The following is a 227,905-nucleotide window of genomic DNA, read 5'->3' as shown; positions in this document are numbered from 1 at the left end:
TTCCACGGAGCGAGCGCTCAGCGCCACGCGATGGCCCATGCTCAGCAGCAATTCGGCGACTTCTGCGCCAATGCCACTGCTGGCGCCGGTAACCCAATAGCGACGTTCGTTCATTGGCCCAACCTGCCTTTCAACCATGAGATGATTGCGCCTAGGATTGGCAGGTGTTCGTAAAGCAAACTGCCTGCGTCAAAGTAGTCGCGATGTTGATAAACCTTGGTGTGCCACAGCAGGTGAGAGCAGCCGTCAACCTGAATCAATTTGCCGCCTGCGAGGCGCGGGTGGCGATAGCTCATGGTCCAGCGCAGATAGCCTTCGCCACTTCCAACCTGGTCATAACCCTTGAACACGAAGCTTAAATCGCTGACGTTTGCGTACAACTCGGCAAAGTAGCTGCGTATGTTTTGCAGGCCGTGGAGCTTGTGCAGTGGATCTTGAAACACCGCATCATCGCTGTACAAATCCCCCAGGCGATCAAGATTGTGCTTGTTAAGCGCTGCGAACTCGCGGGCGAAGTCTTTGAGGAAGTCACTCATGGAAAGCATGCCTCGGTTCGTCGCTCAGGTCCCTGAAGGCGTTGATCGCCCGTTCACGGCTGCTTTTTAAATCAACGATCGGGCTTGGGTAGTCCGCTACGCCAAACAAGCCGCCGAGTGCAGAGGGATCATGGATTTCCTTTTTGCCCAGGCCATCTAGTTCAGGTAGCCATTGGCGAATAAAGCGCCCATCCGGGTCGAAGCGCTGTGACTGGCTGACCGGGTTGAATATGCGGAAATAGGGCGCCGCGTCCGTTCCGGTTGAGGCGCTCCATTGCCAGCCGCCGTTGTTCGCGGCAAGGTCGCCGTCGATCAGATGGCGCATAAAGAAACGCTCGCCTTCGCGCCAGTCAATCAGCAGGTTTTTAGTCAGGAACATGGCCACCACCATGCGCAGGCGGTTGTGCATCCAGCCTGTGCTAAGTAGTTGGCGGATCGCCGCGTCGATGATGGGAATACCTGTGCGACCCTGCTGCCATGCGGCTAATTCTGCGGGGGCGTTGCGCCATTTGAGCGCGTCGGTTTCAACCCGGAATGCACGGTGTTTCGAGACCCGTGGATAACCAACCAGGATGTGTTTGTAGAACTCGCGCCAAAGCAGTTCGTTAATCCAGGTCGTGGCGCCGACATTGCCGCTGTCGAACTCACCGCGATTAAATGCCAGTGCGGCATGCAGGCATTGGCGCGGCGAAATAACGCCAGCGGCCAGGTACGCAGACAACTGGCTAGTGCCGGGACTGGCCGGAATATCACGCGCAGCTTGATAATCCGCGATGGGTTCGTCGACGAACAGGGTCAGGCGGCGCATGGCCTCGTCCTCTCCGGCGGGCCAGAGTTGCTGCAGTTGTTTGCTGGGCGTTGCAAATGGTTCGACTTGCAGCGGGACCGGGTCCGCTTCGATTGCCAATGCCGTTTGCGCCGCAGGTTTGGCTACTAGCTTGGGGATGTTGTCGTGCAGGCGCTGATAGCAGACCTTGCGGAACTGGCTGTAGACCTGGAAGTAGGTCCCAGTCTTGGTCAGCACAGTGCCCGGCTGAAAAAATAACTGGTCAAGGTGGCGCTGCAGTTCAATGTCCAAGGCATCCAGGGCTTGGCTAACTTGGTCGTCGCGCAAGCTTTCGTTAACGCCGTATTCCTGGTTGAGATGCACCTGGTCAATGTCGAGTTGCTGGCACAGCTCGCTAATTACGCCTGCTGCCTGATCCCAATGCTCGGCCGTTCTGATCAGCAAGGGCACATTAAGCTTGCTCAGTTCGTGGCTCAGGTGGCTGAGGTTGCGCAGCCAGAAATCAATCTTGCAGGGAGCATCATCGTGAGCCTGCCATTGTGTGGGGCTCAACAAAAACACGGCGACAGTTGGGCCCTGCGCCATTGCGGCGGCCAACGCGGTATTGTCATGCACCCTAAGGTCGGTGCGGAACCACATCAACTGCTGCATCAGACCTCCTCTAGCAGGCGTCTATCGGCCAGCACTTGCATAGCGCTGATCGGGTCAAGGGCGATGGCCAGGTTGCTGTGCTGAATAAGCAGCGCTGGCAACTCGGCTTGATGGATAGTCACCGTTGGCCCGGTGATAAGTAGGGTGATGTCATACCCTTGGAGCAGTGTCGGCAACTGGCCGAGGTTCAGGGCTTGGGTCGAGTGCAGCAGTACTGCCCGAGGCTGAATTTGTTCGATGGCCATGCTCAACTCAGCCAGGGGCACAGGCCAGTCAAACACTTCAACCTGCGATTCGGCGCTACTTGCCAGCCAGGCGCTAAGCCACAGCCCTGGAGCCATGGGCAAATCAGAACAGTTGACCATCAGCAGCGGCTCGCCTGTGTTCTGACGGTTGTTGTGGTAAAGGCGGGCGCCGAGCTTGCTGCGTAGCCATGAGTAAAAGAACACTTGCTCAAGACGCGCACCAAATTGTCCATGCCAGCGTTGTTCAAGCTCGACAAGCAGCGGTAATAACAGTTGTTTGCACAGCACCTGCGGCGGGTACACAGCGAGCTCGCCGTTGAATATGTCGTCGATGCGCCGCTCAGCCAAGGCACTGATGGCCTCAAGCAGTTGCTGGCACTTTTGTGCCCATTGCGAATCTGCCCATTGCGCGCCAGCCACGGCAAGTGATGGGGATTCGGTGTTTAGCAACCCTTTGACTTGGCTGACTGAAACGCCACGGTTGATCCACATCAGAATCGATTGAATCTGGCTAATGTGTTGTTCGCTGTACAGGCGGTGACCTTTTGCCGTGCGTTGCGGCACTATCAAGCCGTAGCGACGTTCCCAGGCACGCAGCGTCACCGGGTTAACGCCGGTGATGCGGGCAACATCACGTATAGGTCGAAGACCACTCGCGAGTGCGGCTTGGTAATCCCCCTCTATGGGGGCTTGGTCTAGAGGCGTCATAGGGCATTTCGCAAACTGAGGTTTTCCGGGTGAGGCTGCAGGTAAACCTGTTGGTTTATGTAAGGATCGGGGTGCATGCGAAAGTGATGTTTAAGTAGCGTCAGGGGCACCACCAACGGCACCACACCTTGGCGGTACTGGCTGATGAGGTGCTGCATCTCCTGTTTCTCTTGCGCGCTGAGCGATTGCTTGAGATAGCCGCTGATGTGCTGCAAAACGTTGCTGTGGGTGCCACGGGTTGCACAGTTTTTCAGCGCAGCCATTAGCTGGCTGAAATATCTGGGAGCAAAGTCTTGCAGATCATGTATGCGGAGGTTGCCCAGCAGGCGGCCTAGCATTTTGTACTGCAATGGATTGCTTGCCATCAGCAGGTATTTGTAACGCGAGTGGTAGCCAATCAGGCTTTTACGGGTCAGGCCGGCTTGCATTAGCTGCTGCCAGTCGGCATAGGCAAACACGCGGCAGAGGAAGTTTTCGCGTAGCACCGGGTCATTCAGGCGACCCGCTTCTTCCACGGGCAGGTCGGGATGGCGGGCGACAAACTCAGCGGCAAAGATACCCGTGCCTTGAGGCTCGCTTGGGTGGCCGTTGTCTTGGTAAACCTTGACCCGCTGTAAGCCGCAAGATGGCGACTGCTGCATAAAGATGTAGCCGCAAATATCTGTCAGTTCACCGGCAACTTGCTGGCCATAAGCTGCCAGGCGCTCCGTCACATCGAGGTCTTTGCTGACGGTGCCCACAGCCCTCGGTGCATCGGGGTCACCGACCAGGCGTATAGGTTCGCGTGGCGTGCCCAGGCCAATGGCAACTTCAGGACAGATCGAGACAAAGTCGAAATACTCATTCAGGCTGCGGCTGCACAGTCGCGACTCTTTGTGCCCGCCGTTGAAGCGCACTGGCTCGCCCATCAGGCAGGCGCTGATAGCGATTTTCGGTTTGCTGACCTTAGCGTCTGACATAGCCATGATGACCCTTTGATGATTAGTTGTACAAAATAAAAATATGTACAACTTTCTTTCATCATAGGGCTGGTCTTGTACAAGTCAAATTTTTTGTACAAGTTTTTAAGGGGCTAAGCGCCGGGCTGTGCTATTTCCAACCCATCAACCACTGATCCTTGTTCTGCAAGCTTTGCCAGGCCAGCAGTTCGCTGCGTTTAGTCAGTACCGCCTGGAGTTCGATGCACAGCACCAGGCCTTGTTCATCGCGCACCAGGTCGGTGACGATGAAGTGCTTTTCGCGATTGCGTGGGGCCACAGCCGTCCATTTCGACAGCAGCAGTTTTTGCGGGTTGATTCGCCGTGGAACCTGGCAAGCATTCATTGCATGTGTTCGAGCAGCTTGCGTGCGGCTTCCTGGCCGCTCAACCAGGCACCTTCAACCCGGCCTGACAAACACCAGTCGCCACAGGCATACAGGCCCAAGTCCGCATCGGCCAGGGCGCCCAGTTGGTGTGCGGCTGATGGACGCGCGTACAGCCAGCGATGGGCCAGGGTGAAGGTTGGTGCCGGTACGGCGCAGCCGATCAGTTCAGCGAAAGCCCCATGCAAATGCTCGATGACCTGCTCTTTGGGCAGGTCGATGTGGTGGCGACTCCATTGGCTGGTTGCGTGCAGTATCCAGGTGTCGTTGCTGCTTTCACGCCCAGGCTTGCTGGTGCTGCGAGCTAGCCAGTCGAGCGCGCTGTCTTGCACGAAGCAACCTTCTACATGGGTCTCTAGCGGGCTTGTGAATGACAGGGCAACGGCCCAGGTCGGGTCCATGGAAACACTTGCTGCCGCCCCGGCAAGTTTGGGCGCTGCGGCAAGTAGCGTACTGGCTTGTGGCGCGGGCAGGGCGATCACTACATGGCTGAATGGGCCGTGGCTCTGGCCTTCTGCATCTTGCAGGCTCCAGTAGTGCTCGCCGCGATAAACCTCGGTAATCCGGCAACTGAATTGAACCGGTAGGGCACCGAGCATGGCACGGGTTATTGCGCTCATGCGCGGCGAGCCAACCCAGCGCACTTGTTCATCGGGTGAGGCGCTGAGTGCGCCATTTTGATAGTTGTACAGGCTCGGTTGCCACTGACTGGCCCAGCCGCGTGCCTGCCATTGCTGCACAACTTCGACAAAACGCCGGTCGCGAGCAGTGAAATATTGTGCGCCAAGGTCAAGGGCGCCAGCGTCACTGCGCTTGCTGGCCATGCGACCACCGCTGCCACGGCTCTTATCGAAAAGTTGAACGCTGTACCCGGCGCCTTGCAGGGCTTGAGCGGCGGATAATCCGGCAATTCCTGTACCGATGATCGCGATGGGAATGCTTGAATTCATGGTCTGCCTCATGTTCTAGAACCTTAGGCTACGTTCTGGGGTAAAACTATACAATTAGATTTATATGTATAAGATTGTGCGGCCCAAGACAGGTCTCATCTATAGTTAAAGGCTGAACATCAACCTCAATGGCGCAGTTTTCAAGCTACTCGGTAAGCTTAGCCATTGTTAATAAAACGCCGCACTCTATGTCAAAGGTAGACTGTAAAAGCTGCGATAAATTACCTCAGGCTAGAAACATGCGAGGAAGATGCCATGCATATTTTGCTGACTGGCGGCACCGGTCTGATCGGTCAGGGCTTGTGCCATTTCTGGGCCGCGCAGGGGCACCAGTTGAGCGTTTGGAGTCGTCGCCCTGAGCAGGTTAAAGCGCTGTGTGGTGACTCTGTTCGAGGTGTTGCCAACCTTGACGAACTCAAGGATCAAACTATCGATGCTGTGATTAATCTGGCGGGTGCCCCCATTGCTGATAAGCCTTGGAGTGCCGCGCGCAAGGCCTTGCTACGTGAAAGCCGAATCGCCCTGACCGAACAGCTCATCGCCTGGCTGACGCAGCGTGAGCAAAAGCCCGATGTGCTTATATCCGGCTCAGCTGTTGGTTGGTATGGCGACGGTGGTGATCAAGCACTGACCGAGGAATCACCGCAGATGAGCGATGATTTTGCCTCTCGCTTGTGCGCCGATTGGGAGAGTGCAGCGCTGCAAGCTCAGGCGTTAGGCATTCGTGTGGTGCTGGTGCGCACAGGTCTGGTGCTTGCTGCGGACGGCGGCATGTTGAAGCGCCTATTGTTGCCGTTCCGGCTTGGCTTGGGCGGTCGTATCGGCAGCGGCCAACAATGGATGCCGTGGGTGCATTTGAGCGATCAAATCGCCTTGATTGATTTTCTCTTGCAGCATCAACAGGCCAGTGGTCCTTATAATGCCTGCTCGCCGCATCCGGTGCGCAACCGTGAATTTACCAATGAGTTGGGGCATGCGCTTAACCGCTTCACTGTGTTGCCTGTCCCCGGCTTTTTATTGCGCGCAGGCCTTGGTGAAATGTCGATCCTGTTGTTGGGTGGCCAGCGTGCGCAACCCAAGCGTTTGACCGACCTCGGTTTTGAGTTTCGCTTTACTCATTTGGATGTCGCATTAACGGATTTATTGAGTCCGACAGACTGAGCCCGATCGAAGCGGGCCGCACTAGGAATTTGCATGACCGATCACGCGTTACTGCTGGTTAATCTGGGTTCGCCAGCCTCAACAAAAGTTGCCGATGTGCGCAGCTACCTCAACCAGTTTTTGATGGACCCTTATGTGATTGACCTGCCGTGGCCGATTCGGCGGCTGCTGGTCTCGTTGATCCTGATCAAGCGACCAGAGCAGTCCGCGCACGCCTATGCCTCTATCTGGTTGGAAGAGGGGTCGCCCCTGGTTGTGCTCAGCAAGCGCTTGCAGCAGGCAATGCAAGGCAAGTGGACCCATGGGCCGGTCGAGTTGGCGATGCGCTACGGTGAACCCTCAATCGAGTCGCAGCTGCAAAAATTGCTTGTCCAAGGCGTGAAAAAAATCACCTTGGCTCCGCTGTATCCGCAGTTTGCGGATAGCACTACAACCACGGTGATTGAAGAAGCACGTCGGGTTCTGAGCGAGTGTAAGTCCGAGGTGCAACTGTCGATTTTGCAGCCTTTTTACGATCAGCCAGAATATATTTGCGCATTGGCTGACAGTGCCAAGCCGTATCTTGAGAAGGGCTTCGAGCATTTGCTCTTGAGCTTCCACGGTTTGCCAGAGCGTCACTTGCACAAGCGTGATCCAAGCGCTGGTCATTGCTTAAAAGGCGCAGACTGTTGTCAGACCGCATCGCCTGAAGTCCTGGCCACCTGTTATCGCGCGCAATGTATGCGCAGCGCACAGGCGTTTGCCGAAAAAATGGGCTTGCAGCCGGAGCAGTGGTCGGTGTCGTTTCAGTCGCGCCTTGGCCGGGCCAAGTGGATTGAACCCTACACCGAGGTTCAGCTTGATGAGTTAGCGAAGCAGGGGGTTAAAAACCTGCTGGTGATGTGCCCGGCGTTTGTTGCCGACTGTATCGAGACGCTTGAAGAGATTGGTGATCGCGGATTGGAGCAGTTTCAAGAGGCAGGCGGTGAAACCCTGCAACTGGTGCCATGCTTGAATGATCATCCAAGCTGGACCGAGGCCCTTGCTGTTCTATGCGAGCGCGCGCCTATCGACCTTTGAGTTGAACCTCATCTGGATGATGGGCGCAGTTGGGCGCCTGTCACTCCAAAGGATGACATTCATCCTATCAATAACGCCTACGAGCGATACTCACCAGGCGGCATATCCGCCTAAGCTGGCAGTACTTTAAACCGTCGCGCGCCGCGTTTGCGCTGCCGAGGAAACTGCCCATGCCCAATAACAACAATGGCTACCCCTCCAATATTCGCGCCTGGACCACCGTCAGTATTTTGATGGTTGCCTATGTGCTGTCATTTATTGATCGGCAGATTCTCAACTTGCTGGTTGGCCCTATTCGCCGCGACCTGGCGATTTCTGATACCGAAATGAGCCTGTTGATGGGGTTGTCGTTCGCCTTGTTCTACACCGTTTGTGGCATTCCGCTTGGCCGCTTGGCGGACAGCAAAAGTCGTCGCGGGCTGATTGCCTTTGGTGTTCTGTTTTGGAGTGCCGCCACCGCTGCGTGTGGGATGGTGCGCCTTTATTGGCAATTTCTGCTGTGCCGGATTGGCGTGGGCGTCGGTGAGGCGGCGTTGTCGCCGGCCGCGTATTCATTGATTGCCGACAGCTTCCCGCTGGAGCGCCGCGCAACCGCAATCAGCGTTTATTCGATGGGGGTTTACCTGGGGTCGGGCTTGGCATTCTTGCTGGGCGGTTTGGTGATCAAGTTCGCCTCGGCGCAAGGCGATGTGATGTTGCCAGTGCTGGGCGAGGTTCGCCCTTGGCAGCTGATATTCCTCGCCCTTGGCGCTGCCGGAGTTTTTTTTACCTTGTTGATGTTGGCGGTCAAAGAGCCTGCGCGTCGTGGTGCGGGGGCCGGTGTTGTAGTGCCGTTGTCACAAGTGGCCAGCTATATCCGCAAGAATCGGCGCACGGTGCTGTGCCATAACTTCGGTTTCGCAGGCCTGGCCTTTGCCGGTTATGGCAGCGCGGCTTGGGTGCCTACCTTCTACATTCGCACTTACGGCTGGGATGCCAGCCACGTCGGTATTGTCTACGGCAGCATTGTGGCGGTGTTTGGTTGCTTGGGCATCGTCTTTGGTGGGCGCTTGGCCGACTGGATGGCCAAGCGTGGCCGCACAGACGCCAACATGCGTGTGGGCTTGTATGCGGCAATCGGTTCCGTGCCTTTTGTGTTGGGTTTTCCGTTGATGGAAAGTGCTTTTTGGGCTTCGGTCCTGATGGCGCCAACGGTGTTTTGCCTGAGCATGCCATTTGGTGTGGCACCGGCTGCTATTCAGGAAATCATGCCTAACTCGATGCGCGGGCAGGCCTCGGCAATTTACCTGTTTGTCATCACCTTGCTCGGTCTGGGGATAGGCCCGACAGCCGTTGCGTTGGTGACTGACTACGTATTTGCTGACGATAACGCGCTGCGATATTCGCTGCTGATCGTTACCATACTGGCGGTTAGCACTTCGATTATCTTGCTGAGCAAAGGGCTCAAGCCATACCGCGACAGTATCGAGCAACTCGGCGTTTGGTCTGCAGCGGCAGATCAGAAAGCAGCGGATGCCAGTGCTGCGGGGCTTGTGCCCAATCGTTCCCAATAACCTGCTATCCGCGCATGCGTTTGTGGGGCTGAGAACGTGGCCTTTATGGTGCAAAGAGTTGCTGATTGAGAATTGCTTGTGTAAAAAAAACGCCCATCAGGGCGTTTAGGGTGACACCTCGTCCAAAGGAGCTTAAGAGCTACAAGAGGTGGGCACAAGAGGAGCTTTGAATTAGCTGTTTTCAGCTAACTCTTCGGATGAATCGTTTTGCTTGTTCTCATCCGCAGATACGACAACCGTATCGTCTCCATGAACTCGTTCCTGGGTTGCTAGAAAACGCTGGCGGAACTCTTGCGAACGCTCGCTACCGTTTTCTGCCAGTGCAGCGGCAGAGATAAGTAGTAATCCACTAATGAAGGCAACTTTAAAACTGTTCATAAGTATTCACCTATTTACGTAACGCTCAGTGTTAGTTTTTACCCGGTAGGGACCTGGGCGGTTAGTTCAAGTGAAGTATGAAGGGGGCAACCTAACAGGATGCTGAAGTTCAGATTACAAAATTGAAAGTTTCAGAGGGTTCGTTGAAATAATCCGCCCCGTTATTCAATTTACGAGGCGGATTAACTATTAAATGATGTCGAGTGGGTATTCCGTGATGACACGGACCTCATTTAGGTTAGGTGAGAATTCATCTGAGCGAGTGGTGGCTTGGCGAACACGAACAGACAAGTCTTTAAATGCCCCTTCTTGAACGGTGTAACGAGCCTCGAAATCACGCTCCCAGCGGTTTTGATCACGCAATGCATTACCGCTTGAGTCAAGACGTGCGTAATAGCTGTTGGCGTTGGAGTAATCCGCGTCACGCCCCGAGGCATAACGAGCCATAAAAGATAGGCCCGGCACGCCAAAGGTTGCCATGTCGAGGTCGTAGCGGAGCATCATTGAGCGTTCGTTTGGCGAGTTGAAGTCGCTGTACTGGATTGAGTTACTCAGGTAGATAGAGTCGGAGAAACTGAGGTAATCGAAGTCGTCATCACCTTCGTTTTTCTGGTAAGACAAGGTTACCCGGTGCGGGCCAGTGCTAAAGCCAATATGGGTGCTGTAGATGTCATTATCGAACGACCCCAGCAGTTGCTTGCCCTGGTCTGTTGCCTTGTAATAATTGAAGCCGCCGAAGAGAGCCAAGTTATCAGCGACCTCGTAGTTGAGGTTCATCGAGGCATAGTGCTGATTCCAGACATCATTGAGACGGCTTGTGTAAAGGCTGATATCGATGTTCTTATTGACGGTGTAGTCACCACCGAAATAACCCAGCCAGTCGGCGTCGACATCACCGACATAGAAGGTTGAGAAGCCTTTATTGGACGAGCTGTTCTGTGGTTGGCTCATCGCATGCAAGCGCCCACCTTGTAAGGACAAGCCCTCAATACTGGTGTTGCGAATATCCAACCCACGGAAGGTTTCCGGTAGCAGTCGTGAGTCACCATATTGAACAACGGGTGTTGTGGGGAACACATCGCCGTATTTGAATTCGGTGTCCAGCACGTACATTTTGACGGCACCGCCAACCTTGGAATATTCGTCCTCCGCCTGGTTGTTGCTGTCGACTGGAAGCAAGGTTGTGCCTCGTGCACGGCCGCTACCCGTGTCAAGCTTGAGGCCGAGCATGGCATGCGCATCAACGCCGAAGCCTACAGGGCCTTGCGTATAGCCTGAGGCGTATTGTGCGATTATGCCTTGGGCCCAAGCTTCGGAATAACCATTGCCAGTGGGGCTTGAGCCGCCTTTACGTACGTCGCGATTGAAGTAATAGTTGCGGTTTAAAATAGAAAACTCGCTGTCTTCAATAAACCCTTCTGATACATCGCTGGTCGTTGCAGACACCAACGATGGCATTGCCGCAGCAATCATTAAGCTCCATGCACCTGAGACGCTTAGTTGAAAACGCATACTTACCCCTTACCCATCATGTCGTTATTGATTTAAGTGGTTGGCATTTGTTGATCATGGCCAGTCCGCATAATTGCAAGGGGTTAATAACCTTAAAGTGACGCGGAAATTACAATTCTGTCAGGTGTATAAATTTGGCATGTCCGTTTTGTTAGTTTCGTGGCGATCATTATTGGGCGCGCATAAAAAAGGCGCTCACTTGATAAGTGAGCGCCAATTAGTTGTTGGGACAATACCTGTTTAGTTGGGCGTTTACAGATTCTTAACTGGACTTCGTATTGGGGCTTGGCCTGTTGAACTGTACTGACGGTGGAAAGATTAAACTGAAGCGTGTCAGCTCATTGATTTTACTGCTGGCTTCGACGTTGCCTCCGTGTAGCTGCATGATTGAACTGACGATCGCCAAACCCAGCCCGTTGCCGCCCAGCACGCGGGATCGGTCTGGATCGACGCGGTAAAATCGCTTGAACAAGTGAGCCATATGTTGCTCGGGGATACCGGCTCCTGAATTTTGCACCGTCAGTACTGTATTGCCGTTTTCAGCCCTGATTGAAATTTCAACATCGCTGCCGGCAGGGCTATGGCGGATTGCATTGGAGAGCAGGTTGGAAATGGCGCGTTGAATCATCAGATGATCACCGTAAACCTTGCCCTGTCCGCTGATTCGCAAACCAATGTGTTTTTCTTCGGCACTGAAGCTGAAAAGCTCTGTGACTAGGCCCAACTGGTAATCGAGATCCACCGATTCAAAATCCAGTAACGCTGCGGGGTGACTTACGTTGGCCAGGAAAAGCATGTCGGAAACTATTTGTGAGACTCTTTCCAACTCCTCGGTACAGCTTTCAAGGGTCGTTTTGTAGATCTCTGTTGTGCGCGGTTTGGATAAGGTCACCTGTGCCTTGCCCATCAAGTTGGTGATCGGTGTTCGCAGTTCATGGGCGAGGTCGTCGGAGAACTGGGTAAGTTGTTGCACGCCGTTATCCAGGCGGTTGAGCATGACGTTTATGCTATCTGCAAGCTTGCTCAGTTCCATTGGCAGATTGTCGATAGGAATGCGATGGGAGAGATCTTGTGTTGACGTCTGGGCTGCTGTTTGACGAAATTTGCGCAACGGGGAAAGGCCATGACGAACAATCCAGAATGCGCCAACACCGGTAAACACCAGCAGCAGTGGAACAGCAACTAGTGCGCCTTTGAGGTAGGCACTTAACAACGCTTGATCAGCGATACGATTACTGGAAAGCAACACGCGAATGTCGTTGCCATCGGCTAATTGCATGATAATCGAGAGGGTGAGCATTTTGCTGCCGTTGTGGTTGATCCAAGTATGGAAGGTTTTCACGTCCCGGACATTGAGCCTGGAAAGCTGCGGATCAAAGTGCTCCTTGCCGATGCTGAGCAACTGGCGCGTGTTGTCCTTGGCAATGAATATGGTCAGGTTCAGATTGTCATGCCCGGTCACTGAGTCCAGCAGTACGTGGGGGCGGCTTGCGACCTGTTCCAATGACATTCCAACCGAAAGGTCGTGCTGGATTTGCTCGAACTTACTGTCCAGATTTTGTTGTGCGAGCAGTTCCAATTGGTGACTCAGCGCCAGGTAGGCGAGCGAGGCAAGGGTTATGACCAGTGCGGCGCCTGTCAGCATGACCGACAAGCCAAGGCGCATCGACAAACTGACTGGCTTCATTCGCGGGCCTCTAGGACGTACCCGACACCGCGTAATGTGTGGATCAGCTTGTTATCAAAGGGTTCATCAATTTTAGAGCGCAAGCGTCTGATTGCGACTTCTACAACATTGGTATCGCAGTCAAAGTTCATGTCCCAGACCAAGGAGATGATTTGGGTGCGCGTCAGCACTTCACCCGAGCGGCGCATTAACAGGTGCAGCAGGGCAAATTCCTTGCTGGTCAGGTCGATACGTTGGTTGTTGCGGTAGGCCCGGTGGCGAGCAGGGTCGAGTTCCAGTTCGGATACGCGCAATACTTCTGGCACCGCGATTTGCTCGCTGCGCCGGAGCAAGGTCCTGATCCGGGCCAATAATTCAGGAAACTCGAAAGGCTTGACCAGGTAATCGTCCGCGCCAAGATCAAGGCCCTTGATCTTGTCGGCCAAACGCCCTCGTGCAGTCAGCATGATGACCCGCGTGCTTTCATTCTTGCGAATGTGTGCAAGCACTTCGAAGCCGTCCATCTCCGGCAGATTTACATCGAGGATGACCAGGTCATAGCTGTGTTGCTCAACGAAATGAAGGCCATCCATGCCCGTCGCTGCGCGGTCAACAATATAACCACTTTCCGTCAATCCCTGATGTAAGTATTCGGCAGTTTTTTGCTCGTCTTCAATAATAAGTATGCGCATTTTATATCGCTAAGTTGATTACATGATTTGAGTGTTAATAAATGTAAGCGGTACACATGTTGAGTGGATTGAAGAACATCAAACATAAGTGTAGCGCCTGAAAAGTCGTGCAGGTTAAACCCTGTAGTCAGTACAGGGTCAAGCTGCATCGCATGTACTACGTGGTTTCTGGGCTGTTTGTTGCTCGGTTAATTGTTTCTGTTTGTTGCGTTTATGTCGGCGTGAGTTAGGGCTCATGATGCGATGTTAATTCACCAGAAGTTCCCTGTTTGGTTAATTACAGTTTTGTAATGTCCCTGTCACCTTGCCGATAACGTGGCGTCGCTACATTTGCCCGCAACAACGACTGCTGACGTGGATAAAGTTAAAAGTTCAAGTGGCTGTTGAGCGTAAACAGTGAGTAATGACGTCAGCGTTGTATCTGTATTGTCAGGAGGTGCAAGTGCTGGATGTCGGTAATCTGTGCAAGGGGTTCGTCTCAAAGCGAGCCAACCTTAGGTCAGCCATTGCAGTCGCTGCTTTATGTACTGCGAGTTTCGCAACAGGTGCTTACGCACTTGAGCCTACCGAATTGACGGTCGCTCAAGCGCTGGAGCGCGCATTTCAGCAAAACCCGGAGCTCGCGGCTGCCGACTGGAATATTGGTATAGCGGCCGGTGCCCGTGAACAGGCTGGATTGATACCCAATCCAGAGGTGTCATTCGAGGTTGAGGACACGCGCAGTGACCGAAGTACCTCAACTATCCAATTTACCCAGCCGATTGAATTGGGTGGCAAGCGCTCGGCTCGAGTCGATCTGGCTGAGCGTAATCAGGATGCAGCGTCCATTGAGCTGCAAGGCTCACGCAACCAGTTGCGCGCCACTGTAATTCAAGCTTTCTACAGCGTGCTGCGGGCCAAGGAGCAAGTTGCATTGGCCAAGGAGTCGCTGGTCTTAACCCAACGTGCGTTGACGGTTGCCGAAGGGCGAGTCAAGGCAGGCAAGGTCTCCCCGGTAGAGACAACCCGTGCGCAGGTTCAGCTATCCGAAGTCCGTCTGGATGTGCGCCGGGCGGTGATGGAACAAACCAATGCGCTGCAACAATTGGCTGCGACTATGGGCGATGCCAGCATCGGCCTGGATCAGGTAAAGGGCAAAGCTCACGATTTGCCGCGTTTGCCAGCGGCTGAGCCGTTGTTGAGCCGGGTCAACCAGACTGTTGATTTACGCTTGGCGAAAATGGCAATCAACCAGCAAGAAGCCTCTCTGCGTTTGGAGCAGAGTCAGCGTATTCCTGATCTTAGCGTGACCGTGGGTAGCCAGTACGACGCACTCGAAAACGAACGGGTCAATGTGCTGGCATTCTCGATGCCGATTCCGATTTTTAATCGTAACCAAGGCAACATCCTGTCTGCTGCTCGCCGTGCTGATCAAACCCGTGATCAGCGGAACGCCACTGAAATTCGTATCCGCACACAAACCCAACTGGCGCTGGAGCAATGGGCAACGGCCCAAGAGCAACTCAGTTCGCTGCATAAAACCATTTTGCCTGGGGCAAAAAGTGCGGTGGAAAGTGCAACACGCGGTTTTGAAATGGGCAAGTTCGGTTTTATTGATGTGCTTGATGCACAACGCACCTTGATCAGCGCCCGCAGCCAATATATCCGCTCAATTGCCGATGCGACCGACGCCTGGGTACAGATTGAACGTATCTACGGCGACATTTCTGCACTTAGCGCCAGCCGTTAATCCTTTTTTGAATTCATGCCTGACGCCCGCCTTGGCCATTCGAGGCTGCGCGAGGCCAACAGAATACCGATGCGCTGTCGTTCGGTCTGGCACCGGCCAGGGCTCAGCGTTGAACAAGGAGTTGTCATGGACACTAAACAAAGTCTCGCAATCGCGATCACCTTAGTTGTTGGCGTGGCTGGAGGCGGGTGGCTGATGCAAAGCACCTCGTCTACAGCCAGGGCAGAATCGGACGCCCATGCAGAAGTCGAGAGCCATCAAGACAATGAGCATCACAGCGAGGAGGCTAGCGAGGGGGCTGAAGATCCGCATGCTGAAGCTCAAGGCCATGATGATCCTGAGCATCATGAGCAAGCAGGGCTGCTCGGTTCGCGTGGCGGTACCTTGTTTGAACAGGATGGCTTAACGCTTGAGTTGGTTAGTGTGGAGGATGAGTCAGGCCAAGCGCCTATGACAATTTACCTCACAGCCGATGGCCAACCGCTGCAAGGCAACTCCATGGCGAGCGTAAAGATGCTGGTTAAGCGGCCCAATGGAGCAGTTTCGACTCTGGAGTTCAAGCCTGAAAATAACCGCTATGTCAGTTCGACAGGCATTGCCGAACCGCATTATTTCACGGCGCAGATAGAGGTCACGCTGGACGGCATTACGCGTTCATTCGAATTCAATAAGCAAGAAGGCAAGATCGAATTAACCGACGAACAACTCAAGGCCGGAGGCATCGAGTTGGTGACGGCTGCGCCGGGTGAGTTGAGCACCTCGATCTCACTGCCAGGAGAGATACGTTTTGACGAGAACCGCACTGCACACGTTGTCCCGCGTGTTGCTGGCGTGGTTGAGTCGGTTGCCGTAACCCTTGGGCAAAAGGTCAAGAAGGGCGAACTCTTGGCCGTGATCACCAGCCAACAGGTATCTGAGCAACGCAGCGAATTTGCTGCGGCGCAACGCCGGGCAGAACTGGCGCGTACCACCTACAAGCGCGAACGCCAGCTTTGGCAGGACAAGATTTCTGCTGAACAGGATTACCTGCAGGCCAAGCAGGATTTGCAAGAGGCCGAAATTCAGCTCAATAACGCGCGCCAGAAAGTCTCGGCCATTAGTGGTAGCGCCAGCACAAACGGCGGTAGCCGTTATGAGTTGCGTGCGCCGTTCGATGGCAGTGTGGTTGAAAAACACATAGTGCTGGGCGAGGTCGTCAGTGAAACCAGCAACACTTTTACCATTTCTGATCTGTCTGAGGTTTGGGCCACTTTCAATATATCGCCCAAAGACCTCAACCAGGTACAGGTCGGCAAGCGGGTCAAGATCAGTGCCCCGGAGTTGGGTACTCAGCTAAGCGGTGAGGTGTCATACGTGGGCAGCTTGTTGGGTGAGCAAACCCGCACGGCAACCGCGCGCGTCACGGTAAAAAATCCACAAGGCGCCTGGCGGCCGGGCTTGTTCGTCTCGGTCTTGTTGGCCACACAAACCCGCAATGTAGGGATCACTTTACCTGAACAGGCGATTCAAACGGTCGAGGAGCAGCCCGCTGTATTTGTCCGTGTAGATGGTGGCTTTATCGCTCAACCGATTGTGCTGGGCGCTCGCGACAGTGGCTACGTCGAGATAAGCGAAGGGCTGGCTGCAGGCGCCGAAGTCGCCAGTGTTGGCAGCTTCACGCTCAAGTCGGAACTGGGTAAGTCCTCAGCCCAGCACGCCCACTGATCCTTCATCGACGAGAAACCAATTATGTTTGAGCGCATTATTCAATTCGCTATAGAACAGCGCATCATCGTGCTGTTCGCGGTTCTGGCGATGGCCGGTGTGGGCATTGCAAGCTATCAAAAACTGCCGATCGATGCCGTTCCGGATATCACCAATGTGCAGGTGCAAATCAACACGGCGGCGGCGGGGTTCAGTCCGCTGGAAACCGAGCAGCGGATAACCTTTCCAATCGAAACGGCAATGGCTGGGTTGCCTGGACTCCAGCAAACCCGTTCGCTTTCGCGCTCGGGGCTGTCGCAGGTCACCGCTATTTTTGAAGATGGTACCGATTTGTTTTTTGCCCGGCAGTTGGTCAATGAGCGATTGCAGGTGGCTCGGGAACAATTGCCCGAAGGCACTGAAGCGGTATTGGGGCCTATATCCACCGGCCTGGGTGAGATTTTCCTGTGGACGGTCGAGGCCGAACCCGGCGCCTTGAAAGAAGATGGTACGGCGTATACCCCGACGGATCTGCGGGTAATCCAGGACTGGATTATCAAGCCCCAACTACGCAATGTGCCGGGTGTCGCGGAAATCAACACCATTGGTGGCTTTGCCAAGGAGTTTCAGATTGCACCGGACCCCAAGCGTCTGGCTGCCTATAAACTGACACTGACGGACCTGCTCAATGCGCTTGAAAGCAACAATGCTAACGTGGGGGCTGGCTATATCGAACGCAGCGGTGAGCAACTGCTTATTCGCGCACCAGGCCAGGTAGCGAGTACCGAGGATATCGCCAACATAGTCATTGCCAATGTCGATGGCACACCGATTCGCGTGAGTAATGTGGCTGATGTAGCTATCGGCCGTGAGCTGCGCACGGGGGCGGCAACCGAGAATGGTCGCGAAGTCGTGCTTGGCACCGTGTTCATGTTGATTGGCGAAAATAGCCGGAGTGTTTCCCAGGCGGTCGCAGCAAAGCTCAAGGATATCAACCGCTCGCTGCCCGAAGGCGTATCGGCAGTAACGGTCTATGACCGCACCAATCTGGTTGATAAAGCCATTGTCACGGTGAAAACTAACCTTGTCGAAGGCGCGATTCTGGTGATCGTGATCTTGTTCTTGTTCCTTGGCAATATCCGGGCTGCGTTGATTGTTGCTGCGGTTATTCCGCTGTCCATGCTGTTTACTTTTACCGGTATGTTCACCAATAAAGTCAGCGCAAACCTGATGAGTCTGGGGGCGCTCGACTTCGGCATTATCGTAGATGGCGCCGTGGTGATTGTGGAGAACGCCATCCGTCGCCTAGCCCATGCCCAACAGCATCATGGACGTATCTTGACTCGCTCTGAACGGCTGCATGAGGTCTTTGCTGCATCCAAAGAGGCACGTCGAGCACTGATTTTCGGGCAATTGATCATTATGGTCGTGTACTTGCCGATCTTCGCCTTGACCGGGGTCGAAGGGAAAATGTTTCATCCGATGGCCTTCACAGTCGTGATCGCTTTGCTGGGCGCGATGATTCTCTCGGTTACTTTTGTGCCAGCGGCAATCTCGCTGTTTATTACCGGTAAAGTTCAGGAGAAAGAGAATTTCATCATGCGGGGCGCCCGCCAGGCTTATGAGCCGGTTCTGGCTTGGGTCATGCGTCATCGCAATAAAGCATTTACCCTTGCCTTGGCTTCGATAGTGTTATCGGGCTTTGTCGCCAGTCGCATGGGCAGTGAGTTTGTGCCGAGCTTGAGTGAGGGTGACTTTGCGCTGCAAGCACTGCGGGTGCCCGGTACCAGTCTGACCCAATCGGTTGAAATGCAGCAGCGCCTGGAAAAGGTGATTGTCGATCGAGTACCAGAGGTGTTGCGAGTGTTTGGTCGTACCGGGACTGCGGAAATTGCCTCTGACCCCATGCCGCCGAATATCTCTGACAGCTATGTGATGCTCAAGCCCAAGTCCGAATGGCCAGATCCGGATAAGCCCCGTGAGCAGCTAATTGCCGAGTTGCAGCAAGCCAGCGCGATTGTTCCCGGCAGCAACTATGAGCTGTCACAACCGATCCAACTGCGCTTTAACGAGCTTATTTCAGGCGTGCGCAGTGACGTTGCAGTGAAGGTGTTTGGCGATGATATGGATGTACTGAACAAAACCGCGGCAGAAATTGCCGAATCCCTGGACAAGGTAGAGGGCGCTTCAGAGGTAAAGGTCGAACAGACCACTGGCTTACCGGTATTGACCATCAATATCGACCGCGATAAAGCCGCGCGCTACGGGCTGAATGTAGGTGATGTGCAAGAAACCATCGCAGTCGCTGTCGGGGGCCGCAAGGCCGGTACTCTGTTCGAGGGCGACCGTCGTTTCGATATGGTGGTGCGGTTATCCGATACCTTGCGCACTGATATTGAAGGTTTGTCTCGACTGCTGATCCCTGTACCTGCGACGAGCAGCAGTAGCAGTGATGCGATTGCATTTATCTCGCTCTCGGAAGTGGCCTCGCTGGATCTGGTGCTGGGGCCGAACCAGATCAGCCGTGAAAACGGCAAGCGGCTGGTCGTGGTCAGCGCCAACGTTCGTGGCCGTGATATAGGCTCCTTTGTTGAGGACGCCGCCAATCGAATCGACTCCGAAGTCACGATTCCGGCAGGTTATTGGACACTTTGGGGCGGCCAGTTTGAGCAATTGCAATCGGCGGCCAAGCGCTTGCAAATTGTGGTGCCTGTATCGCTGTTCTTGGTGTTGGGGCTGCTCTTTATGATGTTCAACAACCTTAAGGATGGCTTGTTGGTGTTTACCGGTATTCCCTTTGCGCTCACTGGCGGGGTAATGGCTTTGTGGTTGCGCGATATCCCGTTGTCGATTTCAGCCGGGGTGGGATTTATCGCACTTTCAGGGGTTGCGGTATTGAACGGCTTGGTGATGATTTCCTTTATTCGCAACCTGCGTGAAGAGGGCCTGCCGTTAGGGGTTGCAATCAACCAGGGCGCGATTACCCGCTTGCGGCCGGTGTTGATGACGGCACTGGTTGCGTCGCTTGGGTTCATTCCGATGGCCTTGGCAACTGGCACTGGGGCAGAAGTGCAGCGGCCTCTGGCGACTGTGGTTATCGGTGGGATCCTGTCTTCAACAGCACTGACCTTGCTGGTGCTGCCGGCGCTATATCAACTGGCACATAGGCGTGAGGAGGACTTGCCTGAGCTGGAGGATGATGCAACCGCCCCGGCCTAGGTTCCATCTGGCGAGGTTGTCGGTTTCGACAGCCTCACCGTTGCTTCAGCAGGGAAACGATGCCTGTTTCAGCTCCAAGCTGTTCGCCAGGTCGAGCTCTCGATCATCTGCAAGCTCATTGGCTTAGGCCGGTGCGGCAAGCATATGTAAATACTGGTTTTACCCACTTTGGGTTTTCTATATATTCGCCCTTTCCTATAAGAAGAAGGCCGCATTGCTGCACAGGCAACAGCGTTGTTGGAATGGCCAGCGAGGCTTGAACATACGTATTGTTGTCGATGTCTGCAGCAGAGCCCGCTAAATACTTCACGGCACCTGTCGCTGTTGCGAGTAAGTGGACGGCAAATGCGGGCAACAGCCTGTGTTCCGAACTTCAGTTTGGCTTCTCTTCAAACTTGCAACCAGCCAGCAATGCTTTGAGGGCAATACTTGCCGCCTGTGCAATGAAAAAACTTCCCGAAATCAGTCGATATGCGGCTGATCAATCCTTATCTAATCGAGTGCCTGCATGCTGATCGCGTTGTCGATATTCATCATTACCATCACCTTGGTTATCTGGCAGCCGAAGGGGCTTGGTGTCGGCTGGAGTGCGAGTTTTGGCGCCATTTTAGCTCTGCTCTTCGGGGTGATTGGCTTTGGCGATATTCCGACTGTCTGGCAGATTGTATGGAACGCTACCGGGGCGTTCATCGCGATAATCATCATCAGTTTATTGCTCGATGAAGCAGGGCTTTTCGAGTGGGCGGCGCTGCATGTGGCCAAGTGGGGAGGCGGTAGCAGTCGTCGACTCTATGCTTTTATTATTTTGTTGGGTGCTGTGGTTTCTGCGTTATTTGCCAACGATGGCGCGGCGCTGATTCTTACGCCAATCGTTATCGCCATGCTGCTGGCGCTGCGTTTTTCCCCGGCGGCAACCCTGGCGTTTGTCATGGGCGCAGGCTTTATTGCCGACACAGCCAGCCTACCGCTGGTGATATCGAATCTGGTGAACATTGTTACCGCTGACTATTTCGGTATCAGTTTCAGCGAGTATGCCTCGGTGATGGTGCCGGTCAATATGGTCAGTATCGCGGCCACGCTGGGCATGTTGATGTGGTTTTTCCGCAAGGATTTACCGGCGAGCTACAACCTTGCGGATATCAAGCCTCCCGTCGAGGCGATCCGTGATCGGGCGACCTTTATTGCTGGGTGGTGGGTGCTGGCGCTGCTGCTGATTGGCTTGTTTGTACTTGAGCCCTTAGGTGTACCGATCAGTGCGATCGCTGCGGTAGCGGCTTTTGTGCTCTATCTGATTGCGGCTCGCGGGCATGTGATCTCAACGCGTAAAGTGCTCAAGGAGGCACCGTGGCAAATCGTGGTGTTTTCCCTGGGTATGTATCTGGTGGTGTACGGCCTGAAGAACGCCGGGCTGACTGACCATATCGCGCAATTGCTCAATGTGTTTGCTGAATATGGTGTGTGGGGCGCAACTCTGGGGACGGGCGTGCTGACTGCATTGTTGTCGTCGCTGATGAATAACCTGCCGACCGTGCTGGTGGGGGCGTTATCCATCCATGCCGCCGATGTCAGCGGGGTGACTCAAAAGGCAATGATCTATGCCAATATCATTGGCTGTGACCTTGGGCCAAAGATCACGCCAATCGGCAGCCTTGCCACGCTGTTGTGGCTGCACGTCCTGGCGCGCAAGAACATGACGATTGGCTGGGGTTACTACTTTAAGACCGGCATCGTACTGACGGTGCCAATTTTGCTTATCACCCTTAGCGCCCTGGCCATACGCTTGAGTATTTGAGCGTAGGGCGCTGCGTAAAAGCTGCTTATATAACCTTCACCGCACGGCCAATAAATTGTATCGGTCCTGTTGGTTTACCCGTGGCTGAGCCATTGGGGTTTTCCAGGGTCAGCTCAAACAGTTGGTTGGGTGCCAGTGGCGGTAGCTTGTCGAGCGAGATTGACAGCTTTTGCCCAGGCTTGACCAAGCCCAAGGAAACCGGCGCTTGCCAATCCTCGCCTTTGGTCCAGAATTCGAGCGCCTTGTCGCGCGGCACCTCGGCAACACCTAGCGGTATCAACTGGATTTCCTGCCGGTTACTGGTTTGGATAACCCAACCCGGGGCTTTGTCTTGCGGAGCCACTAGCACCACTAGATAAGCTGTTTCGTTGAGGGGTGCACTGCGTAGCAGCAAGACAGCAGCCAGCACCAATGTTGCGGCGATACCGCTGGCGGCAAGGCCGCGCCACAGCGGCAACAGATTCCACCAAGATGTGGCAGCTGTTGATGAACCCTGCTGCTGGCTTGAATTAATGCTGCGCTGCACACGCCGCCACAGAAAAGGCGAGGGCGTTTGCGCATCAGCTTGCTCGGTCAGATCCAGTAAGCGTCTTTCCCAGCCATCGACCGCCGCACGCAGTTCAGGCTCGCTCGCCATGCGCTTGCGTACCTCATTGCGCTGCTGAGCCGACAAGGTGCCGAGCACATATTCGCTAGCCAGTTCGTCGATATTTTCTGGGCTGTTGCTGCCAGTTATCTTGCTCATCCCATGCACTCCCGCAACGCCAGCAGGCTGCGTTTGATCCAGGCTTTGACGGTGCCAAGCGGCGTGCCTAGTTTCTGGGCGATTTGCGCATGTGAGTAGCCGTCAACATAGGCATGCAGGATGCAATTGCGCCGTGCAGGTTCCAGTTGTTCAAGGCAGGTATAAATTCGCCCCGAACGTGCGCGATACTCAAATGTGTCAGCAATGCCAGGCGATGCCTGATCTACCAGTGATTCATCGTTGAGTTCACCGGCGATGGCATGGTTGGCATTGTCGCGGATGAAATTAAGTGCCAGATGGCGCGTCACGCTGAAGATCCAGCCACGGGCGGAACCTCTCGATGAGTCATAACTTTTGGCTCGCGCCCAGATTTTGATAAATGCGTCATGCACGATGTCTTCAGCCAGCGCATTATCGCCGACAATACGCTTGGCCACGCCCAGCAGGCGCGCGCTTTCCTGATCGTACAAAATGCGTAAAGCCTGCTGATCGCCTCGGGCGCAGTTAGCCAAGCAAGCTTCATAATCAAAGGTGGGTTCAGGCAAGGACAATAGCTTCAGACGCCATTAATTAGTAAATACCCCAGTCGCACGGACTGGGGTTTGATCTGATCAGATTAGACGACTTTGCAAAATGCGTAACCTGACCAGATCACTATTAGCGGAGTTCTTAGCTAGCAGACCAGAAAATATAGTCTGCTTGATATTTCACGATCTCCTTGCTGCCTTTGGTCTCGGCTGTGCACGCTTTGGCAGGGGCTACGCCACCTTTGATTGCGACACGCTGGATGTAGCTCACGCCGCTCATCGCCCCTTTGCCTTCAGCCGGATTGGCTTTGACTAACTGGTAAGGAATGTTGCCGTCGCCAGCAGGCGCCACTGCCAACTGGGTGCCGGTGACTTTCGAGCCGTCTTTGGCTTGCCAGGTCGCTGGTGGACCAAAATACTCGCCAACCTGTTTGCCACTGCGATCATTCAGGGCAGCCTTGGGACCGACAAATACCCACTCGGTTTCGCCTGCAGCACTGGCTTTGTCACGGCACTCATAAGTGATTTCGCCTACACCGACAGTTTCCATTGCAACTTTGTTGCCGTCAGGCACCTTGATGCTGTCGGGTAAATCCATCTGCGCATAGGCCGCAGGTACAGTGGCAAAAATACAGGCCGCTGCGAGGGTAGCACTGGCAAGGCTGAAAGTTTTTTTAGCGTTCATGCGAGTCTCTCCATAAGGCAAAAGGAGCAGCATTTAGTGGGCTGCTACTGGTACTACCCGGCAGAAAGACAATTGGATGCAGTGCAGGAAAAATATTTTTTCAAAGGCCAGGCGCTGGCGATAAGTGGAGATGTGTGTGAAGGGTTAAGAGCCATCCAGAAGGTTGCCGATCGCGCCAGGAATGATCAGAAGCAATCAGTCAATTTTGGGTTGGCTGCAGTGGTGGTTGGCATTGCGGTATTGATCGTCTGGATCCTAGTCCGCTAGCTTCTGATGGTTTGGCGAGCGCCTGCAGTCATGACTGCGCATGCGAGTTGAGCCTGTCTAAAATAAAACCTGCCCGCTCACCGACGGTTAGCAACGGGACTTCAATCAGTTCGTAGCCGAACTGCTGATAGACATTGACCATTGCGTTGTAGGTTTGCACCGCCTGGGCAAAGCTTTGTTTACGCTCAGCGTCATTTTCGTAGATACGCTTCCACGGTGGGAAGATAAAAACATGCCGGCTGTAGGTCATCGAGTTGGCCAGGTTTAACAAGGCAGCAGGCAGATCGAGCTGTTCAAGCAGCGAGTAACCGAGGCAATCGATAATGCCTCGGTCGAAAAACACCGGTTCGGCAAGGTTTTGCTGCTGGTTGTAGCTGGCAATTTCAGCGCGGACCATTTCATCCCTGAACGCTGTTTTATTTTTCCACGGCAGAGCATCTCCCCCGTGCGCTTGCTGCTGACGAATCACCATCCGGCCAACTTCGTCCTTGCATCTGTGGCCAAGGGCTTTCATCTGCTCAATAACGGCGGTTTTTCCTGAGCCAGGGCCACCGGTGAAAAGGATAAAATTATTCAACTGTCGAGCTCCGTGAATGAGCCTTGGGTCGGGAAGGAGTTGAGTTCTGCAAAGGGGCTGCTTGTTGTGCGTGGAAAATCCAGGGGGCTAGCCGGTGGCCAAGCCCCCTGGTTTCAACGTGCCTTGTGGCGATAAGCCCTTGTGGTCAGCAGATAAACCGGTAGACCAGACACCAGTACGATCAACGCGGCATAGGGGGCCGCACCGGCGTACTCCAGGTTGCCGGTATGGGACCAGACCTTTGTTGCCAAGGTCTCCAGACCGGTTGGGCCGAGGATCAAGGTGGCAGTCAGTTCCTTCATGCAGTCGAGAAAAACCAGCACGAAGCCAGCGCCGATGGCCGGCGAGATGATCGGCAGGGTCACCCGGAGAAAGGTCGCAATGGGCGTATGCCCCAGCGTGCGTGCAGCTTCTTCCAGTTGTGGCGAGGCTTTTTCCAGGGCCACGCGAATCGGCCCTTGAGCCATCGGCATAAACAACAGCGCATAGGCAATCAGCAGCAGGATACTGGTTTGATACAGCACTGGCATGTAGCCAAGGGCAAAGAACACAAAGGATAAAGCGATCACCAGCCCCGGCAATGCGTGGAGCAAGTAGGGCAAACGATCGGCGAGTGTAGCCATGCGCCCGTAGTAGCGCACCACCACCAGGCACACTGGCAACGCCAGCAGGCAACTTAGCAAGGCACCGCCGAAGGAGTAGGACAGCGACGCCCACAGTGTTTGCATAATCTCGGCGACCGGAAAGCTGGCCGAACTGCCCTCGATTATCCAAAAAGCCAACATGGTCAGCGGTGTACCACAACCGATAATGACCAACACCAGCAGCATCAACTGCGCTGGCACCTGCCAGCGGCCCAGGCGCACCGGCGCCGCGCTGCGGGCGACACCTTGACCGGTGCGTGCATAACCACGACCGCGCAGGCGAAACTCGCCCCACAGAAGTATCATGCACAGCGCTAGCAGTAGTGCAGAAAGCATGGCCGCGTTGTTGCCATTAAATTCCAACTCGAACTGTTGATAGATAGCGGTGGTGAAGGTTTGATAACGCATGATCGACGGTGCGCCGAACTCAACCAGCATGTGTATCGCAACCAGCAAGCTGGTGGCCATCAGCACTGGGCGCAGCAGCGGCAGCGTGACCTGCCAGAACACCTGGCGACGGTTGAGCCCGAGCATGCGTGCCGATTCTTCAAGGGCGGGATCGAGGCTGCGCAATGTCGCCACCACGGGCAGGTAAATCAGCGGGTACTTCGACAGCACCATCACCAATACAGTCCCGCCCAAGCCTTCGAATATTGGGCTCATCGATACCCAGGTAAAGCCACTGACGAACGACGGAATGGCGAACGGCAGGCACAGCAGCACGTTCCAGTGCCGACGCCAGCGCAGGTCGCTGCGTTCGACCAGCCAAGCCAGCCCCAGCCCGATCACCGCGCAGCCAATAGTCACCAAGACCATCAACTTCATGGTATTGGCCAGCAAGCCGAAGACAAACGGCCGCCAGAGCAGCGCAAAGGCTTCAGCAAAGCCGGTTTCTGCGGCGCGGGCGACTACGAAGAACAACGGCAGGGCCGCTACCAGCAGCAAAGCCAGTACCGGGAGCTGCAGCCAGATCGGCGGCGACTTGCGCCGCCGCGTGGTTTGGCCTGCCGTTGGTAACGACAGGTCAGGGGTTACCGCTTGGGGTTGCATGATCAGTTCATTCCGACTTCGCGTTGCAGTTCCAGTGCATCCTCAGCCAGTCCAATTTGCGCTGCGGTGATCGCTGGCGGCTTGAGTTGGTCGTATGGCTTGAGCAGCGGGTCAGCCTGAACGTTGGGGTTAACCGGGTACTCGGCGGATTTGCTCAAAATGGCTTTTTGCCCTTCATCACTGATCATGAACGCCAGGAACGCCTGAGCTTCTTTCGGATGCTTGCTGGCCTTGATTACAGCGGCACCAGAAACACTGGACAGACCACCCGCATCGCCATCGGCGAAGTAGTGCAGCTTGGACTTGAGCTCGCCTTTTTCTTTCTTCAGCGCGGTCCAGTAGTAGCTGTTGACCAAGGCTGCCCCGATTTCTCCATTCTCCACCGCCTTCATGGCGACGACGTTGTTGGTGTAGGTGGAGCCGAACGCCTTGAGGCCGGTCAGCCACTCTTCAGCCGCCTCACGACCATTGATGCTGATGACCGCGGCGGTCTGGCCAAGGAATTCACCGCTGCTGGGGACAAAGGCGATCTTGCCGGCCCACTCCGGATCGGCCACTTCCAGCACACTGCTTGGCAGTTCGGCTTCAGTGATCAGGTCCGGGTTGTAGGCCAGCACGCGTACACGCGAGGTGATGCCAAGCCAGTTGCCGTTGTCGTCGGAGAATTTTGGATCAATCTGCTTCAGCGTACTTGGGTCCACCTTGGCCAGCAGGCCTTGGCTGCCCAGCTTGATTAGCGGCGGTGCTTCTTCGGTGTAAATGATGTCCGCCGGGGAGCGCTCGCCTTCTTCGGCGATCTGGTTCGCCAGCTGGCCGCCACCGCCTTTGCGGATCAGGACCTTAATCCCGGTCTTTTCCTCGAACGCCTTGGCCACGGCTTTGCCAGTGGCTTCATGCTGGCCGTTATAGAGCGTCAGGGTTACCGGATCATCGGCGTACACGGCACTGGCGAACAGCATGCCGCTGGACAGAACCCCGGCGCCGATTACACGCGTCAACCCGGTTACTCGATGTACGGACATAAGCCTCTTTCCTTTGACACAAAAAGTTACCGAAGGATTATACAGGCCAATTGATGATGATTCTCAAAAACTCTCGACGCACGGCTAGAGATAGGCGCAGCCCAGTCCCTTGAATGCAAGGATCGGTTCGATACGTTGAGCGAGTGTGCGGGGAGCGGCAGCTGTTAATCCTGATCGGCAGCACGCGGTGCGCTGAATACCTTGCTGTAGTAGCCCGAAGGATCAAAACAACAAACTCGTTTCTTGCCCGATGACAGCATGTCGCAGGCATCAATGATCCGCTTGCTGCGCGTCTTTGCTTGTTTGGCCGATGTAATCCAATGGATCCAGTCAAGCCGGGCGATTGTAGTGGTGTCTTGCCAAGTGGCCAGCGCCTCGGCTCGTGCTTGCAAGGCCTGATTCAGGTCCGGCGGGATTTGCGGCTCAGGCTCTTGCTCAACAGCAATCAGGGTAAAAGTAACAACGTCGCCAATACTTGCACCCGCCTTCTTTAGCAGTTGCTCATTGATTTTCAGCCAGTGGCTTTTTTGCCCATCGGGTTCAAGTAGCATCTGGAAGTATTGGTCGTTGATCTGGCCCTCTACCGTTACCCGGCCACGTCTCGGCAGTTTTTCGCTTGCTGCTTTGGGCAGAACCACAAATGCCCAGGCATCGCCGTCGCCTGGTTCGGCAGGGCGCAATAACTGTGCGTCGAATTGTGATCTTGAGCTTTTTTGCGTCATTGCTTGAGCGGCTATGCATCACGGATAAAGGGGGGCGACCGAGTGTAACGTCCCCTGTATTTCTAACCCGAACAGTTATAGATCGGAAACTTCAGCTCAGCAAATGACTGCCCCGATCCGGAGCAGGCATCCGCAGATTGCAGGAGATCAGCGGCTAGGCACTTCACCGACCACTGTGGTGCGGAACATTTCGCGGCGCATGCCGTGGTAGTCGGCCACTGGCATATGCCAAGTGCTGCGGTTGTCCCAGATCGCCAATGTGCCCTGGCGCCAGCGCATGCGACAGGTAAAGGCCTCGGTGGTCGCCAGCTTGAACAGATAGTCCAGCAGCGGTCGCGCTTCGTCGGGGCGCAAGCCCTTGATGCCCGAGGTGTAGGCCGGGTTGATAAACAGCACCTTTTGCCCGGTTTCCGGATGCGTGGTCACCAGCGGGTGGCTACGTACCTCGCTTGAGGTGTCGCTGCCGTAGCGGATGGCCATGTTTTCCAGCAAAGCGTTGTGCCGGGCATTGACCCCATAGGCCATTTCCGGGCTGTGCACCGCATCGAGGCTGGCGAGTAGTTTCTTCATGCCCGGCGACAGCCATTCGTAGGCCAGCGCCAGGTTGGCATAGCATGTATCGCCGCCGTAGGGCGGGATGTCATGACCGTAAAGCAAGGTGAATGCGGGCGGACGCTCCTGAAAGGTCCAGTCGGTATGCCAGGCACCGCCGAACACGAAAGGCGTTTTCTCGGTTGCTTCCTTGACCACGTGCACCACATGCGGATGGTCATCCATGCAGGTCACGTAGGGTTCGCGACCGAATTCGCCGAAATGTTGGGTGACGCGCTCCAGGTCACTCACGCTCAGGGACTGGTCGCGGATAAAGACGACCTTATGGGCAAGCAGGGCCTGGCGCAGTTCGGCGAAGCCTTCGTCGCTCAGGCTGGTCAGGTCGAGTTCTTCAATATCTGCGCCTATGGCGCCGGTGCTTGGGGTGGCGCGAAAGTGCTGGTAGCTGGCGGCGCGGTTATGGCTGGGCAGGCTGTAAATAAATTCGCTCATGGCTCGCACTCATTATTATTGGAGTGCTTACAGAATGCAGGGCGAGTGCTAGGCTCAGCCATGATAAAAACTGCCAAAAAATGATAATCACTGCCATGGCGATACAGGCTCTGGGAGCTTGCCCGATGCAAGGATTCTGCTGATGGACTGGCGTCAGACTCGTCCGCTCACCGGCGTACGTTATCTATTGGAAACCGCTCAGGCCGTCGGCATCGACGCTCCTACTTGCCTGATCGGCAGCGCCATTAGCAGCGCCACGCTGCAACAACGTAATGCTCAGATCGAGGCCTGGCAGGAGCTGGCGGTTATCCGCAACCTGATCGAGCATGCCGGTCGGCCGGGGTTGGGTTTTGTCGCAGGGCAGCGCTATCACTTGACCTCCTTGGGCCTGCTGGGCTTCACCATGCTTGCCAGTCGTACACTTGGCGAGGCATTTGCCACCTTCAGCCGTTTCCAGTTGTTGGCATTGACCCTGTGCCCTGCCCACACCGAGCCAGATCGGCGCGGCATGTGGCTGCTGTTTGATGCCAGCGTACTGCCGCAGGATGCCCGCGTCTTTGTTATCGAGCGGGGGCTGTCTGCTTGCCTGGGTGTGGCTGGCGAACTGCTGCAACGGCCGGTTGAACCTCTGGCGGTGGAGATGATGAGCTGCGCGCCGGCAGACCTGAGCGCCCTGCAGCGCGACTTTCCTTATCCGCTGCGTTTTGATGCCAGGCGCAATGGCATTCTGTTTTCCCATGCCGATCTGAAGTTCAAGCTGCCGCAGGCACACATCAGCGCCCACAGCGAGGGCGAGCAACTGTGCGAGCGCCTGTGCTTGGACATTTCCCACCGCCTGGCCAAGGCCATGACCGCGCGGCTGGTGCAGCAGGTGTTGATTGGTGATTCGGCCCGTTTGCTAAGCAGCCGTGCGGTGGCCGAGCGCCTTGGGCTGTCCGAGCGTACCCTGCATCGGCGTTTGGCGAGTGAGGGGCATTCCTTTCAGCAGCTCAACGAGCAGATCAAGCAACGTCTGGCTGAACGCCTGCTCAGCGACTCACGCCTGGATCTCAACAGCATTGCTCAGCGCTTGGGTTACGCCGAGGCGGCTAGTTTCTCCCGCGCCTTCAGCCGCTGGACAGGTTGCCCGCCGGGGCAGTGGAAGCGCCAGGTGTGATCGCAGGGTTCCGGCGCAAGTACGACGCAAACGTCAGTCGCGCTGGCTTTAGAGCGGTTTTTATTTCCGTTGGTCGGTGACTGGCTTTTTATGGTTAGCGTGGTTGTGCTTTACTGTATTTATATACAGTATTTGGGTTTGCAGTATGAGCATTGAATTTCTGGGCCACCTCGCTTTTGACGGTGTTCTTTACCCGTACTTCGCCTTTCGGGTGCCTGCTGGCTTTCCTAGCCCTGCGCAGGATCACCTGGAGCAGGATATCTCACTGGATGAGTTGTTTAACCTGCGGGCGCCTCACACCTACTTGGTAAAGGTAGCGGGTGACAGCATGGTGCTTGCCGGTATTGAAGATGGCGACCTGCTGATTGTTGATCGGTCGCGTGAGGCTAAACATGGGTCAATTGTCGTCGCTGCTTTGAACAATGAGCCTCTGGTGAAGCGCTTCTGCCGTGAGGGCAAATTAGTGGTGCTGCGCTCAGAAAATACGAAGTATTTGCCGCGCTACATCATGGAAAACGACGAGTTGAGCCTGTGGGGCGTGGTGCGTTTCAGTGTGCGCTGCCATGACATCGCCTGAACCGATTTTTGCGCTGATCGACTGCAATAGCTTTTACGCAAGCTGTGAGCGGGTATTCAGGCCTGACTTACAGCGCACTCCGATTGTGGTTCTGTCGAATAACGATGGCTGCGTAATCGCCCGCTCGGCGGATGCAAAACCATTTATCAAGATGGGTGAGCCGTACTTTCAAATCAAAGCCAAGTTGCGGCAACACGGCATCGTCGCATTCAGCAGCAACTATGCGCTGTATGGCGATATGAGCCAGCGAGTGATGACTGTGATCGAATCGCTGGTACCAGCGCTCGAGGTGTATTCGATTGATGAAGCCTTTGCCGATCTGACGGGTATCCCGAATGCTCAGGTCGAAACGCTAGGTCGGGAGCTGCGCGCGCAGGTCTTGCGCAGCACCGGAATACCAACGGGCGTAGGCATCGCCGGGACAAAGACTCTAGCAAAGCTGGCCAATCACGCAGCTAAACGATGGTTGCGTCAATCAGGCGGGGTAATGGACATCCGTGACCCTGACCGGCGCGACAAATTACTCAAGGTTATTGATGTGAGCGAGGTCTGGGGTGTTGGGCGTCGCATGACAGAGCATCTAAACCGTATGAATATCCATACTGCGTGGGACTTGGCGCAGTCTGATGCCTGGGCATTGCGTAAGCAGTTCAGCGTGGTCATCGAGAAGACCGCCCGTGAGCTGCGCGGCTTGCCCTGCCTTGAACTTGAACAAATGGCGCCGCCTAAGCAGGAAATATGCTGTTCGCGGATGTTTGGCAATCGATTACACGACATCGCGCTTATTCGCGAAGCCGTTGCCACATATGCAGCACAGGCGTGCGAGAGGTTGAGGGCTCAGGGTTCTTTGTGCAAAAAAGTGAGGGTGAGTATCCGCACGGGCATGTTCAATCCGGATGAGCCAAAGTTTGCGCGCGGCGTGATTTGTGAACTGCCTTACCCGACTGACGATACCCGACAAATCACCAAGGCCGCAGTAGACGGGCTTGGCGAGGCGTTCAAGGAAGGTTATGCATTCAGCAAGGCAGAGGTGTTGCTTCTGGATCTGCGGCAACGCGGCGAGTTCACGGACGATATGTTTGCAATCACCCAGCCAGCTGCATCAGAGAAGGTGATGCATGTGATGGACTCGATCAACGCCAAGTGGGGGAAGGGCACCATGCGACCCGCTGGTGTGCCAGTAACCCCCGCCTGGGGCATGCGCCGTGAACTGATGAGCCCGGGTTATACGACGCGACTTGATCAGCTGTGGACGGTCTACGCCAAGTAGGCCCTGATTGCCAACAAGCCAAACGGATGACCTATTCGAGCCAGCCATGGCCAGTTTTTAGATCGCGCTGGAGCACTTACAGGAGAGGTGTGTGGTTGTGTTGTTTTCAGGTGTGGCAGGTTTTCGATAATCAGTTGCTTATTCATTAAGCAGGTGCATGCATAGGTTTGACTGATGCATGCTGACTGTAACCGCAGCTTATTGAGTGTCGCTTGGCTAAGCTGGAAGCCTTGTAAAATCTGGAGCGGGCGGCGGGAATCGAACCCGCGTGATCAGCTTGGGAAGCTGGAGTAATACCATTATACGACGCCCGCTTTTGCGGGTGACTTTGTACCAGATGTTCAGGGGAAATTGAAGCGCTAGCGATCGCTATTTCTCTGATTCACCGACAGACAGCCCCTGATAAAGCCAGAACATCACTTTTCAGGGGCTGCCTTGGTACTTGCTTTCATCGGTTAAACCGCGATGGCTTGTGGCTGGACATGGTAGCGAATGTGGCGCTGCGCAGTGTGTTGCAGAAAGTTCAGCAGCAGGGCCTTGCTCTGCTGGCACGCGCTTTTGTGTTCCATGTCGAGGAAGTGCCCGGCATCTTCGATGGTCGCGAACTGGCAGTCTTCGAGGTAGTCAGCGAATACACGCACGTCTTGTCCGGTGGTGTATTCATCTTTCTCACCGTTGACGAACAGCAGCGGGACGTTGATACGCGCCAAGTACTCCATCTGGCAGTGAGCCTCCATACGCACGACTTGGTTGATATGCGCGTGCATTTGCAGGTACTCGTGCTCGTCAAGGCGGCTGATGTGACGGTAGTTGTAGCGCTTGAACAGCGAGGGCAAATGCTTGCCGATGGTGTCATTGACCAAGTGGCCGACACCATCGCGATCAACAGCCTTGAGGTAGATCAGGCCTTTTTCCAGGTAGTCGAGCATTGGCTCGTTGAGCAGCGGCGAGAAGGAGCTGATCACCGCTTTCTCGATACGCTCAGGACGTTTGGCCAGCGCCAGCATTGCGGCGACACCCCCCCAGGAAAACGACATCAGGTAGTTGGCTTCAAAGTGTTCAATCAGCTCAAGCAAGATGTTGGCTTCATCTTCTTTGCTGATCGGCTGAAGGTTGCTGTTATGCGCTTTTGATTGCCCGGCATAGGGCTGATCGTAGAGCACCACGTTGAACTGTGGCTGCAGATACTTGATCGTTTGCGCGAATGAGGAGGTGGTTGCCAGTGAGCCGTTGACCAGAATGATGGTCTTGCGGGCCATTGGGTTGGCATGGAACTCCGTGTGTACCTTGAACGTCCTGTGAATATCGACGACAGCTGTAATTGGCTTCATGTCGTTTCCTCTTGGCGCAATCCAAACCATGGCTTACGCAGCTGCGTAAACCGAACTAGAGCAGGGCAATAGGTAAACGCCTGGACGTGACAAAGCGATGTCAGACGTGGATTTTATTGGATTATTTTTGATCAATCGGTAAGGGCTGAAATAGAGCGACCGCTCCGCAGCCTGGGAGGCTGTGGAGGGTGTCTTGTAACCAGGCAGGAACCCAATTTGCGCAGAGCGCAAGAAACCAAAAGAGCGCTTAGATGGTGTTTGTGACTGTCCAGTCACTTTTCACCTTGTGATTGGATTTAAGCAGCCGCTTGCGGTGCTGACAAGCATTTATTAAGGCGATTGCCTGCCGTTTATCGGTGGTTGATCAATTGTCGCTCGTTGATGTGCCGCAACGTCGGATTAAACGCTGGCGATTTCATCGGGTGTGAGTGCGCGATATTGACCCGGTGCGAGTTGTGGGTCGAGTTCTATTGCTCCAACGCGCTCGCGGTGCAGGCCGATGACTCTGTTCTGAAAGTGGCCGAACATGCGCTTGACCTGATGATAGCGGCCTTCATGCAACCACAGCCGCGCGTTGTAGGTGGCCAGGATTTCAAGCCTGGCGGGCAGGGTGGTGAGGTCTTCGAACTTGAAGTACAGGCCCGCTGCAAAGGTGTCTGCGTAATGCGCCTCGATGGGCTGTTCAGTTGAGACCCAATAAACCTTGGCTTGCTTGCTGGTCGGCTGGGTCACGCGGCGCGACCATTGCCCGTCATTGGTTATTAACAACAGGCCGCTGGTGTTGAGGTCGAGGCGACCTGCCAGGTGCAACTCGTGCTTGTCCGGTTCATTGAGCAAGTCGATGACGGTTTGATGCGCTGGATGTTCAGTCGCGCTGACCACGCCGATCGGTTTGTTAAGCATGAAATAGCGTGCTGGCTTGCCTGCCTGGACGACTTGATTATCCAGTTCGACCCGATTGAAAACCGTGATATCGCAGCGCGACTCCCGGCAGCACAGACCATCAACCTGCACCCGGCCATTGGCGATAAGCTGACGCACGTCCTGCCGGTTCAGGTTCGGCAAGTTGCTGAGTAGCCGGTCGAGACGCATTGGCTTACCGCTCGGGTCTGCTGACTGCGGGCGGCTCACCTTCAGTGGCTGCAAGACCTTTAGCGCAGCGCGGGCAAATGCAACTGCGATCAATACCGGCTGGAATCTTTTCTAATACCTCGGGTGAGATCTTTTCAGCAAAGCACCAGCAGCTTGTAACCGGCGCAGTCACAGTTGCCTGAGCGCATTGGTTGGGCTGGCCACACAGGGGGCAAGTGTTCGCGGAAGTGTGCATGGCTTAATATCAACAGCGAGTGAGTGACCAGAATGGCAGCAGTATAAAGCGCTTCTGCTGCCTGTAGCGCAAAACCATGCTGCGCACAGCGTTTTGCCCATCCGCTGCACGTGATTGTTGTTTGCCAATCACGCACAGCGCCACCGCTTAGGCTTTGGTTTGCATATAGGCGCGCCAGCCGCCGAGTTCGGTAATGTTCTGCGCCCCTTCGATGCCTTGCTGCTCGCAGATGAAGCCCACTTCCCAGCGACCATCCGCCAGCTGTACTTTGCCCAGTCCGAGCGGTGCCGGAATACCGCACAGAAATGAGCCCAGTTCACTGCTTGGCAATTCCCAGACTTCAACTTCGATTGCCGCGCCCCCTTCGGCAACCCGCACCATGCCCGGGCGAAATGGCGGGCCGCCCGCTAGCGCATAGAGTTGATAGTCAGGCGAGCTGTGGGTTGCCTCAAGCAGCCTGGCGCCGCGCTTGAGCAGTTGCCAATTCAGCGGGCAGCCTTGCAAGTGCGCGCCGCACACCACAACGCGGGCCAGGTCATTGCCTGCCGGATTGGCGGGCAGGCTGCAGTCTGCCGGGCGATCGCCGCTCAGCGGCAAGCTGTGCTGGTGCTGCAAGGCATTGGCGATGCTGAGCAGGTATTGATCGGTAAACACGCGGCCGAACAGGGTCACACCCCAAGGCAAGCCATTGTCCATAAAGCCTGCTGGCACGGCGACTGCCGCATAGTCGAGCATGTTCATGAAGTTGGTGTAGTAGCCAAGGTCCGAGTTGCGTGCCACCGGCTCGGCATGCAGTTCAGCCAATGTCACCGGGCGCGGATACGCAGGCGTCAGGACGCAGTCAACGCTGTCCATGATCGGCTGACAGATCGCCTTGAGTGCCTGCAAGCGATACTGCGAGCGAAAGGCATCGACTGCCGTGGTGCCCGGCGCTTTAGCCAGTACGGCATGGATCACCGGCAAGACAGCCTCCGGTTGCGCTTCGATCAGCTCACCGGCGACGCTGTAGCGCTCTGCTACCCAGGGGCCTTCATAGAGCAGGCGTGCGGCTTCCAGAAAGGGCGAGAAGTCGATTTCGACCGCTTCACCACCCAGTGCCTTGAGCTGCTCAACGGTGGCTGAAAATAGGGCTGGGCTTTCGCTACAGCCCAGGAACTCAAGCTGCTTGGGCACGCCAAAACGGAAGGGGCGAGGAGTCCCGAAGGCATTGGCTGCGTTCCACATGGGGTTGGCACGGCTGTATTCGTCGCGAGGGTCCAGCTCAGCGGTCAGGGCCAGTAACTGGCTGGCTTCTGCTGCTGTTGCGGTAAAAAAGGTTACGCAGTCCAGCGTGCGACAGGCGGGCACGACGCCGGCAGTGGAGATCAAACCCTTGCTGGCTTTGAGGCCGACAAGGTTATTCAGTGCTGCCGGGACCCGGCCAGAGCCTGCGGTGTCGGTGCCCAAGGCAAAACTGGCGAGGCCCAGGGCGACAGCCAGTGATGAGCCAGCGCTGGAGCCGCCAGATGGGTAATCCGGGTGCACACTGTTGCGGCATTCGCCATAGGGCGAGCGTGTGCCGTTGAGGCCGGTGGCAAATTGATCGAGGTTGGTTTTGCCCATGGGCACTGCGCCCAGGGCAATTAACTGCTCGACCACAGTGGCGCTTTGGGTTGGGGTGTAGGCAAAGGCCGGGCATGCAGCGGTGGTGGCAATGTCCGCCAGATCGATATTGTCCTTGATCGCAAAGGGCACACCGTACAGCGGTAACTCATCTGGAGAGCGGTCATCCAGCGCGGCAAGATAAGGTTCTTGTTCGGCGTCAGTTAACAAGTGGATAAACAGGTTGAACTCAGGATTGAGTGCTCCAGCCTGCTCGCGCAAGGCAGTGATGACCTGGCGCGGCGTGAGTGCCAGGCTTGCATAAGCATCGCGTAAGGCGCTGAGGCGTAAATCGAATTGATGTTTCATTGTCAGGATTCCCATGCTGAGTGAGCCTGCCGGATACGGCCTTTGGCGGCTCAATGACTACTGTTCGAGCACCGCCACGCGCTGGCCTGCACGAATTGCAGACCCCGGCTGTACGCTGATGCTCTTGATGATGCCGTCGTGCGGGGCGAGCAATGGGATCTCCATCTTCATCGATTCGAGAATCACCAGTACATCGCCAGCGTTGACGCGACTGCCCTCGCTGACCTGAACCTGCCAAAGATTGCCGGCGATATGGCTTTCGATCGCGTGCTGCCCAACGCTTAAAGGCGCGTCTTCGAGCTGTTCTGGCGCTGCTTCTTCGCTGTCAAAATGGGCTTGGCCGCTGTCGATCCAGCGCTGGCGCTCGGCGTCAAAGGCGTTGCGTTGTTGACGGCGAAATGCAGCGATCTCGTCGGCTTCGCTAGCCAGGAATTGCTGATAGTCAGCCAGTGACAATTGGCTGTGTTCGATGCGTAAGTCAAAGCGCCCGAGCGGGAAGTCGCGGCGGATTTTCAGCAGCTCTTCAGGGCTGACCGGGTAGAAGCGAATCTGGTCGAAGAACCTTAGCAACCAGGGCTTACCGGCGAATGCAGCCACTTCGCGATAACGATTCCACATCTGCAGTGTGCGCCCCACAAACTGATAGCCGCCCGGGCCTTCCATGCCGTACACGCACATATAGGCCCCGCCGATGCCCACTGAGTTTTCTGCGGTCCAGGTGCGCGCCGGGTTGTACTTGGTGGTGACCAAACGGTGACGCGGGTCGAGCGGTGTGGCCACCGGTGCGCCGAGATAAACGTCGCCAAGGCCCATGACCAGATAGCTGGCTTCAAATACCGTGCGATATACCTCGTCAAGGTTTTCGAGGTCGTTGATACGACGGATGAATTCCAGGTTGCTTGGGCACCAGGGCGCATCCTTGCGCACCGTGGTCATGTATTTTTCGATTGCCAGTTGGCAGGCCGGGTCATCCCAGGACAGCGGCAAATGGACAATGCGCGAAGGCACCGTCAGGTTTTGGCTGGCGCAAACGGCGTCCCATTCACCTGCAATAATCGCCAGCAAAGCGTCCAGGCTCAGCGTCTCTGGTTGATAGTGAACTTGCAGCGAACGAATGCCAGGCGTCAGGTCGATTACGCCCGCAAGTGCTTTGCTCTCCAGTGCCTGCATCAGGGCGTGGGCGCGAAAGCGCAAGACCAGATCCAGCTCAGGCGCACCGATCTCCAACAGCAAGTGGGTGTCTCCGGAAAGCCGTGCAACCAGCCGGGTATCGTCTTGGCCCAGATCAAGCACAATCGGCGAGGTCAGTGAGACAGGGTTGGCAGGCGTTTCCCAGTTGCTCAAGGATGCGGCGTAGGTTTGCGCGCTCAATGCGTCGAGTTCACTGAGGCGTGACTGTGCCAAGGCTCGGGCGGTATTGATGTCGACGGCGCTGAAACGGACCTTGTCGCCAGCCTTGAGCTGACCGAGTTGCCACAGATCGGCTTCGATAATGGTCACCGGGCAAACAAAGCCACCCAGGCTCGGGCCGTCGGGGCCGAGGATTACCGGCATGTCGCCAGTGAAATCGACCGCGCCTACGGCGTAGGGATTGTCATGAATATTCGACGGATGCAACCCCGCTTCTCCGCCGCTGTCACGGACCCATTGCGGTTTCGGGCCGATCAGGCGCACGCCGGTGCGGCTGGAGTTGAAGTGAACCTCCCAGGCGGTGTTGAAAAAGGTGTTGATGTAGTCTTCGCTGAAATATTCCGGTGCGCCATGGGGGCCATAAATCACCCGGAGTTCGCGCACGGCAGGCAGTTCGCAGCACAGTGCCGCGGGCAGGCTGGCGCCGCTGTCGGGATGAGTCAGTTTGGCGAGGTGCAATACATCGCCTGCACGTAAGGCCCGGCCACCGTGGCCGCCGAACTGGCCGAGGGTGAAGGTGCTTTTGCTGCCCAGGTAGTCGGGTACTTCGATGCCGCCGCGCAGGCACAGGTAACTGCGTGCGCCACTGCCATTGATGCTGCCAATGCTCAAGACGCTGCCAGCATTGATTTTTATGGCCGTGTGCAGTGGCTGCTCAACCCCGTCGAGTTGCAGAGCGATGGCCGCGCCGGTGACGGCAATCACCGCGTCTGTGTTGAAACGCAGGCTTGGCCCGCTCATGGTGATTTCCAGTGCCGCCGCGCCCTGTGGATTGCCCAGCAAACGGTTGCCAAGACGCAGCGCGCGATCATCCATTGGTCCGGATGGTGGGACGCCAACCGCCCAGTAGCCGAGCCGGCCGGGATAATCCTGCACGCTGGTTTGGGTGCCCGCACTGAGCACCTCAATGGTTTCAGCTTGATAGCGCAAGCCTTCGAGGCAGCGCGTCCAGGGTTGGCCCTCGGCAAAGGGGCCGTAGGCCAGGATCTGACGCAGATAATCGCGGTTGTTTTCCACTCCATAGAGTGTTGTATCGCCCAGTGCATTCGCCAGTTGGATGCGTGCGGTTTCTCGCTCGGGCGCCCAGCAAATCAGCTTGGCGATCATCGGATCGAAATAGGCGGGGATTTCACAGCCAGCTTCAACCCAGGTGTCGATGCGTAGCGCCTTGCCATCGGCCTCGGGAAAATTAACCGTCGTCAGTAAACCGGGGCTCGGCTGAAAGTCGCGCCCCGGGTCCTCGGCATAGACACGCGCCTGGATGGCATGGCCGTTTGGCTTGAGTTGCGCTTGCAGTTGCGCCAGCGGCGCCAGTTCACCGGCGGCTAATTCGATCATCCAACTGACCAGATCGACACCCCAGACCTGTTCGGTGACGCCGTGCTCGACTTGTAGCCGGGTGTTGACTTCGAGAAAGTAAAAGCGCTCGGCCTGGCTGTCGTAAACAAACTCCACGGTGCCGGCGCTGCGGTAATTGATTGCCTTGGCCAGCTTGATCGCGGCCGCGCACAGCTCAAGGTCCATGCCGTTCGGCAGGTTGGGCGCTGGGGTTTCTTCGATGACTTTCTGGTTGCGCCGTTGCACCGAGCAATCGCGCACGCCGAGGGCGAGCACTTCACCGAGGCCGTCACCGAAGATTTGCACTTCAAGATGGCGTGCATGCTCGATGTATTTTTCGATAAATACACCGGCATCGCTAAAGTTGTTCTGGCCCAGGCGCTTGACTGTTTCAAAGGCGTCCGCAAGTTCCTCGGCATCACGGCAAACACGCATGCCAATGCCGCCGCCACCGGCCGTACTTTTGAGCATCACCGGGTAGCCGACGCTTGCTCCAGCGCTCAGCGCCGCGTCGAGATTTTCCAGCAAGCCGGTGCCTTCGAGCATTGGTACGCCCTGCGCTTTGGCCAGGGCACGGGCGGTGTGCTTAAGGCCGAAGATGCGCAGCTGTTCGGGCGTTGGTCCGACAAAGGCGATACCAGCGGCTTCGCAAGCCTCAGCAAATGCGGCATTTTCGGAGAGAAAACCATAGCCGGGATGAATCGCCGTGGCCCCCGACTCGCGGGCAATCGCAAGGATTCTCTGCACCTGCAAGTAGGTGTCGGCGGCGGGACCCTCGCCGAGGCTGAATGCTTGATCAGCCTTTTGAATATGCAGGCTGGCGGCGTCGGCTTCGGCATACACCGCAACCCCTTGGACGCCGAGGTCGCGCAGGGTGCGCAGAATGCGGCAGGCAATGGCGCCACGGTTGGCGATTAATAGTTTGTTGAACATCTTGCGTCCCTCGAAAGGGCAGCGGGTCGTCCCGCTGTGAGTGAGCTGCGCCACGGTCGTCCGCGACTGAATGTTGGGTGTGGCTCTATTAGTCGTGCTGTTGCGGCTTTGTCGCCGCAGGCTTTTCAGGCGGCTGCAAGCACTGTCCTGAACGGCTTTGGCAAAGGCTGAACAGCCATTGGCGCAGCCGTGCGTTGATCAGTCCCATATCAATACCTCGGCAGGTGTCGGGTTATAGCCGTTACAGGGGTTGTTGAGCTGCGGGCAGTTGGAGATCAGTACGATGATGTCCATCTCGGCGCGTAACTCGACGTATTTTCCAGCTGCGGAAATGCCGTCTTCGAAGGTCAAGCCACCTTGTGGCGTGACCGGCACGTTCATGAAGAAGTTGATGTTGGCGCTGATGTCGGCTTTATTCAGGCGCCCGTCGTGCAGGCTGGCGCGCAGGAAGTTGTCGCGGCAGCTGTGCATGTAGCGCTTGTCCAGGGCGTAGCGCACGGTGTTGCTTTCTTGTGCGCAAGCGCCACCGAGGGTGTCGTGGCGGCCACAGGTGTCGGCGGTGATGGTCAGCATGGGCTGGCCGAGGTTGGAGTAGAGCACGGTGCCGGTGGTCAGGTAGACGCGGTTCTGTTTGCGCAGTGTGCGTTGCACGTCATAGCGCTCACGCGGATTGCGCGCGCTGTAGAACAAGGTATCGACCGCTTGATTGCCTTCAAGGTCGAGCAAGCGCAGGGTTTGTCCAGCCTTGACTTCGGTCATGAATGGCTCGCCAGCGCCAATCTGCGCACGAAAGACGGCGGCTTCAGGATGATTGTTGCCCTGTATCAGGCTGTTCGGATGTTCAGACATGGGCCGCTCCTCAGATATAAAGGCGTTCGGTGTTGTGGAAGGCGCGTGCGTTTTCTTCGCGCGAGGTGCGGCACAGCACGCTGATACCGTCGCTTTCGACCTTGTGCCAGCTCAGTTGCAGCGGTTTGGGTGCGTAGTTTGGGTTGGGGTCCATGGGGTGTTGCAGCGCGGTGAGCACGACCAAGGTGTCCATCGGTGCATAGAGTTCGATGTAGTCACCGGCTTGCGAGTTATCCGGTTCAAACTTGAAGCAGCCATCGCGGTCAACGCTGACCCGGCTGAACAGGTTGAGGCACATCAACAGGTCTTGCAGGTTGAGATTCCACTTGCCCATCTCAACCAGCAAGTTATCCACACCATTGCGGTAGAAGCCGTTGCGCAAGGCTTGATAGCTGCCTTCGCCGTATTTCTCGGCCACTTCCTGGGCATTGAGCACACCGCCAAAACTGTCGTGCCAGCCGCAGGTGTCAGCGGTGATGGCGGCCAGTACCCGGCCCATGTCCGAGTAAAGGCAATGGCCGCTGGTGAGCTTGGCGGTGTGCTGGCCTTTGAGCGTATCGGGCAGGCTCAAGCGTTCGCTTTTCTCATGGGCATTGAGCAACAACAGGCTGGCATTGGCATTGCCTTCGAGGTCGGTGATACGCAGCAGTTGGCCACGCTTGAGCACAAAGGAGGTGTGGCCACCACCGGGGACAAGCTCTTCGTACAGGGTCGGGCGAAAGGTTAATGAGGCAGTCATCAAAAACTCCTTAGACAGCAGGTTGCAGGCGAGCGGCAACATGCGCAGGTAGCTCATCGAACGTAGCGCGGCTGGCGCGACGTTGGTGGTTGAGGGGGATGTCGTAGGTAATGCGTGCGCCAAAGGCATTGGGTGCATGCGGGTCGATACGAGTCTTGTCGAACACCAGCAGGCGGGTGCCCAGGCTGAACCCTTCCGAGAGGTCGTGGGTGACCATGAATACGGTGAGTTTGATCTCGTTCCACAGCTCCAGCAGCAGGGCATGCATGTCTTTGCGGATGCCTGGGTCCAGCGCACCGAAGGGCTCATCGAGCAGCAAGACGCGGGGCTTCATGATCAAGGCTTGAGCAATGGCCAGGCGCTGTTGCATGCCACCTGAGAGCTGACTTGGGTATTTATCCAGCGCGTGGCCCAAGCCGACCTTGGTCAGCAGCTCGGCAGCCTGTTCGCGTGCTTCGCGCTTGGCATTGCCAAACAGCCGGCCGAGCAGGGGCGATTGCACTAACTCCAGGCCGATCGCCACGTTGTCCAGCACGCTCAGGTGGGCAAACACCGAGTAACGCTGGAAGACCACGCCGCGGCTTGCATCCGGCTCGCCCGCCAAGGGTTTGCCCGCAAGCAGGATTTGCCCTTTGCTTGGCCGCTCCTGGCCGAGCAGCAAGCGCAGGAAAGTTGATTTACCGCAGCCCGAGGCACCGACCAAGGTGCAGAACTCGCCTTCGCTGATCGACAGGTTTAGCCGCTCAAGCACGACTTGGTCGGCGTATTGCTGCCAGACGTTGTTCACTTCAATAAAACTGTTGTGCTGGGCCTGGGTCATGCCTTGGCTCCTTCGTACCACGGGAATGCCAGCCGCGCGACTTGACGCAGCCCAAGGTCCATCAGCCATGCAAGCAAGGTGATCCAGATGACATAGGGCACGATCACATCCATGGCCAGGTAACGGCGTACCAGGAATATTCGATAACCGAGCCCATCGGTGCTGGCGATTGCTTCGGCGGCGATCAGAAACAGCCACGCCGAGCCCAGTACCAAGCGCAACGCAATCAGCAGGCGCGGCAGCAAATGTGGCAAGACCACACGCAGCATCAACGTCCAGGTATTGGCGCCCAGGGTTTGCGCCTTGATCAGCAATTCAGTGGGGATTTCACGGGCACGTTGTTCAAGGTCGCGGGCCAGCACCGGGGTGATGCCAATGACGATCAGCATCACTTTGGATAACTCGCCCAAGCCAAAGACGATGAACAGAATCGGCAGGATCGCCAGCGGTGGCACCATCGACAGCACCGTGAGCAACGGCGACAACGGTGCGCTCAGCAGCGGCAGGGTACCGGCGGCCATGCCCAGGCACAGGCCAACCACTGCGGCGATGCCAAGGCCCATGCCCAAGCGTTTGAGGCTCGATAAAGTATCCTGCCAGAACAGGTAATTGCCGCTGCGTTTGTCTTCGGTAAATGCCAGGCGATCAACCGCGGCCACCATTTGTGTGGCGCTGGGCAGCAGCTTGTCGTTGGCGTTTTCCGCCAGGCGATTGGCCGAGCCGACAAAATAGGCAAACAGCAGCAGTGCGAAAGGCAGCAACACCAGCATCAATCGACCGGCTCTGTCTGGGTGGCGGTTGATTAAGCGCATTAAGTCATCCCGTATCAGGTGACGCTTCTGCGGCTCGGCAGATCAGTGGCCGAACCGCAGTTGCGATGGGTTACAGGCTGTTATCTGCCGCCATTTGCATAAAGCTTGGGTCGAAGCGCATCTTGATATTGTTCTTGTCACCGGTGCTAACGCCCTTGGCGAAGCTCATGCCGACCGCTTCAGCCGATTGCGCACCTTCACCGAGCAAGCCATGGCTGAACGAGAACTCCGCCACTTTGCTCATTGTCGCGGGCAGTTTCGGGCTGTTGGCGAAGGCCACCGCGTCGCTGGCGTTGTAGAACATCTTGGTGGCGGCAAGCTGTGCTTCGTAGCCGGCCAAGTCAGTGCCTGAAGCCTTGGCCATGCTTTCGCGTGCGGCCTTGCCTTCAGCGGTGTCGGCGCTCATGGTGGCCATGACTTCATACCAGGCGCCGGTCAGTGCTTTGCCGAAGTCAGGGTTGTCTTTCAGGGTGTCGCTGTTGACCACCATCAAGTCGATGATCTCGCCAGGGATCTTGCTTGAGTCAAAGACTTTGGTGACGTTGGGCGTGGCTTCAATTTCGGCCAGCAATGGGTTCCAGGTGGTGACAGCCTGCACGTCATCGGTCTGGAAGGCCGCGACCATATCGGCGTCTGAGGTGTTGACTACCTTGAGGTCTTTCTCGCTGAGATCGGCGCGTTCAAGACCGCGTGCCAGCAAGTAGTGCGAAACCGACAATTCAACCAAGTTGACCGGCATGCCTTTGAGGTCCGCCAGGGTTTTGTTGGCTCCCTTGATCACCACGCCATCGTTGCCATTGGAGAAGTCGCCGATGACCAGTGCGGTGGAGTCCACGCCACCGGCGGCAGGAATAGTCAGCGCATCCATGTTGGTCATGGTGCAACCGTCAAACTGGCCTGCGGTGTATTGGTTGATGGATTCGACGTAATCGTTGATCTGCACCACATCAATATTGATGTCGTACTTCTTCGCCCATTTGTCGACGATGCCCTGTGCCTTGGCGTATTCCCAAGGCATCCAGCCGGCGTAGATGGTCCAGCACACACTGAAATTGTCTTTTTGGGCAGCGGGGGCATTGATGCTGATTGCGACCGCTAGACCAGCAACCAATAGGGAGAACAGACGGGGTGTACGCATGGGGAACCTCCAGTTCGAATTTGGGCGGGCAGGAGTTCGCGGCGGATCCTCAAATGAGGCGCGTTCTCCCGGGCTTTTATCCCGCCGTGTAACCTCACTGGAGGTCGCCAACTCTCGGACCAGCCGCTCATCGAACTATCGGTGAGCCGGAACCCTAGTCAGCCATTTGCAAATTGTCAGCCGCGTCCCCGTAGTGCTTGGCACTGGCGGGGTTGTCCTGCTTCAAACTAGTTAAAGCGAACATCGTGCCAGTTGAGACGAGGCTTCTAGAATGGGGGGTTGCGCAATGATGCCTGTGTCTTGAGTGACTTCCTGCATCGCAATGGTGCGTGTTTTGCTGTGGGTGCTGCGATGCAGGGCAACTTAGTCAAGCGGGTCTTTGTCGCTCATCAGTGTCAGGGTGCGAGCCACAGCGACGGCAATAAACATCACGCCTGTTACGGCCTCTGCGCCGGCTAACAAGCGTGCTCCGGGGGCTAATGCATGTATGTCGCCATAGCCCACTGTGGTCAGGGTGACCAGGCTGTAGTAAACGAAATCATGCAGTTCCAAGGGACTGTGCTCGCTCCAGAACGCATCGGGTACAAAGCTGTTGATGACGTGGAATGCAGCGGCAAAGGCCAATGCCAATTGTAGGTACAGGGCGAGCAGGCCGTAGAGCAGTTCTTGGGTGACCGGGCGCTGGTGAATCACCCGGTTGAACAGTGCGTAGACCACCAGTAAGTAGAAGGCGATCAGGCCAACGCCATCACTGAGCGGGCCGGGCATGACGATGTATTTATCCAGAAAGAACAAGCTCAGGTTCACTATGCCCAAGGCCAGCGCAATTCTCAGCAGTATGCCTTTGTGGCGCAGGGTGTTCATGGCGGAGAGTACTAACAGCGAAAAGGCCGTCCACTTCAAGACTAGACTTGGTGCAGGCCAGCCGCTGACGCAGGTGAGCAAGACGCTACTGGCAAACAACAGGCGAAATCGGTAGCGCAGCAAAAAAGCGTTGATCACTGAAAATATCCCTATGAAAGTCTGACTGAGCCAAATAGTCATACAGTATATAAGGATACTTGCAGACGAGCGCTGTTGCTCTGTCACAGCGCTCGTCTGATTGGACTTAATCGATAAACAGCTGCTGGATGACCGAGAAGTCCTGTTTGCCTTTGCCCTGCTTGAGCAGCATGCGGTAGAGCTGCAAGGCCAGAGCGCCCATTGGCGCACTGTTGCCAAAATGTTGCGCCGTTTCCTGGGCAAGGCCCAAGTCTTTGGCCATCAACTCAGCCATAAAGCCTCCACTGTAGCCTTTGCTGGCTGGGGCATTTTCCATGACGCCAGGCCAGGGGTTGTACTTCTCCAGCGTCCAGTTGCCGCCTGAACTCTGGCGCATGATCTCGGCTAGCGTTGCCGGATCCAGACCGTTGGCAACGCCCATGGCCATGGCTTCCGCTGTGGCGATCATCTGCACCGCCAAGACCTGGTTGTTGCACACCTTGGCCACTTGACCGGCTCCGTCGGGGCCTGCATGGAAAATATTCTTACCCATCAATTCGAAGATTGGTCGTGCTTGCTCAACATGCTCGGTTTTACCGCCAATCATGAATGTCAGCGTGCCCGCCGCCGCGCCGGCTGTGCCGCCTGAAACCGGGGCATCAAGCATAGGGATATTCCGTTCAGCGGCGACCTGGTGCACCTTGCGCGCAGACTCCGGGGCAATGGTGGAACATTCCAGTACCAAGGTTCCGGGTTGCAGGCTGTTAAATAGGCCCGACTCGCCCAGGTACAAGCCTTCAACATGACGACTGGCGGGCAGCATGCTGACGACAATTTCTGCGCCCAGCACGGCGTCATGGGCACTTTTGGCAGCCGTTGCCCCCTCACTGGCAAGCTCCGCAACCGAGGCTTCAACCAAGTCGAAGACGCGCAAGGCGTGCCCTGCGTGGAGCAGGTTGCGGGCCATTGGCAGGCCCATATTACCCAGACCGATAAAGGCGATAGTTGTCATTGTTATTTTCCTTATCTGTTAAGTGCGACGTCTAGAGGTCGGCCAATGGGTGCTCGCCTTGCCAGACCGGTTCAAAGTGCGCTGCGATGGTTTCAGTGTTGATGCTGGCGATATCCGGCCAGTGCCACTTCGGTGCTTGATCCTTATCGACCAGGCGAGCGCGCACCCCTTCAGGAAATTCCGGGTGGCGGCAGCAGTTCAAGCTCATGGCGTACTCCATGCGAAACACCTGGGCCAGTGACAGGTGTTTGGCGCGAGCAATTTGCTCCCAGACCAGATATGCCGTCAGTGGGCAGCCGCCCGCCAGGGTTTTGGCTGCGCGGGCAAGCAGCTTGTCGTCATCGTTCTGCAGCGCGGTCAAGGCGTTGTAGGCACTTGGCAAGTCGGCATGGTCGAGCAATTGGTCGATGCGCGAGCGGCGCGGTAGCCACTGCGCTTCAGGCATTTCAGCAATGGCTTGTTGCTCAAGAGCTTTGAGTAGGCTGTGCAATTGCATTTCGGGCTGGGTTTGCCAATTGAGCTGGACCAAGCCGTCGAGCAACGCGTCCTGCTGGCTGTCGAGCAGAAAGCGATCAGCCAGATCAAGGTCTAACGCATCACGTGCATTCATGCCGCTGGCGGTCAGACCAAAGAACAAACCGAGCGCGCCTGGCATTCGCGCAAGAAACCAACTGCCGCCAACATCAGGGTACAAACCAATGTTGATTTCAGGCATGCCCAAGCGACTCGAAGGCGTGACAATGCGCGTGCTGGCGCCTTGCATCAAGCCCATGCCGCCGCCCAGGACATGCCCGTGCGCCCAGCAGATAAAGGGTTTGGGAAAGGTATGAATGCGGTAATCGAGACGGTATTCATCAGCGAAGAAGCGTCGCGCCAAGGGCGGTACTTGGTTGGGATGGGCGCGGCACTCTTCAACCAGTTGCACTACATCACCGCCAGCGCAAAAGGCTTTGGGGCCATTACCGCGCAGCATGACGCAGGCGATTTGCGGGTCATCCGCCCAGGCGGCGAGTTTGCTGTCGAGTGCTTCAATCATCGGCAGCGTCAGCGCATTCAGGCTTTTCTCTGCATCAAGGGTAGCCACACCAATACTGACGCCGTGGAGGCAGGGAAACTCTTCAAAAATTACGTTCATCGGTTATCCATTCTGGTCTTCAGGGCGGGATCAGTTTCCAGTCACGCCTTAACGGTTACGCCACTGCGGCTCGCGTTTTTCGAGAAATGCATTAACCCCTTCGCGGGTGTCGTCAGCATCGAACAGGTCGACAAAGCGCTCGCGCTCCTCAGGCAGCCAGCTATTTGGGTTGCGTTCGCGTGCGCCTTGCAACAAAGGCTTGATGGTGCGCACGGCAACCGGGCTTTGACGGGCAACCTTGGATGCCAGGAGCAGGGCGTGATTACGAGCCTCACCGGCTTCAACCACTTGCTCGACCAAGCCGATACGCAACGCTGTGCTGGCATCAACCCGCTCACCGCAGAGGATCATGCGCTTGGCCCAGCCTTCACCGATCAACCAAGGCAACGCCTGAGTGCCGCCCGCGCAGGGCAGCAGGCCAACGGTTGCTTCTGGCAGCGCCATAAAGGCTTGCTGCTCGGCGATACGAATGTCGCAGGCCAGGGCGCACTCAAGGCCGCCACCCATGGCAAAGCCGTTAATGGCGGCAATCGACACGCCACGAAAATCACGCAAGGTTTCAAATGCTTGGCCAAACAAACGGGCCATTTCTCGGGCGCGGGCTTTGTCGCCATCGGCAAACAGCTTGAGATCGGCGCCTGCCGAGAAGAACTTGCCGCCTTGGCCGGTGATCACCAGTGCGTAGATGTCATCGTCACGGTTAAGGTGTTCAACCAGTTGCTTCAGGCCAATCAGGGATTCACGATCCCAGGTATTGGCGGGCGGATGGTTGATAGTGATCAAGGCGGTGTGAGCGTGCTTTTCGACCGTGAGCTTGTGGGTCAGGTCAAAGGCGCTTGGGTTGTAGGCTTCTATTGCGGTGGTCATAAAAACTCCTGATTAGGAACCTTGTTTGTTTTACAGCAGCCGATCGAGCATACCGTCTTGCTGCAAAAGTCGGCGGGCGATGATGACCCGCATGATTTCGTTAGTACCTTCGAGTATTTGATGCACACGGCTGTCGCGCACCCAGCGCTCCAGCGGATAGTCGTTTAAGTAACCATAGCCGCCATGAATTTGCAGCGCCTCGTTACACAGGGTGAAGCAATGGTCGGTGGCAAAGCGCTTGGCCATTGCACAATAGAGTCCGGCTTCGCTGTGCTGGGTATCCAGTTTGGCTGCGGCCATGCGCACCATTTGCCGGCTGGCGGTAAGGTCGGTGAGCATGTCTGCCAACTTGAACTGCACCGACTGGAAATCGCTAAGTTGCTGGCCAAATTGCTTGCGCTGTTCAACATAGCCGAGTGACTGTTCGAGCGCCGCCTGTGCGGCACCGAGCGAACAACTGGCAATGTTGATGCGCCCGCCATCGAGGCCTTTCATGGCATAGACAAAACCCTGGCCTTCGGGGCCGATGCGATTGCCTGCGGGTATGCGTACATTGGCGAAGGTGATGGTGCGGGTCGGTTGCGCGCACCAGCCCATTTTCAGCTCATTGCGCCCGTAGGTGATGCCGTCGGTATCGGCCGGGACCAAAAAACACGAGATGCCCTTGGCGCCTTCCGCACCCGTGCGCGCCATGACGATGAGCACTTCGGTGGCACCGGCGCCGGAGATAAAGCACTTGCTGCCATCAAGCACATAGGTGTCGCTGTCGAGTCTGGCGCGGGTGCGTAGATTGGCAGCATCAGAGCCTGCATCAGGCTCGGTCAAGCAATATGAAGCCAGTTTTTCACCGCTGATCAGGCCGGGTAGCCAGCGCTTTTTCAATGCCTGATCGGCGAAAGAGGCGAGCATCCAGGCGGCCATGTTATGAATGCTGATAAACGCGGTAGTGGCCACGCATCCCGCTGCCAGCTGTTCAAATATCAACGCCGATGACAGGCGTGAAAGACCAAGCCCGCCGTTGTCTTCATCAATGTACAACCCGAGAAAACCCTGATCCGCCGCGCGACGAATAACATCGACCGGGAAGTGGTGATCACGATCCCAGTCCGCGGCATGCGGGGCCAGTTCCTTGCGCGCGAATGCCTGTGCGCTGGCGACCAGCAAACGCTGTTCGTCACTTAACTCAAAATCCATAGCTCGTCCTTTTCGCAGCGTGAAAACATGCGGTTAAGGCGGGTGAATGTCCTGTTCAGGCTTAATCACCCGCTGCGAGTTATTTCAGTTGGATCGTCATGTTGTGGCTGGCCACTGAGTCTTCATCAAACCAGCGGCTGGTGACCGTCTTGGTTTCGGTGAAAAAACGCACGCCCTGTTTACCATATGCATGCAAGTCACCGTAGAACGAGCCTTTCCAGCCGGTAAAGGAGAAAAACGGCAGCGGCACCGGCACCGGGACATTAATCCCGACCTGGCCCACTTCAACGGCATGTTGGTAACGTCGCGCAGCGCCGCCGGAACGGGTGAAGATCGAAGTGCCATTGCCGTATGGACTGGCGTTGACCAGCTCTATGGCTGCTTCCAGCGTATCGACCTGCATGCACACCAGCACCGGGCCAAAGATTTCTTCGCGGTACAGCGCCATTTTCTGGGTTACGCCGCTGAATAATGTCGGTCCGACCCAGTTGCCGTTGGGGTAGCCTTCAACCTGGCATTGCGAGCCATCCAGCAAGCATTCAGCGCCTTCGGCTTTACCTTCGGCTATCAGCCGCAGGACCCGTTGCTTGGCTTGCTGGTTGATCAGAGGACCGTAAGCGGCAGAAGCATCATTCCAGTAACCGGGCTTGAGTTCGGCCATTTGCGCGCGTAATTCATCAATCCACTGTTTCGACTCGCCGACAAACACCGCCACGCTGATCGCCATGCAGCGCTGACCCGCCGCACCGCAGCTGGCGCCGACCAAATTGCTCAAGACCTGATCCTTGTTGGCGTCAGGCATGATCACCATATGGTTTTTCGCCCCGGCGAAGGCTTGCACACGCTTCAGGTGTGCGGTGCCGGTGCGATACACGTGCTGGCCAACCGGGACAGAGCCGACGAACGAGACGGCGCGAACATCCGGGTGGGTGAGCAGGCTGTCGACCACTTCGCGGGCGCCGTGCAGCACTTGCAGCACACCTTTGGGCGCACCCGCTTCGATAAACAGTTCAGCCAGGCGGTTGGGCGTCAGAGGGTCTTGCTCGGAAGGCTTGAGGATGAAGCTGTTGCCCGCAGCAATAGCCAGCGGGAACATCCACAGCGGAATCATCGCCGGAAAGTTGAATGGAGTAATGCCGACACAGACGCCCAGCGGCTGGATCCAGCTTGAGGTATCGATATCGCGGGCAACGTTCTCAGCGGTTTCGCCCATCATCAGGCTGGATATATTGGCGGCTTGTTCGACCACCTCGATCCCGCGCCAGACGTCACCTTTGGCATCGGCAAAGGTCTTGCCGGTTTCCTGCGCAAGAATTTCGGCAAGCTCATCGTGATGCTCTTTGAGCAGATGCTGATAACGCAGCATGACCCGCGCCCGTTCTGGCACCGGCACTTCACGCCAGGTCAGGAAGGCTGCCTTGGCGCTGGCGATTGCGGTTTCAATTTCTTCAGCGGTGGCTTTGGGCGCAAGCGCCAGCACCTCTTGGGTTGCAGGGTCAGTGACTTCGATAAATTCACTGCTGCGACTTTGCCGCCACTGGCCTTCGATCAACTGGGGAATGGTCTTGGACATTCTTGCCTCCGCTGAAGACCTCAACCTTGTGCGCGACTTTTGCGCCATGCTTGATTGGGTCTGATTGTTATTTTCAGCTTGTTATAGCGCTTGTGGTGACGCTTGTGGATTGACGATCTTGTCAGGTAGATGGACTATCTTGGCCTTACGCATTCGTTAGCAATGGACGATAGCCAATGAACAGCCAAGTCGAAACTTCCAGTTGGCCGCTACCCGCCAATGGCTTGCGCTTTATCACGCCGCCGCGCCTGCGCCGGGTCATGGCTCGAAATACACTGACCCAAGGCTGTTATCCCCTGGCCCTGGGTTTCTATCCCAATGCGCTCAATCACCGCATGCAGCGCTCGGCGCCGGATGACTATTTGTTGATCTACTGTCGCTCTGGCCAGGGTTGGCTTGAGACGGCTGATGGACGATTGGATGTGGCCGGTGGCGACTTGCTGCTTCTGCCCAAAGGCCAGCCCCATGCCTATGGCGCCGACAAATCCAGGCCATGGACCATCTACTGGATTCACTTTGACGGCGAGTTGGTTGGCGACTTTTTACGCCCGCTGGGCAAGGGGCCATTGTGGCGAATCGGTGTTCAACCCCGGGTGTTGGCGGAGCTGGATGCACTGTTCAACTTGCGCAAGCAGGGGTTGGGCCTGCGCCATTTTATCTATGCGGCGCATCAGCTTCAGGCGTTGCTGGCATCGCTTGCAGTGTTGCCGGCGCGAGTCAAGCTGAAGTCTGGCCGGGTGCTGGATGTCGATGCGGTGCAAGCGGTGATGCGCGCGCACCTGCATGGCAGCTTGAGTCTTGACGAGCTGGCCGCGCAGTTCAAGTTGTCCCGTTTTCACTTTGCCAAGACCTATCGGGCGCTGACCGGGCAAGCGCCGATTGAGGACTTCATCCAGCTGAAAATGGCTCACGCCTGTCGCTTGCTTGACGAGGGCGAGCAGGGCATTCGCCAGGTTGCCGAGCAACTGGGCTATGAGGATGTGTATTACTTCTCGCGCCTGTTTCGCAAAGTGGTCGGCATGGCGCCCAGTCATTACCGCGCGCTGCATCAGGGTTGATCTGTCCAGCCTAGACGCGGGCGATGGTGGCGAGGCCGGTGGCGACGATTTTTTGCTGGCCGTCGCGTACTGCAAAAACATCTGCACGCGTCACCACTTGGCGTTTACCGGCCTTGATCACATCGCTGCGGCAAATCAATTTCTCGCCCAGCGCCGGGGCGAGCATGTTGACCTTGTATTCGCTGGTCACTACGTCACCGACCATCGAAGCCGCCGCCCAGGCGCAGGCACTGTCGATCATAAAACCGATTACGGCGCCGTGGACGAAGCCATGGTGCTGACACAGTTCCTTGCGCGGAACTACCTCCATCTCGATCGAGCCCGCGCTGTAATGGGTCAGGCTAAAACCGATGAGCTGGGCAAAAGGCGATTTATCCAGCGCCTGTTCAAGTTGTTCACGGCTGAAATGAGGCTCGGCAGGCGGGGCTGACAGGTCTGATACGGCATCTGTCTCGGTTGAGCTGTTCATGGGCGTATCCTCGGCGATGGAGGTTCAGTCTTGGCAGCTTAGTGGCGGCTTACAAGCTGTATCCAAGGCTGTGATGCAGGCCAATCAATGGGTCTGTTACCATTTCGCTGCTTGGCGCGGCGCAACGACAGCAACTCCGGGCTGGGTCTTATTTTTTATTCTTGTTGGGCATCAAGACACCTATGAGCGCAAGTGATCGCATCAAACTTGAGGCAGGCTGGAAAGCGGCATTGAGTCATGAGTTTGACCAGCCATATATGAAGCAGCTGGGTGAGTTTTTGCGCGCCGAAAAAGCGGCAGGCAAAGAAATTTACCCGCCGGGACCGATGATTTTCAGCGCATTCAATTCGACGCCGCTGGATCAGGTCAAAGTGGTCATCATCGGTCAGGATCCCTACCACGGGCCGGGCCAGGCCCACGGCATGTGCTTCTCGGTGCAACCTGGCGTCGCCACGCCACCTTCCTTGCTCAATATCTATAAAGAGCTAAAACGCGACCTGAATATCGATATTGCCCAGCACGGTTACTTGCAGTCATGGGCCGAGCAGGGCGTGTTGTTGCTCAACACCTCACTCACGGTAGAGCGCGCCAATGCGGGCTCCCACGCCAAGAAAGGCTGGCAGTTCTTTACCGACAAGGTGATTGAAACGGTCAGCCGCCATCAGCAGCATGTGGTGTTTATGCTGTGGGGCGCCCATGCGCAGAGCAAAGAGAAGTTGATCGATAGCACCAAACACCTGATTTTGCGCTCGGTGCATCCTTCGCCTTTATCAGCCTATCGCGGCTTTATTGGCAACGGCCACTTCACCCGCGCCAATAAATTCCTCGAGCAGCACGAGTTGCAAGGGATCAACTGGAAGTTACCTTTAACGGTTGAAGCCTTGAGCTGAAGCGTTGCGGCAGATTACGGCGCCGCCGGAATACAGACTTGCTGTGTCAGTTGCGCTTGCAACGTGTTCAGCCGCTTGCTGATCTGCGCATGCTGTTGGTCAGTGGCCTGACCAACCAGATCGCTCAGCAAGTCGGCCAGTGCTGCCTGGGCTTTGGGATTGGCTTGCTTGTAGTCTTGGGTGTAGAAATCTTCACGGGACTCAATTAATGGTCGCAGGCGCGCCGCAAAGGCTTCTGTGTGACGGATTGCCAAGGCGCTGCGCAGTGCACTCTGCCAGGCTGAGCGGTTCTCCAGCCAGATACGATTTTGCTCGCCGAGGCTGGCTGACCAGCTGTCGATACGCTTTATCTGCGCAGCACTCAACTGACCAAGCCACGGTTCAAGGCGCTCTTGCATACGCGTGCTGCGCTCGCTGATCTGGGTGGCAAGCGGCGGATCGATAAACTCTTCTCGGTCTTCCTGATTTTGCTCCTTCAGGAACGCATACAAATGGGCTACCTGCTGGTCGGACAAGCCGCCAAGCAGTTGCGTGGCCGGAGATGTGATCTGCCGGGCAATGCGCTTGAAGGCAGTGTCGACCTGCTTGATTTGCAAGCTGATGGCTGCACTGCTGGGCGCGGGTTGCTCAAGTAGCAGCTGGCTTTGTTCCAGCCAACTGATGGCATTGGGCAATTCTGCGCTGCAATGCCAGTTCAACAGGGTCTGCAACTGGGGTTCGAGCTGATTTTTTTGCTCGGACGTGAGATTGAGGGCGTCGTCAATCTTCCACATCAACCACCAGTCCATGTGCTTGTACGAAAAGCCGACCATACTGCATGCGCTTAGGGTGATGCAGAGCAACGTTGCGCTGACCAGAGCTTTGAGTCGTATCATTTAACCTGCCTCTGTCTCGTACTGCCTCAGACACTATCTGACATCAAGCTTATGACAGCTTTACGGATCGACTGTGTTCCTGACATCTTCAGTAAAAAAGAACCCGCACATATGGCGGGTTAAACGTGGTCTTTGTTGTGTTTGGTGTTTGATCAAGTCTTTTGCCAAACCTTGAATAAAGGCTCAGCCAAGAACATCACCATAAACAAGCGCAGCACTTGCAGTGCGGTCACCAAGGCCACAGACAGTTGTAAGGCCTCAGCGGTGAGACAGAGTTCAGTAATACCGCCCGGCATCATGCCAAGCATCAACGAGGTTGGGTCTTGTTCGGCAATCAGGCCCAAGCCCTTGGCCAGCAATACTGCGGTGATCATCGCCAGCAAGGTGAACAGCAGGATGCGCAGCAAGAAGCCTGGAGCACTGCGGAAAAAGGCTCGATCAAAGTGACAGCCCAGTGCGCAGCCAATCAGCCATTGGCCTATTTGACCCATGCCCGGCGGGAGGCCGATGTGCAGGTCAAAGGTGCAGGCCGCAATGGCGCAAGCGGTGAGAGGGCCAAGCATCCAGGGGTTGGGTTGCTTGAGCTTGCCCCAGATAATGGCTAGCAGCGCACCGGCAGGCATCAGGATTGCCAGCCACATCCAATCAACAGGAGCTGGAGCAGGGCGCTCCATGGGGGGCAGGCTCCAGGTAAATATCGCAGGAACAATCAATACCACCAGCAATAAACGCATGCTGTGGGCTGCGGCAACGCGGGCGGTTTGGGCATTGTGCCGTTGGGCGAAATTCACCATCTCGCTGGCACCGCCCGGCATGCTGGAAAAAAACGCAGTGGCGCGATCAACCCCTGATCGGCGCAATACTGCAATGCCGATCACGCTCAGGAGCAAGGTGCCGAATGCACCGGCTAGGATGACTCCGAAATGATCATGCAGTTGCCCCATGACTTCACTGGTGAAGTGCAGGCCGATGGCGCTGGAGACTATCCATTGCCCGGCTTTGCGACCCGAAGGCACTTCGGTCACCAGCCAGCCACTGCAACGGGCAATGATGACCGCAAGCAGTGAGCCGATGATCCAAGGCAAAGGCCAGCCTACAAGGCTGGCCAAATAGCCACCGACCGCACCGATCAGTGGCGTCGCCCACCAGCTAGGCAGGCGCGCCAGGAAGGGCAGGTTAGGCATGCGCCATACGCATTTTACGCGCTCGCCACCAACGGAAACCCGGCAGCGAAAGCATCAACACCACCAGCGCCCAAAGGATCAGGGTGATTGGGCTGGACCAGAGGATGCCCAGGTCGCCCGCCGAGATGGACAAGGCGCGACGCAGGTTGTCTTCCATGAGTTCGCCCAGTACGAAGCCGAGAATCACCGCCGAGAGCGGGAAGTCGAGCTTGCGCAAGATGTAGCCGAACACACCGAGCAAAATCATCAGAACCAGGTCGAATGTGGTGCTGTGTACGGCATATACGCCGACCATGCTGATCACGGTGATCGCAGGCACCAGCACCCAGTTAGGTACGCTGAGCATGCGGGAGAACAGGCCAACCAGCGGGATGTTCATCACCAGCAGGATCACGTTGCCGATGAACAGCGAAGCGATCAGGCCCCAAACCACATCGGGTTGCTGTTCAAACAGCAGTGGGCCTGGCGTGATGTTGTACAGAGTCAGCGCGCCGATCATTACGGCAGTGGTGCCAGAGCCTGGAACACCCAGCGTCAGCATCGGGATCAGCGAGCCGCAAGCCGAAGCGTTGTTGGCGGCTTCTGGCGCGGCCAGACCACGCAGGTCACCTTCACCGAACTTACCGCTGTCACCCGCCATGCGCTTTTCAGTCATGTAGGTCATGGCGCTGGCAATGGTTGCACCGGCGCCAGGCAAGGTGCCGATGACAAAACCGGCGACGGCGCTACGCACCATGGTCCAGAAGGTGAAGCAGAACTCTTTGAAGTTGAACAACAGGCGGCCGCTGGCCTTGACCGCTTTTTGACCGTTGTGGGTTTTTTCCAGCATCAACAGCACTTCACTGACACTGAAGAAGCCGATCACCACGATGACGAACTGGATGCCGTCCGAGAGGCTGACGCTGCCGAAGGTAAAGCGGTAGACACCGGTGGTCGAGTCCACCCCAACGGTGGCAAGTGCCAGGCCAATCAGCGCGGCCATCAGGGTTTTTACCGGTTTGTCACCGACCATGCCGCCGAGGCAGGCAATGGCGAAAATCATCAGTACAAAGTATTCGGCAGGGCCAAACGCCACGGCCCATTTCGCCAATAGCGGCGCAAACAACACCACGCCGCAGGTGGCGATAATGCTGCCGATGAACGAACTGACCGCGGATAAAGACAGGGCAATACCAGCTTTACCCTGGCGCGCCAACGGATAGCCATCGAGGGTGGTCATTACCGCTGCAGCATCGCCCGGTACGTTGAGCAGAATGGCCGAAATACGACCGCCGTACTCGCAGCCCAGATACACCGCTGCCAGCAGGATCAGTGCTGTTTCCGGGGGTAAGCCCAGGGCGAATGCCAAGGGCAGCAACAACGCCACGCCGTTGATAGGGCCAAGGCCGGGCAGCAGGCCGACAATGGTGCCGACAAAGGCGCCGAACAGCGCGACCAACAGGTTTGCCGGGCGTGTGGCGACGTCGAAGCCCTGCAACAAATAAGTTAGCGTTTCCATCTCAATCCTCCACGAAGGCTTCTAGCACGCCGAGCGGCAGAGGCACGTCCAGCAAATAATCAAACAGCACGAACAGCAGAATACCCATCAATACGGCGCTGATCAGGCACGGCAGCGGGCGGCCGGTGAACAGCAGGCCAAGCAGGAAAACTGCAACGCTGGTACTTAAAACAAAACCCAGTGGTTCAAACATCAGGGCATAGGCCAGCAGTACGAGCACACACATGGCCGACCGTTTCACGGTTGGGATGTGCAGCTGTTGTTCCATCAGACCCGGCTTGATGACCAGCCACAACGAGCCAGCGCCCATCAGCCCCAGCAGCAGCAGCGGATACGCGCGCGGACCCACTGGGTCGTAGGCGAAGGGTGCCTGGAAACCCCAGGCGACGAAGGCGAGCCAGATGCACAGCAGCAACCAGATCGCAGAGAACAAGCGGACATACATGGCGGAAATCTCGTAAAAAATCGACGCTGACAGGCGTCTAGTGCGTGGGCGCAGTGCGCCCACGTCATTCAGGCTGGGTGAGCCCGGTTTTACTGGTCCTGGCTTTACTGGACCAGGCCGAATTCACCGGCAAGTTTCTTGTAGTCTTCAACTTGCTTGAAGACGAATGTCTTGAGTTCATCACCGGTCAGCGACAGGGGCAGCAGGTCGCGTTGCTCACGCAGCTTGGCGAAGTCTTCGCTGGCGAGCATGGTGTCGAACTGCTGTTTCCACCAGTTGTACTGCTCGTCGCTGACTTCAGGGCCTACGTAGAAGCCGCGAATAACCGGCCAGGTGATGTCGTAGCCTTGTTCTTTAGCCGTTGGGATATCTGCCAGTTTGCCCGGCAGGCGCTCATCGGACAGTACCGCGAGAATACGGATCTTCTTGGCTTCGATCTGCGGGGTGACTTCACCCAGGCCGCTGCTCGTCACCTGAACGTGGCCACCGAGCATGGCGGTAACGGTTTCGCCGCCGCCTTCAAAGGCCACATAGCGCAGGTTTTTCGGGTCGATACCAGCTGCGCGGGCGATCAGCGCGGTTTGCATCCAATCCTGGCCGCCGATGGTTGCACCGGCACCGAAGACTACGCTTGATGGGTCTTTTTTCAGGGCTTTGATCAGGTCGTCAAGGTTCTGGTAAGGCGAGTCTGCACGCACGGTGATCGCGCCGTAGTCAGTACCGACCGCCGCCAGCCAACGCACGGCTGACTCGTCATAACGACCGAACTTGCCTTGCGCCAAGTTCAGCAGCGAACCACTGGAAAAGGCCACGATGGTGCCTGGATCATCAGCACGCTGGGCGACAACGGCGTTGTAGGCAACGGCGCCAACACCGCCAGGCATATAGGTGACGCGCATGGGCTTTTTCAGCAGGCCGCCATCTTTCAGACCACTTTGTGCCAGCTTGCAGGTCAGGTCGAAACCACCGCCGGGCTTGGCCGGGGCGATACATTCAGGGCGCTTGGGGTCTGCGGCGAGCAGTTGACCGGCAAATGCCAGGCAGGCTGTGGCCAGGGCGATTCGGGTAAAGGCAGTTTTCATTGACTGTTCCTCTTGGGTTTTTATTGTGCTTACCAGACGGCTAATGAGTAGCCGATCACGATGCGGTTTTCATCGGCGTTGCGGGCAAAGTCTGAACGGAAAGAAGCGTTACGCAGCCGTACATACAAGTCTTTCATTGGGCCACTCTGGACCACGTACTTGAGCTCAATGTCGCGCTCCCACTCATCGCCCGTTTCGGTGCTGCCAGCGATTTGAGCATCACTACCGCTGATGTAGCGGGTCAGGAAGCTCAGGCCAGGCACGCCTATTGCGCTGAAGTCGAAGTCATAGCGCGCTTGCCACGAGCGTTCATCGGCATTGGCAAAATCGTTAATTTGCACAAAGTTGACCAGGAATGGATCAGTGCCGTCGACGTAGGCAAAGCCAGTGTCGCCACTCATGTCTTGATAGGCCAAGCTTAGCTTATGGCCACTGAGGCCATAGCTGACCATGCCGTTGAGGGCGCGGTTATCAACTTTGCCAGCGTTGGCGGCGCCGTGGTCATCGCTCAGCGAAAGACGCAGGTCTGCCGTAAAGGTGCCCGGTCCAATCGGTTGTGATGCTTTCAGGCCAAGGAAGTGTTGGCGATAGATGTCATCAAGTTCAGCGAAGTGATATCGACCGGTAATGCGGTCGGTAAACTGGTAGTCGGCGCCAGCCAGGGTCAAGTGATCAGCCGTTGCCGAGCTGGCAAAGCGACGGTTCTTGTTATTCAGCGCAAGGTCTTCGTTGTTACTGGAGTCACGATCCTTGACTTCATCGATGCGCCCGCCGGTGAAGGTCAGGTTGCTGATGTCTTTGGAGGTGATCAAGCCGCCTTCGAAGGTTTGCGGCAGGATACGACTGTCGTTGGTTTTAAGCGTAGGCAGTTCAGGCATCAAGGTGCCGACCTTCAATTCGGTCGCCGAAATCTTAACCTTGCCGGTCAGCCCCAGGTGCGAGTAATCATCCGCCGCGCGACCATCGTCATGGGTCGGCAACAGGCCGGTGCCGGTGCGGTCTGGGCTGGAATCAAGTTTCAGGCCGAGCAACCCCAATGCATCAACCCCGAAGCCGACTGTGCCTTCGGTGTAACCTGATTGAATATCGAAGATAAAACCCTGTGCCCATTCTTCGCGTTTGTTCTGGCCGGAGCCTTCACGGAAGTCGCGATTCAGATAAATATTGTTGGCAGTCAAGGTGCCGGAGCTGTCTTTAAAGAACTCGGCATGGGCAGTGGGGGCGAGCAATGCGGTGCTGACAGCTACGCTTAGCAGATTAATAGGCGTAAATGTCTTGCTTGATGCTGATGGCATCCTGTGGTCTCCGATGTTGTTGTTTTTGTAGCAGATGCACGCCACTGTGCTATCCGCTCGGGTAAGTGGATCGAGCCACTTGAGACCGATGCTATTGGGTCAAGCTTTCAGCAACCTTTCATTGCTGAAAGTATTTGCCCTAGCCATTGCTGGCGAATGCGTGCTTCACAGTTGTTTCAGCACGGGTAAACTGCTGCGCTGTTTTTAACCGCGTACATTGATCTTGGAGACGATGGTGCGAATACTGTTGGTTGAAGACCATCCGCAGCTTGCGGCAAGTGTGGCGCAGGCGCTCAAAAGTGCGGGTTGGACTGTCGATGTGCTGCATGACGGCGTGGCGGCTGACCTGGCCCTGAGCAGTGAGCAATATGCCCTGGCGATCCTTGATATCGGCTTGCCGCGCATGGACGGTTTCGAGGTGCTGGCCCGTTTGCGTGATCGTGGCAACACCTTGCCGGTGTTGATGCTCACGGCGCGTGGAGAAGTGAAAGACCGTGTTCACGGCTTGAATCTGGGCGCTGATGACTATCTGGCCAAGCCCTTCGAGCTGAGCGAGCTGGAGGCGAGGGTCAAGGCGTTGCTGCGTCGTAGCATGCTTGGCGGCGAGCAAGTACAGCGCTGTGGTGAGCTGGTTTACGACCTGGCGACGCGACGCTTTCATCTGCATGATGAGTTGCTGACCCTGACCTCGCGTGAGCAAGCAGTGCTTGAGGCAATGATCGCCCGCCCAGGACGGGTCATGAGTAAAGAGCAATTGGCCGCACAAGTGTTTGGCCTGGACGAGGATGCCAGTGCCGATGCGATTGAAATCTATATTCATCGCTTGCGTAAAAAGCTCGAAGGCGACACGGTGAAAATCGTTACTTTCAGGGGCCTTGGCTATCTGCTGGAGGCTGTCAGTGGCTGAAGTGGGTAGCTTGCGCGGGCGCCTGCTTTGGCGATTGGCTATTTTGCTGGCGATCATCTTGCTGGTCAGCAGTGTCAGTGCTTATCTGAGTGCCCGGCGTGCCGCAGACACCGCCTATGACCGTACACTGCTGGCGTCTGCGCGGGCGATTGCCGATGGCTTGTATACAGAAGAGGGCAGGCTCAGAGCCAACGTTCCCTACGTAGCGCTGGACACCTTTGCCTATGACAGCGCCGGACGAATTTATTATCAGGTCATCGGCTTGAACGGTGCCCTGATTTCCGGTTATGACGACCTGCCTGCCGCACCGCCTGGCACCAAGCGAACCGATGATTACCCCGCGCTTGCGCATTTTTATGATGGCCAATATCGGGGCCAGGGCGTGCGTGTCGTCAGCCTTTGGCAGCCGGTCAGCGAACCGCAGTTAAACGGTTTGGCCGAGATTCGAGTGGCTGAAACCCAAGGCGCGCGCGAGCGCCTTGCACGCGAACTGCTATACGGCACTCTGTGGCGCATGGGCTTGCTTTCAGTCAGTGCCCTTGGTTTGGTGTGGTTGGCTGTCAGCGCTACCTTGCGCCCGCTAAACCGTTTGCGTCGCACAGTTGCTGAGCGTGCTCGGGAAGATTTGCGTCCGCTGCCGGATGCTGACATGCCGCGTGAGCTGCGGCCCTTGGTCGGGGCCTTGAATCAGTTCAATGAGCGCTTGCACCAGTTGTTCGAGCGTCAGTCACAGTTTATTGCCGACGCCGCGCATGAATTGCGTACCCCGCTGGCGGCGATCAAGGCACGGGTCGAGTTGGGGCTGCGTTCGGACAAACCTGAGGTGTGGAAAAGCACTTTGCAAGACGCCGCACAAAACACCGATCGCCTGACCCATTTGGCCAACCAGTTGTTATCCATGGCGCGAATAGAAAGCGGTGCGCGAGCAATCGCCGAAGGTGGCGCCGAGCAGCTTGATCTGAGTCAGTTGGCCCGTGAGCTGGGTTTGGCATTGGCGCCGCTGGCGCATGCTCGCGGGGTTTCCTTGGCGTTGGAGGCCGATAAACCGATTTGGCTGAATGGTGAGCCGACGCTGCTCAACGAGCTGCTTTCCAACCTTGTGGATAACGCCATCGTTCATACCCCGGCGGGCGGCAATGTGATTATTCGAGTCGCCGAGCCTTGCATTCTTGAGGTCGAAGATGACGGCCCAGGTATTCCGGAGGCTGAGCGTGAAAAGGTCTTCGAGCGGTTTTACCGGCGCAATGCGCAGGGCGCTGGGGCAGGCTTGGGTTTGGCTATTGTCGGTGAGATCTGTCGAGCGCATCAGGCCCAGATCAGTCTTCATCAGTCCGCCAGTAGCGGCTTGCGCGTGCGGGTGTCGTTTCTCGCAGTTGAAGGCGCCTGAACACTGTGAACCAAGACTTCCTTGAATCCGCCAAGGAAGTCTTGGGCCTGTATCACTGCAGCATTTTCATGGCCGCTTCCATGTCGGCTGCCAGGTCCTGGTCTTCCTGGACGTCAACGTTGGGGTCCAGGCCCAGCTTGGCGAATGCAGGAATCTCGCTCCAGTCAAGCTGGGTGTAAGGGTGGTCGGTGCCCAGGTAGCTTTGCAGTGTGGCTACCTGAACGATATCGACGTAATCGACTTTGGTGCTGTTGCGGCTGAAATCCAGGTGCTGGCTGGGCACCATGCTGATCAGCTCGGGGAAATCCCAGGCGCGTAGAATGCGGTCGCCAATGATGGGGTGAATATTGTCGATCACATGGCTCAGGCTGATTGCGTCTGCCAGTAGCTCACTGTTTTCCTCTGCGTAAGTCAGGATCGGCAGCACGCCGATCTGGTGCACCAATCCTGCAAGAGTTGCCTGGTCGGGCATCAGGCGCGTGTAGTGACGGCAAAGCACATGGCAGATGCCTGCGATTTCGGTGCTCTTGGTCCACACCTCGCGCATTTTTCGATCCACCACGTCCGTGGTTGCCTGGAACATTTGCTCCATGGCCAGGCCGATAGCCAGGTTGCAGGTGTAATTGATGCCCAGGCGGCTGATAGCCATCTGCAAATCGGTGATTTCGCGACTGGAGCGCAAAAGCGGGCTGTTGACCACCTTGATAATGCGAGCAGTGAGCGCTGCGTCGTTGCCAATGACTTTGCTGATTTGTGGCACGCCGATATCCGGGTCTTCAGCAGCATCGCGTACTTTCAGCGCCACTTCAGGCAATGTCGGTAGGACGAGTTGATCGTTATCAATGGCCTCAATCAGTTCCTGTTGGACCTTTTCGGCAAGTTTGCTCATCGTTGTTCTCGTGTAGGTTGGGCAACTTGAAGTTTACGCAGCGGTTCAGTTTTATCGCGTGTGGTATTTCGCTTTTATGAGTTTTGCCGCATACCAGCTTGGCTGGGTTCAGCGCTGGATATCGCGATCCGAGTCCAGGGTATAGGGCAAGTCGAGCAGGCGCAGGGGCAAGCCGTCAGCGTGGCCCAACTTTAAGTCAGCGCTTTGGGCTGCGTCATTTTGCAACACGGCCAGTAGCTCGATGCCGTCGTCGCTATGCGCTGCTGTGACCACTTCACCGACCGAGGAACTGTGTACGCTGGAGAATATCTCTGTTGCCGGTGCGGGCAGTTGCTGGCTGTCGAGGGTCAAGCGATACAGGCGACGCTTGAGCTTGCCGAGATACTGCATGCGCGCGACGATTTCCTGGCCGGTGTAGCAGCCTTTCTTGAAGCTGACCCCGCCTAATGCCTGAAGGTTGAGCATCTGTGGAATAAACAGCTCACGGGTGCTGCCTTGTACATGGCCGACGCCCAGGCGAATTTGTGCCAGTTGCCACTGGTTGAGGTCTGCGGGTGCCGCGTGCTCACTCAAGTGTTGCTCAAGGGCTTGGGCTTGTGCGGCTGGCGCCCAGAGTTCGGCGCAGTTGCTACCCACGCGCACGGCGATCAAATGCTCGTGACGGGCGACGCTGTCATTGCTCGGGGCTAGATCGAGCCCAAGGCTTTGCAAGGCTTTATCGCAATTGTTGAGGCCAAAACGCACCCACTGATTGGTTTCGTCAGTCAGTTTCGACTTGGAAAACACGGCGTATTTCTGCAAATCAGCGAGTTGTGGTTCTACCAGTTCAAGCGCCATTGCTAGTAGGTAGCCATCATCCACGCTGACAACCCGGAAGCTGGAGATCATCCGGCCTTTGGGTGTGCAGCGTGCGCCCAGGCTTGAATGGCTTTCGTTGAGATAGTTGAGGTTGCAGGTCAGTTGGCCCTGCAAGAACTTGTTGGCGTCCGCGCCGCGTACGGTGAGAATGCCTTCGTGACTGAGTGTGCAAAAGAAAGCGGTATCAACCATGGCAATCAAGTATCGCTGGAAAAAGTTAGGGCCTCATCATAGAGCGCCCGTAAGCACTTGTCAGCGCCAGTATGCGATTGCTTTTTGGGCCGTGGCCGACAGTCAGGGTCAACAGCCTGGGCATTCGCCGGTATACTGGCGCGCTATATCAATGCCTGGCTTGCTCAAGGATCTTTCCAATGGTCGACTCGACTGAACTCAATCGTCTTTTCTGGCATAGCCGTCGCGGCATGCTTGAACTGGATGTGTTGCTGGTGCCCTTTGTTAAAGAGGTCTACTCAGACCTCAGCCCTGAAGATCAGGCGCGCTACGTCAAGTTGCTGGAATGTGAGGACCAGGACATGTTCGGCTGGTTTATGCAGCGCGCCGAGCCGGAAGATGAGGATTTGAAGCGTATGGTTCGCATGATCCTGGACCGTGTCCAGCCCAAGTAGTCGCTTCGAGTTTCGCTGGCGACCATCGGTGCGCCTGGGTGTTTTCTACCTGGCTGTCCAATTGCTCGCCCTTACAACCTTGTGGGCAATTGATCTTCCTGACTGGGCAAGTGCTAGCGCGACATTGGTCTGCGGGCTGCATATGGCCTGGGTTTATCCGCGGTATATATCGCTGACCGCCCCGGATGCGCTGACTGCATTGCGCCGGATCGATGATGACTGGCAGCTGTGGAGCGATGCCCAGGGTTGGCGCTCGATCCAGTTGTTGCCAGACAGTCTCGCGCTGCCTTGGTTGATCGTCTTGCGTTATCGCTGGGAAGGTCCAGCGCAAAGCCGCATGGCACATACCCTTTGCATTCCACGCGACGCCATGCTCGAGTCCGAGCACAGGCGTTTGCGCGTTCGGCTTAAGTTCAGCCCGCGTAGATGGGGGGCTGCAGGATAGTATCCTCGGCGTGCGCGAGCATCTCGGGGTAGTCCAAGGTGTAGTGCAGGCCGCGTGACTCCTTGCGCTGCATGGCCGAGCGGATCATCAGTTCGGCAACTTGTGCCAGGTTGCGCAGCTCAATCAAGTCTCTGCTGACTTTATAGTTGCTGTAAAACTCATCGATCTCATCTAGCAGCAGGCGGACACGGTGCTCGGCTCGTTGCAGGCGCTTATTGGTCCGCACAATGCCAACGTAGTCCCACATGAAGCGGCGTAATTCGTCCCAGTTATGCGCAATGATCACATCCTCGTCAGAATCGGTAACCTGGCTTGCATCCCAGTCGGGCACGTTGTGCGGTATGGCGATGTCGTCAAGTTGGCGGGCAATGTCGTCCGCCGCTGCGCGGGCATAGACGAAGCACTCCAGCAATGAGTTGCTCGCCATGCGATTGGCACCATGCAAGCCGGTGAAACTGGTTTCGCCAATTGCATATAGACCGGGTACATCGGTGTGACCCGCTTGATCGACAACCACGCCGCCGCAGGTGTAGTGCGCAGCAGGTACCACGGGGATCGGCTCTTTGGTGATGTCGATACCGAAGTCCAGGCAGCGTTCATAGACGGTCGGGAAGTGTGACTTCACGAAATCGGCAGGTTTGTGGCTGATATCCAGGTAGACGCAGTCGACACCCAGGCGCTTCATTTCATGGTCGATTGCCCGGGCCACGATATCGCGCGGAGCGAGTTCGGCTCGTTCATCGAAGCGCTGCATGAAGCGCGAGCCATTGGGTAGCTTGAGGTGGGCACCTTCGCCGCGCAGGGCCTCGGTGATCAGAAAGCTTTTGGCCTGTGGGTGGTACAGGCAGGTCGGGTGGAACTGGTTGAACTCCAGGTTGCCAACCCGGCAGCCCGCACGCCAGGCCATGGCGATGCCATCGCCGCAAGCACCGTCCGGATTGCTGGTGTAAAGGTATACCTTCGCTGCACCGCCAGTGGCGAGAATAACGAAGCGCGCGCTGTAGGTGTCAACGTGGCCGGTTTCGCGGTTCAGCACGTAAGCGCCGAGGCAGCGGTCGCCGTCCAGGCCCAGCTTGCGCTCGGTGATCAAATCGACAGCAACGCGCTGCTCAAGCAACTGGATATTGTCACGCTTCTGGGCTTGCTCAAGCAGTGTTTTGAATATTGCCGCGCCTGTTGCATCTGCTGCGTGAATAATGCGTCGGTGGCTGTGGCCGCCTTCGCGGGTGAGGTGAAACTCAAAACCACCGTCCTCGCGTGCAGTTTCATCATCGCGAGTGAACGGCACACCTTGGTCGATCAGCCACTGGATAGCTTCGCGGCTGTGTTCAACGGTGAAGCGCACGGCATCCTCGCGACACAAGCCGCCACCGGCATTAAGGGTGTCTTCTACATGCGACTCAACGGTATCGAGGTCATCGAGTACCGCCGCGACACCACCTTGGGCCCAGAAAGTCGAGCCATTGGCTAAGGCGCCCTTGCTCAATACCGCGATATTGAGGTGCGCCGGCAAGGTCAAAGCGAGGGTAAGGCCGGCAGCGCCGCTGCCAATAACCAGAACATCGTGTTGAAAATGGTGGTTCATGAGCTGATTCCGCGAAAATGCCCCACTAGTATATAGAGGGGGCGCGCGTCACAATAGCCGGCTTGATGCGGTGTGAGCGCCAAGGGAACTTTTTATGAGTTATTAGGTTCTATTGGCGGTCGCCCGGAGAGGGACATTGTTTGTTTATCGTGCCAGATTGGTTCTAGATCGCGGCTTTTGACGATAATCTAAACGTTCTAAGATTATTTGCGCAGGTCAATGGCGCCGCCTTGACCTGCGCAGTTTCATGCAGAGCAGAAAAAAATCTGCAAGAAGCTTGGTTGGAGGGGAGAACTTTTGCGCAACGCCCGAGTCTATTTTTGCAAGCCGGTTTATTGGCTGGCGCTGCACTCCTCACAATTCACTAAGGAGTGTTCATGCTAAGCCAGGAAGAGGATCAGCAGCTTGTTGAGCGTGTTCAACGCGGCGATAAGCGTGCGTTTGATCTATTGGTGTTGAAGTATCAGCACAAGATTCTAGGGCTTATCGTGCGATTCGTGCACGACACCCATGAGGCGCAAGACGTTGCTCAGGAAGCTTTTGTTAAAGCCTACCGAGCATTGGGAAACTTTCGCGGTGACAGTGCTTTCTATACATGGCTGTACCGCATTGCCATTAACACGGCAAAGAATTACCTGGTGTCGAGAGGTCGTCGGCCGCCAGATAGTGATGTAAGTGCTGAAGATGCCGAATTCTATGATGGTGACCACGCCCTCAAGGATATCGAATCTCCAGAGCGAGCATTGCTGAGGGATGAAATCGAAGCCACTGTGCATCGTTGCATCCAGCAGTTACCAGAAGATTTACGAACGGCCCTAACATTGCGTGAATTTGATGGTCTCAGCTATGAAGACATTGCAAGTGTGATGCAGTGTCCAGTTGGTACGGTGCGCTCACGGATTTTCCGGGCGCGAGAAGCAATTGATAAGTCACTGCAGCCTTTGTTGCAAGAAACCTAAGACAGCGGCGACAGCCAAGAGAGGAATCATTATGAGTCGTGAAGCCCTGCAGGAATCGCTGTCCGCGGTGATGGATAACGAAGCGGACGAAATGGAGCTTCGGCGAGTGCTCGGCGCCAGCAATGATGCTGAGCTGCGAGCCAAGTGGTCGCGTTACCAGATCGCTCGCGCCGTAATGCATAAAGAGTTGCTTGAGCCGCGTTTGGACATTGCCAGTGCGGTCTCTGCGGCAATTGCTGATGAAGCCATGCCGCAAGCGCCAGGCAATGTGACTCGCGGCCCGTGGCGTGCGGTTGGCCGGTTGGCTGTTGCAGCCTCGGTGACAGTGGCTGTCTTGGCAGGCGTGCGCCTGTACAACCAAGACGAGCTGACGGGTACTGAACTTGCCCAGCAAGCAGCGCCCCAGCCTGTGTTCAACCACATTCAGGTGCAGGGACCTGCAATGTTGGCCGGTTTTACCACTGATGATCAGGGAACATCCATGATACCGTCGAGTAAAGCTGAACCAACATGGCATGAGCAGCGCTTGCCGTCCTACGTACGTCAGCATGCAGAGCAGGTTGGTTCAAATGTGACTGAAGGCGCATTGCCGTACGCACGCGCAGCAAGTCTGGAAAGCCGTTAAGGAAACGCATGCGCTTTATACCCCTGACCGCCTTACTGTTAGGCGGTTGTTTGGCGTTACCTGCTGCTGCATCTGAGGCGCAAGATTGGTTGCGACGCTTATCGGATGCGAGCCAGAACCAAAGCTACCATGGCACGTTCATATACGAGCGTAATGGTAGCTTTTCCACTCATAGCATTTGGCATCAGGTTGGTTCGGACAAGGTGGTGCATGACCACCTGCTGCAACTTGATGGTCCTGCGCACGAATCCTTTCGTGTAAATGGGCGCACAGAATGCGTGGCTGGAAACCTTGTAGATGAAGTCAGCGATGCTCAGGTATGGCCAGCGCGTGACCTTGATGCAAACGAGTTAGCCAAATGGTATGACATTCGCGTCATGGGTAAGTCCCGCGTTGCCGGGCGCAGCGCCGTCGTTCTGGGTCTGCTTCCGCGAGACCAGCATCGCTACGGTATTGAACTGCACCTCGATAGCGAGACCGGCGTACCACTCAAATCGCTGCTGCTCAACGACAAGGGGCAGATGTTAGAGCGATTCCAGTTCACCCAGTTCGATGCAAGCCAAGCCGCAAATACCGACCCCGTTGCTCCGAGCGCTGATTGCCAGCCGGTCAAGGTGGTTGCAGCGACGCCGCTGGATGTCAAGGCATGGCGTACTGACTGGCTGCCGCCCGGTTTTAGCCTGAGTTCGACGACCGAGACGGTGAGCCCTGTTTCCAAAGAGCCTGTTGCCTGTCTTTTATACGACGATGGCCTTGCGCGTTTTTCAGTCTTTCTTGAACCGCTTAAGGGCGCAACCGCAGGCGATGCGCGTAGCCAGCTTGGCCCAACAGTCGCGGTGTCGCGGCGTTTGGCGACCTCCGAGGGTGACGTGATGGTCACTGTCGTGGGGGAAATCCCGCTGGGTACTGCCGAGCGAGTAGCGTTGTCAGTTCGTCCGGGTGAGGCTCAACCTCAGCCATGATCGAAGAGCAGGGGCGGGTCGTTGCAGTAGAGTCCGGCGCAGTATGGGTCGAGACTCTTCGCAAAAGCACCTGCTCAACATGCTCGGCAAACGCCGGCTGCGGCCAGGGGTTGCTCGATAAACTAGGCGTTGATAGCCGTCGAGGCTATGTGCGAGCGCTATCAAATCTGCATTTAACTGTTGGCGACCAAGTAGTGATTGGGGTGCGCGAGGATTTGCTTGTGCGCGGTTCACTGCTGGTCTATCTGATGCCCTTGATTGGGCTGTTTACGGCGGCTGTTCTTGCTGATCAGCTGTCTCTGAGTGAGCCTTGGGTGATTCTGTCTGGTTTCGCAGGGCTGGTTGCATCCTGGCTCGGGGTGCGCTGGCGGAGTTCCCGCGTGGCAGAAAATCCAAAACTTCAGCCGGTAGTAATGCGCGCCGTATTGGCAGATGCTACGACTGTTTAATGAGTCAAACCTCTTATTCCGGATGGGGAGCTGTACGTTAATGCCTAGCCTGAAAATATGTTGTTCCGCTGTACTCTCATTGTTGCTGATGGGGCAGGTGCTTTCAGCTCATGCTGAGCTGCCTGACTTTACCGAGTTGGTTGAGAAATCCTCGCCTGCGGTTGTAAATATCAGTACGCGGCAAAAAATTCCAGATGCTGTCGCAAGCTCCGGCGGTATTTCGGCACCAGACCTTGAAGGCCTTCCGCCGATGTTTCGCGAGTTCTTCGAGCGCAGTATTCCGCAGCAACCACGACCGCCAAGCCATGGCCGTCAGCGTGAAGCGCAATCGCTGGGTTCTGGTTTCATTATCTCCTCCGATGGCTACATCATGACCAACAATCATGTGGTCGCCGATGCTGACGAAATTATTGTTCGCCTGTCGGATCGCAGTGAGCTTGAGGCCAAGGTGATTGGCGCAGACCCGCGTAGCGATGTGGCCTTGCTCAAGGTTGATGCTAAAGACCTGCCAACAGTAAAGCTGGGCAAGTCGGAAGACCTCAAGGTCGGCGAGTGGGTGTTGGCGATTGGTTCCCCGTTTGGGTTTGACCACTCGGTGACCGCCGGTATCGTCAGCGCCAAGGGCCGCAGCCTGCCGAATGAAAGCTATGTGCCTTTCATTCAGACCGATGTTGCGATCAATCCGGGCAACTCCGGCGGTCCACTGTTCAACCTGAAGGGCGAAGTCGTGGGTATTAACTCGCAGATTTTCACCCGTTCCGGTGGCTTCATGGGGTTGTCGTTTGCGATCCCAATGAGCGTTGCCATGGATGTGGCTGATCAGCTCAAGGCTGACGGCAAGGTCAGCCGTGGCTGGTTGGGTGTGGTCATCCAGGAAGTGAACAAAGATCTGGCCGAGTCGTTTGGCTTGGACAAGCCAGCAGGCGCCTTGGTTGCTCAGGTGCTTGAAGATGGCCCGGGCGCCAAGAGTGGTTTGCAGGTGGGTGATGTCATCCTGAGTCTCAATGACAAGCCGATCATCATGTCTGCGGACCTACCGCACTTGGTCGGTGGCTTGAAACCGGGCTCCAAGGCGGAAATGGAAGTGGTTCGTGATGGCGCTCGCAAGACGCTTGAACTGACCATCGGTTCGCTACCGGAAGATGGCAGTGCTCTGGCTGGCAACACGGCGCCAAGTGCTGAGCAAAGTAGCAATCGTCTGGGCGTGAAAGTGGCCGAGTTGAGCGCTGAGCAAAAGAAAGCGCTGGATCTCAAAGGCGGTGTGGTGATCAGCGAGGTCATGGATGGTCCGGCTGCGTTGATCGGCTTGCGTCAGGGGGACGTCATTACTCACCTGAATAATCAGGCGATTGACTCTGGCAAAACCTTTGCGTCTGTTGCCAAGGCGCTGCCGAAGGATCGCTCGGTGTCGATGCGCGTGCTGCGCAAGGGTCGCGCCAGCTTCATTACCTTCAAATTATCGGAATAACAGTCGACAGCGGAAAAGGGCGATTTAATCGCCCTTTTTTGTGTCTTTGTCCCCAGCGAATCTGGCGCCGTACAAGCGCTGTGGCAGATTGTCAGCCTTATATCAGTGAGGTTGGGGCCGTGGGTGACGAGTTGACGGTAAATCGGGTACACTTCGCGGCTATTTTCGGCGGGCAGTCGCCTGCGATCTTTTTGAGTGTTGTCTTGTGAGTGACCTGAGCCACATACGTAATTTCAGTATTATTGCCCATATTGACCACGGCAAGTCGACGCTTGCTGACCGCTTTATTCAAATGTGCGGTGGTCTGACTGAGCGCGAAATGGAGGCCCAGGTACTGGACTCCATGGACTTGGAGCGCGAGCGCGGCATTACCATCAAGGCGCATAGCGTGACCTTGTATTACAAGGCGCGTGACGGCAAAACCTATCAGTTGAACTTCATTGATACCCCTGGCCACGTTGACTTCACTTATGAAGTCAGTCGTTCTCTGGCTGCGTGCGAAGGCGCGTTGCTGGTGGTCGATGCAGGTCAGGGTGTTGAAGCTCAATCGGTAGCCAACTGCTATACCGCTATCGAGCAGGGCCTTGAGGTCATGCCGGTGTTGAACAAGATGGATTTGCCCCAGGCCGAGCCTGAGCGAGTCAAAGAAGAAATCGAACACATTATCGGCATCGATGCGACTGACGCCGTGGCCTGTAGTGCCAAGAGCGGCATGGGCGTCGATGAAGTGCTTGAACGTCTGGTTGCGACTATTCCAGCGCCAACCGGCGAGATTGACGCCCCCTTACAGGCATTGATCATTGATTCATGGTTTGACAACTACCTGGGTGTTGTTTCTTTGGTGCGTGTGCGTCACGGACGCATCAAGAAGGGCGACAAGGTACTGGTCAAGTCCACCGGCAAAATGCACCAGGTTGATAGCGTCGGTGTCTTCAACCCCAAGCACACCGCCACAGCTGACCTTAAAGCCGGTGAAGTGGGCTTTATTATCGCCGGTATCAAGGACATTCACGGTGCGCCAGTGGGCGATACCTTGACGCTGTCGACCACCCCAGATGTCGATATGCTACCCGGCTTCAAGCGCGTCAAGCCGCAGGTCTATGCCGGTTTGTTCCCGGTCAGTTCCGATGACTTCGAGGATTTCCGCGAAGCCCTGCAGAAACTGACGCTCAACGATGCTGCATTGCAGTACGAGCCAGAAAGCTCCGACGCCTTGGGTTTTGGCTTCCGCATTGGCTTCCTGGGCATGCTGCACATGGAGATCATCCAGGAACGCCTTGAGCGTGAGTATGACCTGGACCTGATCACCACGGCGCCGACTGTAGTCTTTGAGGTTGTGCTCAAAACCGGCGAAACCATCTACGTCGACAACCCATCGAAGCTGCCGGACGTCTCGGCGATCGAGGATATGCGCGAACCCATAGTGCGCGCCAATATCCTGGTGCCGCAGGAACATTTGGGTAACGTCATTACCCTGTGTATCGAAAAGCGCGGCGTGCAGATCGATATGCAGTACCTGAGCAGCCAGGTTCAGGTTTCCTACGACCTGCCAATGAATGAGGTGGTTCTCGACTTTTTCGACCGCCTGAAGTCGGTAAGTCGTGGTTATGCGTCGCTGGACTACAGCTTCGACCGTTTCCAGTCGGCTAATCTGGTCAAGTTGGACGTGCTGATCAACGGTGACAAGGTCGATGCACTGGCGTTGATCGTGCACCGTGACAAGGCGCACTACAAAGGCCGCCAGTTGACCGAGAAAATGAAAGAACTGATTCCGCGTCAGATGTTCGACGTGGCCATTCAGGCTGCAATTGGTGGGCAAATCATTGCGCGTACAAGCGTTAAAGCTTTGCGTAAAAACGTACTGGCCAAATGCTACGGTGGCGACGTAAGTCGTAAGCGTAAGCTGCTTGAAAAGCAGAAGGCCGGTAAGAAAAGAATGAAGCAGGTCGGTAATGTGGAAATTCCACAAGACGCCTTCCTTGCTGTTCTCAAAGTGGATAGTTAAGACATATGTCGATCAATTTCCCGCTGTTACTGGTCATCGCAGTTGCCGTGTGTGGTGCCTTGGCTTTATTTGACCTGGTGTTTTTGGCACCGCGTCGGCGTAATGCAATCGCCACCTATCAAGGCCAAGTTGCTGGTGAGGCTGACGAGCAGGTGATTGAGCGACTCAATAAAGAGCCGTTGCTGGTCGAGTACGGCAAGTCTTTCTTTCCCGTGTTGGCGATTGTGCTGATATTGCGCTCTTTTCTGGTTGAACCCTTCCAGATTCCATCGGGCTCTATGCGTCCGACCCTGGAAGTCGGTGATTTTATCCTGGTGAACAAGTTCGCCTATGGCATTCGCCTGCCGGTAATCGATACCAAGATTATCCAGGTTGAAGACCCGCAGCGTGGCGATGTAATGGTGTTCCGCTATCCGAGCGACCCGAACATCAACTACATCAAGCGTGTAGTGGGTTTGCCGGGAGACCAGATCCGTTACAGCAAAGACAAGCATCTGTATGTGAACGGCAAGCAGGTTGCTCAGCAGTTGATCGGTGAAGAGCCAGGCAGCCTCGGCAGCGTGATGCTCTACAACGAGAAGCTGGGCGAAGCTGAGCATTTGATTCGCAAGGAAATGAAGCGTTATCACGCCGTTCCTGGCGGTGAGTGGGTGGTGCCGGAAGGGCATTACTTCATGATGGGCGATAACCGCGACAACTCCAACGACAGCCGTTACTGGAATGACCCAAACATTCCAAAGCCTTTGCTGGGCATGGTTCCAGACAAAAATATCGTGGGTAAGGCCTTTGCGGTATGGATGAGCTGGCCTGATCCGAAAATGAGTAATCTGCCAAACTTTTCACGGGTTGGCTTGATTCACTGATTTAAAACCTAAAAATGCGGCGCTGTTCAAATCAGCGCCGCAGTCTATATATAGTCTGTTAGCTCGCCGCTTTGGCGTTTCAAAATTCTAATAAATGGGGTTAATCATGACATTTGCGCGTTCGCAAAAGGGAATGTCTATTATTAGTTGGTTGCTGGTGCTGGGGCTTGTCGCGTTTTTTGCCAGCGCTGCTTTCAAAGTAATACCGCATTACCTTGACTATATGTCGATGGAAAAAATCATCACCTCGGTCGAGACCGACAAGGCTGCGGATATCCGTACCGTTGGTGATTTTTACAACCATGTCAGCAAGGGCATGCAGGTCAACAGTATTCGCGACTTGAAGCTTCAGGATGCCCTTGAAGTGACTGTCGAGAACAATGAATTTCGCGCTCATCTCAAATACGAGAAGCGTGAGCCGCTGATCGAGAACCTCGATCTGGTGGTCCATTTTGATAAAGAATTCCGTGTGCGTATGCCGTGAATGATTCGTTAGCCCGTTTAGAGCGCAAGCTCGGTTACACTTTTAAAGACCAGGACCATATGGTCCTGGCGCTCACTCATCGCAGCTTTGCTGGGCGCAATAATGAGCGCCTGGAATTCCTCGGTGACGCTATTCTTAATTTTGTTGCTGGCGAGGCGCTGTTCGAGCGCTTTCCTCAAGCTCGTGAAGGCCAGTTGTCACGCTTGCGTGCACGCTTGGTCAAGGGCGAAACCCTGGCGATCCTGGCTCGTGGCTTTGATTTAGGTGAGTACCTGCGCCTGGGCTCTGGCGAGCTGAAAAGTGGTGGTTTTCGACGTGAGTCGATCCTGGCCGATGCGCTGGAAGCCTTGATCGGCGCGATCTACCTGGATTCGGGCATGGAGGCGGCGCGTGAGCGTGTGCTGGCATGGCTGACCAATGAGCTGGAAAGCCTTACCCTGGTCGATACCAACAAAGATCCAAAAACGCGCTTGCAGGAGTTCCTGCAGTCGCGTGCCTGCGAGCTGCCACGTTATGACGTGGTTGATATTCAGGGCGAGCCTCACTGTCGGACATTCATCGTTGAATGTCAGGTGACTTTATTGAATGACAAAACGCTGGGGCAAGGCGCTAGTCGGCGCATTGCTGAACAGGTTGCTGCCGCGGCAGCCCTGATCGCCCTGGGTGTGGAGAACGGCCATGACTGATTCACCTGTTTCACGCTGTGGCTATGTCGCCATCGTTGGCCGGCCTAACGTGGGCAAGTCAACGCTGTTGAACCATATCCTTGGGCAAAAGCTTGCAATTACTTCGCGCAAGCCGCAAACCACTCGCCACAATATGCTCGGAATCAAAACCGAAGGCGGGGCTCAGGCCATCTACGTAGATACCCCGGGCCTGCATAAAAATAACGAGAAAGCGCTCAACCGCTACATGAACAAAAGTGCATCCTCGGCGTTGAAAGACGTTGATGTGGTTATTTTTGTGGTTGATCGCACCCGTTGGACAGACGAAGACCAGATGGTGCTCGAGCGTATCCAATACGTTGAAGGCCCGGTGATTCTGGCGATCAACAAGACCGATCGTCTTGAAGACAAGTCAGACCTGATGCCACATCTGGAGTGGTTGGCCACCCAGCTCCCCAAGGCTGAAATCGTGCCTATCTCTGCGCACCACGGCCATAATCTAGAGACTCTTGAGAAACTGGTTAGCTCGCACCTGCCGGAAGGGGATCACTTCTTCCCGGAAGACCAGATTACCGACCGTTCAAGCCGTTTCTTCGCCGCCGAGTTGGTGCGTGAAAAAATCATGCGTCAACTTGGCGCCGAGCTGCCGTACCAGATCACCGTTGAAATTGAAGAATTCAAGCAAGAAGGCCGGATTCTGCATATTCATGCGCTTATTCTGGTTGAACGCGACGGTCAGAAGAAAATCATCATTGGCGACAAGGGCGAGCGCATCAAGCGTGTTGGCCAGGAAGCGCGCAAGGACATGGAAGTGCTGTTCGACTCCAAGGTCATGCTCAATCTCTGGGTCAAGGTCAAAGGTGGTTGGTCGGATGATGAGCGGGCTCTGCGTTCGCTCGGTTACGACGACATCTAAGCACGCACGGCAGATTAGGCCGTCATGATCAGTTAAGCTTGCACCAATGCGCAGCGTGGCACCCAGCCACGCGCGGTTCATTTCGAGTCAATACTTGCCATGCTTGTGCTGAATCAGCCCGCTTATGTGTTGCACAGCCGTGCGTATCGCGAGAGCAGCGCGCTGGTTGACTTCCTCACGCCTCAAGGGCGCTTGCGCGCCGTGTTGCGCGGCGCACGCGGCAAAGCCGGAACCCTTGCGCGGCCCTTTGTTGCTTTGGATGCCGAGTTTCGCGGGCGCGGTGAGCTGAAGAATGTCTCGCGCCTTGAAGCCACCGGTATACCCAATCTATTGTCAGGCGAGGCGCTGTTCAGCGGCCTTTATCTCAATGAACTGTTGATTCGGTTATTACCCGCCGAAGATGCCCAGCCTGCGGTTTTCGATCACTATGCCCTGACCTTGCTTGCGCTCGGCCAGGGGCGGGCTATCGAGCCTTTGCTGCGCTCGTTCGAGTGGCGTCTGCTTGACCAACTGGGCTATGGTTTTGCCCTCGATCAGGATTTGCACGGCCAGCCGGTAGCCAGTGATGGTATTTATCGCTTGCAGACAGACGACGGCCTGGTGCCTATCGGCCAATGGCAACCGGGCGCATTCCAGGGCGCTGAATTGTTAGCCATGGCCGACGCCAACTGGCAAACTCCCGGTGCACTAGCCGCTGCCAAACGGCTGATGCGCCAAGCGCTGGCCCCACATCTAGGCGGCAAGCCGTTGGTTAGCCGTGAATTGTTTATAACCCTCAAGGAGCCTACTCGTGACTGACGCCAACCGTGTTTTGCTGGGTGTGAATATTGATCATGTCGCCACGCTGCGCCAAGCCCGTGGCACACGTTACCCAGATCCGGTAAAGGCTGCGTTGGACGCCGAGGAAGCGGGTGCCGACGGAATTACCGTGCACCTGCGCGAAGATCGCCGGCACATTCAGGAGCGCGACGTACGCCTGCTAAAAGAAGTGATGCAAACGCGCATGAACTTCGAAATGGGCGTGACCGAGGAGATGCTGGCATTCGCTGAAAGCATCCGTCCCGAGCATGTATGCCTTGTACCTGAAACCCGTCAGGAGCTGACCACTGAAGGCGGGCTTGATGTTGCCGGCCAGGAAGAGCGCATTCGCGCGGCGGTGGAGCGCTTGAGCAAGATTGGCTGCGAGGTATCGCTGTTTATCGACCCGGATCCACAACAGATTGACGCTTCAAAACGTGTCGGCGCCCCAGCCATTGAGCTACACACAGGTCGTTATGCCGATGCGCATACGGCCCAGGAACAAGCCGTCGAGTTGGCGCGTATTGCCGATGGTGTGAAGCGTGGCGTCAATCAGGGTTTGATCGTCAACGCTGGGCATGGCTTGCACTATCACAACGTTGAGCCCGTGGCGGCGATTGCCGGGATCAACGAGCTGAACATCGGCCACGCGCTGGTGGCCCACGCCTTGTTTGTTGGTTTTAAACAGGCGGTCGTGGAGATGAAGCACTTGATCGTGGCTGCCGCTAACCGCGGTTAAGGTCGCAAGCCAGATAGCCGCACGGCTACCTGGCCATGTGCAAGACTAGGGCTTGCGCGCGGTGATCACGGCTCGCGTCGGTGCTGGAAGGCCTTCTATGGTGCGGCTGTGATCGGCCGGGTCGAGAAACTCAGGCAATGACTGATAACGCATCCATTCGGTGGCGCGTTGTTCATCGACCGAGGTGGTGCTGACATCGACACATTGGATGTCAGTAAAACCGGCGCGGCGCAACCATAATTCAAGCGCCGGTACTGATGGCAGGAACCAGACGTTACGCATCTGCGCGTAGCGATCCTCAGGCAGCAACACTTGTTGGGCATCACCTTCGACAACCAAGGTTTCGAGCACCAACTCACCACCTTTGACCAGGCAATCCTTGAGGTCGAGCAGGTGATCGATTGGTGAGCGCCGGTGGTACAGCACGCCCATCGAGAACACTGTGTCAAAGCCTTGCAGCTTTGGTGGCAGCTCCTCAACAGCCAACGGCAGGTGCCAGATGGGCTGCTCTGGCAGGTAGTTCTTCATTGCCAGAAACTGATTGAAAAACAGCCAGTTTGGATCGATGCCAACTACGCAGCTGGCGCCCGCGCCGAGCATGCGCCACATGTAGTAGCCATTGCCGCAGCCAACGTCGAGGATGCGCTTGTCCTTGAGATCCAGATAGGGGGCTACGCGCTGCCATTTCCAGTCGGAACGCCATTCGGTATCAATGTGCACGCCAAACAACTGGAAAGGGCCTTTGCGCCATGGGATCAAACCCTGCAGGGCTGATTTTAACTGTTCACGGCTTGGCTCATCGCAGGGGCCATCGAAGCTGAACGCCTGCAGCATTTCCAGTTCTGCGATTTCCAGGGGCGGCAGGGCTTGAACCGCTGCATACCAGCGTTCCAGGTCGCCATGCCCAATCGCCAGCTTGCTGTCAATTTGCCTTGGCAGGTCGGCACTCCATTCTTGCAGTGGCGTCCCGGCGAGCTGTGATTGCAATGCATCTAAATCAAATCGCTGGATCATGGCAGGGCAATCATCGAGGCAAAATTAAGGCACTGGAACCAAGGCGTCACCTTGCTAAAGCCTGCACTAAGCAGGCGTTCGCGGTGGGTTTCAAGGCTGTCGGGGATCATCACGTTCTCGATGGCGCTGCGTTTCTGGGCTATTTCCAGTTCGCTGTAGCCATTGGCGCGTTTGAAGGCGACGTGCAGGTCGGTGAGCAATTGCTGTTGTTCATCATCTGCAAAGCACAGCTTTTCCGAGAGGATCAATGCGCCGCCAGGCAGCAAGGCATTGCGGATACGCCCGAGCAGCTCGAGCCGTTGTTCAGGCTTGATGAACTGCAGGGTAAAGTTCAATGCGACCAATGATGTCGGCTGGAATTGGAGGCCCAGGATATCGGCCTCGATCACTTCAACGGGCAGCAACTCTTGAAACATCGAGTCTTGTGCATGCAGGTATTCGCGGCAGCGTTCAACCATGGCGCTGGAGTTATCGATTGCGATGACCCGGCAGTCTTCAATCTGGACATGACGACGTAGCGCTTGGGTAACCGCACCCAACGAGCTGCCCAAGTCGTAGAGCACGCTATGTGGCTTGGCGAACTGGCTGGCAAGCACGCCAATGTTTTCGACAATGGTCGGATAGCCAGGCACCGAGCGCTTGATCATGTCCGGGAAGACCCTGACCACATCCTCGTTAAAGGCAAAGTCTGGTACTTGCGCCAGTGGCTGGGCGAATATGCGGTCGGGCTCTTTGCTCACGGTGGTTCCGAAACAGGGCAGGAAATCCGCCTATTTTAGCCAACTTGGGCGCTTAACCAAACCATGATTGTGTCAACCGGGCGGAAAACGACGCAGGCACGGATCGCGTTGGTTTATGTTTCAGCGAAACCGCTGCTGAGCGGATGCGGCAATTGCCCATTGCGCCAGCCAGTAGGTGAGGATAATCGCATAGGGCGCTGCCGCGAACGGCGCGACGAAGCGGTTGATGCCAATCAGGCTGTCGGACAATACGAAGAGCAGCGCGCCAACAGCCGCCAACCAGGCGCCTTGCTGATTGATCTGTGGCTGGTTCAGGCGGGCAAGGGCACGCCAGAGCATGGCGCCAATAGCGGTGGCATAGCAGAGCACGGGAATCAGAAGCGGTCCGAGTCCGGCACTGGCCAGAACACTGAACATGCCGCCACCGACGATGCTCGCAATGAGCAGCGCGGGCCAGGCGGGTCGTTTGCAGTCACTGAAGTAAGCGCGCAGATAAGCCAGGTGAGCGAGCAGGAAGGCGCCCAGTCCAAACACGAACAAATCGCCCGGCCAGTCGAGCAGAATATCGCCAGCCAGCGAGCACAGCAGCCCGATGCGTATCCAACGACTATAAGTGTCGGCAGGCGCCTGTTGCAGCCACAGCAGCAGCGCAATGACCGGGATGCCTTTGCTCAAAAGGCTCAGCAGGGCAAGATCGGCAACCCTTGCATAGATGAACAATGCCGCGCCACTGAGGGCTAAAAGCAACCAACGCATATCAAATTCTCGACCCGATTTCAGAAGCCAAGACTATGTCGTTTTGATAACTGGTTGCCAACGCCGAAGATGACGCGCCAAGTAGCTTTTCGCGCCGAACTCGACTGGGCGAACGGGCCCGGCCTCGTTCAGTCGGGTGAATCACTTGGCCTTGATGGCACAGTCAAAGGTTTGCGCTGGTGCAACCTCGGTTTCCCATGGTCGTTGGTAGGTCATGAGCAGGTGACCTTCACCCGCTTGCTTGACCTTGTAGCGCCAGGTTGATTTACCTGCACTACCGACCAGTCCCGATTCTTCAGGGTTGCTGTAAACCTCAGGGCCAAGGCTGGTTAATACCGCTGGAGCTGCATCGCGCACAACCCAGCGGAAACCGGTAGTCGGGTTGCTTGGCAAGGTAACAATCAATTGTTGATCGGCGGTTAACGACAGCGGGCAATCGCTTTGCTGTTGCAGGTTAACGGTCGTGGAATGGGTGGAGCAGCCGGCTAATAGCGCGAGGCTGAGTGGCGGCAGTAAGCGGAAAACTGCGGTCATGTTTGGCTCCGGTGATGGAAATGGCTGTCCAGCATAGCCCCAGACGATGTCCAAACGTAAGCCTGAACACATTGAAAAACAGCATCGCCCTGATGACAAAGGCTCAAGGGGTGACCCGCCCTTGAGCCTTTGTTCGTGCGTAGCTTTACTCAAGCAGCACCTTGGCTACATCGCTATAGCGTTTGGCGAAGTGCACGGTGATACCTTCTTTCAAGTAATCCGGCAACTCTTCATACGAACCTCTGTTGGCATCTGGCAGGATCAGTTCATGGATTTTCTGCCGACGCGCAGCAATCACTTTCTCGCGAACCCCACCAATGGGCAGTACTTGCCCGGTTAGCGTCAGTTCGCCGGTCATGGCCACACCTTTTTTCGGCACCTGGTTACGCGCCAGCGAAAGCAGCGCACTGGCCATGGTCACGCCAGCACTCGGGCCGTCTTTCGGGGTCGCGCCTTCGGGGACGTGAAGGTGAATAAACGCCTGGTCGAAGAAGCTGCTGTCGCCACCAAATTTTTTCACGTTGGAGCTGATATAGCTGTAGGCGATTTCAGCGGATTCCTTCATCACCTCGCCCAACTGGCCTGTGAGTTTGAAGCCGCGATTCAAGGTATGAATTCGTGTGGCTTCGATTGGTAGCGTGGCGCCGCCCATGCTGGTCCATGCAAGGCCGGTAATAACGCCCTTGCCGGAGAGCACCCGCTCATTGCGGAAAACCGCAATGCCGAGATAGCGCTCAAGGTCCTTGTGGCCGATTTTTACCGGCGTGTCAGGTGCGTCCAGCAATTGCACGACCGCCTTGCGCACCAGCTTGCCCAACTGCTTTTCGAGCTGACGCACACCGGCTTCACGGGCGTAGCCTTCAATGACGCCACGCAGCGCTGCATCCGTAATGCTCAGGTGTTTTTTCGGTACCCCGGCTTTTTCCAACTGTTTTGGCCACAGGTGATTTTTAGCAATCGCCAGCTTTTCTTCGGTGATGTAGCCGGAAAGACGAATAATCTCCATGCGATCGAGCAGCGGCCCCGGAATCGAGTCGAGGGTGTTCGCGGTACAGATGAACAAGACTTTCGACAGGTCTATGCGCAAGTCAAGGTAGTGGTCGAGAAACTCGACATTCTGCTCCGGGTCGAGGGTTTCAAGTAGGGCCGAGGCTGGGTCGCCTTGAAAGCTGCTACCCATCTTGTCGATTTCATCGAGCATGATTACCGGGTTCATCACTTCGACTTCTTTCAGCGCTTGCACCAGCTTGCCGGGCAGGGCGCCAATATAGGTACGGCGATGGCCCTTGATCTCTGCCTCGTCGCGCATGCCGCCAACGCTGAAACGATAAAAAGGGCGGCCCAAAGACTCGGCAATTGATTTGCCGATACTGGTTTTACCCACCCCGGGAGGGCCGACAAGCAGCACGATGGAACCGGCGATTTCGCCTTTGAATGCACCTACAGCGAGGAATTCGGTGATCCGCGATTTAATGTCGTCCATGCCCGAGTGATGCTTGTCGAGCACTTTGCGCGAGTGTTTGAGATCAAGCTTGTCTTCGCCAAACACGCCCCATGGCAGCGCCGTTGCCCAATCCAGGTAATTGCGAGTGACGGCATATTCAGGGGAGCCGGTTTCAAGTATCGCCAACTTGCCAAGCTCTTCATCGATGCGCTTGCGGGCGTGCTCGGACAGGGTTTTACCTTCCAGGCGCTGCTCGAACTGCTCGATATCGGCGCTGCGATCATCTTTGCTCAGGCCTAGTTCCTGCTGGATGATTTTCAGCTGTTCCTTGAGGAAGAACTCGCGTTGATGCTCGGATATTTTGCGGTTGACCTCTGCCGACAGCTCGCCTTGCAGGCGTGCAACTTCAACCTCTTTGCGCAGCAGTGGCAACACTTTCTCCATGCGCTTGAGCATTGGTACTGTGTCGAGGACTTCTTGCAGTTCATGACCGGGGACTGTGGTCAAGGCGGCGGCAAAGTCGGTCAGCGGCGATGGGTCGTTGGGGCTGAAGCGGTTGAGGTAGTTCTTCAGCTCTTCGCTATAAAGTGGGTTGAGCGGCAGCAGTTCCTTGATCGCATTGATCAGTGCCATGCCATAGGCTTTGATTTCGTCGCGCGACTCAAGCAGGGTTTTCGGGTATTCAACCTCGGCCAGGTACGGCGGCTTGCGGCTTAACCAGCCGCGAATGCGCACGCGGGTCAGGCCTTGGGCAACAAACTGCAACTTGCCACCTTCTTCGGAGGCATTGAGCACGCGCACCAAAGTGCCGTGCTCGGGCAAGTCATCAGGGTCAAGGGCTGTTCCATCCGCAGGAGGATTATCCACAAAGAACAGCGCCATGCTTTTGTGCGGCGTATCGCTGACCCGCTGCAAGGTCGAGCTCCAAGGCTCGGGGTTGACGATGATCGGCAACACTTGGGCAGGGAAGAGCGGGCGGTTGTGAATCGGAATCACATAAAGCTTGTCAGGCAGTTGCTGATTAGGCAGCGCCAGACGTTGATCATCCTTATTTTCTGGTTCTACGACGATATCGTTATCTTCGTTCATGCTGCACCTGCAGTTGGGCTATGACATAAACATGGGGGGGAACTTGGGGTTTTCAATCATCAATTGCCTGCGACCCAACGTCACTGCCTGTCCATTTGTCGTCGACGCTGCTGTTTTGGCAGTTTAGAAGGTAAAATGCGCCATCACTCTTCGGACGCCGTCTCGCGATGCTCAATGCCCGCCTAATCCGCCTCGATGATAAAGCCCACGAACACACCCACGATCACCATCAGTTGGTGCTGTCGTTGTCTGGTCGTGCAGAATTCGAAGTCAATGGCAGTGGCGGAGAGGTCTGTCGGATGCGCGCTTGTCTGGTCCCTGGCGATGCCGATCACCAGTTTGCGGGCATGGGCGACAACCGCATGTTGATCATCGACCTTGATGAGCAGGACACCACCAGCGAAGATCTGGAGTTATTGACGCATCTGTTCGAAACACCGCGCTACCCGCAACTGGATGCAGATTTCCAGCACTTGCTCAGCTATGCCGGTGCGGAGCTTGAGCGCTACGGCAGCGATCCGATTCTGGCTCGCTCGTTGGGTGGCGTTTTGTTGCGCGCCTTGCATCTGCGCCTGTTTGGTGAGCAGCGGCGTCAGGTCAGCGGTGCACTCAACCTGGAGCGTTTGGATCGCTATATCGTTGAGCACCTGTCGCGGCGCATTAGCGTTGCCGAGCTGGCCCAGACCGTTTGCCTGAGCCCAAGCCACTTTCATGCGCAGTTCAAAGACAGCGTAGGCCTTACCCCGCATCAATACCTGCTTAAAAGCCGCCTGGACCAAGCCGCGCGTTTACTGCGAGAAAGCAACTTGCCGCTGATTCGAATCGCCGAGGAGTGCGGATTCTCTTCACAAAGCGCCCTGACTACAGCAATGCGTCGATACATGGGGTTGACCCCAAAACGTATGCGCAGCTCTACCTAGGCGGCTGCTAGTCCCACGCGTTCAACACCCTATCAGACCAGGCCACGTCCAGGAGTTTGTCTTGACCCAGTTTTCGCCCATTATCTGGCAAACCAAGCACCACCACGAGCTGAGCGTCGCTGAACTGTACGCCGCATTGAGGCTGCGCAGTGCGGTTTTCGTGGTCGAGCAGAATTGTGTCTACAATGATATCGATGGTCACGACATGCGGGACGACACCGCCCACGTGCTGGCCTGGCAGGGCGATACGCTGGTTGCCTATCTGCGCTTGCTTGACCCCGCGCACCATGACGGCCAGGTGGTGATTGGTCGCGTGGTCACCGATCCATCAGCGCGTGGCACTGGCCTGGGTCATGAACTACTGGCGTACGCACTGGATGCCTGCGCCAAGCGCTGGCCACAGGTGCCGATATATTTATCGGCGCAAGCACATTTACAAGGTTATTACGGGCGTTATGACTTTGTGGCTTGCAGTGAAGTCTATCTGGAAGACGGTATCGAGCACATCGGCATGCGTCGCTCCTAACCGTCATTCGCGCCCAAAACAGAATGCGTCTCGCGCCGCTCAATGCTCAAGCAGTGCGGCGCAGAAGGTTTTGTCAATAAGGACAGGATTTAGCCGGATTAAGGGTTCTTGCACCTTCTAGTTCGGGCGCTCTAGTTGTTTTTTGGGTGTTCTGGTTGAAAAAAACGCCCTGAAATTAGTTCCCCGCCTCATAGCTTTCTGCAAAAACTCCAGAGGTTTTAGTAAGAAGCTGTAATCACTCTGCCACTAAATTCAGTCATCCAGTTGCGTCTAGTTGAGTTGCCTCGAGTTTTGTCGTCCGGGCAACGCACCTGCACCCTATGCAATGTATAGACGCTTACAACAACAGTCTCCAGAAGAGGATGGGCGTGATGTTTAAAGCCAGTCACGTCTTGCAGGACGAGTTCCTAACCCGGATCTCTGCCGCCAAGGCCGCCGATTTTTTCCCTGTCATCAGCGCTAACTACAGCGTTGACGAGGCAGCCTATCTTACTGAGCTATTGCAGCTCGCCGACCCCGGTGAAGCCGGCATTGAGGCTATCCGCCAGAATGCCCGCACATTGATCGAGCATGTGCGTAGCCGGGACAATGCCGTCGATACCCTCGACGCACTTCTTCGTCAGTACAGCCTCGACACCCAGGAAGGGCTGATGCTCATGTGCCTGGCCGAGGCTTTGCTGCGTGTGCCTGATGCGGTCACCGCCGATGCGCTGATTCGCGACAAGCTCAGCGCCGCCGAGTGGGAACGCCACCTGGGCAAGAGTGACAGCGTTCTGGTCAACTTTGCTGCCTGGGGCCTGGTCATGACCGGCAAGGTGGTTGACCCGGAAACTGCAGACGGTCGTCCGAAAAACGTATTGGGCAAGCTGATCAAGCGCTCCGGTGAACCGGTTATCCGCGCGGCGATGAACCAGGCCATGAAACTCATGGGCAAGCAGTTCGTACTCGGCCGCACCATCAGCGAAGCACTGAAAAATGGTCGCCCGGAGCGCGAAAAAGGTTACAGCTATTCCTTTGATATGTTGGGCGAAGCAGCGCTGACTGCTGAAGACGCCAACAAATACATGGCCGACTACCGCCAGGCGATTGATACCGTTGGTGCTGAGCCGCAAGTTGGTAAAGGCCCGCGTCCGTCGGTTTCAATCAAGCTGTCGGCGCTGCACCCGCGTTATGAAGTGGCGCAGCGCGAGCGCGTGCTGATTGAATTGTTTGCTAACGTGCGCGAGCTGTGTGTACGGGCCCGTAAGTTGAACGTTGGCATCTCGATCGATGCTGAAGAAGCGGACCGCCTCGAACTGTCGCTCGAACTTTATGAAAAACTTCTGCGTGACCCGGCAATCAGCGGCTGGGGCGAAGTTGGTCTGGTCATTCAGGCGTACTCCAAGCGTTGCTTGCCAGTGTTGGTGTGGCTGACGTTGCTGGGTAAAGAGCTAGGCGAGAAGATGCCACTGCGCCTGGTGAAAGGTGCGTATTGGGACAGCGAAATCAAACAGTGCCATGTGCAGGGGCTGGATGGTTTTCCGGTATTTACCCGTAAAGAAGGCACCGACAGTTCTTATCTGGCCTGCGCCCGCTTCCTGTTATCCGAGTTCACCCGTGGCGTGATCTATCCGCAGTTCGCCAGCCACAACGCGCACACGGTCAGCTGCATTCTGACCATGGCCGCCGAGCTGCCGCAGCCGCGTGATTTTGAGTTCCAGCGCCTGCACGGTATGGGCGATGCCTTGTATGACACTGTGTTGGAAAAGCACGCCACCAATGTGCGCATCTACGCACCGGTTGGCGCACACAAAGACCTGCTGCCGTATCTGGTCCGCCGTCTGCTGGAAAACGGTGCGAACTCCTCGTTTGTGCATCAATTGGTTGACCCTAGCACGCCGATTGAGTCACTTCTGGATCATCCAGTGACGCAGTTGCGCAAGTTCAAATCGCTCAGCAATGAGAAAATTCCACTTCCGCCTGCACTGTTTGGTGCTGCTCGGAAAAACTCCCAAGGCATCAACATGAATATCGAGCACTCCTGGGCAGAATTGAACAGTGCCTATCAGCCTCACCTGAATCGCCAATGGCATGCAGCGCCGGTTATCAATGGTGAAAAACTTGCCGGTACTGCGCAAGCGGTGCACTGCCCTTATGAGTTGAACAAAGTGGTTGGCAGCGCTGAGTTCGCGACCGCCGCTCAAGCCGCCCAAGCGCTGGATGTATTGAGCGCCGCTTGGCCGCGTTGGAATGCCACTGCTATCGACGACCGCGCGAGCATCTTTGAGCGCCTGGCGGACCTGCTGGAAAAGCACCGTGCAGAGCTGATGGCAATGTGTACGTTGGAAGCCGGTAAGAGCCTGCAAGACGGTATTGATGAAGTCCGTGAGGCTGTTGATTTCTGCCGCTACTACGCCCAGCAAGCGCGCCTGCGCCTGGGTCGTGAAGAGCTGCAAGGCCCTACCGGCGAGCGCAATGAACTGTTTCATGAAGGCCGCGGTATTTTTGTCTGCGTCAGCCCCTGGAACTTCCCCCTGGCTATATACCTGGGCCAGATCGCTGCAGCGCTGGTTGCCGGTAACTGTGTGCTGGCAAAACCTGCCGAGCAGACCAGCCTGATTGCTGCACGCGCTTTGGAGCTGATGTTTGAAGCGGGCTTGCCGAAAGATGTGATTGCCTTCCTGCCAGGCGATGGCGCGACATTGGGCGGCGTGTTCTGCCGCGATGCCCGTGTATCAGGTGTGTGCTTCACTGGCTCGACCGATACCGCGCGAATCATCAATCGTCAATTGGCTGAAAAACAAGGTCCAATCGCTGCCTTGATCGCTGAAACCGGCGGCCAGAACGCGATGATTGTTGACTCGACAGCACTGCCCGAGCAAGTGGTCAAAGATGCCGTGCAATCGGCCTTTACCAGCGCGGGGCAACGTTGCTCGGCCCTGCGTGTGCTCTATGTGCAGGCAGATATCGCCGACCGCGTGGTTGAGTTGCTCAAGGGCGCGATGGCTGAGCTCAAAGTTGGTCCTACACACTTGCGGGCCAATGACATTGGCCCGGTGATCGACGCTGAAGCCAAGGCCGGTCTAGATGCGCACATCGCGAAGCTCAAAGGCGAAGGCAAGTTGATCGCTGAAACACAGATGCCTGCTGATCTTGATGGGCATTTTGTGGCGCCTGTTGCGTTTGAAATCAGCGGCATCAACGAGTTGGAAAAAGAAAACTTTGGCCCGATTCTGCACCTGGTGCGCTATCAGGCCAGCGAGCTGGAAGCGGTAGTCGGCGCGATCAACGGCACCGGTTACGGTTTGACCCTTGGGGTGCACAGCCGCAACGAAGAAACTGCCGCGCGCATTGAAGCACTGGCCCGCGTCGGTAACCTGTACATCAACCGCAACCAGATTGGCGCTGTGGTGGGGGTACAACCCTTCGGTGGTTGTGGCTTATCCGGTACCGGTCCAAAAGCCGGTGGACCAAGCTACTTGCTGCGCTTTGTTAACGAGCGCACGACTTCGGTGAACACCACCGCAGTCGGAGGCAATGCGTCGCTGCTATCATTGGGCGACGAGATTTAGGCAGTTTTAACGGGCGGGCGCCTTCGGGCCTCGCCCGTTGTTTTATTGAGGGCTCAATTGAGCCTGAAGTAGATTGAGTGACTTGCGGGCTAATTGCTCAATCTTTAAAGAGGGGCCGGTTGTTCTGATATTACGCTGAGCTGGGTTTTCCGGCCGCAGGGTATAGACAAGGTATCCGCTTTGTTAGGTGCGGGCGCTACACGCGAACGCTGTTTGCCATACAGGGCATGGGTCAACCCCGTGCTGCCATAACAACAAACGAGAGGGGAACACCCCAATGACTGCGAACACACCCATGCTTGTCACCTTTGTGGTGTACATTGCTTTGATGATCGGGATCGGCTTATTTGCCTATCTGCGTACCAAAAACCTATCCGACTACATCCTCGGGGGGCGTAGCCTCGGCAGCTATGTAACTGCCTTGTCCGCAGGTGCATCGGATATGAGCGGCTGGTTGCTGATGGGCTTGCCGGGCGCCGTTTACTTGTCAGGCTTATCTGAAGGTTGGATTGCCATTGGCCTGGTAATCGGTGCATACCTGAACTGGTTGTTTGTTGCAGGTCGCCTGCGGGTTCAGACCGAGCACAACGGTAATGCCCTGACCCTGCCTGATTACTTCACCAACCGCTTCGAAGACAATAGCCGCGTGCTGCGGATCTTCTCTGCGCTGGTGATCCTGGTGTTCTTCACCATCTATTGCGCATCGGGCGTAGTAGCTGGCGCGCGTCTGTTTGAAAGCACCTTTGGCATGTCTTACGAGACTGCACTCTGGGCCGGCGCTGCGGCAACCATCGCCTATACCTTTATCGGCGGCTTCCTGGCTGTCAGTTGGACTGACACCGTACAAGCAACGCTGATGATCTTCGCTTTGATCCTGACGCCAGTGGTTGTGATGATCGCCACCGGCGGCGTGGATACAACATTCGCTGCAATCGAGATGCAAGACGCCACCAACTTTGACATGTTCAAAGGCGCAACCTTTATTGGTGTGATTTCGCTGATGGCGTGGGGCCTGGGCTATTTCGGTCAACCACACATCCTGGCGCGTTTCATGGCGGCAGACTCGGTTAAAACCATTCCTACAGCACGTCGCATCTCCATGGCCTGGATGATTCTTTGCCTGATCGGTACCGTGTCGGTTGGTTTCTTCGGTATCGCTTACTTCGCGGCGCATCCTGAGGTTGCAGGTCCAGTGACTGAAAACCCTGAGCGGGTCTTCATCGAATTGGCCAAATTGCTATTCAACCCATGGATCGCAGGCATTCTGTTGTCAGCTATTCTGGCTGCCGTCATGAGCACCTTGAGCTGCCAGCTGTTGGTCTGCTCGAGCGCCCTGACAGAAGACTTCTACAAAGCCTTCCTGCGCAAAGATGCTTCGCAAACCGAGCTGGTTTGGGTTGGTCGTGGCATGGTATTGCTGATTGCCTTGGTTGCAATCTTGCTCGCTGCTGATCCAGAAAACCGCGTATTGGGCCTGGTGTCCTATGCCTGGGCTGGTTTCGGCGCGGCATTCGGTCCAGTGGTACTGCTGTCTGTCATGTGGGCCCGTATGACCCGTAACGGCGCGCTGGCTGGCATGCTGGTTGGTGCTATTACCGTGATCGTGTGGAAGAACTACATCGGTCTGGGTCTGTACGAAATCATTCCTGGCTTCATCCTCGCAACGCTGGCCATTGTGGTCTTCAGCCTGCTGGATAAAGAGCCATCTGCAACCATGCAGAAGCGCTTTGCTGACGCTGAAAAAGAATACAACGCTGCCTGATAGCCCGCGTTGAGCAGCACAGAACCGGCCCATGCATGTTATGCATGGGCCGGTTTTTTTTGCCGAAAACGAGCAATGCAGTCACCGCTGTCAAGGTGATCAGATCTTATTCCTTCCGTTAGCACCTGAGCTTGGCTATGGTGCGCTTCTTAACCTATTAGCTGGCATAGGCTTGGCATGACTCAAACCGCAAAAAATCCGCTGCACGGCATTACGCTTGAGGCGATTCTCACTCAGTTGGTTGCGACCTACGGGTGGGATGGACTGGCGCAGCGTATTGATATTCGTTGCTTTAAAAGTGACCCGAGTATCAAGTCGAGCCTGACTTTCTTGCGCAAGACGCCGTGGGCGCGGGAGAAAGTAGAGGCGCTTTATATCAAGGCGCAACGCAATAACTGATCGGCGCGGAGGTTGCTTAAGCAGGTTGGATGAGCCGCGGCAATGCGCGGGCTCATCGGGAGGCGGGGAGTGTTAGCTCATGGGCTCGTCGTCGCGCACCACAATGTATTCACGGCCGTTGTCATCTTCGCTGTAGTCGAGCACATAGAACATCACCACTTCACCCGGGTTGGGCATGGTCGCGACGTAGTCGTTGCCTTCTACCGTGAAGAACTGCGCTGACTCGGGCTTGGACTCGCATTCGATGAACGCAGTCATGAATAGCTCAGGGTTGGTATCACCAAAAAACTCTTCCCGCTCCTGCTCATCCCAGTCCGCTGGCGCTTCAAATAGGCCGGTGAAGAGGATCTTGGCATCGCCAAGGTCAATTTCTTCAGCATCAGGGTCTTGCTCATCCGGGCGATAAACCATGCAGTTCAGTGCGTCTTCGTGAGTCAAGGTGGCATTGCGCGCGGCAAGGCGCTTTTGTGGGTCGAGTGGTGGCACGTCTAGCTCCATGTATGTGGCCCTGTGCTGGTTGTTTCAGCAGCGGTGACTGACAGCAAACCATAGTCAATGAGTGTTAAAGGAAAAAGACCTTTGGTCAGTTTTCGATTTCCCTACATGCGTATGGTTCATCCGTAGGCGCAGATATTACCACCGCACGAGGCTCGGCCATGGACGAGCAAGCACTATATTTGATGGTAGCCGCTGCTTGAGTAAAGTGTAGGTTCAGGCGCAAGGTTCTAGGGCCAAGAGATACCTTAAAAGCCAACCAAGAGCGACAAGCGAGGCCGAAATGTCAGTTGATAAACCCAGGCAACTGATGCGCAGTTGGCAAGCCAATGCCGAGGCGTGGACCAGGGTTGTGCGTGAGCAACGCCTGGCGAGCCGTCGCTTGGTGACCGATGCCGCAATACTTGGCGCCATAGATCAATGTGCGCCCAGGCGTGTACTTGATGTCGGTTGCGGCGAGGGTTGGCTATGCCGGGCATTGGCGGCAAAAGGTTATGACGTGCTGGGTGTCGATGCTTCGCGACCACTGATCTTGCAGGCTCGCGCAGCCGACCCTGCCCCGCAACGTTATCATGAGTTTGGCTATGATCAACTCGTCGAAGCGGGCCAGGCATTGGGCCAGTTTGACTTGTTGGTGTGCAATTTCGCCTTGCTTGATGAGGCTCTTTTACCCGGCCTCAAGGCCATGCGAGCCCGTGTGACGGACGCCGGGTATCTACTCATCCAGACCCTGCATCCTTGGCAGGCCAGCGCCAGCCAGCCCTATGCTGATGGTTGGCGGGTTGAGCCGTTCAGTGATTTTGCCGGTGAGTTCACCCAGCCCATGCCGTGGTTCTTTCGCACCTTGCAATCCTGGCTCGCACTGCTGGCTGAGGCGGGTTGGCAGTTGCAGTGGTTGCAGGAACCCAAACACCCGCAGCAGATCCAGCCTGCGTCGATGCTGCTGTTATTGCGCGCACACGCCTAGCGCTGCACTGAAGGGCCAGGCACTGTTTAACGGGCGACGCTGACACCTTCAAGGTTGGCGAATGAGGTGTCCTTGGCGGTCAGCAAGAAGTCGCGCATAAATGGCGCATCGAGCATGTCGGTGCGAATCCCTGCATAGAGTGTGGCCAGCAATCCCTTTTCTCCAAGTCGCTTGGCAGTGACATAACCGCGCGAGCTGTACTCGTGCAGCGCCCAGTTTGGCAGACCGCAGACGCCCCGGCCGCTGGCGACCAGCTGCATCATCATGACCGTCAGTTCGGAGGTACGTACCTGTGCCGGTTCGATGTCGGCGGGTTCCAGAAAGCGGGTGAAAATATCCAGGCGATCACGCTCCACAGGGTAGGTGATCAGCGTTTCCTGTTCTAAATCTTCTGCGACGATAAACGCCTTGTTCGCCAGTGCATGCTGGTTGGCGACGGCGAGCATGGCCTCGTAGGTGAAGAGCGGTATGTAGGTAATGCCTGCCAGTTCGATCGGGTCCGAGGTCACCACCAGGTCGAGGTCGCCGCGGGCCAAGGCAGGCAGGGGCGCAAAAGAAAAACCAGAGGCCAGGTCAAGTTCCACTTCTGGCCAGGCATCGCGGAACTGGTCAATGGTCGGCATCAGCCACTGGAAACAACTGTGGCACTCAATCGCCATATGCAATCTGCCGGCAGTGCCACCTGCCAGGCGTGACAGGTCACGCTCGGCGCTGCGCAGCAGCGGCAACACCGAATCCGACAGCTGCAACAAGCGCAAGCCGGCACTGGTGAAGCGTACAGGCTTGGTCTTGCGCACAAATAGCTGCATGCCCAGTCGTTCTTCAAGCTCCTTGAATTGATGCGAGAGTGCGGATTGAGTCAGGTGCAAGCGTTCTGCAGCATCAACCAGGCTGTCGCTTTCGCGCAGTGCGTGCAGGGTTTTCAGGTGGCGAAGTTCTAGCATGGCGGTCTCTGAGTCGCGGGCGCTGTAAAGCGATGGGGCGGGTGGGCTGTATCAGCTGTGGCGCTATATGAACATGAGTAAAACTATAGATCAATACGAATATGTTGAGTTTGTCTCATGATTCAGGGTTGTTGAGAATACACACCATCATCTGTATGGAGTTTTTAATCATGGCTGTATCTCATTCCCTCGGTTTTCCTCGCATCGGTCGCGACCGTGAATTAAAGAAGGCACTGGAAGCGCATTGGCGAGGCGAGCTGGATGAGGCTGGTTTACGTGCCGTCGGCCGCGAGCTGCGCGCCACGCATTGGCAATTGCAAAAGGATGCAGGTATCGACTTGCTGCCAGTGGGTGACTTTGCCTGGTACGACCAAGTGCTCACTCATTCCCTGACCTTTGGTGTGATCCCGCAACGTTTTCGCCCTGAGTCCGGCCAGCCAACCTTGGATACCCTGTTTGGCATGGCTCGCGGTGTGAGCAAAAGCTGTTGCGGTGGCGCCCATGCGCAAGAGATGACGAAGTGGTTCGATACCAATTATCACTACTTGGTCCCTGAGTTCAGCGCTGATCAGCGCTTCCAGCTGAGCTGGGAGCAGTTGTTTGAGGAGGTCGCCGAGGCCCAGGCCTTGGGGCATAAGGTCAAGCCTGTATTGATTGGCCCGCTGACCTATTTGTGGCTGGGCAAGGCCAAGGGCGATGAATTCGACAAGCTGGATTTGCTTGAGCGCCTGCTGCCGCTCTACGGTGAAATTCTCGGTCGTCTGGCTGCCATGGATGTTGAGTGGGTGCAAATTGACGAACCCATTCTTGGCCTGGACCTGCCGCAGGATTGGAAAAACGCCTTTGAGCGCGCTTATCACTTGCTCCAGCATGCGCCGCTGAAAAAACTGGTTGCCACCTACTTCAGTGGTCTTGAAGACAATCTCGGTCTGGCCGTTACTTTGCCGGTCGATGGGCTGCATGTCGATTGGGTGCGTGCGCCTGAGCAACTGCCGCTGCTGATTGATCGCCTGCCAAGCTACAAGGTGCTGTCACTGGGCGTGGTTAATGGGCGCAATGTCTGGCGTTGTGACCTGAATGCAGCATTGCAGGCGCTGAAGCAGGCGCAGCTTCGCTTTGGCGACAACCTTTGGGTCGCGGGTTCATGCTCGCTGCTGCATAGTCCGGTTGATCTGCAGCGTGAAGATGGGCTGGATACCGAACTTAAAAGCTGGCTGTCATTTGCCGTGCAAAAGTGCTCGGAGATTGCACTGTTGAGCAAGGCGTTGAACGACCCGGAGTCAACAGAGGTCAAGGCCGCATTGGCCCAGAGCGCACAAGTTCAGCTCAGCCGTGAGCAGTCCAAGCGTATTCACAAGCCTGAGGTGCAAGCGCGGTTGCGTGCGGTGACTGGGGCAGACAGCCAGCGTACATCGGCCTTTGCTAAGCGAATTGATCTGCAGCGCCAGCGGTTGCAGCTGCCAGTGTTCCCGACAACCACCATTGGTTCGTTCCCGCAGACCGCCTCTATTCGTCTGGCGCGTCAGTCATTCAAGCAAGGCAAGTTGTCATCTGCTGAATACACCGAGGCAATGTTCAGTGAAATTCGCCATGCAGTCGAAGTGCAAGAAGACCTTGGCCTGGATGTGCTGGTGCACGGCGAGGCAGAGCGCAATGACATGGTCGAGTATTTCGCCGAGCAGCTCGATGGCTACGCCTTCACCCGTTATGGCTGGGTGCAGAGCTATGGTTCACGCTGTGTGAAACCGGCAGTGATCTTTGGTGACCTGAGCCGACCCAAAGCCATGACGGTCGAATGGATTCGTTATGCGCAGAGCCTTACCAGCAAAGTCATGAAAGGCATGCTGACTGGGCCGGTGACCATGCTGATGTGGTCCTTCCCGCGTGAGGACGTCAGTCGAGAAGTTCAGGCGCGGCAGTTGGCGCTGGCGATTCGTGATGAAGTGGTTGACCTGGAAAAGGCCGGCATCAAGATTATCCAGATCGACGAAGCGGCTTTTCGCGAAGGCCTGCCGTTGCGCAAAGCGGCTTGGCAGGGTTATCTCGATTGGGCAACCGAAGCGTTTCGCTTATGTGCATCAGGTGTACAAGACCAAACCCAGATCCATACACATATGTGCTACAGCGAATTTAACGATGTGATTGAGTCAATTGCGGCGATGGATGCCGATGTCATCACCATTGAGACTTCGCGTTCGGACATGGAGCTGCTCGATGCGTTTGAAGCCTTCGACTACCCCAATGACATTGGCCCCGGCGTCTACGACATCCACTCACCGCGGGTGCCGCAAACCAGTGAAATCATCAAGTTGATGACCAAGGCTGTGCAGCGCATTCCCGCTGAACGACTTTGGGTTAACCCTGACTGCGGTTTGAAAACCCGCGGCTGGGCAGAGACTGAAGCCGCATTGGTGAACATGGTCGCGGCAGCCCGTCAGTTGCGTACGCAACAGGCTTAAGGCAACAACCTGCCAGCAGCGCGCGCATGCAAGGTGCGAACGCTGCTGGCAGGCTCTTACGCATGAGTAATCAACCGCTGCTCCAGGTTGCAGGCAAAACGACCACTGAGCAGGGTTCATCAAATTGTCATGGTTCTGTGGCAGCGCGAAAGCATAAATATCATCAAACTCGCACCTTAATGGGGTTCTGCGTTTTGGTGTTTTTATGCGTGCGTTTTTATTTATCGCCGCGCTGTTATTCAGTGTGTCGTCTTTTTCTGCGGTCCGTTGCGACCTGACATCCGCTACACAATTTGCCGATGTGGGCGAGCTGAGCCTTGCCTATCAAAGTGTTGGCCGTGAGCGCGATCCTGCGTTATTGCTGGTGATGGGGTTGGGTGGTCAACTGATCCACTGGCCGGATGAGGTTGTGCAATCCTTGTGTGAACAAGGGTTCCGGGTGATTCGCTTCGACAATCGCGATGTCGGTTTGAGCCGCTGGCACCAGCCCGAGGCGCCGGTAAACCTGACGATCCAAGCGCTGCGCTACCGGATCGGCATCAGTGTGTCGGCGCCTTACAGCCTGACGGATATGGCCCGTGACTCCCTCGGGTTGATGGATGCGTTGGGGATTGAGCGCTTTCATGTCTTGGGCGCAAGCATGGGCGGCATGATTGCCCAGCACCTGGCGGATCTCGCGCCGCAGCGGGTGCAAAGCCTGACGCTGATCATGAGCAGTTCAGGGGCCGAAGGGTTACCAGCGCCGAGCCCTAAGTTGCTGGCGTTGTTGGGTCGCCGTGAAGCGCCCAACAGGGCTGTGGCGCTGGAGCAGCAAGCGGATCTACTCGCCGCCTTGGGCAGCCCCGAGGTGAAGGATGATCGCCAGGAGTTGTTGCACGAAGCGCAGGTTTCCTACGATCGCGCATTCAATCCGCAGGGCGTTGAGCGGCAGATCGCGGCTATTCTGGCCGAACCCAGCCGCGTAGAACTGCTCAATCGTTTAAGGGTTCCGACGTTGGTGGTGCATGGCACGGCAGACCCGCTATTGCCGGTAATGCACGGTGTACATCTGGCGGCCCATATTCGTGGCAGTCAATTAAAGCTGATTCCCGGTTTGGCTCATCGTTTTCAGGCTGCGTTTAAACAGCCGTTGCTCGCCGCGGTGTTGCCGTATTTGATAGAGCATCGTACTGATACTCATATCGCCCAGCTGTAGTTTGCGGGCTATTCGAGGGTGATTGGCAGGCGGACAAGGCGCAGTTTGTCCGCCGTGATTTAGCAAATGGCACGGGTTTGCAGCAGGTGAATCAGTGAGCCAGTGCCGAGTCCTGAGCTGCTGGTTCCGGCGCCGAGCCATGGCGTTCTCGCAAGTACTGGCCCAGGCGTAGTTGTTCTGCTGCGCTCATGAACAGACCCAGCTTGGTGCGGCGCCAAAGAATGTCGGCTGGCGCCGTTGCCCATTCCTCGGTGCACAGATACTCGACTTCTCGCGCATACAATTGCGCCCCAAAGTGCTCACCCAAGTCTTGCAGCGTGTTTACCCCGTTCAACAACAGCCAACTGCGGTTGCCGTAAGTGGTCGCCCAGCGTCGAACCAAAGTGCTCGGCAACCAACTGAAGCGTGCGCTGAGCGCTTCGACCAAGACGCTTTGGCTTTCAAAATCCTCGGCGCCGGGTAATAAACTGGTCGCGGTCCAGCTTGGTCCCATTTGCGGGAAGTGGCTGGCCAGCAGCTTCAGTGCGGACTCGGCCAGTTTGCGGTAGGTGGTCAGCTTGCCGCCAAATATTGAAAGCAAGGGGGCTTCACCGGGATGCCCTGAAAGAGACAAGGTGTAGTCGCGGGTGACGGCTGATGGCTCAGCAGACTCGTCGTCACACAACGGTCTGACTCCAGAGAAACTGTGCAAAATGTCTTCGCGTGCAAGCGGCTGGCGAAAGTGCGCGTTGAATACATTGAGCAGGTAATCAGTCTCTTCTTCAGTGATCGCCACGGCGCGAGGGTCGCCCTTGTATTCACGATCAGTGGTGCCAATCATGGTGAACTGATCAAGGTAGGGGATCGCAAACACCACGCGTTGGTCTTCGTTCTGCAGGATATACGCCTGCTCACCTTCGAACCGGCGCGGCACTATGATGTGACTGCCTTGAATCAGGCGAACCCCGTAGGGTGATTCTTGCTTGAGATCGTCGCGAATAAACTTCGCCACCCAAGGGCCGGCGGCATTGACCAGTGCACGGGCGCGAATTGAAAACAGGCTGCCATCGCTACGCTCAAGATGAATGTGCCATAAACCTTTGCTGCGTCGGGCACTGGTGCAGCGGGTTTGAGTATGGATGTGTGCGCCGCTTTCACGGGCCGCCATGGCGTTAAGCACTACCAGCCGGGCATCGTCGACCCAGCAATCCGAGTATTCAAAACCACGGGTGATTTGCGCTTGCAACGGCCCATTAGCGGCAAAGCGCACGCCGTTTGAGGCGGGTAGCTTTTCGCGCTTGCCAAGGTGGTCGTAGAGAAACAGGCCCGCACGGATCATCCAGGCCGGCCGCAAATGGGGGCGGTGCGGTAGGAGAAACCGCATGGGCTTGATGATATGGGGTGCCTTGGCCAGCAATACTTCGCGCTCAGCCAATGCTTCTCGCACCAGGCGGAACTCATAGTGTTCAAGGTAGCGCAGGCCGCCATGTATGAGTTTACTGCTGGCTGAGGAGGTGTGTTCGGCCAGATCATCGCGTTCGCAGAGGAATACCGACAAGCCGCGTCCAGCTGCATCGGTTGCAATGCCGACTCCGTTAATGCCGCCGCCAACGATTGCAATATCGTAAACCTCGGCAATGGGTGCGCTGTGGCTGCTGTGATTGGGCATACTGACACTCACAAGAGATCGGAATTGAACTATTGATGTTCACTTCCGAACATATGCTAGTTGAATAAATCTGGATTCGCCAGCCGGAACCACTCTTTATCCACGAAAGCGTGCTTGGTTTGGGTGCTCAATCGCGCAGTGAGCTGCGCCAGAGTCGGCAATAGTTGGTGCCTAGACCAGGTTGAGCTGAATCTTGGCTTCGCGCAAAAGCCGACAGATTGCCGGGCTCGGCGCTGCATCGGTAAATACCTGATCAACCAGGTTGATCGGCCCCAGGCGCACCACAGCGTTACGCCCGAATTTATTTGAGTCAGCGGCCAACAATACCTGGCGTGCATTGCTGATGATGGCCTGGGAGACCCGCACTTCTTGATAGTCAAAGTCGAGCAGGCTGCCGTCTTCATCAATCCCGCTGATGCCAACCAAGGCAAAATCGACTTTGAACTGCTCGATGAAATCGACCGCGGTTTGCCCCACAATCCCGCCGTCGGAGCGCACTGTTCCGCCAGCTACCAGAACTTCAAAGTCAGCCTTGCTACTCAACTGCGCCGCTACATGCAGGTTGTTGGTGATGATTTTCAAACCTTTGTGGTTCTGCAAGGCGCGAGCAATGGCTTCTGTGGTGGTGCCTATATTGATAAACAACGAAGCGTGATCAGGTATCTGTGCCGCGATGGCTTCGGCAATGCGCAGTTTCTCTTCGCGCATTTGCCCGGCGCGCATGGTGTAGGCGGTATTTTGCGTGCTGGAGCTTTCACAGGCTGCGCCGCCATGGGTGCGACGTAGCAAGCCTTGCTTTGCAAGTTGGTTGATGTCGCGACGGATAGTTTGCGGGGTCACCGCGAATGCCTGGGCAAGTTCCTCGATGCTGACGTATCCGCGTTCGCGGGCGAGAGTAAGAATGTCTTGCTGGCGCGGTGGAAGAGTCATGGTCGAGTCCTTTTTTGCGCCATTATAGGCTGCTCAGGAAGAATTTTTCGGCTATGGTAATCAGACTTTGTCTGAGTATTTTCACAAACGAACATGACCCCTGCAATCGATCTGTTAAAAAAGGCTAAGGCGCAGTTTCAGGTTCACAGCTATAGCCACGATCCCAAAGCGGCTTCCTATGGTCTTGAGGCTGCCGAGAAACTCAATCTTGATCCTGCGCGGGTGTTCAAGACACTGTTGGCGGCAAGCGAGAAAGGCGAGCTTTTAGTTGCCGTGGTGCCTGTAGCGGGTAGTCTGGACTTGAAAGCTCTGGCCGCTGCCGCCGGGGTCAAAAAGGCCGATATGGCTGACCCGGTTGCTGCACAACGGGCAACGGGTTATTTGCTCGGCGGTATCAGCCCGTTGGGGCAAAAGAAGCGGTTGCGTACCTTTATCGATACCTCAGCCCAGCAGTTTCCAAGTATTCATGTCAGTGCTGGCAGGCGCGGGCTTGAGGTTGAGTTGGCGGGCGCCGTTCTGGCGCAACATACAAGTGCCCAATTTGCGGCAATTGGCCGCGAGTAATTTCAGCTTGCTGCATCCTTGGATTGCAGCCTGCGCTCATTCACTTTGGCCGACACATTTTCAGCTGTGAAGGCCCGACAATAATAAGGACACCTACATGTCACGGTTTCTGCTGGCGATCGACCAAGGCACGACGAGCAGTCGCGCAATTGTATTCAGTGATCAGGGTTTGCCGGTGGCGCGGGCGCAGCAGGAGTTCAAACAGTATTTTCCGCAAGATGGCTGGGTCGAGCATGATGCCGAGGAGCTGTGGCAGAGCACGCTTGATGTCTGTCGCGAGGCGCTGGAGCAGAGTGGACTGGAGATTAGCCAAGTCGCAGCAATCGGTATCACCAACCAGCGCGAAACCACCTTGGTTTGGGACGCCCAAAGTGGTGAGCCGATCCATCGCGCCATTGTCTGGCAGGATCGGCGTACTGCTGACTATTGTGCAGAGCTCAAGCAAGACGGGCACGAAGCGCGTGTGGCGGCAAAAACTGGACTGTTGATTGATCCCTACTTTTCCGCAACCAAGCTGCGCTGGATTCTGGAAAATGTGCCGGGGGCCCTTGAGCGCGCGGAGCGGGGCGAGTTGCGCTTTGGTACGGTCGACAGCTTCTTGCTATGGCGCCTGACCGGCGGTCAATCACACAAGACTGATGCAACCAACGCCTCGCGTACCTTGATGTTCAATATCCATACTCAGCAATGGGACGCCGAGTTGCTGGAGCTGTTTGATATTCCGGAGAGCATGCTGCCTGAGGTGATGGATTCGGCAGCGGATTTTGGTCGTTGTTTGCCCGAGCTGTTAGGCGCGGCAATTCCTGTTTTAGGCATCGCCGGTGATCAGCAGGCGGCATTGGTGGGGCAGGCGTGTTTTCAGCCGGGCATGGTTAAAAGCACCTACGGCACCGGTTGTTTCATGATCCAGAATACCGGTGATACGCCGGTTACCTCGCAGAACCGTCTGTTGACCACAGTGGGTTATCGTCTTAATGGCAAGGTTACCTATGCTGTCGAAGGCAGTATTTTTGTGGCTGGCGCAGCTGTTCAGTGGCTGCGTGATGGTATCAAGCTGATCAATCATGCGCGTGACAGTGAAGCCATGGCCGTGCAAACCGGTGATGCGTGCGGCGTATATCTAGTGCCGGCCTTTACGGGGTTGGGGGCGCCATATTGGGACCCCAAAGCACGGGGCGCCATCTTTGGGCTGACCCGCGATACAGGGATCAAGGAAATCGTCACCGCAGGCTTGCAGTCGGTTTGCTATCAAACCCTGGATTTACTCGAGGCCATGCGTCAGGACGGTGCTGCCGCACCCAGTGCGCTGCGGGTTGATGGCGGCATGGTTGAAAATAATTGGGTCATGCAGTTTTTGGCCGATATTCTCGGCGTCACGGTCGAGCGCCCGAAGGTCACAGAAACCACCGCGCTTGGGGTCGCTTACCTTGCGGGCCTGCAAGCCGGTATCTACCCTGACCTCGAAGCAATTGCCAGTCATTGGCACTGTGAGCAATGCTTTACCCCGCTCATGGCAGATAGCCATCGTGATACGCTTTACAACGGTTGGTTAGATGCGGTTAAACGTGTACGCAGTGAGAATTAACCTGGATCGGCTTGTTGTGAGGCAGACCTTTGATTCGCTTTCTACGCTTGTGGCTGGCTTTTATTGCAAGTTTTTGCGCACAGCTGCTCTGGGCCGCAGGGGCCGATAACGAAACCTTGATTATCACCGGCGACCTCTGGTGTCCCGTGAACTGTGCGCAGGATGCACAGCAGCCAGGGATATTCGTAGAGTTGGTGCAACATATTTTTGCCGAGCGCGGGATCAAGGTTGAGTACCGGGTTACCAATTGGGCGCGTGCGGTTCATGAGGTGCGGCGCGGTAAAGCCAACGCCCTGGTTGGCGCTGGCGTGAGAGACGCCCCAGACTTTATTTTCAGCAAAACAGCTGTGGGCGTCTCACGCAATTGCTTCTACGCCAAGCAGGGCTTGGGCTGGCGTTTTCAAGGGGTTGATTCTCTGGCCAAGGTCACAGTCGGCGCGATTAACAGTTATAGCTATGGCGCAGAGCTGAACACTTATTTTGAGCGTTACCGTGCTGACTCAGCGCGAGTGCAGATGGCGTCAGGGGATCGGGCGCTGGCTATCAATATTGATAAATTGCGCAAAGGTCGTGTGGACACGATTATTGAGAATAGCTGGGTCATGCAAGCCTATTTGGCTAAAAAGGGACAAGCCGATACCCTGCTTGAAGTCGGTTGTCGCAAGATTGATGTGCCGATTTACGTCGCATTCACCCCTGCGCTAGAGTCCAGCCAGCGTTATGTCGATATTTTCGAGCAGGGGCTGGAGCGCTATAAAGCCATGGGTGAAATGGATGCGCTTTATCGACGTTATGGCATCGCTCCCGAGAGCCTAGGCACTCGTTGATCCTTGCCAGCCCTTGAGCCCCTGCAGTGATTTGACTAAGACAACTAAGGTTTATCGTTATGCAGCTCGAATATCATCAGGTCGATGCTTTTTCCAACCGTCCATTTTCTGGTAATCCTGCCATCGTTTACCGCCTTGATCGTTGGCTCGATGATGCGCTGATGCAACGCATTGCGGCCGAACACAATTTGGCTGAAACCGCGTTTATCGTGAAGCAACCCGAGCATTGGCACATTCGCTGGTTCACCCCGGCCACTGAAGTGCCGTTATGCGGTCACGCAACCCTGGCCAGCGCTTATGTGTTGTTCAATATCTATGCAGAGCCGGGCGAGGTTATTGAGTTTCACAGCCTGTCCGGGCCGCTGCGGGTCAGACGTGTCGGACAACGCCTGGAGCTGGACTTCCCTGCGCAAAAGATTAAGCCGGATCAACAGTTGTTGGATGCGGTATCCGCCGCGCTGGGCGTTGCTGTCGAGGCCACATTTGTCGGCCCGGAGCTGCTTGCGGTAGTGGCGAATGAGGCCGCTGTACGCAATTGCCAGCCCGATTTGGCAGCCGTCGCAAAATTGCCGGGCATGGGCGTCATCATCACCGCGCCAGGGCAGCAATACGATTTTGTCTCACGCTACTTTGCCCCTTCGATTGGGATTGCCGAAGACCCTGTGACGGGCGCCATCCATTGCAGCTTGATCCCGTATTGGTCGCAACGCCTTGGGAAGCCAGAAATGCGAGCATACCAAGCGTCTGCGCGGGGCGGGGAACTGCATTGCCGGCTGGCGGGGGAGCGGGTGAACATTGCCGGTGACGCTGTTTTAGTCGCCAAGGCAACCTTGTTGCTGGGGGATGCCGAGTCCCCCGCTGGTGATTAACTAGATTCCCGCGCTGTGGCGGCGTACGCCAGAACTTGCCAGGTCGGCGTGGGTCGCGACGCTGCCGGGCACCGCAAATGCGACCAGATGATCGGCAGCCACGCGAATCCCCACGCTTTCGCCTGGTTGATGATCCGCGTGGCTGGGGAACAGCGCCTCCAGTTGGCTGCCGGTTGGCAGTTGCAGGCGATACAGGGTTGCCGCGCCAAGGAAGGTCTTGCCGACGATAAGGGCTGTTAGCGAGCTTTCGGGCGCGTAAACGATGTCGTCGGGTCTGAGCAGTACATCAACTGCGCTGCCGGTCGGCCAGATATAAGCACGATCACCGCTGATAACCCCCAGTTCGGTCTGGACCTTTTCCGGGCTCAGTAATTGGCCACGGATAAAATAACCTTGGCCGATAAAGCTGGCGACAAAGGGCGTCTTGGGTTCGTGATACAGGTTGTACGGGGTGTCCCACTGTTCCAGCTTGCCTTCCTTGAATACGCCGACATGGTCGCTGACGGCAAAGGCTTCTTCTTGATCGTGGGTGACCAGGATTGCGCTGGTGCCACGGCTCTTGAGAATTTCACGAACTTCACGGCTCAAGCTGCGGCGCAGCTCACCATCAAGGTTGGAGAAGGGTTCATCAAGCAATAGCAACTGGGGCTCTGGCGCCAACGCCCGGGCGAGTGATACACGCTGCTGCTGTCCGCCCGACAATTCGTGCGGGTAGCGTTTGCCAAGGTGATCAAGTTTGACCAGCGCCAGCAACTCCTCAGTGATGCGCTCGCAGTCTGGCTGCTTGCGGATGCCAAAGGCGATGTTCTGCGCCACGCTAAGGTGAGGGAACAGCGCATAGTCCTGAAACACCATGCCGATCCGTCGTTTCTCCGGCGCCAGGGTGAAGCCGGCACTGGAAATCACTTCGCCCGCCAGGCTTATCTCGCCGCTGTGCACGGGTTCGAAGCCGGCAATCGCGCGCAGGGTTGTGGTTTTGCCGCAACCCGATGAGCCGAGCAGGCAGCCGATGTCACCGGCATTGAGGTGCAAGTTGAGATCCCGAACGACTTTGTGCTCGTTATAGCCGCAGCTCAGGTCACGCAGGTTAAGCAGCATTGAGTGTGTCATACGTGGTGGTGTGACGCTTCGACTAGGAATTCAAGCAAGGCCTTTTGCGCATGCAGACGGTTTTCCGCCTGATCCCATGCTGCCGAGCGCGGATCATCAAGCAAGTCTTCGCTGATCTCTTCGCCACGGTGGGCCGGCAGGCAGTGCAGGAACAATACCTTTTCGTCTGCCATATCGAGCAGGGCACGATCAACCTGGTAGGGCTTGAACAGCTTCATGCGCTCTTGTGCTTCGTCTTCCTGGCCCATCGAGGCCCAGACGTCGGTCGTCACCAAGTGTGCACCCACTACTGCCTGGCGTGGATCGCGGATGATTTGTACCCGTTCACCTGCTTGTGCCATCAGCCTGGCACTCGGCTCGTAACCTTCGGGGCAGGCAACACGCAACTGGAAGTCGAACTGGATAGCCGCCTCTATATAAGAGTTGCACATGTTGTTGCCATCACCGATCCAGACCACGGTTTTGCCCGCGATGTTGCCACGGTGTTCAAGGTAAGTTTGCATATCGGCCAGCAATTGGCAGGGGTGCAAGTCATCTGACAAACCATTGATGACCGGAACGCGTGAGTTCGCGGCAAACTCGGTCAAGGTGTCGTGGGCGAAGGTACGGATCATCACCGCATCAAGCATGCGTGACATCACCTTGGCCGCGTCAGCAATAGGCTCACCGCGGCCCAGTTGGGTGTCGCGTGGCGACAGGAAAATTGCCTGGCCGCCGAACTGGATCATGCCTGCTTCAAAGGACAGGCGTGTACGGGTCGAGGCCTTCTCGAAAATCATGCCCAGTACACGGTTCTTGAGCGGTTCGAAAAGCACGCCTCGGTTGCGCAAATCCTTTAGCTCCATGGCGCGGCGGATCAAGCTCACCAGCTCAGCGGGGCTGCAGTCCATCAGCGAGAGAAAGTGTCTTGCGCTCATCAGAAATACCTTTTTTACAGCAGGGCGCAGGCTGCACAACCACTAAAATCAGTAGAAATGGCTAGACCTGCGGCAGGAGGCCGCACAGTGCGACGTAACAGGGAAAGGCGAAATCTTATAAGCAAATGACGATTCGGCGCAAATTGTCTGGTGTTTCAGGGTTTTCCTGTTTGCTTGGCGGTTGGTTGCTGGTGCTGGATTGGTTGCCCTGATGCCTGTCAATTCACAGGACTGACGCTGCTGGTGCGACATCGGGCGGCGGGCCATAGTCGTTATTTGCACTCCAGCGGGTGCACTCGAATAATAAAGCGAGGCCGGCCATGAGCAAGACTCTCCATCACCGTGCATGCCACCTGTGTGAAGCCATCTGTGGCCTGACGATTGAAACCGAGCGTGCCGCAGACGGCAGCCAACAGATTTTGTCGATCAAAGGTGATGCGCAGGACAGTTTCAGTCGCGGTCACATCTGCCCAAAAGCGGTGGCGCTGCAGGATATTCAGAATGACCCGGACCGTATACGTCAGCCCATGCGTCGTGTGGGCGCTGAATGGCAAGCAATCGAGTGGGATGAGGCCTTTGCCCTGGTTGCTGAGCGCTTAAGCGATATTCAAGCGCGGCTCGGCAACAATGCTGTGGCGATTTATCAGGGTAATCCGAGCGTACACAATTATGGCCTGATGACCCACAGCAACTATTTTCTGGGGCAGTTGAAAACCCGTAATCGCTTCTCTGCAACCTCGGTCGACCAGTTGCCGCATCACCTCACCAGCCACCAAATGTATGGTCATGGTTTGCTGATTCCGATTCCGGATATCGACCAAACCGACTTTATGCTGATTCTGGGGGGCAACCCGCTGGCATCCAACGGCAGCATCATGACGGTGCCGGATGTCGAGAAACGGCTAAAGGCAATCAAGGCTCGCGGTGGCAAGGTTGTTGTGGTCGACCCGCGCCGCACGGAAACCGCTGCAATTGCCGACCAGCATCTGTTTATTCGCCCAGGGCAGGATGCCGCGTTGTTGCTTGCTGTGTTGAATACCTTGTTCAGCGAAAACCTGACCCGCCAAACCCATCTGGATGTGCACGGTCTTGAACAAGTACGTGAAGCCGTTGCAGGCTTTAGCGCCGAGACAATGAGTGAGCGATGCGCCGTTCCAGCTGAGGTTATCCGCCAGTTGGCGCGAGACTTCGCCGGCGCTGATAAAGCGGTGTGCTACGGGCGCATGGGCGTTTCGACTCAGGCGTTTGGCACGCTCTGCCAATGGCTGGTGCAATTGATAAACCTGGTTACAGGCAACCTTGACCGGGTAGGCGGTGCACTTTGCACCGAACCGGCGGTTGACTTGGTCGCGAGCACCTCCGGTGGGCATTTCAATGTTTGGCAAAGTCGGGTTTCAGGTTTACCCGAATACGGCGGCGAGCTACCGGTGGCGGCGCTGGCTGAAGAGATGCTGACCGAAGGCCAAGGGCAGGTCAGAGCCTTGATCACTGTGGCGGGTAATCCGGTGTTGTCGACGCCCAACGGGCGCAAGCTGGAGCAGGCGCTCGATGGCCTGGAGTTTATGCTCAGCATCGACTTTTACATCAATGAAACCACGCGCTATGCCGATTTGATCCTGCCGCCGACTGCGCCGTTGGAGCATGATCACTACGACACTACCTTTAACAGCTTCGCGGTGCGCAATGTCACACGCTTTAACGAGCCTGTGCTGGACAAGCCTGCCAATGCCTTGGATGACTGGGAGATTTTTGTCGGATTGGCGAAAGCGTTCTCCGAGAAAATAGGCACCGAACTCAAGCCAACCATGGCCCCGGCCAAGATGATCGACATGGGCCTGCGCCACGGCGCCTATGGCGACAACTCTGTGCATAAGCTCAGTGTTGAAGCGTTGCGTGAGCATCCCCACGGTCTGGACTTGGGGCCGCTCAAGAGCAATTTGGCTGGCCGTATCCGCACGGAGGACAAAAAGGTGCAAGCAGCGCCAGCTATCTTCATGGCTGACCTGCTGCGCTTTGCGCAGCAACCTGCGCCTGCGGCCGGTGAACTGCTGCTGATTGGTCGTCGGCATGTGCGCAGCAATAATTCCTGGATGCACAATTATCACCGTCTGGTGAAGGGTAAGCCGCGACATCAACTGTTTGTACATCCGGCAGATCTGGCCAGTCGCGGCTTGACGGATGGCCAGCGGGTGCGGGTGCGCTCGCGGGTGGGGTTGATTGAGGTTGAGGTCGCCGCCAGCGATGAGATGATGCCGGGTGTGGTGAGCCTGCCGCACGGTTGGGGCCATGCGCGGCCCGGGGTGCAAATGGTTATTGCCAGTAATCAGCCGGGGGCCAGCGCCAATGACCTGACTGATGAGCTGCAGCTTGATGCGCTATCAGGAAATGCCGCGTTGAATGGGGTGCCGGTCGAAATAGTCGCCGCTTGAGAGGCGCAGGTCGGTATTTTGGCCGGGTTGTTTCTGACCAAGCATTACACTCGGCTTTTCGCTACAATAGCGCCAACCGTGTCGACTTTTGAGTCGTAAAGCTTAGTCCTGAGGTGCCCAATGGATATCATCGAAACCATTAAAGAACAGATCGCCAACAACCCCGTTCTGTTGTACATGAAAGGCTCGCCGAATGCCCCACAGTGTGGCTTCTCGTCGAAGGCCTCGCAGGTAGTCATGGCGTGTGGCGAAAAGTTCGCTTATGTCGATATCCTGCAGAACCCGGAAATCCGCGCCAATCTGCCAAAGTACGCCAACTGGCCAACCTTCCCGCAACTCTGGGTTGGCGGTGAGTTGGTCGGCGGCAGCGATATCATTGCCGAGATGTTTGACAATGGTGAGCTGCAGCCCATGATCAAGGCGGCAGTTGAGAAGTCCGAAGCCTAAGTTTCCACGCTTCGCTGGTTCTAGAAAAATCGATGCTTCGGCATCGATTTTTTTTTGCCTGCGCAACCCTCTTGGCCCGCATCGATGCTGAACTGACTAGGCTCTATAGAGTCTCTATCGCAGAGCGCTCATGGAGCAAAACAAGGATATGGGATGAATAACAGTAGCCAGCGTCAGCATCAGTTTCTCAATGGCTCTATTGCCAAGGCACTGCTGTCGCTGGCGGTGCCGATCATTATCGCCAACTTGCTGCAGGCCGGTTATCAACTGACCGACACTTACTGGGTTGGCCGCTTGGGAGCGTCAGCTGTGGCGGCGGTAGCTGTAAGCACCCCAGTCACATTTCTGGTGATAGCGCTGGGGGCAGGGCTGGCGATGGCCGGTGCGACACTGACCGCCCAGTACATGGGTTCTGGACGCTCGGACATGGTTAACCATGTGGCGGCGCAGACCATGCTCATGGTGATGATCAGTTCGGTGGTGCTGGGCACCCTTGGCTTTATTTTGTCCCCATACCTGCTCAAGTTGCTCGGCGTCGAGCCTAATGTGTACGACAGCGCCTTGGGCTACATGCGTGTGTCATTTGTCGGCGTGATTTTTGTCTTTATTTTCTTCATGTTTCAGTCGTTGATGCGCGGGGTTGGGCAAACGCGGGTGCCATTGCTGATTGTGCTGGCAACGGTGTTGCTCAACTTCGGCCTCGATCCGTTGTTTATCTTCGGCTGGGGACCAATCCCGGGCTTTGGTGTCACGGGCGCAGCCATGGCGACTTTGGTGACTCAAGCAATAGCAGCCAGCTTGGGCATGTGGGTGTTTTTGCGTGGGCGCCACGGGATTCAAGTGAAGTGGTCGGGGTTCAAGCCAGACTTGAGTTATATTCGCAAAGCGTTCTTTCTTGGCTTTCCAGGTTCGGTGGAACTCTCGACTCGAGGCCTGGGGCTAATTGTCATGTCTTTTCTGGTGGCCAGTTTCGATACCAGCACAATAGCCGCCTACGGGATTGGCGCTAATATTCTGCAAGTCATCACCATTCCCGCGATGGGTATTTCAATGGCTGTCTCGACCTTGGTCGGCCAGAACATTGGTGCAGGTAATATAAGTCGCGCCTCTAAAATCACCCAGCTTGGGGCCTTGTATGGTTTTGTTGGCCTGACAGCCGTTGGTTTGCTGGTGTATGCGATTGCCCCGCATTTGGTGGCGTTTTTCGTGCCAGGCGAAACCCTGGTCATCAATCAGGGGGCGGATTTTATTCGCATCATGGCGTTGGCCTGGGGATGCATTGGCATTCAACTCTGTATCGTTTCGGCATTCAGGGCCTCGGGGAACATGCTCAGTGCGATGGTGATCGCCCTGGTTGCACAGTGGATGCTGCAATTCCCACTGGCCTATGTGTTGGCCAAGCACACGCAGCTGGGCGCTGCAGGCTTGTGGTGGTCATTCCCGGTCACCAATGTATTGATCGCGATTATTTCACTGTGCTGGTTTGCCAGGGGCGACTGGAAGAAAACCCGACTCACCGAGGAAGATCAGCAGGTGCGTAGGGTTTCGGAGGAAGCATTGGTTGAAGAGGGCTACCGCTAGACTGAGATTCGAGGCATAAAAAACGGCAGCTCAAGGCTGCCGTTTTTATTGACGCAGGCGGGTGGATTATTCGTCCATCTGCGACTGCAAGTAGTTCTGCAGGCCAACTGCTTCGAGCAGGCTGAGCTGAGTTTCGAGCCAGTCGATGTGTTCTTCTTCAGAGCACAGAATATCTTCCAGCAGTTCACGGCTGGCAAAGTCGCCAACGCTTTCGCAGTAAGCAATCGCCGCTTTCAGATCGGTGTGCGCCTTGTGTTCAATCTTCAGGTCACACTCAAGCATTTCCTTGGTGTTTTCACCAATGAGGATTTTGCCGAGGTCTTGCAGGTTAGGCAGGCCTTCGAGGAAAAGAATACGCTTGATCAACTTGTCAGCGTGTTTCATTTCATCGATCGATTCGTGGTACTCGTGCTCGCCGAGTTTCTTCAGGCCCCAATCTTCGTACATGCGGGCATGCAGGAAGTATTGGTTGATTGCGACCAGCTCGTTACCGAGGATCTTGTTCAGATGCTGGATGACTTTCTTGTCGCCTTTCATTTGCGTGCCTGCCCTGTGCCGAAAAAATGTATGGAGCAAATTTTGAGCGCATAAACTTTGACTGTCAAATCTAAGTGTTTGAAAAATAAGTTAAAATTAAACTTAATACGAATGTTTAAGTTCTGCATCTAAGTATTAAGTTATTGAATTTAGGGCATAAAAAAGCCGGATCTTAAATCCGGCTTTGGATATGTCTGGTTTTAGCTGCGATAAAAAAGATTAAGCGGCTACAAAATTTGCCTGGTAGGCGAGGGCGCCTTGGTTGGCATGAACCTCGGTCAGGGCCTCGCGGACAACAGATTTTGCCAGGCAAGCGCATTTGCCACATTGGCTGGCAACGCCTGTTGCTTCACGGACTTCACGGTAGCTGCAGCAACCTTCGTAGATTGCATCGCGGATCTGGCCGTCAGTGACACCTTCGCAGAGGCAGACATACATAGTTAAGACTCACTACACAAAGACTGTTTCGTTGGAAGGGATACTAATGTTAATGAGAATGCTTGTCAAAGCCATCTGTTGCGCATGACGGATAAATCGAAAAACCCTGATGAACGGTTATGCACCGGTTGAATTGACTTGTAGAACCTAAGGTCAAAAAGCGGTGGGCGAGGCCTAAAATCGGGGTGTATGATGATGGGCCCAGTCAGTGCAGGTGAGTCATTGCGTTGTCGTGTTATAGCGCTAGGCTACTCGCACTACTCAAACTTTTTAGGAGATATCGAATGAGCGTACTCGTAGGTAAGAAAGCCCCGGATTTCGACGTCGCAGCTGTATTGGGCACAGGCGAAATCGTTGACAGCTTCAGCCTGTCTTCTGCGATCAAGGGCAAATACGGCCTGGTATTTTTCTACCCACTGGACTTCACCTTCGTATGCCCGTCGGAGCTGATCGCTCTGGATCACCGCATTCCTGAGTTCCAGGCGCGTAACGTTGAAGTGATCGGTGTTTCCATCGACTCCCACTTCACCCACAACGCATGGCGCAACACGCCGGTAGACAAGGGCGGCATCGGCCAGGTCAAGTACACCTTGGCGGCTGACATCAACCACGACATCTGCAAAGCCTATGACGTTGAGTCTGAAGGCGGCGTAGCTTTCCGTGGCGCATTCCTGATCGACCTCAACGGTGTTGTTCGCTCGCAGATCGTTAACGACCTGCCGCTGGGCCGTAACATGGACGAACTGCTGCGTCTGGTTGATGCCCTGCAGTTCACCGAAGAGCACGGTGAAGTTTGCCCGGCAAACTGGAAGAAAGGCGACAAAGGCATGACTGCATCGCCAGACGGCGTTGCTGCTTACCTGTCTGAGAACGCTGCCAACCTGTAAGGGTTTGCCTTCAGGTGGGCCTGCTCACCTGAGCGTTACTTGGTGCAATAAAAAACCGGCCTAGGCCGGTTTTTTTATGTGCTGAGTTATGAGTTCAGCATCGAGAGCGCAGGGCTTTTAGTCGTCGAAGTCTTCCCAGCCACCCATCTCTTTCCAGCGATTGACAATGCCGCAGAACAGCTCGGCTGTCTTTTCAGTGTCGTAACGTGCTGAATGTGCTTCACGGCCATCAAACTCAATGCTTGCTGCTTGGCAGGCTTTGGCCAGAACGGTTTGGCCGTAAGCCAAGCCAGCCAGGGTTGCGGTGTCGAAGCTTGAGAAGGGGTGGAACGGGTTGCGTTTGATGCCGGTACGGGCAACCGCAGCATTAAGAAAACCAAGGTCGAAGCTGCTGTTGTGGCCGACCAGGATCGCCCGTTTGCACCCATTGGCTTTCAGCGACTTGCGCAGGCCACGGAAGATTTCAGTCAGCGCGTGCTCTTCACTCACCGCCATGCGCAGCGGATGGTCGAGCTTGATGCCGGTGAACTCCAGCGCCGCCTGTTCGATGTTCGCGCCGGCAAAGGGCTCGACCCGGAAGAAGTGAGTGTGATCTGGGTACAGAAACCCCTGCTCATCGATACCGACTGTGGTCGCGGCAATTTCCAGCAGTGCGTCAGTGGCACTATTGAAACCGCCGGTCTCGACATCAACCACTACCGGCAGATAACCACGAAAGCGGGCTGCCATAGGGTGACGCGGGCCTGAGGGGGCGTTGCTTTCCAGCTCTTCTTCGTACTGATCTTCACTCATGCGTTTTGCTCCAGCAAGCGCCAGCGCAAGGTTTCACCCGCACGCAGCGGGATAACTGTTTGCTCGCCGAACGGCAGGCTGGCCGGTACGTTCCAGTCGTCACGAACCAGAGTGATGGTTTCTGTGTTGCGCGGTTGGCCATAGAAGTCCGGGCCGTTGAGGCTGGCGAAGGCTTCAAGTTTGTCCAAGGCATTACGCTGCTCGAAAGCTTCGGCATACAGCTCGATAGCGGCGAACGCGGTGTAGCAACCGGCACAACCGCAGGCCGATTCCTTGGCATGCACAGCGTGCGGCGCCGAGTCGGTACCGAGGAAGAACTTGCGGCTGTCGCTGGTAGCGGCATCGAGCAGGGCTTCTTGGTGCACATTGCGCTTGAGAATCGGCAGGCAATAAAAGTGCGGGCGAATCCCGCCAACCAGCATATGGTTGCGGTTGTAGAGCAGGTGGTGAGCGGTGATTGTCGCGCCAACGTTAGCCGGAGCAGCTTTGACGAACTCAACGGCATCACGGGTAGTGATGTGCTCGAAAACGACTTTCAAGGTTGGGAAGCGCTCAACCACTCGACCAAGGTGCTCATCGATAAACTGTTTTTCGCGGTCGAAGATATCGATTTCGCTACGGGTCACCTCGCCATGAACCAGAAGCGGCAAACCGACTTCCGCCATGGCTTCAAGCGTGGCGAATATCTTGTCGATGCTGGTTACGCCGGAGTCGGAGTTGGTGGTCGCACCGGCTGGGTAGAGTTTGGCCGCATGTACAAAGCCCGAGGCCTTGGCGCTGCGAACATCTTCAGGGCTGGTCTGGTCGGTGAGGTACAGCACCATCAACGGCTCGAACTGGCTGCCTGCCGGGCGGACACTGAGTATGCGCTGGCGGTAGGCATCGGCTTCGCTGGTGTTGCGAACTGGCGGGACCAGGTTTGGCATGATGATGGCACGGCCAAAAGTACGTGCAACGTCAGCCACGGTATGCGGCAGAACAGCACCGTCGCGCAGGTGAATATGCCAGTCATCGGGACGCAGCAGAGTAAGACGGTCGATCATGGAGGCTTCCAGGCGGGTAAAACGTGGCTCGAATCCTACCGGAAAACCCCCGTCAGAGCACGCCATCCGTGTGCTTAACGCGCATATGTGCGACCAGTGTACTTAAGTTTTTGCGCCTGCAACCGATATCAAAGGCAAACCCGTGATTACGTGTGGAGCCCACCGTGCGCCAACTTTCTATTACCCCGCTGTGCCTGCTCATTGGCTTGAGCACGTGTTTGCCTGCATGGGGCATTAGCTTTCAGACGCGCCTGGAGAACGTTGAGTGGACGGTCGAGGGTGATAAGTTTGAGTGTCGCCTGTCGCAACCGGTGACGGATTTTGGCGTCGGTGAGTTCGTCAGAAAGGCCGGTGAGCAAGCCACTTTTCGTTTACAGACCCAAGGCCGTTGGCTGAGCGCCGGTTCGGCAACCTTGCTTGCGGCGGCTGCGCCGTGGCAGCCGGGGCGCTCGGATATCAACCTGGGGCGGGTCGGGGTTAATGACAGCAGTACGCCTTTCAATAGCTCCCAGGCTCAAGCAGGTCGATTGTTGGCGGGCCTGCTGGACGGTCGCAGCCCGCTGGTGCAGCACCTCAGGATTCAAGGCGGCGAACGGGTTGAAGTACGTCTGCTCCCAGTGAAGTTCAAGAAGGCCTACACCGATTACCTGGCCTGCACCGCCAAGCTGTTACCGGTTAACTTCAATCAGGTTAAGCAAAGCCGTATCGGTTTTCCCAATGGCGGCGTTGATCTCGATCCAATGGCTGAGGCCAAGCTGCAGATCCTCTTGGATTTTCTCAAGTCAGATCCTGCGGTAAATCGAGTATTGGTCGAGGGCCACTCCGATAATAGTGGCAGCCGTTTGACCAACCGCGACTTGTCCCGGCGCCGGGCGATGGCGGTCATGAGTTACCTGGAAGCGCACGGTGTACCAGCCGAGCAAATCACCATGCGCTTTCACGGCGAGCGCTACCCAATAGTGCCCAATAACAGCCCGGCCAATAGAGCCAAGAACCGGCGCGTATCGATCACCTTGGATAAAGTCCCCGAACAAGCAGCGGAAAAAGCCTCGGATGATCCCGCTCCGGCGCCAAAAGCTACGGTGCCGGCCGATCCCGCCGCGACTTCTTAGCCGGTTTTTTGCGGTCGCATCGACTAAACAATTTGTCGCCTCGTCGTCTTAAGCTGTCGCGCCTCTGTAAATTGGCCGCCAGGGTCAGTAGAATGGTCGGCTTTCCGCACAACCCCATGGAGTTCATGGCATGGCCGATGTAAACAAGGTAGTCCTGGCATATTCCGGTGGCCTGGACACTTCAGTGATCCTCAAGTGGCTGCAAGATACTTACAACTGTGAAGTAGTGACCTTCACTGCTGACCTCGGTCAAGGCGAAGAAGTTGAGCCAGCTCGCGCTAAAGCTCAGGCCATGGGCGTTAAGGAAATCTACATTGATGACCTGCGCGAAGAGTTTGTCCGCGATTTCGTCTTCCCGATGTTCCGTGCCAACACTGTTTACGAAGGCGAGTACCTGCTCGGCACCTCGATCGCGCGTCCGCTGATTGCCAAGCGCTTGATCGAGATTGCCAACGAAACCGGTGCTGACGCCATTTCCCATGGCGCCACCGGCAAAGGCAACGACCAGGTACGTTTCGAGCTGGGCGCCTATGCACTCAAGCCTGGCGTCAAGGTGATTGCCCCGTGGCGCGAGTGGGACCTCATGTCCCGCGAAAAACTGATGGATTACGCTGAAAAGCACGCCATTCCAATCGAGCGTCACGGTAAGAAGAAGTCGCCGTACTCGATGGATGCCAACTTGTTGCACATCTCCTATGAGGGCGGCGTGCTGGAAGACACCTGGACCGAGCATGAAGAAGACATGTGGCGTTGGACCAAGTCGCCAGAGCTGGCGCCGGACACTCCAACCTACATCGAACTGACTTACCGCGCGGGCGACATCGTTGCCATCGACGGCAAGGAAATGACGCCTGCAACTGTCCTGGCCGAACTCAACCGTATCGGTGGCGAGAACGGCATTGGTCGTCTGGACATCGTCGAGAACCGCTTTGTCGGCATGAAGTCGCGCGGCTGCTACGAAACCCCAGGCGGCACCATCATGCTCAAGGGCCACCGCGCCATTGAGTCGATCACCCTGGACCGCGAAGTCGCTCACCTCAAAGATGAGCTGATGCCGAAATACGCCAGCCTGATCTACAACGGTTTCTGGTGGAGCCCTGAGCGCACCATGCTGCAGCAGATGATCGACGCTTCACAGGCCAACGTTAATGGCGTGGTCCGTATGAAACTGTACAAGGGCAATGTGATTATTGTCGGCCGTAAGTCCGATGATTCGCTGTTTGATGCCAATATCGCCACCTTCGAAGAAGATGGCGGTGCCTACAATCAGCAAGATGCTGCTGGCTTTATCAAGTTGAACGCCTTGCGCATGCGTATTGCTGCCAACAAGGGCCGCAAACTGATCTAAGCTTTCAGTACGACCATCAAGCCTCATATAGCGCTGTCTATATGAGGCTTTTTTATGTGTCACTGGTTGGTGCGAGCAGGTGAGCAATAGGCTCATCGGTGGAGGTTTAGGCGTTTGAACCATGGCGGGCAGGCTTTGTGTTGTTCGCCTTACTAAGGAGTAGTGATCATGGGTAAATTATTAGTTGGTCTGTGTCTCGGCCTGTTTTGTCTGAATCTCCAGGCTGGGGTTATTGACCCCGATTGCACCCCTGAAAAAGCGGCCAAAAGCGCTGCCATGAAAGCCACCGTGGGTGTTGGTGGTCGCTGTGATGCAAAAGAAGCCGCCTCTGACAGCATGGGGCTGGACGACAAGAAGGATAAGGTCGATGACGCTAAAGATAGCGTCTCAGACAAAAAAGACCGGGCGCAGGATGTAGGCCACAAAACCCTCAAGAAAGCGCTTTAAAGCATTTTTCAGCAATCCAGGCCTAGCGCTCCAGGGACTTGATCGAGCGCAAGACTGGTCAGAATCCGTTAGGGCGCTCACAATAGGCTTTCATTGAGTAGAGGCCAGATAGTGGCCTTTTGCATTTGCCATAACGACTCTATGGAGCCTTTATCATGCGCTTGTTGCATACCATGCTACGCGTCGGCGATATGGATAAATCCATCGCTTTCTACACCGAAGTGCTGGGCATGACCCTGCTACGCCGTAAAGATTACCCGGAAGGTAAGTTCACCCTGGCCTTTGTTGGCTACGGTGATGAAGCGCACAACTCGGTGCTTGAACTAACCCAGAACTGGGGCACCGAAAGCTACGACCTTGGCAACGGCTACGGGCACATTGCCCTGGAAGTCGAGGACGTTTACAAGGCCTGTGATGACATTCGCTCGCGCGGCGGCAAGATTACCCGTGAGCCAGGCCCGATGATGCACGGCACCAGTATTCTTGCGTTTGTCGAAGACCCGGACGGTTATAAGATCGAGCTGTTGTCGCCCTCACGCAACGACTGATTTGTCGCTTGCCTGCCCAGGGCACTGCGCTGCAATCCAGCCGCTGAGCCCTGTGCATTTACTGCCACTGTCTACAAGGTAACCCTATGCACAATCCAGTCTCATCTGTTGATCCAGAAGGCCTGCTTGAATATTCGGTGGTGTATACCGATCGTTCGCTGAATCACATGTCGCAGTCATTCCAGCAGGTCATGAATGACATTTCGCGCACCCTCAAGCAGGTCTATAACGCTCACGCCGTGGCTGTAGTTCCAGGCAGCGGTACCTTCGGCATGGAGGCGGTCGCACGTCAGTTTGCTGGTGATAAAAAATGCCTGATCGTGCGTAATGGCTGGTTCAGCTACCGTTGGACGCAGATTCTCGAGATGGGCAAGATTGCTGCGCACAGCACCGTACTTAAAGCGCGACCTGTAAGCACTGAGCCCCAGGCAGCGTTCGCCCCAGCACCGATTGAAGAAGTGGTTGCTGCAATTCATCGGGAAAAGCCTGACGTTGTCTTTGCACCACACGTTGAAACCTCATCAGGAATCATCCTTCCAGACGCCTACATGCGTGCCATTGGCGAAGCCGTGCACGCGGTTGGCGGTATCTTTGTGCTCGACTGCATCGCCTCAGGTGCGCTCTGGGTTGATATGCAGGCCAATGCCGTGGATATCCTGATCAGCGCGCCGCAGAAAGGCTGGAGCGGCTCGCCGTGCTGTGCATTGGTTATGTTCAGTGAGTTGGCCCGTGAGCGCATCGAAAGCACCGAAAGCAGCAGCTTTGCTTGCGACCTGAAAAAATGGTTGCAGATCATGGGCGCCTACGAACAGGGCGGTCACGCCTATCACGCGACCATGCCAAGCGACTCACTGGTGCGCTTTCGTGATGTGATGAAAGAAACCGAGCAGTACGGTTTTGATGTGGTGCGCAACGAGCAACAGGTGCTTGGCGATAACGTTCGTTCCTTGCTGGCTGAGAAGGGCTTTAAAAGTGTGGCTGCGGCGGGCTTCGAAGCGCCGGGTGTGGTGGTTTGCTACACCGAGGATGCGGATATCAAAAGCGGTAAGAAGTTTGCTGCGCACGGCTTGCAGATAGCCGCTGGCGTGCCGCTGATGTGTGATGAACCTGCAGATTTCCAGACTTTCCGCCTGGGCCTGTTCGGTCTTGATAAGCTCAATAACCTGAAGCGCACGGTAGCGACTTTGGCAGACGCCTTGGATAAGGTGCTGTCTGAGTAACCACGCGTTGAACAAGGGTAAAACAATGCAATAGCGCTGGCTTTGGGCCGCGCTATTGCGTTTCAACCTGCTTAGTCAATCCTGTTGCGCTATATGCGTCAGGAAGGACCGTTGAAGCAGGGCAGTGCTTACAAATCGAAATCGTATTCAGCCAGCTGTTTGTTCAGGCGGCGTTCGTCCAGAAAATTATCAATGATACGGCGCTTGGTCAGGTTGGTTTTCGCCACCTCAACCGGTGCATCGTTGTCATCGCTATCGTCTGAGACAAAGTCGTCGTCGAGGTCCAGGTCTTCTTTGTCAGTGCTCATATCTTCCACTCCGGGCTGTGCAAGCCATTTGCGCACCTTATAGCGGCAAAATCGCAGCGGGTAAAAAAGATTTTTTCAATCAGGAGGATAGAAAAGTCACTGCAAAATCAATCGTCAGATGTTTTCTGCTTGAATTCGCACAAATCTTCAATACGGCAACTGCCACAGCGCGGCTTGCGTGCCTGACAGACGTAGCGGCCATGGAGGATCATCCAGTGGTGCGCATCCAGTAGAAAATCCTTGGGTACAAACTTCAGCAGCTTCTTTTCAACCTCAAGCACGTTCTTGCCCGGGGCGACGCCCGTGCGGTTGCTGAAGCGAAAAATATGGGTGTCGACCGCCATGGTGAACTGGCGGAAGGCCGTGTTGAGCACCACATTGGCCGTCTTGCGACCCACGCCTGGCAGCGCTTCAAGTGCTTCGCGGGTTTGCGGCACCTGGCTGTCGTGCAACTCGATCAGCATGCGGCAGGTTTCGATGATGTTTTTTGCCTTGCTTGGATACAAGCCAATGGTTTTCACGTACTGGCACAGGCCGTCGTAACCCAGGGCGTAAATCGCTTCCGGGGTATTGGCAACCGGGTAGAGCTTGGCTGTGGCCTTGTTCACGCCAACGTCGGTGGCTTGAGCCGAGAGAATTACCGCAATCAACAGCTCAAAGGGCGTGCTGAAGGCCAACTCGGTTTTGGGCTCGGGGTTGTCTTCATGCAGGCGGCGGAAGATTTCGTAACGTTTAGCGGCGTTCACTCAATGACTCCTGTCACACGAACGCGACGGCTTTGCGCCACAACTTCAGGCTGTCTGGCCTTGGCGCGCTCGGCCAATACTGAATCGATACGGTTTTTACCGGCAATCAACAAGCCCAGCACGATAAACGCACCCGGCGGCAAAATGGCCAGCAAGAAGCCTTGGTAGTTGCTGAACAGGGTGATCTGCCAGTTCGCCGCGGCAGGGCCAAACAGCAACTGCATGTTGGCAAACAGAATACCGGTGCCAAGCAGCTCGCGAATGGCGCCGATGGACACCAGCACCGCGGCAAAGCCCAAGCCCATCATCAAGCCATCATAGGCTGCGCGGCCAGGATCGTTCTTTGCGGCAAAGGCATCGGCGCGGCCCAGGATCACGCAGTTGGTGGTGATCAGCGGGATAAAAATGCCGAGAATCTGATAAAGCTCGTAGGTGTAGGCCTGCATCAATAACTCGATGCAGGTGGTCAGCGCAGCGATGATCATCACGAATGCCGGAAGACGCACGGCGGTGTTCACCACGCCGCGCACCAGCGACACAGCGGTGTTAGAGCAGATCAGCACCAAGGCGCTGGCCAGCGCAAGGCCCAGGGCGTTAACCGTGGAGTTGCTGGTGCCAAGCAGCGGGCACAGGCCAAGCAATTGCACCAGGCCAGGGTTGTTTTTCCACAGGCCATTGAGGGTGATTTCGCGGTAGCTGGTACTGGCCATCAGTTGGACTCCTGTTCGGGCGTGCGCTCAGTGGCAAACAGTCGTTGCTGGTTGGCATCGAAATACTGCAAGGCTTTGTGCACGGCTTTGACCACCGCGCGCGGGGTAATAGTCGCACCGGCAAACTGATCGAACGCGCCCTGGTCTTTCTTCACTGCCCAGCCGCTGTCGTCCGGGTTGCTTAGCGACTTGCCATTAAAGCCCAGAATCCAATTGCTCTTGCTCAGGTCGATGCGATCACCCAGCCCCGGTGTTTCACGGTGATTGAGCGCTCGCACCCCCGCCAGCGTGCCATTGGCGTTAATTCCGATCAGCAGGTGAATCGCGCCGCTGTAGCCATCCGGGGCGGTGGCCTTGAGGATGATTGCGCTGGGCTTGCCGTCTTTGAGGGCAATGTAGGCATCCTGTGGCGTTTTAATGCCAAGCAGTTTCGGATCAAACACTTCGACAACGTTATCAAGCAGGTGATTGTCATAGCTGCCGTTGGGCAATATCTCCGCAAGTGCGCGGACCTGGGCCTCACGCTGCGCGGTTTCGATACGCGATGCGGTGCCCAGTTGGGTGAGCGCCACGGTGCCGACGGTGACCACTGCAAAGAGCCCCAGCACCAAGCTGTTCTTGATCATCGATCGGCTGATTTCAGGCAAGGCCACTGGTTATTCTCCGAGCTTGAAGCCGCGGGTGGGCTTGCGATGACCATAGGTGCGTGGTCGTGTGTAGTAATCGATGGTGGGGGCGGCGAGGTTCATCAACAAGACGCCAAAGGCGACGCCGTCAGGGTAGCCGCCCCAGGCGCGAATCACGTAGACCAGCACGCCGACACCTATGCCAAACAGCAATCGCCCCAGATTACTGGTCGCGCCGGAAACCGGATCGGTGACGATAAAGAACGCGCCAAGCATGGTCGCGCCGCTGAGCAGGTGAAACAGTGGCGAGCCGTGGGAATCTGAACCGCTGCCGTTCCAGAACAGCAGGCTCATTACTGCCAATGCCGCGAGCATGCCGATGGGCGCATGCCAGGTGAACAGGCGTTTACGCAACAAGTAGATGCCGCCGAGCAGGAATGCGAGGTTGACCACTTCCGCCCCAGCGCCGCCGAAGCGACCAAAGGCCGGGCTTTGCGCCCACAGTTCGTCAATGGTCAGGCTTTTATTGATTTTCAGGGTGTCCAGTGCTGTCGCTTGCGCCCAACCGTCTGGCAGGCTGGCGAAGCCAAAAATATGCTGCACGGCATCCAGCGGCCCGATCAAGTGCGGCGCTGGCCAACTGGTCATTTCAACTGGGAATGAAACCAGCACCACGACATAACCGACCATCGCCGGGTTGAACGGGTTTTGCCCCAGGCCGCCATACAGCTGCTTGCCAAGGCTGATGGCAAAGCCGGTGGCGACCAGCGTGAGCCACCAGGGCGCGTAAGGCGGTAAAGCCAATGCAAGCAGTACCGCAGTCACCAAGGCGCTGTAATCCTTGAGGAAGAAGCCTACAGGGCGCTTGCGCAGGGCAAGAATCAACGCTTCAAAGCCTAATGCACAGACACTGGCCCAAAGCAGGTTGATCAGCGTGCCAAAACCGAATAGCCAGGTCAGGGCGATGATCCCGGGCACAGTTGCCAGCAACACCTGCAGCATGACGCGCTGGGTGCGATTGCTGCCCTTGGCGTGGGGCGATGTGATGCGGGGCAGGGCCATGGATTATTGAGTCTCTAAAGGGTTGGGGCAGTGGCTTGATGGGCGCTAAGTGCTTGCTCGGCTGCGCTCAGGCGCGAGTGTGCCGCTTCCAGTGCAGCCTCGTCGGGGCTCTCTGCACGCTCCAGCTTGCGTAAGTCAGCGCGGGCGAAGGCAACTTCAGTCTTCAATGCGCGGCTGGTCTCATCAATCGGGCGCTTATCGTTGCGCTGCAATTGTGGCGCTGGCTTGTTCGATGCTTCTTCAGCGGCATGCAGGGCTTGTTCTGCAGCGGTCACCGCGGCGGTCAAGGTGCTCAGTTGATCCGCTCCGGCTTCGGCTTTTTCAGCTTTTTTCAACCCCGCGCGGGCCATGGCCAGCTCAATCTTGGCTTTTTTCAAGGGGTCAACAGCACTGGTCTCGGCTTTGTCTGGTGCGGCAGCCACGGGCGCTTGCAAGCTGGCGAGCAGCTTCTCGGCTGCTTCGAGCTGGCTGCGCAATTGCTGCAATTCAGTTGTTTGTTCGGCGGTGGGCGCTTCGATTTTTTCCAGCTTGCGCAGTTGGGCGCGCAGCATGGCGGCGTCGATCTTGGCCTTTTTCAGCTCGGCATCATTGGCAGGCGCTGCCGGCTTGGCTGGTTCCACTGTCGCGGCTGCTTGCAGGCTGGCGAGCAGTTTCTCGGCTGCGTCGAGCTGGCTGCGCAATTGCTGCAATTCGGTTGTTTGCTCGGCGGTGGGCGCTTCGATCTTTTCCAGCTTGCGCAGTTGGGCGCGCAGCATGGCTGCGTCGATCTTGGCTTTTTTCAGCTCTACATCATTTGCGGACGCTGCAGGCTTGGCCGGTTCTACTGTCGCGGCTGCTTGCAGGCTGGCGAGCAGTTTCTCGGCTGCGTCGAGCTGGCTGCGCAATTGCTGCAATTCAGTTGTTTGCTCGGTGGTGGGCGCTTCGATCTTTTCCAGCTTGCGCAGTTGGGCGCGCAGCATGGCGGCATCGATCTTGGCCTTTTTCAGCTCGGCATCATTGGTCGTCGGGCCTGCTGGCGCTGCGGCTGGCTCGGCGGCCAGTGCCGCGTCCAGGGCTTGTTGTGCCTCGTGCGCTGCAGAGCGCAGGTTGCTGACTTGTGTGTGCAGTTCAGGCGTGTCGTGCGCGGCGAGTTGCTTTTCGGCTTTTTTCAGTGCGACTTGCGCCATGCTTGCCTGAATTTTCAGCCTCTTCAATTCGTCGCTCAGGCTGCTGGCCGGGGCTACAACTGGGTTGCTGACGGGCTCTGCGGCCGGATTTTCTGCCTGGGCGGCTTTGGCCCGTGCGGCACGTTCCAAGCGAGCTTTGCGCTCAGCTTCTTTTTTCTCTTCAGCGAGACGCAAGCGCTCCTGGCGGAGTTCAAAGCGTTGCTTGGATTGCTCGGCCTTGAGTTGTTTTTGCTCAAGATCGCGAATTTCACCCTTGGCCGCGCGGTAGTACTGCACCAAGGGAATGTTTGAGGGGCACACATAGGCGCAGGCGCCACATTCGATGCAGTCAAACAGGTTATGTGCTTTGAGCTGTTCGTGGTCCTGGCCGAGGGCAAAGAAATGCAACTGTTGCGGCAGTAAGCTGGCGGGGCAGGCTTCTGCGCACTCACCGCAACGAATGCATGGCATTGCTGGCGCGGGGGCAGGCAGCTCCGTGGCGCTGGATGCCAGCAGGCAGTTGCTGGTCTTGATTACTGGCACATCGGTATTGGGCAGGGTGAAGCCCATCATCGGGCCGCCCATGATCAAGCGATTCAGCGTTCGCTGATCAAGCCCGGCAAAGTCGAGTAATTCGCCAACGGGAGTGCCGATCAATACTTCAAGGTTCATCGGTCGCGCCAGCGCTTCACCGGTCAGGGTGGTGATCCGCGAGATCAGAGGCTTGCCGAGCACCACGGCGTTGTGTATGGCAACGGCGCTGCCGACGTTTTGGCAGAGCATGCCGATGTCCGCAGGCAGGCCGCCGCTGGGCACCTCGACCCCGGTCAAAATCTGGATAAGTTGTTTCTCGCCGCCCGAGGGGTACTTGGTTGGAAATACGCAGACTTGAAACGGCCGCTCGCCAACCGCCTGCTTCACGGCGGCAATGGCTTCGGGCTTGTTGTCTTCAATGCCAATCAAAACCTGCTCGGGATTGATCAGGTGGGCGAGGATTTCGATGCCTGAAACCAGCTCGGCGGCAAACTCACGCATCAGCATGTCATCGGCGGTGATATAGGGCTCACACTCGGTGCCGTTGATAATCAGCGTGTGAATTTTTTGCGTTGGGCGTGCGGTCAGTTTCACGGCTGTGGGGAAACCCGCGCCACCCAAACCACTGATTCCGGCCCGGCGAATCAGCTCCAACAGTGCGCTGGGCTCTAGCTGGCGATAATCGGCGCAAGGCTGTAGCTCGCACCATTGGTCCTTGCCGTCGCTGTCGATAACGATCGCCGGGGCGAGCATGCCAGACACATGCGGGTAAGGCTGCGGACCTATAAAGCTGATGCTGCCGGAGGTCGGTGCATGCACCGGGACGCTCACGAAACCGTTGGCTTTGGCGATCAGTTGGCCCTTGAGCACATGCTCGCCAACGGCAATCACTGGCTCCGCTGGGACGCCGATATGCTGATTAAGCGGCACGATTAGCCGCGCCGGCAAGGGTGCGGGCTGGATAGCGGTTTGGGTGGAGAGGTCTTTACGCTCAGGCGGGTGAATACCGCCCGGGATATCCCAGGTTTGCATCAGGCTCATGCCGCTTCGCCTCTGTGGCTCGCGTCGCGATCAGTGGCGATCAGTTGGCCGGGAGCCAGAGGCTGCTGCCATTTCCAGGTTTGTACGCTGCTGCCGACTTCGAGCATATCAATGCAATCAACTGGGCAGGGTTCAACGCAGAGGTCGCAGCCGGTGCATTCAGAGGCGATAACCGTATGCATCTGCTTGGCCGCGCCGACGATTGCATCGACCGGGCAGGCTTGAATGCACTTGGTGCAACCAATGCATTCGGCCTCGCGGATGAACGCGACCATCTGTGGTTTTTCGCCTTCGACCGCATCAAGGGGTTCTGGCTCGACATCCAGCAGGTCGGCCAGCGCCTGGATGGTCGCTTCGCCGCCAGGTGGACATTTGTTGATCTTGTCGCCACCGGCAATGGCTTCAGCATAGGGCTTGCAGCCGGGATAACCGCACTGGCCGCACTGGGTTTGCGGGAGCAGGGCGTTGACTTGCTCGGCAATGGGGTCGCCTTCGACCTTGAAGCGCACTGCCGCGTAGCCGAGGATTGCGCCGCAGACCAAACACAGGGCCAGCAGCGCGAGAACGGCGCTGATAACCAGTGTCATAGCTTGATCAATCCGGTGAAGCCCATAAATGCCAGCGACATAAGGCCCGCTGTGACCATGCCGATTGCCGCGCCTTGGAATGATTTGGGCACGTCGGCAATGGCAATTCGCTCACGCATTGCAGCAAACAAGACCAGGACCAGTGAGAAGCCAAGGCCTGCACCAAAACCATTGGCGGTGGCGGTGATAAAGGTAAATTCGCTCTTGTTGGCATTGAGCAAGGCAACACCCAAGACGATGCAGTTGGTGGTGATCAGGGGCAGGAAAATCCCCAGCACGCGGTACAGCAACGGACTGGTCTTGTTGACCACCATTTCGGTGAACTGCACCACAACGGCGATCACCAGGATAAAGCTGATGGTGCGCAGGAACTCGATGTCCAGCGGCTTGAGCACGTACTGCTGCACCAGATAACTGCACATGGCGGCCAAGGTCAGGACGAAGGTGGTCGCCAAGGACAAGCCAATTGCGGTCTCGATTTTCTTCGACACACCCATAAATGGGCACAGACCAAGAAACTGCACCAACACAAAGTTGTTGACCAGGATGGCGCTAACCAGAATCAGAGCGAGTTCGGTCATTGCGGGTACCGTTTGGACGGGCAAAGGCCGTATAAAAAGGGTGTTTATTATCGGTGACAGGCCAGTAACACTCAAGCCAGCATTGGCTTGAGTGTTACTGGCCTATAAGCCTAGCACCGCTGGTGGCAGGTGCTGTTGCAGGCTTACAGCAGCGCTTGACCGCTTTACTTAACCCGTTGACCGGGCTTGGCGCCGCTGTCCGGGCTGAGCAGGTAGATTTCTTCGCCGCCGGGGCCTGCCGCCAGGACCATGCCTTCGGAAACACCAAACTTCATCTTGCGCGCGGCCAGGTTGGCCACATACAGGGTCAGGCGACCTTCAAGCTTGCTCGGGTCTGGGTAGGCGCTTTTGATGCCGGAGAAGACGTTACGCTTGGCATCACCAATATCCAGGCTCAGGCGCAGCAGTTTATCGGCACCTTCGACGAACTCGCACTTCTCGATCAGAGCAACGCGCAAATCAACTGCGGCGAAGGCGTCGAAAGCGATCTCGGCGGCAATTGGCTCTTTGACCAGCTCACCATTGCCGGCGGGTTGGTTGGTGGCTTCAGCGGCTGCAAGGTCTTCTTTGGAGGCTTCGGTCATGGCTTCGATTTTCGCAGGTTCGATACGGGTCAGCAGTGCGCTGAACGGGTTTAGTTGGTGGTCAGCAAGCTGGGTTTGATAGTCATCCCAGCGCAGTGGCTCAACATTGAGGAATTTCTCGGCGTCGCTGGCCAGGTTTGGCAGCACTGGCTTGAGGAAAATAACCAACTGGCGGAACAGGTTGATCGCCTGGGCGCAAATCGCCTGGACTTCATCCTGCTTGCCTTCCTGCTTGTTCAGCGACCAGGGGGCCTTGTCCGCGATCCAGGCGTTGGCGCGGTCGGCCAAGCCCATGATTTCACGCATTGCGCGGGCAAAGTCGCGGGTTTCATAGGCTTGCGCAATGCTTGGCGCTGCGGCCTTGAAGGCTTCTGTCAGCTCAGGAGCGGCATCACTGGCGACCAATACACCGGCGTTACCCTTGTGGATAAAGCCAGCGCAACGGCTGGCGATATTGACCACTTTGCCGATCAGGTCGGAGTTAACCTTCTGCACGAAGTCTTCAAGGTTGAGGTCAAGGTCATCAACGCCACGGCCCAGCTTGGCGGCGTAGTAGTAACGTAGGTATTCCGGGTTGAGGTGGTCAAGGTAAGTGCGGGCCTTGATAAAGGTGCCGCGCGACTTCGACATTTTCTGCCCGTTAACCGTCAGGTAACCGTGCACATTGACCGCAGTTGGCTTGCGCAGGCCAGCGCCTTCGAGCATGGCGGGCCAGAACAGGGCGTGGAAGTTTACGATGTCCTTGCCGATGAAATGGTACAGCTCGGCGCTGGAGTCCTGATTCCAGAAAGCGTCGAAGTCCAGGTCAGGACGGCGCGAGCACAGGTTCTTGAAGCTGGCCATGTAGCCAATCGGCGCATCCAGCCAGACGTAGAAGTACTTGCCCGGCTCATCGGGAATCTCAAAGCCGAAATACGGCGCGTCACGGCTGATGTCCCACTCGTGCAGGCCGGAGTCGAGCCATTCGGCGAGCTTGTTGGCGACTGCATCTTGCAGCGCACCGCCGCGCGTCCACTGCTTGAGCATGGCCTCGAACTCAGGCAGCTTGAAGAAGAAGTGCTTGGAGTCCTTCAACACCGGCACAGCGCCAGAGATGGCCGAGCGCGGGTCTTTCAGCTCTGTTGGCTCGTAGGTCGCACCGCACTTCTCGCAGTTATCACCGTATTGGTCTGGCGTCGCACATTTCGGGCAGGTGCCCTTAATGAAACGGTCGGCCAGGAACATGCCTTTTTCCGGGTCGAAATACTGGGTCACCGAACGCGTGGCGATGTGCCCGGCGTCGCGCAGTTTCAGGTAGATAGCGGCTGACAGCTCGCGATTCTCTTCGGAGTGGGTCGAGTGGTAATTGTCGAAATCGACCCCGAAGTCGGCAAAGTCGGCGGTGTGCTCGGCCTTGACGTTATCAATCAATTGCTCGGGCGTAATGCCTTCTTTTTCGGCACGCAGCATGATGGCTGAGCCATGGGCGTCGTCGGCGCAGACATAGATGCACTGGTTGCCGCGCAGCTTCTGGAAGCGCACCCACATGTCGGTCTGAATGTACTCGAGCATATGGCCAAGGTGGATCGAGCCATTGGCGTAGGGCAGAGCGCTGGTAACGAGAATCTTGCGGGCTTCAGACATAGAGATCGGCTGCACTGGTAAATCAAGGGAAGTCGACAACTATATAGCCCTGGCCATTTTTTTTCATCCCGCGCAGTCGCCCAAAGGTGGAAAAGTCAGCATCTGTTGCAAGTCGGGCTTTGCGGTAACATGCTGAGCTGCGTTACTTGACCTTTGTTTGGGAGTTTTCATGTCTGTCACCCGTGAAGTAGTTGAAGCCACCCTGCGTCAGTACACCGACCCGCATTTGAATCAGGACCCGGTCAGTGCCGGTTGCCTGCGAGAGATTGATATTCAGGGCAGCAGCGTCAATGTGCGCCTTGAGCTCGGCTATGCCGCCGGTTTGTTCAAGAGTGGCTGGGCGCAAGTGCTGGAAATGGCGCTGACCAACCTCGATGGTGTTGATACTGCAAAAGTACAGATTGACTGCGTAATTGCTGCACACAAGGCGCAAGAGCAAGTGCCTGCGCTGGCCAATGTTAAAAATATTATTGCGGTTGCCTCGGGCAAAGGTGGCGTCGGCAAATCGACCACTGCGGCGAACCTGGCACTGGCCCTGGCCCGTGAGGGCGCCAAGGTGGGGATTCTCGATGCCGATATCTATGGCCCGAGCCAGGGCATTATGTTCGGCATCGCCGAAGGCACTCGGCCACTGGTCAAGGATCAGAAATGGTTCGTGCCGCTTGAGGCCCACGGTGTTGAAGTGATGTCCATGGCATTCCTGACCGACGAGAACACGCCTGTTGTATGGCGTGGGCCGATGGTGTCCGGCGCGTTGATCCAGTTGATCACGCAGACCGCCTGGAATGATCTGGATTATCTGGTGGTGGACATGCCGCCAGGCACCGGCGATATCCAGTTGACGCTGGCGCAAAAAGTCCCGGTTGCCGGTGCCGTGATCGTGACAACGCCGCAAGATTTGGCGCTGCTGGATGCCAAGAAGGGCGTGGAGATGTTCCGCAAGGTCAATATTCCGGTGCTGGGCGTGGTTGAGAACATGGCTGTGCACATTTGCTCGAACTGCGGTCACGCTGAGCATTTATTCGGTGAAGGTGGTGGCGAGAAACTGGCCAAGCAGTTTGATGTCGACCTGCTGGCTTCATTGCCGCTGTCGATGGCGATTCGCATGCAGTCTGACGGTGGCAAGCCAACAACCATTGCCGACCCGGAAAGCCAGATCGCCATGATCTACCAGGAGACCGCACGTACCGTTGGTGCGCGAATTGCTCAAAGTGGCGCCAATGCTCAGGCCATGCCGACTATTTCGGTCAGCGACGACTGAGGGCAATCAGCGGCGGCCCCGGTGCGCCGGGGTTGCTGCTGATCTGGTGGGTTTGTGCAGGCATAAAAAAACCCCGCCGAAGCGGGGTTTTTTATAGGGAGGACAAGTTAGATAACTTGTACTTCCTCAGCTTGCATGCCTTTCTGACCACGAGTGGCCACGAAAGTCACTTGCTGGCCTTCTTTCAGGCTCTTGAAGCCATCGCTCTGGATAGCTTTGAAGTGTACGAACAGGTCATCACCAGATTGTGGAGTGATGAAGCCGTAACCTTTCTCGTCGTTGAACCACTTAACGGTGCCAGTTTGACGATTAGACATGTGTAATCTCCTAACAAAAGTAATATACAGCCCTGGAAAAACCCAGGCCGGGACTGAGTGCAACGAGTACTAGGAGTCGGACGATGTTTGGATCGAAATCTAGGCATCAAGTAGCGATTCGCGGTGACACATGCAGCACAGTGGAAGCACCATACTCGTTTTTCACGCTAAGCGCGAACACTGTGTGCACCTTTCTGTTATTTAACGACTGATGGAGCAAAAAATGCTCAATTTTTGTACATTCGACGCCAGCCTTTGAACCCGACCGCCGGCCCCGGTAAGATGCGCTCACTTTTGTTTCATTACTCACCTCAGGACGCCCGCCATGAGCATCAAATCGGATAAGTGGATTCGCCGCATGGCCCAAGAACAGGGCATGATCGAACCTTTCGTTGAGCGCCAAGTACGTACAGAGGGCAGCGAGCGATTAATCTCGTACGGTGTCTCAAGCTACGGTTACGACGTTCGCTGCGCGGATGAATTCAAGGTTTTCACCAATATCAACTCGGCAACCGTCGATCCTAAAAACTTTGATGAAAAAAGTTTTGTTGATGTGAAAAGTGACGTTTGCATCATTCCGCCGAACTCATTTGCCCTGGCGCGTACGGTCGAATTTTTCCGCATTCCACGCAATGTACTGACTATTTGCCTCGGCAAGAGCACTTATGCGCGCTGCGGCATCATCGTTAACGTCACCCCGCTTGAGCCCGAGTGGGAAGGCCACGTCACGCTGGAATTCTCCAATACCACGACGCTGCCAGCAAAAATCTACGCCAACGAAGGTGTGGCGCAGATGCTGTTTTTGGAGTCGGATGAAGAGTGTGAAGTGTCTTATAAAGACCGTGGCGGCAAATACCAAGGCCAGCGCGGCGTGACCCTGCCAAAAGCCTGAGTCCACAGGTTTTAAAAGGCCTCGCCCAGTGCGGGGCTTTTTTTCGCCTGCATTATTTGATTTTGAGCGGCTGGGCGCGAGCCCGGTGGTTGATGCCGCTTCGGCCTCGGGCCGGGGGGCTGAATAGCTTTCAATATGTAACGCCAACGAACTGTCATCGCTTTGAGCTTTCAAAGGTTATAGGTCCGAATAGCGGTTAGATGCTCATAATCTTTGATTGAGGAGGCTTTATGCCGGTTTGGCGAATTACCTATAACCACGATGAAAGCGCTGAGAGTCTTGAGTTTGAGTCGGCACAAAAACCCAGTATCGATGAAGCTGTTGAGCTGGTGTTGCGCATGACTGAGCAAAACCTCAAGCCCCTGCCTCCCAAAGAGCTGCCGCATGAGGAACAAACGCCTGCAGTGCAGCTCTTGGAGCGCTACGCAATTACCGTGACCGGGATAGCGCAAGAGTAAGCGCTGCCTGGTAATGCCTGGGCAAAAGAAAAGGCGCCAGCGGCGCCTTAAAAGATGATCATGGAGTAAGTCCACTATGTCTGAGTGGTCGCCTGTGCCTTTGGTTCAGCGGATACCGATAAATGGTTGTTTGTCCAAGATAGCGCTGTGTAGCCGCCCGCTCTTAGTACAAAGGTTTCCTTCAGTTCAAGACTTGTCTGATGCGGCCTGTCATACACACCGCAGCAGTGTAGCTGCGGTGTGACAGCACGGGTTATTGCGTATCTTGGGTAACGCTTTCGGTGTGCTCCGCTGGCGCTTGCCCTGCATCGACCCATTGCCAGAACAGCTTGTAGCCCACGGCTAACACGACTGGGCCAATGAACAAGCCGATAATACCGCCCGCCAGCATGCCGCCCAGGGCGCCGATAAGAATTACCGGCATGGGTACATCGACGCCACGGCCCAACAGCATCGGTTTGAGGATGTTGTCCAGCAAGCCGCCGATAAAGGTGTAGATGGCGAATATAATGGTGGCCAATGTGGCCCCTTCGGTGAAGAACACAAAGGCGATCACCGGGATAGTGACCAACGGCAGGGGCAACTGCATGATGCCCAGCAGCAATACCACCATCGCCAGCAAGCCGGCCCCCGGAATACCCATCACGATAAAGCCGATGCCAATCACCACCATCTGGATAAAGGCGATGCCGATTACACCTTGAGCCACGGCGCGAATAGTTGCGGTGCACAGGCTAATAAAACTTTGGCTGCGGTCCGCACCGATGATGCGGTTCGAAATGCGAATAGCGCTTCTGTGGCCTGTTTCGCCATAAGTGATGATCACGCCCGCAATGATCAGCGAGGCGATGAAGATCAAAAAGCCCACGCTGACGCCAGCTATCTTGCCCAGCAGGCCAAGGGAGACCCCTTTCAAGTGTGGCGCCACAGTCTGCAGCACGCCGGTCAAGTCAGACGCTGCGCTTTCCCAGAAACCATAGAGTGGCCCGCCTATCACCGGCCAGCTTTCGACGACGGCGGGTGGCGGCGGAATATGCACGCTGCCACTTTTGACTGTCTCGATTGCTACATGGACGGATTCAGTAAGTGAACTGCCGAGGAAGTACACCGGAATCAGCAACACAGCAATTGCCAATGCCACAAGCAGCGATGCTGCGTGGCCACTGCGGCTGGTCAAGCGTGATTTGATCATGCCATGCAATGGGTACAGGGTAACGGCGAGGATCACTGACCAGAGCATCATGCTGAGGAAGGGATGAAACACCTGATAGCAGCCGTAAACCAGAACCGCGATCAGTGCGGCGCGGATAAAGGTATCCAGCAGTGTTCGCGAGAACTGCAGCTCGGGAGGTGTTGTAAGCGACATTTGAGTTCCTTTCTGAGTGGCTGGGTGCGTATTAGCTACAGCATAGCCGCTCGCCAGAGGGCGATGAGCCACAAGCGCGGGTTATATATCAGTGGCTAACTTGGCTAAGCAGATTAGATTGGCGACTGTGGCTTGATAGTCACAATAAATATAAGGATTAGCCTGGCGGCGCTGCTGTAATGGGCTTTTAAACTTAGGTAATGGCGGCTGGAGCGTAAATTTCAGGCAAAAGAAAGGGCACCCAAAGGCGCCCTAAACGATGATCATGGAGTAAGTCCATTAACTCTGAGTGCTACTTGAGCAGTTGGTTCCGTTATGTCGGTAAATGAGGGCTATTTTCCAGGTGTGAGCAATAAACGTTTGCTGCCGTAGACCTTGTCGATGTTTTGCGACTTGAACGGAAAGCTCATGTATTGGCCCTTGAGCCATGCATCAATGCCATCGGCGTAATGATCACTGGCCGGGTTGCCCGATTGACCTGAACTGTTAACCCCGTAAAAAGGTTCATCGAGGCCAAAGTCGACAGCAATACGCATGGCTGGAATCAACCAGGTATCAAAGTCCTGTCCCCAGTGGTAAGCCGAGACATTCAGGGTGTTGTGGTCGCCACCGGCAGGGTAGGGACCGCGATCAAGGTAGCTGCTGATGGTGCCTATGCTGGCGCGCTGGCTGGCGCTGAGCATGGGCGCCGCTTTGCTGTTGTCGCTGATCCAGTTGTAGCTGTGCAACTGGCCCCATTGCCAGCTTGCAGGGTTGCTGCCGAGTTTGCCTTGGGTGAAGCTGGCGGCCGCACTCAGGCTGCGTGCCAGGATCATGGCCTTGGTTTCTTTCTGCGGGGTGCTGATATCGTCCCAGAAGGGGCTGTCATCGCGGCCGAGCAGATGGTCCGCCTGGGCGGAGTAGGAGATGCCGGAGGTTTCAACCAGCGCCTTCCACGCCGCGCTGGTATCGGGGCCGAGCTCATCAAGGAATATCTGCCGTGCGCTTTCATGCAAAAACGCACTGTACAAGGCTGCGTCGGCTGAGTTGGCGGCCAGCTTGCCATCGAAGCTCATCAGGCGTTTCAGGGTGTCGCGCGCATTGGCGGCATCAGCCGGTGGCATTGCATCAATTGCCTGTTTGAGCGGCTCGGCCATGCCCGGTGCTGCAAACATGCCTTGCAGCTTGCCAGCGAACAAGGTGGTTTGATCGTACTGCATGGCTTTGGTGCTGCGCAGGTCTTGCTTGGTGCTGTTGAGCAACTGGGCGATACGTTCGGCACGTTCAGGGTAATGCCAGGAGTTGGACAGCTGCATGCCATAGCCGGGCGGCACGGTGCGGTTATTGGCGGTTGCGATCCAACCTTGCTGCGGGTCTTGATCATAGGGGTGGAGCATCGGCTCTGCGTAGCCATCCCAGTCGTATTCGCTGTTCCAGCCGGGCGAGGGCATCAGGCCAACACCGCCACGACGGTTAGGGAAGCGGCCGGTGACTTGCCAGCCAATATGCTCGGCATCGGCAAACACAATGTTCAGCGGTATTGCGCGAATTTCACGGGTAGCGGTCGAGGCTTGATCAGCTGACTGTGCACGGGACAGGTCAAAAAAAGCATCGAGGCTTTTGTCGGACTCAAATTGTGCGGTTTGCAAGGCCAGGCCGTAGCCGCTGCTGATCTGTATCGGTTGCAGCGGGTGCTTGCGTTCACCCAGGACTGAGTTGAGCAGCGGGCCGTGGCGCGTTTCAAAAATCGTTTCGCGCACAGGGCTCTGGCCTTTGATGAAAAAGGTTTCCTGACGCTGCTTGGCGGGCAGCCACTTACCTTCGGAGAGGTAGTAAAGCTGGCCATTCTGGCGTTTGACTTGCTCCAGGAACAGGTCTTGGTTGTCGCCCATGACCATGGTCATGCCCCATGCAGCTTTACCGTTAAAGCCTGCAACCACTGCAGGCACGCCTGCGATTGAGACGCCCGCCACCTGGTATTTCGGTGCGCGGATTTGCACGAAGTTCCACATTGACGGCAATGACAATGGCAAGTGGGTGTCATTGGCCAGCAAGCTCTTGCCGCTGCGGGTCTTTTGTGGGCTGACGGCCCAGTTGTTAGAGGCGGCAACACTGAGCAAACGGGTATCAGCCACTTGTTGAACGGCTGAATCAATGGCGTTCAACCCGCCGATTTGGCCGCCGAGCTTCAGGCCCTTGAGTTTGTCGGCTTCGGCAAAGGGCAGTGGCTCGTCCGGGTAAGTCGGCAGCAACCAGGCAAGGTTATCGTTGCCCACTTTTTGCGCCATGACCAACGCGGCGATTTCTTCTTGCAGGTTCACCGACAATCCAAAGTTGATCAGGCTGAACACCAGCGCCGAGTCTTCAGGCTTCCAGTACGCGGGGCGGTAACCCGACTCGGCGATGTCCATCGGCAGCTTGTCGCGGAAACGGAACATATAGGCGTTCACCCCGCGTGCATAGACCTCGAAAATCTTCTTCAGGCGTGGCGATGCGCCCTTGTACAGCTGTTCGGCACTTTGCTTGAGATTGACCGCACGCATCAGCCGGTCGACTTCCAATGCGCCGGGGCCAACCATTTCCGCCAGGCGACCCTCCGCGAGCAGGCGCATGCCAACCATTTGGCTGAGGCGATCACCGGCATGCACATAACCGAGGGTGAAAATAGCGTCATGCAGGGAGCTGGTTTCAATCAGCGGCATGCCCAAGGCATTGCGCCTGACGACCGCGCCCTTGGCCAAACCTTTAACCGCGACAATGCCTTGCTCTGGCGGCACGCTGTCAGCGTAGCGACTGCTTAAGAACGACTGGCAACCGCTGAGCGTAAGCCCAGCACTGATTAATGCGGCAAGGCCGAATACGGCTGTTGGACGAAACACACGCGATTGCATGCAGCAAACTCCTGAGGAATGGAGCGGGTCGATGATTCATTCAGCTATGGTCACAAGCCTAGCAGGCATGGTGGGCCGGGTGACGGGCTGTTTGAGCGGTTGGGGTGGCGCTGCGTAAGTTAGTCAGCGGCGCAATAACTGGCAAGCGCTGGATTGATATTTTCAGCAGGCATTTAGCAGCGGTCCATCAGCATGTCTGCCTTGTTGCTATTACCAGGTTGAGCCGGTCTGGATATATACCGCATTGTCTTCTGGGCCCGCGGCAACATCGACGCCCATTACCAGGCCATAGCGCTTGGCAATCAGGTAGCGAAAGCCAGTGCCATAGCTGTTGACTTCCTCGGCGCTGCCGAGCTCATTGAAGTGCTCGGCAGCACGGCCGGTTCCTGTAAACACTCCAAGCGTCCAGCGTGGGCTCAGCTTATAGTCCAACTGGATTTCCGCGACCGCGACCCTATTGCCTTGATAGCGCGATTTCGAGACGCCACGCAGGTCGATAAAGGGCGGGACATAAGGCGGCAGGGCTTCGTCGCTACGGGCGTTGACCGCATCGACCTGCAGGCGCAACCCCAGGTTCCAGCGACTATTGAGCTGCCAATAGTTCAAGCCGGAAACCTGATAGCTGCTGTACTCGACATCGCTGCCAATGCTCTCGTCAAACAGGCTGTAATTGCTCGAGTAGTAATAACCCTTTTGCGGGTTGAAGGGGTTGTCGCGGCTGTCGTACTCCAATACCAGGCCCAGGCCGGAAGTTGTGATTGATTTATCTGTTTGCCGCTGGAGAAATTCCCGCACGGTGCTTGGCAAGCGCGACAGGTCTGGCGAGCTGACCAGCTTGCTTGTCACTTTACGGTACAGCTGGCGGCCACCGATGAACACCTTGGTTCCGGGAAGACGATACTTGAGATCCTGGAAGACCACCGGGCCTTTCAGGTTCAACTCAACCGATTTACCCAGGTCACCGATACGTGGCAGCGAATAAAACTCGAGGTTGGGCGAGGCGTAGGCCAGAACGCCCCGATAGCGCAAGCTGTCTTGCATCCAGAATCCAAGATGGCCGATGGCGGCGCCCCAGGTACCATTCTCCGTACCCATGCCGCCAAGGATGCTGATGTTTTCAGGCAGCATTGCGTGGGTTTGGCTGCGCTGCTTGCGTTGCTCATCGGACTCATGAAAGAACAGCGCACCCAGCGCCAACCCGGTTCCAACTGCCGGTTCAGTGATCAGGCTCGGAACTGGCAGGAAGCCATTGGGCACCTCGGACAAATAACTGCTGGTATCGAACTGGCCGTCATCGGGGTCGATCATATGCTTGTTGAAGAAGTCGGCGTCCGCCAAAGATGGCTGGATCAGTGCCCACAAGCAGAGTAAGTACGACCATGTTTTCAAACTCATCCGGAGAGGCTCGGGCGGAATTTGGATTGCAGTATAGTTCGGCCTTTTTAAGCCTGACTTTGGATACTGTTTTGAGCTTCAAGGATCGTTGTCGCCTGAACCGCTGCTGCATCTGAGTGCCCCGCAGCGTGGCTGCAGGACACGGCAGTTGGTGTCAGTTTGATCGGCTTTTAGGTAGGCCCAGAAACCAGCGGTAATAAGGGTTATCCCCGTCCGTTTCGAGTAGTTGACTGACTTCGCGGGTCCAGCCCTGGCGATCACGCTGGTAGGAGAACAAGCCCGCCGCATAAAAATGCTGCAGGCGTTTCCAGTTATTGGCGACCTCGGCCCGGAAGGCGTCATCAGCACCAATCAGCGGCGCTGCGCTGTGCAGCTCTAGCAGCGCTGGCAGCACGCGAGTGATTTCCTTCGAGCGCACCCAAGGAGCATATTCGATGCGTGGGCGATCGTCGGTGACGGCGGGGGCATCACCGGCAAAACGCTCAAGGCCCTTGCGGTCGGTGATCCAGGTTGCGAGCAACGCCGCTGGTGAGTCAATCCCCACCTCGTTTAGCGACTCGGCAACCTGCGGGCGTTCGAAGCGTTGCTCAATATCGGGCACTGAAAGCGATATAGGCTCCAGCGAGCCAATCAACAGCATTTCGTGGAGTTCGGTGGTCCACAGCGTGGCATGGGGAAATACATCAATAAAGCTGCGCACCAATGAACGACTGTCTTCAATATTTTGCGTCGGCAGTGGCAACCATTGGGCAACCAGTCCGCCGGGTTGCAAGCGACTGGCAGCCAGGGCGTAGAAGTCCCGGGAGTAGAGGTTGACCACTCCTGCAGCGGATGGCGGCGGTGGTTCCAGCGTCACCAAGTCGTAGCGCTCGGCGCTGCGTAGCAGTTCGCGGCGGCCGTCGCGTAAACGAATATCCAGTTGCGGGTTTTCTGCAGCGTTGTAGTTACCGTTGAACAGTGGCGCGGCTTCAAGCACTTCAGGGAGCAGTTCGGCGACCACTGGTTTTTTCAGGTCGGTGTAGCGCAACATGGCGCCGACTGTGATCCCGGTGCCAAAGCCAATAACCAGCGCCGATTGCGGTTGACCCTTATGGATCAGCAGCGGCAGCAGTGCTTGCAGGCGCATATAGCGCAGCGAAGGCATGGCGTCGCCCGTATTGGAAACACCTTGGATATACAGGCGATTGAACTGGCGTTCAGCCTGACCCTGGGTGACTACGGCGACCGTGCCGCTACGACCTTCCTTGTAGAATACGATCTTGCCGTTGCGCGCCCCCGGCAGCAGATCAGCAAGCCGTTGCGGCGGCGTAAGTGCACCGCCAATGACTGTGGCCAAGCACAGCGCCACAACAGCAAGGCGCATGCCTTTGCCAACCGCAGCACCTTTGAGCGCTGCTATGGCGCCAATCAATCCGGCGACTACAGCCAGCACGACTAGGGTTCGTACCAGACCCAGTTCAGGCACCAGGACGAAACCGGTGAGCACCACCCCGACAATGCCGCCGAGGGTGTTAAGTGCAATCACGACGCCAACATCCCTGCCAACGTGATTGCTGTTGACCGCCAGGCGCAAGGCCAGCGGGAAAGCCGCGCCAAGCAAGGTTGTGGGCAGAAACACCACGCATAGCGCGGCGACGGCAAAGCGGGCAGACATTCCGGCGAGGTCATTGCCGGTTAGTTGCAGCACAAAGAACTCAGCATGGGTTTGGGCAATGACCAACCAGCGGCCCAGCCCCGCAACCTGCAGCAAGGCGAGCAAGCCGGCTGCTGCGATTAACAGGCCGAATAGCCCCCACGGATCGGCAATGCGATCGGCGCGGCGCGCATACAAGGCGCTGCCTAGTACCAAACCGGTGAGATAGGTGGCCAAGACCACGGCGAACGCGAAGGCGCGGGTGCTCATGAAGGGCACGATCGATTGTGTCCAGACCACTTCGTAGCCGAGTGCTACGCCACCAGCGATGCAATACAAGGCGATGGCCAGGCGAGCCATGTTTGAACGCGGGGCAGGGGAGGCAATTGCTGGTTTAGGCAGCCGTTGATCATTGCGCCGCGCGAGCCAGGCACCGCCACCCGCGATCAGGTTTAGCAGGGCCGCAGCATAAGCACTGCCTGTGACGCCTAATTGTGGAATCAGAAAAAAAGCCGCAAGCAGCGTTCCGGCGATGGCGCCAGCGGTATTGCCGGCATACAAACGCCCACCCGCTTCACCGAGATGGCCGTCGGCAGGGGATAAGGCGCGCACCAGCACCGGTAATGTGCCACCCATGAAAAACGCCGGTATGCCGACCAATGCAAAGGGCAGCAGCCAGGCAAGCAAGCCAATGCTGCCTTCGAGCCGAGCGAACAGGCCGGCCGATTGCGACAAGGCGTAAGTTGCCGCAATGCCGAGTACGGCGACTATCACTTCCAGCGCCGCATACAGTCGGATCGGGCGACTCAGGCGGTCGGCCCAACGGCCAAAAGCCAAGCCGCCCAAGGCAAGACCAGCGAAGAATGCGCTGATGCCCGTGGTGATGGCATAGACCTCAACCCCGACCACCAAAGAAAGTTGTTTGACCCAAAGCACCTGATAGACCAAGGCTGCGCAGCCGGAAATAAACAGCAACAGCACGGGAATCAGCATGGGTAGGGCAAGAAGGTTTACAGAGGTATCAGCAACCGCACCGCGGGATCGGGCACGAGATGATTTGGCGGCTGAGGACATCAAAAAAGTGCCTTATCTGATATGAGAAAACCTGCGACAGGTTGCCCCGTCGCAGGTTTTCAAGATAGCGCCCCAAGTAAGCGGGCGCCAAGTGTTACATCACTGTTTTTTCGCAGCTTCTGCTTCTTGCATCTTGGCTTCGATCTGCTTATCAACATCGGCGCGAACTTGGTCGATGCTGAAGCTAGCTGGACGCTGGCTTGGCGGATATTCAACGAAGGTTTGCAGGAAGGCAGCAGCCTTGCGTGTGCCCTGGAAGATCAGGTAGTCGTTCTTGCTCATCCAATCGTTATATTGATCGGAAACGATGTCGGCACGCTCGTATGGGTCCATACGCAGGTTGAACAGTTTAGGTACGCGCAGACAGGTGAAGGGTTCGCTCCACACTTCCAGGCCGCCTGGAGCACGCTGTTCGCAGTACACGATTTTCCAATTGCCAAAGCGCATGCTGACTAGGTCGCCATCGTCGCTGAAGTAGTAGAACTCGTTCCGCGCACTTTTATCCGCTTTACCGGTCAGGTAATCGAGTTGATTGTAACCATCCAAGTGCACCTTGAAGTTTTTGTCACCAATCTCAGTTCCTTTGAGTAGGCGATCTTTGATATCAGTATCGCCAGCAGCTGCCAACAGGGTTGGGAACCAGTCCAGGCCTGAGAACATTTCGGTCGAGACCGTGTCAGGCTTGATCTTGCCCGGCCAGCGAATCATCGCAGGTACACGAAATGCACCTTCCCAGTTGGAGTTCTTCTCGTTGCGGAATGGAGTGGTTGCCGCATCCGGCCATGACCATTGGTTCGGGCCGTTATCGGTGGTGTAGACCACGATAGTGTTGTCGGCGATCTTCAGGTCATCGATTGTTTTGAGAAGCTTGCCAACATCTTCGTCGTGCTCAAGCATACCGTCGGCATATTCATTGCCGGGCATGCCGCTGCGGCCTTGCATTGAGTCACGCACGTGGGTGAAGGCATGCATGCGCGTGGTGTTCATCCACACGAAAAACGGCTTGTCGGCTTTTGCTTGCTTCTCGATGAAGTTGATTGCTGCCTGGGTGGTTTCGTCGTCGACAGTTTCCATGCGCTTGCTGGTAAGCGCACCGGTATCTTCGATTTTACCGTCGGCACTCGACTTTATTACACCGCGTGGAGTGGCAGCTTTAGTGAACGCCTCGTCGTCTTTTGGCCAGTAAGGGCGCTCAGGCTCCTCTTCGGCATTGAGGTGGTAGAGGTTGCCAAAGAACTCATCGAAGCCGTGATTGGTGGGCAGGTATTCGTCGCGGTCACCCAGGTGGTTTTTACCAAACTGGCCAGTGGCGTAGCCAAGTGGCTTGAGCGCTTGAGCGATAGTTACATCGCGCGGCTGTAGGCCCACGGGTACACCAGGCATACCGACTTTAGAAAGCCCCGTACGTAATGCAGTCTGGCCAGTGATGAAGGTGGAGCGACCTGCAGTGCAACTGTTCTCAGCATAGTAGTCAGTGAACATCATGCCTTCTTTGGCAATTCTATCGATGTTCGGTGTCTGGTAGCCGACAACGCCATGAGCATAAGCACTGATATTGGTCTGGCCAACGTCATCCCCGAATATCACCAGAATATTGGGTTTTTCTGCTGCGAATGCAGCTGAGGTACTTATGGCCGTCGCCATCGCGAGTGCGACTCGCGGTATCCATTTCCGAGGGGTTTTCATGCTCGTATTTCCTTTGTTTACGAATTTGACAACTACAACGATGGTTTAAAAGGTTAGTACATGAATCAAGTTGTTACAGGCGTTTTTATTGAAAAAAAGACCTAGGGTTGATTCAGCTCAAAGGGGTAGATGTTTTTCCACTCCTTGGCCATATCTACAACTGTCCAGTCTTGCGCTTTGGCGGTATCCAGTGCTTTGTCCAGGCGGCCAATCTTGCTATCACGGTCATAGGCCCATTCGCGCTTGGCGTCGGTGTGATGGACTATGCCAGCAAAGCGCTTGCCTTCAGCTGCGGTGGTCCATTGCAGCATTTGCAGGTCGCCATCGGAGTTGCCAAAGGCAAAAATTGGCCGACGTCCGATAATTGACTGGATGCTCACCGGTTTGCCCGGGCCGTCATCATTTAGCGCCAGTTTGGGCTCACGCAGGATCGAGTATTTGCCATCCTGATCCTGGAACTTAGTCATGAAGGTTGTACCAATCACCTGCTCAGGTGGTATGCCGTAGACTTCCTCGGCGAAGGTACGCATAAACTCCACTTCGCCACCTGAAACAATGTAGGTTTTGAAGCCATTGGCGCGCAGGTAGTCAAGCAACTCCAACATCGGCTGGAACACCATTTCAGTGAATGGTTTTGCGCTTTTGGGGTGCTTGGTGCTGGCCAGCCAGCGCTCGGCATTTTCCTTGAATGTTGCAGTGCTGATACCTGTATGAGTGGCACCCACTATCTTCATCAGACCCTCCATGCCACTGGCGGCAAGGGTCTTCTGGTCGTTTTCGAGCACGGCCTTGAAGGGTTGTTCGGTTTTCCACTCAGGATGTTGTGGTGCCAGGCGTTTGACCTCGCTCAGGGCGAATAGCAGCTGGAAGTACATCGGCTGTTCGCTCCATAAGGTGCCGTCGTTATCAAACACGGCAATGCGCTCGGCAACAGGTACATAGTCCTTGCTGCCTTCGCGGGTGACTGCCTGAACGAACTCTACGATGGCCTGGCGCGAGGGGCCATCATTCCAAGACGGCAGTTCATCGGCCGCCTGCGCCAGCATGGGTAAAACCAGCAATAGTGCGACCAGACCGCGCCATGACGTTTGCGCATTCAATCCAAGCATAGAGCCATCCTTGTTTAGCATTACCAGTGTTTTAGTGGGTTGGGTTTAACGGTTTTAGCTGGCCCGTTACCGAGGCGGGCGAGCGCTGCTGTTTTAGTAATTGACGCATTTCAGACAGCAGCTTTTTCTGCTCTGAAGCCCCAGCTAGAGGGGGCGGGTTCAGTGCGTAACGGTCGTTTAGGAAGGTTAGCAGCTGTTCTCTAAGATGCGAGGGCAAGTCTTCGGTTGCACCGATGAATGTATTTTCACCAGTATCTCGCTTGAGCCAACGGTATAGCTCGTCAAGGGGCAAGGATTGATCATTTAGTCGCGCCTGAAGTTGTTGCCAGGCGTAATAAGGTGAGTCAAACCAAGCCTGCCGACGCGCTGCTCGCTTGCGCAGGAATGATTGCCAGCCACGCTGCCAATAAGGTCTGCCGAAATAAACCACGACAATTGCAAAGAGGATTAAACCGCTCAGTAGCAGCCAGTGGCGTGCGATATGCACGCGAGTATTTCGGCCCAGTTGGCGCAGGTCTTCGCTAATTGAAAATGGCCCGCTGTAGCTACTTTGGCCCTGGGCCTTGAAAGTGACCTTGGGCACCGATGCTGTCTGCTGCTGTCCGGCTTGGTCCCACCACTTGAGTTCGATTGCGGGGAGTGTGTAGTTGCCCGGCTCACTGACAACATAGGTCAGGGTGTCGTTACGTAAACCGCCAGTAACGCCTCCTCGGCCATCATCCAGTGACTGGATTTCAGGTGTTTGCACATAGCGTTTAAGCCCCTCTATTTCAGCTGCCTCAGGTGCTGGTATCAACAGTGCCTGCGCATCTAAGGCGCGGATGCTGAGTTGGCGGCTGATGCTATCGCCAGCGCGAAGCGGGTCGTGGGAGCGAACAATGTTCTGGGTAAATGTGATCTCTTTGGCCACCAATACATGCTTATCGGGGCTGGCACCGACGGGTTGTACCGCGTTGAAGCTTTGGGCCTGCGTCTGTACCGTCTGTGGCTTACTGCCTTGCCCTGGCTGCAGTTGAATGCTCAGGACAGGAATATCGAAGGTCTGCGCTTGTTGTGGCGTGATCCGGTAGGTGAAGCGCAAGCCAAAAAAGGTTTTGCCTTGGCGCTTTTGAGTGAGGTGGGTCGCTTCCGAGCTTGGCGCGGACACAATTGCGCCCGGCAGTTCCAGTTTCGGCAGTTGGGGCGCACTGGTGAACCAGGTGTCGACGAGCAGGTCGACTTCGAGATTAATGGTGCCGCCGACTAACACTTGTGTTTCCGGTACCAAGCGGCTGTCGACAAGCACGCTTGGCTCATCGGCCAACGCTGGCCAGGGCAGTAACAAGGCAAGAAGCAGGATCAGACGCTTCATGGCGAAGCCTCCGTTTTCTGCTGGCGTCGAGCATCTTGCAGCACAAACTTCTGCTTGAGAAAGCGTGCAGGCGAGGTGGTCAGGTTATCCAGCCAAAGTTGATCGGAGGCCGCCTTGGCCACTGGCTGGGCTATATCCTTGCCTTGGTTGGATTTGTTATCGAACTTGATTTCATCCGGCTTATCGTCAGGCGTGCCGGCCTCTTGCTGGTCCTCATAGTCTTTCTGCAGGGCTTGGGCAAGGGCGAGGTTGCTAGCGGCCTGAGGAAATTCAGGCTGTAGTTTGAGTGCTTGTTGATAAGCACTAATTGCTTCGGGGAAGCGGAATAAACGCACGTAGCTGTTGCCCATGTAGAAGAACGCCTGGGCGTTGTCCAGGCTGGCGAAACTGACGAGGGCAGCGTCATAGTCGGCGGCGTTATAAGCGGCGACCCCTTTCCAATAAGGGTCACTGAAGTGAGCCGCCGCTTGTGGGTAGCGCTGGTGCTCGAAGGCCCAGCGTCCTTGTTGATCAGCCGTAAAAAAAGCATCGGCCAGGACACCGGCCTGGGCCGGGGCTGAAGGAAAGCCAAGTCCTAGCGCCAGCACAAGACTGGCCAGCCAGTGCACACGCCAGCCGCGACGTACGCAAAACAGTGCAATCAATAACAGCGGCCAACACAGCCAGTAGCCAGCGTCCTTCCAGTAAATCTGTTTGCCTTGGTCGCTGACCGCTTGAAAGTGGCGTTGGGCGTGCAGTTCGATCCAGTCAAGATCATCGTCATCAAGGGTCAGGCTTCCCAGTGGCGCATTGGCCGCATCCGCGAGTGCTTGCAGTGCCTTGCTGTCAAAGTTGGCAACCACTGGACGGCCGCTGGCATCAACCTTGGGTTGGCCTTGGGCATTGCGAACCACGCTTGAGCTCTTGCTGCCCACGGCCAGAACCAGAACCTGGAGATCCACGCCCTTGAGATGTTCATCAATCTGGTCGTTCAGGGCGGGATCGGCGCCGTCGGTTATCAGAACCAGGGTTCCCGGGCTTTTTTCCGCCTCCAGCAAACGCTTGGCCTGGTCGATTACGCCGAGGACATCATGCCCCGTTTTATCTATGAGGTCGGTGGATAGCGCTTGCAGGAAGGTATCGAGCAGCGCCGGGTCGTCCGTTGCCGGTAACACTAAATGAGCGCTTCCGGCATAGGCAATCAAAGCTGTGTGCGCACCAGCGCGTCGCTCAATCAGGTCGTGTAATTTATTGCGTACTGCGCTCAAGCGAGTCGGCGGTACGTCGTCGGCATCCATTGAGGGTGATAAATCCACAGCCAGTATCAACGGTGCGCGGTCATCAAGGAAATCCGGGCGGTCTTGTTGCCAGGTCGGGCCAGCAGCGGCAAGCGCGCCCAGAATAAGTAGAGCTGCAAGCAGGTGTACCGGACGCAGGCGCTGATTGTCCTGCGGCTTGATCACCAGATGTTCGAGCAGCTGAGGTGCGATGGCGCCTCGCAGTTGACGGTTCAGGTCGTGACGACGTGCCCAGAGGATGGGCAGTGCTATGCCCGGCAGCATAAGCAGTAGCCACAGAGGACGAAGAAAGTGCAGGGCGCTCAGGTCGATATCCATCTCAACGCTCCTGTTGTGATTGAGTGGCAGTCATCGAAGACATTCGAGCTGCGATGGCTGCGAGACACTGACTCAAGGCCAGCAAGAGTAGGGCAGCCCCCAGCGGCCACCAGAACAGGTCGCGCTTGGGTTGATGGCTGAAGGTCTTGACCTTGTGCGGCGTGATTCGGTCAAGGGTGTCGTAGACCTGTTTTAGCGCGGTGCGGTCATCGGCACGGAAGAATTTTCCGTTGGTAATCTTGGCGATGTTTTGCAGCATTTGCAGGTCAACTTTCGACTCGCCTGTGGCCTCGGGGTCGCCAATGCCAATGGTATGCACCACGATACCTTTGCTGGCCGCCAGATCGGCTGCATGATCGGGCGTTATTGCGCTGCCGGTGTCATTGCCATCGGTGAGCAGGATCAGAACCTTGTCTTGTTCCTTGGCTTTATCCAGCAGTTTAATGGTCAGGCCTATGGCGTCGCCCAGGGCCGTGTTGGGGCCGGCCATGCCGATGCCTACTTCGTCGAGCAAAATATGCAGGCTGGCATGGTCCAGGGTCAACGGCGCCTGTGGATAGGCGCCTGTGCCAAACACAATCAGACCGATGCGGTCGTCCTTGCGCTCGTCAATAAAGTCACGCACGACATCCTTGACGGCACTGAGACGATCGGTTTGTTCGCCGTTAGCATTGCTGTAGTCACGCGTTTCCATTGACTGGGATATGTCGATAGCCAGCATCAGGTCCCGGGTTGGCTGGGTATGCTCAATGGGTTTTTCAACATAGACCGGGCGGGCGCAGGCGAACACTATCAGCGCCCAGACAAGCAGGTTGATAAACAGTTGCCAACGCCCTGCGCTGGATTTGGCTTGGCCAGGCAGCTGCCCGACGGCCTGGCTCATGGCCCTGAAAAATGGAACACGAACAGCGCTGCGAGATTCGCGGTACTCGCTTAAATAGCGGTAGGTCAGCCAGGGCAATGGCAACAGCAGCATCAGCCAGGGGTAATCAAGCTGCCACATGATGAGCCTCAATCCATTGCTTGCAGGTGCTAAATACGCTGTCTAACTGTTCAGGTTTCAAGGCCATTAGTTGCGTCTGTGGCGCATAAGCCAGCAGCGCCAGTTGCTGGCTAAAGTCAGCGGGCAGGGGGCTAGGACTTGTACTTTGCAAGAAGCCTTGCCACTTCGCGCCGCTCAAGTTGCCTACCTCCGGCGCGTTGGGCATCGATAGCGCCACGCGCTTGAGCAGTTCAGGAAGCTCACGCAAGGCGTGCAGGCGCTGTTTATCGTCTGTGATGGCATCTTGCAACTGTGACAGGCGCAACAAGGCTTCGCGGCGATAATGGTCACGGTGCCAGCGACGCCAGCGCAGAAAGGCCCAGGTGGCGAAGATAGCCAAGCCAACCAACAGCAATACAAGCCAACCCCAGGTTTGCGGAAAGTAGCTAAACGCAGGTGTTGGCAGCGGCAGTTCCTGCAACTGGCTGATGCGCGGTGTGTTTGCGACAGTCATCGCGGAACCTGGGCAAGTCTGCCCAACTCTTGCCTGAGCTGTTCAAGGCTGTCTTCGCCGGTGCTGAACATCATCAAAGGCACCTGGCTGAGCCTTAGCATTTCGGCGACCTGACGCAGGCGTCCAGTGAGAAATTCGCCTAATGGTTTGTTGACCCGGCGGTGGTCGACTTGCAGTTCGACTTGCAGTTCGCCCTGGGTGACCATCAATCGGCCTGTTTTCGGCAAGCTCAAGGCAATGGGGTCATAAACCTGCATGGCGATGACATCGTTGTGGATCTTCAGCTCTCTTAGCAGTTGCAGCGTGCGTTCACTGGTCGCGGCAAAGTCGCTGATAATGCAGATCAGGTGGTCGTGACCAGCCAGGCTCAGGCAATTGCGCAGCGCTTGGTCCAACTGGTCAGCGTCTTCACTATCTGGCCGCGAGGCAGACAAGCTCTGGTTTTGCCGAACGATACTTGTGCACAGGGCCTCGACCCGTGAACGGCTGCGCAAAGGACGAATATGCTCGATGCGTTCATCACCGAATACCAGGCCACCGACGCGATCCCCCGCTTGCAGCGCGATCCAGGCGCAAAGCGCGCCCAGCTCTGCTGCTGTCACTGACTTGAAGTTACGTTGCGAGCCAAAAAACATGCTCATGCGCTGGTCGACAAGAATCAGGGTCGGGCGATCGCGTTCCTCGGTGTAACTGCGGACAAAGGGTTTGCCGTAGCGCATTGAAGCGCGCCAGTCGAGATGGCGTAAGTTATCGCCGGGCAGATAGTGGCGCAATTCGTCGAAACTCAAACCCCGTCCACGCAGCCGGGAAGCATGATTGCCGGACAGCACACTGGATAACGACTGGCGAGCCATGAAACTCAGGCCGCGAGCGCGATACTCAAATGCCATGAGTTGCGGCAATGATGCGTAAACGAATCCGTCGGCAGCGGTCTTGGAAGACTGCATGGTACTGCTCCTAATCAGGCGGGTATTGCCACCTTGTCGAGCAAACGGTCGAGCACTTGATCTGCGTTTACACCATCTGCCACTGCGTCGTAGGTGAGCAATAGCCGGTGGCGCAGCACGGGATGTATGACGGCACGTACATCGTCCGGTGAAACGAAGTCATTGCCCGCCAGCCAGGCGTGGGCTCTGGCAACCCTGTCCAGGCTGATACCACCGCGAGGGCTGGCGCCAATATGGATCCAGCGAGCGAGGTCAGCGTCGTAGTCGGCGGGGTAGCGCGTTGCGTTGACCAGGTCAATCAGATAGCGGTCTATCGCCTCAGACACCTGCACCTTGTTCACTTCCTGGCGCGCGGCGAAAATCACTTCCTGGGCCAGGCGAACCTCTTGCTCGGGCGCCTTGGCTTGATGCTCGGTCTGGTCCTCGGCCCTGAGCATGCGCAGCACCTGGGCTTCGTCCTCGGTGTGCGGGTAATCCATGACCAGCTTCATCAGGAAGCGATCCATCTGTGCTTCTGGAAGCGGGTAAGTGCCTTCTTGCTCGATGGGGTTTTGCGTCGCCAGTACCATGAACAATTGCGACATCGGATGGGTCTGCCCGGCGACAGTTATTTGCCGCTCCTCCATCGCTTCCAGCAAGGCGGCCTGAACCTTTGCCGGGGCACGGTTGATTTCGTCGGCGAGGATGACGTTGCCAAACAAGGGGCCTGGCTGGAATTTGATCTGGTTCTGGCCATCGACCTGTTGAAGAATCTCACCGCCGGTAATGTCCGAGGGCAAGAGGTCTGGCGTGAACTGGATACGGCTCATCTGAGCATCGAGATGTTCGGCAAGTGCTTTAACCGTCCGGGTTTTGGCAAGGCCTGGAAGACTTTCCAGCAGGATGTGACCGTTGGCTAACAACCCCAGGATCACGTATTTGATGGTCTGTTGTTGTCCAAGGACTCGCTGGCCGACAAAGCGCTCCAGATGTACAACTTGTTCTCTGCTATCCATGAACATTTCCTTGAAAACGACGCCGTTACACAGTCCTTTACACCCAAGCGCATGGTTTCGGCGGTAAGGGCTGGCATTTACATACGGGTATTTGGAACCCGGAATACTCGGTTAAATGTAGCTGCTAACTCGATTTCAGCAAGACGCTTGATTGTCCTTAACGCTTGTTTTTTCGAAGAATTCATTTGCGCCATCGTTGCAACGCGCTATTTCCAGAACAGCCAGTTTTGTCGGCGCCATGATCAGCTTTCCCTCCTAAAAGAAGGCGGCTGGGCAGTCTACTTTAATGCTCGGTGCTGTAGGAAGGCTCTTACGGCTTCGGTAAGTGAGGTGGGCAAGACTAAAGTTTGGGTTAGGAGTTTGGCAAGCACGATTTAATAACCCAGCAGTGGCAGCATGATGGCTTTCGCTTTGGTGCAAAACACCATTGTTTGATGCACAGGACAACAGGCCGTGATGATCAATGCCCTGCACTCCAGCGGTAACTCAAGCCGCAGGTGGTCTTAGAACCGTGATGGTTGGAACCATATAATAAATAGGGAAATTACTATGCTTAATAACACCAAATTCCTCAGCAGTACCTCAAGGTGGCTTCTCTTCGCTCTTTCGCTAACTGCGCTTGGCAGCGTTGTCCAGGCCGCCGAAACCCTCGACGAGGGCGTAAAAGCGAAATTTGTCGATGCTGAAACAGCGCATATCCCCGAGGGCTATCGCAACTGGACGCACATCGGGACTTTCGCGACGCCGCCAGGTAGCAAAACCATTCTTGACGGTAGCATTCGTGAGGGCGTTCAGTTTGGTAACACATACGTCGAGCCAACCGCGCTTGCCATCTACAAGGCAACCAATAAGTGGCCAGACGGTACCCAGTTCGTCAAGGAGTTCAGTGAGTCGCGACTGTCCGATGATTGCGACAAAAACAATGGCAGTTGCAGCAGAAACAACGGCAAACACTGGCCGCAGAGCATCGATAAGTGTGACAAGGTCACTGGCGTATGTGTAACCAGTCACGGCAAGGGGATCTTCCAGAGTGATTTCTTTGGCGTCACCCTAATGGTGAAAGATGCGAAGCGCTTCCCTGACGCGCCAGGTAACTGGGCCTACTTCTCATATGGACCTGCCAAAGACGATAAGTCTTATCCGCAGACAGCCAAGGTGCTGCCGTATGAAAAGTGTGCAGGCTGCCATGTGGCCAATGCCAAAGATACGGACTACGTGTTCAGTGACTTACACTTGGGTTTGCAGTAGTCAATCTTGAACCGCTTGTAGTTGTCCTCAACTACAAGCGGTGCGTACACGGGCGTTACGCGATCTAGCATGGCCTGGGGGAAGACGCCATCAGGGCTCTGAAACGGTGCGGTCCAAGGGCTTGAAGGGCGCTGGTCGATATCAAGGGCGGTCGGTATCGCAATGCCAATGCCGGTACAGCTGAACGCTTATGTCTATTGGTTGATAGTGCGAACTAGATCTCGAAACGCTTGTGTCCAGACCCTATATACGTTGTCGCTAAGTATTTTAACCTCCATCTGATCTAATTCATCCCATCGTTCAATTGCGATACCCATCGAGCGTGGGCAGAGTTTGAATTACCCAGTGCCCAACACTACTTGTCGGATGTCGGAAATTGTGCGGCTGCAGTGTTTGATTCTGTCGCTCGGAACCATATTCTTGCAGTTGAAATACTTTGATTGCTGTATAACTAGTCTAAAGTTGAGCCAAGGATAATACGGTCAAGTGCAAACAGTACTGTGTCTGTATTTTGACGCTTCAACCAATAAAGTTTTTTCTCGTGCCCAGCTGCGTTTTACAGGAGTAACAAATGCGTAGACTTATCTTGACGACCCTTGGTTTGGCAGTGGCTTGCTCAGCCCAAGCGTTTGACCGAATCCCGAAGAAAGATGGCTTCAGTGGCTATGCGTATCTGGGGGCAAGCGCCAACCGTATGGAAAGCAACACTGTCGCAACCCTGGCCGGCACAGATGTCAGCGACAGCCGTATCGATTCATTGAACAGTTCTCCAGACAGCAAGAGCTTTAGCAAAATCGTTCCTGCATTTGGCCTGTCCTATAAGCTGCAAGGCAGCCGTACCGAGTTTTTTGGTGGTACCGAGCTTGAAGACTTTCTGACCCAAGATGGCACCCTTGCCTTGGGTGTACGCCAAGGTGTTGGCCATTTCGGCAACCTCAGTGCCAGCCTGCTTGCTTCCACGCCTGTTGAAGTCTGGGAAGATCCATACCTGGTTAATGGCAAGCGTAAAGAAACCGACCGCACAAGCTCCGGTGCGCGCATGGCCTGGGAACACATTTTTGAATCCGGCTTCGATGTGACCTATACCCATCGCAAGATCGAGATAGATGATGAAGACAGCGGCGAGGCCTTGGGCCTTAGCGCAGCGCAGCGCGGTCTGCTTGATCGTGAAGGCGACGAAAATAAACTCGATGTGCGTTATGTCTGGGGCATTGGCAGTGACCACATTGTGATCCCGACCCTAAGCTATATAAACCGTGACCTAGATGGCGATGCCATGGCCATGGACGGTTATCAAATGGAGCTCAACTACGCTTACACCGGTTTTGACCGCTGGGAGCTGGTGACCAATTTGACAGCCGGCCATCTGGAAAGCGATGACAGCAATCCGATCTACGACAAAAAAGCTGATCTGGATCGCATGGGTATTTCCTTTGCCGCAACCTACAAAGAGCCGTTTGGCATGAAGAACTGGCGCGCTCGTATGGTTGCCAACTATGGTGAAGAAGACAGCAATATCGACTTCTACGACACCAGCATCAAGAGCTTGAGCCTGGGTATGCTTTACAACTTCTAAGGCTCATTGCTGTAGCACCCGACCTCTGCTTCGTCAGCCCGTTTGGGCTGTCGTTGCAGCAGTCGCAATGTGGCATCCCAATCCCCGACCTGGCAGGTTCACTGTCACGGCGTTCGAATGAAACTTCGCGGTGATCTTGACACACAACAGTGTTGAGCCCAGACCGTTGATTACCGCTCTTGCTAGCGCCTGATACTAAACCTGTGCATCCAGCGAAGGCTTTGGTATTCAAGAGCAGTGCATTCACAACGCGTCCAGCTTTCATGGTTCTTCGCACAAGGCTGGTTTGTGCGCGGCAGACTGCGTTTTTAAAGCCGCTCATAGCGTTGCTGGATACGTGCCAGCTCGCCTGAATCGCGCAATTGTTCCAGCGCATTGGCCCAGGCCGCTACTCGTTCGTCCTCACTGTCGCGGCTAAAGGCTATATACAAGGATGAACGATAAAGTTCGATGGGGATCTGGCGTAGGGTGCCAGGCGCAATGTTCAGCCGACGGCTGTAATAAGCCACCCCGGCATCGGTGTCGCCGATGATGATGTCGGTGCGCCCGGCCAGCAGCATGCGGTAGAGCTGAAGATTCTGGGTTGCGCTTGTGTCGAGGTTTTTGAAACCCAGCGACCGGAGCATTTTAGGAACCAAGCCGGCATATCGGGTGGTGATTCGTGGGGCGCGCAGCAGCTGCTCCAAGGAGGTTACTGGCGGCGCGCTAGCCAGTTGATAGGGGTGGATAGATTCTTCCACGATCGGCCCAACCCACTTGTATAAAGGCTCGCGCTCAGCCGTGCGAAACAAGGAGTACATGATTGTTTTGGGGCGGGTTTTCAATCTGTGAGTGGTTCGCATGCTGGGCAGCAGCACTATTTCGAAGTCATCCCCGGTCCGGGCCATGATTGCCCTGACGATCTCGGTAACCATGCCTGTGATCTGGTTGTTCTCACGATAGTTGTAGGGCGCCCACTCTTCGGTAACAACCTGGTATTGCTCGGCCCGGGAAATAGTCGCTAGCAAGAGGCAGAGCAATGCTGTGGTTAATGTTGAGTATTTCACGGGTTCGACTAGTTCACCTATGGGCTGTTCGGGAATGAAGCCACAGTAAGAATAGACCTTGATATGGGGCTAACTGTTCTGAGTGGCGAGTAGCGAGTGGCTGGGTGAACAGCTGAGCCTGAACAGGGCTTTTGGGCTGGTAGGCAGGTGGCCGCTGGATTTACAGCGATACGGTCTGCTGCTTGGCCCTGTCTTGAACACAACAAGGTCGATAAAGATTCTTTGCGCTTGAAAGAGGGCTCGAGTAGCGATCATTATTTCAAAATGTTTCGTTAAAGTCGCTTGAGGTTTCAGTTGTGCCCCCGAAGCCTATCCAATCCAACCACCGGTCAGTGGATACTTCAGATCGGGCTAATCGCGATGCGCGTTTATCAGCCTTGACTCTCGCTTTTTGCCTGCCAAGTGACGTACTGCTCTATCTATTGCTACCGGCTCATCCTGAAGCTTTCGGCATCACCCTGGCGCAGGCGGGGATATTGCTGGCGGCTAATCGCTTGGTGCGTATTTTCGGTTACAGCCATGTCTTGCGCTTCTATGCGCGCCATGGCGACCGCATGACTCTGATGCTGGCTGCCAGCGCGGCGATGCTCTGTGCAATTGGCAATGCGCTGTTTTGCGGGTTCATGGCTTTGCTGATGCTGAGATTGATCTGGGGGTTGTGCTTCGCGGCCCTGAACCTTTCCACCCAGGTGTTGGCGACGGCAGATGCTAGCGCTGCTGCCGCTCGGTCCGGGCGTTCACGTGCGCTGATTGCCCTGGGACCGATGCTGGCCTTGCCGCTTGGGGCCTATGTCAGCCAAGAGTTTGGTCCGCGCGTCATTTTCTGGTTGCTGGCTGTAGGCTGTGCGGTTGGTTTTCTGATCGCCCGTGGGCTGCCGGGGACTGGCCATGATCTGCCCGTGAGCAATCGCCGTTTTCGCCTGCCCGATAGCGTTGCGTTGTGGTCATTCGTAGAGGGCGTGGCGCTCGATGGCTTGTTTATTTTCGGATTATCTCTGCAGGCCGCCAAGTTACTGGGTGAAGATGCTTTGCTCGTGGCAGGCACACTCATGGCCTTGCGCTACTTTTCCGAAGTGCTGCTCAGTCCTTTGGGCGGTCGTGCGGCGCAGATGTTTGGCGCCACGCCCATGTTGTTGCTGTTTTCCGCGTTAAGTGCACTGGCGTTGACTGCTTTTGGTATGCATTGGGTGGTGGCGGGTGCGGCATCTGTGTTGATCCTGCGGGCATTGCAATTGCCGCTGGTGACCACCCTGGTTGCCGAACGCAATCCGGGGGCTGCCCGAGTTGGCGCTCTGGCCTCAAATGCCATATGGCGAGATGTTGGAGCAGGACTCGGCCCTTTGCTGGCGGGCATTTTGCTGCCAGTTGCTTCGGCCCCGTGGGTATTCGCCCTGGCTGCGCTGGCGATTGTAGCCAGTGCGCTGGGTTGCTGGCTCAGGCGTTAGTGTCGGGCTGGCTAGATGGTTTTCAGCTTCGCGCTGGGGTTGGGGCAAACAACTTAACGTTGCTGCCGGGCCTGATCTGCGCAAGCAAGAAAGGTTTCTATCATCTGGCTGCCCTTGCGTTCGGCCAGGCAATACAGGTACGTCTCGGTGTGTATTGGCTCGCCTTCAATGCGGATCGCCTTGAGCTGTGGATCGCCAATGTATTCCGCCGCTGAAACCACGCCAAGTCCGATTCCTCTCACAACGGCCTCGCGCAAGGCTTCGCGGCTGCCTATCTCCATCACCATGCGCGGTGTGACGTGGCGTTCAGCCAACACCTTTTCGAACGCCAGGCGGGTCGTGGAGCCCTGTTCGCGATACAGCATGGGTTGTCCTTGCAGTTCTTCAAGACGAACCCTGTCGCGCTGGGCCAAGGCATGTGTGTGATGGGCGAACAGTATGATCGGATGACGCGCATAGAGCATGCTATGAAATGCCGGAGAGTCATGAAGTCCGGCCAGCACGCCTATTTCGATCACATAGTTCTCAAGGTCAGCCAACACCGAGGCCGAGTTACCGATACGGATCGACAGATCGATCTGCGGGTAATCGCGTCGATAGGCATCGACCATCTCGATTACATGGAAGGGCCCCACGGCGCCCAGGCGCAATTGCCCACGGGTGAGGGCGCCTGAGTCGCGGAGTAAGCCGTCGGCTTCCGACTCCAGACTGATCAGTTGCTGGGCGATTGGCAGCAGTTGGCGACCGACACTGGACAGCTCAGCGCGACGACCACGGCGATGGAACAGTTCGAGATTATGCTGGCGCTCCAGCGCTTGGACCTGGGTGGTGATGGTGGGTTGGCTCAGACCGAGGGCGCGGGCGCCAGCGCTGAAGCTGCCGTGTCGCGCGACGGCCAGAAAGGCGCGCAGCTTGCTGTTCGACATCCATAGATCCTTTCAATACTTTTCGACGTAAATGCATATTGAATCGATCGTATGACCGTCACATTACAGGCATAGGGTAACTGGCATTCCCACAACAACTGCTGGAAATGCCATGACTACTCTTCGCAACCTGTTTTGTGCCTGCAGCGTTTTATTGCCACTGCTTGCCAGCCCATATGCCTCGGCCGAGTCGGCTTTGCGCATCGGCTTGATTCCTTCCGAGGACTCGCAATCAATGGTCGAAAGCAGCCAACAAGTCCTCGACCAGCTCGAGGCTGGCCTGGGCATGCCGGTGAAGCCTTTTGTGGCGACTGATTACAACGGTGTGATCGAGGCCTTGCGCTCGAAAAAACTGGATGTTGCCTACCTTGGACCGTTCTCTTACGTGCTCGCCAACAAAATGGCCGATGCCGAGGCTTTCGCCGTGGCAGTGACCAAAAAGACCGGCACCAGCGCTTATCACAGCGTGATTATCACGCGCCGTGACAGTGGTATTAAAAACTTGGCAGACCTCAAGGATCATACCTTTGCCTTCGTTGATCCGAGCTCAACCTCCGGCCACCTGTTCCCCAAGGCCGGTATTGAGCAGGCGGGCTACCAGCCTGAAAAACTGTTTTCGCGGGTGATGTTCTCCGGTTCCCATGACGCCAGCATCCTGGCTGTGGTGAACCGCAAGGTCGACGCAGCGGTGGTGGCTGACCGTATTCTCGCGTCGGCGATCAGCCAGGGGCAGATCAAGCAAGACGATATCCAGATTGTCTGGAGCTCGCCGGATATTCCGGAGTCGCCGATGGTCTGGCGCAAGGATTTGGACCCGGCCCTGAAACAGAAACTGGCCAAGGCGCTGGCCCAGGTCAAGGACGTGCCATGGGGGGATCAAGGTGTGCTCAATGGCTTCCAGCCGACCACCGATGCGGCCTACGATGTGGTCCGCGATACCGCCAAGGTGCTCGATCTCGACCTGAGTAAGATGAAGTGATCAGGGTCAGCCGATTGACCAAGCACTACGGTGGAAACCAAGTGCTGCGCGGCATTGATCTGCACATCGGGGCTGGTGAGTTTGTGGTTGTGCTCGGCCAGTCCGGTGCAGGTAAATCGACCTTCTTGCGTTGCATGAACCGTCTGGCCAAGGCCGATGGCGGTGAGCTGCAGGTGGCCGGTATCAATGCCTTGCTGGCCCGTGATGAGCGGGCGCTGCGCTGCCAGGTGGCGATGATCTTCCAGCACCATAATGTGGTGCCGCGTTTGTCGGTATTGAAGAACGTGCTGACCGGACGGCTTGCTTCGGTGTCGACCTTGGCCTCGGTGTTGCAACTGTTCAGCCGGGCCGACGTCGAGCTGGCCCGCCAGTGCCTGCTCCGGGTGGGGCTGGCGCACAAGGCCGATGAGCGAACGGACTCACTGTCCGGTGGGCAGATGCAGCGCGTGGGCATCGCCCGGGCGCTGGCTCAGCAACCCAAGGTGATCCTGGCCGATGAGCCGGTGGCCAGTCTTGACCCGAAGACCGCGCGCCTAGTCATGCAATACCTGCACGATGCCAGCCGCGAGCTGGGGATTACCGTGGTGTGCAACCTGCATCAAGTGGAGTTCGCCCGTGAGTTCGCTGATCGCATCGTCGGTTTGGCCCATGGTCGGCTGGTCTACGACGGCGATGCCAGCGGCCTTGATGAGGCGACCTTGCAGCGCATCTATCCAGACGCAGAATCCACTGAAGATGAATCCGCCGCGGCCTATGCGCCGCAGCTGCACTATGCCAATGGACTGGGAGGCTGACATGGGGACGCACGAATATCGCTGGCTGGTGAATACGCCTGAAAGCCTGCGTGGCTGGGCTGTCAGTGGCTCCTTGGTGTTGGCCATCATGGCGCTGCTGCACTGGAGTGCCGGAGGCGCGGAGCTCAGTTGGGGTGAATTGGCGGCGGGTTTGCCGCAGATTGGTGATTTCCTCAGCCGTTCGGTGCCGCCTGATCTGGACATCTTGCCGAAGTTGCTCGCCCCGGCACTTGAGACTGTGCAGATTGCTATCTGGGGCACCTTGCTCGGCATCCTCTTCGCGGTGCCGCTGGCATTCCTTGCTGCACGCAACCTGCACAGTAATCGTTGGCTGTATCAGGGCACCCGCCAGATGCTCAACGTGATTCGTAGCATCAATGAATTGATTCTCGCGCTGGTGTTTGTCTCGGCGGTCGGCCTTGGTCCCTTTCCGGGCGTGCTGGCTTTGGCTGTACACGGCGTTGGCATGCTCGGAAAGTTCTTTGCCGACAGTATTGAGGAAATTGACCAGGGACCACTCGAAGCCCTGCGCGCCACGGGAGCCAGGCCCTTGCAGGTGATTGTGTTTGGGGTGTTGCCGCAGGTGATTACCGCCTGGATTGCGGTGATTCTTTATCGGTTCGAGGTCAACCTGCGCTCTGCGACCGTGTTGGGAATGGTCGGCGCCGGTGGCTTGGGTTTCGAGCTGGTGAGTAGCCTCAAGCTGTTCAAATACCAGGAAACCGCAACCTGCATCATCGTCATTACCGTGATGGTAATTGCCGCAGACATGCTTTCTGGTCGCCTGCGCAAGGCCATTCAGAGCGGTGGCAGGCATTAAGTGAAATCGTCAGTTTTGGTTTGTCCGCTTAGTGCCTTGGATCAAAGGTTCTGGGCCTGGGTACGTTGCCAACCACTATGCCAACATTTTTAAACAGCTATCAAGGGACGCTACATGCCTGCCCAATTTCATAATCCGGTTGCCACTTATTTTGGCGCTGGCAGCCTGAACCAGATCGCTGACCTGACTGAAGGCCAGAACGTTGCTCTGGTGACTTTCTCAGAAGCACGTCGCCTGGGCCTGGTCGACAAAATTCAGGCTTTGCTAGGTGATCGACTGATTCATGTGGTCGAAGACGTCCAGCCAAATCCTGATGTTGCCCAACTGCGCGCCAGCTATGAGCAGTTCTGGCAGCAGGCGGCAGGTTGTGAAGTCGTATTGGCCGTTGGTGGTGGTAGCGCCATCGATACTGCAAAGGCGCTGATTGTCGGCACCGGGTCTGGTCAGTTCGATGAACTGCTGGCGCTGTTGGCAACTGGCAAAGCCTTTACTCCGCCGCGCCACAAAAAACTCATAGCGGTTCCGACCACCGCCGGTACCGGTAGCGAAGTAACGCCTTGGGCAACCATCTGGGACTCGCAGCAGCAGAAGAAGTATTCACTGCATTTGCAGTGCACCTGGCCAACCGCAGCGATCATTGACCCAGACTTGATGCATACAGTCCCGGCTGCTGTGACCGTCTCGACTGGGCTGGATGCGCTGTCTCACGCCTTGGAGTCGATCTGGAATGTAAACGCCAACCCGATTTCCGACACCTTCGCTATCTCCGCCATCGAGGACATTCTCGACTGTCTTCCCCAGCTGCAGCAAAACCTGACGAGCAGTGAACTGCGCTCGCGCATGGCCTTGGCTGCGCTGAAAGCAGGGCTGGCCTTTTCCAACACCAAGACGGCCTTGGCGCATTCCATTTCCTACGAGATGACCCTGCGCCACGGCTTGCCTCACGGTATCGCCTGCTCATTCACCCTGCCGTATGTCCTGGGCCTGGCCTGGGGCAAGGATGCGGGACGGGACCAGACGCTGCAGCGCGTTTTCGGTACTGATCTGGGGCGAGCCCAGGCGCAACTGCGCGCGTTCCTCCATCGTCTGGACGTGAAAACCGAGTTTGCCGATTACGGCGTGACCGAAGGCGAGGCGCAGCAAATGATTTTCTCCGCCATGCAAGGCGCGCGCGGCAAGAACTTCATCGGTTCAGAGGCGGCATGACCGTGCCTTCGCTGGATGCTGGTCGCACAGTTAATGCCGCGTTGGATCTAGGTTGGATTGGTTTAGCGTTTCAGGATCAGGACGAGCAATACAGATTCAGCCGGACGCACTTGGATTTCAACTGGATTGCCGAAAGGCATTCATGAATGTCGATTTCAAACCTCATCCAGCTCCTGCGTCTGCGGAGTTGGTGCACCTCACTCTGCAAATGGAGAAAACCATGAACTACCAGCAACCAACCTGTCTGCAAGCCGCGATTCTTGATTGGGCCGGTACCGTCGTCGACTTTGGCTCCTTTGCACCTACGCAGATCTTCGTCGAAGCCTTTGCCGAATTCGGTGTAGAGGTTTCCCTGGAGGAAGCGCGCGGCCCGATGGGCATGGGCAAGTGGGATCACATCCGTACGCTGTGTAACGATCCGCAGATTGCCGAGCGCTACCGCGCTGCATTTGGTCGCACGCCGACGGACGCTGATGTCACCGCCATATACGAGCGTTTTATGCCGCTGCAAATCGAAAAGATTGCCGACCACTCGGCGTTGATTCCTGGCGCGCTCGACGCCATCGCCGCATTGCGCGACAAAGGTTTGAAGATCGGAACCTGTTCAGGTTACCCGGCGTTAGTCATGGCGCGGGTGGTTGGGTTGGCGCGTGCTAACGGCTATGTGCCGGATCATGTGGTTGCAACCGATGAGGTGCCTAACGGCCGACCGCATCCTGCGCAGTCGCTGGCCAACGTCATCGCCCTGGGCATCAGTGATGTTGCTGCCTGCGTAAAAATTGACGACACCTGGCCGGGCATTCTCGAAGGCCGTAGCGCGGGGATGTGGACGGTTGCGCTGACTTGCTCGGGCAATGCCCTGGGCCTGACCTATGAGCAGTTCAAGGCATTGCCGGAGGACAAACTCAAGCAGGAGCGCGCACGTATCGGCCAGATGTTCGAAGGTTCGCGGCCGCACTATTTGATCGACACCATCGCTGAGTTGCCTGCGGTAATCGATGAGATCAACGCTCGGCTGGCTCGTGGCGAGACGCCGCAAAACAGCTGACGCGAGCTTGGGCTTTTGCTAGCGGGCAAGCCTGCAAGACGTCCACAAAGCACAACACCGGCGCAGGGCCGGTGTTGTGTTGTCCAGGGTGATGCAGTTAGAAGCGGTATTTGGCCGACGCGGTGAAGCTGCGTGGTGCACCGTAAGTCAGGGCGCCGTAGGCATCGAAAATATCGAAGTACTTTTCATCGGTAATGTTGTCGGCATTCAATTGGGCCGACAGGTTCTCGGTGAACTCGTAACGCGCCATCAGGTTGACCAGTGCATAGGCATCCTGCTCGATCTTCTCGGAGTTGCCCGCCGGGTTAGTGGCATAGGTGTAGATGCTGTCCTGCCAGTTAACGCCGCCGCCAATGGTCAACTTGTTGAGCATGCCGGGCAGGCGATAAGTGGTGAAGGTACGCAACAGCTTGGTCGGATACAGGGTGTTGACGTCGTTGTCATCGGCATCCTCAGCGGTGAACTGGGTGTAGCCAATCGAGGCATTCCAGTCCGTGGCTAGCTCGCCTGATACTTCAATTTCAAAGCCTTTGCTGGTCGCGCCCTCACTGGCTTCATAAGCGTAACCGCCAATCGGGTTGGTCGGGTCGATCAACTGGCCGGTGCTCTGGCCGAGGTTGTCCTGCTTGATCTGGAACACCGCTGCGGAGGCGTTCAAGCGGCCATTGTAGAACTCGCCTTTGAGGCCCAGTTCGCTGCTCTCGCCGACGATAGGCTCCAACTGCTGGCCGTTACGGTCGCGAACCGACTGCGGCAGGAAGATCTCCGTGTAGCTGGCGTAGGCCGACAGGTTTTGATTGAGGTCGTAGACGATGCCCGCGTAAGGCGTCAGTTCGTGGTCCACATCGACCTTGCTGACTTCCGAGTAGATGTCATCGCTGGTCTGCTCGTACCAGCTGTCGCGACCGCCCAGAATCAATTTCAGGTCGTCGGTCAGGTTTAGGCGTGTTGCCGCATACAAACCCTTTTGCCGGGTTTCGCTGTAGCCATAGTCGCTGCGCGGTGCCCAGACGGGTTCTGGGAAATCACCGTTGTAGGCGTCGAAGTTTGGTACCCCGCCAAAGCCGGTTTGGGCAACCAGTGCGTCGGCATCGAACTCTTGTTTACTGTCGATGTAGCCAAAGGCCAGGTCGTGCTTGCGACCCAATAGCGAGAATGGGCCATCGAAGCGGATGCTGTAGTCGTCCTGGGTTGTCTCGGTTTTATAGGTCGCCGGGAACGAGGACATTGGGCTGCTGCCGTTGCGGCCCGGGTTGCCGGAGAGGTAGAGCAGGGCGGAGTCGCCACTGCGCTCGCCACGGTTGTAGCTGAGGTTGACCTTCCAATCGTTGGCGAAGGTGTGGTCAAGATTGACGAAATAGGTCTTGTAGGTCGTGTCCCACTTGCTCCAACCCGCAGAGGTCGATTTCGAACGGCTCCAGTTGGTGCGGCTGCCATCGGCGTACCAGACGGGCAGGCCACCCCACATTGGCGAGTCTTCGCTGTTGTCCTGGTTGCTAAGGCCGAACCACAAGGTGGTATCTGGCGTCAGGTCGATGTCCATAGTGCCGTAGACCGTTTCACTGCGCTTCGAGTTACCGTCGATCCAAGTGTCGCCATCGGTGACTTCGCCAACCAGGCGTGCGCGGATGGTGCCAGCCTCATTAAGCGCCGTGGATACATCGGCTTCGGTGCCAAAGGTATCCCATGTACCTGCGCTGAATTTGACCGAGCCTTTAAGGTCGCGACTGCTGGCGCGTTTGCGCACCAGGTTGATGGAGGCTGAAGGGTCGCCTGCTCCGGTCATCAAGCCGTTGGCTCCACGTACGATTTCAACGCGGTCATACATGGCCAGGCTGCTGAAAATCTCGCCCGAGCTCCACGGCTGCTCATAAATGGTGGGTACGCCGTCGATCATCAGCGAGTTGAGTTCAAAACCGCGGGCGTTGAACTGGGCCCGGCTGGTTTCGTAGCGGTTGACTGAGACACCGGTGGCGTTGTTGACCACATCAAGGATGGTTTCCAGATCTTGGTCTTCAATGCGCTGCTGGGTGACGACGCTGACCGACTGCGGCGTCTCGCGCAGGGACATGCTCAACGGCGTGGCGGTGCGTGCAGCTTCTGTGGTGTAGGAGTGAGTATCTTCAGTGACCGCGCTCGGTTCGGCGGCGCCAGTGATTTCCATCGGCTTCAGGGTTACAGCACTCGTGGCCTCGGTAGACTCAGTTTGCTCCGCTGCCATGATTGATGGCGCCACAAAGGCTGTACCCGCTGCAAGCATATGCACCGCAAGGGCCAAGGGACGGATTGCTAACGATGAGCGCTGGGCAAATAGAGTGTGTGAACGCAGGGGAGGATTGGCGGACATGGAGGACTCTGCTGTATTTATAGTATTAATGCGAATCACTATCATACGCAGTCAAAGTGGTTTCTGGAACTATCGTATTGAAGTTTATTTTTGTTTTGCCAGGGGAAGGGCGCGGTAATCGCCATGTGCATCTATTTGCAGGCTTGCACGATGTCTTTGGGTGACGGTGTTTATCGGCAAGTAGGGGCGTCGGCCCTAATGCAAAACTTCGCTTACAAGAGATCGATTGATGAATCGACTCCGCGAATCGCTTGAATTTGACGGCTGCACAGCCCTGGTGGGCCACTTGCGGCTGCTAGCGGATGGCGCGGCGCTGCTTTTTTACCCGATACATCTCGCCATCTGCATGGCTAAGCAAGGTGTCGGCATCCTCGCCATCTGCGGGGTAGCAGGCCACGCCGATGCTGCAGGAGGGCATGTTTATTGCGCCAAAGTCAGCGTCCAGCGGCTCTGCCATGAGCGCGAGAATCTGTTCGACCTTCGCTGTAACGGCGTCTTCGGATTGAATGTCAGTCAATAGCACTGTGAATTCATCACCGCCCATGCGCGCGACAGTGTCCGTCTCACGAACGCAGCTTTTCAGGCGCTGCGCAATCAAGCGCAACACGCGATCACCTGCGGCGTGGCCATGAACATCGTTGATGCCCTTGAAGTCATTGATATCTATAAACAATATGGCCAGTGAGTTCTGGTGGCGGCGGGCTCCGCGCAGGGCTGAGTCCAGGCGTTCGCTGAACAGCGAACGGTTGGCCAATTCGGTTAGGGGGTCGTGGTGGGCCAAGAAGTGTAATTCCGACTCTGCCTGCCACAGGGCGGTAACATCCCGTGCAACGCCAATTCTTGCGCCCACGTCCTCGGACCAGAAGGCTGCCCAGAGAATGTGCACGACGCCTCCATCCTTGCGGATGTAACGGTTGCGGAAATCGATGTGAGGCTTGCCATTCATGACGCGGACAATCGAGGCTTGGGTGATAGCCAAGTCATCAGGGTGCATATAGTTGGTGATTGCAGTGCCAGTCAGTTCATTGGCGCGATAGCCGAGCAGGGTTTCACAGGCATCGCTGACAAATACAATCTGGTTGTCCTTGTCGACCACGAACACAGTGTCCAGCATCAGGTGGATCAGTTTGGGATAGAGTGCTTGCAGGTCAACGGCCATGGTTCAGGGAAGTCCGCTTTATGTCGTTCAATCATAACTCGAATGCGCAGCGAGGCGCAGCGGGGAATAAAGGCGTTTAGCCATCAATGTGTGGTTCACCTTCCCTGTAGAGCGGTGTTTAAAGGCGTGTCAGCTTAATGAGTTGATGTGAAAGCAAATATCTCAAGCAGCACTGGCAATGGGTTGGGGTTTTATCGCCGGTGGTTAAGTCAACCAGGCTGCTTGCGCGGTGGTCGTGAGTTTTCAATCCCGGCAATAGCCCTCGCCTGGCTTCACAATCAAGCAGTTGTGCTTGTCCGCCAGCCATTTCAATCCTGTGGCTTGGCCGTCTCCTGCGCGCAGTAACTGCGGACCATCCTGGCGATTGAAGGCGATGCCACCTGCTGTTGCCTGGCCTTTGTAGGTGCCACTTTGTTCGGCATCGAGGCCATATTGCATCTTCAGCACATAGTGTCCGGGGCCTGCCGATGTGTCCTTGCTCAACGTTAAATTGAGGCCTTCGACGCCTATCCATTTGCCGACCCATTGATCGGTAGCCGCTACAAGGGATGCGGCAGGCGTTGAGCGCTTGGTGTCGTCAGCGCAGGCACTGAGCAGAATGCCTAAACTGAGTATCAAGGCTGTTTTGAGCATGGGCCGTTCTCCAGCGAGGTAAAGAGGGGGCTGATGCGCCATTGTCTTGGCTATTGGTTACAAAGCCACCATGTTAGAGGAGATGCTTGTGGAGTCGTTCAGCGCAGGTTGCCTATGCGGCAATGTTCGAGTCGTCGCCGTGGGGCCGCCATATCGAGTGGGTATTTGCCATTGCCTGGATTGCCGCAAGCATCACGGTGCGCTGTTTCACGCGTCGGCGATATTTCCTGAGCGGGCAGTCACCATCACTGGCGAGACGAGCGAATACCAGAGTCGGTATTTCTGTCCACGTTGTGGCTCATCGGTCTTTTCTCGCAGCGATGACGAAGTCGAGCTGAATCTGGGCTCGCTGGATGAGCCTGACCAATTGCGGCCAACTTACGAGTTATGGATGCTAAGGCGCGAGTCTTGGCTGCCGCCGTTTCCATTGGCACGCCGCTACCTGCGTGATCGTGATGGAGAAGGGCGTTTTGAATAGACGCAAGTATGACTCAGAGCAGATGGGCAAAAGCCAGAGTGGCTGAGTGATGGTTGTGGGGCAGAGTTCTGCGGAAACAACCCAGCTCAGAAGTTGCAAACCAGGCTGAATTTTCATCAATAAGCGTTGTGCAAAGTAGCTACGCCAACTTTATGCCAGGCATAAAAAAAGGCCTTGATAATCAAGGCCTTTCTTCGAGTTTATGGTGCCCCGGGGGAGACTCGAACTCCCACTTCTTTCGAAAACGGATTTTGAATCCGCCGCGTCTACCGATTCCGCCACCGGGGCACAATGGCGGCGAAGTATAGGGACGAGTTTCGAGTTGGTCAATGCTCTTTCGTGGTCATTTTTAATAATTTCCGCTAAACTTTGCCGCCCTGCTAGATGACCCTTCTGTCATGCGTGTTGCCGATTTTCATTTTGATCTACCTGAAGCCCTGATTGCTCGTCATCCACTGACTGAGCGGCGTGCCAGTCGCCTGCTCACTGTTGATGGGCCGAGTGGTGCGCTGGGCCATCGTCAATTCAGCGACCTGCTTGAGTTTCTGCGCCCAGGCGACCTGATGGTGTTTAACAACACGCGGGTGATTCCTGCGCGCTTGTTTGGCCAGAAGGCTTCAGGCGGCAAACTTGAGATCCTGGTTGAGCGCGTGCTCGATACACACCGCGTGCTGGCCCATGTGCGTTCAAGTAAGTCGCCAAAACCCGGTTCGAAAATTTTGCTTGAAGGCGGTGGTGAGGCCGAGATGGTCGTGCGTCACGACGCCTTGTTCGAGTTGCGATTTGCAGAGGAAGTGTTGCCGCTGCTTGAGCGTGTCGGCCATATGCCGCTGCCGCCTTATATTGATCGTCCTGATGATGAAGCCGATCGCGAGCGTTACCAGACCGTCTATGCGCAGCGCGCAGGGGCGGTAGCGGCGCCAACAGCGGGGCTGCATTTCGACCAGGCGCTGATGGCGGCCATCGCTGAAAAAGGTGTTGAGTCTGCATTTGTCACGCTGCATGTCGGTGCGGGTACCTTCCAGCCCGTGCGTGTCGAGCGTATTGAAGAGCACCACATGCACAGCGAGTGGCTTGAGGTCGGTCAGGATGTGGTTGATGCCGTGGCTGCCTGTCGTGCTCGCGGTGGTCGAGTGATCGCCGTGGGCACCACCAGCGTGCGTTCGCTGGAAACAGCTGCACGTGATGGCGAACTCAAGCCCTTCAGTGGCGATACCGATATTTTTATCTACCCCGGCAGGCCATTTCATGTGGTCGATGCCTTGGTAACCAATTTTCACCTGCCTGAGTCGACCTTGCTGATGCTGGTGTCGGCGTTTGCGGGTTATCCGGAAACCATGGCGGCTTATAAAAGTGCTGTCGCCGAGGGTTACCGCTTCTTTAGTTATGGTGATGCGATGTTTATCACCCGTAATCCCGCGGCGCGCGGGCCTGAGGATCACGTATGACGCTTACTTGCCGTATGTCTTTTGAGTTGTTGGCGACCGATGGCAAAGCGCGCCGCGGGCGCCTGACCTTTCCGCGCGGCGTGGTGGAAACCCCGGCATTCATGCCGGTCGGCACTTACGGCACGGTCAAGGGCATGCTGCCCCGTGATATCGAGGCGATTGGCGCGCAGATGATCCTGGGTAACACCTTCCACCTGTGGCTGCGCCCGGGTACCCAGGTCATCAAGGAGCACGGCGACCTGCATGACTTTATGCAGTGGAAAGGTCCGATCCTTACTGATTCCGGTGGCTTCCAGGTCTTCAGCTTGGGCGCCATGCGCAAAATCAAGGAGGAGGGTGTAACCTTTGCTTCTCCGGTTGATGGCGCCAAGGTGTTCATGGGGCCGGAAGAGTCGATGCAGGTTCAGCGCGACTTGGGTTCCGATGTTGTGATGATTTTCGACGAGTGTACGCCGTATCCGGCCGAGTTCGATGTCGCCAAGACGTCGATGGAGTTGTCGCTGCGTTGGGCCAAGCGTTCAAAAGTCGCTCATGGTGATAACACTGCAGCGCTGTTCGGTATTGTCCAGGGCGGCATGTATCAAGAGTTGCGCCAGCGCTCGCTCGACGGCCTCAATGAAATTGGCTTTGATGGCTTGGCGATCGGTGGTCTATCGGTTGGCGAGCCGAAAGAAGAAATGATCAAGGTACTCGACTACCTGCCAGGCCTGATGCCAGCTGAAAAACCGCGTTACCTGATGGGTGTAGGCAAGCCCGAGGATTTGGTTGAAGGTGTGCGCCGTGGCGTGGATATGTTCGACTGTGTGATGCCAACCCGTAACGCTCGCAATGGCCATCTGTTTATCGATACCGGTGTGTTGAAGATCCGAAATGCGGTGCATCGCCACGATGATTCGCCTTTGGATGCCAACTGCGATTGCTACACCTGCCAGAATTTCTCCCGTGCTTATCTGCATCATTTGGACAAGTGTGGCGAAATGCTGGGCAGTATGCTGAATACAATCCACAACTTACGTCACTATCAGCGCTTGATGGCTGGTTTGCGCGGTGCTATCCAACAGGGTACATTGGCCGCCTTTGTCGATAGCTTCTACAGCCAGCGTGGTTTGCCAACGCCGCCGCTGGACTAAAACCGAGTTTGTTTAAAAACTATTTCAACAGGAGTGATACATGAGCTTTTTTATCCCTGCGGCATTCGCAGACGCTGCGGCACCTGCTGCCGGCCCAGCTGGTAGCGGTTTTGAGTGGGTATTTCTGGTTGGTTTCCTGGTCATCTTCTACCTGATGATCTGGCGTCCACAGTCCAAGCGCGCCAAAGAGCACAAAAACCTGCTCGGCAGCCTGCAGAAGGGTGATGAGGTTGTCACCACTGGTGGTATCGCTGGCAAGGTCAACAAAGTTAGCGATGACTTTGTGGTGATCGAAGTTTCGGACACCGTTGAGCTGAAAATTCAGAAGGTTGCCATTGCTGCGACCTTGCCTAAAGGCACTCTGAAAGCCATCTAAGTTTCAACCTTTACCATTCGACGGGGCGCTAAATGCGCCCCGCGTTACAACGGGCGGCGTCATGCTCAATAAATTTCCAGTTTGGAAGTACCTGCTGATTGTGGCCGTGTTGGCCGTCGGCTTTCTCTACTCTGCACCTAACCTGTACCCGGATGATCCGGCGATTCAGATTAGTGGCAACAGCACCGCTACACGCATCGAACAGGCTGATCTTGATCGTGCAGACCGTGCATTGAAAGAAGCTGGTATTGAGGTCAAGGGCCTCAGTGTTGCTGACCAGGGCAAGGCAGGTTTGCTGCGCTTGGTTAAGAAGGAAGACCAGCTTCCTGCAAAAGACATCGTGCGCAAGGCGCTCGGTGAAGATTTCGTGGTTGCGCTGAACCTAGCGCAAACAACGCCTGACTGGCTACGTAGTGTCGGTGCGACGCCGATGAAGCTGGGTCTCGACCTTTCCGGTGGTGTGCACTTCCTGCTTGAAGTGGACATGGAGAAAGCGCTGGATGCACGACGCAAGGTTTACGAGGGCGAAGTAAAAACCCTGCTACGTAAAGAGCGTGTGCGTTATCGCAGCTTGCCAGAGCAGGCCGGTGCAATTCAGCTGGGTTTCGCTGATGAAGACACGCTTGAAAAAGCCCGAAGCCTGGTGCGCAAGGATTTCACTGATTTTGACTTGACCACCACTGAGCGTAACGGCATGCAAGTGCTGCGTTTGACGCTGACCAAGGCCAAGATTGCTGAAATTCGTGAATACTCGATCAAGCAAAACCTGACCACCGTACGCAACCGGGTAAACGAGCTGGGTGTGGCTGAGCCGCTGGTTCAGCGCCAGGGTGCCAACCGTATCGTGGTTGAGCTGCCGGGTGTGCAGGATACGGCTGAAGCCAAGCGTATTCTGGGTAAGACTGCCAACCTTGAGTTCCGTCTTGAGGCGGCTGTCGATGCATCAAAGGCATCGACCGAGTCCTTTGAGTTCCGCGAGCCGGGTCGTCCGCCGGTTGATCTTGAGCGTGAGCTGATCATCACCGGTGATCAGGTAACTGACGCACAGGCCAGCTTTGATGAAAACGGCAGCCCGCAAGTGAATATCCGTCTGGATAACCACGGTGGTGACCTGATGAGCCGCGCAACGCGCAGCAACGTCGGGCGCAGCATGGCGGTGATCTTCATCGAGCAAAAGCCGATCACCAAGTTCGTGCGCAAGATGGTTGATGGCGTGGAGCAAGAAGTTGCCGTGCCAAGCTTCGCCGAAGAGAAGAAAATCATCAGCTTGGCAACCATTCAGTCGCCGCTGGGCAGCCAGTTCCGCATCACCGGCCTGAACGGCCAGGGTGAATCGTCTGAGTTGGCCCTGTTGCTGCGTGCTGGTGGCTTGGCTGCGCCAATGTACTTCGCTGAAGAACGCACCATCGGTCCTAGCCTGGGTGCGGATAACATCGCCAAAGGTGTCGATGCGGCGCTGTGGGGCATGCTGTTCGTATCGCTGTTCATCATCGCGATCTACCGTTTCTTTGGTGTCTTGGCGACTATCGCGCTGGGCTTCAACATGATCCTGCTGCTGGCGTTGATGTCGTTGCTCAGTGCAACGCTGACCTTGCCAGGTATCGCCGGTATCGTATTGACCATGGGTATGGCGGTTGACGCCAACGTGCTGATCTTCTCGCGTATTCGTGAAGAGATCGCCAACGGCATGTCCATTCCGCGGGCAATCCATGAAGGTTTCGACCGCGCGTTCTCGGCGATCATCGATGCCAACCTGACGACACTGTTGGTCGGGGGTATTCTGTTCGCAATGGGGACCGGACCGGTCAAGGGCTTTGCGGTAACGCTGTCGCTTGGCATCCTGACGTCTATGTTCACCGCTATCTGGGTGACTCGCGCCATGGTCAACCTGATTTTTGGCGGGCGTGACTTCAAGAAGTTGTGGATTTAAGGGGCTGACATGAATCGTACAATCAACTTCATGGGGGCGCGGAACCTCGCGTTTGCTGTGACTGTGTTCCTGACGCTTCTGGCGTTGGGCAGCTGGGCGGTAAAGGGCCTGAACTTTGGCCTGGACTTTACTGGTGGTACCCAGATCGAGCTGAGCTACGAGCAGCCTGCGGTGTTGGAGCAGGTGCGTGAGAAGCTGCAGTCCGCCGGCTTTACTGATGCTGTGGTGCAAAGCTTTGGTGCCACGACTGATGTGGTCGTGCGCATGCAGGGTGATGATCCAGACTTGGGTAACAAGGTTGCTAGTGCATTACGCGCGACGGGCGATCAACTTGAGGTCAAGAAGGTTGAGTTCGTTGGCCCGCAAGTGGGTGAAGAACTGCGTGACCAAGGCGGTATCGGCATGTTGCTGGCTTTGGGTGGTGTGCTGCTGTACTTGGCCTTCCGTTTCCAGTGGAAGTTCGCGGTCGGTGCCATCGTCTCGCTGGTCCATGACGTGATCGTGACCCTGGGCATTCTGTCGTTTTTCCAGGTGACCTTTGACCTGACCACGCTGGCGGCCGTTCTGGCTATCATCGGTTACTCTCTCAACGACACTATCGTGGTGTTTGACCGGGTGCGTGAGAACTTCCGGGTGCTGCGTAAGGCGACCTTGATTGAAAACATCAACATCTCGACTACGCAAACCCTGTTGCGGACCTTGGCTACCTCGATCTCAACGTTGCTGGCGATTGGTGCGCTGTTGATCTTTGCGGGCGACAATCTGTTCTCGTTCTCGATTGCGCTGTTTATCGGTGTTTTTGCCGGTACTTACTCATCGGTTTACATCGCCAACGTGGTACTGATCTGGCTGAACCTTAACGTCGACGACCTGATTCCACCGGTTGTTGCGGAAGAGGTTGACGAGCGCCCTTAAGCATTGGGGCTAGCAGTCGCTCATCAGGCCCTCGCAGGTTTTGAACTTGCGAGGGCTTTTTGTTGTCTGAGGGTCAGATAAGGCGAGATTCGCCAGATAGAGAAGGTCAGGAGTCAATAATGAATAAGTCATTGCTTGTAGGTGCGGTATTAGGTGCGGTGGGCGTAACTGCTGGCGGTGCTGTTGCGACTTACAGCTTGGTCGGTGGTTCGGACTACGCAGATGTGCTGGCTGTGGAGCCCATCAATGAAACCATCAAGACCCCGCGTCAGGAGTGTCGCGATGTGACTGTTACGCGTCAGCGTCCTGTGCAGGATGAGCATAAGATCGCCGGTACGGCCATTGGTGCCGTGGTTGGCGGTTTGCTGGGTAACCAGATCGGTGGTGGCAATGGTAAGAAAATCGCAACTGCAGCAGGTGCTATTGGTGGCGGTTATGCCGGCAACAAGGTGCAGGGCAATATGCAGGCGAACGATACCTACACCACGACTGAAAACCGTTGCAAGACAGTTACTGACACCAGCGAGAAGCTGGTGGGTTACAACGTGAAATACGAACTCGATGGCAAGGTTAGCCAGGTGCGTATGTCAGAAGATCCGGGCAGCCGTATTCCGGTTAAAGACGGCAAGCTGGTGCTCTCCGAAGCGCAGTAATCCCGTTATACAAAAAAGCGCCCTGATTGGGCGCTTTTTTGTGGGCGATGTTTAAGTGAAGGGGTTGTGCAGGGTGAGGCAACGCGAAGCTTGTCCACCATGGTTCATCCAAATATAGGCCGCTGCTAATGGTGGCAGAAAAGGCGTCAGGCGTGCTTTGAAGGCTATGTGCGTGCCGCGCGTGAGCCGAATGGGCAATAAAAAAGCGCCCGAAGGCGCTTTTTCGCTACGGCGCAGCTTAGCGTTTCAGCGATGCTGAAAGGTGTGGCTGAATAGCGGTTAACACGGCTTTGAAGCACTTGGTGTTGCCGGCAACGATCTGGCCTTTAGCCAGGAAGTCATGACCGCCGGTGAAGTCGCTGACCAGGCCGCCTGCTTCTTGAATCAACAGGGCGCCTGCAGCCATGTCCCACTCGGACAGGCCGAATTCCCAGAACGCATCAAAACGGCCTGCTGCTACATAGGCCAGGTCGAGACTGGCGGCGCCAGCACGGCGCACACCGGCAGTTTGGCCGACCAGGCTGCGGAACATGCCCAGGTAGTTCTCAAGGTTGTCCATTTGGCTTTCGCGGAACGGGAAACCGGTGCCGAGAAGGGCGCCGTCGAGGCTCTTGCGGGTGCTGACGCGCAGGCGGCGACCATTGAGAGCGGCGCCGCGGCCACGGCTTGCGGTGAATTCTTCCTGGCGAACCGGGTCGATGATCACTGCGTGCTCAAGGCGGCCGCGGTATTTGCAGGCAAGGCTGACTGCGAAGTGCGGTACGCCACGAATGAAGTTGGTGGTGCCATCAAGTGGGTCAATAATCCACAAGTAATCAGCGCCTTCGCCCGTGCCTTCGGTAAGGCCGCTTTCTTCGCCGTAAAAGCCGTGCGTCGGGTAGGCTTTGCGCAGTGCCTGAATGATCAACTGCTCGGCAGAGCGATCAATTTCGGTCACGTAATCGTTGGCATCTTTCTCGTCTACCGAGATGACATCCAGGCGTTCGATTGAGCGGAAGATCATTTCACCGGCGCTACGGGCTGCGCGCAGCGCGATATTCAGCATAGGCTGCATGGATGGGTCACCTGGGTCGTTAAAGAAAGCCGAACATTCTATCAGAAAAGTTACATATATGAAGTGCCGCTTAGCCTTGCGTGGCGTAATCAGAGTGGGTTCTGTAAGATTTGCACCTTTCTGCATTCTGTGTGAGCGCTTTCGTTGCTGCAAAATATTCGAGTTGTCTTAGTCAACACCAGTCATCCCGGTAATATCGGTGGCGCGGCGCGGGCGATGAAAAACATGGGATTGAGCCGTTTGGTACTGGTCGATCCAATTGATTTCCCGAGTCATGAGGCGGATGCGCGAGCATCTGGCGCAAGCGATATTCTCGAGGCGGCGCAAGTTGTAGGTACTCTTGAGGAGGCGCTGGTTGGCTGTAATCTGGTGCTCGGCACCAGTGCCCGTGACAGGCGCATCCCGTGGCCTTTGCTGGATCCGCGTGAGTGTGGGGTTACGGCTTGTGAGCAGGCGCTAGAAGGTGCTGATGTGGCGCTGGTCTTTGGTCGTGAGTATGCCGGCCTGACTAATGAAGAGCTGCAGCGCTGTCAGTTCCATGTGCATATCCCGTCTGATCCTGAGTTCAGCTCGCTGAACCTGGCTGCAGCGGTACAGGTTCTGGCCTATGAAGTGCGTATGGCGTGGCTGGCTGCGCAAAATCAGCCTACCAAGGTGGCCAAGCTCGAAACCACTGCAATGCTCAATACCCAGTTGGTGACGGCAGATGAGTTGGAGTCGTTTTACACGCACCTGCAGCAGGCGCTGGAGGAAATCGGGTTTCTTGATCCGCAGAACCCGCGTCATCTTATGAGTCGGTTGCGGCGCTTATATGGGCGCAATAACATCAGTCGAGCCGAGATGAATATTTTGCGCGGGATTTTGACCGAAACGCTCAAGGCTGCGCGCGGTGAACACCATAAACAGGGGAAGTCAGATGTTTGAGCTAATCCGTGAAGATATTCGAAGTGTATTTCATCGCGACCCGGCTGCGCGTAATACCTTTGAGGTGGTCACTTGCTACCCCGGCCTGCATGCTGTTTGGTTGCATCGCGTGTCGCATGCTTTGTGGGTCAATGGTTGGAAATGGCTGGCGCGGGTGGTTTCGAACTTTGGTCGCTGGATGACCGGGATTGAAATTCATCCTGGGGCCAAAATCGGTCGTCGCTTCTTCATTGATCATGGTATGGGTATTGTCATTGGAGAGACGGCTGAGATCGGCAACGATGTCACTCTTTATCAGGGTGTGACGCTGGGTGGTACTAGCTGGAATAAAGGCAAGCGCCATCCAACGCTCGAGGACGGTGTGGTTGTCGGTGCGGGTGCCAAGGTCCTGGGGCCGTTTACGGTCGGCGCCGGTGCCAAGATTGGCTCCAATGCGGTGGTCACCAAGGAAGTGCCTGCGGGCGCGACTGCTGTCGGGATTCCCGGTCGTATCATTGTCAAAGACGATAGCGATCAAGAAGCCAAGCGCAAAGCGATGGCTGAAAAGCTGGGTTTCGATGCCTATGGCGTAAGTCAGGATATGCCTGACCCTGTTTCGCGTGCGATTGGCCAGTTGCTAGATCACTTGCAGGCTGTGGATGTGCGTCTTGAGGGGATGTGCGAGGCGCTTACCTCGCTGGGTAGCGACTACTGCGCGAAGGATCTGCCTGCCTTGCGCGATGAAGATTTCATCGGTGTCTGCAAAGAGCAAGACGACAAGCCCGCCGCCTGATGCGCGAGCATAGCGAGTTTGCTATGCTTTGCGCCCCTCGCAAATGCTAATCCCGAGTAATTTAATAGGTCTTATAGTTGACTTAAATACTCGGGAATTGCATAATTTGCAGCATATTGTAATCCCCGGTACCTCTTAGATGAGACTGACAACCAAAGGTCGATACGCCGTCACCGCCATGCTCGATTTGGCGTTGCATGCGCAGAATGGCCCCGTGTCCCTTGCTGATATTTCCGAGCGTCAGGGAATTTCCCTTTCCTACTTGGAGCAGCTGTTCGCCAAATTGCGCCGTGGAAGCCTGGTTTCCAGTGTTCGTGGCCCTGGCGGCGGTTACCAGTTGGCACGCGACATGAAGGGTATTCAGGTCGCAGAAGTGATTGATGCAGTCAATGAGTCCGTTGATGCAACGCGCTGCCAAGGGCAGGGCGATTGTCATGCGGGCGATACCTGCCTGACTCATCACCTGTGGTGTGACCTGAGCCAGCAGATCCACGAGTTTCTGAGCGGTATCAGTTTGGCTGATCTAGTTACTCGTCGAGAGGTTCAAGAAGTTGCTCATCGCCAGGACCAGCGTCGCTGCAACGGCAGGACGTCGCAACTCGATAAAATAGAAGCATCCGCCGTCGACTGAATCCAGCCTGCAAAGCCTGATTCCTGATAGGAGAGAATCAATGAAATTGCCTATTTACCTCGATTATTCGGCGACTACGCCGGTTGATCCGCGTGTTGCGCAAAAAATGGTTGAGTGCCTGACCGCTGAAGGTAACTTCGGTAATCCAGCGTCGCGCTCCCACTTCTTTGGTTGGAAAGCTGAAGAAGCGGTTGAGAATGCGCGTCGCCAGGTTGCTGAGCTGGTCGGTGCTGATCCGCGTGAAATTGTCTGGACTTCCGGTGCGACCGAATCCGACAACCTGGCCATCAAGGGTGTTGCTGACTTCTACAAGAGCAAGGGTAAGCACCTTGTGACCTCGAAGATCGAGCACAAAGCGGTGCTCGACACCATGCGTCAACTTGAGCGTGAAGGTTTCGAAGTGACCTACATCGAGCCGGGTGAAGATGGCTTGATCACTCCAGCCATGGTTGAAGCGGCATTGCGTGAAGACACCATTCTGGTGTCGATCATGCACGTCAATAACGAGATTGGTACGGTCAACGACATTGCCGCTATCGGTGAGCTGACCCGTTCGCGTGGGGTTATCTTCCACGTTGATGCGGCGCAATCGACTGGCAAGGTTGAAATCAACCTGGAGAGCCTCAAGGTTGATCTTATGTCGTTCTCTGCGCACAAGACCTACGGTCCTAAAGGCGTGGGTGCCCTGTATGTACGCCGCAAGCCGCGTATCCGTCTGGAAGCACAGACTCACGGCGGCGGTCACGAACGCGGCATGCGCTCGGGGACCTTGGCAACTCACCAGTGTGTCGGCATGGGCGAAGCCTTCCGTATCGCCAAGGAAGAAATGGCTGCTGAAAACCAGCGCTTGCTGGCCCTGCGTGATCGCTTCTACTCACACCTTGAGGATATGGAAGAGCTGTACATCAACGGCAGCATGATTGCCCGCGTACCGCACAACCTTAACCTGAGCTTCAACTACGTTGAAGGCGAGTCGCTGATCATGGCGCTCAAGGATCTGGCTGTTTCGTCGGGCTCGGCATGTACTTCGGCATCGCTTGAACCGTCATACGTTCTGCGCGCCCTGGGTCGCAACGACGAATTGGCACACAGCTCTATTCGTTTCACCTTCGGGCGTTTCAGCACTGAAGAAGAGATTGATTACGCAGCAGCAAAAGTTCGCGACGCAGTTACCAAGCTGCGTGAGCTTTCGCCACTGTGGGATATGTTCAAAGAAGGTGTCGATCTGTCCCAGGTTGAATGGGCGGCACACTAAAGCTGCCGATGAGCGGCGCCTGATGATTGAGGATTAAGAGCATGGCTTACAGCGAAAAGGTCATTGACCACTACGAAAACCCGCGCAACGTCGGCAAGATGGATGCGCAGGACCCTGATGTTGGCACCGGCATGGTCGGTGCTCCAGCGTGCGGCGACGTAATGCGCTTGCAGATCAAGGTCAACGGCGAAGGCGTAATTGAAGACGCCAAGTTCAAGACCTACGGTTGCGGTTCGGCTATCGCTTCCAGCTCCCTGGCCACTGAGTGGATGAAGGGTAAGACGCTGGACGAGGCTGAAACCATCAAGAACACTCAGCTCGCGGAAGAGCTGGCGTTGCCGCCGGTTAAAATTCACTGCTCAGTGCTCGCCGAGGACGCCATCAAGGCTGCCGTGCGCGACTATAAGCAGAAGAAAGGTTTGCTCTAAGGAGGTTTGTCGATGGCTATCAGCATGACCGAAGCCGCCGCCCGGCACGTACAGCGCTCCCTTGATGGGCGCGGAAAAGGTGAGGGCATTCGTTTGGCTGTTCGCACGACCGGCTGCTCAGGGTTGGCTTATGTGCTGGAGTTTGTCGATGAAACTGCTAGCGAAGACCAGGTCTTTGAGAGTCATGGGGTCAAGGTGATTATTGATCCTAAAAGCTTGGTTTACCTCGACGGCACCGAACTGGATTTCGTCAAGGAAGGTCTCAACGAAGGCTTCAAGTTTAATAACCCTAACGTGCGCGGTGAATGTGGCTGCGGCGAAAGCTTCAATATTTGAGGCTATTGTGGGTACTCCTTGTCACTTCGCTTTATTTGACCTGCAGCCGAGCTTTCGGCTGGACCTTGATCAGTTGGCTGCGCGTTATCGCGAGTTGGCCAGAGCGGTTCATCCGGATCGCTTTGCTGACGCCGATGCGCGTGAGCAGCGCGTTGCGCTGGAGAAGTCTGCGAGCCTTAATGAAGCGTACCAAACGCTGAAAAATGCTCCGCAGCGTGCCCGTTACTTGCTGGCGCTGAGTGGCCCCGAGCTACCGCTTGAAGTAACAGTGCATGATCCAGACTTCCTGATGCAGCAAATCCAGTTGCGTGAAGAGCTTGAAGACCTGCAAGACGCCGCGGATATTGACGGTGTATTGCAGTTCAAGCGCCAGCTGAAAGTTGCCTCTGATGAGCTGAACGAAAGCTTTGCGGTTTGTTGGGATGATCCTGCCCGTCGTGATGAGGCCGAGCGCCTCATGCGTCGCATGCAGTTTCTCGACAAGCTTTCCCACGAGGTTCGCCAGTTGGAAGAGCGCCTCGACGATTAACGCTCGCGCGCCTCAACGGGTGCGCTTGATATTCACAAAAGCACATATAAACCATGGCCTTACTGCAGATCGCTGAGCCCGGACAGAGCCCCCAGCCACACCAGCGTCGGCTGGCAGTCGGGATCGACCTGGGCACCACCAATTCGCTAGTCGCTGCAGTTCGCAGCGGAATTTCCGAGCCATTGGCTGATGCTGAAGGCGAAGTCATCCTGCCTTCCGCTGTGCGCTATCACGCCGATCGAGTGGAAGTGGGCGAGGCTGCCAAGGGTGCAGCCTCTGGCGACCCGTTCAACACCATCGTTTCGGTTAAACGCCTGATGGGGCGCGGCCTGGCTGACGTCAAGCAGCTCGGTGACCAACTGCCTTATCGTTTTGTTGGCGGTGAGTCGCAAATGCCTTCAATCGACACGGTGCAGGGTGCCAAGAGCCCGGTTGAAGTTTCCGCCGAGATTCTCAAGGTGCTGCGCCAACGTGCTGAGTTGACCCTTGGTGGTGAGCTGGTGGGGGCGGTTATTACCGTGCCTGCGTATTTTGACGAAGCACAGCGCCAGGCCACCAAGGATGCGGCACGCATTGCCGGCTTGAATGTCTTGCGCTTGCTCAATGAGCCGACTGCGGCTGCCGTTGCCTATGGCCTGGATCAGCAGGCCGAAGGTGTCGTGGCTATTTATGACTTGGGTGGTGGCACCTTTGATATTTCGATCCTGCGCCTGACCAGCGGTGTATTTGAAGTCATGGCAACCGGTGGCGACAGCGCCCTGGGCGGTGATGACTTTGATCACGCGATCGCCAACTGGATTATCGAGCAGGCGGGCATCTCGGCAGATATCGATCCGAGCGCCCAGCGCAGCTTGCTGGAAACAGCCTGTGCCGCCAAGGAGGCATTGACCAGCACTGATTCGGTCGAGGTGGTCTACCAGCAGTGGCGCGCAGAACTGAGTCGCGAGCAGTTTGAATCACTGATCGAACCGATGGTTGCTCGCAGCCTAAAAGCCTGCCGCCGCGCGGTGCGTGATTCGGGCGTCGAGCTGGACGAAGTTGGCGCTGTGGTGATGGTTGGCGGTTCTACGCGAGTGCCGCGTGTGCGTCAGGCCGTTGCTGAGATGTTTGCCCGTCAGCCTCTGACCGATATCGATCCTGATCAAGTGGTTGCCATTGGCGCGGCGATTCAGGCTGATACCTTGGCTGGTAATAAGCGCGGCGATGGTGAGGAGCTGTTGCTGCTCGATGTCATCCCCTTGTCCCTGGGGCTTGAGACCATGGGCGGCTTGATGGAGAAGGTCATTCCGCGCAACACCACCATACCGGTTGCCCGCGCCCAGGACTTCACCACCTATAAAGATGGCCAGACCGCCATGATGGTGCATGTGCTTCAGGGTGAGCGCGAATTGATCAGTGATTGTCGCTCCCTGGCGCGTTTCGAATTACGCGGTATCCCGCCAATGGTGGCGGGTGCGGCGAAGATTCGGGTGACATTCCAGGTTGATGCCGATGGCCTGCTAAGCGTGGCTGCGCGTGAGCTGGGATCAGGCGTCGAGGCCAGTATTCAGGTTAAGCCGTCTTACGGGCTGACTGATGATCAGGTAGCAAAAATGCTGCAAGACTCATTCAGCAATGCCGGGGACGACAAGCAAGCGCGCGTGCTGCGTGAGCAGCAGGTTGATGCCCAGCGCTTGCTCGAAGCAGTTGAAGCGGCGCTGGAGGCTGATGGCGAGCGCTTGCTGGACCGCGACGAGCGGTTGGCAATTGATGCCCAGGTTGAGCTGTTGCGCGAGCTGATGAATGGTTCCGATGGCTTGGCGCTTGAGCAGCAGACCAAGCGATTGACCCAAGTAACCGATGCGTTTGCAGCGCGTCGCCTGGATTCAACGGTCAAAGCCGCATTGGCTGGCCGTAGTCTTAATGAGATCGAGGAATAAGCATGACTCAGTTGATTTTCCTGCCGCATGCCGAGCATTGTCCAGAGGGTGCGGTTTTCGAGGCTCAGCCTGGTGAGACTGTGTTGAATGCTGCGCTGCGCAATGGCATCCATATCGAGCACGCCTGCGAGAAGTCTTGCGCGTGCACGACATGCCACGTTGTGGTCCGTGAAGGTTTTGACTCCCTCGAGCCTTCCGACGAACTGGAAGATGACATGCTCGACAAAGCCTGGGGCTTGGAGCCTAATTCGCGCCTGTCTTGCCAAGTGGTGGTGGGTGAGGACGATATGGTTATCGAAATCCCGAAATACACCATTAATCAGGTTTCTGAAGGCCACTAAGGAGCATCACCATGAGTATCAAATGGTCCGATGTACTGGAAATTGCCATTCAGTTGTCAGAACGCAAGCCGGATGTTGATCCGCGTTACGTGAACTTCGTCGATTTGCACCGTTGGGTGATCGAACTGCCGGAATTTTCCGATGACAGTCAGCGTGGCGGCGAGAAGGTTCTTGAAGCTATTCAGGCGGCCTGGATCGAAGAAGTGGACTGATTTTTGACCCAAGGCAGTGCGCCGTCAGGCGCGAGCCCTACGCATTTACCCAGAACCCGCGTATAATTCGCGGGTTTAATTTTTCGCTTTAATCCCTGTTTTTGGAGTTTCACATGGCTGTTGAACGTACTTTCTCTATCATCAAACCAGACGCAGTTGCTAAAAACGTCATCGGTGAGATCGTTACTCGCTTCGAAAAAGCGGGTCTGCGCGTTGTTGCATCGAAAATGGTTCAGTTGTCCGAGCGCGAAGCGAGCGGTTTCTACGCTGAGCACAGCGAGCGTGGCTTCTTCAAGGATCTGGTTGCATTCATGACTTCCGGTCCGGTTGTTGTTCAGGTTCTGGAAGGCGAAGGCGCCATCCTGAAAAACCGCGAACTGATGGGCGCTACCAACCCTAAAGAAGCTGCTGCTGGCACTATCCGTGCTGACTTCGCTGTTTCCATCGACGAAAACGCTGTACACGGTTCGGATTCCGAAGCCTCGGCTGCTCGCGAAATCGCTTACTTCTTCGCCTCAACAGAGGTGTGCGCTCGCATTCGCTAAGCGAATCGGGTGAAGGTGAAACCATGACTATTGCGACCGGTAAAATCAATCTTCTGGGCCTGACCCAGCAGGAAATGGAACAATTCTTCGACAGTATCGGGGAGAAGCGTTTCCGTGCCGGTCAGATAATGAAGTGGATTCACCACTTTGGCATCGATGATTTCGACGCCATGAGTAACGTCAGCAAGGTCTTGCGCGAAAAGCTCAAGGCCTGTGCTGAAATTCGCGGGCCAGAAGTGGTCAGCGAAGATATTTCCACCGACGGCACCCGTAAGTGGGTGGTGCGAGTGGCATCGGGTAGCTGCGTTGAAACCGTGTATATCCCACAAGGTGCTCGCGGCACGCTGTGTGTGTCCTCGCAAGCAGGTTGTGCGCTCGATTGCAGCTTCTGCTCGACCGGTAAACAAGGCTTCAACAGCGATCTGACCGCTGCCGAGATTATCGGCCAGGTATGGATTGCAAATAAATCATTCGGCACTCAGCCAGCGAAAATCGATCGCGCCGTCACCAACGTGGTGATGATGGGCATGGGTGAGCCGTTACTGAATTTCGACAATGTCGTCGCTTCGATGAAGATCATGATGGACGACCTTGGTTATGGCATTTCCAAGCGCAAGGTAACCTTGTCTACCTCGGGCGTGGTGCCAATGATCGACAAACTGGCCGAAGTGATAGACGTATCGCTGGCGCTGTCGCTGCACGCGCCTAATGATGCGTTGCGCAACCAGTTGGTCCCGATCAACAAGAAGTACCCTCTGGAAATGCTCCTCGCCGCCTGTAAGCGTTATGTTTCGCGTTTGGGCGAGAAGCGTGTGCTGACGATCGAATACACATTGCTTAAAGATGTGAACGATAAGATTGAGCACGCTGAGGAAATGATCGCACTTCTCAAAGATGTACCTTGCAAGATCAACCTGATCCCGTTTAATCCCTTCCCTTTCTCGGGATATGAACGGCCGAGCAACAATGCGATACGTCGTTTCCAAGACCTGCTGCACAAAGCAGGGCACAATGTAACTGTGCGTACAACGCGCGGTGAGGACATTGATGCCGCTTGTGGCCAGTTGGTAGGACAAGTGATGGATCGTACACGCCGCAGCGAGCGTTATATCGCCGTGCGTGAGTTGAGTAGCGAGGCAGAGTCGCCACGTTCCACCGCAAACAGTAACTAGAAGAGAGGAAATCCATGACCCTGCGCCCCGCGCTGTTCTTATTGCTTGCCAGCCTGCTTGCTGGCTGTGTTACAACGGGTGATGTCGACCCAATGAGAACCGAGAAGGGTCGTGAAGAGGCGCGCGACGCCTATATTCAGCTGGGCTTGGGTTACATTCAGCAAGGTGCTAGTGAGCGCGCCAAGGTCCCACTGAAGAAAGCGCTCGAAATTGACTCATCCAGTGCTGATGCCCATGCCGCGCTGGCCTTGGTATTCCAGCTCGAAATGGAACCTACGCTGGCGGATGAGCACTATAAAAAAGCCATTGCGCAGCGTCCTGATGATGCCCGGTTACTCAATAACTACGGCAGCTTTCTTTTCGAGCAGAAGCGTTATGACGAAGCAATGGATCGCTATAAGCAGGCCGCGCAAGATAACCTGTACCAAGAGCGCTCGAGGGTGTTTGAAAACCTGGGCGTTACGGCTTTGGCCTTGAACAAGCCGGATGAGGCTAAAAAGTATTTTCAACGGACCTTGCGTTTGAACAGCCGTCAGCCGCGCGCGTTGTTGGCAATGGCTGAGATATCCTACAAAGAGCTGGATTATGTAGCGGCGCGCGGTTACTACGATAGTTTTAGCCTTATTAGTGAGCAAAACGCGGCAAGCCTATTGTTAGGTGCCCGTCTTGCCAAAATATTTGAAGACCGTGACAAGTCAGCAAGCCTCGGTCTGCAACTTAAACGCTTGTATCCCGGCACTGCGGAATACAAGCAATACCTGTCGGAGCAATGATGAAATCGGCGCCACCTGAAGCTGTAGCAGCAAATCGCGTCAATCCCGGTGAAACTCTGCGCATCGCGCGAGAGGCCAAAGGCTGGTCGATTGCTGAGGTTGCAGCGCAGCTCAACCTCACGCCTGAGCGCCTCGTTCAGATTGAAACGGGTGCGTTCGATAAATTGCCAGGCACTACCTTCGCCCGTGGTTATCTGCGCACCTACGCAAAATTGCTGGGTGTTGATCAGGCTGAAATCGTCAAAGAGTTTGACCACTTCACCGGCAGCAGCGTAGCGGCTAACAGCGTGCAGAGTCTGGGGCGTATTGAAGAGCCGACCAATTACTCGCAAAAAATTCTGCGTTTCGTCAGCTTTGCCATATTGGTTGTATTGGGTTTCGTGGGTTTTTTCTGGTGGCAAGAACAGGCCAAGCGCCAGGCTGATGATTTAGCCGTGGCTGGCATCGAGCATGTCGAGGTTGAAGGGGCCGATGGTTCAACCCAGATCCACGCCCTGGATGAGCCGGAAGACCAGGCCGTGGCCGCCGCTCAGAATGAAACCCAACTGGACCTGTCGGCTACTGACGATTCACTGAGCGACCCTCCAGAGCCGCCAAGCGATGAAATGGCAGCGCAAATGACTGGCGACGAGACAATGCCCAATGCTGCTCCTGTCGAAGGCCAGGCCGTGGCTGATAACGCGCCGACGACCGAGGCCTTGACGCCGCCGGTTGTGGAGGCGCCGGCGTCAACTGCCGCACCTCAAAGCACGCCTGCGGTTGCGGGTGAAGGCAATGTCAGCATCAATTTCACGGCCAACTGCTGGCTGCAGTTGAAAGATGCCAATGGCAAAGTGATTTACAGCGGTCTGAAGAAGCAGGGTGAGAGCCTCAACGTTAGCGGTAAAGCACCTTTGGAGCTGCGTTTGGGCTTTGCCAGTGGTGCACAGGTTACTTATAACGGTCAGGCTGTGGATGTCGCACCCTATGCGACTGGCGAAACAGCACGCCTGAAACTGGGGCTTTAAGTCATGCATGGCGAATCACCGATTCAGCGTCGTTTGTCGCGTAAAATCTGGGTGGGTTCTGTACCTGTAGGTGGCGATTCGCCGATCTCGGTACAGAGTATGACCAACACCGATACCAACGATGTTGCCGCTACTGTGGCGCAGATTCGTCGTTTGGAGGAGGCTGGTGCCGATATCGTGCGTGTTTCCGTGCCCGACATGGATGCCGCTGAGGCCTTCGGCAAGATCAAGAAGCAAGTGAGTCTGCCGCTGGTCGCAGATATCCACTTCGATTACCAAATTGCCTTGCGCGTGGCAGAGTTGGGGGTTGATTGCTTGCGCATCAATCCGGGCAATATTGGTCGCGAAGATCGAGTGCGTGCAGTGGTTGAAGCGGCGCGCCACAAAGGCATTCCGATTCGTATCGGGGTCAACGCCGGGTCGCTGGAAAAAGACCTGCAGAAGAAATACGGCGAACCGACTCCTGAAGCCTTGGTCGAGTCGGCCATGCGTCATGTCGAACATCTTGATCGACTGAATTTCCCGGACTTCAAGGTCAGCGTAAAGGCATCCGATGTGTTTATGGCGGTAGCGGCATACCGCCTGCTGGCGACCAAAATCGAGCAGCCATTGCACTTGGGTATCACCGAGGCTGGTGGCTTGCGTTCCGGTACGGTCAAGTCGGCTGTTGGCTTGGGCATGCTGCTTGCCGACGGGATTGGCGATACTATCCGCATCTCGCTGGCAGCTGACCCGGTTGAAGAAATCAAAGTTGGTTTCGATATCCTCAAGTCACTGCGCTTGCGTTCGCGCGGTATCAACTTCATCGCCTGCCCAAGCTGTTCACGGCAGAACTTTGATGTGGTCAAGACCATGAACGACCTCGAAGGCCGTCTGGATGATCTGCTGGTGCCGCTGGATGTCGCGGTAATCGGCTGTGTGGTCAATGGTCCTGGCGAGGCAAAAGAGGCGCACATCGGCTTGACCGGTGGTTCGCCAAACAACCTTATCTACATTGATGGCAAGCCTGCACAAAAACTGAATAATGAAAACCTCGTGGATAACCTAGAAAAGTTGATCCGTGAGAAAGCAGCTGAAAAGCTCGCAGCAGATGCCGCTGTTATTGTTCGCAGCTAAGAGCTTTGACGTCTAAGGAATTGAATTGAGTAAGCCCCTGCAAGCCATTCGTGGCATGAACGACATCCTGCCAGAGCAAACCCCGCTGTGGCGCTATTTTGAAGCCACGGTTGCAGGTCTGTTGGATGGCTACGGCTATCGGCAGATTCGCATGCCGATTGTTGAGTTCACCGAGCTGTTCAAGCGCTCTATTGGTGAAGTCACCGATATCGTTGAAAAAGAGATGTACACCTTCGAAGACCGCAATGGCGATTCACTGACCTTGCGTCCCGAAGGCACGGCTGCATGCGTGCGTGCTGTACTTGAGCACGGTTTGTCCGGTGGCGGTCAGACCCAGAAGCTCTGGTACATCGGCCCTATGTTTCGTCATGAGCGTCCTCAGAAAGGCCGTTACCGCCAATTCCACCAGATCGGCCTTGAGGTGTTCAACCTGCCGGGCCCGGACATCGATGCCGAGTTGATCATGCTCACCTGGCGTCTGTGGAAGCTGCTTGGCATTGGTGATGCGGTAACGCTCGAACTCAACAGCCTTGGCACCAGCGAAGCGCGTGCGGTCTACCGTGGCGAACTGGTTGAGTACCTGACTGCGCGAATTGATCAGTTGGATGAAGACAGTCGTCGCCGCCTGTCGAGCAATCCATTGCGTATCCTCGATAGCAAGTCGCCAGAGACTCAGGCTTTGCTGGTTGATGCGCCAAAGCTTGAAAACTATCTGGATGAAGAGTCGCGTGTCCATTTTACGGGCCTCAAGGCACGTCTTGATGCGGCTGGCATTCCTTATGTAATCAACCCCAAGTTGGTTCGTGGCCTGGATTACTACAGCAAAACCGTTTTCGAATGGGTCACCGATAAACTAGGTGCGCAGGGTACAGTTTGTGCCGGCGGCCGGTATGATGGGTTGGTTGAGCAAATGGGCGGTAAACCGACCACCGGTGTAGGCTTTGCCATGGGCATCGAGCGCTTGCTACTGCTGATCGAGACACTTGATAAAGTACCTGCAGAAATCGCCCGTACTGTTGATGTGTATCTCTGTGCGATTGGTGAGGCGGCTGAGTTGGCTGCCATCCCATTGGCCGAGCAATTGCGTGACCAGATTCCAGGTTTGCGCCTGCAAGTTAATGCTGGCGCTGGCAGTTTTAAGAGTCAGTTGAAGAAAGCCGACAAGAGCGGTGCGTTATACGCTCTGGTCATTGGGGAAGACGAACTGGCCCAGCAAGTGGTAGGTTGCAAGCCGCTGCGTGGTCAGGGTGAACAAAACAGCATTGCCTGGGATGTTCTTGCTGAGCATCTGGCAACCAGCCTCAAACAGGCTTAAGCGAATTAGCGAATAAGGAGTATTGGGGTGGTTTCGCGTAACGACGAAGAAGAATTAGCGGTAATCAAGGAATGGTGGCAGCAAAACGGCAAGCCGCTGATGGCGGGTTGCGCGCTGGCGCTGATTGCAGTCTTGGGCTGGCAGGGGTGGCAGAAGTACCAGGCCAACCAGTCACAAGGCGCATCAATGATTTACCAGCAATTGCTGGAAACCGCTCTTGATCCAAGTGGCAAGCCGGATGCCGGTAAAGTCGCTGAACTGGCTGGCAAGCTGAACAGCGAGTACGGCGGCACCTATTACGCGCAGTATGGCGATTTGTTCGTGGCCAAGGTTGCAGTTGAAGCCGGTGAATTGAACGATGCCGCCAGTGCTCTACAAGGTATAGTCGATAAGCCAGCCGATGAAACGCTGGAAGAGCTGGCCCGTCAGCGCTTGGCGCGCGTGCTGGCCGCGCAAGACAAAACCGAAGAAGCCTTGAAACTGCTTGATGGCGATGCTGATAAAGCCTATCTGGCGAGCCGCGAAGAACTCAAAGGTGACCTGCTGGTTAAGCTGGGTCGCACTGATGATGCGCACGCCGCCTACGAGAAAGCCAAGTCTGCTCTGTCAGAAGATGCTGCGGTTGGTGGCTTGCAAATCAAGCTGGACGACCTCGCGAAAGGGGATGCGTGACGTGATGCGTTGGAAGAATGTAGCACTACTGAGCCTGGCCTTGTTGGTCGTGGGCTGCAGTAGCACTAGCAAGAAGGAACTGCCGCCAGCGGAACTGCCTGACTTCACAGCTGAAGTTGAGCTTGATGAGCAGTGGGACCGTTCGATTGGCGATGGCCAAGGCGAAACGTTCAACATGCTTGAGCCGGCGATCGAAGGCGAAAAAATCTTTGCCGCTGACGTCGAAGGCGTTGTCATGGCGCTGGATCGCATGACCGGCGACGTGATCTGGGAAGACGATCTAGAGCTTCCTGTTTCTGGCGCGGTAGGCGCTGGCTACGGCATGGTGTTGCTGGGGACTCTCAAGGGCGAAATTATTGCTCTGGATTCCTCCACCGGTGAAGAAAAGTGGCGCGCTCGGGTCAACAGTGAAGTGCTCTCTGCCCCTGCGACCAATGGCGATATCGTCTTGGTGCAAACCCAGGACGATCGACTGGTCGCCTTTGATGCGGACACTGGTAATCAGCGCTGGAGCTTTGACAACACCCCAGCGGTGCTGACATTGCGCGGCACCAGTGCACCGGTGCTAACCAACAATCTGGCCATTGCTGCTTTGTCCAGCGGTAAGGTCATTGCATTGGATGCGCAGCGCGGCATACCGGTCTGGGAACAGCGTGTTGCCGTGCCACAAGGCCGTTCCGAACTGGATCGCGTGGTTGATATCGACGGTGGCCTGCTGCTTTCCGGTGGCAAGCTCTATGTAGTCAGCTACCAGGGGCGGGTTGCCGCGTTGGACCTGGAGTCGGGCCGTGTGCTTTGGCAGCGTGAAGCGTCCAGCTATGTAGGCGTGGCACAGGGTTTCGGTACCGTCTATGTCTGCTTGGCCAATGGCACTGTTGAAGGTGTGGATGAGCGTTCAGCATCGGCTCTGTGGAGCAATGATGCATTGGCTCGTCGCCAATTGTCAGCGCCTGAAGTGTTCTCCAGCTATGTCGTATTTGGCGATTTTGAAGGCTACCTGCACTTGATCAGTCAGGTGGATGGACGCTTTGTCGGTCGTGAGCACGTTGACAGTGATGGCATACGCGCACGTCCGCTGGTGGATGGCGACTGGCTGTACGTATTTGGTAACAGCGGCAAGTTGGTTGCTTACACCATTAAATAGCTGGCAACTGACGGGCTTGTCTATGCTGCATCTGTAGCATCCAGGCCCAGCTTTGAATTCCGGCCGCTGCTCATGCAGCGGCCTTTGTATTTTCTGAAATAACGAAGTGGAGAGCCTAATGGTTCCCGTAATTGCCCTGGTGGGCCGACCAAACGTCGGTAAGTCCACTCTATTTAACCGCTTGACCAGGACCCGCGATGCTATCGTCGGTGACCTGTCGGGTTTGACCCGTGATCGCCAGTATGGCGAGGCCAAGTGGCAGGGACGCACCTACATTGTCGTTGATACCGGTGGTATTTCCGGCGATGAAGAAGGTATTGACGCGAAGATGGCCGAGCAGTCGCTGCAGGCCATCGAAGAAGCTGATGTGGTGTTGTTCCTGGTCGATGCGCGGGCGGGCTTGTCTGCTTCGGATCAAATGATCGGCGAGCACCTGCGCAAGCGCAACAAGGACAGTCACCTGATCATCAACAAGGTCGATAACCTTGATCCTGATCTGGCGCGTGCCGAGTTTGCCGCGATGGGCATGGGCGAATCGCTGGCAATTGCCGGCGCCCATGGCCGTGGTATCTCGCAGATGCTTGAAGCCGTGCTCAGCCGCTTCCCGAAGGATGCTGGCGAGCTGGAAGAGGGTGAAGAGCCTGAAGAGGTTGCCGAAGGCGAAGAAGCCAAGCGCATCCCTGGACCGAGCGAGAAGGACGGCATCAAGCTGGCGATCATCGGCCGTCCTAACGTGGGTAAATCGACACTGGTTAACCGCATGCTCGGTGAAGACCGGGTTATCGTCTACGACCAGGCAGGCACCACGCGTGACAGTATCTACATCCCTTTTGAGCGTGATGATGAGAAGTACACCCTGATCGATACTGCGGGTGTTCGTCGTCGTGGCAAGATCTTTGAGGCTGTCGAGAAGTTCTCGGTGGTGAAGACGCTGCAGGCGATTCAAGACTCAAACGTGGTCGTATTCGTCATGGATGCGCGCGAGGGCGTGGTCGATCATGACCTGAATCTGCTCGGTTTCGTACTCGAAAGCGGTCGTGCGCTGGTGATTGCCCTGAACAAGTGGGATGGCATGGAGCCAAGCGAGCGCGATTATGTGAAGACCGAGCTGCAGCGTCGTTTGTTCTTCGTTGATTTTGCCGATATTCACTTTATCTCGGCGTTGCACGGCACTGGTGTGGGCCACTTGTACAAGTCGGTGCAGGCTTCGTTCCAGTCAGCCATTACCCGCTGGCCGACCAATCGCCTGACCCAGATCCTCGAAGATGCAGTGCGCGAACACCAGCCACCGTTGGTCAATGGCCGCCGGATCAAGTTGCGTTACGCTCACTTGGGCGGTGCCAACCCGCCGCTGATCGTGATCCACGGTAACCAGGTTGAGTCGGTGCCGCGCGCCTATTCGCGATACCTGGAAAACACCTACCGTCGCGTCTTGAAACTGGTCGGTACGCCGATCCGCATCGAATACAAAGGTGGCGAAAACCCTTATGAGGGTAATAAAAACACCCTGACCGATCGTCAAGTGAACAAGAAGCGTCGCTTAATGAGCCACCACAAGAAAGCTGAGAAAAAGCGTAAGGACAAACGCTAGGTCAGCTAATTTGTTGCTGTTGAACAAGGCGCCTGACGGGCGCCTTTTTCATGCCTGTATGATCCGTTATCCTGCGGTTATCAATCGCCCAGCCGGGCGTGTGCAGCAGGAAGGTGTGATGATCATCAGCAAGTTGCCGAATGTTGGCACCACTATATTTACCCGTATGTCCCAGCTTGCCATGGAAACGGGTGCCCTGAATCTGTCGCAGGGCTTTCCCGACTTTGATGGGCCGCTGGCACTGCGCGACGCCGTTGGTCGACATATCGCCGCAGGTCACAACCAATACACCGCCATGACCGGGTTACCTGCGCTGCGCGAGCAAGTCGCCGCCAAGATTGCCCGTTGCTATGGCCGCAGGGTCAGCGCCGAAACCGAGGTGACTATCACTCCGGGCGCTACCCAGGCGATTTTCTGCGCGATTCAGGCGTTGATTCGTCCCGGTGATGAAGTCGTTGTCTTTGATCCCAGTTATGACAGCTACGAACCCTCGGTCGAGCTTGCTGGCGGGCGTTGTATTCATGTGCCCCTGGCATTGCCGGACTTCTCGATCGACTGGCAGCGTTTTAGCGATGCCCTGAGTGATAAAACGCGTCTTATCATCCTCAACAGCCCGCATAACCCCAGCGGGGCGCTGATCAGCCGGGCAGAGCTGGATCAACTGGCCACGCTGATCCGTGGTCGCGATATCTATTTGCTCAGCGACGAGGTTTACGAGCATCTAGTCTTTGACGGTATTTCCCATACCAGTGTCTTGGCGCATGAGGAGCTTTACCAACGTGCGTTCGTGGTCAGTTCCTTTGGCAAGACGTACCACGTAACCGGTTGGAAGACGGGCTATGTGGTTGCTCCGCCTGCGTTGAGCGCTGAGCTGCGCAAGGTCCACCAATATGTCAGCTTTTGCGGCGTTACGCCGTTGCAGTGGGCGTTGGCCGATTTTATGAGTGAGCAGCCGCAGCATGTTGAAGAACTGCCAGGGTTTTATCAGGCCAAGCGTGATCTGTTCTGCGGTTTGCTCAAGGGTTCGCGTTTCAGCTTTACCCCAACGCCTGGTACATACTTTCAACTGGCGGACTATTCGGCCATTCGTGACGACCTTGATGATGTAGCCATGTCTGAATGGCTGACGCGTGAGCATGGCGTGGCAACCATCCCAGTGTCGGTCTTCTATCAGCAGGCACCCAAAGATTTACGCTTGGTCAGGTTCTGCTTTGCCAAGCGTGAAGACACCTTGCGCCAGGCCGCGGAGAAATTATGCGCGATTTAACGATGTTGCCAGACCTTAATCTTGTGCTGGTCCAGAGTGATCTGGTCTGGCAGGACCCGGCCGCTAACCGTGAGCATTTCCAACAGATGCTGGCAGCGGTCGAGGGGGCCGATCTGGTCATCCTTCCAGAGATGTTCAGCACCGGCTTTTCGATGGACTCGGCCGCGCTCGCCGAGCCAGAAGGTGGCCCAAGCAGCCAGTGGATGGTAGAGCAGGCCACACGGATGAATGCAGTGGTCACCGGCAGCCTGATCATCCAGGCGGCAGATGGCAGTTATCGCAATCGTTTGCTCTGGGCGCGTCCCGATGGCTCTGTCGCTCATTACGACAAGCGTCATCTGTTTCGCATGGCAGGTGAACACAAGTACTTTGCCGCAGGCCAACAGCAGGCCTTGTTTAACCTCAAGGGCTGGAATATTCGCCCGCTGATTTGTTACGACCTGCGGTTCCCGGTCTGGAGCCGGGATGCAAGCGATACGGATTTATTGCTCTATACCGCCAATTGGCCTGCGGCACGGCGCAATCATTGGAATCGCTTGTTGCCAGCGCGGGCGATTGAAAACCTGTGCTTCGTGGCTGCAGTCAACCGCACAGGCACTGATGGCAAGGGCCATGCCTACAGTGGTGACTCCAAGGTGATTGATTTTCAGGGCGAGGTAATGCTGGACGGCCAGGATGTAACAGGTGTGCTGCGCTTTACTCTAAAGGGTTCTGATTTGGCGGAGTATCGCCAGCGTTTTCCCGCTGACCGCGACGCTGACACATTTACCCTGAGTTGAAGGTCACACATGCCTGTTACCACGTCACCCAGCACGCTAGAACGGATACCACACTGTGCAGGGACTGACGAGGCTGCTAGCGCCAAGCTTTACTCTGTAACCGCCGTTGGCTTGGCTACGCTTCTGGGCTCGCCTTTGGCTGGCGCCTTTGTTATGCAGCATAACTTCAAGATCTTGGGGCGTGGCAAACAATCATTGAAGCTCTGGAGCCTTGCAATCAGCCTGTTGTTTGCGACTTTCAGCCTTTCCAGTTGGCGCCCTGAAATCTTTAGTGCACAGCTGCTAATTGTCCCCGAAGTGTTGGTAATGCTTGTCTACGCCAGGCTCTGTTTTGCCGATGCAGCCAGATGGCAAGCCGAAAGGCTTTATTCGAACTGGAGAGTATTGGGGATTTGTTTGCTGTTGCTGTTGGCCGTACTGCTGACGGTAATTGAAATGACGCTGTTTTTGAACTTGTTCTAATAACCTGTCGGCATAGGCCTAAATGCAACAACCCCGCCAATTGGCGGGGTTGTTGATTGCAAGGTTTGTCAGTCGAGCCGTTACGCCGCTTCTTGAGCCTGGACCAAGGCACGATTGAGCGCACTGAACAGGGCGCGGAAGCTGGCAGTGGTCAGGTTCTCGTCAATACCCGCGCCATGCAGGGCACGGCCGCCATCCATCCGCAACTCAATATAGGCAGCTGCTTTGGCGTTGGTTCCGGCGCCAATTGCATGCTCCGAATAGTCCATGATCTCTACATCGAAGGGCAGGCCCGCGACCAAGGCTTCCAGCGGACCTTTGCCGATCCCGCTCCAGTGCTTGGTTTCGTTGTTGCTGATGACTTCAACGTCTACCGCGCTGGTGCCGTTTTCTTCCTGCAAGCGATGGCCCTTGAGTGCATATGGGCTGGCTGCTTGCAGGAACTCGGTTTTGAACAGGCTGTAGATCTGCTCTGCAGTCATCTCAAGGCCGAGGCGGTCGGTTTCTTTTTGCACCACCTGGCTGAATTCGATCTGCATGCGTCGTGGCAAGCACACGCCGTATTCCTGTTCGAGCAGGAAGGTGATGCCGCCTTTGCCGGACTGGCTATTGACGCGAATAACCGCCTCGTAGCTGCGACCGATGTCGGCAGGATCGATTGGCAAGTACGGGACTTCCCAAATGGCGTCCTCTTGCTGCTGGGCCAGGCCCTTGCGGATTGCATCCTGGTGCGAGCCGGAGAATGCAGTGTGCACCAAGTCGCCAACGTAAGGGTGGCGTGGGTGAACCGGTAACTGGTTACATTCCTCGACCACCTTGCGCACGGCATCAATGTCGGAGAAATCCAGACCCGGATTGATGCCCTGGGTGTAGAGGTTCAACGCAAGGTTGACCAGATCGACGTTGCCAGTGCGTTCGCCGTTGCCAAACAAGCAGCCTTCAACGCGATCGGCGCCCGCCATCAAGCCCAGTTCGCTGGCTGCAACGCCTGTGCCCCGGTCGTTATGGGTATGCAGGCTGATCAATACGCTGTCGCGACGGCTGATATTGCGGCCAAACCATTCAATTTGGTCGGCGTAGACGTTTGGCGTCGCCACTTCGACAGTGGTCGGCAAGTTGAGAATGACCTTGTTGTCTGGGGTTGGCTGCCAGACATCAAGCACTGCATCGCAGACTTCCACGGCGAAATCCAACTCGGTCGAGGAGAAGATTTCAGGCGAATACTGGAATGTCCACTGCGTCTCTGGCTGCTCTTCGGCCAGGCGCTTGATGACCTTGGCGGCGCTGGTGGCAATATTGACCACGCCAGCCTTGTCGAGGTTGAAGACAATGCGGCGAAACGATGGCGCCGTCGCGTTGTAGACGTGAACGATGGCCTTTTTAGCGCCCTTGAGTGACTCAAAGGTACGGGTGATCAAGTCTTCACGGGCCTGGGTCAACACCTGGATAGTGGTGTCGTCCGGGATATGGCCGTCGGTGATCAAGGTGCGCACGAAGTCGAAATCAGTCTGCGAGGCAGACGGAAAGCCCACTTCAATCTGCTTCACGCCCACCTGAACCAGGGTCTTGAAGAAGCGCATCTTCTTCTCTGCATCCATCGGCTCAATCAGCGATTGGTTGCCATCGCGCAGGTCAGAACTGCACCAGATAGGCACTTCAGTGATGGTCTTTGACGGCCAGGTACGGTCAGGCAAATTGATTGGCGTAAAAGCACGGTATTTGCGTGATGGGTCTTTAAGCATGCTCATGATAAATCCTTGGAAGCGGCGACCTGATAGGTACAGGTTAAGTCAATGGGGAGCGATGGGCGAGGGCAGCAGTCTTAGCTACGCAGTCGCTGGCTTACCAGACAAAGATTGGCGTGTTGCCGCTGCAGAAACAGGGTGTGAGAAGTATTCATGGGTCTACACTACTGCGCTAGGTTAAAGCTGGCAAGCATGCTTGTAAAATTGGTGATTCTGGTCTCTGTTCGTGGTTTTTCGAGTTTTTATTGCGGGTTTTTGAGAGATATTACTTAACTATTGCTTGGTGTTGCCGTGGGTCAAGCCTTGCGCTTGACCCACGGCGCGCAACCCGTTTCAGTTGGGTTGGCCGAACAGGGATTGGTGGCGCAGTTCGCGCATGTCCGCACCACTTGGGTGTTGGTAAACCCGCAGGCCAAACTCCGGCAGGATTGCCAGCATATGGTCGAAAATATCCGATTGGATGCTTTCGTAACGGCCCCAGGAGATGGTCGTTGTGAAGCAGTAGATCTCGATCGGCAGGCCTTCGGCGGTCGGCGCAAGTTGGCGCACAAGTTGCGTCATCTGCTGATGAATATCCGGGTGATGCTTGAGGTAGTTTTCAATGTAGGCGCGCAGGGTGCCGATATTGGTCAGGCGCCGGGTATTGGCCTGAACCACTGCGTCGTCAGCGAGCTCTTTGTTCCATTGGCTGACCTCGGTATTTTTGTCGCTCAGGTACTGCTTGAGCAGTTTCATCTGTTGCAGGTGTGCCAGTTCATCGGCGCTGAGGAAGTGGATGCTCGACTGATCGAGGTAGAGGCTACGCTTGATCCGGCGCCCGCCGCATTCCTGCATGCCGCGCCAGTTCTTGAAGGGGTCGGTGATAAAGCGCCGGGTTGGAATGCTGGTGATGGTTTTATCCCAGTTCTGCACTTTGACCATGTGCAGGGCAATGTCGATGACATCGCCGTCGGCATTGAGTTGCGGCATTTCGATCCAGTCGCCCACCCGGACGATGTCATTGGATGAGATCTGGATGCTGGCGACCAGTGACAAGATGGTGTCTTGGAAAATCAACATCAATACGGCCGCCATGGCACCCAGGCCAGACAACAGAATCACCGGCGAGCGGTCGATCAGCGCTGCGATTATCAGGATCAGCGCAACCAGCGAAATGACGATTTGTACGACCTGGATGTAGCCCTTTATCGGCCGCAGATGCGCGTCGGGCCGACGGCGGTACAGGGTGTTGACTATGTCGAGTACCGCGTTGATCGCCAAGGCTACGGTCAACACGATAAAGGCGCTGCAGACGTTGGTGACAATAGTCACCAGCGATTCCGGCAGGCCTTCGATAACACGCACACCGTTGGACAGGATCAGTGCCGGGACTATGTTGGACAGGCGCTTGATGACGCCACTTTCCTTGATGTGTGCCTCGCGCCACAAACGGGTATTGCCCGCAACCAGATTAAGCCCGCGCACGAGCACGCGCTTGACCAGCCAGTTGCACACTATGGCGACCAAAACCAACGCGCCTAGCGCGATAGGGGTGTATAAATCCGGGTGCTGCTGTAGCCATTCCAGCGCATTGGCCAGCTCTTGTTGCATAACGACTCCTGCTCACTTCAATAAAAGCCGGAGCACCTTAGCAAAGCTCTGTGACATCTGCAGGCGCTATCTGTAACTCAAGGTTTGAATGCACCGATAAAAATCGCTGGATCAACCCGATTGGCGTTGAGGCTGACGTTCCAGTGCAAGTGTGGTCCTGTGGCGCGTCCGGTTGCCCCGACCTTGCCGATAATCCCGCCGCGCGGTACTTCGTCACCGACCTTCACGCCAATCTGTGACAGGTGGCAAAACATGCTGATCAAGCCTTGGCCGTGGTCAATAAACACCGTGTTGCCATTGAAGAACAGGTTGCCAGTAAGAATCACCTTGCCAGCCGCTGGGGCTTTGATTGGCGTGCCGCTGCGGGCGGCAAAGTCCAGTCCGGAGTGCGGGTTGCGTTCCTCACCATTAAAGAAACGACGCAAGCCAAAAGGACTTGAAAGCGGGCCGTTGACCGGATGGTCAAACAGCAGGTTGCTGGGTTGGCGCGGGCTGAACTGGTCATAGGCGGCGTTTTGTTCGGCCAGCTCGCGATTTATGCGCTTGAGATTGGCCGCGTTGGGGTTGACCTGCTGGGTGTTCTTGATGGTGATGTGCTGCTCTTTATAGTGCTTGGGCTTGACCTCGAAGCTCAGGGTTTTATCGCCTTGCTCGCTGCTGACTTGCAGCTTGTCAGTGCCTGGCTTGGTGGTGAGCGCGATGCCGACAATCGCAATCCAGCGTTGTTGGTCTTCCTTCACCACCAGCACCGGCTTGTCGTGATACACCGCGCGCGGGGCGCTTGCGCCGTTACCCAGATCGACCACGGCCACGCCGCCAGGTACGGGTTGATTAAGCAGGCGAGTAATAAACCCCTGGGCGCTGACTGGCAGCGCGGCAAGCAAAACACACAAAGACAACAGATAACGCAGGCGTGACATAGAAAACTCAATCCGGTGAATTCAAGCCGCAATGCTTGCATTAAAGCCGGTGTGCTGTGAAGGGGGAGCAGGGCTGATAGATCTTTTATCAGCCGCGGGGCCTCAACTGCCTTGGTTGGCCTGCATCTGCTTCTCAAGTTGTTGGCGCCACAGGTTGTCCAGTGACTGAACCTGGGTCGGCCCATAAATCGCTGCATTCAGTCCCTTGTGCCAGGCCCACAACTGATCACCATAATCGTAGTGCCACCACTCGCTCGGCAGGTTGGTAAAACCTGCCGCATGCATGGCGTTATAGAGTATTCGGCGATTGTCGCGAACCCGGGTTTGTTGCGCGTCGGGCTGTTCAATGTGCTCGAAGTAATCACTTGCCGACAGCGGGCTGGCTTCATCGAAGCCGGTGCCCATGTCGAGCCAGCGACCGTCCTCGTCACACAGTGATACATCCACTGCGCCTCCGGTCAAATGCGGGCTGGGCGCGGTTCTGCTGGGGCTTGGCGGCGACACGAACTGGCGTGTCAGGTGTTCAAGTTGGGCAGTATCCGCTTGTGGGTGATAGTCCCTGAGCGCATCCCACAAACTGTCATACAGGTATTGCTGCACGCCGAATGGTCGCCACGCATCCAGCACCACCAAACGAATGCCGTCGGGGAGTAACTTGCTCACCTGCAGCAAGCGCTCGAATACGTCGCTGCGCACATAGCATTCGGCAATCGCATTCGGCACCCCAAGCTTGTAATAGGCCGGGTGGACCGTCAGTTCCCGGTTCAGGCCAAGCGCTTGCAGGGGTTGATTGCACTCGGCAATGGGCAGCGCCGCCACCCCTTGCCAATCGGGTTCAGGGTTGTGCGGTATAGGAGTATTTACATTCATCTTGTTAGCTCAGCAACTGCGGTAACCACAGGGTCAAAGACGGGAACAGGATCAGGATATAAAGCACGGCCAGCGCCACGGCGATAAAGGGCCAGATGCCTTTGAACATCTCGGTAATGCTCAATTTGCTGATGGTTGCCACAATGAACAGGCACGAACCCATCGGCGGCGTAATCATTGCGATGGTGATATTGAGGGTGAATATCAGGCCCAGATGGACAGGGTCGACACCAGCGGCCAGGGCAACCGGAGCAATGATCGGCGTGAGCAGCATCAGCACCGACACTTCCTCCATCACCATCCCGCAAATGAAGATGATTGAGCTGATCACCAGCAACATCAGGGTTGGTGAGTGATTGAATGGCTGGAGCAGCGTCGCGAACTCATTGGCGACCTGTGCATAGTTGAGCAGCCAGTTGACCACTGAGGCGGCGGCAATAATCACGTAGATACTGGCGGTCAGTTGCACTGTTTCCTGGATCGAAGTCCAGAAGCCTTTCAGCGATAGCTCGCGTTGGATAATCCCGATCAGTGCCACATAAAGCACGATGATTGCACCCGACTCGGTCGGTGTGACCAGGCCCAGGACGATACCTGCAACGATCAACACTGGTGCGACCAACGCTGTGGATGCGCCTGCAACTGCGGCGAACACTTCTGCCCATGAGGGGGCTTTGTGCTGTGCTTTGAGGCCAGCTTTGCGGGCATAAATCGCATTGATGGTCATAAATCCCACGGCCAAGACCAAGCCTGGAATTACTCCCGCCAGAAACAGCTCGCCAACCGAGGTATTGGTCAGGGACGAGTAGAGGATCATGAAGATGCTGGGCGGAATAATAGGCCCGATCAGCGAGCTGCCAGCGGTAAGTCCAGCGGCGAACTTGCGTGAGTAGCCTTCCTTTTCCATTGCCGGAACCAACAGGGTGCTAAGCGCGGAAGCATCGGCCGCGGCAGAGCCATTAACCCCGGCAAAGAACACCCCGGCGACCACGTTGACGTGCCCGAGGCCACCGCGGAAATGCCCAACCAGCGCATTGGCCAGGCGCATCAGGCGCGGTGTCATGCCCGAGCTGTTCATCAGGTTGCCCGCGAGAATGAACAATGGAATAGCCATCAGCGAGAAAATATCCATGCCGCCAAAGAAACGCTGCGGCAAGGTATTGAAAAACAGATTAGGGTCGACAAATAGAAAGCCAACCAATGCGGTCAGCAGCAAACACAGGAACAGCGGTAGGCCCAACACCAGGTTAACGGCAAAGGCTGTGATCATGGCCAAACCCATCATGGTGCTATTCCTTGTTCGATTTGTTGCTCCGCTTGCTTATTGCTCCACGGGCCTTGAATCAGGATCATCAAGGTCAGCAGACCAAAGCCGATGGGTAAGCTCATCAGTGGCCACATGCGGCTAACGCCAAGACCCATGCTGCGAAAACGGCTGGCATTGAGGGCGTAGTGAATGCTTGCCCAAGTCGCAAAAGCGAAAAAGCACAGGGCAATCAACCATTGGTAAAGCTTCACTATTCGGGCAAGTTTGCGCGGTAGGTGTTGCTCAAGCAGGTTGATGCGCATATGTCCGCCGCGAACCCAGAGCGTGCCCATGACCAGCATGACGCTGCCAATAATCAGGTAGCGCGCCAACTCGTCCATCCAGATAGGCGAGCTGCCGATCAGGTAGCGTGCAAAGACGCCGTAGCTGAGTAACAACAGGTCGAGCAATAGCAGCAGGGTGCCCAGATTCAGCAGGGCACTGCTGCTGCGCTGTAGTAGCGAATGCATAGAGATTCCTTAGGAACCAGCGCCCGATCAGGCTGGGCGCTGCCGACCTGTTTTACTGGGCGTGAGTGAGACCGGTATCCTTGAGCGCCATATCGATCCACTTGGCATCGATATTTTGCTCTTTGAGCCAGGACAGGTATGCCGGCTGGCCTTTGCTCTGGAAGGCTGCCAGGTCTTTATCGTCTGGCTGGATCACTTCCATGCCTTGGGCCTTGAGGAATGCCAGGTCGCTGTCTTCCTGCTTGGCAATGGCTTCGCGGTTCAGGCGAGTGGCCTCTTCACTGGCTGCGAGCAGCGCCGCGCGGTCTTTTTCAGACAACGAATCGAGCATGTCGCCGTTGGCCACCAGGAATTGGTCGGAGTACTGAATGTTGGCCAGTGTCAGGTATTTCTGCACTTGATACAGGCTGCCCATGATGATGTAGGACGCAGGGTTCATCTGGCCATCGGCTACGCCAGTGCGCAGGCCCATGTACAGCTCGGTCCATGGGATTGGCGTGCCCGATGCACCGAATGATTCATACAGCGCAACCTGGCTTGGGTCCATTGCACGAAAACGCAAGCCGGCAAAGTCGTCAGGCGATTTGATTGGCTTTTTATTGTTGGTGAAGTTGATGAAGCCACCTTCCTCAACCACCGCCAGCAGTTGCGTGCCTGTGCGCTCTTTGAATTCGGCCTTGGAGGCTTTCCAGTATTGGCCTTGGTCAAAGAACTTATGTGCGGCGCTGGCATCCTTGAACATGAACGGGATGGCGCTGACATAGATTTCAGGAAACAGCGGCGCAATACCGGCAAAGGATGCAATGTTCAAACCTGGCCCGCTGATGACCTGCTCCATGCGCTGTTCTTCTTCACCGAGCATGCTGTTTGGATACAGCTTGATGCTCAGGTCACCGGCGCTCTTTTCCTCGGCCAGGCGTTTGAGGTTGGTGGCGAACAGGTGAACAGGGTTCTTTTCGCTGTCAGCGGCGCCGTTGTAACTCAGGTTGATTTCGGTAGCGGCTTGCGCGACGGCTCCTGCCAGTGAGATCGCTGTGAACAGCAGTCCGGCGGTGAAGCGACGGGCAAGGTTATGACGCAGAATCGAATGCATATTATTTTCCTTGTGGCAGAGCGAGTTCGGAAGATAGAAAAAATTCTTGTTATGTGACGCCTAGGGTTTGCTGAGAAGAAACTAGCTGTTGTCGTGTTGACTATTCAAGTCTTTGAGTGATGCATTAAATGCAACACTGGCTGCATGTTGAGACACTCGGTGCACAGCCGGCGATCGCTATTTTTTATCGCGGATACTGGGGGCGTGGTCGTTGAAAAAGCGCATGCCGTCGCGCAAATGCTCAAGGCAAGCTTGGCTGGCGACCGTCAGCTCACGGCCCTTGTGGCTGACAATTCGTGCGCGTGCGTCACGCAATGCGCGATTGGCCAAGGTGCAGCGGCGAATAGTGCCTGACTGCAACTCATCACTGACTGTCAGTTCCGGCATAAAGGCCACGCCTATGCCTGACTTGACGAAGTTGACCAACACCGCCACTGAATTGGTGCGCAATTTGGGGCGAAGTTGCAGATGCTCCAGTTGAGCGACAATCACCGCCAACTGGCCCATGCCGGTGCTGTTATGAATCAAGGCCAGCGACTCATTACGCAGCGCCGCCATACTGATAGGCGAGGTTGATTGCGCCAGTGGGTGGTTGGGCGGGGTAATCAGGTCGAGCGGTTGCAGGGTATCGACATGCACATGCAGCGAGTCATCTTCAGCAGGGGCATAAACCAGGGCGAAGTCCACGGCATCCTCCTTGACCAGGCCAATGGCTTCATTGGCGCCAGCCATGCTGACTTCCAGGTCGATGCCCGGATGGCTGAGGATAAAACTCTGCAGGGGCTGTGAGATTAGATCCGCAATAAAGCCTTCGCCCACGGCAATACGCACATGGCCTTGGCGCAGCCCGCGCAGGTCGGATAAGCGGGATAACACGCCCCGGTCGTTGGCCTGTTGTTGGCGGTAATGGGCAACCAGCATCTCGCCCGCCTCGGTCGGGCTGACGCCTTGCGCCGTGCGTTCGAGCAAGCGGGTATCAAGCTCCAGTTCCAGCGCAGATATCTGTCGGCTTATGGCGGAAGGGTCGATATTCAGATGCTGGGCGGCGCGGCGCAATGAGCGGTGGTGAATCACTTCATTCAAATAAGCCAGCGCCCGCTGGTTAATCCGCATTGGCGTTAATCCAGCAGCGACAAGGTGGTCGGAGTGACGTGATTGTCCTCGACACGAACAGCCAGTTCTCCTTCGTCAAGCCTGGCTTTCAGGCGTTGGCCAGGTTGGGTGTCTGCCGCCTTGCGCACCACTCGGTTGTTGTCATCGAGCAAAATACTGTAGCCACGGCCGAGGGTTTCCAGCGGGCTCACAGCGTTGAGGGTTTTCATTTGGCTTTGAAGCTGCAAGCGGCGCTGCTTGAGAGCGTCGTTGATGGCTTTGGGCAAGCGCTGGGCAAAGCTGTCGAGGCGCTGTCGCAGCAGTTGCAGATTGCGGCCAGGGTGCTGGGTGATCAGCCGTCTGTCCAAATACGCCAGGCGCTCTTTGCGGCTGTTGAATTGCTGCTCAAATGCGCGTTGCATGCGCATTTCCAGATCGTCCAGTTGCTGCGCTTGCTGGCGCAGCCGCTCACCCGGGTGACGCAAGCGGCGGCTGGTGCTTTCCAGGCGCAGGCGTTCGCGCTCAAGGCGGCTTTGCAGGCGCAACACCAAGCGACGATGCAGGTTGCTTAGCCGTTGCACCAGCTCCGAGCTGTCCGGGGCGAGCAGTTCGGCGGCAGCGGAGGGCGTCGGGGCGCGAACGTCGGCGACAAAATCACTGATCGAGACGTCTGTTTCGTGGCCAACCGCGCTGACCAAAGGGGTGATACAGGCATCAATCGCCCGCGCTACCACTTCTTCGTTAAAGCACCAAAGGTCTTCGAGCGAACCACCGCCGCGCGCCAGAATCAGCGCGTCGAATTGCTGTTTATCGGCAAGCTGCAAGGCCCGCACGATTTGTCCTGTGGCTTCGCGGCCCTGTACGGCGGTTGGGATCAGCACCAGCTCAACCTGCGGAGCACGGCGGCGAAACACGCTGATAATGTCGCGAATTACCGCGCCAGTGGGGGAGCTGATGATACCGATGCGCTTTGGGTGGCTGGGCAGGGCGAGTTTGCGCTCTGTTGCGAACAAGCCTTCGGCCCCGAGCTTTGCCTTGAGTGCTTCGAATGCCGCACGCAACGCGCCATCACCGGCGGGCTCCACGGTATCGAGAATCAGTTGGTAGTCACCCCGGCCTTCAAACAGCGACACCTTGCCACGTACTTTCACCGCTAAGCCGTCCCGCAGCTCCTGGCGAACCCGGGCTGCGCTCTGTCGGAACAATGCGCAGCGCACCTGAGCCTGAGAGTCTTTAAGGGTAAAGTAGATGTGACCCGAGGCTGGCTTGGCCAGGTTGGATATTTCACCCTCGACCCAAATGCCGCCGAACACGTCCTCAAGCAGCAGGCGCGCACGGTTATTGAGTTGGCTGACGCTCAGCACCTCGCGGTCGAGGCCTAAACGTTGGAACGGATCTTTAATCATGGGCGCATGATAAAGGCTTTAAACCGTCGTCGGTAGATTGTCTTGACCCAGAAACTGGCGCGATTAAGCTGCGCGGCTTTTACTGATTGAATACTTCAGCAGAGCAGGTGAAATGAACGACCAGCAAGCCATAGTTGTGCCGCAAATATCCAGCTTTCCGGGCCACGAGGGGCGGGCACGCTTGATTGTGCGCTGGCTGGTGCAGCAAAAGATTATTGAAGAGCAAATGACTACTTGCGGGCGCACGTTCAAGAAGATGGCCTATGCCATTGCGCCTGGCGCGCGGCGTGTGGTCGAGCACCCGGAGCTATTGCCCTTTGCTCAGCCGGTCAATGGCTTGGAGATAGTCACCCGGCGCTGCATTTTTACCCCGCAAAAAGACTTCAAGGAGGAAGCGGGTTGTCCTGAATGCAGGCAGGAGATTGGCGAGGCGTTGTTCGACAGTCTTGAAAACTGGATGCCGGGGCACACTGATAACTTCATATGCCCCGAATGCCGCCATGAAGACGATATCAATGGGTTTCTGTACTTGCAGCCCTGCGGATTTTCCAACCTGGGCTTTATCTTCAATAACTGGGCCGATGCCGTGTTCAAACAGGCATTTGTCGATGAATTTGCCGAGCGCCTGGGTTACGCCGTACGTGTGGTGCGAGTCGACCTCTAACGGTTTCCTCAGGATGTATCGTCTTACTCGTCCATACTTGGCTGCGACCTTGGCAGCCAGGGTTGAGCCAGTTCCAGGCTACCGTGGCCATTGCGCTTGAGGCATTTGAGCACCTCAAACCAGCTCAGCTCGGTCGGGTGGACATGCGCCGAAGGAACGATCTGTACCCCGCCAGCCGTCAGGCCAGCAGAACCACCATCCGGAATGAACACCGAGGTCCAGTCAGGCGCACTGCCGACAATCAGGCAGAACTGCACAATATCGCCATCCACATAGAGCCCGACTTGGGTATTGACCTCCTCTTCAACCCCAGCCATGCGCGCCATTGTGTCTTTGATCAAGCGGTAACCGGGTACATTGTCGAGAAGTTTGTCTTCTATGGAGTCGCGGACCTGCTTTGCCGCCCTGGTCTTGGCCAGCAAACCTGCCAGAAAACACAGCAGCAACAGTGCAAGCAGCGCTGTAAGCGTCAGCGCGGTAATACCTGCGACGCTGTGATGGTCAAACACCGGCAGCATTTTGCTGATCGGGCCGCGCAGAAGATGAACTGCTTTCTCGATGAGCACGCCAATCAATATCAGCGGCAAAATAAACAAGATTCCGCCGAGTGCAGTCGTTTTAAGAAACTTGAACATCGAACTCTCCAGCGCGCAGTTTATGCAGTGCGAATAAATATGTGATGTCTTCCATGGCGCACTCAAGCGTATTCAGAATGTCTTGATTGCGGTTCAGCGGTTGCTTAGGGATTGCCTAGATAAAGTTAGTCTATAACCCTGAAAATAAGCGAATAAATCAATTATTGCCTCGGATGTATTGTTCTCCAAGGAGATTGCGGGTGGGGGCTGGTTTGGCGCTGCAGGACTCAGCACGTAAGATAGAACGATGGTTGATTATCAAACAGGGTATTCCCTCGACTCCACCGAATTGCTCAACTCGCTGGCCGCAACCGAGCGTCTGTTGATTGTCCAAGATCTTGACGGCGTGTGCATGGGGCTGGTGCGTGACCCGCTGACGCGAGTGATAGGGCGTGATTACATCGAAGCCGCCGCGCGACTGGCCGGGCGCTTTTATGTATTGACCAACGGCGAGCACATTGGCCGGCGCGGCGTGAATAGTATTGTCGAAAAGAGCGTGGGCGATGCCGCGCAAACGCGTGAGCGCGGGTTGTACTTGCCGGGTCTGGCAGCGGGCGGGGTGCAGTTTCAGGATCGCTTTGCCGAGGTATCGCATCCGGGGATCAGTGAAGCCGAGTTGCATTTTTTGCAGCAAGTACCGGCCAAGTCGGAATCTTATTTGCGGACGTTGCTGGCGAGCGAGCCGTATCAGCTTGATACGCAGCTGATAACTGAGCTGGCGGCCTCGGCTGTACTGGATAATCGGGTTTCGCCAACACTGAATATCAATGTCCTGTACCAGCACTTCAAGACTCAACCGGATATCTACGGACAGTTACAACAGGATATCGCCGCCTTTATGACCGACCTGCACAGGCAGGCGGCCGAGCAGGGGCTGGGCGCGAGCTTCTTCACCCACTACGCCCCCAACTCCGGGCGTGATGCAGCGGGGCATGAGCGCCTCAAGCTGGGCGGTGATAACAATGCGGGCACCACCGATTTCCAGTTCATGCTCAGTGGCGCGATCAAGGAAGTTGGTTTGCTGGTGCTGCTCAACCACTACTACTTTGCCCAAACCGCAAGCTACCCGCTTGGCGAAGACTTCAATGCGCGCCAAGCGCCACACAGCCAGGCGGAATTACTCAAATTAGCCTCGGATAAATTTGATCCGCAACTGATGCCGCGAATCGTCGGGGTTGGCGACACTGTCAGCTCAATTGCGCAGCCCGGCTCGCAAGCCTTCCTCCGAGGCGGCAGTGATCGCGGTTTTCTGCATCTGGTGCAGGCCTTGGGCGAGACTTTCGGCAGTGACAACAAGGTCGTCTATATCGACAGCAGCGCAGGTGAAGTACGCCGCCCCGGGGTCGATGCCGAGCTGTTGCGACGGCGCATCGCTGAGCCAGCGTTGGCACCCTGGCCAGCGCTGCAAGGCATTAGTGATCCTGCCGACCCGTTGCGCCTGGACGTGATCTTCAGTGGCGGTCATCAGCAGTATGTTGAGTTTTTCTGCGAGCTGGCCGAGCGTTTAGCCAAGTAGCTGGGTAGCGCCTTGCACCTTTTGCGTGTACCAGAATACCCGGCTCACGCCGCGAGTGATTGCGACGTAGCCAAGGCGCAGGCTTTCGCCACGCATGGCCTGGTCGTAACTGTTCACAAAATAGCCAGAGTAGGCATAGAGCGCGTTGCGCAGCGGATAGCTATCCGGCGCCTTGCAATCGTCGACAATGATTGCAACCTGCGCTTGCAGGCCTTTGGCGCGGTGGATGGTGTACCCCTTGACCGGCAGCTTTTTGTCGAGCTGCGCCTGTATGGTTTTCAGTGTGTGATTGGCCCGGCTCAATAACAGAACGGCAGTTTTTTCTGGCTTGTGTTGCTCGGCTGCGTAACTGCATTGCTCACTGATTTGTTCAAGCAGCTCTGGCAAGCGCCGGTTAATATCGAAGCGGCTGATGACCTTGACCCCATGCTCGCCGGGCTGCGTGGCCCTGAACGCCTTACTGGTCTTGTTTTGCTTGAGCTCAACGCCCTTCAACACCTGTTCGCCTGCCGTGATGATGGGTTCGATCGAACGGTAATTGGTGCTCATCAGCAGCACGCTGCTTTTCTTCGATTTACCTTTGCTTGGGAAGTGTTTATCGAAATTCATGAACAACTCCGGCGAACTGCCACGCCAGGCATAGATCGATTGCCAGTCATCACCAATGGCCATCAGGCTAACCGCTTGTTTTTGCTTGGCCAGGCTGCGCTGCACAGCCTGTAGCCAGGCCACGATTTGCGGTGAAATGTCCTGGAACTCGTCAATCAACAAATGCTTGAACGGCTCCAGTGCTGCGCTGGCCGATGCGCCTTTGTTGTCATTAAATAGCTGCGTTAATTGTTCGAAGGCCAGGTTGAAGCTGAGCAGGCCTTGTTCTTTTAACGCGGCTTCAAAGTAACTGTTGAATGTCACCAATGCTTGAATGAACAGACGCTCGCCCGCGCTGCATTGCAGCTTTGCCGGGTCCAGCTCAGCGATGCGAATGCCGATGCACTGGATAAAGTTTATCTGGGCGTAAAAAGCTTCAAACAAGGGAGCAGGGCTGAACTCGCCTTTTAGCTTGTAAGTATCCAGCGGCGCTTTGCCTGCCGGTTTGGCTTTTGCGTTGTCCGGCACGGGAGGCGGGGCTGGCAAGCTCAATAGTTGGTGAACCTGCTGGCGGAATTCGTACTCTGCGCTGTAGCAGGCTTGATAGGCCTGCTTCAGGAGACGTTGCTGGGCGGCGCCCAAGCGTGATGCGGTGAGCGGATTATCCAGCTCGCTGGGGTTGGCGGTTTTGTCGTTAAGCTGCTCAAACCAGTTGGGCTTGCCCAGCAACTCTGTTGCCAGGGTGCCCATGGCCGAGTGGAAGGTGCGCACGCATTGGCGCGCCTGATTCTGGTCAAAGGGGTATTGCCAGAAGCTCAGCAGATCCAGCAACTGCTTGCGCAATTGCTCGCATGAGGCGCTGGTGAACGAGATTACCGTCAGCTGCTCGGGCTTGATCTGCATGTGGCACAACATAAACACCAGGCGCAGCAGCAGAGTGCTTGATTTGCCTGAGCCTGCGCCGGCAAAAACGCGGGCCAGTGGTGCATCACTGAGTATCATTGCCCACTGCTCATCAGATGGCTGGCTGACCACGCCCGCACTGATTGCCTTGTTGACTTGATCGCGCATGGCTTGGGCCAGTTGCTCGGCAATCGGCAGCCGTGCGGGCCCGTAGATACCTTCAGCTATTTTCCTAGGGGAAGCGCTGGCAGCTTTACGCGGTTTATTCGCCGTTTCGCTTTTGGGGTTAGCCGGATTTTTGCTTCGAGACTTTGCTGCGCCAGTGCTGTGGCGCAGCAGGCTGCCATCCTCTGCGCGCAAGTAGGCGGCGGTTCGCGGAAAGTAGCGGACCAGGGCGCCTGATAATTTGAGTTTGTAGCGTTTAACAGCGGACAACATTCGAAGGTTCCAGCGGGCTGATCATTTGCGGCGCTGAATCATAAGGGTTTTGTAAGCTGGCAGGGGGCTGCCAGCCTAGGCTTTTTTGCATGCCTACAAGTCGACACTGGCCTGGAGCCGAATTTCACGCGGCTCACCCACATTGACCCGCAGGTTGCCGCCGCTCGATGGGTAGTATTGCTGGTCGAACAGGTTGCGCACATTGAGTTGAACGCGGGTCTTGTCGCCCAGCAATGTGCTGTCCCAGGCGATGAAGGCATCGGCCACGGTGTAGCTGTCGAGCCAGAATGAGTTGCTATTGTCGCCTGCGCGCTCACCCACATAACGGGCACCGCCACCAATACGCCAGCTGCCCGTTTCAGGGTTGATATCGAGATCATGTGAGAGATACAAGCTGGCGACGTTTTTAGCGGCGTTGACCAGCTCGTTGCCTTGGTTCTGCGGGTCGTCTTTGATTTCTGTATCGGTATAGGCGTAGGTGCCAAGCAGGTTCCAGCGTTCGGCGATGCGGCCGTTGATGTCTACTTCAAGACCGCGCGAGCCAACTTTACCGGCGGCTTCAGAGCGACCGTTATTGCTGACGACGACGTTTTCCTTTTCGATGTCAAACATGGCAACGCTGGCGGTCAAGCCGCTGTCGAGGTCAAGTTTGATCCCCAGCTCATAACTGCGGCCTTCTTCCGGGTCAAAGGATTCACCGGTATCTGCGTCGGATGAGTTAGGTACGAACGAGCGGCTGTAGTTGCCGTACAGCGACACCTGTTGGTTAAGTTGGTAAACCAATCCAGCGAAGGGCAAGAAGGTGTTGTCAGTGCGATCGGTGGTTTTTACGTATTCATCGCCACGGCCTTGATCTGCATATTGGTCGAAACGTTGATAGCGACCACCGAGCACCGCAATCCATTGATCGTCCAGATGCCAGTTGTCCTTGAAGTAAACCGATTGTGAGTGCAGTTCGTCGCTGCGATCGCTTTGCGTTTGGCTGATCAAAGACGGTTCATCGAGGTTGCCGTATTGCGGGTTATAGATGTTGAAACCAGTGCTGTTGCGCCCGCGATAGGTGTCGCCACGAAAGTTATCAACCCGTTCGGTGTCAGCCCCGATCAGTACGTCATGTCGTTGGTTAAACAACTGTGAATTACCAATCCAGTCCCACGCCAGGTATTGCGTCTGGTTGTCGTGTTCGCTGCCATCGGCGCGGCGGGTGAGGTCGCCGGTGTTTTCGTCGAGCGATGCCGGGCGCGCCTCGTTGTAATCATATTCTTCGCGGTTCCAGCCGTAGGTCAGCCGGGTCAGCCAGTTGGGGTTGAGCTGATACTCGGCTTTGGCCGTGACCAGCTCATCAGTGCCTTCGGCCTTCGACCAGGACTCACTGAAGCGTTTGTTGTAATCAACATGGGCGGGTTTGCCATTGACTATCACCGTACCGCGATCAAGTGGCGTCGAATACTCTTTGTGCTCGTACGCCAGGCTCAACGTCAGGTCATTGCCGGTCCAACTCACAGACGGGGCGATAAGCGTATGTTCATCCTCGCCCGAGTTACGCCAGTAATCTTCATGCTGGCGCTCGGCGATAAAACGAAACGCCAAGCCGCTATCGGCTACAGGGCCTGTGATGTCGATCATGGCGTTGCCGCCGCCGAAGCTGGAGGTTTCGCCACTGACCTGGCTGTGCCAAAGGTATTCGGGCTTCTTGCTGATCACGTTGATCAAGCCGCCGGGCTCCAGTGCGCCATATAAAAGAGAGGCGGGGCCTTTGAGGACTTCGACCCGCTCGGTGGTGGCGCTGAAGTTGCGGGATAGGCTGGAGCGGATACCGTCGCGCAAAATCGAGCCGTCAGCATTGCTGCCAAAACCCCGTTTAACAAAGCCGTCCTGGCTGCCAGCCAGCGTATTGCTCTGGGTAATGCCGCTGACGAAGTTCATCGCATCATCCAGGCTATTGACCTGAAAATCCTCGATCACCTGTTCTGTCACCACTTGTACCGCTTGCGCTTCTTGCATGATGGGCACTGCACTTTTGCTTGCAGTGCTGGCGGTGTCGCTGGTGTATGGCCCGGCTTGTTGCTGAGCGGTTACCTGCTGGCCCGGTAATTCGAGTGCGGTGTCAGCTTTAGCTGAAAGCGGGGCGAGCGTGAGTGCAGCAAGGGCGGTGATTTTGCTGATGCGAAACAAGTGCATTGGTGGTTAATTCTTTTATGTTATTGAGAATCATTATTGTATGTGTTTTTAGCGCTCAAATACTAACCTCTTGTCCGGCATCTAAATTCCATGGGTCAGGGAAGGGCGGCATGTGATCTAGAGGCGCGCGCCAGTGGGTCAAGAATGCGAAGGTCACAGGCGCTTAAACGAGGTGCAAGAGAGCACTTGATTGCTGTTGCTCAGCTTTTGGTAACTTAGCCAAGGCTAACCAGCCATAGCCCGCATGATCTAATTTCACCTTTTCACAGCATCCTTTGCTTGTTTGCATTGAGTGGAGGGCCGCTGCTGGGTATAATGGCGCGCTTCCTATTTTCCCGTCTGGGAGCCCCCGCCATGCTGCGTATCAGTCAAGAAGCTCTTACCTTCGACGACGTTTTACTTATTCCCGGTTATTCCGATGTTCTGCCGAAGGACGTCAGCCTCAAGACTCGCCTGACTCGTGGAATCGAGCTGAATATTCCTTTGCTTTCAGCTGCGATGGACACTGTTACTGAGGCGCGTTTGGCCATTGCCATGGCGCAAGAAGGCGGCATCGGCATCATCCACAAGAACATGACCATCGAGCAGCAAGCTGCCGAAGTGCGCAAGGTCAAGAAGTTCGAAGCAGGTGTGGTCAAGGACCCCATCACCATCGAGGCGGATGCCACGGTGCGTGACCTGTTCGAGCTGACGCGCCAGAACAACATTTCCGGTGTGCCTGTGTTGTCCAATGGCGACCTGGTCGGCATCGTCACTTCCCGTGATGTGCGTTTCGAAACCCGCATGGACGCCAAGGTCCATGAAGTGATGACGCCAAAAGAGCGTCTGGTCACGGTCAAAGAAGGCGCTGACAAAGATGTTGTCCGCGATTTGCTGCACAAGCACCGCATCGAGAAAGTCCTGATCGTCAACGATGCCTTCCAGTTGAAGGGCATGATGACGGTGAAGGACATCGAGAAAGCCAAGGCATACCCGCTGGCCAGCAAAGACGACCAGGCGCGCCTGCGTGTTGGCGCTGCAGTTGGCACTGGCCCGGAAACCGGCGATCGCGTTACTGCGTTGGCGGCTGCCGGGGTTGATGTAATTATCGTCGACACCGCTCACGGCCACTCCAAAGGAGTTATTGATCGTGTGCGTTGGGTCAAGCAAAACTTCCCTGAGATCCAGGTCATCGGCGGCAACATCGCCACGGGCGCCGCTGCCAAGGCGCTGGTTGAAGCAGGTGCGGATGCCGTTAAAGTCGGTATTGGCCCAGGCTCGATCTGCACCACGCGCATCGTTGCCGGTGTTGGCGTACCGCAAATCTCAGCGGTGGCTAACGTTGCTGCAGCCCTTGAGGGCACTGGCGTGCCGTTGATCGCTGACGGTGGCATCCGCTTCTCGGGTGACTTGTCCAAAGCCATCGTTGCTGGTGCATCCTGCGTGATGATCGGTTCGATGCTTGCCGGTACTGAAGAGGCGCCGGGCGAAGTCGAACTGTTCCAGGGCCGTTCGTACAAGGCATACCGTGGCATGGGCTCGCTGGGCGCTATGTCACAGGCGCAAGGCTCGTCCGACCGTTACTTCCAGGACTCCTCGGCTGGCGCTGAGAAACTGGTGCCTGAAGGTATTGAAGGTCGTGTGCCTTACAAAGGGTCGATGGCGGCAATCGTCCACCAGTTGATGGGTGGCCTGCGTGCATCGATGGGCTACACCGGCTGCGCAACCGTTGAAGACATGCGCACCAAGCCTGAGTTTGTTCGCATTACTGGTGCGGGTATGGCTGAGTCGCACGTGCATGACGTGCAGATCACCAAAGAGGCGCCAAACTACCGCGTTGGCTAAGGAACCTCTGAAAATCCTTTTGACGCTACTGCGCTCGCGTTGCGGCAAAATGATTTTATATAGGTTAAGAAATACGGGGCTGTTTACTCAGCCCTTGTCATTTGTGGATTCCGCTACGAGAGACGGCTATGGCTCACCCTGATATTCACGCCCATCGCATCCTTATTCTGGATTTTGGCTCCCAGTACACCCAATTGATCGCCCGCCGTGTGCGTGAGATCGGGGTTTATTGCGAACTGCATCCATTCGACATGAGCGATGACGAAATTCGCGCATTCGCGCCGCGCGGCATCATTCTCGCGGGTGGCCCTGAATCGGTTCACGAGCTTGACAGCCCGCGTGCCCCGCAAGCTGTTTTTGAGCTGGGTGTACCGGTTCTGGGGATTTGCTACGGCATGCAAACCATGGCAGAGCAGATGGGCGGTAAAGTGCTCGGTTCTGACATCCGTGAGTTTGGTTATGCGCGCGTTGATGTGGTCGGCAAGGGGCGCCTGCTCGACGGTATCGAAGACCACGTCGATGACGACGGTGTGTTCGGCCTCGATGTATGGATGAGCCACGGCGACAAAGTGACCGCCATGCCTGAAGGCTTCAGCGTTCTGGCGAGCACTCCGAGCTGCCCGATTGCCGGCATGTTCGACGATGCCCGCGGCTACTACGGTGTGCAATTCCACCCGGAAGTGACCCACACCAAGCAGGGCGGTCGTATCCTCTCGCGCTTCGTGCTCGATATCGCGGGCTGTGAAGCACTGTGGACGCCATCGAACATTGTTGATGACGCCATCGCTCAGGTGCGTCAACAAGTGGGCGATGCCAACGTGCTGCTCGGCCTGTCTGGCGGCGTTGACTCCTCGGTGGTTGCGGCTTTGCTGCACAAAGCGATTGGCGATCAACTGACCTGTGTGTTCGTTGACAACGGCCTGCTGCGCTTGCACGAAGGCGAGCAAGTGATGGCCATGTTTGCTGAAAACATGGGTGTCAAAGTGATTCGCGCCAATGCTGAAAAGCAGTTCCTCGACAATCTGGCTGGCGAAGCAGACCCGGAGAAAAAGCGCAAAATCATCGGTCGCACCTTTATCGACGTATTCGATGCGCAAGCCTCGAAGCTGGAGAACATCCAGTTCCTCGCCCAAGGCACTATTTATCCGGACGTGATCGAGTCTGCTGGTGCCAAGACCGGCAAGGCGCATGTGATCAAGTCGCACCACAACGTTGGCGGCCTGCCAGAGGAAATGAACCTCAAGCTGGTCGAGCCACTGCGTGAACTGTTCAAGGACGAAGTGCGCAAGATCGGTCTTGAATTGGGCTTGCCGTTCGACATGGTATACCGCCACCCATTCCCAGGTCCGGGCCTTGGCGTGCGTATCCTCGGTGAAGTGAAGAAGGAATACGCCGACTTGCTGCGTCGTGCGGATCATATCTTCATTGAAGAGCTGCGTAACTTTGACTGGTACCACAAGACCAGCCAGGCGTTCGTGGTATTCCAGCCGGTCAAATCAGTCGGCGTGGTCGGCGATGGTCGTCGCTACGCCTGGGTTGTAGCCTTGCGCGCAGTTGAAACCATCGACTTCATGACCGCACGCTGGGCACACCTGCCTTACGAGCTGCTGGAAAAAGTCAGCAACCGCATCATCAATGAAATCGAAGGCATCTCACGCGTCACCTATGACGTATCGAGCAAGCCGCCAGCGACCATTGAGTGGGAGTGATCCTGCAGTCGGTCCAGGCCGATGGAATAAGCAAAAGCCCGCGTAATTGCGGGCTTTTGCGTTCTTGGGCAATCAGCCACTGCAATGCTGCAATTGATTACTTTCCAGACTGAAGTATTAACCCGGTCCATCGCTGGCAGCCGCCAGCAGAGGCGCGATCAGGCCGCTGATCGGTGTCGGGATGCCATGAGCATGGGCGCGGCGTTGGATAACCCCGTTGCGACAGTCCCATTCCAGCGGCTGGCCAGCTAATCGGTCGGCGAGGATCGAGGTGCCTTGGTCGGCAGGGTAGCGGCGAAATACATCAATAATATCCTGCGGTACCTGATCGCTCAGCACCGCGCCTTCGGCACGGGCTACCGCAAGACATTCGCGAAGATAAGCTAGGGCCAACTCACTGATATCCGTTCTGGCGAACATGCCTGCGCGGCGACCTGTCAAAACCATCAAGCCAGCGGCGGCGTTCTGCAGCAGCTTGCGCCATGCGACAGAGGTGAAGTCAGGCGCTACATCGACCGAACACAATGTGCCTGCCAATGCATTGACCACCAACTCGGTTGCTGGGGTGTCCGGTAAGGTGAGGCGGGCTTTGGTGCGCAGCCACACCGATGAATCAGGTTCGCGCTGTGCGGGGAACCACACCACCGAGGGTAGAACCTGGTTGCCGGATAAGTACGGCTCGATAAGATCTTTTTGTTCAACGCCGTTTTGCAGCGCACAAACCAATGTTTTCTCGCTGCACAGCGCCTCAAGCCAAGGCGCTATCGCCTCGATTTGAGTTGCCTTGACCGCAACGAACACCAGGTCGAATGTGGTTTTGATTGAGGCTGGGTCAGTCAACACCGGGCCGGGGACCAGGATGCGGCCACCGTCGTGGCGCAGTTCCAGTTGCTTGAGCGCTGATCGACCACAGATCGTCGGCGTACGCCCGACCTCATGCAGCGCCGCGGCAATGGTCGTGCCTATTGCCCCGGGGCCAATAAGAGCAATGCTTGGGTTTTCAGGCGTCATCGTTATCATCCTGCCTTGATCGTCATTTTCTGCTTTGACAACCATGCGGCTCTGGCCAATCTAGATCAAGTGTTTAGGTGCGATTAGCGCTTACCCTGGGCATATATGGCTGTCCGGGGCGAGCCTTTGGTTTGCTGCTGCGGTGTCTCCTTGCCCAGCCTTTTCATCCATGTCGTGATAAAATCTGCGGATCACCGACTGAAGTGATTTGTGGCAATACAGGTTTTTGCTACAACCGTTAGGGTAACCGCCGTTTTCCACAGAGAAAGCGCTGTTCACCGTCGCCTGATGGGCTCGAGTTGATTGGCTATTTAGGAGCCCGTTTGTATGTCGTTTACGCGTAGACAAGTGCTCGCAGGTCTTGCGGGCTTGAGTGTTGTTGGCCTTGGTGCCGGTGGCGCTCGTTATTGGTTGGGTCGTCCGTTTGACCAGAAAACCCATGACTACGAATTAATCGCTGCACCTGTCGATTTGGAGCTGGTGCCCGGGCACCAGACCACTGCCTGGGGGTACGGCGGCTTGGCGCCAGGGCAGGAAATTCGCTGTCGTCAGGGTGATCTGCTGCGCGTGCGCTTTATCAATAAACTGCCTGAGCAGACCACCATTCACTGGCACGGCATCCGTTTGCCGCTGGAGATGGATGGTGTGCCTTATGTGTCGCAGATGCCGGTGTTGCCGGGCGAGTATTTCGATTACCACTTTGTTCCACCCGATGCCGGCAGTTACTGGTATCACCCGCACCTTTTCAGCTCCGAGCAGATGGGGCAGGGGCTTGTTGGTCCGTTGGTCATTGAAGAGCGCGAGCCGAGCGAGTTCAAGCACGAGCGCACCTTGAGCATAAAAAACTGGCACGTTGATGAGCAAGGTCAATACACGCCGTTCAGCGTGCCGCGCCAGGCTGCCCGTGAAGGCACGCGAGGACGTCTGTCGACCATCAACGCCGTGCATGTGCCGACGCTGGAGCTGCCAGCCGGGCAAGTGGTGAGACTGCGGCTGATCAATCTCGACAATACGGTGACTTACCGTTTGAACCTGCCCAATGCCGAGTCGCGCATTTACGCCATCGATGGCAACCCAATTGAGCCGCGTGAACTGGGCAAGGAATACTGGCTCGGTGCCGGTATGCGGCTTGATCTGGCACTGCGCGTGCCCGAGGCGGGTACAGAGTTATCGCTGCGTGATGGCTCCGTGCGTTTGGCAACTATTAAAAGTTTGGCCTCAAGCGAGCCAGTGGCTGATTGGCCTGCGCCATTGCCCGCTAACCCGGTTGCAGAGCCCGACCTGGCCAAAGCCGAGACCATCAAATTCAACTTTGAGTGGGCGGCGTCGCTGGCAGATCCGAATCAAGCAGGCCCGGCAAAGTATTGGCAAATTAACGGTCAGGCCTGGGATATCAACGATAAAACCTGCGCCGACCGGCCAATTGCTACGCTTAAATTGAATAATCACTATATTTTCGAGTTGCGCAATATGGCGCAGTATCTGCACCCGATCCACTTGCATGGCATGACGTTCAAGGTCATCAGCTCGAATCGGAAAAAGATCATCCCGTACTTCACCGACACCTATCTGCTGGGCAAGAACGAGACCGCGAAAATTGCCCTTGTTGCCGATAATCCGGGGGTATGGATGTTCCATTGCCACGTGATTGATCACATGGAAACCGGCCTTATGGCCGCCATTGCGGTGGTTTGATGCGTCAACCGAAAATCATTGATCGCAGTCAGGATCAGCACTTTATGCGTGAGGCGCTGCTCTTGGCCGGGCAGGGCGCCGTGCTGGGCGAGGTTCCGGTGGGTGCGGTGCTGGTACAGGACGGCAAGGTTATCGGGCGTGGTTTCAATTGCCCGATCACAACCCATGACCCCAGTGCCCATGCCGAGATGGTGGCGATTCGTGATGCTGCCCAACAGTTGGCGAACTACCGTCTGCCGGGCAGTACGCTGTATGTCACCTTGGAGCCCTGCAGCATGTGCGCGGGGTTAATCGTGCATTCGCGCATTGAGCGTGTGGTGTTTGGCGCGACTGAACCCAAGGCGGGTGTAGCCCAGAGTCGCGGTGAGTTTTTCAGTCAGACGTTTCTCAATCATCGGGTGTTGATTGAGGGTGGGGTCTTGGCTCAGGAGTGCGGCGAAGTGCTGAGTGCGTTTTTCAAGGCACGCCGCGCCAATACAGGGCGCTAGACTGCCATTGCCCGACTAGAGCGGAGGCGATTCGGCTTCTATGGTTTCTTTACTGACGCCCGGCAGGTGCATGCCGCTCTCGACGACTTGATTGCTTTCAAGTTGAGGCTGAGTCACCCAGGTGAGGATGTCGTAGTAACGGCGGATGTTGCGTACAAAATGCACCGGCTCGCCGCCACGCGCATAACCGTAGCGCGTTTTGCTGTACCACTTCTTTTGCGCGAGGCGCGGCAGGATTGACTGCACATCAAGCCATTTATTCGGATCAAGCCCTTCGGCTTCAGTGAGTTTGCGGGCATCTTCCAAGTGGCCACCGCCCACGTTATAGGCAGCGAGGGCGAACCAGGTCCGGTCTGGCTCTTGAATGCTCTCAGGCAGTAATTCTTTAACGTGAATAATGTACTTGGCACCGCCATCAATGCTTTGCTTGGGGTCCAGTCGATTGGAAACGCCCATTGCCTGAGCTGTCCGCAGGGTGAGCATCATTAGCCCGCGAACCCCTGTTTTAGAGGTGGCGGTGGGTTGCCAAAGGGATTCCTGATAACCCATTGCAGCGAGTAATCGCCAGTCGATATTGTTGCTACGTCCAGCCTGGCGGAAGAACTGCTCATAACGCGGTAAGCGTTTTTGCAGGTGTTGGGCAAAGGTGTATGCGCCGACATAGCCGAGTACATCAACGTGGCCGTAGTAACGATCGGTTAAGCGCTTGAGGCTGCCGTTTTCCTTGGCGCGGACAATGAAGGTATTGACCTCGTCGAGCAGGCTGTGGTCTTCGCCCGGCTTTACGGCCCAGGCAAGATTGAGCGAGTCGCCCAGGTCGAATGCCACACGCACATTGGGGAAGTAGACCTGGTTCATCGCCAGTTCGTTGGAGTCGACCAGCGTCAGATCGATCTGGCCTTCATCGACCATGCGCAGTAAGTCGACGATTTCCACGTCGGAAGACTCTTCATATTCAAGTGTTGGCATTTGCACTTTCAGCTCAGCCAGTTGTTCGGCATGGCTGCTGCCTTTAAGCACCACGATACGTTTGCCGAGTAGATCTTCGGGGCGAGTAGGGCGACGCTCCCCCTGGCGGTAAATAACTTGTGGGGTGACTTCGAGATAAGGTGTGGAAAACAGTGCTTGTTGCTTGCGTCCGGCGCTATCGACCAGACCAGCGGCAGCCAATACCGGACCGTCTGCGCTGTTTAAACGGTTAAAAAGATCATCCAGATTGTCGGCTGTTTCAATTTTCAGCTCGACTTTAAGGTCGGCGGCAAAACGTTTGACCAGCTCATATTCAAAGCCGGTCTCGCCATTGCGATCCTGGAAGTAGGTGGCTGGGCTGTTCCTGGTGATCACGCGCAGTACTCCCTCCGCCTGCACTTGCTCAAGGGTTGTGGGTACTTTTTCTTCGGCCCCACAGCCATTTAGCAGCAGAAGGATTCCGATCGCTGACAGCCATTTGGCGTAGCGCGTGCGGATCGCTGATTGGGAATACATCGATGCAGTATACGCAAAGGATTCGCCTTGCAATATCTCGACAGGCGACTGCTTCTCTGCTAGCGAGCAGACTGTCGTTTTGGCGTAGGCAAACGGGTGATGTGTTCGGCGCTTTAGGCTAGAATGCACGGCCTCAAAGCACACCCCCTTCCCAGAGGCTGTCATCGATGTTGATCTTGCGCGGCGCCCCCGCTCTTTCTGCTTTTCGTCACGGCAAGTTGCTTGAGCAACTTACCCGCAAAATACCGGCTGTTACTGGGCTGTACGCCGAATTTGCACACTTCGCCGATGTTGTCGGTGTTCTGACCGCTGACGAAGAGCAAGTCTTGGCTCGTTTGCTCAAATACGGGCCAAGTGTAGAAGTGCAGGAGCCAAGCGGTCGCTTGTTTCTGACGATTCCACGGTTTGGCACGATTTCACCTTGGTCGAGTAAGGCCAGTGACATTGCTCGCAATTGTGGCCTGGCGAAAATTCATCGCATTGAACGCGGTATTGCCTACTACGTTACCGGTGAGCTGGATGCGGCCGCCCGTGAACAGGTGGCCGTGCTGCTACATGACCGCATGACCCAGCTGGTGCTGGAGAATCTCGAAGACGCAGCGGCGCTGTTCAGTCACGCAATGCCCAAGCCATTGACCGTGGTCGATGTGCTCGGTGGTGGCCGCGCTGCGCTGGAAAAAGCCAACGTCGAGCTGGGCTTGGCGCTGGCTGAAGATGAAATCGATTATTTGGTCAGCAGTTTCGGCTCCTTGGGTCGTAACCCGCATGACATCGAACTGATGATGTTCGCCCAGGCCAACTCCGAGCATTGCCGTCACAAGATTTTCAATGCGAGCTGGGATATCGATGGCCAGGCGCAAGAAAAATCGCTGTTCGGCATGATCAAAAATACCTACCAGATGCACAGCGAAGGCGTTCTGTCAGCTTATAAAGACAACGCTGCGGTCATCGTTGGCAGCACTGCTGGGCGTTTTTTCCCGAATGCTGAAACCCGTGAATACGGCGCTGTCAAAGAGCCTGTACACATCCTGATGAAGGTTGAAACACACAACCATCCAACAGCGATTGCGCCGTTTCCGGGTGCATCGACCGGCTCCGGCGGTGAAATTCGCGACGAAGGCGCAACCGGTCGTGGCGCCAAGCCGAAGGCGGGCCTGACTGGCTTTACCGTCTCTAACCTGCAGATTCCGGGCTTTGAACAGCCTTGGGAAGTGCCTTACGGTAAACCTGAGCGCATTGTTACTGCGTTGGACATCATGCTCGAAGGCCCGTTGGGCGGCGCTGCATTCAACAACGAATTCGGCCGCCCGGCATTGACCGGTTATTTCCGTACGTTCGAGCAGTCGATCAGCACGCCGCACGGCGACGAAGTGCGCGGTTACCACAAGCCGATCATGTTGGCTGGCGGCATGGGTAACATCCGTGAAGATCATGTACAGAAAGCCGAAATCACGGTTGGCTCCAAGCTGATCGTGCTCGGTGGCCCGGCCATGTTGATTGGCTTGGGTGGCGGTGCTGCTTCGTCCATGGCCACCGGTGCCAGCTCGGCTGATCTTGACTTTGCTTCGGTTCAGCGTGAAAACCCGGAAATGGAGCGTCGTTGCCAAGAGGTTATCGACCGCTGCTGGCAGTTGGGTGCAGACAACCCGATCAGCTTTATCCATGATGTCGGTGCGGGTGGCTTGTCCAACGCATTCCCGGAACTGGTTAACGATGGCGAGCGCGGTGGTCGTTTTGACCTGCGTGCGGTGCCTAACGATGAACCAGGCATGGCGCCACTGGAGATCTGGTGTAACGAATCCCAGGAACGCTATGTAATGGCGGTCGATGCCGCTAATTTCGAGCGTTTCAAAGCGATTTGCGAACGTGAGCGCTGCCCGTTCGCAGTGGTCGGCGAGGCCACTGAAGAGCGTCACCTGACCGTTGCCGATAGCCATTTCGGCAACAACGCAGTCGACATGCCACTCAATGTGTTGCTCGGCAAGGCGCCGCGCATGCATCGCACTGCTGACCGTGAAGCCGAGTTGGGCGATGATTTCGACCCGGCTGCGGTTGAGATCAGTGAGGCGGTAACCCGCGTTCTGCATCACCCGGCCGTGGCCAGCAAGAACTTCTTGATCACCATTGGCGACCGCACCATCACCGGTATGGTGGCGCGTGACCAGATGGTCGGTCCTTGGCAGGTTCCGGTTGCCGATTGCGCCGTGACCGCAGCCAGTTTCGACACCTATAACGGCGAAGCCATGGCCATGGGTGAGCGCACCCCGCTGGCTTTGCTCAATGCCCCAGCCTCCGGGCGCATGGCCATTGGCGAAACACTGACCAACATGGCGGGTGCCTGCATTGCCAAAATTTCCGACATTAAACTGTCGGCGAACTGGATGGCCGCCGCAGGGCATCCGGGCGAAGATGCACGCCTTTATGACACGGTTAAAGCCGTCGGCATGGAATTGTGCCCTGAGTTGGGTATCACCATTCCGGTGGGTAAAGACTCAATGTCGATGAAGACCCGTTGGCAGGACGGTGATGACGCCAAGAGCGTGACCTCGCCAATGTCCTTGATTGTCACTGGCTTCGCGCCAGTAACGGATATTCGTCGCACGCTGACCCCTGAACTGCGCATGGACAAAGGCGAGACCGATCTGATCCTGATCGACCTCGGCCGTGGCCAGAACCGGATGGGCGCCTCGATCTTGGCGCAGGTCTACGGCAAGCTGGGCAAACAGGCCCCGGATGTCGATGACGCAGAAGATCTCAAGGCGTTCTTCGCTGTTATCCAGGGGCTCAATGCTGACGGGCGCTTGCTGGCTTATCACGACCGTTCTGACGGTGGCTTGTTGGCGACTGTGGTTGAGATGGCCTTTGCTGGCCACTGCGGCCTAAACCTGCAACTCGACACTTTGGCGCTGAGCCATGATGAGTTGACGGGCGTGCTGTTCAACGAAGAGTTGGGCGCGGTCATTCAGGTCAACCAGGACTTCACCGCAGAAGTGCTTGCGCAGTTCTCGGCCGCAGGTCTTGATGACTGCGTTGCGGTGATCGGCAAGCCGGTCAACAACGGCCACATCGAAATCAGCTACAAGGATGTCGCGGTATTCTCGGCAGAGCGCCGGATTCTGCAGCGTCAGTGGTCCGAGACCAGCTATCAGATTCAACGCCTGCGCGATAACGCCGAGTGTGCCGATCAAGAGTTCGATGCGCTGCTCGAAGAAGACAATCCAGGTCTGAGCGCCAAGTTGGGCTTTGATGTCAATGAAGACATTGCCGCGCCGTTCATCAAGAAAGGCCTGCGCCCGCAAATTGCAGTACTGCGTGAGCAAGGCGTCAACGGCCAGGTTGAGATGGCGGCGGCGTTCGATCGTGCCGGGTTCAGCGCTGTCGATGTGCATATGAGCGACATCCTGGCGGGCCGTGTAGATCTGGAAGCTTTCAAAGGCCTGGTGGCTTGTGGCGGCTTCTCCTATGGTGACGTGCTGGGGGCTGGCGAAGGCTGGGCCAAGTCGATCCTGTTTAACAACCGGGCGCGTGATGCGTTCAGCGCGTTTTTTGAGCGTAAAGACAGCTTCTCGCTAGGCGTGTGTAACGGCTGCCAGATGCTCTCCAACCTGCATGAATTGATTCCAGGCAGCGAGTTCTGGCCGCACTTCGTACGTAACCGTTCCGAGCAGTTCGAGGCCCGTGTGGCGATGGTTCAGGTGCAGGAGTCCGAGTCGATCTTCCTGCGCGGCATGGCGGGTTCGCGCATGCCAATCGCCATTGCGCATGGTGAGGGTCACGCGGAGTTTGAGAGCAAGGAGGCGTTGCTTGAGGCTGACTTATCAGGCTGCGTGGCGATGCGTTTTGTCGATAACCACGGCAAGATCACCGAAACCTACCCTGCCAACCCCAACGGCTCACCGCGTGGCATCACTGGCCTGACCAGCCGTGATGGTCGTGTGACCATCATGATGCCGCACCCTGAGCGGGTATTCCGCGCGGTGCAGAACTCATGGTGTCCGGATGAGTGGGATGAAGACGGTGCCTGGCTACGCATGTTCCGCAATGCCCGCGTGTGGGTCGATTAACGACCCTAGTTCGCCAGGCTGATGGTCGGCCTGGCGAACCCATACTCTGCAAACCATTAGCAACGCCTCGCCAGACATAATCTGGCGAGGCGTTGCTGTATTGGCGCGCTGGATTTTCGTCCAGGCACCTTGATTGTGGTTTGCCCCTTTATGTTTTGCGTCCCTCGGCAGTTGCTGATGGAGGCCTTGTGCGCCTGACCAATTGTGATAGCGATCATGTTTCGCTGGCCCGGGCGCTGACGTCGGTGTCGTCGCTGAACGTTTTTCAGGGATTCAGGTCTTTTAATAAGGATATTTGAACTGCAGTTAGATGCATTGATGGCAAAATGGCATTATTGGCCAAATTGCCTGTATTGCGGAGATCTTGATGTACAAATTGTGCTTTTACGTGCCTGAAAGTCACCTCGAAACCGTTAAAGCTGCAATTTTTGCCGCAGGGGCCGGGCATGTAGGCAACTATGACCATTGTTGCTGGCAGGTGTTGGGGCAAGGTCAGTTTAGGCCGCTGCCCGGCAGCCAGCCCTATCTGGGTGGCGAAGGCGTCGTCGAGCGGATTTCCGAATGGAAGGTCGAGGTGGTGGTAGCCGATGAGCTAATCCACGACAGCGTCAAGGCGTTGAAAGCCAGTCATCCTTATGAAGCGCCTGCGTATCAAGTTTGGCGCCTATCTGATCTGCAGTTTTGAGTTAGACGGATTAGGTCGAGTGCAATAGCCCACCAAGGACGCAAGTTAAAGCATGCCGGCGGTGCAACGATGGATCTGCATAACGGCAAGCAAGTAGGGTGTGGCAACGCGCAGCTAGCCCACCAAGAGCGCAAACCAGGCCATGTCGGCGGTGCAAAAGGTGGTCGAAAATACAGGTGCAGCGGCGAATTAGGGGCGAATCTCGATCAGTGTGCCGTCTTTTACGAGCGACCAGATTTCGCGCATGTCAGTGTTCTTCATGGCGATGCAGCCGTTGGTCCAGTCCAGCGTGCTGAAGTACCACTCAGGATACTCTTCGTCGATCGGTGTACCGTGAATCATGATCATGCCGCCGGCCGATAGCCCTTTGCTGCGCGCAAAGGCCTGGTCGCGGGCGTTGGGGTATGAGATGTGCATCGATAACTGGTAGTTATCGCTGGTTTTGCGCCAATCAAGCCAGTAAATCCCTTCAGGCGTGCGTTGGTCGCCTTCAAACTGCTTGTGGCCCTGCGGCTTTTTTCCCAGGGAAACACGATAGCTTTTGAATGGCTGACCTTTGCTGATGAGTTGCAGCTTGCGTTCGGACTTGAGGATCAGCACTTTGTCGATGCGCTGAGCTTGATGGCTTTTCTGTAGAGGAGGCGGCACGGGAGTGTTTGCACTCGCGTTTGCAGCAAGGGAAAAGCAGATTAGAACCAGCAACCAGCGCATCAGAACGATATCCATATGATCAAAAAGCTACTTTTTTATAGTGTGCGCGCAAGGCCTCTAGAGACTCATTGCGGACCGGAAATTGAGCCGTTATACGGTCGGCAAAGTAGCATTCTAAAGTACGCCCGATTGTCGGGAAAGCCAGCTCTGACCAAGGGATGTCGGCTTCATTGAATAGGGCAACTTCCAGGCTTTCAGCGCCTACCGCAAAGTCGAGGTCAGTCAGCTCTGCCCGGAAGAATACATGCACCTGATTGATATGCGGTAAATCAATTAGGTTATATAGGGCTAAGTCATGCACCCGAGCGCAGGCTTCCTCTGCTGTTTCACGGGCAGCGGCTTGCTCGATGGTCTCGCCATTTTCCATAAAACCGGCGGGAAGCGTCCAGAACCCCCGGCGCGGCTCTATTGCACGGCGGCAGAGCAGGATTTGCTGGTTCCAAACCGGAATGCAGCCCGCAACTATGCGCGGGTTTTCATAGTGAATTGTGCTACAGAGCTCGCAGACAAAGCGTAAGCGGCTGTCCCCCTCGGGGATTCTATGGCTGACCGGGTTACCACACTGACTGCAGAACTTCATGCCGTTTCCTCGTTGCTCGTTGCATATCTTGGCTTGATAAGCCTGCTTGAATCAATCTGTCGAACCTCTGATAACCACTGCGCTCGATATTACGGGGGCAGCCCTTGCTGGGCCAGCCTTTGGTAGTTGCTCCCGCTGTTGTTGCGCCTTGTCCTATCGTCGCTCGCGACCTTAGCCAGTGGCTGCTTTGTGTCCTCAATAAGGCAATTTCGACGTAGTCCCAAGCTTGGGTGTCGCGGGCTTTCATGCCATTATCCATGGAAGAAAAAAACACTGAGATTGCCCATGCTCGATGAGCTACTCCAACGTGTACGGTCCCATCAGCCGTTAGTTCTGGAAACGGATCGTGGTTTCCCTGAGGCGGCGGTGCTGGTTCCGATTACCCGCAGTGATGACCCGGAAGTGGTGCTGACCTTGCGTGCCAGTGGTTTGTCTACGCACGGTGGTGAGGTTGCGTTTCCTGGTGGTCGTCGTGACCCTGAAGACCAGGATCTGGTGCAAACCGCGCTGCGCGAGGCCGAAGAAGAAATAGCCTTACCGCCTGGTCTGGTCGAGGTGATTGGCCCGCTCAGCACCTTGGTTTCGCGTCACGGCATACAAGTCACGCCATTCGTGGGCGTGGTACCCGATTTTGTCGATTACCGGCCCAACGATGGCGAGATTGCCTCGGTGTTTTCGGTGCCATTGAAGTTTTTCCGTGAAGATCCACGGGAGACCACGCACCGTATCGATTATCTCGGCCAGAGTTGGTATGTGCCGAGTTACCGTTTTGGCGAATATAAAATATGGGGGCTGACGGCGATCATGTTGGTCGAGCTGATCAATCTGCTCTACGACGAGTCGCCGATTGATTTGCACACGCCGCCAAAGCACTTCATTAGCCTTACGTGAGGAATGCCTGTGAAATACCGTCTTGGACAATCCGAAGTTGATGCTCATCCTGAAAGCTGGGCCGCACCGAATGCCACCCTGGTTGGCAAGATCAAGTTGGAGCCGGGCGCAAGCGTGTGGTTTAACGCTGTGCTGCGCGGTGATAATGAGCTGATCCACATTGGTGAGCACAGCAACGTGCAAGACGGCAGCGTCATGCACACCGACATGGGGTTCCCGCTGACCCTGGGTAAAGGCGTGACCGTTGGTCATAACGCCATGCTGCACGGTTGCACGGTCGGTGATTACAGCTTGATCGGGATTAATGCCGTGGTGCTCAATGGCGCCAAAATCGGCAAATATTGCATCATCGGTGCCAATTCGCTGATTGGTGAAGGCAAGGAGATTCCTGATGGTTCGCTGGTCATGGGGTCGCCAGGCAAGGTTGTGCGCGAGTTGACAGATGCGCAAAAGAAAATGCTTGAGGCCAGTGCCGCGCACTATGTCCACAATGCCCAGCGCTATGCGCGTGATTTGACTGAGCAAGAAGATTAATGATTGATGAACGTCCAGTTGCCTCACCCTGCGTGCATGTCTGTGCGCTGGATGAAGAGGATATCTGCATTGGTTGCCAGCGTAATGTTGCTGAAATCACCCGCTGGAGTCGCATGGATAACCAGGAGCGTCGCGATGTACTGGTTCAGTGCCATCAGCGCGCGGTGAGCAAGGGTATTATTCTCTAGCGCATGCGCCATGTCGGTTTGTGCATCTATTAGCCCGGACGCATTCGGCGCGGGCTGCCATCCCTTATATTTAAGCCAGCCCAAGGAATTGTTATGCCCCGTATCGGAACCCCGTTATCACCTAGCGCGACGCGTGTCTTGTTGTGTGGCTCGGGCGAGCTGGGCAAGGAAGTGGTGATCGAGCTGCAGCGCCTCGGGGTTGAGGTGATTGCTGTTGATCGCTATGCCAATGCCCCGGCGATGCAGGTTGCGCACCGCAGTCATGTGGTCAATATGCTCGATGGCGCGGAGCTTCGCGCTGTGATTGAGCAGGAAAAACCGCATTACATCGTGCCCGAGATTGAGGCAATTGCCACCGCGACCCTGGCTGAGCTGGAAAGTGAAGGCTACACCGTGATTCCCAGTGCGCGTGCCGCCCAACTGACCATGAATCGCGAAGGTATTCGCCGTTTGGCCGCTGAAGAACTCGGCTTGCCAACCTCACCCTATGAATTTGCTGACTCATTCGAGGCGTTTGAGGCCGCAGTGGCCAAAATCGGTTTCCCCTGCGTGGTCAAGCCCATCATGAGTTCTTCTGGCAAGGGTCAATCGGTACTCAAGGGTTCCGCGGATGTCCAGTCAGCCTGGGATTATGCTCAGGAGGGCGGCCGCGCGGGCAAGGGGCGGGTGATTGTCGAAGGCTTTATCGACTTCGACTACGAGATTGCGCTGCTGACGGTGCGTCATATCAATGGCACCACCTTCTGTGCGCCTGTGGGGCATCGTCAGGAGCGTGGGGATTACCAGGAGTCGTGGCAGCCGCAGCCAATGAGCCCCAAAGCCATGGCTGAGGCTGAGCGCATTGCCTTGGCGGTGACTGACTCGCTGGGCGGTCGTGGCCTGTTTGGTGTCGAATTGTTTGTTAAGGGCGACCAGGTCTGGTTCTGTGAGATCTCGCCACGCCCGCATGACACCGGCATGGTCACCTTGATCTCCCAGGACCTGTCGGAGTTTGCCTTGCACGCGCGGGCCATCCTTGGCCTGCCAATCCCGGTGATTCGCCAGTTTGGTCCTTCTGCCTCGGCGGTGGTGCTGGTCGAAGGGCAATCGGAGCAGGTCAGCTTCGGTAATCTCGGCGCTGCCCTGGCGGAGCCTGACACCATGCTGCGTTTGTTCGGCAAGCCACAAGTCAATGGTCAGCGACGCATGGGTGTCGCCCTGGCGCGTGATGAGTCGCTGGAGATGGCGCGAGCCAAGGCAATGCGTGCGGCCAGGGCGGTCAACGTCGAGCTGTGAAGATCCAGGGATGGCGTTGGTGGCTGCTGGTTGGCCTGATGTCGCCACTGCTGTTGCCGCTCGCCATCCATACGCGGCGCACTGCGCTGCGTCTTGCGCCCGCTGCTGGGCCCGTCCAGGGCTTGGCCGGGCCCCGCTATGCAGGTCAGCCCCTGCGCTTATTGGTGCTGGGCGAGTCGACTGTAGTCGGCGTCGGCGCAAGTTGTTTGCAGCAGGCGCTGGTCGGGCAACTGGCCGATGAATTAGCTGTTCGTCATCAGCGGCCGGTTGCATGGCGGGCGCTGGGCGAGAATGGCATAACCGCCGAGCAGGCATGCCAGCGCTTGCTGCCGCAAGCAGAGGTCGAGGGTCTTGATTGGGTCGTGCTGGTGTTTGGGGTTAATGATTGCACGCATTTGACCGGGCTTCGGCGCTGGCACTGCGCATTGAGCAGGCTAGCAACTGGCTTGCAGGCAGGAGGTGCGGTGTCGGTGCTGACTGGCGTGCCACCGTTGCAGCACTTTAGTGCGCTGCCGAGGCTGATGCGCTGGTTGCTAGGCGCTCGTGCCCTGCAGTTGGATGCTCAGCTGCAGCAGGTGGCGGCTGAATGTGGCGCTCATTATGCGCCCATGAGGCTGATGTTTGCTGCAGAGTACCTGGCGCTTGATGGTTATCACCCATCAAGCATCGGTTATCGGGCCTGGGCCCAGGATCTAGCGGCCACCATCAGTCGCTAGTGTCGCTGTCGGTATCGCTGCTTTGTGCCTGCCAAGCCTTCACGCTTTTGACGCGGTTGTCAGACGATTGCAGGATTTCAAGGTGGTAGTCGCCAATCTTCAGGCATACCGGGCTGTCTGGAATGCTTTCCAGAACTTCGGTAATCAGACCATTGAGGGTTTTGGGCCCCTCACAGGGTAATTCCCAGTCCAGCGCTTTGTTGACTTCACGGATGTAGGCCGCGCCGTCGATGACTTGGGTGCCATCGTCTTGCGGGTGGATGTCCGGGTTGCGCAGGGTGTTTTGGTTGCTGAAGTCGCCAACGATTTCTTCAAGGATGTCTTCCAGCGAAACCACGCCGATCACATCGCCGTATTCATCGACGACGATGCCGATACGGTGTTTCTGCTTCTGGAAGTTGATCAACTGGGTCGAGAGCGGCGTGCTTTCGGGTACGAAATACGGCTCCATGCAGGCGCCCAGCAGGCTGTCCTTGGTCAGTTGGTTGCTGGTTAGCAGGCGGGCAATCTGGCGGATGTGTACCACGCCTTCGATCTGGTTGATGTCATTGCGAAACACTGGCAAGCGTGTATGCGTGGTGCTGACCAACTGGGTAATGATGACCTCGATGTCGTCTTCAAGGTCGATACCGGTGACTTCATTGCGCGGGATCATGATGTCGTTAACCGTGACCTTTTCCAGGTCAAGAATGCCCAACAGCATGCTTTGGCGGTTTTTCGGCAACTCATGACCTGACTCACGCACAACGCTGCGCAGTTCTTCGGTAGTTAGGCTGTCGCTGCTTTTACTGGTTGGATCAATACCCAGCAGCCTGAGCAGGCCGTTGCTGACCCAGCCGAGCATGATGACCAGCGGATAAAACAGTTTGAGTAGAATGGTCAGGGGCATGCTGAACGGGTAGGCCACGCGTTCTGGGTGCAAGGCTGCCAGGGTCTTTGGCGTGATTTCACCGAAAATCAGCAGGGCGATGGTCAAGCCGATGGTGGCAATGGCAATACCGGCTTCGCCCCACAGTTTGATTGCCAATACGGTGGCGATCGACGAGGCAAGAATATTGACGAAGTTGTTGCCGATCAGGATTGTCCCGAGCAGCCGGTCGGGGCGGCTGAGCAGGGCGCTGACCCGCTTGGCACCGCGATGACCTTCTTTGGTCATGTGGCGCAGGCGGTAGCGGTTTAGGCTGAGGATGCCCGTTTCAGAACTGGAGAAGAACGCTGAACAAGCCAGCAGGAAAATCAGAACGCCAAGCAAAAAGCCGGGGGGCAATGTGTCCACGAGGTGCGGGCCTACCTATATGTGCAGGATGAATTCACGGACCAGCTTGCTGCCAAAGTAGGCGAGCATCAACAGGCAAAAGCCTGCGAGGGTCCAGCGAATTGCCTTGTGTCCGCGCCAGCCAAGCTGATGGCGACCCCAGAGGAGTACGGCGAAGACGATCCAGGCGAAGCAAGAAAGGATGGTTTTATGCACTAAATGCTGTGCAAATAAGTCATCGATGAAAAGCGCACCCGACAACAACGACAGCGAGAGCAAGATCCAGCCAGCCCACAAGAAGCCAAACAGCAAGCTTTCCATGGTTTGTAGCGGCGGGAAGTTCTTGGTCAGGCCTGATGGGTGCTTGTGCTTGAGTTGGTAGTCCTGCATGGACACGAGCAAGGCCTGGAATACCGCAATCGTGAGCATGCCGTAGGCAATGATCGACAGCAGGATATGGGCAATAATGCCGGGTTCTTCGTCGATTGGGTCTATGGTGCCGATGGGCATAAATTGTGCGAGCAGCACAGTTAAGCAGCCCAGCGGAAACAAAAACAGCAACAAATTTTCCACTGGAATGCGCAGGCAGGCCAGTAATGTGATGCTGATCACGGCGAATGTAATCAGGCTGGCGGCGTTAAAGAAATCTAACTGCATGCCAATGTCGTGATGCATTTGCACGAAAAGACTGCCGCCATGAAACAACAGCGCGAGCGCGCCGAGCAGGCCAAGCAGGCGTTTGTCAGGGTTGCTGCGCGTGGAAAGGCGCAGGCCTTGGTAGATTGCAGCGCCGCCGTAAAGGCATGCAGCCGCTAAGCTGGGCAGCAATGGGTGCATAAATCCTAGTGGGGAAAGCCCGAAAGGCGCTGAGTTTGGCACATAAAGCATAATTTACGAAAGACTACTGGCGGTGTCAGTGTTGCAAACAGTTGGTTATAATCGCCGGCTAGTTGCAAGCCCAGCCTCGGTTCAGCTGAACCTGAAAGGAACGAGCATGTTCGAAAATTTAACAGACCGCCTCTCGCAGTCGCTGCGAAATGTCACTGGCAAAGCCAAGATGACAGAGGAAAATATCCAGGACACCCTGCGTGAAGTGCGCATGGCTT

The 227,905-nt window shown here is 56.2% G+C and carries 210 protein-coding genes, 2 tRNA genes and 1 riboswitch (2 of these 213 only partly in view); of the genes, 104 read left to right on the top strand and 108 right to left on the bottom strand.

The window, feature by feature from the left end; translation table 11 throughout:
* The 7 genes from AACY26_RS14030 to AACY26_RS14000 form a co-directional block, all read right to left on the bottom strand.
* Positions 1 to 114: the start of an SDR family NAD(P)-dependent oxidoreductase gene (locus AACY26_RS14030; RefSeq protein ID WP_339515033.1), read on the bottom strand. Its footprint begins 636 nt before the window's first position; 114 of the gene's 750 nt are visible here — the first part of the coding sequence; its start codon is at positions 112 to 114; its stop codon lies beyond the left edge, outside the window.
* Positions 111 to 536: a nuclear transport factor 2 family protein gene (locus tag AACY26_RS14025; RefSeq protein ID WP_339515031.1), complete on the bottom strand. Its 426-nt coding sequence runs from the start codon at positions 534 to 536 to the stop codon at positions 111 to 113. Before AACY26_RS14025 ends, AACY26_RS14030 begins: the two co-directional genes overlap by 4 nt.
* Positions 529 to 1,974 carry a deoxyribodipyrimidine photo-lyase gene (gene phrB / locus AACY26_RS14020; protein WP_339515029.1) on the bottom strand — a complete coding sequence of 482 codons (1,446 nt, stop codon included), beginning with the start codon at positions 1,972 to 1,974 and terminating at the stop codon, positions 529 to 531. The genes AACY26_RS14025 and phrB overlap by 8 nt, the downstream gene beginning before the upstream one ends.
* Positions 1,974 to 2,927 carry a MerR family transcriptional regulator gene (locus AACY26_RS14015; protein WP_339515027.1) on the bottom strand — a complete coding sequence of 318 codons (954 nt, stop codon included), beginning with the start codon at positions 2,925 to 2,927 and terminating at the stop codon, positions 1,974 to 1,976. The genes phrB and AACY26_RS14015 overlap by 1 nt, the downstream gene beginning before the upstream one ends.
* Positions 2,924 to 3,886 carry a YbgA family protein gene (locus tag AACY26_RS14010; RefSeq protein WP_339515150.1) on the bottom strand — a complete coding sequence of 321 codons (963 nt, stop codon included), beginning with the start codon at positions 3,884 to 3,886 and terminating at the stop codon, positions 2,924 to 2,926. Before AACY26_RS14010 ends, AACY26_RS14015 begins: the two co-directional genes overlap by 4 nt.
* Before the next feature lie 130 nt (positions 3,887 to 4,016).
* On the bottom strand, positions 4,017 to 4,250 hold the full coding sequence (locus tag AACY26_RS14005) for a TIGR02450 family Trp-rich protein (protein ID WP_339515025.1): 234 nt from the start codon (positions 4,248 to 4,250) through the stop codon (positions 4,017 to 4,019).
* Positions 4,247 to 5,239, bottom strand: a complete 993-nt coding sequence (locus tag AACY26_RS14000) for an NAD(P)/FAD-dependent oxidoreductase (RefSeq protein WP_339515023.1) — start codon at positions 5,237 to 5,239, stop codon at positions 4,247 to 4,249. The genes AACY26_RS14005 and AACY26_RS14000 overlap by 4 nt, the downstream gene beginning before the upstream one ends.
* A 255-nt stretch (positions 5,240 to 5,494) precedes the next feature.
* On the opposite strand from AACY26_RS14000, the gene AACY26_RS13995 reads away from it, so the two are divergent.
* The 3 genes from AACY26_RS13995 to AACY26_RS13985 all read left to right on the top strand — a co-directional run bounded on the left by AACY26_RS13995 (position 5,495) and on the right by AACY26_RS13985 (position 9,012).
* Entirely contained in the window at positions 5,495 to 6,400 is a 906-nt protein-coding gene (locus AACY26_RS13995; RefSeq protein ID WP_339515021.1) for a TIGR01777 family oxidoreductase, read from the top strand.
* A 33-nt stretch (positions 6,401 to 6,433) separates the two neighbouring features.
* Positions 6,434 to 7,459, top strand: a complete 1,026-nt coding sequence (gene hemH, locus AACY26_RS13990; RefSeq protein ID WP_339515019.1) for a ferrochelatase — start codon at positions 6,434 to 6,436, stop codon at positions 7,457 to 7,459.
* 170 nt (positions 7,460 to 7,629) lie between these two features.
* Positions 7,630 to 9,012: a spinster family MFS transporter gene (locus AACY26_RS13985; protein ID WP_339515017.1), complete on the top strand. Its 1,383-nt coding sequence runs from the start codon at positions 7,630 to 7,632 to the stop codon at positions 9,010 to 9,012.
* 171 nt (positions 9,013 to 9,183) lie between these two features.
* Here the strand turns inward: AACY26_RS13985 and AACY26_RS13980 are convergent, their stop codons facing one another.
* The 4 genes from AACY26_RS13980 to AACY26_RS13965 form a co-directional block, all read right to left on the bottom strand.
* Positions 9,184 to 9,390, bottom strand: a complete 207-nt coding sequence (locus AACY26_RS13980) for a hypothetical protein (RefSeq protein WP_339515015.1) — start codon at positions 9,388 to 9,390, stop codon at positions 9,184 to 9,186.
* Positions 9,391 to 9,579: 189 nt separating this feature from the next.
* A complete protein-coding gene (locus tag AACY26_RS13975; protein ID WP_445261302.1) occupies positions 9,580 to 10,902 on the bottom strand; it encodes an OprD family porin in 1,323 nt (440 codons plus the stop codon).
* Between the two features lie 262 nt (positions 10,903 to 11,164).
* Positions 11,165 to 12,589, bottom strand: coding sequence for a heavy metal sensor histidine kinase (locus AACY26_RS13970; RefSeq protein ID WP_339515013.1), 1,425 nt, complete (start codon positions 12,587 to 12,589; stop codon positions 11,165 to 11,167).
* The gene (locus AACY26_RS13965) at positions 12,586 to 13,260 is read right to left on the bottom strand and encodes a heavy metal response regulator transcription factor (RefSeq protein WP_339515011.1); all 675 of its coding nucleotides are present in this window, start codon (positions 13,258 to 13,260) and stop codon (positions 12,586 to 12,588) included. Before AACY26_RS13965 ends, AACY26_RS13970 begins: the two co-directional genes overlap by 4 nt.
* A gap of 403 nt (positions 13,261 to 13,663) precedes the next feature.
* On the opposite strand from AACY26_RS13965, the gene AACY26_RS13960 reads away from it, so the two are divergent.
* The 4 genes from AACY26_RS13960 to AACY26_RS13945 all read left to right on the top strand — a co-directional run bounded on the left by AACY26_RS13960 (position 13,664) and on the right by AACY26_RS13945 (position 21,683).
* On the top strand, positions 13,664 to 14,989 hold the full coding sequence (locus AACY26_RS13960; protein WP_339515009.1) for a TolC family protein: 1,326 nt from the start codon (positions 13,664 to 13,666) through the stop codon (positions 14,987 to 14,989).
* A gap of 450 nt (positions 14,990 to 15,439) precedes the next feature.
* Positions 15,440 to 16,693 carry an efflux RND transporter periplasmic adaptor subunit gene (locus AACY26_RS13955; RefSeq protein WP_339515146.1) on the top strand — a complete coding sequence of 418 codons (1,254 nt, stop codon included), beginning with the start codon at positions 15,440 to 15,442 and terminating at the stop codon, positions 16,691 to 16,693.
* A gap of 24 nt (positions 16,694 to 16,717) precedes the next feature.
* Positions 16,718 to 19,891 (top strand): efflux RND transporter permease subunit, encoded by a 3,174-nt coding sequence (locus tag AACY26_RS13950; RefSeq protein WP_339515007.1) that lies wholly within the window; start codon positions 16,718 to 16,720, stop codon positions 19,889 to 19,891.
* Between the two features lie 508 nt (positions 19,892 to 20,399).
* On the top strand, positions 20,400 to 21,683 hold the full coding sequence (locus tag AACY26_RS13945) for an arsenic transporter (RefSeq protein ID WP_339515005.1): 1,284 nt from the start codon (positions 20,400 to 20,402) through the stop codon (positions 21,681 to 21,683).
* 25 nt (positions 21,684 to 21,708) lie between these two features.
* Here AACY26_RS13945 and AACY26_RS13940 read toward each other — a convergent pair whose 3' ends face one another.
* The 3 genes from AACY26_RS13940 to AACY26_RS13930 all read right to left on the bottom strand — a co-directional run bounded on the left by AACY26_RS13940 (position 21,709) and on the right by AACY26_RS13930 (position 23,640).
* Positions 21,709 to 22,428, bottom strand: coding sequence for an anti-sigma factor (locus tag AACY26_RS13940; protein ID WP_339515003.1), 720 nt, complete (start codon positions 22,426 to 22,428; stop codon positions 21,709 to 21,711).
* Positions 22,425 to 22,973, bottom strand: coding sequence for a sigma-70 family RNA polymerase sigma factor (locus tag AACY26_RS13935; RefSeq protein ID WP_339515001.1), 549 nt, complete (start codon positions 22,971 to 22,973; stop codon positions 22,425 to 22,427). Before AACY26_RS13935 ends, AACY26_RS13940 begins: the two co-directional genes overlap by 4 nt.
* Before the next feature lie 124 nt (positions 22,974 to 23,097).
* Positions 23,098 to 23,640 (bottom strand): DUF3455 domain-containing protein, encoded by a 543-nt coding sequence (locus AACY26_RS13930; RefSeq protein WP_339514999.1) that lies wholly within the window; start codon positions 23,638 to 23,640, stop codon positions 23,098 to 23,100.
* A gap of 36 nt (positions 23,641 to 23,676) precedes the next feature.
* On the opposite strand from AACY26_RS13930, the gene AACY26_RS13925 reads away from it, so the two are divergent.
* Positions 23,677 to 23,907 carry a hypothetical protein gene (locus AACY26_RS13925; protein WP_339514997.1) on the top strand — a complete coding sequence of 77 codons (231 nt, stop codon included), beginning with the start codon at positions 23,677 to 23,679 and terminating at the stop codon, positions 23,905 to 23,907.
* Between the two features lie 28 nt (positions 23,908 to 23,935).
* On the opposite strand, the gene AACY26_RS13920 is transcribed toward AACY26_RS13925, so the two are convergent.
* The 5 genes from AACY26_RS13920 to AACY26_RS13900 form a co-directional block, all read right to left on the bottom strand.
* The gene (locus tag AACY26_RS13920) at positions 23,936 to 24,484 is read right to left on the bottom strand and encodes an AAA family ATPase (RefSeq protein WP_339514995.1); all 549 of its coding nucleotides are present in this window, start codon (positions 24,482 to 24,484) and stop codon (positions 23,936 to 23,938) included.
* A 113-nt stretch (positions 24,485 to 24,597) separates the two neighbouring features.
* Entirely contained in the window at positions 24,598 to 26,178 is a 1,581-nt protein-coding gene (locus AACY26_RS13915; RefSeq protein WP_339514993.1) for an ABC transporter permease, read from the bottom strand.
* Between the two features lie 2 nt (positions 26,179 to 26,180).
* Positions 26,181 to 27,200: an extracellular solute-binding protein gene (locus AACY26_RS13910; RefSeq protein ID WP_339514991.1), complete on the bottom strand. Its 1,020-nt coding sequence runs from the start codon at positions 27,198 to 27,200 to the stop codon at positions 26,181 to 26,183.
* 164 nt (positions 27,201 to 27,364) lie between these two features.
* The gene (locus AACY26_RS13905) at positions 27,365 to 27,922 is read right to left on the bottom strand and encodes a YdeI/OmpD-associated family protein (RefSeq protein WP_339514989.1); all 558 of its coding nucleotides are present in this window, start codon (positions 27,920 to 27,922) and stop codon (positions 27,365 to 27,367) included.
* 147 nt (positions 27,923 to 28,069) lie between these two features.
* Entirely contained in the window at positions 28,070 to 28,966 is an 897-nt protein-coding gene (locus tag AACY26_RS13900) for a TauD/TfdA dioxygenase family protein (protein WP_339514987.1), read from the bottom strand.
* A gap of 142 nt (positions 28,967 to 29,108) precedes the next feature.
* On the opposite strand from AACY26_RS13900, the gene AACY26_RS13895 reads away from it, so the two are divergent.
* From AACY26_RS13895 to umuC, 3 genes are all read left to right on the top strand, one after another.
* Positions 29,109 to 30,122, top strand: coding sequence for an AraC family transcriptional regulator (locus AACY26_RS13895; protein ID WP_339514985.1), 1,014 nt, complete (start codon positions 29,109 to 29,111; stop codon positions 30,120 to 30,122).
* A gap of 145 nt (positions 30,123 to 30,267) precedes the next feature.
* Positions 30,268 to 30,699 (top strand): LexA family protein, encoded by a 432-nt coding sequence (locus tag AACY26_RS13890; protein WP_339514983.1) that lies wholly within the window; start codon positions 30,268 to 30,270, stop codon positions 30,697 to 30,699.
* Positions 30,686 to 31,969 (top strand): translesion error-prone DNA polymerase V subunit UmuC, encoded by a 1,284-nt coding sequence (gene umuC / locus AACY26_RS13885; protein ID WP_339514981.1) that lies wholly within the window; start codon positions 30,686 to 30,688, stop codon positions 31,967 to 31,969. Before AACY26_RS13890 ends, umuC begins: the two co-directional genes overlap by 14 nt.
* A 240-nt stretch (positions 31,970 to 32,209) precedes the next feature.
* On the opposite strand, the gene AACY26_RS13880 is transcribed toward umuC, so the two are convergent.
* The 17 genes from AACY26_RS13880 to AACY26_RS13800 form a co-directional block, all read right to left on the bottom strand.
* Positions 32,210 to 32,283: transfer RNA gene (locus AACY26_RS13880), tRNA-Gly, on the bottom strand.
* Positions 32,284 to 32,424: 141 nt separating this feature from the next.
* Entirely contained in the window at positions 32,425 to 33,300 is an 876-nt protein-coding gene (locus tag AACY26_RS13875; RefSeq protein WP_339514979.1) for an alpha/beta fold hydrolase, read from the bottom strand.
* Positions 33,301 to 33,699: 399 nt separating this feature from the next.
* Positions 33,700 to 34,392, bottom strand: coding sequence for a pseudouridine synthase (locus AACY26_RS13870; protein ID WP_339514977.1), 693 nt, complete (start codon positions 34,390 to 34,392; stop codon positions 33,700 to 33,702).
* 4 nt (positions 34,393 to 34,396) lie between these two features.
* Positions 34,397 to 34,627, bottom strand: coding sequence for a cysteine-rich CWC family protein (locus AACY26_RS13865; protein ID WP_339514975.1), 231 nt, complete (start codon positions 34,625 to 34,627; stop codon positions 34,397 to 34,399).
* Between the two features lie 147 nt (positions 34,628 to 34,774).
* Complete coding sequence (gene atzF, locus AACY26_RS13860) at positions 34,775 to 36,577, bottom strand: allophanate hydrolase (RefSeq protein ID WP_339514973.1); 1,803 nt, start codon at positions 36,575 to 36,577, stop codon at positions 34,775 to 34,777.
* Positions 36,578 to 36,634: 57 nt separating this feature from the next.
* Complete coding sequence (uca, locus tag AACY26_RS13855; RefSeq protein ID WP_339514971.1) at positions 36,635 to 40,258, bottom strand: urea carboxylase; 3,624 nt, start codon at positions 40,256 to 40,258, stop codon at positions 36,635 to 36,637.
* A 198-nt stretch (positions 40,259 to 40,456) separates the two neighbouring features.
* On the bottom strand, positions 40,457 to 41,107 hold the full coding sequence (locus AACY26_RS13850; protein WP_339514969.1) for an urea amidolyase associated protein UAAP2: 651 nt from the start codon (positions 41,105 to 41,107) through the stop codon (positions 40,457 to 40,459).
* A 10-nt stretch (positions 41,108 to 41,117) separates the two neighbouring features.
* A complete protein-coding gene (locus AACY26_RS13845; protein ID WP_339514967.1) occupies positions 41,118 to 41,846 on the bottom strand; it encodes an urea amidolyase associated protein UAAP1 in 729 nt (242 codons plus the stop codon).
* Positions 41,847 to 41,856: 10 nt separating this feature from the next.
* On the bottom strand, positions 41,857 to 42,666 hold the full coding sequence (locus AACY26_RS13840) for an ABC transporter ATP-binding protein (RefSeq protein WP_339514965.1): 810 nt from the start codon (positions 42,664 to 42,666) through the stop codon (positions 41,857 to 41,859).
* Positions 42,663 to 43,478 carry an ABC transporter permease gene (locus AACY26_RS13835; protein WP_339514963.1) on the bottom strand — a complete coding sequence of 272 codons (816 nt, stop codon included), beginning with the start codon at positions 43,476 to 43,478 and terminating at the stop codon, positions 42,663 to 42,665. The genes AACY26_RS13840 and AACY26_RS13835 overlap by 4 nt, the downstream gene beginning before the upstream one ends.
* 70 nt (positions 43,479 to 43,548) lie before the next feature.
* On the bottom strand, positions 43,549 to 44,616 hold the full coding sequence (locus AACY26_RS13830) for a putative urea ABC transporter substrate-binding protein (RefSeq protein ID WP_339514961.1): 1,068 nt from the start codon (positions 44,614 to 44,616) through the stop codon (positions 43,549 to 43,551).
* 63 nt (positions 44,617 to 44,679) lie between these two features.
* A riboswitch (guanidine-I (ykkC/yxkD leader) is annotated at positions 44,680 to 44,785 on the bottom strand.
* A 194-nt stretch (positions 44,786 to 44,979) separates the two neighbouring features.
* Positions 44,980 to 45,618: a potassium channel family protein gene (locus tag AACY26_RS13825; RefSeq protein WP_339514959.1), complete on the bottom strand. Its 639-nt coding sequence runs from the start codon at positions 45,616 to 45,618 to the stop codon at positions 44,980 to 44,982.
* A gap of 106 nt (positions 45,619 to 45,724) precedes the next feature.
* On the bottom strand, positions 45,725 to 46,609 hold the full coding sequence (gene mmsB / locus AACY26_RS13820; RefSeq protein ID WP_339514957.1) for a 3-hydroxyisobutyrate dehydrogenase: 885 nt from the start codon (positions 46,607 to 46,609) through the stop codon (positions 45,725 to 45,727).
* Positions 46,610 to 46,640: 31 nt separating this feature from the next.
* Positions 46,641 to 47,744, bottom strand: a complete 1,104-nt coding sequence (locus AACY26_RS13815; protein ID WP_339514955.1) for an enoyl-CoA hydratase/isomerase family protein — start codon at positions 47,742 to 47,744, stop codon at positions 46,641 to 46,643.
* Between the two features lie 48 nt (positions 47,745 to 47,792).
* Positions 47,793 to 48,611, bottom strand: a complete 819-nt coding sequence (locus AACY26_RS13810) for an enoyl-CoA hydratase (protein WP_339514953.1) — start codon at positions 48,609 to 48,611, stop codon at positions 47,793 to 47,795.
* 30 nt (positions 48,612 to 48,641) lie between these two features.
* Entirely contained in the window at positions 48,642 to 49,805 is a 1,164-nt protein-coding gene (locus tag AACY26_RS13805; RefSeq protein WP_339514951.1) for an isobutyryl-CoA dehydrogenase, read from the bottom strand.
* A 79-nt stretch (positions 49,806 to 49,884) separates the two neighbouring features.
* Positions 49,885 to 51,378 carry a CoA-acylating methylmalonate-semialdehyde dehydrogenase gene (locus tag AACY26_RS13800; protein ID WP_339514949.1) on the bottom strand — a complete coding sequence of 498 codons (1,494 nt, stop codon included), beginning with the start codon at positions 51,376 to 51,378 and terminating at the stop codon, positions 49,885 to 49,887.
* A 176-nt stretch (positions 51,379 to 51,554) separates the two neighbouring features.
* Between AACY26_RS13800 and AACY26_RS13795 the strand changes: the two genes are divergently transcribed.
* A complete protein-coding gene (locus AACY26_RS13795) occupies positions 51,555 to 52,436 on the top strand; it encodes an AraC family transcriptional regulator (RefSeq protein ID WP_339514947.1) in 882 nt (293 codons plus the stop codon).
* A 10-nt stretch (positions 52,437 to 52,446) separates the two neighbouring features.
* Here AACY26_RS13795 and AACY26_RS13790 read toward each other — a convergent pair whose 3' ends face one another.
* Complete coding sequence (locus AACY26_RS13790) at positions 52,447 to 52,905, bottom strand: PaaI family thioesterase (protein WP_339514945.1); 459 nt, start codon at positions 52,903 to 52,905, stop codon at positions 52,447 to 52,449.
* A gap of 182 nt (positions 52,906 to 53,087) precedes the next feature.
* Between AACY26_RS13790 and ung the strand changes: the two genes are divergently transcribed.
* Positions 53,088 to 53,795 carry a uracil-DNA glycosylase gene (gene ung / locus AACY26_RS13785; RefSeq protein WP_339514943.1) on the top strand — a complete coding sequence of 236 codons (708 nt, stop codon included), beginning with the start codon at positions 53,088 to 53,090 and terminating at the stop codon, positions 53,793 to 53,795.
* Between the two features lie 14 nt (positions 53,796 to 53,809).
* Here the strand turns inward: ung and AACY26_RS13780 are convergent, their stop codons facing one another.
* From AACY26_RS13780 to AACY26_RS13755, 6 genes are all read right to left on the bottom strand, one after another.
* Positions 53,810 to 54,670, bottom strand: a complete 861-nt coding sequence (locus AACY26_RS13780) for a DUF6279 family lipoprotein (RefSeq protein ID WP_339514941.1) — start codon at positions 54,668 to 54,670, stop codon at positions 53,810 to 53,812.
* A gap of 152 nt (positions 54,671 to 54,822) precedes the next feature.
* On the bottom strand, positions 54,823 to 55,854 hold the full coding sequence (locus AACY26_RS13775) for an AbrB family transcriptional regulator (RefSeq protein ID WP_339514939.1): 1,032 nt from the start codon (positions 55,852 to 55,854) through the stop codon (positions 54,823 to 54,825).
* Positions 55,847 to 57,352, bottom strand: a complete 1,506-nt coding sequence (locus AACY26_RS13770; protein ID WP_339514937.1) for a tripartite tricarboxylate transporter permease — start codon at positions 57,350 to 57,352, stop codon at positions 55,847 to 55,849. The genes AACY26_RS13775 and AACY26_RS13770 overlap by 8 nt, the downstream gene beginning before the upstream one ends.
* Before the next feature lies 1 nt (position 57,353).
* Positions 57,354 to 57,797 (bottom strand): tripartite tricarboxylate transporter TctB family protein, encoded by a 444-nt coding sequence (locus AACY26_RS13765; protein ID WP_339514935.1) that lies wholly within the window; start codon positions 57,795 to 57,797, stop codon positions 57,354 to 57,356.
* A gap of 104 nt (positions 57,798 to 57,901) precedes the next feature.
* Complete coding sequence (locus AACY26_RS13760) at positions 57,902 to 58,879, bottom strand: Bug family tripartite tricarboxylate transporter substrate binding protein (protein WP_339514933.1); 978 nt, start codon at positions 58,877 to 58,879, stop codon at positions 57,902 to 57,904.
* Between the two features lie 29 nt (positions 58,880 to 58,908).
* Positions 58,909 to 60,174 carry an OprD family porin gene (locus AACY26_RS13755; protein ID WP_339514931.1) on the bottom strand — a complete coding sequence of 422 codons (1,266 nt, stop codon included), beginning with the start codon at positions 60,172 to 60,174 and terminating at the stop codon, positions 58,909 to 58,911.
* A 235-nt stretch (positions 60,175 to 60,409) separates the two neighbouring features.
* Here AACY26_RS13755 and AACY26_RS13750 point away from each other — a divergent pair, with 235 nt between their 5' ends.
* Together AACY26_RS13750 and AACY26_RS13745 are read left to right on the top strand one after the other, a co-directional pair.
* Complete coding sequence (locus AACY26_RS13750; RefSeq protein WP_339514929.1) at positions 60,410 to 61,081, top strand: response regulator; 672 nt, start codon at positions 60,410 to 60,412, stop codon at positions 61,079 to 61,081.
* On the top strand, positions 61,074 to 62,468 hold the full coding sequence (locus tag AACY26_RS13745; RefSeq protein WP_339514927.1) for a sensor histidine kinase: 1,395 nt from the start codon (positions 61,074 to 61,076) through the stop codon (positions 62,466 to 62,468). The genes AACY26_RS13750 and AACY26_RS13745 overlap by 8 nt, the downstream gene beginning before the upstream one ends.
* Positions 62,469 to 62,520: 52 nt before the next feature.
* Here AACY26_RS13745 and AACY26_RS13740 read toward each other — a convergent pair whose 3' ends face one another.
* Together AACY26_RS13740 and ygfZ are read right to left on the bottom strand one after the other, a co-directional pair.
* Entirely contained in the window at positions 62,521 to 63,357 is an 837-nt protein-coding gene (locus tag AACY26_RS13740; RefSeq protein WP_339514925.1) for an HDOD domain-containing protein, read from the bottom strand.
* Between the two features lie 108 nt (positions 63,358 to 63,465).
* On the bottom strand, positions 63,466 to 64,407 hold the full coding sequence (gene ygfZ / locus AACY26_RS13735; RefSeq protein WP_339514923.1) for a CAF17-like 4Fe-4S cluster assembly/insertion protein YgfZ: 942 nt from the start codon (positions 64,405 to 64,407) through the stop codon (positions 63,466 to 63,468).
* A gap of 179 nt (positions 64,408 to 64,586) precedes the next feature.
* On the opposite strand from ygfZ, the gene AACY26_RS13730 reads away from it, so the two are divergent.
* Positions 64,587 to 64,841 carry an FAD assembly factor SdhE gene (locus AACY26_RS13730; RefSeq protein WP_339514921.1) on the top strand — a complete coding sequence of 85 codons (255 nt, stop codon included), beginning with the start codon at positions 64,587 to 64,589 and terminating at the stop codon, positions 64,839 to 64,841.
* Entirely contained in the window at positions 64,825 to 65,286 is a 462-nt protein-coding gene (locus tag AACY26_RS13725; protein ID WP_339514919.1) for a protein YgfX, read from the top strand. The genes AACY26_RS13730 and AACY26_RS13725 overlap by 17 nt, the downstream gene beginning before the upstream one ends.
* Here the strand turns inward: AACY26_RS13725 and nadB are convergent.
* Complete coding sequence (gene nadB, locus AACY26_RS13720; RefSeq protein ID WP_339514917.1) at positions 65,255 to 66,871, bottom strand: L-aspartate oxidase; 1,617 nt, start codon at positions 66,869 to 66,871, stop codon at positions 65,255 to 65,257. The two genes, AACY26_RS13725 and nadB, sit on opposite strands and share 32 nt — an antisense overlap.
* A gap of 377 nt (positions 66,872 to 67,248) precedes the next feature.
* Here nadB and rpoE point away from each other — a divergent pair, with 377 nt between their 5' ends.
* From rpoE to pdxJ, 12 genes are all read left to right on the top strand, one after another.
* Complete coding sequence (gene rpoE, locus AACY26_RS13715; protein WP_010484408.1) at positions 67,249 to 67,830, top strand: RNA polymerase sigma factor RpoE; 582 nt, start codon at positions 67,249 to 67,251, stop codon at positions 67,828 to 67,830.
* Positions 67,831 to 67,861: 31 nt separating this feature from the next.
* Positions 67,862 to 68,455 carry a sigma-E factor negative regulatory protein gene (locus AACY26_RS13710; protein WP_339514915.1) on the top strand — a complete coding sequence of 198 codons (594 nt, stop codon included), beginning with the start codon at positions 67,862 to 67,864 and terminating at the stop codon, positions 68,453 to 68,455.
* An 8-nt stretch (positions 68,456 to 68,463) separates the two neighbouring features.
* Positions 68,464 to 69,417: a MucB/RseB C-terminal domain-containing protein gene (locus AACY26_RS13705; protein ID WP_339514913.1), complete on the top strand. Its 954-nt coding sequence runs from the start codon at positions 68,464 to 68,466 to the stop codon at positions 69,415 to 69,417.
* Positions 69,414 to 69,866 (top strand): SoxR reducing system RseC family protein, encoded by a 453-nt coding sequence (locus AACY26_RS13700; RefSeq protein WP_339514911.1) that lies wholly within the window; start codon positions 69,414 to 69,416, stop codon positions 69,864 to 69,866. The genes AACY26_RS13705 and AACY26_RS13700 overlap by 4 nt, the downstream gene beginning before the upstream one ends.
* 40 nt (positions 69,867 to 69,906) lie before the next feature.
* Complete coding sequence (locus AACY26_RS13695; protein ID WP_339514909.1) at positions 69,907 to 71,334, top strand: DegQ family serine endoprotease; 1,428 nt, start codon at positions 69,907 to 69,909, stop codon at positions 71,332 to 71,334.
* Positions 71,335 to 71,539: 205 nt separating this feature from the next.
* Entirely contained in the window at positions 71,540 to 73,339 is a 1,800-nt protein-coding gene (lepA, locus tag AACY26_RS13690; RefSeq protein WP_339514907.1) for a translation elongation factor 4, read from the top strand.
* Positions 73,340 to 73,344: 5 nt separating this feature from the next.
* Entirely contained in the window at positions 73,345 to 74,202 is an 858-nt protein-coding gene (gene lepB / locus AACY26_RS13685) for a signal peptidase I (RefSeq protein WP_339514905.1), read from the top strand.
* 106 nt (positions 74,203 to 74,308) lie between these two features.
* Complete coding sequence (locus tag AACY26_RS13680) at positions 74,309 to 74,686, top strand: DUF4845 domain-containing protein (RefSeq protein WP_339514903.1); 378 nt, start codon at positions 74,309 to 74,311, stop codon at positions 74,684 to 74,686.
* Positions 74,683 to 75,372 carry a ribonuclease III gene (rnc, locus tag AACY26_RS13675; RefSeq protein WP_089358563.1) on the top strand — a complete coding sequence of 230 codons (690 nt, stop codon included), beginning with the start codon at positions 74,683 to 74,685 and terminating at the stop codon, positions 75,370 to 75,372. Before AACY26_RS13680 ends, rnc begins: the two co-directional genes overlap by 4 nt.
* Positions 75,365 to 76,267, top strand: coding sequence for a GTPase Era (era, locus tag AACY26_RS13670; RefSeq protein WP_339514901.1), 903 nt, complete (start codon positions 75,365 to 75,367; stop codon positions 76,265 to 76,267). The genes rnc and era overlap by 8 nt, the downstream gene beginning before the upstream one ends.
* A gap of 99 nt (positions 76,268 to 76,366) precedes the next feature.
* Positions 76,367 to 77,065: a DNA repair protein RecO gene (gene recO, locus AACY26_RS13665; protein ID WP_339514899.1), complete on the top strand. Its 699-nt coding sequence runs from the start codon at positions 76,367 to 76,369 to the stop codon at positions 77,063 to 77,065.
* On the top strand, positions 77,058 to 77,804 hold the full coding sequence (gene pdxJ, locus AACY26_RS13660; protein WP_339514897.1) for a pyridoxine 5'-phosphate synthase: 747 nt from the start codon (positions 77,058 to 77,060) through the stop codon (positions 77,802 to 77,804). Before recO ends, pdxJ begins: the two co-directional genes overlap by 8 nt.
* A 45-nt stretch (positions 77,805 to 77,849) precedes the next feature.
* On the opposite strand, the gene cmoB is transcribed toward pdxJ, so the two are convergent.
* From cmoB to lon, 5 genes are all read right to left on the bottom strand, one after another.
* Positions 77,850 to 78,818: a tRNA 5-methoxyuridine(34)/uridine 5-oxyacetic acid(34) synthase CmoB gene (cmoB, locus tag AACY26_RS13655; RefSeq protein ID WP_339514895.1), complete on the bottom strand. Its 969-nt coding sequence runs from the start codon at positions 78,816 to 78,818 to the stop codon at positions 77,850 to 77,852.
* A complete protein-coding gene (gene cmoA, locus AACY26_RS13650; RefSeq protein ID WP_339514893.1) occupies positions 78,815 to 79,558 on the bottom strand; it encodes a carboxy-S-adenosyl-L-methionine synthase CmoA in 744 nt (247 codons plus the stop codon). The genes cmoB and cmoA overlap by 4 nt, the downstream gene beginning before the upstream one ends.
* A 120-nt stretch (positions 79,559 to 79,678) precedes the next feature.
* A complete protein-coding gene (locus AACY26_RS13645) occupies positions 79,679 to 80,314 on the bottom strand; it encodes a lysoplasmalogenase (protein WP_339514891.1) in 636 nt (211 codons plus the stop codon).
* Between the two features lie 141 nt (positions 80,315 to 80,455).
* Positions 80,456 to 80,848: a protease inhibitor I42 family protein gene (locus AACY26_RS13640; protein ID WP_339514889.1), complete on the bottom strand. Its 393-nt coding sequence runs from the start codon at positions 80,846 to 80,848 to the stop codon at positions 80,456 to 80,458.
* A 145-nt stretch (positions 80,849 to 80,993) separates the two neighbouring features.
* Complete coding sequence (gene lon / locus AACY26_RS13635; protein ID WP_339514887.1) at positions 80,994 to 83,381, bottom strand: endopeptidase La; 2,388 nt, start codon at positions 83,379 to 83,381, stop codon at positions 80,994 to 80,996.
* A gap of 167 nt (positions 83,382 to 83,548) precedes the next feature.
* Here lon and AACY26_RS13630 point away from each other — a divergent pair, with 167 nt between their 5' ends.
* The 5 genes from AACY26_RS13630 to AACY26_RS13610 all read left to right on the top strand — a co-directional run bounded on the left by AACY26_RS13630 (position 83,549) and on the right by AACY26_RS13610 (position 90,539).
* A complete protein-coding gene (locus AACY26_RS13630) occupies positions 83,549 to 84,301 on the top strand; it encodes an AraC family transcriptional regulator (protein WP_339514885.1) in 753 nt (250 codons plus the stop codon).
* Between the two features lie 61 nt (positions 84,302 to 84,362).
* Positions 84,363 to 84,827: a GNAT family N-acetyltransferase gene (locus AACY26_RS13625; RefSeq protein ID WP_339514883.1), complete on the top strand. Its 465-nt coding sequence runs from the start codon at positions 84,363 to 84,365 to the stop codon at positions 84,825 to 84,827.
* Positions 84,828 to 85,198: 371 nt separating this feature from the next.
* The gene (gene putA, locus AACY26_RS13620; RefSeq protein WP_339514881.1) at positions 85,199 to 88,378 is read left to right on the top strand and encodes a bifunctional proline dehydrogenase/L-glutamate gamma-semialdehyde dehydrogenase PutA; all 3,180 of its coding nucleotides are present in this window, start codon (positions 85,199 to 85,201) and stop codon (positions 88,376 to 88,378) included.
* 277 nt (positions 88,379 to 88,655) lie between these two features.
* Positions 88,656 to 90,140, top strand: coding sequence for a sodium/proline symporter PutP (gene putP, locus AACY26_RS13615; protein ID WP_339514879.1), 1,485 nt, complete (start codon positions 88,656 to 88,658; stop codon positions 90,138 to 90,140).
* Between the two features lie 177 nt (positions 90,141 to 90,317).
* On the top strand, positions 90,318 to 90,539 hold the full coding sequence (locus AACY26_RS13610) for a VF530 family protein (protein WP_339514877.1): 222 nt from the start codon (positions 90,318 to 90,320) through the stop codon (positions 90,537 to 90,539).
* A gap of 72 nt (positions 90,540 to 90,611) precedes the next feature.
* Here AACY26_RS13610 and AACY26_RS13605 read toward each other — a convergent pair whose 3' ends face one another.
* Positions 90,612 to 91,037 carry a hypothetical protein gene (locus tag AACY26_RS13605; RefSeq protein WP_445261301.1) on the bottom strand — a complete coding sequence of 142 codons (426 nt, stop codon included), beginning with the start codon at positions 91,035 to 91,037 and terminating at the stop codon, positions 90,612 to 90,614.
* A 280-nt stretch (positions 91,038 to 91,317) separates the two neighbouring features.
* On the opposite strand from AACY26_RS13605, the gene AACY26_RS13600 reads away from it, so the two are divergent.
* Complete coding sequence (locus AACY26_RS13600) at positions 91,318 to 92,001, top strand: class I SAM-dependent methyltransferase (RefSeq protein ID WP_339514873.1); 684 nt, start codon at positions 91,318 to 91,320, stop codon at positions 91,999 to 92,001.
* 26 nt (positions 92,002 to 92,027) lie between these two features.
* On the opposite strand, the gene metR is transcribed toward AACY26_RS13600, so the two are convergent.
* The gene (gene metR, locus AACY26_RS13595; RefSeq protein WP_339514871.1) at positions 92,028 to 92,945 is read right to left on the bottom strand and encodes a transcriptional regulator MetR; all 918 of its coding nucleotides are present in this window, start codon (positions 92,943 to 92,945) and stop codon (positions 92,028 to 92,030) included.
* A 170-nt stretch (positions 92,946 to 93,115) separates the two neighbouring features.
* On the opposite strand from metR, the gene metE reads away from it, so the two are divergent.
* Positions 93,116 to 95,404: a 5-methyltetrahydropteroyltriglutamate--homocysteine S-methyltransferase gene (metE, locus tag AACY26_RS13590; protein WP_339514869.1), complete on the top strand. Its 2,289-nt coding sequence runs from the start codon at positions 93,116 to 93,118 to the stop codon at positions 95,402 to 95,404.
* Between the two features lie 205 nt (positions 95,405 to 95,609).
* On the top strand, positions 95,610 to 96,599 hold the full coding sequence (locus AACY26_RS13585; RefSeq protein WP_339514867.1) for an alpha/beta fold hydrolase: 990 nt from the start codon (positions 95,610 to 95,612) through the stop codon (positions 96,597 to 96,599).
* A gap of 91 nt (positions 96,600 to 96,690) precedes the next feature.
* On the opposite strand, the gene glpD is transcribed toward AACY26_RS13585, so the two are convergent.
* Both glpD and AACY26_RS13575 read right to left on the bottom strand, forming a co-directional pair.
* Positions 96,691 to 98,247 (bottom strand): glycerol-3-phosphate dehydrogenase, encoded by a 1,557-nt coding sequence (gene glpD, locus AACY26_RS13580; protein WP_339514865.1) that lies wholly within the window; start codon positions 98,245 to 98,247, stop codon positions 96,691 to 96,693.
* 171 nt (positions 98,248 to 98,418) lie between these two features.
* Complete coding sequence (locus AACY26_RS13575; RefSeq protein WP_339514863.1) at positions 98,419 to 99,177, bottom strand: DeoR/GlpR family DNA-binding transcription regulator; 759 nt, start codon at positions 99,175 to 99,177, stop codon at positions 98,419 to 98,421.
* 93 nt (positions 99,178 to 99,270) lie between these two features.
* On the opposite strand from AACY26_RS13575, the gene ybaK reads away from it, so the two are divergent.
* The 4 genes from ybaK (at position 99,271) to AACY26_RS13555 (ending at position 103,022) form a co-directional block, all read left to right on the top strand.
* Positions 99,271 to 99,741, top strand: coding sequence for a Cys-tRNA(Pro) deacylase (gene ybaK / locus AACY26_RS13570; RefSeq protein WP_339514861.1), 471 nt, complete (start codon positions 99,271 to 99,273; stop codon positions 99,739 to 99,741).
* A 97-nt stretch (positions 99,742 to 99,838) separates the two neighbouring features.
* A complete protein-coding gene (gene glpK, locus AACY26_RS13565) occupies positions 99,839 to 101,326 on the top strand; it encodes a glycerol kinase GlpK (protein ID WP_339514859.1) in 1,488 nt (495 codons plus the stop codon).
* 29 nt (positions 101,327 to 101,355) lie between these two features.
* Positions 101,356 to 102,153: a substrate-binding periplasmic protein gene (locus tag AACY26_RS13560; RefSeq protein ID WP_339514858.1), complete on the top strand. Its 798-nt coding sequence runs from the start codon at positions 101,356 to 101,358 to the stop codon at positions 102,151 to 102,153.
* A gap of 59 nt (positions 102,154 to 102,212) precedes the next feature.
* Positions 102,213 to 103,022 carry a PhzF family phenazine biosynthesis protein gene (locus tag AACY26_RS13555; protein ID WP_339514856.1) on the top strand — a complete coding sequence of 270 codons (810 nt, stop codon included), beginning with the start codon at positions 102,213 to 102,215 and terminating at the stop codon, positions 103,020 to 103,022.
* Here the strand turns inward: AACY26_RS13555 and AACY26_RS13550 are convergent, their stop codons facing one another.
* A complete protein-coding gene (locus tag AACY26_RS13550) occupies positions 103,023 to 104,132 on the bottom strand; it encodes an ABC transporter ATP-binding protein (RefSeq protein WP_339514854.1) in 1,110 nt (369 codons plus the stop codon).
* Positions 104,129 to 105,049 carry an ornithine carbamoyltransferase gene (argF, locus tag AACY26_RS13545; protein ID WP_339514851.1) on the bottom strand — a complete coding sequence of 307 codons (921 nt, stop codon included), beginning with the start codon at positions 105,047 to 105,049 and terminating at the stop codon, positions 104,129 to 104,131. The genes AACY26_RS13550 and argF overlap by 4 nt, the downstream gene beginning before the upstream one ends.
* Before the next feature lie 320 nt (positions 105,050 to 105,369).
* Here argF and AACY26_RS13540 point away from each other — a divergent pair, with 320 nt between their 5' ends.
* The 3 genes from AACY26_RS13540 (at position 105,370) to AACY26_RS13530 (ending at position 109,506) form a co-directional block, all read left to right on the top strand.
* A complete protein-coding gene (locus AACY26_RS13540) occupies positions 105,370 to 107,478 on the top strand; it encodes a molybdopterin oxidoreductase family protein (protein WP_339514849.1) in 2,109 nt (702 codons plus the stop codon).
* 120 nt (positions 107,479 to 107,598) lie between these two features.
* Positions 107,599 to 107,925, top strand: coding sequence for a Grx4 family monothiol glutaredoxin (grxD, locus tag AACY26_RS13535; RefSeq protein ID WP_339514847.1), 327 nt, complete (start codon positions 107,599 to 107,601; stop codon positions 107,923 to 107,925).
* A 153-nt stretch (positions 107,926 to 108,078) separates the two neighbouring features.
* Positions 108,079 to 109,506, top strand: a complete 1,428-nt coding sequence (locus tag AACY26_RS13530; protein WP_339514845.1) for an MATE family efflux transporter — start codon at positions 108,079 to 108,081, stop codon at positions 109,504 to 109,506.
* A gap of 66 nt (positions 109,507 to 109,572) precedes the next feature.
* On the opposite strand, the gene bfr is transcribed toward AACY26_RS13530, so the two are convergent.
* Together bfr and AACY26_RS13520 are read right to left on the bottom strand one after the other, a co-directional pair.
* The gene (gene bfr, locus AACY26_RS13525; RefSeq protein ID WP_339514843.1) at positions 109,573 to 110,043 is read right to left on the bottom strand and encodes a bacterioferritin; all 471 of its coding nucleotides are present in this window, start codon (positions 110,041 to 110,043) and stop codon (positions 109,573 to 109,575) included.
* Positions 110,044 to 110,262: 219 nt separating this feature from the next.
* The gene (locus tag AACY26_RS13520; RefSeq protein ID WP_339514841.1) at positions 110,263 to 110,481 is read right to left on the bottom strand and encodes a bacterioferritin-associated ferredoxin; all 219 of its coding nucleotides are present in this window, start codon (positions 110,479 to 110,481) and stop codon (positions 110,263 to 110,265) included.
* Between the two features lie 284 nt (positions 110,482 to 110,765).
* On the opposite strand from AACY26_RS13520, the gene AACY26_RS13515 reads away from it, so the two are divergent.
* A complete protein-coding gene (locus AACY26_RS13515; RefSeq protein WP_010484487.1) occupies positions 110,766 to 111,368 on the top strand; it encodes a peroxiredoxin in 603 nt (200 codons plus the stop codon).
* 117 nt (positions 111,369 to 111,485) lie between these two features.
* Here AACY26_RS13515 and rnt read toward each other — a convergent pair whose 3' ends face one another.
* Both rnt and pyrC read right to left on the bottom strand, forming a co-directional pair.
* Complete coding sequence (rnt, locus tag AACY26_RS13510; RefSeq protein ID WP_339514839.1) at positions 111,486 to 112,160, bottom strand: ribonuclease T; 675 nt, start codon at positions 112,158 to 112,160, stop codon at positions 111,486 to 111,488.
* Entirely contained in the window at positions 112,157 to 113,203 is a 1,047-nt protein-coding gene (pyrC, locus tag AACY26_RS13505) for a dihydroorotase (protein ID WP_339514837.1), read from the bottom strand. The genes rnt and pyrC overlap by 4 nt, the downstream gene beginning before the upstream one ends.
* 164 nt (positions 113,204 to 113,367) lie before the next feature.
* Between pyrC and AACY26_RS13500 the strand changes: the two genes are divergently transcribed.
* The 5 genes from AACY26_RS13500 to AACY26_RS13480 all read left to right on the top strand — a co-directional run bounded on the left by AACY26_RS13500 (position 113,368) and on the right by AACY26_RS13480 (position 117,878).
* The gene (locus AACY26_RS13500) at positions 113,368 to 114,315 is read left to right on the top strand and encodes a flagellar protein MotY (RefSeq protein ID WP_339514835.1); all 948 of its coding nucleotides are present in this window, start codon (positions 113,368 to 113,370) and stop codon (positions 114,313 to 114,315) included.
* A 130-nt stretch (positions 114,316 to 114,445) separates the two neighbouring features.
* Positions 114,446 to 115,663, top strand: a complete 1,218-nt coding sequence (locus tag AACY26_RS13495; protein ID WP_339514833.1) for an argininosuccinate synthase — start codon at positions 114,446 to 114,448, stop codon at positions 115,661 to 115,663.
* 168 nt (positions 115,664 to 115,831) lie between these two features.
* Complete coding sequence (locus AACY26_RS13490; protein ID WP_339514831.1) at positions 115,832 to 116,110, top strand: hypothetical protein; 279 nt, start codon at positions 115,832 to 115,834, stop codon at positions 116,108 to 116,110.
* A 155-nt stretch (positions 116,111 to 116,265) separates the two neighbouring features.
* Positions 116,266 to 116,658, top strand: coding sequence for a lactoylglutathione lyase (gene gloA / locus AACY26_RS13485; RefSeq protein WP_339514829.1), 393 nt, complete (start codon positions 116,266 to 116,268; stop codon positions 116,656 to 116,658).
* 86 nt (positions 116,659 to 116,744) lie between these two features.
* The gene (locus AACY26_RS13480; RefSeq protein ID WP_339514827.1) at positions 116,745 to 117,878 is read left to right on the top strand and encodes an aminotransferase class V-fold PLP-dependent enzyme; all 1,134 of its coding nucleotides are present in this window, start codon (positions 116,745 to 116,747) and stop codon (positions 117,876 to 117,878) included.
* 128 nt (positions 117,879 to 118,006) lie between these two features.
* On the opposite strand, the gene AACY26_RS13475 is transcribed toward AACY26_RS13480, so the two are convergent.
* The 9 genes from AACY26_RS13475 to metG all read right to left on the bottom strand — a co-directional run bounded on the left by AACY26_RS13475 (position 118,007) and on the right by metG (position 127,425).
* A complete protein-coding gene (locus tag AACY26_RS13475; RefSeq protein WP_010484502.1) occupies positions 118,007 to 118,186 on the bottom strand; it encodes a PA3496 family putative envelope integrity protein in 180 nt (59 codons plus the stop codon).
* Between the two features lie 107 nt (positions 118,187 to 118,293).
* Positions 118,294 to 118,932 carry an endonuclease III gene (gene nth / locus AACY26_RS13470; RefSeq protein ID WP_339514824.1) on the bottom strand — a complete coding sequence of 213 codons (639 nt, stop codon included), beginning with the start codon at positions 118,930 to 118,932 and terminating at the stop codon, positions 118,294 to 118,296.
* Positions 118,929 to 119,642, bottom strand: a complete 714-nt coding sequence (locus AACY26_RS13465) for an electron transport complex subunit E (RefSeq protein WP_339514821.1) — start codon at positions 119,640 to 119,642, stop codon at positions 118,929 to 118,931. Before AACY26_RS13465 ends, nth begins: the two co-directional genes overlap by 4 nt.
* A complete protein-coding gene (gene rsxG / locus AACY26_RS13460; protein ID WP_339515144.1) occupies positions 119,642 to 120,268 on the bottom strand; it encodes an electron transport complex subunit RsxG in 627 nt (208 codons plus the stop codon). Before rsxG ends, AACY26_RS13465 begins: the two co-directional genes overlap by 1 nt.
* A 30-nt stretch (positions 120,269 to 120,298) precedes the next feature.
* A complete protein-coding gene (rsxD, locus tag AACY26_RS13455) occupies positions 120,299 to 121,330 on the bottom strand; it encodes an electron transport complex subunit RsxD (RefSeq protein ID WP_339514819.1) in 1,032 nt (343 codons plus the stop codon).
* Between the two features lie 14 nt (positions 121,331 to 121,344).
* Complete coding sequence (rsxC, locus tag AACY26_RS13450; RefSeq protein WP_339514817.1) at positions 121,345 to 124,050, bottom strand: electron transport complex subunit RsxC; 2,706 nt, start codon at positions 124,048 to 124,050, stop codon at positions 121,345 to 121,347.
* Entirely contained in the window at positions 124,047 to 124,637 is a 591-nt protein-coding gene (gene rsxB, locus AACY26_RS13445) for an electron transport complex subunit RsxB (protein ID WP_339514815.1), read from the bottom strand. Before rsxB ends, rsxC begins: the two co-directional genes overlap by 4 nt.
* Positions 124,634 to 125,218, bottom strand: coding sequence for an electron transport complex subunit RsxA (gene rsxA / locus AACY26_RS13440; protein WP_069899328.1), 585 nt, complete (start codon positions 125,216 to 125,218; stop codon positions 124,634 to 124,636). The genes rsxB and rsxA overlap by 4 nt, the downstream gene beginning before the upstream one ends.
* 164 nt (positions 125,219 to 125,382) lie before the next feature.
* On the bottom strand, positions 125,383 to 127,425 hold the full coding sequence (gene metG / locus AACY26_RS13435) for a methionine--tRNA ligase (protein ID WP_339514811.1): 2,043 nt from the start codon (positions 127,423 to 127,425) through the stop codon (positions 125,383 to 125,385).
* 169 nt (positions 127,426 to 127,594) lie between these two features.
* Here metG and apbC point away from each other — a divergent pair, with 169 nt between their 5' ends.
* Positions 127,595 to 128,686 carry an iron-sulfur cluster carrier protein ApbC gene (apbC, locus tag AACY26_RS13430; protein ID WP_339514809.1) on the top strand — a complete coding sequence of 364 codons (1,092 nt, stop codon included), beginning with the start codon at positions 127,595 to 127,597 and terminating at the stop codon, positions 128,684 to 128,686.
* Between the two features lie 107 nt (positions 128,687 to 128,793).
* On the opposite strand, the gene AACY26_RS13425 is transcribed toward apbC, so the two are convergent.
* Entirely contained in the window at positions 128,794 to 129,003 is a 210-nt protein-coding gene (locus AACY26_RS13425) for a cold-shock protein (RefSeq protein WP_010484518.1), read from the bottom strand.
* A gap of 325 nt (positions 129,004 to 129,328) precedes the next feature.
* On the opposite strand from AACY26_RS13425, the gene dcd reads away from it, so the two are divergent.
* Positions 129,329 to 129,895 (top strand): dCTP deaminase, encoded by a 567-nt coding sequence (gene dcd / locus AACY26_RS13420; protein ID WP_087515996.1) that lies wholly within the window; start codon positions 129,329 to 129,331, stop codon positions 129,893 to 129,895.
* Between the two features lie 230 nt (positions 129,896 to 130,125).
* Positions 130,126 to 130,353: a hypothetical protein gene (locus AACY26_RS13415; protein ID WP_339514806.1), complete on the top strand. Its 228-nt coding sequence runs from the start codon at positions 130,126 to 130,128 to the stop codon at positions 130,351 to 130,353.
* A gap of 253 nt (positions 130,354 to 130,606) precedes the next feature.
* On the opposite strand, the gene AACY26_RS13410 is transcribed toward AACY26_RS13415, so the two are convergent.
* The 12 genes from AACY26_RS13410 to AACY26_RS13355 all read right to left on the bottom strand — a co-directional run bounded on the left by AACY26_RS13410 (position 130,607) and on the right by AACY26_RS13355 (position 147,870).
* Complete coding sequence (locus tag AACY26_RS13410; protein ID WP_339514804.1) at positions 130,607 to 131,719, bottom strand: AI-2E family transporter; 1,113 nt, start codon at positions 131,717 to 131,719, stop codon at positions 130,607 to 130,609.
* 332 nt (positions 131,720 to 132,051) lie between these two features.
* The gene (locus AACY26_RS13405; RefSeq protein WP_339514802.1) at positions 132,052 to 134,589 is read right to left on the bottom strand and encodes a penicillin acylase family protein; all 2,538 of its coding nucleotides are present in this window, start codon (positions 134,587 to 134,589) and stop codon (positions 132,052 to 132,054) included.
* A 210-nt stretch (positions 134,590 to 134,799) separates the two neighbouring features.
* Positions 134,800 to 135,984, bottom strand: a complete 1,185-nt coding sequence (locus tag AACY26_RS13400; RefSeq protein WP_339514800.1) for a BamA/TamA family outer membrane protein — start codon at positions 135,982 to 135,984, stop codon at positions 134,800 to 134,802.
* A gap of 154 nt (positions 135,985 to 136,138) precedes the next feature.
* On the bottom strand, positions 136,139 to 138,610 hold the full coding sequence (locus AACY26_RS13395; protein WP_339514798.1) for a fused MFS/spermidine synthase: 2,472 nt from the start codon (positions 138,608 to 138,610) through the stop codon (positions 136,139 to 136,141).
* Positions 138,611 to 138,790: 180 nt separating this feature from the next.
* Complete coding sequence (locus AACY26_RS13390) at positions 138,791 to 140,377, bottom strand: arylsulfatase (RefSeq protein ID WP_339514796.1); 1,587 nt, start codon at positions 140,375 to 140,377, stop codon at positions 138,791 to 138,793.
* A gap of 101 nt (positions 140,378 to 140,478) precedes the next feature.
* A complete protein-coding gene (locus AACY26_RS13385) occupies positions 140,479 to 141,486 on the bottom strand; it encodes an HAD family hydrolase (protein ID WP_339514794.1) in 1,008 nt (335 codons plus the stop codon).
* A 31-nt stretch (positions 141,487 to 141,517) separates the two neighbouring features.
* Positions 141,518 to 142,837: a hypothetical protein gene (locus AACY26_RS13380; RefSeq protein WP_339514792.1), complete on the bottom strand. Its 1,320-nt coding sequence runs from the start codon at positions 142,835 to 142,837 to the stop codon at positions 141,518 to 141,520.
* On the bottom strand, positions 142,834 to 144,432 hold the full coding sequence (locus AACY26_RS13375; protein WP_339514790.1) for a VWA domain-containing protein: 1,599 nt from the start codon (positions 144,430 to 144,432) through the stop codon (positions 142,834 to 142,836). Before AACY26_RS13375 ends, AACY26_RS13380 begins: the two co-directional genes overlap by 4 nt.
* A 1-nt stretch (position 144,433) precedes the next feature.
* On the bottom strand, positions 144,434 to 145,435 hold the full coding sequence (locus tag AACY26_RS13370; RefSeq protein WP_339514788.1) for a vWA domain-containing protein: 1,002 nt from the start codon (positions 145,433 to 145,435) through the stop codon (positions 144,434 to 144,436).
* A complete protein-coding gene (locus AACY26_RS13365; RefSeq protein WP_339514786.1) occupies positions 145,422 to 145,928 on the bottom strand; it encodes a DUF4381 domain-containing protein in 507 nt (168 codons plus the stop codon). Before AACY26_RS13365 ends, AACY26_RS13370 begins: the two co-directional genes overlap by 14 nt.
* The gene (locus AACY26_RS13360; RefSeq protein WP_339514784.1) at positions 145,925 to 146,875 is read right to left on the bottom strand and encodes a DUF58 domain-containing protein; all 951 of its coding nucleotides are present in this window, start codon (positions 146,873 to 146,875) and stop codon (positions 145,925 to 145,927) included. Before AACY26_RS13360 ends, AACY26_RS13365 begins: the two co-directional genes overlap by 4 nt.
* Positions 146,876 to 146,889: 14 nt before the next feature.
* The gene (locus AACY26_RS13355; protein WP_339514782.1) at positions 146,890 to 147,870 is read right to left on the bottom strand and encodes an AAA family ATPase; all 981 of its coding nucleotides are present in this window, start codon (positions 147,868 to 147,870) and stop codon (positions 146,890 to 146,892) included.
* 549 nt (positions 147,871 to 148,419) lie between these two features.
* Here AACY26_RS13355 and AACY26_RS13350 point away from each other — a divergent pair.
* Both AACY26_RS13350 and AACY26_RS13345 read left to right on the top strand, forming a co-directional pair.
* A complete protein-coding gene (locus AACY26_RS13350) occupies positions 148,420 to 149,118 on the top strand; it encodes a cytochrome P460 family protein (RefSeq protein ID WP_339514780.1) in 699 nt (232 codons plus the stop codon).
* A gap of 571 nt (positions 149,119 to 149,689) precedes the next feature.
* Positions 149,690 to 150,694, top strand: a complete 1,005-nt coding sequence (locus AACY26_RS13345) for a DUF2860 family protein (RefSeq protein WP_339514778.1) — start codon at positions 149,690 to 149,692, stop codon at positions 150,692 to 150,694.
* Between the two features lie 308 nt (positions 150,695 to 151,002).
* Here the strand turns inward: AACY26_RS13345 and AACY26_RS13340 are convergent, their stop codons facing one another.
* The gene (locus AACY26_RS13340; protein ID WP_339514776.1) at positions 151,003 to 151,740 is read right to left on the bottom strand and encodes a substrate-binding periplasmic protein; all 738 of its coding nucleotides are present in this window, start codon (positions 151,738 to 151,740) and stop codon (positions 151,003 to 151,005) included.
* Positions 151,741 to 152,072: 332 nt separating this feature from the next.
* Between AACY26_RS13340 and AACY26_RS13335 the strand changes: the two genes are divergently transcribed.
* Positions 152,073 to 153,185 (top strand): MFS transporter, encoded by a 1,113-nt coding sequence (locus AACY26_RS13335; RefSeq protein ID WP_339514774.1) that lies wholly within the window; start codon positions 152,073 to 152,075, stop codon positions 153,183 to 153,185.
* A gap of 53 nt (positions 153,186 to 153,238) precedes the next feature.
* Here AACY26_RS13335 and AACY26_RS13330 read toward each other — a convergent pair whose 3' ends face one another.
* Positions 153,239 to 154,111 carry a LysR substrate-binding domain-containing protein gene (locus tag AACY26_RS13330; protein WP_339514772.1) on the bottom strand — a complete coding sequence of 291 codons (873 nt, stop codon included), beginning with the start codon at positions 154,109 to 154,111 and terminating at the stop codon, positions 153,239 to 153,241.
* 112 nt (positions 154,112 to 154,223) lie between these two features.
* On the opposite strand from AACY26_RS13330, the gene phnD reads away from it, so the two are divergent.
* The 5 genes from phnD (at position 154,224) to phnX (ending at position 158,958) form a co-directional block, all read left to right on the top strand.
* Entirely contained in the window at positions 154,224 to 155,090 is an 867-nt protein-coding gene (gene phnD / locus AACY26_RS13325; RefSeq protein WP_339514771.1) for a phosphonate ABC transporter substrate-binding protein, read from the top strand.
* Complete coding sequence (gene phnC / locus AACY26_RS13320; RefSeq protein ID WP_339514770.1) at positions 155,087 to 155,884, top strand: phosphonate ABC transporter ATP-binding protein; 798 nt, start codon at positions 155,087 to 155,089, stop codon at positions 155,882 to 155,884. The genes phnD and phnC overlap by 4 nt, the downstream gene beginning before the upstream one ends.
* Position 155,885: 1 nt before the next feature.
* Positions 155,886 to 156,704, top strand: a complete 819-nt coding sequence (gene phnE / locus AACY26_RS13315) for a phosphonate ABC transporter, permease protein PhnE (protein WP_339514768.1) — start codon at positions 155,886 to 155,888, stop codon at positions 156,702 to 156,704.
* A 114-nt stretch (positions 156,705 to 156,818) separates the two neighbouring features.
* Positions 156,819 to 157,910 carry an iron-containing alcohol dehydrogenase PsrA gene (gene psrA, locus AACY26_RS13310; protein WP_339514766.1) on the top strand — a complete coding sequence of 364 codons (1,092 nt, stop codon included), beginning with the start codon at positions 156,819 to 156,821 and terminating at the stop codon, positions 157,908 to 157,910.
* A 220-nt stretch (positions 157,911 to 158,130) separates the two neighbouring features.
* Positions 158,131 to 158,958 carry a phosphonoacetaldehyde hydrolase gene (gene phnX / locus AACY26_RS13305; protein ID WP_339514764.1) on the top strand — a complete coding sequence of 276 codons (828 nt, stop codon included), beginning with the start codon at positions 158,131 to 158,133 and terminating at the stop codon, positions 158,956 to 158,958.
* A gap of 97 nt (positions 158,959 to 159,055) precedes the next feature.
* On the opposite strand, the gene AACY26_RS13300 is transcribed toward phnX, so the two are convergent.
* The 3 genes from AACY26_RS13300 to AACY26_RS13290 form a co-directional block, all read right to left on the bottom strand.
* Entirely contained in the window at positions 159,056 to 161,305 is a 2,250-nt protein-coding gene (locus tag AACY26_RS13300) for a TonB-dependent siderophore receptor (protein ID WP_339514762.1), read from the bottom strand.
* A gap of 295 nt (positions 161,306 to 161,600) precedes the next feature.
* Complete coding sequence (locus AACY26_RS13295; RefSeq protein WP_339514760.1) at positions 161,601 to 162,464, bottom strand: sensor domain-containing diguanylate cyclase; 864 nt, start codon at positions 162,462 to 162,464, stop codon at positions 161,601 to 161,603.
* Positions 162,465 to 162,707: 243 nt separating this feature from the next.
* Positions 162,708 to 163,097 carry a hypothetical protein gene (locus AACY26_RS13290; protein ID WP_339514758.1) on the bottom strand — a complete coding sequence of 130 codons (390 nt, stop codon included), beginning with the start codon at positions 163,095 to 163,097 and terminating at the stop codon, positions 162,708 to 162,710.
* An 82-nt stretch (positions 163,098 to 163,179) separates the two neighbouring features.
* Between AACY26_RS13290 and AACY26_RS13285 the strand changes: the two genes are divergently transcribed.
* Entirely contained in the window at positions 163,180 to 163,575 is a 396-nt protein-coding gene (locus AACY26_RS13285; protein ID WP_445261307.1) for a GFA family protein, read from the top strand.
* A gap of 203 nt (positions 163,576 to 163,778) precedes the next feature.
* Here the strand turns inward: AACY26_RS13285 and AACY26_RS13280 are convergent.
* Positions 163,779 to 163,863 (bottom strand) — tRNA-Leu (locus tag AACY26_RS13280).
* Between the two features lie 110 nt (positions 163,864 to 163,973).
* On the opposite strand from AACY26_RS13280, the gene queA reads away from it, so the two are divergent.
* The 6 genes from queA (at position 163,974) to AACY26_RS13250 (ending at position 170,027) form a co-directional block, all read left to right on the top strand.
* A complete protein-coding gene (gene queA / locus AACY26_RS13275) occupies positions 163,974 to 165,023 on the top strand; it encodes a tRNA preQ1(34) S-adenosylmethionine ribosyltransferase-isomerase QueA (protein ID WP_339514754.1) in 1,050 nt (349 codons plus the stop codon).
* 14 nt (positions 165,024 to 165,037) lie between these two features.
* Positions 165,038 to 166,153: a tRNA guanosine(34) transglycosylase Tgt gene (gene tgt, locus AACY26_RS13270; protein WP_339515142.1), complete on the top strand. Its 1,116-nt coding sequence runs from the start codon at positions 165,038 to 165,040 to the stop codon at positions 166,151 to 166,153.
* A gap of 40 nt (positions 166,154 to 166,193) precedes the next feature.
* Positions 166,194 to 166,529, top strand: a complete 336-nt coding sequence (gene yajC / locus AACY26_RS13265; RefSeq protein WP_339514752.1) for a preprotein translocase subunit YajC — start codon at positions 166,194 to 166,196, stop codon at positions 166,527 to 166,529.
* Positions 166,530 to 166,590: 61 nt separating this feature from the next.
* Positions 166,591 to 168,459, top strand: coding sequence for a protein translocase subunit SecD (gene secD / locus AACY26_RS13260; protein ID WP_339514750.1), 1,869 nt, complete (start codon positions 166,591 to 166,593; stop codon positions 168,457 to 168,459).
* Between the two features lie 9 nt (positions 168,460 to 168,468).
* Positions 168,469 to 169,374, top strand: a complete 906-nt coding sequence (gene secF, locus AACY26_RS13255) for a protein translocase subunit SecF (RefSeq protein WP_339514748.1) — start codon at positions 168,469 to 168,471, stop codon at positions 169,372 to 169,374.
* Positions 169,375 to 169,493: 119 nt separating this feature from the next.
* On the top strand, positions 169,494 to 170,027 hold the full coding sequence (locus AACY26_RS13250; RefSeq protein WP_339514746.1) for a glycine zipper 2TM domain-containing protein: 534 nt from the start codon (positions 169,494 to 169,496) through the stop codon (positions 170,025 to 170,027).
* A 238-nt stretch (positions 170,028 to 170,265) separates the two neighbouring features.
* On the opposite strand, the gene suhB is transcribed toward AACY26_RS13250, so the two are convergent.
* Positions 170,266 to 171,081: a type III secretion system regulator SuhB gene (gene suhB, locus AACY26_RS13245; protein ID WP_339514744.1), complete on the bottom strand. Its 816-nt coding sequence runs from the start codon at positions 171,079 to 171,081 to the stop codon at positions 170,266 to 170,268.
* A 144-nt stretch (positions 171,082 to 171,225) separates the two neighbouring features.
* Here suhB and trmJ point away from each other — a divergent pair, with 144 nt between their 5' ends.
* The 22 genes from trmJ to AACY26_RS13135 all read left to right on the top strand — a co-directional run bounded on the left by trmJ (position 171,226) and on the right by AACY26_RS13135 (position 190,271).
* Positions 171,226 to 172,005, top strand: coding sequence for a tRNA (cytosine(32)/uridine(32)-2'-O)-methyltransferase TrmJ (gene trmJ / locus AACY26_RS13240; protein ID WP_339514742.1), 780 nt, complete (start codon positions 171,226 to 171,228; stop codon positions 172,003 to 172,005).
* Positions 171,998 to 172,777: a serine O-acetyltransferase gene (cysE, locus tag AACY26_RS13235; protein WP_339514740.1), complete on the top strand. Its 780-nt coding sequence runs from the start codon at positions 171,998 to 172,000 to the stop codon at positions 172,775 to 172,777. Before trmJ ends, cysE begins: the two co-directional genes overlap by 8 nt.
* Positions 172,778 to 172,916: 139 nt before the next feature.
* Complete coding sequence (gene iscR / locus AACY26_RS13230; RefSeq protein WP_339514737.1) at positions 172,917 to 173,408, top strand: Fe-S cluster assembly transcriptional regulator IscR; 492 nt, start codon at positions 172,917 to 172,919, stop codon at positions 173,406 to 173,408.
* 40 nt (positions 173,409 to 173,448) lie between these two features.
* Positions 173,449 to 174,663: an IscS subfamily cysteine desulfurase gene (locus AACY26_RS13225; RefSeq protein WP_339514735.1), complete on the top strand. Its 1,215-nt coding sequence runs from the start codon at positions 173,449 to 173,451 to the stop codon at positions 174,661 to 174,663.
* A gap of 41 nt (positions 174,664 to 174,704) precedes the next feature.
* Entirely contained in the window at positions 174,705 to 175,091 is a 387-nt protein-coding gene (gene iscU / locus AACY26_RS13220) for a Fe-S cluster assembly scaffold IscU (protein ID WP_010484583.1), read from the top strand.
* A 12-nt stretch (positions 175,092 to 175,103) separates the two neighbouring features.
* A complete protein-coding gene (iscA, locus tag AACY26_RS13215; protein WP_069901233.1) occupies positions 175,104 to 175,427 on the top strand; it encodes an iron-sulfur cluster assembly protein IscA in 324 nt (107 codons plus the stop codon).
* Between the two features lie 7 nt (positions 175,428 to 175,434).
* On the top strand, positions 175,435 to 175,956 hold the full coding sequence (hscB, locus tag AACY26_RS13210) for a co-chaperone HscB (protein WP_339514730.1): 522 nt from the start codon (positions 175,435 to 175,437) through the stop codon (positions 175,954 to 175,956).
* Positions 175,957 to 176,009: 53 nt separating this feature from the next.
* Entirely contained in the window at positions 176,010 to 177,875 is a 1,866-nt protein-coding gene (gene hscA, locus AACY26_RS13205) for a Fe-S protein assembly chaperone HscA (protein WP_339514728.1), read from the top strand.
* 2 nt (positions 177,876 to 177,877) lie between these two features.
* A complete protein-coding gene (fdx, locus tag AACY26_RS13200; RefSeq protein ID WP_339514726.1) occupies positions 177,878 to 178,216 on the top strand; it encodes an ISC system 2Fe-2S type ferredoxin in 339 nt (112 codons plus the stop codon).
* Positions 178,217 to 178,227: 11 nt separating this feature from the next.
* Complete coding sequence (gene iscX, locus AACY26_RS13195; protein WP_339514723.1) at positions 178,228 to 178,428, top strand: Fe-S cluster assembly protein IscX; 201 nt, start codon at positions 178,228 to 178,230, stop codon at positions 178,426 to 178,428.
* Positions 178,429 to 178,541: 113 nt separating this feature from the next.
* On the top strand, positions 178,542 to 178,973 hold the full coding sequence (gene ndk / locus AACY26_RS13190) for a nucleoside-diphosphate kinase (RefSeq protein WP_010484592.1): 432 nt from the start codon (positions 178,542 to 178,544) through the stop codon (positions 178,971 to 178,973).
* Between the two features lie 23 nt (positions 178,974 to 178,996).
* Positions 178,997 to 180,145 (top strand): 23S rRNA (adenine(2503)-C(2))-methyltransferase RlmN, encoded by a 1,149-nt coding sequence (rlmN, locus tag AACY26_RS13185; RefSeq protein ID WP_089358622.1) that lies wholly within the window; start codon positions 178,997 to 178,999, stop codon positions 180,143 to 180,145.
* 14 nt (positions 180,146 to 180,159) lie between these two features.
* Complete coding sequence (gene pilW, locus AACY26_RS13180) at positions 180,160 to 180,918, top strand: type IV pilus biogenesis/stability protein PilW (protein WP_339514717.1); 759 nt, start codon at positions 180,160 to 180,162, stop codon at positions 180,916 to 180,918.
* The gene (locus AACY26_RS13175; RefSeq protein ID WP_339514715.1) at positions 180,918 to 181,925 is read left to right on the top strand and encodes a RodZ family helix-turn-helix domain-containing protein; all 1,008 of its coding nucleotides are present in this window, start codon (positions 180,918 to 180,920) and stop codon (positions 181,923 to 181,925) included. The genes pilW and AACY26_RS13175 overlap by 1 nt, the downstream gene beginning before the upstream one ends.
* A gap of 3 nt (positions 181,926 to 181,928) precedes the next feature.
* On the top strand, positions 181,929 to 183,041 hold the full coding sequence (gene ispG / locus AACY26_RS13170; protein ID WP_339514713.1) for a flavodoxin-dependent (E)-4-hydroxy-3-methylbut-2-enyl-diphosphate synthase: 1,113 nt from the start codon (positions 181,929 to 181,931) through the stop codon (positions 183,039 to 183,041).
* Positions 183,042 to 183,066: 25 nt separating this feature from the next.
* On the top strand, positions 183,067 to 184,356 hold the full coding sequence (hisS, locus tag AACY26_RS13165; RefSeq protein ID WP_339514711.1) for a histidine--tRNA ligase: 1,290 nt from the start codon (positions 183,067 to 183,069) through the stop codon (positions 184,354 to 184,356).
* Between the two features lie 27 nt (positions 184,357 to 184,383).
* Positions 184,384 to 185,028, top strand: coding sequence for a tetratricopeptide repeat protein (locus AACY26_RS13160; RefSeq protein ID WP_339514709.1), 645 nt, complete (start codon positions 184,384 to 184,386; stop codon positions 185,026 to 185,028).
* Positions 185,021 to 186,172 (top strand): outer membrane protein assembly factor BamB, encoded by a 1,152-nt coding sequence (gene bamB, locus AACY26_RS13155; RefSeq protein ID WP_339514707.1) that lies wholly within the window; start codon positions 185,021 to 185,023, stop codon positions 186,170 to 186,172. Before AACY26_RS13160 ends, bamB begins: the two co-directional genes overlap by 8 nt.
* Positions 186,173 to 186,290: 118 nt before the next feature.
* Positions 186,291 to 187,763 carry a ribosome biogenesis GTPase Der gene (gene der / locus AACY26_RS13150; RefSeq protein WP_010484607.1) on the top strand — a complete coding sequence of 491 codons (1,473 nt, stop codon included), beginning with the start codon at positions 186,291 to 186,293 and terminating at the stop codon, positions 187,761 to 187,763.
* Positions 187,764 to 187,881: 118 nt separating this feature from the next.
* Positions 187,882 to 189,030, top strand: coding sequence for a pyridoxal phosphate-dependent aminotransferase (locus tag AACY26_RS13145; protein WP_339515140.1), 1,149 nt, complete (start codon positions 187,882 to 187,884; stop codon positions 189,028 to 189,030).
* Complete coding sequence (locus tag AACY26_RS13140; protein ID WP_339514704.1) at positions 189,018 to 189,809, top strand: amidohydrolase; 792 nt, start codon at positions 189,018 to 189,020, stop codon at positions 189,807 to 189,809. The genes AACY26_RS13145 and AACY26_RS13140 overlap by 13 nt, the downstream gene beginning before the upstream one ends.
* A gap of 9 nt (positions 189,810 to 189,818) precedes the next feature.
* A complete protein-coding gene (locus tag AACY26_RS13135; protein ID WP_339514702.1) occupies positions 189,819 to 190,271 on the top strand; it encodes a hypothetical protein in 453 nt (150 codons plus the stop codon).
* Positions 190,272 to 190,351: 80 nt separating this feature from the next.
* On the opposite strand, the gene leuA is transcribed toward AACY26_RS13135, so the two are convergent.
* The 9 genes from leuA to xseA form a co-directional block, all read right to left on the bottom strand.
* On the bottom strand, positions 190,352 to 192,019 hold the full coding sequence (gene leuA / locus AACY26_RS13130) for a 2-isopropylmalate synthase (RefSeq protein WP_339514700.1): 1,668 nt from the start codon (positions 192,017 to 192,019) through the stop codon (positions 190,352 to 190,354).
* 330 nt (positions 192,020 to 192,349) lie between these two features.
* Positions 192,350 to 193,606, bottom strand: coding sequence for a mechanosensitive ion channel family protein (locus tag AACY26_RS13125; RefSeq protein WP_339514698.1), 1,257 nt, complete (start codon positions 193,604 to 193,606; stop codon positions 192,350 to 192,352).
* 77 nt (positions 193,607 to 193,683) lie between these two features.
* The gene (locus AACY26_RS13120; protein ID WP_339514696.1) at positions 193,684 to 194,526 is read right to left on the bottom strand and encodes a peptidoglycan DD-metalloendopeptidase family protein; all 843 of its coding nucleotides are present in this window, start codon (positions 194,524 to 194,526) and stop codon (positions 193,684 to 193,686) included.
* Positions 194,527 to 194,628: 102 nt separating this feature from the next.
* The gene (locus AACY26_RS13115; RefSeq protein ID WP_339514694.1) at positions 194,629 to 195,396 is read right to left on the bottom strand and encodes a M15 family metallopeptidase; all 768 of its coding nucleotides are present in this window, start codon (positions 195,394 to 195,396) and stop codon (positions 194,629 to 194,631) included.
* Positions 195,397 to 195,400: 4 nt separating this feature from the next.
* Positions 195,401 to 196,681, bottom strand: coding sequence for a TRAP transporter large permease (locus AACY26_RS13110; protein ID WP_339514692.1), 1,281 nt, complete (start codon positions 196,679 to 196,681; stop codon positions 195,401 to 195,403).
* Entirely contained in the window at positions 196,678 to 197,172 is a 495-nt protein-coding gene (locus AACY26_RS13105) for a TRAP transporter small permease (protein WP_339514690.1), read from the bottom strand. Before AACY26_RS13105 ends, AACY26_RS13110 begins: the two co-directional genes overlap by 4 nt.
* Positions 197,173 to 197,224: 52 nt before the next feature.
* A complete protein-coding gene (locus AACY26_RS13100; protein WP_339514688.1) occupies positions 197,225 to 198,265 on the bottom strand; it encodes a TRAP transporter substrate-binding protein in 1,041 nt (346 codons plus the stop codon).
* 177 nt (positions 198,266 to 198,442) lie between these two features.
* Positions 198,443 to 199,378, bottom strand: a complete 936-nt coding sequence (locus tag AACY26_RS13095) for a LysR family transcriptional regulator (protein ID WP_339514687.1) — start codon at positions 199,376 to 199,378, stop codon at positions 198,443 to 198,445.
* Positions 199,379 to 199,383: 5 nt separating this feature from the next.
* Entirely contained in the window at positions 199,384 to 200,763 is a 1,380-nt protein-coding gene (gene xseA / locus AACY26_RS13090; protein WP_339514686.1) for an exodeoxyribonuclease VII large subunit, read from the bottom strand.
* Positions 200,764 to 200,875: 112 nt separating this feature from the next.
* On the opposite strand from xseA, the gene AACY26_RS13085 reads away from it, so the two are divergent.
* Positions 200,876 to 201,427 (top strand): sugar ABC transporter ATPase, encoded by a 552-nt coding sequence (locus AACY26_RS13085; protein WP_339514685.1) that lies wholly within the window; start codon positions 200,876 to 200,878, stop codon positions 201,425 to 201,427.
* 23 nt (positions 201,428 to 201,450) lie between these two features.
* Here AACY26_RS13085 and AACY26_RS13080 read toward each other — a convergent pair whose 3' ends face one another.
* Complete coding sequence (locus tag AACY26_RS13080) at positions 201,451 to 202,062, bottom strand: hypothetical protein (RefSeq protein WP_339514683.1); 612 nt, start codon at positions 202,060 to 202,062, stop codon at positions 201,451 to 201,453.
* Positions 202,063 to 202,309: 247 nt separating this feature from the next.
* Here AACY26_RS13080 and stpA point away from each other — a divergent pair, with 247 nt between their 5' ends.
* The gene (gene stpA / locus AACY26_RS13075; protein WP_339514681.1) at positions 202,310 to 203,578 is read left to right on the top strand and encodes a glucosylglycerol 3-phosphatase; all 1,269 of its coding nucleotides are present in this window, start codon (positions 202,310 to 202,312) and stop codon (positions 203,576 to 203,578) included.
* Here the strand turns inward: stpA and AACY26_RS13070 are convergent.
* Together AACY26_RS13070 and AACY26_RS13065 are read right to left on the bottom strand one after the other, a co-directional pair.
* Positions 203,567 to 205,507 carry a DEAD/DEAH box helicase gene (locus tag AACY26_RS13070; protein ID WP_339514679.1) on the bottom strand — a complete coding sequence of 647 codons (1,941 nt, stop codon included), beginning with the start codon at positions 205,505 to 205,507 and terminating at the stop codon, positions 203,567 to 203,569. The two genes, stpA and AACY26_RS13070, sit on opposite strands and share 12 nt — an antisense overlap.
* Positions 205,508 to 205,600: 93 nt before the next feature.
* A complete protein-coding gene (locus AACY26_RS13065; RefSeq protein ID WP_339514677.1) occupies positions 205,601 to 207,688 on the bottom strand; it encodes a TonB-dependent siderophore receptor in 2,088 nt (695 codons plus the stop codon).
* Positions 207,689 to 208,042: 354 nt separating this feature from the next.
* On the opposite strand from AACY26_RS13065, the gene guaB reads away from it, so the two are divergent.
* Together guaB and guaA are read left to right on the top strand one after the other, a co-directional pair.
* The gene (guaB, locus tag AACY26_RS13060) at positions 208,043 to 209,512 is read left to right on the top strand and encodes an IMP dehydrogenase (protein WP_339514675.1); all 1,470 of its coding nucleotides are present in this window, start codon (positions 208,043 to 208,045) and stop codon (positions 209,510 to 209,512) included.
* 128 nt (positions 209,513 to 209,640) lie between these two features.
* Entirely contained in the window at positions 209,641 to 211,221 is a 1,581-nt protein-coding gene (guaA, locus tag AACY26_RS13055; protein ID WP_339514673.1) for a glutamine-hydrolyzing GMP synthase, read from the top strand.
* 117 nt (positions 211,222 to 211,338) lie between these two features.
* On the opposite strand, the gene AACY26_RS13050 is transcribed toward guaA, so the two are convergent.
* On the bottom strand, positions 211,339 to 212,232 hold the full coding sequence (locus AACY26_RS13050) for an oxidoreductase (protein ID WP_339514671.1): 894 nt from the start codon (positions 212,230 to 212,232) through the stop codon (positions 211,339 to 211,341).
* A gap of 327 nt (positions 212,233 to 212,559) precedes the next feature.
* Between AACY26_RS13050 and AACY26_RS13045 the strand changes: the two genes are divergently transcribed.
* Both AACY26_RS13045 and tadA read left to right on the top strand, forming a co-directional pair.
* Positions 212,560 to 213,927, top strand: a complete 1,368-nt coding sequence (locus AACY26_RS13045) for a multicopper oxidase family protein (protein WP_339514669.1) — start codon at positions 212,560 to 212,562, stop codon at positions 213,925 to 213,927.
* Positions 213,927 to 214,415 (top strand): tRNA adenosine(34) deaminase TadA, encoded by a 489-nt coding sequence (tadA, locus tag AACY26_RS13040; protein ID WP_339514667.1) that lies wholly within the window; start codon positions 213,927 to 213,929, stop codon positions 214,413 to 214,415. Before AACY26_RS13045 ends, tadA begins: the two co-directional genes overlap by 1 nt.
* A 15-nt stretch (positions 214,416 to 214,430) precedes the next feature.
* On the opposite strand, the gene mltF is transcribed toward tadA, so the two are convergent.
* On the bottom strand, positions 214,431 to 215,900 hold the full coding sequence (mltF, locus tag AACY26_RS13035) for a membrane-bound lytic murein transglycosylase MltF (protein WP_339514665.1): 1,470 nt from the start codon (positions 215,898 to 215,900) through the stop codon (positions 214,431 to 214,433).
* 167 nt (positions 215,901 to 216,067) lie between these two features.
* On the opposite strand from mltF, the gene purL reads away from it, so the two are divergent.
* Complete coding sequence (gene purL / locus AACY26_RS13030) at positions 216,068 to 219,964, top strand: phosphoribosylformylglycinamidine synthase (RefSeq protein ID WP_339514663.1); 3,897 nt, start codon at positions 216,068 to 216,070, stop codon at positions 219,962 to 219,964.
* Between the two features lie 367 nt (positions 219,965 to 220,331).
* Entirely contained in the window at positions 220,332 to 220,649 is a 318-nt protein-coding gene (locus AACY26_RS13025; RefSeq protein WP_339514661.1) for a YqfO family protein, read from the top strand.
* 189 nt (positions 220,650 to 220,838) lie between these two features.
* On the opposite strand, the gene AACY26_RS13020 is transcribed toward AACY26_RS13025, so the two are convergent.
* Both AACY26_RS13020 and AACY26_RS13015 read right to left on the bottom strand, forming a co-directional pair.
* Positions 220,839 to 221,360, bottom strand: coding sequence for a L,D-transpeptidase family protein (locus AACY26_RS13020; protein ID WP_339514659.1), 522 nt, complete (start codon positions 221,358 to 221,360; stop codon positions 220,839 to 220,841).
* A gap of 19 nt (positions 221,361 to 221,379) precedes the next feature.
* Positions 221,380 to 221,940, bottom strand: a complete 561-nt coding sequence (locus tag AACY26_RS13015; RefSeq protein WP_339514657.1) for an NUDIX hydrolase — start codon at positions 221,938 to 221,940, stop codon at positions 221,380 to 221,382.
* 285 nt (positions 221,941 to 222,225) lie between these two features.
* On the opposite strand from AACY26_RS13015, the gene AACY26_RS13010 reads away from it, so the two are divergent.
* The 5 genes from AACY26_RS13010 to AACY26_RS12990 all read left to right on the top strand — a co-directional run bounded on the left by AACY26_RS13010 (position 222,226) and on the right by AACY26_RS12990 (position 225,544).
* The gene (locus AACY26_RS13010; RefSeq protein WP_339514655.1) at positions 222,226 to 222,831 is read left to right on the top strand and encodes a CoA pyrophosphatase; all 606 of its coding nucleotides are present in this window, start codon (positions 222,226 to 222,228) and stop codon (positions 222,829 to 222,831) included.
* Positions 222,832 to 222,840: 9 nt separating this feature from the next.
* A complete protein-coding gene (locus tag AACY26_RS13005) occupies positions 222,841 to 223,365 on the top strand; it encodes a gamma carbonic anhydrase family protein (RefSeq protein ID WP_339514653.1) in 525 nt (174 codons plus the stop codon).
* Complete coding sequence (locus AACY26_RS13000) at positions 223,365 to 223,553, top strand: DUF1289 domain-containing protein (protein WP_339514651.1); 189 nt, start codon at positions 223,365 to 223,367, stop codon at positions 223,551 to 223,553. The genes AACY26_RS13005 and AACY26_RS13000 overlap by 1 nt, the downstream gene beginning before the upstream one ends.
* A 93-nt stretch (positions 223,554 to 223,646) precedes the next feature.
* On the top strand, positions 223,647 to 224,828 hold the full coding sequence (gene purT / locus AACY26_RS12995) for a formate-dependent phosphoribosylglycinamide formyltransferase (protein WP_339514649.1): 1,182 nt from the start codon (positions 223,647 to 223,649) through the stop codon (positions 224,826 to 224,828).
* 38 nt (positions 224,829 to 224,866) lie between these two features.
* Complete coding sequence (locus AACY26_RS12990) at positions 224,867 to 225,544, top strand: SGNH/GDSL hydrolase family protein (RefSeq protein WP_339514647.1); 678 nt, start codon at positions 224,867 to 224,869, stop codon at positions 225,542 to 225,544.
* Here the strand turns inward: AACY26_RS12990 and AACY26_RS12985 are convergent.
* Together AACY26_RS12985 and AACY26_RS12980 are read right to left on the bottom strand one after the other, a co-directional pair.
* Entirely contained in the window at positions 225,534 to 226,820 is a 1,287-nt protein-coding gene (locus tag AACY26_RS12985; protein ID WP_339514646.1) for an HlyC/CorC family transporter, read from the bottom strand. The two genes, AACY26_RS12990 and AACY26_RS12985, sit on opposite strands and share 11 nt — an antisense overlap.
* 15 nt (positions 226,821 to 226,835) lie before the next feature.
* Positions 226,836 to 227,636 (bottom strand): cytochrome C assembly family protein, encoded by an 801-nt coding sequence (locus tag AACY26_RS12980; RefSeq protein ID WP_339514644.1) that lies wholly within the window; start codon positions 227,634 to 227,636, stop codon positions 226,836 to 226,838.
* Positions 227,637 to 227,793: 157 nt separating this feature from the next.
* On the opposite strand from AACY26_RS12980, the gene ffh reads away from it, so the two are divergent.
* Positions 227,794 to 227,905, top strand: the start of a protein-coding gene (ffh, locus tag AACY26_RS12975) for a signal recognition particle protein (RefSeq protein ID WP_339514642.1). Its footprint extends 1,268 nt past the window's final position; 112 of the gene's 1,380 nt are visible here — the first part of the coding sequence; its start codon is at positions 227,794 to 227,796; the stop codon falls past the right edge of the window.

Origin of the sequence: Pseudomonas sp. RL_15y_Pfl2_60 (assembly GCF_963970595.1) — a bacterium.
Lineage (GTDB): Bacteria > Pseudomonadota > Gammaproteobacteria > Pseudomonadales > Pseudomonadaceae > Aquipseudomonas.
This window is presented reverse-complemented; position numbering and strand designations above follow the sequence as displayed.

Excerpts from the sequence above, each read along its gene's own strand:
- AACY26_RS14025 (WP_339515031.1), bottom strand. The coding sequence starts at position 536 with ATGAGTGACTTCCTCAAAGACTTCGCCCGCGAGTTCGCAGCGCTTAAC.
- phrB (WP_339515029.1), bottom strand. The coding sequence starts at position 1,974 with ATGCAGCAGTTGATGTGGTTCCGCACCGACCTTAGGGTGCATGACAAT.
- AACY26_RS14015 (WP_339515027.1), bottom strand. The coding sequence starts at position 2,927 with ATGACGCCTCTAGACCAAGCCCCCATAGAGGGGGATTACCAAGCCGCA.
- AACY26_RS14010 (WP_339515150.1), bottom strand. The coding sequence starts at position 3,886 with ATGTCAGACGCTAAGGTCAGCAAACCGAAAATCGCTATCAGCGCCTGC.
- AACY26_RS14005 (WP_339515025.1), bottom strand. The coding sequence starts at position 4,250 with ATGAATGCTTGCCAGGTTCCACGGCGAATCAACCCGCAAAAACTGCTG.
- AACY26_RS14000 (WP_339515023.1), bottom strand. The coding sequence starts at position 5,239 with ATGAATTCAAGCATTCCCATCGCGATCATCGGTACAGGAATTGCCGGA.
- AACY26_RS13995 (WP_339515021.1), top strand. The coding sequence starts at position 5,495 with ATGCATATTTTGCTGACTGGCGGCACCGGTCTGATCGGTCAGGGCTTG.
- hemH (WP_339515019.1), top strand. The coding sequence starts at position 6,434 with ATGACCGATCACGCGTTACTGCTGGTTAATCTGGGTTCGCCAGCCTCA.
- AACY26_RS13985 (WP_339515017.1), top strand. The coding sequence starts at position 7,630 with ATGCCCAATAACAACAATGGCTACCCCTCCAATATTCGCGCCTGGACC.
- AACY26_RS13980 (WP_339515015.1), bottom strand. The coding sequence starts at position 9,390 with ATGAACAGTTTTAAAGTTGCCTTCATTAGTGGATTACTACTTATCTCT.
- AACY26_RS13975 (WP_445261302.1), bottom strand. The coding sequence starts at position 10,902 with ATGCGTTTTCAACTAAGCGTCTCAGGTGCATGGAGCTTAATGATTGCT.
- AACY26_RS13970 (WP_339515013.1), bottom strand. The coding sequence starts at position 12,589 with ATGAAGCCAGTCAGTTTGTCGATGCGCCTTGGCTTGTCGGTCATGCTG.
- AACY26_RS13965 (WP_339515011.1), bottom strand. The coding sequence starts at position 13,260 with ATGCGCATACTTATTATTGAAGACGAGCAAAAAACTGCCGAATACTTA.
- AACY26_RS13960 (WP_339515009.1), top strand. The coding sequence starts at position 13,664 with ATGACGTCAGCGTTGTATCTGTATTGTCAGGAGGTGCAAGTGCTGGAT.
- AACY26_RS13955 (WP_339515146.1), top strand. The coding sequence starts at position 15,440 with ATGACAATTTACCTCACAGCCGATGGCCAACCGCTGCAAGGCAACTCC.
- AACY26_RS13950 (WP_339515007.1), top strand. The coding sequence starts at position 16,718 with ATGTTTGAGCGCATTATTCAATTCGCTATAGAACAGCGCATCATCGTG.
- AACY26_RS13945 (WP_339515005.1), top strand. The coding sequence starts at position 20,400 with ATGCTGATCGCGTTGTCGATATTCATCATTACCATCACCTTGGTTATC.
- AACY26_RS13940 (WP_339515003.1), bottom strand. The coding sequence starts at position 22,428 with ATGAGCAAGATAACTGGCAGCAACAGCCCAGAAAATATCGACGAACTG.
- AACY26_RS13930 (WP_339514999.1), bottom strand. The coding sequence starts at position 23,640 with ATGAACGCTAAAAAAACTTTCAGCCTTGCCAGTGCTACCCTCGCAGCG.
- AACY26_RS13915 (WP_339514993.1), bottom strand. The coding sequence starts at position 26,178 with ATGCAACCCCAAGCGGTAACCCCTGACCTGTCGTTACCAACGGCAGGC.
- AACY26_RS13910 (WP_339514991.1), bottom strand. The coding sequence starts at position 27,200 with ATGTCCGTACATCGAGTAACCGGGTTGACGCGTGTAATCGGCGCCGGG.
- AACY26_RS13905 (WP_339514989.1), bottom strand. The coding sequence starts at position 27,922 with ATGACGCAAAAAAGCTCAAGATCACAATTCGACGCACAGTTATTGCGC.
- AACY26_RS13900 (WP_339514987.1), bottom strand. The coding sequence starts at position 28,966 with ATGAGCGAATTTATTTACAGCCTGCCCAGCCATAACCGCGCCGCCAGC.
- AACY26_RS13895 (WP_339514985.1), top strand. The coding sequence starts at position 29,109 with ATGGACTGGCGTCAGACTCGTCCGCTCACCGGCGTACGTTATCTATTG.
- AACY26_RS13890 (WP_339514983.1), top strand. The coding sequence starts at position 30,268 with ATGAGCATTGAATTTCTGGGCCACCTCGCTTTTGACGGTGTTCTTTAC.
- umuC (WP_339514981.1), top strand. The coding sequence starts at position 30,686 with ATGACATCGCCTGAACCGATTTTTGCGCTGATCGACTGCAATAGCTTT.
- AACY26_RS13875 (WP_339514979.1), bottom strand. The coding sequence starts at position 33,300 with ATGAAGCCAATTACAGCTGTCGTCGATATTCACAGGACGTTCAAGGTA.
- AACY26_RS13870 (WP_339514977.1), bottom strand. The coding sequence starts at position 34,392 with ATGCGTCTCGACCGGCTACTCAGCAACTTGCCGAACCTGAACCGGCAG.
- AACY26_RS13865 (WP_339514975.1), bottom strand. The coding sequence starts at position 34,627 with ATGCACACTTCCGCGAACACTTGCCCCCTGTGTGGCCAGCCCAACCAA.
- atzF (WP_339514973.1), bottom strand. The coding sequence starts at position 36,577 with ATGAAACATCAATTCGATTTACGCCTCAGCGCCTTACGCGATGCTTAT.
- uca (WP_339514971.1), bottom strand. The coding sequence starts at position 40,258 with ATGTTCAACAAACTATTAATCGCCAACCGTGGCGCCATTGCCTGCCGC.
- AACY26_RS13850 (WP_339514969.1), bottom strand. The coding sequence starts at position 41,107 with ATGTCTGAACATCCGAACAGCCTGATACAGGGCAACAATCATCCTGAA.
- AACY26_RS13845 (WP_339514967.1), bottom strand. The coding sequence starts at position 41,846 with ATGACTGCCTCATTAACCTTTCGCCCGACCCTGTACGAAGAGCTTGTC.
- AACY26_RS13840 (WP_339514965.1), bottom strand. The coding sequence starts at position 42,666 with ATGACCCAGGCCCAGCACAACAGTTTTATTGAAGTGAACAACGTCTGG.
- AACY26_RS13835 (WP_339514963.1), bottom strand. The coding sequence starts at position 43,478 with ATGCGCTTAATCAACCGCCACCCAGACAGAGCCGGTCGATTGATGCTG.
- AACY26_RS13830 (WP_339514961.1), bottom strand. The coding sequence starts at position 44,616 with ATGCGTACACCCCGTCTGTTCTCCCTATTGGTTGCTGGTCTAGCGGTC.
- mmsB (WP_339514957.1), bottom strand. The coding sequence starts at position 46,609 with ATGACAACTATCGCCTTTATCGGTCTGGGTAATATGGGCCTGCCAATG.
- AACY26_RS13815 (WP_339514955.1), bottom strand. The coding sequence starts at position 47,744 with ATGAACGTAATTTTTGAAGAGTTTCCCTGCCTCCACGGCGTCAGTATT.
- AACY26_RS13810 (WP_339514953.1), bottom strand. The coding sequence starts at position 48,611 with ATGACCACCGCAATAGAAGCCTACAACCCAAGCGCCTTTGACCTGACC.
- AACY26_RS13805 (WP_339514951.1), bottom strand. The coding sequence starts at position 49,805 with ATGGATTTTGAGTTAAGTGACGAACAGCGTTTGCTGGTCGCCAGCGCA.
- AACY26_RS13800 (WP_339514949.1), bottom strand. The coding sequence starts at position 51,378 with ATGTCCAAGACCATTCCCCAGTTGATCGAAGGCCAGTGGCGGCAAAGT.
- AACY26_RS13795 (WP_339514947.1), top strand. The coding sequence starts at position 51,555 with ATGAACAGCCAAGTCGAAACTTCCAGTTGGCCGCTACCCGCCAATGGC.
- AACY26_RS13790 (WP_339514945.1), bottom strand. The coding sequence starts at position 52,905 with ATGAACAGCTCAACCGAGACAGATGCCGTATCAGACCTGTCAGCCCCG.
- ung (WP_339514943.1), top strand. The coding sequence starts at position 53,088 with ATGAGCGCAAGTGATCGCATCAAACTTGAGGCAGGCTGGAAAGCGGCA.
- AACY26_RS13780 (WP_339514941.1), bottom strand. The coding sequence starts at position 54,670 with ATGATACGACTCAAAGCTCTGGTCAGCGCAACGTTGCTCTGCATCACC.
- AACY26_RS13775 (WP_339514939.1), bottom strand. The coding sequence starts at position 55,854 with ATGCCTAACCTGCCCTTCCTGGCGCGCCTGCCTAGCTGGTGGGCGACG.
- AACY26_RS13770 (WP_339514937.1), bottom strand. The coding sequence starts at position 57,352 with ATGGAAACGCTAACTTATTTGTTGCAGGGCTTCGACGTCGCCACACGC.
- AACY26_RS13765 (WP_339514935.1), bottom strand. The coding sequence starts at position 57,797 with ATGTATGTCCGCTTGTTCTCTGCGATCTGGTTGCTGCTGTGCATCTGG.
- AACY26_RS13760 (WP_339514933.1), bottom strand. The coding sequence starts at position 58,879 with ATGAAAACTGCCTTTACCCGAATCGCCCTGGCCACAGCCTGCCTGGCA.
- AACY26_RS13755 (WP_339514931.1), bottom strand. The coding sequence starts at position 60,174 with ATGCCATCAGCATCAAGCAAGACATTTACGCCTATTAATCTGCTAAGC.
- AACY26_RS13740 (WP_339514925.1), bottom strand. The coding sequence starts at position 63,357 with ATGAGCAAACTTGCCGAAAAGGTCCAACAGGAACTGATTGAGGCCATT.
- ygfZ (WP_339514923.1), bottom strand. The coding sequence starts at position 64,407 with ATGGTTGATACCGCTTTCTTTTGCACACTCAGTCACGAAGGCATTCTC.
- AACY26_RS13730 (WP_339514921.1), top strand. The coding sequence starts at position 64,587 with ATGGTCGACTCGACTGAACTCAATCGTCTTTTCTGGCATAGCCGTCGC.
- nadB (WP_339514917.1), bottom strand. The coding sequence starts at position 66,871 with ATGAACCACCATTTTCAACACGATGTTCTGGTTATTGGCAGCGGCGCT.
- rpoE (WP_010484408.1), top strand. The coding sequence starts at position 67,249 with ATGCTAAGCCAGGAAGAGGATCAGCAGCTTGTTGAGCGTGTTCAACGC.
- AACY26_RS13710 (WP_339514915.1), top strand. The coding sequence starts at position 67,862 with ATGAGTCGTGAAGCCCTGCAGGAATCGCTGTCCGCGGTGATGGATAAC.
- AACY26_RS13705 (WP_339514913.1), top strand. The coding sequence starts at position 68,464 with ATGCGCTTTATACCCCTGACCGCCTTACTGTTAGGCGGTTGTTTGGCG.
- AACY26_RS13700 (WP_339514911.1), top strand. The coding sequence starts at position 69,414 with ATGATCGAAGAGCAGGGGCGGGTCGTTGCAGTAGAGTCCGGCGCAGTA.
- AACY26_RS13695 (WP_339514909.1), top strand. The coding sequence starts at position 69,907 with ATGCCTAGCCTGAAAATATGTTGTTCCGCTGTACTCTCATTGTTGCTG.
- lepB (WP_339514905.1), top strand. The coding sequence starts at position 73,345 with ATGTCGATCAATTTCCCGCTGTTACTGGTCATCGCAGTTGCCGTGTGT.
- AACY26_RS13680 (WP_339514903.1), top strand. The coding sequence starts at position 74,309 with ATGACATTTGCGCGTTCGCAAAAGGGAATGTCTATTATTAGTTGGTTG.
- era (WP_339514901.1), top strand. The coding sequence starts at position 75,365 with ATGACTGATTCACCTGTTTCACGCTGTGGCTATGTCGCCATCGTTGGC.
- recO (WP_339514899.1), top strand. The coding sequence starts at position 76,367 with ATGCTTGTGCTGAATCAGCCCGCTTATGTGTTGCACAGCCGTGCGTAT.
- cmoB (WP_339514895.1), bottom strand. The coding sequence starts at position 78,818 with ATGATCCAGCGATTTGATTTAGATGCATTGCAATCACAGCTCGCCGGG.
- AACY26_RS13645 (WP_339514891.1), bottom strand. The coding sequence starts at position 80,314 with ATGCGTTGGTTGCTTTTAGCCCTCAGTGGCGCGGCATTGTTCATCTAT.
- AACY26_RS13640 (WP_339514889.1), bottom strand. The coding sequence starts at position 80,848 with ATGACCGCAGTTTTCCGCTTACTGCCGCCACTCAGCCTCGCGCTATTA.
- lon (WP_339514887.1), bottom strand. The coding sequence starts at position 83,381 with ATGAACGAAGATAACGATATCGTCGTAGAACCAGAAAATAAGGATGAT.
- AACY26_RS13630 (WP_339514885.1), top strand. The coding sequence starts at position 83,549 with ATGCTCAATGCCCGCCTAATCCGCCTCGATGATAAAGCCCACGAACAC.
- putA (WP_339514881.1), top strand. The coding sequence starts at position 85,199 with ATGTTTAAAGCCAGTCACGTCTTGCAGGACGAGTTCCTAACCCGGATC.
- putP (WP_339514879.1), top strand. The coding sequence starts at position 88,656 with ATGACTGCGAACACACCCATGCTTGTCACCTTTGTGGTGTACATTGCT.
- AACY26_RS13610 (WP_339514877.1), top strand. The coding sequence starts at position 90,318 with ATGACTCAAACCGCAAAAAATCCGCTGCACGGCATTACGCTTGAGGCG.
- AACY26_RS13605 (WP_445261301.1), bottom strand. The coding sequence starts at position 91,037 with ATGGAGCTAGACGTGCCACCACTCGACCCACAAAAGCGCCTTGCCGCG.
- AACY26_RS13600 (WP_339514873.1), top strand. The coding sequence starts at position 91,318 with ATGTCAGTTGATAAACCCAGGCAACTGATGCGCAGTTGGCAAGCCAAT.
- metR (WP_339514871.1), bottom strand. The coding sequence starts at position 92,945 with ATGCTAGAACTTCGCCACCTGAAAACCCTGCACGCACTGCGCGAAAGC.
- metE (WP_339514869.1), top strand. The coding sequence starts at position 93,116 with ATGGCTGTATCTCATTCCCTCGGTTTTCCTCGCATCGGTCGCGACCGT.
- AACY26_RS13585 (WP_339514867.1), top strand. The coding sequence starts at position 95,610 with ATGCGTGCGTTTTTATTTATCGCCGCGCTGTTATTCAGTGTGTCGTCT.
- glpD (WP_339514865.1), bottom strand. The coding sequence starts at position 98,247 with ATGCCCAATCACAGCAGCCACAGCGCACCCATTGCCGAGGTTTACGAT.
- AACY26_RS13575 (WP_339514863.1), bottom strand. The coding sequence starts at position 99,177 with ATGACTCTTCCACCGCGCCAGCAAGACATTCTTACTCTCGCCCGCGAA.
- ybaK (WP_339514861.1), top strand. The coding sequence starts at position 99,271 with ATGACCCCTGCAATCGATCTGTTAAAAAAGGCTAAGGCGCAGTTTCAG.
- glpK (WP_339514859.1), top strand. The coding sequence starts at position 99,839 with ATGTCACGGTTTCTGCTGGCGATCGACCAAGGCACGACGAGCAGTCGC.
- AACY26_RS13555 (WP_339514856.1), top strand. The coding sequence starts at position 102,213 with ATGCAGCTCGAATATCATCAGGTCGATGCTTTTTCCAACCGTCCATTT.
- AACY26_RS13550 (WP_339514854.1), bottom strand. The coding sequence starts at position 104,132 with ATGACACACTCAATGCTGCTTAACCTGCGTGACCTGAGCTGCGGCTAT.
- argF (WP_339514851.1), bottom strand. The coding sequence starts at position 105,049 with ATGAGCGCAAGACACTTTCTCTCGCTGATGGACTGCAGCCCCGCTGAG.
- AACY26_RS13540 (WP_339514849.1), top strand. The coding sequence starts at position 105,370 with ATGAGCAAGACTCTCCATCACCGTGCATGCCACCTGTGTGAAGCCATC.
- grxD (WP_339514847.1), top strand. The coding sequence starts at position 107,599 with ATGGATATCATCGAAACCATTAAAGAACAGATCGCCAACAACCCCGTT.
- AACY26_RS13530 (WP_339514845.1), top strand. The coding sequence starts at position 108,079 with ATGAATAACAGTAGCCAGCGTCAGCATCAGTTTCTCAATGGCTCTATT.
- bfr (WP_339514843.1), bottom strand. The coding sequence starts at position 110,043 with ATGAAAGGCGACAAGAAAGTCATCCAGCATCTGAACAAGATCCTCGGT.
- AACY26_RS13520 (WP_339514841.1), bottom strand. The coding sequence starts at position 110,481 with ATGTATGTCTGCCTCTGCGAAGGTGTCACTGACGGCCAGATCCGCGAT.
- AACY26_RS13515 (WP_010484487.1), top strand. The coding sequence starts at position 110,766 with ATGAGCGTACTCGTAGGTAAGAAAGCCCCGGATTTCGACGTCGCAGCT.
- rnt (WP_339514839.1), bottom strand. The coding sequence starts at position 112,160 with ATGAGTGAAGATCAGTACGAAGAAGAGCTGGAAAGCAACGCCCCCTCA.
- pyrC (WP_339514837.1), bottom strand. The coding sequence starts at position 113,203 with ATGATCGACCGTCTTACTCTGCTGCGTCCCGATGACTGGCATATTCAC.
- AACY26_RS13495 (WP_339514833.1), top strand. The coding sequence starts at position 114,446 with ATGGCCGATGTAAACAAGGTAGTCCTGGCATATTCCGGTGGCCTGGAC.
- AACY26_RS13490 (WP_339514831.1), top strand. The coding sequence starts at position 115,832 with ATGGGTAAATTATTAGTTGGTCTGTGTCTCGGCCTGTTTTGTCTGAAT.
- gloA (WP_339514829.1), top strand. The coding sequence starts at position 116,266 with ATGCGCTTGTTGCATACCATGCTACGCGTCGGCGATATGGATAAATCC.
- AACY26_RS13480 (WP_339514827.1), top strand. The coding sequence starts at position 116,745 with ATGCACAATCCAGTCTCATCTGTTGATCCAGAAGGCCTGCTTGAATAT.
- AACY26_RS13475 (WP_010484502.1), bottom strand. The coding sequence starts at position 118,186 with ATGAGCACTGACAAAGAAGACCTGGACCTCGACGACGACTTTGTCTCA.
- AACY26_RS13465 (WP_339514821.1), bottom strand. The coding sequence starts at position 119,642 with ATGGCCAGTACCAGCTACCGCGAAATCACCCTCAATGGCCTGTGGAAA.
- rsxG (WP_339515144.1), bottom strand. The coding sequence starts at position 120,268 with ATGATCAAGAACAGCTTGGTGCTGGGGCTCTTTGCAGTGGTCACCGTC.
- rsxD (WP_339514819.1), bottom strand. The coding sequence starts at position 121,330 with ATGGCCCTGCCCCGCATCACATCGCCCCACGCCAAGGGCAGCAATCGC.
- rsxC (WP_339514817.1), bottom strand. The coding sequence starts at position 124,050 with ATGAGCCTGATGCAAACCTGGGATATCCCGGGCGGTATTCACCCGCCT.
- rsxB (WP_339514815.1), bottom strand. The coding sequence starts at position 124,637 with ATGACACTGGTTATCAGCGCCGTTCTCGCGCTGCTGGCCCTGTGTTTG.
- rsxA (WP_069899328.1), bottom strand. The coding sequence starts at position 125,218 with ATGACCGAACTCGCTCTGATTCTGGTTAGCGCCATCCTGGTCAACAAC.
- metG (WP_339514811.1), bottom strand. The coding sequence starts at position 127,425 with ATGTCTGAAGCCCGCAAGATTCTCGTTACCAGCGCTCTGCCCTACGCC.
- apbC (WP_339514809.1), top strand. The coding sequence starts at position 127,595 with ATGTCTGTCACCCGTGAAGTAGTTGAAGCCACCCTGCGTCAGTACACC.
- AACY26_RS13425 (WP_010484518.1), bottom strand. The coding sequence starts at position 129,003 with ATGTCTAATCGTCAAACTGGCACCGTTAAGTGGTTCAACGACGAGAAA.
- dcd (WP_087515996.1), top strand. The coding sequence starts at position 129,329 with ATGAGCATCAAATCGGATAAGTGGATTCGCCGCATGGCCCAAGAACAG.
- AACY26_RS13415 (WP_339514806.1), top strand. The coding sequence starts at position 130,126 with ATGCCGGTTTGGCGAATTACCTATAACCACGATGAAAGCGCTGAGAGT.
- AACY26_RS13410 (WP_339514804.1), bottom strand. The coding sequence starts at position 131,719 with ATGTCGCTTACAACACCTCCCGAGCTGCAGTTCTCGCGAACACTGCTG.
- AACY26_RS13405 (WP_339514802.1), bottom strand. The coding sequence starts at position 134,589 with ATGCAATCGCGTGTGTTTCGTCCAACAGCCGTATTCGGCCTTGCCGCA.
- AACY26_RS13400 (WP_339514800.1), bottom strand. The coding sequence starts at position 135,984 with ATGAGTTTGAAAACATGGTCGTACTTACTCTGCTTGTGGGCACTGATC.
- AACY26_RS13395 (WP_339514798.1), bottom strand. The coding sequence starts at position 138,610 with ATGCTGATTCCCGTGCTGTTGCTGTTTATTTCCGGCTGCGCAGCCTTG.
- AACY26_RS13390 (WP_339514796.1), bottom strand. The coding sequence starts at position 140,377 with ATGAAAACCCCTCGGAAATGGATACCGCGAGTCGCACTCGCGATGGCG.
- AACY26_RS13385 (WP_339514794.1), bottom strand. The coding sequence starts at position 141,486 with ATGCTTGGATTGAATGCGCAAACGTCATGGCGCGGTCTGGTCGCACTA.
- AACY26_RS13380 (WP_339514792.1), bottom strand. The coding sequence starts at position 142,837 with ATGAAGCGTCTGATCCTGCTTCTTGCCTTGTTACTGCCCTGGCCAGCG.
- AACY26_RS13375 (WP_339514790.1), bottom strand. The coding sequence starts at position 144,432 with ATGGATATCGACCTGAGCGCCCTGCACTTTCTTCGTCCTCTGTGGCTA.
- AACY26_RS13370 (WP_339514788.1), bottom strand. The coding sequence starts at position 145,435 with ATGTGGCAGCTTGATTACCCCTGGCTGATGCTGCTGTTGCCATTGCCC.
- AACY26_RS13365 (WP_339514786.1), bottom strand. The coding sequence starts at position 145,928 with ATGACTGTCGCAAACACACCGCGCATCAGCCAGTTGCAGGAACTGCCG.
- AACY26_RS13360 (WP_339514784.1), bottom strand. The coding sequence starts at position 146,875 with ATGCAGTCTTCCAAGACCGCTGCCGACGGATTCGTTTACGCATCATTG.
- AACY26_RS13355 (WP_339514782.1), bottom strand. The coding sequence starts at position 147,870 with ATGGATAGCAGAGAACAAGTTGTACATCTGGAGCGCTTTGTCGGCCAG.
- AACY26_RS13350 (WP_339514780.1), top strand. The coding sequence starts at position 148,420 with ATGCTTAATAACACCAAATTCCTCAGCAGTACCTCAAGGTGGCTTCTC.
- AACY26_RS13345 (WP_339514778.1), top strand. The coding sequence starts at position 149,690 with ATGCGTAGACTTATCTTGACGACCCTTGGTTTGGCAGTGGCTTGCTCA.
- AACY26_RS13330 (WP_339514772.1), bottom strand. The coding sequence starts at position 154,111 with ATGTCGAACAGCAAGCTGCGCGCCTTTCTGGCCGTCGCGCGACACGGC.
- phnD (WP_339514771.1), top strand. The coding sequence starts at position 154,224 with ATGACTACTCTTCGCAACCTGTTTTGTGCCTGCAGCGTTTTATTGCCA.
- phnE (WP_339514768.1), top strand. The coding sequence starts at position 155,886 with ATGGGGACGCACGAATATCGCTGGCTGGTGAATACGCCTGAAAGCCTG.
- psrA (WP_339514766.1), top strand. The coding sequence starts at position 156,819 with ATGCCTGCCCAATTTCATAATCCGGTTGCCACTTATTTTGGCGCTGGC.
- phnX (WP_339514764.1), top strand. The coding sequence starts at position 158,131 with ATGAACTACCAGCAACCAACCTGTCTGCAAGCCGCGATTCTTGATTGG.
- AACY26_RS13300 (WP_339514762.1), bottom strand. The coding sequence starts at position 161,305 with ATGTCCGCCAATCCTCCCCTGCGTTCACACACTCTATTTGCCCAGCGC.
- AACY26_RS13295 (WP_339514760.1), bottom strand. The coding sequence starts at position 162,464 with ATGGCCGTTGACCTGCAAGCACTCTATCCCAAACTGATCCACCTGATG.
- AACY26_RS13290 (WP_339514758.1), bottom strand. The coding sequence starts at position 163,097 with ATGCTCAAAACAGCCTTGATACTCAGTTTAGGCATTCTGCTCAGTGCC.
- AACY26_RS13285 (WP_445261307.1), top strand. The coding sequence starts at position 163,180 with ATGCTTGTGGAGTCGTTCAGCGCAGGTTGCCTATGCGGCAATGTTCGA.
- queA (WP_339514754.1), top strand. The coding sequence starts at position 163,974 with ATGCGTGTTGCCGATTTTCATTTTGATCTACCTGAAGCCCTGATTGCT.
- tgt (WP_339515142.1), top strand. The coding sequence starts at position 165,038 with ATGTCTTTTGAGTTGTTGGCGACCGATGGCAAAGCGCGCCGCGGGCGC.
- yajC (WP_339514752.1), top strand. The coding sequence starts at position 166,194 with ATGAGCTTTTTTATCCCTGCGGCATTCGCAGACGCTGCGGCACCTGCT.
- secD (WP_339514750.1), top strand. The coding sequence starts at position 166,591 with ATGCTCAATAAATTTCCAGTTTGGAAGTACCTGCTGATTGTGGCCGTG.
- secF (WP_339514748.1), top strand. The coding sequence starts at position 168,469 with ATGAATCGTACAATCAACTTCATGGGGGCGCGGAACCTCGCGTTTGCT.
- AACY26_RS13250 (WP_339514746.1), top strand. The coding sequence starts at position 169,494 with ATGAATAAGTCATTGCTTGTAGGTGCGGTATTAGGTGCGGTGGGCGTA.
- suhB (WP_339514744.1), bottom strand. The coding sequence starts at position 171,081 with ATGCAGCCTATGCTGAATATCGCGCTGCGCGCAGCCCGTAGCGCCGGT.
- cysE (WP_339514740.1), top strand. The coding sequence starts at position 171,998 with ATGTTTGAGCTAATCCGTGAAGATATTCGAAGTGTATTTCATCGCGAC.
- iscR (WP_339514737.1), top strand. The coding sequence starts at position 172,917 with ATGAGACTGACAACCAAAGGTCGATACGCCGTCACCGCCATGCTCGAT.
- AACY26_RS13225 (WP_339514735.1), top strand. The coding sequence starts at position 173,449 with ATGAAATTGCCTATTTACCTCGATTATTCGGCGACTACGCCGGTTGAT.
- iscU (WP_010484583.1), top strand. The coding sequence starts at position 174,705 with ATGGCTTACAGCGAAAAGGTCATTGACCACTACGAAAACCCGCGCAAC.
- iscA (WP_069901233.1), top strand. The coding sequence starts at position 175,104 with ATGGCTATCAGCATGACCGAAGCCGCCGCCCGGCACGTACAGCGCTCC.
- hscA (WP_339514728.1), top strand. The coding sequence starts at position 176,010 with ATGGCCTTACTGCAGATCGCTGAGCCCGGACAGAGCCCCCAGCCACAC.
- fdx (WP_339514726.1), top strand. The coding sequence starts at position 177,878 with ATGACTCAGTTGATTTTCCTGCCGCATGCCGAGCATTGTCCAGAGGGT.
- iscX (WP_339514723.1), top strand. The coding sequence starts at position 178,228 with ATGAGTATCAAATGGTCCGATGTACTGGAAATTGCCATTCAGTTGTCA.
- ndk (WP_010484592.1), top strand. The coding sequence starts at position 178,542 with ATGGCTGTTGAACGTACTTTCTCTATCATCAAACCAGACGCAGTTGCT.
- rlmN (WP_089358622.1), top strand. The coding sequence starts at position 178,997 with ATGACTATTGCGACCGGTAAAATCAATCTTCTGGGCCTGACCCAGCAG.
- pilW (WP_339514717.1), top strand. The coding sequence starts at position 180,160 with ATGACCCTGCGCCCCGCGCTGTTCTTATTGCTTGCCAGCCTGCTTGCT.
- AACY26_RS13175 (WP_339514715.1), top strand. The coding sequence starts at position 180,918 with ATGAAATCGGCGCCACCTGAAGCTGTAGCAGCAAATCGCGTCAATCCC.
- ispG (WP_339514713.1), top strand. The coding sequence starts at position 181,929 with ATGCATGGCGAATCACCGATTCAGCGTCGTTTGTCGCGTAAAATCTGG.
- bamB (WP_339514707.1), top strand. The coding sequence starts at position 185,021 with ATGCGTGACGTGATGCGTTGGAAGAATGTAGCACTACTGAGCCTGGCC.
- der (WP_010484607.1), top strand. The coding sequence starts at position 186,291 with ATGGTTCCCGTAATTGCCCTGGTGGGCCGACCAAACGTCGGTAAGTCC.
- AACY26_RS13145 (WP_339515140.1), top strand. The coding sequence starts at position 187,882 with ATGATCATCAGCAAGTTGCCGAATGTTGGCACCACTATATTTACCCGT.
- AACY26_RS13140 (WP_339514704.1), top strand. The coding sequence starts at position 189,018 with ATGCGCGATTTAACGATGTTGCCAGACCTTAATCTTGTGCTGGTCCAG.
- AACY26_RS13135 (WP_339514702.1), top strand. The coding sequence starts at position 189,819 with ATGCCTGTTACCACGTCACCCAGCACGCTAGAACGGATACCACACTGT.
- leuA (WP_339514700.1), bottom strand. The coding sequence starts at position 192,019 with ATGAGCATGCTTAAAGACCCATCACGCAAATACCGTGCTTTTACGCCA.
- AACY26_RS13125 (WP_339514698.1), bottom strand. The coding sequence starts at position 193,606 with ATGCAACAAGAGCTGGCCAATGCGCTGGAATGGCTACAGCAGCACCCG.
- AACY26_RS13120 (WP_339514696.1), bottom strand. The coding sequence starts at position 194,526 with ATGTCACGCCTGCGTTATCTGTTGTCTTTGTGTGTTTTGCTTGCCGCG.
- AACY26_RS13115 (WP_339514694.1), bottom strand. The coding sequence starts at position 195,396 with ATGAATGTAAATACTCCTATACCGCACAACCCTGAACCCGATTGGCAA.
- AACY26_RS13110 (WP_339514692.1), bottom strand. The coding sequence starts at position 196,681 with ATGATGGGTTTGGCCATGATCACAGCCTTTGCCGTTAACCTGGTGTTG.
- AACY26_RS13105 (WP_339514690.1), bottom strand. The coding sequence starts at position 197,172 with ATGCATTCGCTACTACAGCGCAGCAGCAGTGCCCTGCTGAATCTGGGC.
- AACY26_RS13100 (WP_339514688.1), bottom strand. The coding sequence starts at position 198,265 with ATGCATTCGATTCTGCGTCATAACCTTGCCCGTCGCTTCACCGCCGGA.
- AACY26_RS13095 (WP_339514687.1), bottom strand. The coding sequence starts at position 199,378 with ATGCGGATTAACCAGCGGGCGCTGGCTTATTTGAATGAAGTGATTCAC.
- xseA (WP_339514686.1), bottom strand. The coding sequence starts at position 200,763 with ATGATTAAAGATCCGTTCCAACGTTTAGGCCTCGACCGCGAGGTGCTG.
- AACY26_RS13085 (WP_339514685.1), top strand. The coding sequence starts at position 200,876 with ATGAACGACCAGCAAGCCATAGTTGTGCCGCAAATATCCAGCTTTCCG.
- AACY26_RS13080 (WP_339514683.1), bottom strand. The coding sequence starts at position 202,062 with ATGTTCAAGTTTCTTAAAACGACTGCACTCGGCGGAATCTTGTTTATT.
- stpA (WP_339514681.1), top strand. The coding sequence starts at position 202,310 with ATGGTTGATTATCAAACAGGGTATTCCCTCGACTCCACCGAATTGCTC.
- AACY26_RS13070 (WP_339514679.1), bottom strand. The coding sequence starts at position 205,507 with ATGTTGTCCGCTGTTAAACGCTACAAACTCAAATTATCAGGCGCCCTG.
- AACY26_RS13065 (WP_339514677.1), bottom strand. The coding sequence starts at position 207,688 with ATGCACTTGTTTCGCATCAGCAAAATCACCGCCCTTGCTGCACTCACG.
- guaB (WP_339514675.1), top strand. The coding sequence starts at position 208,043 with ATGCTGCGTATCAGTCAAGAAGCTCTTACCTTCGACGACGTTTTACTT.
- guaA (WP_339514673.1), top strand. The coding sequence starts at position 209,641 with ATGGCTCACCCTGATATTCACGCCCATCGCATCCTTATTCTGGATTTT.
- AACY26_RS13050 (WP_339514671.1), bottom strand. The coding sequence starts at position 212,232 with ATGACGCCTGAAAACCCAAGCATTGCTCTTATTGGCCCCGGGGCAATA.
- AACY26_RS13045 (WP_339514669.1), top strand. The coding sequence starts at position 212,560 with ATGTCGTTTACGCGTAGACAAGTGCTCGCAGGTCTTGCGGGCTTGAGT.
- tadA (WP_339514667.1), top strand. The coding sequence starts at position 213,927 with ATGCGTCAACCGAAAATCATTGATCGCAGTCAGGATCAGCACTTTATG.
- mltF (WP_339514665.1), bottom strand. The coding sequence starts at position 215,900 with ATGTATTCCCAATCAGCGATCCGCACGCGCTACGCCAAATGGCTGTCA.
- purL (WP_339514663.1), top strand. The coding sequence starts at position 216,068 with ATGTTGATCTTGCGCGGCGCCCCCGCTCTTTCTGCTTTTCGTCACGGC.
- AACY26_RS13025 (WP_339514661.1), top strand. The coding sequence starts at position 220,332 with ATGTACAAATTGTGCTTTTACGTGCCTGAAAGTCACCTCGAAACCGTT.
- AACY26_RS13020 (WP_339514659.1), bottom strand. The coding sequence starts at position 221,360 with ATGCGCTGGTTGCTGGTTCTAATCTGCTTTTCCCTTGCTGCAAACGCG.
- AACY26_RS13015 (WP_339514657.1), bottom strand. The coding sequence starts at position 221,940 with ATGAAGTTCTGCAGTCAGTGTGGTAACCCGGTCAGCCATAGAATCCCC.
- AACY26_RS13010 (WP_339514655.1), top strand. The coding sequence starts at position 222,226 with ATGCTCGATGAGCTACTCCAACGTGTACGGTCCCATCAGCCGTTAGTT.
- AACY26_RS13000 (WP_339514651.1), top strand. The coding sequence starts at position 223,365 with ATGATTGATGAACGTCCAGTTGCCTCACCCTGCGTGCATGTCTGTGCG.
- purT (WP_339514649.1), top strand. The coding sequence starts at position 223,647 with ATGCCCCGTATCGGAACCCCGTTATCACCTAGCGCGACGCGTGTCTTG.
- AACY26_RS12990 (WP_339514647.1), top strand. The coding sequence starts at position 224,867 with ATGTCGCCACTGCTGTTGCCGCTCGCCATCCATACGCGGCGCACTGCG.
- AACY26_RS12980 (WP_339514644.1), bottom strand. The coding sequence starts at position 227,636 with ATGCACCCATTGCTGCCCAGCTTAGCGGCTGCATGCCTTTACGGCGGC.